The organism is Streptomyces sp. NPDC087310 (assembly GCF_044744405.1).
GTDB lineage: Bacteria > Actinomycetota > Actinomycetes > Streptomycetales > Streptomycetaceae > Streptomyces.
In genome coordinates, this window is sequence record NZ_JBIUYF010000001.1 from 393,191 (window position 1) to 623,876 (window position 230,686).

140 protein-coding genes, 1 pseudogene and 1 riboswitch (1 of these 142 only partly in view) are annotated in these 230,686 nt (G+C 70.9%); of the genes and pseudogenes, 62 read left to right on the forward strand and 79 right to left on the reverse strand.

What is annotated here, in order from left to right; all coding sequences use genetic code 11:
* Positions 1-1,210: 1,210 nt before the first annotated feature.
* From ACIO3P_RS01630 to ACIO3P_RS01670, 9 genes and pseudogenes are all read right to left on the reverse strand, one after another.
* Positions 1,211-2,479: a cytochrome P450 gene (locus ACIO3P_RS01630; protein WP_329822660.1), complete on the reverse strand. Its 1,269-nt coding sequence runs from the start codon at positions 2,477-2,479 to the stop codon at positions 1,211-1,213.
* A 44-nt stretch (positions 2,480-2,523) separates the two neighbouring features.
* Entirely contained in the window at positions 2,524-4,368 is a 1,845-nt protein-coding gene (cysC, locus tag ACIO3P_RS01635) for an adenylyl-sulfate kinase (RefSeq protein WP_329822659.1), read from the reverse strand.
* Positions 4,368-5,270, reverse strand: coding sequence for a sulfate adenylyltransferase subunit CysD (gene cysD / locus ACIO3P_RS01640; RefSeq protein ID WP_329822658.1), 903 nt, complete (start codon positions 5,268-5,270; stop codon positions 4,368-4,370). Before cysD ends, cysC begins: the two co-directional genes overlap by 1 nt.
* Positions 5,267-6,193: a sulfite exporter TauE/SafE family protein gene (locus tag ACIO3P_RS01645; protein WP_401787273.1), complete on the reverse strand. Its 927-nt coding sequence runs from the start codon at positions 6,191-6,193 to the stop codon at positions 5,267-5,269. The genes cysD and ACIO3P_RS01645 overlap by 4 nt, the downstream gene beginning before the upstream one ends.
* 190 nt (positions 6,194-6,383) lie before the next feature.
* Positions 6,384-16,781: pseudogene (locus ACIO3P_RS01650) on the reverse strand (type I polyketide synthase); the annotation flags it as partial.
* 89 nt (positions 16,782-16,870) lie between these two features.
* Positions 16,871-28,339 (reverse strand): SDR family NAD(P)-dependent oxidoreductase, encoded by an 11,469-nt coding sequence (locus tag ACIO3P_RS01655; RefSeq protein WP_401850188.1) that lies wholly within the window; start codon positions 28,337-28,339, stop codon positions 16,871-16,873.
* 30 nt (positions 28,340-28,369) lie between these two features.
* On the reverse strand, positions 28,370-53,848 hold the full coding sequence (locus ACIO3P_RS01660) for a type I polyketide synthase (protein ID WP_401849828.1): 25,479 nt from the start codon (positions 53,846-53,848) through the stop codon (positions 28,370-28,372).
* A gap of 40 nt (positions 53,849-53,888) precedes the next feature.
* The gene (locus ACIO3P_RS01665; protein WP_401849830.1) at positions 53,889-67,682 is read right to left on the reverse strand and encodes a type I polyketide synthase; all 13,794 of its coding nucleotides are present in this window, start codon (positions 67,680-67,682) and stop codon (positions 53,889-53,891) included.
* A 92-nt stretch (positions 67,683-67,774) separates the two neighbouring features.
* Positions 67,775-69,067, reverse strand: coding sequence for a sulfotransferase family protein (locus ACIO3P_RS01670; protein ID WP_401849831.1), 1,293 nt, complete (start codon positions 69,065-69,067; stop codon positions 67,775-67,777).
* Between the two features lie 814 nt (positions 69,068-69,881).
* On the opposite strand from ACIO3P_RS01670, the gene proP reads away from it, so the two are divergent.
* Entirely contained in the window at positions 69,882-71,411 is a 1,530-nt protein-coding gene (gene proP / locus ACIO3P_RS01675; protein ID WP_401850190.1) for a glycine betaine/L-proline transporter ProP, read from the forward strand.
* 22 nt (positions 71,412-71,433) lie between these two features.
* On the opposite strand, the gene ACIO3P_RS01680 is transcribed toward proP, so the two are convergent.
* Positions 71,434-72,054: a TetR/AcrR family transcriptional regulator gene (locus ACIO3P_RS01680; protein WP_401849832.1), complete on the reverse strand. Its 621-nt coding sequence runs from the start codon at positions 72,052-72,054 to the stop codon at positions 71,434-71,436.
* A gap of 36 nt (positions 72,055-72,090) precedes the next feature.
* Between ACIO3P_RS01680 and ACIO3P_RS01685 the strand changes: the two genes are divergently transcribed.
* Together ACIO3P_RS01685 and ACIO3P_RS01690 are read left to right on the forward strand one after the other, a co-directional pair.
* On the forward strand, positions 72,091-72,888 hold the full coding sequence (locus tag ACIO3P_RS01685) for an alpha/beta fold hydrolase (RefSeq protein WP_401849834.1): 798 nt from the start codon (positions 72,091-72,093) through the stop codon (positions 72,886-72,888).
* 136 nt (positions 72,889-73,024) lie between these two features.
* Complete coding sequence (locus ACIO3P_RS01690; protein ID WP_401849835.1) at positions 73,025-73,486, forward strand: pyridoxamine 5'-phosphate oxidase family protein; 462 nt, start codon at positions 73,025-73,027, stop codon at positions 73,484-73,486.
* A 283-nt stretch (positions 73,487-73,769) separates the two neighbouring features.
* Here the strand turns inward: ACIO3P_RS01690 and ACIO3P_RS01695 are convergent, their stop codons facing one another.
* On the reverse strand, positions 73,770-74,423 hold the full coding sequence (locus ACIO3P_RS01695) for a FadR/GntR family transcriptional regulator (RefSeq protein WP_401787254.1): 654 nt from the start codon (positions 74,421-74,423) through the stop codon (positions 73,770-73,772).
* A gap of 90 nt (positions 74,424-74,513) precedes the next feature.
* On the opposite strand from ACIO3P_RS01695, the gene ACIO3P_RS01700 reads away from it, so the two are divergent.
* The 5 genes from ACIO3P_RS01700 to upp all read left to right on the forward strand — a co-directional run bounded on the left by ACIO3P_RS01700 (position 74,514) and on the right by upp (position 83,960).
* A complete protein-coding gene (locus ACIO3P_RS01700) occupies positions 74,514-75,779 on the forward strand; it encodes an MFS transporter (protein WP_329822592.1) in 1,266 nt (421 codons plus the stop codon).
* A 363-nt stretch (positions 75,780-76,142) separates the two neighbouring features.
* Positions 76,143-80,276 (forward strand): amino acid adenylation domain-containing protein, encoded by a 4,134-nt coding sequence (locus ACIO3P_RS01705; RefSeq protein WP_401849837.1) that lies wholly within the window; start codon positions 76,143-76,145, stop codon positions 80,274-80,276.
* 34 nt (positions 80,277-80,310) lie between these two features.
* The gene (locus ACIO3P_RS01710; RefSeq protein WP_401849839.1) at positions 80,311-81,264 is read left to right on the forward strand and encodes a pseudouridine-5'-phosphate glycosidase; all 954 of its coding nucleotides are present in this window, start codon (positions 80,311-80,313) and stop codon (positions 81,262-81,264) included.
* Positions 81,261-83,192 (forward strand): HAD-IA family hydrolase, encoded by a 1,932-nt coding sequence (locus ACIO3P_RS01715; protein WP_401849840.1) that lies wholly within the window; start codon positions 81,261-81,263, stop codon positions 83,190-83,192. The genes ACIO3P_RS01710 and ACIO3P_RS01715 overlap by 4 nt, the downstream gene beginning before the upstream one ends.
* 51 nt (positions 83,193-83,243) lie before the next feature.
* Positions 83,244-83,960: a uracil phosphoribosyltransferase gene (gene upp / locus ACIO3P_RS01720; RefSeq protein ID WP_329822596.1), complete on the forward strand. Its 717-nt coding sequence runs from the start codon at positions 83,244-83,246 to the stop codon at positions 83,958-83,960.
* Positions 83,961-84,053: 93 nt separating this feature from the next.
* Here the strand turns inward: upp and ACIO3P_RS01725 are convergent, their stop codons facing one another.
* Positions 84,054-84,515 (reverse strand): DUF6194 family protein, encoded by a 462-nt coding sequence (locus ACIO3P_RS01725; protein WP_329822597.1) that lies wholly within the window; start codon positions 84,513-84,515, stop codon positions 84,054-84,056.
* A gap of 63 nt (positions 84,516-84,578) precedes the next feature.
* Between ACIO3P_RS01725 and ACIO3P_RS01730 the strand changes: the two genes are divergently transcribed.
* Positions 84,579-85,301 (forward strand): MerR family transcriptional regulator, encoded by a 723-nt coding sequence (locus tag ACIO3P_RS01730; protein ID WP_401849841.1) that lies wholly within the window; start codon positions 84,579-84,581, stop codon positions 85,299-85,301.
* On the opposite strand, the gene sigJ is transcribed toward ACIO3P_RS01730, so the two are convergent.
* Positions 85,298-86,197 carry an RNA polymerase sigma factor SigJ gene (sigJ, locus tag ACIO3P_RS01735; protein ID WP_401849843.1) on the reverse strand — a complete coding sequence of 300 codons (900 nt, stop codon included), beginning with the start codon at positions 86,195-86,197 and terminating at the stop codon, positions 85,298-85,300. The two genes, ACIO3P_RS01730 and sigJ, sit on opposite strands and share 4 nt — an antisense overlap.
* A gap of 102 nt (positions 86,198-86,299) precedes the next feature.
* On the opposite strand from sigJ, the gene ACIO3P_RS01740 reads away from it, so the two are divergent.
* Positions 86,300-86,662: a hypothetical protein gene (locus ACIO3P_RS01740; RefSeq protein WP_329822600.1), complete on the forward strand. Its 363-nt coding sequence runs from the start codon at positions 86,300-86,302 to the stop codon at positions 86,660-86,662.
* Between the two features lie 2 nt (positions 86,663-86,664).
* Here ACIO3P_RS01740 and aztD read toward each other — a convergent pair whose 3' ends face one another.
* The 4 genes from aztD to aztB form a co-directional block, all read right to left on the reverse strand.
* A complete protein-coding gene (gene aztD / locus ACIO3P_RS01745; RefSeq protein ID WP_401849845.1) occupies positions 86,665-87,867 on the reverse strand; it encodes a zinc metallochaperone AztD in 1,203 nt (400 codons plus the stop codon).
* Between the two features lie 166 nt (positions 87,868-88,033).
* Positions 88,034-88,993: a zinc ABC transporter substrate-binding protein AztC gene (gene aztC / locus ACIO3P_RS01750; protein ID WP_401849847.1), complete on the reverse strand. Its 960-nt coding sequence runs from the start codon at positions 88,991-88,993 to the stop codon at positions 88,034-88,036.
* Positions 88,993-90,240, reverse strand: coding sequence for a hypothetical protein (locus tag ACIO3P_RS01755; RefSeq protein WP_401849848.1), 1,248 nt, complete (start codon positions 90,238-90,240; stop codon positions 88,993-88,995). Before ACIO3P_RS01755 ends, aztC begins: the two co-directional genes overlap by 1 nt.
* Positions 90,241-90,255: 15 nt before the next feature.
* On the reverse strand, positions 90,256-91,113 hold the full coding sequence (aztB, locus tag ACIO3P_RS01760) for a zinc ABC transporter permease AztB (protein ID WP_401849850.1): 858 nt from the start codon (positions 91,111-91,113) through the stop codon (positions 90,256-90,258).
* Positions 91,114-91,127: 14 nt separating this feature from the next.
* Between aztB and aztA the strand changes: the two genes are divergently transcribed.
* Positions 91,128-91,871 (forward strand): zinc ABC transporter ATP-binding protein AztA, encoded by a 744-nt coding sequence (gene aztA, locus ACIO3P_RS01765; protein WP_401849851.1) that lies wholly within the window; start codon positions 91,128-91,130, stop codon positions 91,869-91,871.
* An 85-nt stretch (positions 91,872-91,956) separates the two neighbouring features.
* Here the strand turns inward: aztA and ACIO3P_RS01770 are convergent, their stop codons facing one another.
* The 7 genes from ACIO3P_RS01770 to ACIO3P_RS01800 all read right to left on the reverse strand — a co-directional run bounded on the left by ACIO3P_RS01770 (position 91,957) and on the right by ACIO3P_RS01800 (position 100,581).
* Entirely contained in the window at positions 91,957-93,429 is a 1,473-nt protein-coding gene (locus ACIO3P_RS01770; RefSeq protein ID WP_401849853.1) for a glucoamylase family protein, read from the reverse strand.
* Between the two features lie 205 nt (positions 93,430-93,634).
* Positions 93,635-94,837, reverse strand: a complete 1,203-nt coding sequence (locus ACIO3P_RS01775) for a glycoside hydrolase family 1 protein (RefSeq protein ID WP_401849854.1) — start codon at positions 94,835-94,837, stop codon at positions 93,635-93,637.
* A gap of 75 nt (positions 94,838-94,912) precedes the next feature.
* Positions 94,913-95,833 (reverse strand): carbohydrate ABC transporter permease, encoded by a 921-nt coding sequence (locus tag ACIO3P_RS01780; protein WP_401849856.1) that lies wholly within the window; start codon positions 95,831-95,833, stop codon positions 94,913-94,915.
* Positions 95,830-96,822, reverse strand: coding sequence for a carbohydrate ABC transporter permease (locus ACIO3P_RS01785; protein WP_401849857.1), 993 nt, complete (start codon positions 96,820-96,822; stop codon positions 95,830-95,832). The genes ACIO3P_RS01780 and ACIO3P_RS01785 overlap by 4 nt, the downstream gene beginning before the upstream one ends.
* Positions 96,823-96,827: 5 nt before the next feature.
* On the reverse strand, positions 96,828-98,072 hold the full coding sequence (locus ACIO3P_RS01790) for a sugar ABC transporter substrate-binding protein (protein WP_401849858.1): 1,245 nt from the start codon (positions 98,070-98,072) through the stop codon (positions 96,828-96,830).
* 350 nt (positions 98,073-98,422) lie between these two features.
* Positions 98,423-99,478, reverse strand: a complete 1,056-nt coding sequence (locus tag ACIO3P_RS01795; protein WP_329822611.1) for a LacI family DNA-binding transcriptional regulator — start codon at positions 99,476-99,478, stop codon at positions 98,423-98,425.
* A gap of 137 nt (positions 99,479-99,615) precedes the next feature.
* Positions 99,616-100,581, reverse strand: a complete 966-nt coding sequence (locus ACIO3P_RS01800; RefSeq protein ID WP_329822612.1) for an AraC family transcriptional regulator — start codon at positions 100,579-100,581, stop codon at positions 99,616-99,618.
* Positions 100,582-100,686: 105 nt separating this feature from the next.
* On the opposite strand from ACIO3P_RS01800, the gene ACIO3P_RS01805 reads away from it, so the two are divergent.
* Positions 100,687-101,676 (forward strand): NAD(P)-dependent alcohol dehydrogenase, encoded by a 990-nt coding sequence (locus tag ACIO3P_RS01805; protein WP_401849860.1) that lies wholly within the window; start codon positions 100,687-100,689, stop codon positions 101,674-101,676.
* Here the strand turns inward: ACIO3P_RS01805 and ACIO3P_RS01810 are convergent.
* Positions 101,666-102,679 carry a cupin domain-containing protein gene (locus ACIO3P_RS01810; RefSeq protein WP_401849861.1) on the reverse strand — a complete coding sequence of 338 codons (1,014 nt, stop codon included), beginning with the start codon at positions 102,677-102,679 and terminating at the stop codon, positions 101,666-101,668. The genes ACIO3P_RS01805 and ACIO3P_RS01810 overlap by 11 nt on opposite strands.
* 82 nt (positions 102,680-102,761) lie before the next feature.
* Between ACIO3P_RS01810 and ACIO3P_RS01815 the strand changes: the two genes are divergently transcribed.
* On the forward strand, positions 102,762-103,598 hold the full coding sequence (locus ACIO3P_RS01815) for an NAD(P)H-binding protein (protein ID WP_329822615.1): 837 nt from the start codon (positions 102,762-102,764) through the stop codon (positions 103,596-103,598).
* A 102-nt stretch (positions 103,599-103,700) separates the two neighbouring features.
* Here ACIO3P_RS01815 and ACIO3P_RS01820 read toward each other — a convergent pair whose 3' ends face one another.
* Positions 103,701-104,312: a hypothetical protein gene (locus ACIO3P_RS01820; protein ID WP_401849862.1), complete on the reverse strand. Its 612-nt coding sequence runs from the start codon at positions 104,310-104,312 to the stop codon at positions 103,701-103,703.
* A gap of 590 nt (positions 104,313-104,902) precedes the next feature.
* Here ACIO3P_RS01820 and ACIO3P_RS01825 point away from each other — a divergent pair.
* Complete coding sequence (locus ACIO3P_RS01825; RefSeq protein ID WP_401849863.1) at positions 104,903-105,760, forward strand: hypothetical protein; 858 nt, start codon at positions 104,903-104,905, stop codon at positions 105,758-105,760.
* A gap of 142 nt (positions 105,761-105,902) precedes the next feature.
* The gene (locus ACIO3P_RS01830; protein WP_401849865.1) at positions 105,903-107,030 is read left to right on the forward strand and encodes a hypothetical protein; all 1,128 of its coding nucleotides are present in this window, start codon (positions 105,903-105,905) and stop codon (positions 107,028-107,030) included.
* Positions 107,031-107,141: 111 nt separating this feature from the next.
* Here the strand turns inward: ACIO3P_RS01830 and ACIO3P_RS01835 are convergent, their stop codons facing one another.
* From ACIO3P_RS01835 to ACIO3P_RS01855, 5 genes are all read right to left on the reverse strand, one after another.
* The gene (locus ACIO3P_RS01835; RefSeq protein ID WP_401787193.1) at positions 107,142-107,546 is read right to left on the reverse strand and encodes a hypothetical protein; all 405 of its coding nucleotides are present in this window, start codon (positions 107,544-107,546) and stop codon (positions 107,142-107,144) included.
* Positions 107,536-109,638 (reverse strand): hypothetical protein, encoded by a 2,103-nt coding sequence (locus tag ACIO3P_RS01840; RefSeq protein ID WP_401849866.1) that lies wholly within the window; start codon positions 109,636-109,638, stop codon positions 107,536-107,538. Before ACIO3P_RS01840 ends, ACIO3P_RS01835 begins: the two co-directional genes overlap by 11 nt.
* Before the next feature lie 59 nt (positions 109,639-109,697).
* Complete coding sequence (locus ACIO3P_RS01845; protein ID WP_401849867.1) at positions 109,698-111,563, reverse strand: hypothetical protein; 1,866 nt, start codon at positions 111,561-111,563, stop codon at positions 109,698-109,700.
* Complete coding sequence (locus tag ACIO3P_RS01850) at positions 111,560-113,086, reverse strand: integrase (RefSeq protein WP_401849869.1); 1,527 nt, start codon at positions 113,084-113,086, stop codon at positions 111,560-111,562. Before ACIO3P_RS01850 ends, ACIO3P_RS01845 begins: the two co-directional genes overlap by 4 nt.
* Positions 113,087-113,439: 353 nt before the next feature.
* Positions 113,440-114,294: an aldo/keto reductase family oxidoreductase gene (locus tag ACIO3P_RS01855; RefSeq protein WP_401849870.1), complete on the reverse strand. Its 855-nt coding sequence runs from the start codon at positions 114,292-114,294 to the stop codon at positions 113,440-113,442.
* Between the two features lie 152 nt (positions 114,295-114,446).
* Here ACIO3P_RS01855 and ACIO3P_RS01860 point away from each other — a divergent pair, with 152 nt between their 5' ends.
* Positions 114,447-114,908 (forward strand): winged helix-turn-helix transcriptional regulator, encoded by a 462-nt coding sequence (locus tag ACIO3P_RS01860; RefSeq protein ID WP_401849871.1) that lies wholly within the window; start codon positions 114,447-114,449, stop codon positions 114,906-114,908.
* 209 nt (positions 114,909-115,117) lie between these two features.
* Positions 115,118-115,444 (forward strand): hypothetical protein, encoded by a 327-nt coding sequence (locus ACIO3P_RS01865; RefSeq protein WP_401849872.1) that lies wholly within the window; start codon positions 115,118-115,120, stop codon positions 115,442-115,444.
* A 229-nt stretch (positions 115,445-115,673) separates the two neighbouring features.
* Here the strand turns inward: ACIO3P_RS01865 and ACIO3P_RS01870 are convergent, their stop codons facing one another.
* The 6 genes from ACIO3P_RS01870 to ACIO3P_RS01895 all read right to left on the reverse strand — a co-directional run bounded on the left by ACIO3P_RS01870 (position 115,674) and on the right by ACIO3P_RS01895 (position 120,879).
* Positions 115,674-116,234: a hypothetical protein gene (locus ACIO3P_RS01870; RefSeq protein WP_401849873.1), complete on the reverse strand. Its 561-nt coding sequence runs from the start codon at positions 116,232-116,234 to the stop codon at positions 115,674-115,676.
* Positions 116,235-116,387: 153 nt separating this feature from the next.
* Positions 116,388-117,374: a phosphotransferase family protein gene (locus tag ACIO3P_RS01875; protein ID WP_401849874.1), complete on the reverse strand. Its 987-nt coding sequence runs from the start codon at positions 117,372-117,374 to the stop codon at positions 116,388-116,390.
* 139 nt (positions 117,375-117,513) lie between these two features.
* On the reverse strand, positions 117,514-118,560 hold the full coding sequence (locus ACIO3P_RS01880; RefSeq protein ID WP_401849876.1) for a GNAT family N-acetyltransferase: 1,047 nt from the start codon (positions 118,558-118,560) through the stop codon (positions 117,514-117,516).
* Between the two features lie 11 nt (positions 118,561-118,571).
* Positions 118,572-119,600: an L-threonine 3-dehydrogenase gene (gene tdh, locus ACIO3P_RS01885; RefSeq protein ID WP_401849877.1), complete on the reverse strand. Its 1,029-nt coding sequence runs from the start codon at positions 119,598-119,600 to the stop codon at positions 118,572-118,574.
* Positions 119,597-120,142: a pyridoxamine 5'-phosphate oxidase family protein gene (locus ACIO3P_RS01890; RefSeq protein ID WP_401849878.1), complete on the reverse strand. Its 546-nt coding sequence runs from the start codon at positions 120,140-120,142 to the stop codon at positions 119,597-119,599. Before ACIO3P_RS01890 ends, tdh begins: the two co-directional genes overlap by 4 nt.
* Entirely contained in the window at positions 120,139-120,879 is a 741-nt protein-coding gene (locus tag ACIO3P_RS01895) for a class I SAM-dependent methyltransferase (protein ID WP_401849879.1), read from the reverse strand. Before ACIO3P_RS01895 ends, ACIO3P_RS01890 begins: the two co-directional genes overlap by 4 nt.
* A 486-nt stretch (positions 120,880-121,365) precedes the next feature.
* On the opposite strand from ACIO3P_RS01895, the gene ACIO3P_RS01900 reads away from it, so the two are divergent.
* Complete coding sequence (locus ACIO3P_RS01900) at positions 121,366-122,748, forward strand: hypothetical protein (RefSeq protein ID WP_329822626.1); 1,383 nt, start codon at positions 121,366-121,368, stop codon at positions 122,746-122,748.
* Between the two features lie 230 nt (positions 122,749-122,978).
* Here the strand turns inward: ACIO3P_RS01900 and ACIO3P_RS01905 are convergent, their stop codons facing one another.
* Positions 122,979-124,022 carry an NAD(P)-dependent alcohol dehydrogenase gene (locus ACIO3P_RS01905; protein WP_401849881.1) on the reverse strand — a complete coding sequence of 348 codons (1,044 nt, stop codon included), beginning with the start codon at positions 124,020-124,022 and terminating at the stop codon, positions 122,979-122,981.
* Positions 124,023-124,118: 96 nt separating this feature from the next.
* On the opposite strand from ACIO3P_RS01905, the gene ACIO3P_RS01910 reads away from it, so the two are divergent.
* The 7 genes from ACIO3P_RS01910 (at position 124,119) to ACIO3P_RS01940 (ending at position 142,054) form a co-directional block, all read left to right on the forward strand.
* A complete protein-coding gene (locus ACIO3P_RS01910; protein WP_329822628.1) occupies positions 124,119-124,706 on the forward strand; it encodes a TetR family transcriptional regulator in 588 nt (195 codons plus the stop codon).
* 209 nt (positions 124,707-124,915) lie between these two features.
* The gene (locus ACIO3P_RS01915) at positions 124,916-125,125 is read left to right on the forward strand and encodes a ferredoxin (protein WP_329822629.1); all 210 of its coding nucleotides are present in this window, start codon (positions 124,916-124,918) and stop codon (positions 125,123-125,125) included.
* On the forward strand, positions 125,115-126,506 hold the full coding sequence (locus tag ACIO3P_RS01920; RefSeq protein WP_329822630.1) for an FAD/NAD(P)-binding oxidoreductase: 1,392 nt from the start codon (positions 125,115-125,117) through the stop codon (positions 126,504-126,506). The genes ACIO3P_RS01915 and ACIO3P_RS01920 overlap by 11 nt, the downstream gene beginning before the upstream one ends.
* 12 nt (positions 126,507-126,518) lie before the next feature.
* On the forward strand, positions 126,519-127,739 hold the full coding sequence (locus ACIO3P_RS01925; protein ID WP_329822631.1) for a cytochrome P450: 1,221 nt from the start codon (positions 126,519-126,521) through the stop codon (positions 127,737-127,739).
* Between the two features lie 239 nt (positions 127,740-127,978).
* The gene (locus ACIO3P_RS01930; RefSeq protein WP_401849883.1) at positions 127,979-139,354 is read left to right on the forward strand and encodes an amino acid adenylation domain-containing protein; all 11,376 of its coding nucleotides are present in this window, start codon (positions 127,979-127,981) and stop codon (positions 139,352-139,354) included.
* Complete coding sequence (locus tag ACIO3P_RS01935) at positions 139,351-141,282, forward strand: class I adenylate-forming enzyme family protein (RefSeq protein ID WP_401849884.1); 1,932 nt, start codon at positions 139,351-139,353, stop codon at positions 141,280-141,282. Before ACIO3P_RS01930 ends, ACIO3P_RS01935 begins: the two co-directional genes overlap by 4 nt.
* Positions 141,283-141,286: 4 nt before the next feature.
* Positions 141,287-142,054 carry a hypothetical protein gene (locus ACIO3P_RS01940; RefSeq protein ID WP_329822634.1) on the forward strand — a complete coding sequence of 256 codons (768 nt, stop codon included), beginning with the start codon at positions 141,287-141,289 and terminating at the stop codon, positions 142,052-142,054.
* A gap of 219 nt (positions 142,055-142,273) precedes the next feature.
* Here the strand turns inward: ACIO3P_RS01940 and ACIO3P_RS01945 are convergent, their stop codons facing one another.
* From ACIO3P_RS01945 to ACIO3P_RS01960, 4 genes are all read right to left on the reverse strand, one after another.
* Entirely contained in the window at positions 142,274-143,302 is a 1,029-nt protein-coding gene (locus ACIO3P_RS01945) for a 6-phosphofructokinase (RefSeq protein ID WP_401850401.1), read from the reverse strand.
* Between the two features lie 124 nt (positions 143,303-143,426).
* Positions 143,427-144,071: a response regulator gene (locus ACIO3P_RS01950; protein WP_401789661.1), complete on the reverse strand. Its 645-nt coding sequence runs from the start codon at positions 144,069-144,071 to the stop codon at positions 143,427-143,429.
* A 74-nt stretch (positions 144,072-144,145) separates the two neighbouring features.
* A complete protein-coding gene (macS, locus tag ACIO3P_RS01955) occupies positions 144,146-145,420 on the reverse strand; it encodes a MacS family sensor histidine kinase (RefSeq protein WP_401850402.1) in 1,275 nt (424 codons plus the stop codon).
* 60 nt (positions 145,421-145,480) lie between these two features.
* Positions 145,481-146,179, reverse strand: a complete 699-nt coding sequence (locus tag ACIO3P_RS01960) for a lysophospholipid acyltransferase family protein (protein WP_401850853.1) — start codon at positions 146,177-146,179, stop codon at positions 145,481-145,483.
* A 200-nt stretch (positions 146,180-146,379) separates the two neighbouring features.
* Here ACIO3P_RS01960 and ACIO3P_RS01965 point away from each other — a divergent pair, with 200 nt between their 5' ends.
* Together ACIO3P_RS01965 and ACIO3P_RS01970 are read left to right on the forward strand one after the other, a co-directional pair.
* Positions 146,380-147,159, forward strand: coding sequence for an alpha/beta fold hydrolase (locus tag ACIO3P_RS01965; RefSeq protein WP_329825998.1), 780 nt, complete (start codon positions 146,380-146,382; stop codon positions 147,157-147,159).
* Complete coding sequence (locus ACIO3P_RS01970) at positions 147,152-147,961, forward strand: hypothetical protein (RefSeq protein WP_401850404.1); 810 nt, start codon at positions 147,152-147,154, stop codon at positions 147,959-147,961. Before ACIO3P_RS01965 ends, ACIO3P_RS01970 begins: the two co-directional genes overlap by 8 nt.
* Positions 147,962-148,010: 49 nt before the next feature.
* Here ACIO3P_RS01970 and ACIO3P_RS01975 read toward each other — a convergent pair whose 3' ends face one another.
* The 6 genes from ACIO3P_RS01975 to ACIO3P_RS02000 form a co-directional block, all read right to left on the reverse strand.
* Positions 148,011-148,772 carry an endonuclease/exonuclease/phosphatase family protein gene (locus ACIO3P_RS01975; RefSeq protein ID WP_401850406.1) on the reverse strand — a complete coding sequence of 254 codons (762 nt, stop codon included), beginning with the start codon at positions 148,770-148,772 and terminating at the stop codon, positions 148,011-148,013.
* 122 nt (positions 148,773-148,894) lie between these two features.
* Positions 148,895-149,836 (reverse strand): ROK family glucokinase, encoded by a 942-nt coding sequence (locus tag ACIO3P_RS01980; protein WP_329825995.1) that lies wholly within the window; start codon positions 149,834-149,836, stop codon positions 148,895-148,897.
* A 66-nt stretch (positions 149,837-149,902) separates the two neighbouring features.
* A complete protein-coding gene (locus ACIO3P_RS01985) occupies positions 149,903-150,448 on the reverse strand; it encodes a DUF5304 domain-containing protein (protein WP_329825994.1) in 546 nt (181 codons plus the stop codon).
* Between the two features lie 89 nt (positions 150,449-150,537).
* Entirely contained in the window at positions 150,538-151,761 is a 1,224-nt protein-coding gene (locus tag ACIO3P_RS01990) for an ArsA family ATPase (RefSeq protein WP_401850408.1), read from the reverse strand.
* A gap of 6 nt (positions 151,762-151,767) precedes the next feature.
* Complete coding sequence (locus ACIO3P_RS01995; protein ID WP_329825992.1) at positions 151,768-152,214, reverse strand: SRPBCC family protein; 447 nt, start codon at positions 152,212-152,214, stop codon at positions 151,768-151,770.
* Between the two features lie 73 nt (positions 152,215-152,287).
* Entirely contained in the window at positions 152,288-153,055 is a 768-nt protein-coding gene (locus ACIO3P_RS02000; protein ID WP_329825991.1) for a metallophosphoesterase, read from the reverse strand.
* A 316-nt stretch (positions 153,056-153,371) separates the two neighbouring features.
* Here ACIO3P_RS02000 and ACIO3P_RS02005 point away from each other — a divergent pair, with 316 nt between their 5' ends.
* A complete protein-coding gene (locus tag ACIO3P_RS02005) occupies positions 153,372-155,168 on the forward strand; it encodes an AMP-binding protein (protein WP_329825990.1) in 1,797 nt (598 codons plus the stop codon).
* 108 nt (positions 155,169-155,276) lie between these two features.
* On the opposite strand, the gene ACIO3P_RS02010 is transcribed toward ACIO3P_RS02005, so the two are convergent.
* A complete protein-coding gene (locus tag ACIO3P_RS02010; protein ID WP_329825989.1) occupies positions 155,277-156,431 on the reverse strand; it encodes a glycosyltransferase family 4 protein in 1,155 nt (384 codons plus the stop codon).
* Between the two features lie 154 nt (positions 156,432-156,585).
* Here ACIO3P_RS02010 and ACIO3P_RS02015 point away from each other — a divergent pair, with 154 nt between their 5' ends.
* Complete coding sequence (locus ACIO3P_RS02015) at positions 156,586-157,833, forward strand: glycosyltransferase 87 family protein (RefSeq protein WP_329825988.1); 1,248 nt, start codon at positions 156,586-156,588, stop codon at positions 157,831-157,833.
* On the opposite strand, the gene ACIO3P_RS02020 is transcribed toward ACIO3P_RS02015, so the two are convergent.
* From ACIO3P_RS02020 to ACIO3P_RS02040, 5 genes are all read right to left on the reverse strand, one after another.
* Complete coding sequence (locus ACIO3P_RS02020) at positions 157,790-159,061, reverse strand: hypothetical protein (RefSeq protein ID WP_401850410.1); 1,272 nt, start codon at positions 159,059-159,061, stop codon at positions 157,790-157,792. The genes ACIO3P_RS02015 and ACIO3P_RS02020 overlap by 44 nt on opposite strands.
* Positions 159,062-159,093: 32 nt before the next feature.
* On the reverse strand, positions 159,094-160,146 hold the full coding sequence (locus ACIO3P_RS02025) for a C40 family peptidase (RefSeq protein ID WP_329825987.1): 1,053 nt from the start codon (positions 160,144-160,146) through the stop codon (positions 159,094-159,096).
* Between the two features lie 276 nt (positions 160,147-160,422).
* Entirely contained in the window at positions 160,423-161,475 is a 1,053-nt protein-coding gene (locus tag ACIO3P_RS02030) for an NlpC/P60 family protein (protein ID WP_329825986.1), read from the reverse strand.
* 442 nt (positions 161,476-161,917) lie between these two features.
* Positions 161,918-163,282 (reverse strand): NYN domain-containing protein, encoded by a 1,365-nt coding sequence (locus ACIO3P_RS02035; protein ID WP_401788103.1) that lies wholly within the window; start codon positions 163,280-163,282, stop codon positions 161,918-161,920.
* A 37-nt stretch (positions 163,283-163,319) separates the two neighbouring features.
* Positions 163,320-163,571, reverse strand: coding sequence for a hypothetical protein (locus ACIO3P_RS02040; RefSeq protein ID WP_329825984.1), 252 nt, complete (start codon positions 163,569-163,571; stop codon positions 163,320-163,322).
* A gap of 202 nt (positions 163,572-163,773) precedes the next feature.
* On the opposite strand from ACIO3P_RS02040, the gene ACIO3P_RS02045 reads away from it, so the two are divergent.
* Positions 163,774-164,433 carry a rhomboid family intramembrane serine protease gene (locus ACIO3P_RS02045; protein ID WP_401850856.1) on the forward strand — a complete coding sequence of 220 codons (660 nt, stop codon included), beginning with the start codon at positions 163,774-163,776 and terminating at the stop codon, positions 164,431-164,433.
* Positions 164,430-164,711, forward strand: a complete 282-nt coding sequence (locus ACIO3P_RS02050; protein ID WP_329825983.1) for an Lrp/AsnC ligand binding domain-containing protein — start codon at positions 164,430-164,432, stop codon at positions 164,709-164,711. The genes ACIO3P_RS02045 and ACIO3P_RS02050 overlap by 4 nt, the downstream gene beginning before the upstream one ends.
* Before the next feature lie 26 nt (positions 164,712-164,737).
* Here the strand turns inward: ACIO3P_RS02050 and ACIO3P_RS02055 are convergent, their stop codons facing one another.
* From ACIO3P_RS02055 to ACIO3P_RS02080, 6 genes are all read right to left on the reverse strand, one after another.
* Positions 164,738-166,153: an aminotransferase class V-fold PLP-dependent enzyme gene (locus ACIO3P_RS02055; RefSeq protein ID WP_401850412.1), complete on the reverse strand. Its 1,416-nt coding sequence runs from the start codon at positions 166,151-166,153 to the stop codon at positions 164,738-164,740.
* A gap of 227 nt (positions 166,154-166,380) precedes the next feature.
* A riboswitch (SAM riboswitch) is annotated at positions 166,381-166,498 on the reverse strand.
* Between the two features lie 126 nt (positions 166,499-166,624).
* Entirely contained in the window at positions 166,625-167,689 is a 1,065-nt protein-coding gene (gene trpD, locus ACIO3P_RS02060; RefSeq protein WP_329825981.1) for an anthranilate phosphoribosyltransferase, read from the reverse strand.
* A 219-nt stretch (positions 167,690-167,908) separates the two neighbouring features.
* Entirely contained in the window at positions 167,909-169,552 is a 1,644-nt protein-coding gene (locus ACIO3P_RS02065) for a ubiquinol-cytochrome c reductase cytochrome b subunit (RefSeq protein WP_329825980.1), read from the reverse strand.
* Positions 169,549-170,604 carry a Rieske 2Fe-2S domain-containing protein gene (locus tag ACIO3P_RS02070; protein WP_329825979.1) on the reverse strand — a complete coding sequence of 352 codons (1,056 nt, stop codon included), beginning with the start codon at positions 170,602-170,604 and terminating at the stop codon, positions 169,549-169,551. The genes ACIO3P_RS02065 and ACIO3P_RS02070 overlap by 4 nt, the downstream gene beginning before the upstream one ends.
* Positions 170,601-171,410, reverse strand: coding sequence for a c-type cytochrome (locus ACIO3P_RS02075; RefSeq protein ID WP_329825978.1), 810 nt, complete (start codon positions 171,408-171,410; stop codon positions 170,601-170,603). The genes ACIO3P_RS02070 and ACIO3P_RS02075 overlap by 4 nt, the downstream gene beginning before the upstream one ends.
* Before the next feature lie 83 nt (positions 171,411-171,493).
* On the reverse strand, positions 171,494-172,114 hold the full coding sequence (locus ACIO3P_RS02080) for a heme-copper oxidase subunit III (protein WP_329825977.1): 621 nt from the start codon (positions 172,112-172,114) through the stop codon (positions 171,494-171,496).
* A gap of 195 nt (positions 172,115-172,309) precedes the next feature.
* Between ACIO3P_RS02080 and ACIO3P_RS02085 the strand changes: the two genes are divergently transcribed.
* Complete coding sequence (locus ACIO3P_RS02085; protein ID WP_329825976.1) at positions 172,310-172,711, forward strand: hypothetical protein; 402 nt, start codon at positions 172,310-172,312, stop codon at positions 172,709-172,711.
* A 91-nt stretch (positions 172,712-172,802) separates the two neighbouring features.
* On the opposite strand, the gene ACIO3P_RS02090 is transcribed toward ACIO3P_RS02085, so the two are convergent.
* The 4 genes from ACIO3P_RS02090 to coxB form a co-directional block, all read right to left on the reverse strand.
* Positions 172,803-174,053, reverse strand: a complete 1,251-nt coding sequence (locus tag ACIO3P_RS02090) for an Ig-like domain-containing protein (RefSeq protein ID WP_329825975.1) — start codon at positions 174,051-174,053, stop codon at positions 172,803-172,805.
* A 109-nt stretch (positions 174,054-174,162) separates the two neighbouring features.
* The gene (locus tag ACIO3P_RS02095; protein WP_329825974.1) at positions 174,163-174,561 is read right to left on the reverse strand and encodes a cytochrome c oxidase subunit 4; all 399 of its coding nucleotides are present in this window, start codon (positions 174,559-174,561) and stop codon (positions 174,163-174,165) included.
* Positions 174,558-176,303, reverse strand: coding sequence for a cytochrome c oxidase subunit I (gene ctaD, locus ACIO3P_RS02100; RefSeq protein WP_329825973.1), 1,746 nt, complete (start codon positions 176,301-176,303; stop codon positions 174,558-174,560). Before ctaD ends, ACIO3P_RS02095 begins: the two co-directional genes overlap by 4 nt.
* Positions 176,300-177,262: a cytochrome c oxidase subunit II gene (gene coxB / locus ACIO3P_RS02105; protein ID WP_329825972.1), complete on the reverse strand. Its 963-nt coding sequence runs from the start codon at positions 177,260-177,262 to the stop codon at positions 176,300-176,302. Before coxB ends, ctaD begins: the two co-directional genes overlap by 4 nt.
* Before the next feature lie 267 nt (positions 177,263-177,529).
* On the opposite strand from coxB, the gene ACIO3P_RS02110 reads away from it, so the two are divergent.
* Positions 177,530-178,933 carry an aminotransferase class V-fold PLP-dependent enzyme gene (locus tag ACIO3P_RS02110; RefSeq protein ID WP_329825971.1) on the forward strand — a complete coding sequence of 468 codons (1,404 nt, stop codon included), beginning with the start codon at positions 177,530-177,532 and terminating at the stop codon, positions 178,931-178,933.
* A gap of 53 nt (positions 178,934-178,986) precedes the next feature.
* On the opposite strand, the gene ACIO3P_RS02115 is transcribed toward ACIO3P_RS02110, so the two are convergent.
* A complete protein-coding gene (locus ACIO3P_RS02115) occupies positions 178,987-179,961 on the reverse strand; it encodes a carbohydrate kinase family protein (RefSeq protein ID WP_329825970.1) in 975 nt (324 codons plus the stop codon).
* A gap of 240 nt (positions 179,962-180,201) precedes the next feature.
* Here ACIO3P_RS02115 and ACIO3P_RS02120 point away from each other — a divergent pair, with 240 nt between their 5' ends.
* A complete protein-coding gene (locus ACIO3P_RS02120) occupies positions 180,202-181,854 on the forward strand; it encodes a hypothetical protein (protein ID WP_329825969.1) in 1,653 nt (550 codons plus the stop codon).
* Between the two features lie 123 nt (positions 181,855-181,977).
* Here the strand turns inward: ACIO3P_RS02120 and ACIO3P_RS02125 are convergent, their stop codons facing one another.
* Positions 181,978-182,334, reverse strand: coding sequence for an iron-sulfur cluster assembly accessory protein (locus ACIO3P_RS02125; protein ID WP_329826308.1), 357 nt, complete (start codon positions 182,332-182,334; stop codon positions 181,978-181,980).
* 249 nt (positions 182,335-182,583) lie between these two features.
* Here ACIO3P_RS02125 and nadA point away from each other — a divergent pair, with 249 nt between their 5' ends.
* Together nadA and ACIO3P_RS02135 are read left to right on the forward strand one after the other, a co-directional pair.
* A complete protein-coding gene (gene nadA, locus ACIO3P_RS02130) occupies positions 182,584-183,786 on the forward strand; it encodes a quinolinate synthase NadA (RefSeq protein ID WP_401788119.1) in 1,203 nt (400 codons plus the stop codon).
* Positions 183,787-184,044: 258 nt separating this feature from the next.
* A complete protein-coding gene (locus tag ACIO3P_RS02135; protein ID WP_401850415.1) occupies positions 184,045-185,289 on the forward strand; it encodes a multidrug effflux MFS transporter in 1,245 nt (414 codons plus the stop codon).
* 10 nt (positions 185,290-185,299) lie between these two features.
* Here ACIO3P_RS02135 and ACIO3P_RS02140 read toward each other — a convergent pair whose 3' ends face one another.
* Together ACIO3P_RS02140 and ACIO3P_RS02145 are read right to left on the reverse strand one after the other, a co-directional pair.
* Positions 185,300-185,809 carry a hypothetical protein gene (locus ACIO3P_RS02140; protein WP_329825966.1) on the reverse strand — a complete coding sequence of 170 codons (510 nt, stop codon included), beginning with the start codon at positions 185,807-185,809 and terminating at the stop codon, positions 185,300-185,302.
* A gap of 188 nt (positions 185,810-185,997) precedes the next feature.
* Positions 185,998-186,294, reverse strand: coding sequence for a hypothetical protein (locus ACIO3P_RS02145; protein ID WP_329825965.1), 297 nt, complete (start codon positions 186,292-186,294; stop codon positions 185,998-186,000).
* 151 nt (positions 186,295-186,445) lie between these two features.
* Between ACIO3P_RS02145 and ACIO3P_RS02150 the strand changes: the two genes are divergently transcribed.
* Both ACIO3P_RS02150 and ACIO3P_RS02155 read left to right on the forward strand, forming a co-directional pair.
* Positions 186,446-187,291, forward strand: coding sequence for a Scr1 family TA system antitoxin-like transcriptional regulator (locus ACIO3P_RS02150; RefSeq protein ID WP_401850416.1), 846 nt, complete (start codon positions 186,446-186,448; stop codon positions 187,289-187,291).
* Entirely contained in the window at positions 187,270-187,467 is a 198-nt protein-coding gene (locus ACIO3P_RS02155) for a DUF397 domain-containing protein (RefSeq protein WP_329825963.1), read from the forward strand. Before ACIO3P_RS02150 ends, ACIO3P_RS02155 begins: the two co-directional genes overlap by 22 nt.
* Positions 187,468-187,721: 254 nt before the next feature.
* On the opposite strand, the gene ACIO3P_RS02160 is transcribed toward ACIO3P_RS02155, so the two are convergent.
* From ACIO3P_RS02160 to ACIO3P_RS02180, 5 genes are all read right to left on the reverse strand, one after another.
* A complete protein-coding gene (locus tag ACIO3P_RS02160) occupies positions 187,722-190,892 on the reverse strand; it encodes an efflux RND transporter permease subunit (RefSeq protein ID WP_401850418.1) in 3,171 nt (1,056 codons plus the stop codon).
* Positions 190,893-191,090: 198 nt separating this feature from the next.
* Positions 191,091-191,780 carry a response regulator transcription factor gene (locus ACIO3P_RS02165; RefSeq protein ID WP_329825961.1) on the reverse strand — a complete coding sequence of 230 codons (690 nt, stop codon included), beginning with the start codon at positions 191,778-191,780 and terminating at the stop codon, positions 191,091-191,093.
* Positions 191,777-193,030 (reverse strand): histidine kinase, encoded by a 1,254-nt coding sequence (locus ACIO3P_RS02170; RefSeq protein WP_329825960.1) that lies wholly within the window; start codon positions 193,028-193,030, stop codon positions 191,777-191,779. The genes ACIO3P_RS02165 and ACIO3P_RS02170 overlap by 4 nt, the downstream gene beginning before the upstream one ends.
* 220 nt (positions 193,031-193,250) lie before the next feature.
* Entirely contained in the window at positions 193,251-193,535 is a 285-nt protein-coding gene (locus ACIO3P_RS02175; RefSeq protein WP_401850420.1) for a hypothetical protein, read from the reverse strand.
* A 9-nt stretch (positions 193,536-193,544) separates the two neighbouring features.
* Entirely contained in the window at positions 193,545-194,321 is a 777-nt protein-coding gene (locus ACIO3P_RS02180) for a PspA/IM30 family protein (RefSeq protein WP_329825958.1), read from the reverse strand.
* Between the two features lie 283 nt (positions 194,322-194,604).
* On the opposite strand from ACIO3P_RS02180, the gene ACIO3P_RS02185 reads away from it, so the two are divergent.
* The 4 genes from ACIO3P_RS02185 (at position 194,605) to ACIO3P_RS02200 (ending at position 199,083) form a co-directional block, all read left to right on the forward strand.
* Positions 194,605-195,198 carry a DUF3043 domain-containing protein gene (locus ACIO3P_RS02185; protein WP_329825957.1) on the forward strand — a complete coding sequence of 198 codons (594 nt, stop codon included), beginning with the start codon at positions 194,605-194,607 and terminating at the stop codon, positions 195,196-195,198.
* 68 nt (positions 195,199-195,266) lie between these two features.
* Positions 195,267-195,992: a methyltransferase domain-containing protein gene (locus tag ACIO3P_RS02190; protein WP_329825956.1), complete on the forward strand. Its 726-nt coding sequence runs from the start codon at positions 195,267-195,269 to the stop codon at positions 195,990-195,992.
* A 127-nt stretch (positions 195,993-196,119) separates the two neighbouring features.
* Positions 196,120-197,889, forward strand: coding sequence for an ABC transporter ATP-binding protein (locus ACIO3P_RS02195; RefSeq protein WP_401850858.1), 1,770 nt, complete (start codon positions 196,120-196,122; stop codon positions 197,887-197,889).
* A gap of 78 nt (positions 197,890-197,967) precedes the next feature.
* Complete coding sequence (locus ACIO3P_RS02200) at positions 197,968-199,083, forward strand: trypsin-like peptidase domain-containing protein (protein WP_329825955.1); 1,116 nt, start codon at positions 197,968-197,970, stop codon at positions 199,081-199,083.
* A 92-nt stretch (positions 199,084-199,175) separates the two neighbouring features.
* Here ACIO3P_RS02200 and ACIO3P_RS02205 read toward each other — a convergent pair whose 3' ends face one another.
* Positions 199,176-199,385, reverse strand: a complete 210-nt coding sequence (locus tag ACIO3P_RS02205; RefSeq protein ID WP_329825954.1) for a hypothetical protein — start codon at positions 199,383-199,385, stop codon at positions 199,176-199,178.
* A gap of 93 nt (positions 199,386-199,478) precedes the next feature.
* Between ACIO3P_RS02205 and ACIO3P_RS02210 the strand changes: the two genes are divergently transcribed.
* From ACIO3P_RS02210 to ACIO3P_RS02225, 4 genes are all read left to right on the forward strand, one after another.
* On the forward strand, positions 199,479-200,696 hold the full coding sequence (locus ACIO3P_RS02210) for a bifunctional adenosylcobinamide kinase/adenosylcobinamide-phosphate guanylyltransferase (RefSeq protein ID WP_329825953.1): 1,218 nt from the start codon (positions 199,479-199,481) through the stop codon (positions 200,694-200,696).
* 53 nt (positions 200,697-200,749) lie between these two features.
* A complete protein-coding gene (gene cobT / locus ACIO3P_RS02215; RefSeq protein ID WP_329825952.1) occupies positions 200,750-201,868 on the forward strand; it encodes a nicotinate-nucleotide--dimethylbenzimidazole phosphoribosyltransferase in 1,119 nt (372 codons plus the stop codon).
* A gap of 76 nt (positions 201,869-201,944) precedes the next feature.
* On the forward strand, positions 201,945-203,774 hold the full coding sequence (locus ACIO3P_RS02220; protein WP_329825951.1) for a phosphatidylglycerol lysyltransferase domain-containing protein: 1,830 nt from the start codon (positions 201,945-201,947) through the stop codon (positions 203,772-203,774).
* Positions 203,771-204,583: a hypothetical protein gene (locus ACIO3P_RS02225; RefSeq protein WP_401850421.1), complete on the forward strand. Its 813-nt coding sequence runs from the start codon at positions 203,771-203,773 to the stop codon at positions 204,581-204,583. The genes ACIO3P_RS02220 and ACIO3P_RS02225 overlap by 4 nt, the downstream gene beginning before the upstream one ends.
* Here the strand turns inward: ACIO3P_RS02225 and ACIO3P_RS02230 are convergent.
* Positions 204,505-205,245 carry a hypothetical protein gene (locus ACIO3P_RS02230; protein ID WP_401850423.1) on the reverse strand — a complete coding sequence of 247 codons (741 nt, stop codon included), beginning with the start codon at positions 205,243-205,245 and terminating at the stop codon, positions 204,505-204,507. The genes ACIO3P_RS02225 and ACIO3P_RS02230 overlap by 79 nt on opposite strands.
* A gap of 174 nt (positions 205,246-205,419) precedes the next feature.
* On the opposite strand from ACIO3P_RS02230, the gene ACIO3P_RS02235 reads away from it, so the two are divergent.
* From ACIO3P_RS02235 to ACIO3P_RS02270, 8 genes are all read left to right on the forward strand, one after another.
* The gene (locus ACIO3P_RS02235) at positions 205,420-206,214 is read left to right on the forward strand and encodes an adenosylcobinamide-GDP ribazoletransferase (protein ID WP_329825948.1); all 795 of its coding nucleotides are present in this window, start codon (positions 205,420-205,422) and stop codon (positions 206,212-206,214) included.
* A 219-nt stretch (positions 206,215-206,433) separates the two neighbouring features.
* Positions 206,434-207,963 (forward strand): leucyl aminopeptidase, encoded by a 1,530-nt coding sequence (locus tag ACIO3P_RS02240; protein ID WP_401850425.1) that lies wholly within the window; start codon positions 206,434-206,436, stop codon positions 207,961-207,963.
* Positions 207,964-208,175: 212 nt separating this feature from the next.
* A complete protein-coding gene (lpdA, locus tag ACIO3P_RS02245; RefSeq protein ID WP_329825946.1) occupies positions 208,176-209,564 on the forward strand; it encodes a dihydrolipoyl dehydrogenase in 1,389 nt (462 codons plus the stop codon).
* A 258-nt stretch (positions 209,565-209,822) separates the two neighbouring features.
* Positions 209,823-211,571, forward strand: a complete 1,749-nt coding sequence (sucB, locus tag ACIO3P_RS02250; RefSeq protein ID WP_401850426.1) for a 2-oxoglutarate dehydrogenase, E2 component, dihydrolipoamide succinyltransferase — start codon at positions 209,823-209,825, stop codon at positions 211,569-211,571.
* Between the two features lie 114 nt (positions 211,572-211,685).
* The gene (locus ACIO3P_RS02255) at positions 211,686-212,309 is read left to right on the forward strand and encodes a GntR family transcriptional regulator (protein ID WP_329825944.1); all 624 of its coding nucleotides are present in this window, start codon (positions 211,686-211,688) and stop codon (positions 212,307-212,309) included.
* Between the two features lie 218 nt (positions 212,310-212,527).
* Positions 212,528-215,209 carry a pyruvate dehydrogenase (acetyl-transferring), homodimeric type gene (gene aceE, locus ACIO3P_RS02260; protein WP_329825943.1) on the forward strand — a complete coding sequence of 894 codons (2,682 nt, stop codon included), beginning with the start codon at positions 212,528-212,530 and terminating at the stop codon, positions 215,207-215,209.
* Positions 215,210-215,407: 198 nt separating this feature from the next.
* Positions 215,408-216,373 carry a WYL domain-containing protein gene (locus ACIO3P_RS02265; protein ID WP_329825942.1) on the forward strand — a complete coding sequence of 322 codons (966 nt, stop codon included), beginning with the start codon at positions 215,408-215,410 and terminating at the stop codon, positions 216,371-216,373.
* Between the two features lie 113 nt (positions 216,374-216,486).
* The gene (locus tag ACIO3P_RS02270; RefSeq protein WP_329826306.1) at positions 216,487-217,008 is read left to right on the forward strand and encodes a DUF4240 domain-containing protein; all 522 of its coding nucleotides are present in this window, start codon (positions 216,487-216,489) and stop codon (positions 217,006-217,008) included.
* Positions 217,009-217,073: 65 nt separating this feature from the next.
* Here ACIO3P_RS02270 and ACIO3P_RS02275 read toward each other — a convergent pair whose 3' ends face one another.
* Entirely contained in the window at positions 217,074-217,607 is a 534-nt protein-coding gene (locus ACIO3P_RS02275) for a GNAT family N-acetyltransferase (protein WP_401850427.1), read from the reverse strand.
* A gap of 43 nt (positions 217,608-217,650) precedes the next feature.
* On the opposite strand from ACIO3P_RS02275, the gene ACIO3P_RS02280 reads away from it, so the two are divergent.
* Together ACIO3P_RS02280 and ACIO3P_RS02285 are read left to right on the forward strand one after the other, a co-directional pair.
* Positions 217,651-218,535 (forward strand): TIGR01777 family oxidoreductase, encoded by an 885-nt coding sequence (locus ACIO3P_RS02280; RefSeq protein WP_329825940.1) that lies wholly within the window; start codon positions 217,651-217,653, stop codon positions 218,533-218,535.
* A gap of 458 nt (positions 218,536-218,993) precedes the next feature.
* Positions 218,994-220,316 carry an NAD(P)/FAD-dependent oxidoreductase gene (locus ACIO3P_RS02285; protein WP_329825939.1) on the forward strand — a complete coding sequence of 441 codons (1,323 nt, stop codon included), beginning with the start codon at positions 218,994-218,996 and terminating at the stop codon, positions 220,314-220,316.
* Positions 220,317-220,424: 108 nt separating this feature from the next.
* Here ACIO3P_RS02285 and ACIO3P_RS02290 read toward each other — a convergent pair whose 3' ends face one another.
* Positions 220,425-222,155: a regulator gene (locus ACIO3P_RS02290; RefSeq protein WP_401850428.1), complete on the reverse strand. Its 1,731-nt coding sequence runs from the start codon at positions 222,153-222,155 to the stop codon at positions 220,425-220,427.
* A gap of 285 nt (positions 222,156-222,440) precedes the next feature.
* On the opposite strand from ACIO3P_RS02290, the gene lipB reads away from it, so the two are divergent.
* From lipB to ACIO3P_RS02310, 4 genes are all read left to right on the forward strand, one after another.
* Positions 222,441-223,400, forward strand: coding sequence for a lipoyl(octanoyl) transferase LipB (gene lipB / locus ACIO3P_RS02295; protein WP_401850429.1), 960 nt, complete (start codon positions 222,441-222,443; stop codon positions 223,398-223,400).
* A 147-nt stretch (positions 223,401-223,547) separates the two neighbouring features.
* Positions 223,548-224,516, forward strand: coding sequence for a lipoyl synthase (locus tag ACIO3P_RS02300; RefSeq protein WP_329825936.1), 969 nt, complete (start codon positions 223,548-223,550; stop codon positions 224,514-224,516).
* Positions 224,517-224,840: 324 nt separating this feature from the next.
* Positions 224,841-225,068, forward strand: a complete 228-nt coding sequence (locus ACIO3P_RS02305; RefSeq protein WP_329826305.1) for a hypothetical protein — start codon at positions 224,841-224,843, stop codon at positions 225,066-225,068.
* Positions 225,069-225,078: 10 nt separating this feature from the next.
* The gene (locus ACIO3P_RS02310) at positions 225,079-225,777 is read left to right on the forward strand and encodes a DUF4191 domain-containing protein (protein ID WP_329825935.1); all 699 of its coding nucleotides are present in this window, start codon (positions 225,079-225,081) and stop codon (positions 225,775-225,777) included.
* 99 nt (positions 225,778-225,876) lie between these two features.
* Here the strand turns inward: ACIO3P_RS02310 and ACIO3P_RS02315 are convergent, their stop codons facing one another.
* The gene (locus ACIO3P_RS02315) at positions 225,877-226,344 is read right to left on the reverse strand and encodes an RDD family protein (protein WP_329825934.1); all 468 of its coding nucleotides are present in this window, start codon (positions 226,342-226,344) and stop codon (positions 225,877-225,879) included.
* A gap of 242 nt (positions 226,345-226,586) precedes the next feature.
* On the opposite strand from ACIO3P_RS02315, the gene glnA reads away from it, so the two are divergent.
* Positions 226,587-227,996 (forward strand): type I glutamate--ammonia ligase, encoded by a 1,410-nt coding sequence (glnA, locus tag ACIO3P_RS02320; protein ID WP_329825933.1) that lies wholly within the window; start codon positions 226,587-226,589, stop codon positions 227,994-227,996.
* Between the two features lie 530 nt (positions 227,997-228,526).
* Positions 228,527-230,305, forward strand: coding sequence for a PQQ-binding-like beta-propeller repeat protein (locus ACIO3P_RS02325; protein ID WP_401850861.1), 1,779 nt, complete (start codon positions 228,527-228,529; stop codon positions 230,303-230,305).
* A 7-nt stretch (positions 230,306-230,312) separates the two neighbouring features.
* Here ACIO3P_RS02325 and ACIO3P_RS02330 read toward each other — a convergent pair whose 3' ends face one another.
* Positions 230,313-230,686, reverse strand: the 3' portion of a protein-coding gene (locus ACIO3P_RS02330; RefSeq protein WP_401850431.1) for an NUDIX domain-containing protein. The gene runs 157 nt beyond the window's last position; 374 of the gene's 531 nt are visible here — the last part of the coding sequence; its start codon lies off the right edge, out of view; it ends in the stop codon at positions 230,313-230,315.

A 230,686-nucleotide genomic window follows, 5' to 3' on the forward strand; every position in this document is an offset into this window, starting at 1 on the left:
CCTGCCGCTCGGCCGCGGAACACCATTTCACCCGCCGTTCATCTGCCCCACGGGAAATTCACGCCCACAATGGGCGCCCCAGTCGCGCATCGCGGACTCGGGTCAAGAATGGGCAATTTCAGGTCCGTATGATCCGGACTAGGTGGAATGTTCGATAGGTTCGACATAAAGAATCCGTCAGAGTTATCAAAATCAGCGACTCCGGCGCGCCACATGACCGACCCATCGGGCCACGACCGGGGCGAACAGTCACACCAGGCACTACGGGACATTCGGGGGACATTCGCCGCACATCACACCGAAGGCGAAAGGAAATCTTAACGCGAATATTACGCGTGCCACGGTTGGGCGCGCTTCGGTCCGGGAATCTCCGGCACGGAAAGGAAGCATGCGCCTCGGAAAAATTGGCGACAGGAAGTGACGATGCGTCACATTCTTCGCGCGCGATCCGGGGACACGACTGAAACAAGTCATGGAGTTCCCTGGACGGACGCACCGGCTCGAAGCGGTGCGACACCGGACGGGAAGGGGATGGGCGGCGACGGGTTCGGACCGGGGTGAACCCCCGCGACCGGCGGCGTTGGGCCGAGAAGGGCTCCGGCGACCGTCGGCCAGGACCCGGTGGGCGCGCACCTGCTCCACGGACGGGTGCGACCCGATGGTCCGGCTCCGTGCGGTGCTTGTGGCTTCATGTTCACTACCGTTGACTTTTATGGCTTTCTGGGAGCCGTCAACGCGGGGGAGCCAAGGAATACCCCCGACACACGAGTGCGCGGCCCGGATCGATGATCGACGGGCCATGGTTCACGACAAAAGGAGCGCCGACCGGAAGACCGGCCCCGCTCGACCCGGGACCGGCCCGGCGCTGACAGGGCGTGGCGATCCCCGGCCGTCATGCGGCGCGAAATCGCGGAGCCACCGTCCCTCCCCCAGGAAACGCCGGGACATCGATCTAAATGAGCGAAACACCAATTCTCCGAGTAATCCATCACAGCCTCCTTGCAAGCCAACGCCGATGCCGATACCGATATCGCGGGACCGGTCATGGGCCGATTCACCTCCGGTCAAGCCGAAGTAAAATCAACCTAGCATCCGGAACGGTTATTCCGCTACGTCGCGAATCCCACAGCACAGACGTGACACCGGATGACAAAAGTGTGGCTTTCCCCGCGAATTTCGCAGGGAAAGCCACACTCCTGTCATCGGTCTGTCACCGCGTACCGGCGTTCACCGGCAGGCTGGTCAGCCCCCGCAGAAGGATGCTGCTGCGCCACTTCAGGTCGCCCGGGGCCACCGCGAGGGTGAGTTCGGGGAACCGGGCCAGCAGCACGCGGAAGGCGATCTCGCCCTCCACCCTGGCCAGCGCCGCCCCCAGGCAGTGGTGGATACCGTGCCCGAAGGCGAGACCGCCGCCCCGGGGACGGCCGAGGTCCAGTTCGTCGGGCCGGTCGAACACCTCCGGATCCCGATTGGCCGAGCCGATCCCCAGCAGGACCAGCTCGCCTGCCGGGATCGTCGTGCCGCCGATGGTCACCGGCTCGGCGGTGTACCGCGTGGTGGCCATGCTGACCGGGCTCTCCAGGCGGAGGAACTCCTCCACCGCGCCCGGGAGCAACGCCGGGTCCTTGCGCAGCCGGGCCAGTTGGTGCGGGTCGCGCAGCAGGGCGAGCACCCCGTTGCTGATCAGGTTCGCCGTGGTCTCGTGCCCGGCCATCAGCAGCAGTGACGCCATCGAGGTCGCCTCGGCGGGCGACAGTTGGTCGGCGCCCTCCCCCGGGGCCAGGATCGCGGAGAAGATGTCCTCGCCGGGGGCCGCCCGTTTGGCGGCCACCAGCTCGTCCAGGTACTCCCGCATGGCCGCCGACGCCGCCGCCTGCTCCTGCGGCGTCGTCGACGTCAGGATGATGTGGGACCACTCGCCGAACTCATGCCGCCGGTCGTCCGGCACGCCGAGGATCTCGCAGATCACCGTCATCGGCAGGGGGAACGCGTACTCCTCGATCAGGTCGACCGAGTCCGCCCCGGCGGCCAGCTTCGCCGCCATCGCCTCGGCCAGCTCGGTGGCCAGTCGCTCGATGCCCGGGCGGAGCCGATCGATGGCCCGTCCGGTGAACGCCTTGTTCACCAGCTTGCGCAGCCGGGTGTGCTTGGGCGGGTCCGAATTGAGCATGTGGTCGTGCAGACCCATGTCCAGGTCCACGGCGTCCTCGGGCAGTTCGGCGGCGCGGCGGAGGATCCTGGCGATCTCACCGGCGTCCTTGCGCAGCCGGGGGTCGGTCATTCCGGCGCGCACGTCCTGGTATGTGGTGACCAGCCAGAACGGCGGCGCCATCGGCACCCGCACCCGGGTCACCGGGCGCTGGGCGCGCAGCAGTTCGTAGAGCTGGTACGGCTCGTTCATGAAGGCTTCGTCGAGATCGACCACTCCGTCGCCGGAGTCGGGGATCGTGTTTCCGGCCGGGCACTGGGATGTCGTCATGACAGTGGTACTCCTCTGGTTCTTCGGCGACTCGGATCGCCATGTCAGTCGGGGATTCCGCCCGCCAGGCGGTTCAGTACGAGGGCGGCCATGGCGGCGGGATCACCGTCCTCGGGGCGCAGTACCAGCTCGGGCGAGTCGGGCGCCTGGTACGGATCGTCGATCCCGGTGAAACCGGTGATCTCGCCCGCGCGGGCCTTGGCGTAGAGCCCCTTCGGGTCCCGGGACTCGCAGACCGCCTGCGGGGTGTCGAGGAAGACCTCGATGAACGGCAGCCCGGCGAGTTCGTGCGCCGCCCGCACCTTCGCCCGGTCTTCGGCGTACGGGCTGATCAGCGACACCACCGCGACCAGTCCGGCCTCGGAGAACAGCCTGGCCACCTCGCCCGCGCGCCGTACGTTCTCCGCACGGTCGGCCTCGCCGAATCCCAGCCCGGCGTTGATCCCGTGCCGCAGGTTGTCCCCGTCCAGCAGGTAGGCCGGGCGGCCGGCGGCGATCAGCATCCGCTCGATCTCCACCGCCACACTGGACTTCCCCGCCCCGGACAGTCCGGTCAACCAGATCGTGGCGCCCCGCGAGATCCGCTCGTCCCGGCTCACCGCGGTGGCGTGCCAGACGACCTCGGGCCGGGCGGGCTGGGCCAGCACGGTCCCTGCGGCGACGGTGTTGTTGGTCCGCTCGTCGATCAGGATGAAACTGCCGGTGACGCGGTTACGGCGGTACTCGTCGACGAACAGCGGCTCCTGCGCCCGCAGGCTCACCCGGCCGATCTCGTTGAGCGCCAGCGAGTCCGCGGCCTCGTCGCGGTGCAGTGTGTTGATGTCGAGCCGGTAGTCCACCGATCCCACCAGCGCACGGGTGGTACGGGTGGTGTGCCGCACCAGGTACCTGGTGCCCGCGGCCAGCTCGCTGCGCTCGGTCAGCCAGCACACCATCGCGTCGAACTCGTGGACCGCCCGCGGCTGGTTGCGCGGGCGGCAGATCAGATCGCCCCGGCCGATGTCGTGCTCGCCGTCGAGCTGCACGGTGACCGCCTGCGGCGGAAATGCCTCGTCGAGCGGCGCGCCGCCGGGTCCGGTGATCGCCGCGATCGTGGTGCGCGCGCGGGACGGCAGCACCAGCACCTCGTCGCCCGGTTTGAACACCCCGCCGGCGACGGTGCCCGCGTAACCGCGGAAGTACCCGGACTCGCCCGGCGTGCGGATCACGTACTGCACCGGCAGGCGCGCGTCGATCAGGTTGCGGTCCGAGGCGACGTGCACCTCCTCCAGGTGGTGCAGCAGCGACGTGCCTTCGTACCAGGGCATCGCGTCGCCGCGGTGCACGACGTTGTCGCCGGTGAGCGCGGACATCGGGACGAAGCTCAGGTCGTGCACGTCCAGTTTGGCGGCGAACGCGGTGAACTCGGCGCGTATCTCCTCGAACCGCTCCTGCGAGAAGCCCACCAGGTCCATCTTGTTCACGCAGAGCACCAGGTGCGGAATGCCGAGCAGGGACGCCAGCAGCGCGTGCCGCCGGGACTGCTCCAGTACGCCCTTGGCGGCGTCGACCAGGATCAGCGCGAGGTCGGCGGTGGACGCCCCGGTGACCATGTTGCGGGTGTACTGCAGGTGGCCCGGGGTGTCGGCGATGATGAACCGGCGCCTCGGCGTGGCGAAGTAGCGGTGCGCCACGTCGATGGTGATGCCCTGTTCGCGTTCGGCGCGCAGCCCGTCGGTGAGCAGGGCGAGGTTCGGGTACGGCTCACCGCGGTCCCGGCTGGCGCGTTCCACCGCGGCCAACTGATCGGAGAACAGCGATTTCGAATCGAACAGAAGTCGGCCGATGAGTGTGGACTTGCCGTCGTCCACACTGCCCGCGGTGGCGATCCGTAGCAGATCGATGCCCATCAGAAGTAACCCTCCCTTTTCCGGTCTTCCATGCCCGCTTCGGAGATCCGGTCGTCGGCGCGGGTGGCACCGCGTTCGGTGATCCGGCTGGCCGCGACCTCGGCGACGACGGCCTCCGGGGTGGCGGCGGCGGACTCCACACAGCCGGTGCAGGTCGCGTCGCCGATGGTGCGGAAGCGAACGGTGGCCTCGTACGGCTGCTCGTCGGCGCCGGGGGTCAGATAGGGGTTGACCGCGAGCACCATGCCGTCGCGCTGGAAGACCTGCCGCCGGTGGGCGTAGTAGAGCGAGGGCAGTTCGACCTCCTCGTCGAGCACGAACTGCCAGATGTCCAGTTCCGTCCAGTTGGACAGCGGGAAGACCCGGATGTGCTCACCGCGACGGTGCCTGCCGTTGTACAACTGCCAGAGTTCCGGACGCTGGTTGCGCGGATCCCACTGGCCGAACTCGTCGCGGAAGCTGAACACGCGTTCCTTCGCGCGGGCCTTCTCCTCGTCGCGGCGGGCGCCGCCGAACACGGCGTCGAAACCGTGCTCGGTGATCGCCCGCAGCAGGGTGGTGGTCTGCAACCGGTTCCGGCTGGGTTCGTCGGCCACCCGCCCGGCGTCGATGTCGTCCTGGACGGAGGCGACCTCCAGCCGGACGCCGTGCCGGGCCACGGCCCGGTCGCGGAACGCGAGCACTTCGGGGAAGTTGTGGCCGGTGTCCACATGCAGCACCGGGAACGGCAGTGGCGCCGGCCAGAACGCGCGCAGCGCCAGGTGCAGCATGACCACCGAGTCCTTGCCGCCGGAGAACAGCAGCACCGGCCGTTCGAACGTGGCCGCGACCTCGCGGAAGACGTGTGCTGATTCGGCTTCGAGGGTGTGCAGATGGGAGAGCTGATAAGTGCCCGCCGTCATACGTTGTGCTCCTCCGCTACTGGTAGGGCGAACTGTTCTTCGGATGCCGCGGTGTCGTGCCGTCGTTCCTCTCGCAGTGAGCGGATCGCGGCGAGCACCCCGGCCGCCCACAACGCCACGATGGCGATGTAGGTGACGGTGAACACCCGGTCCGTGGCCTCGAACTCGCCGAGCAGTGTGCGGGCGTTGGTGAACACGATCAGCCCGCCGGCCAGCGCGCCGAGCAGCCTCGGCGGCAGATGGCGGACCAGCCAGGCCGCCGGCGGGGCGGCGATGATGCCGCCGATCATCAGGCCGAGGACCACCGTGTAGTCGAGGTTGTCCTGCTGCGACAGGGTGAACAGGAAGCCGATGCTGGCGGCCAGCGCGACGATGAACTCCGAGGTGTCCACCGAACCGACCACCTTGCGCGGTTCCAGCCGGCCCGAGGACAGCAGCGTGGTGGTGGCCACCGGACCCCAGCCGCCGCCACCGGTGGCGTCGACGAACCCGGCCACCAGACCGAGTGGCGTGAGGAACTTGACGCCGGGGCGCTTGCCGGTGATCAGCCTGCCGAGCTTGAGGAACGAGAACCGGATCAGCACGTACAGGCCGAGCAGCAGCAGGATGGTGGTGATCCACACCGCGGCGTTCTCGGTGGAGAGCGAGGTCAGCACGTACGCGCCGAGCACCGCTCCGATCGCGCCCGGTACGGCCAGGATGCCGACGGTTCTCCAGTCGATGTTCTTGAACCTCCAGTGGGACAGGCCGGACGCCAGCGAGGTGCCGACCTCCGCGAGGTGCACGGCGGCCGAGGCTGCCGCCGGGGCGGTGCCCACGGCCAGCAGCGTGGTCGTCGCGGTCACCCCGAACGCCATGCCCAGGGTGCCGTCGACAAGTTGGGCCAGCAGACCGGCCAGTCCGAACAACAGGAACGTGCGCATGGGAACCTCGGTTCGCAGGGTGGGCGGCACGGCTGCCGTAACCACCGTGAACGAGGAGGAAGCGGGCGGTGACCCGCCGCTCCTCCGGCATGCTGGGAGCGGGTTCGCCCCCGGATGTCGCTTCCGGAGTCCTTCGTGGAATCCAGGTATGTCTCCTTCTTCTGTGCTCGGCCGCGCGGAGGGTGAGGCCCTATACGGCCCCGCGGTAGTCCATGAACGGGGGGCGTTCCTCGGCAGGCCGGGCGAGCCAGTCGTTGACCACCCGCGCGGTCACCGTCGCGAACTTGTCCAGCATCGTCAGATGGTTTCCCGGTACGTCGGCCAAGGTGAGCGCCGAGGAGCTGTTCCAGGTGAACATCCAGTCCTCGTGGGCCACCGGGTCACCCATCCGTTCCGTCGCCCGGATCTGGAGCGTCGGGATGTCCAGGTGGTCCGGGGACCACCACGGGAACGACCTGTAGTGGGCCATGGCGGAGATCCAACTGTCGTCGCCGTTGTCGCCGGCCTGCCTGATGTTCTCGAACAGTGCCGCCAGCAGCGCGTTCGAATCCTCCTCGAAGGTGGTGAGGTCCTCCTGGGAGACGGTGTCGAACAGGGTGATGCCCACCGGGGTCACTCCCCTGCGCACCAGCTCGGCGGCGACCCAGTGCGCGATCATTCCGCCGCTGGACGCCCCGCCCAGGGCGAATTCCTCGCCCGCCGGGTTGTCCCGGACGATCGCCTCGGCGTACGCGGCGGTCATCGTGTCCAGATCCCGTGGCAGTGCCTCACCGGCGTGGAAGCCGGGCAGCTTCAGCAGTGACACCTCCCGGCTGCCCTGGAAGGCCCACGCCAGCCGCACGTACGCCAGTTCGTCCGGGGCCATGAACGGCGGGAACAGGTACAGCTTCGGCTTCTGGTCTCCGGTGGCGACGCGTTTGGGCGGCCGGATCGCCGCACCGGCGGTGTCGGCACCGAAGGTCGGCCGGAACCTCGCGAGGTTCTCCACCGATTCCAGGAACACGGCGCCCGCGCCCTCGGCCTCGGCGCGCATGTACATCTCGGCGAGGTCCGACAGCCGGACGATGTCCGTGGAAGCGGCCTCGGCGGGGCTCGCGGTGGCGAGTCCGTCGAGGATGTGCGCGGTCAGCGCGGCCGCGTTCGGATGGTCGAAGATCAGCGTCGCCGGGAGCCTCAGCCCGGTCGCGGTGGTGAGCCGGTTACGCAGTTCGACCGCCGTCAGCGAGTCGAAGCCCAGATCGCGGAAGGCCGCGTCGGCGTCGACCCCGTCGGCCGCGGCGTGGCCCAGGACCGTGGCGGCGTGGGTGCGCACCAGGTCCAGCACCGCGGTGTGGCGCTCCTCGACCGGCAACGCGGTCAGCTCGCCCCCACCGGCGGCGGCCTTCGCTGCTGCGCGGCGTGCCGGGCCGCCCGCCAACCCGCGCAGCAGCGGTGAGACAGCCCCGGCCGCGCGCATACCGGCCACATCCAGCCGCGCCGCCACCACCAGCGACCTGTCCACATGGCGTGCGGCATCGAACAGCGCCAGCCCCTGCTCGTCGGAGAGGGCCCGCATCCCGGCACGCGCCAGCCGGGCCAGGTCCGCCTCGGCCAGCCCGCCGGACATCCCGGAGCGCTGCTCCCACAGACCCCAGGCGAGTGACCGGCCCACGAGCCCGGCCGAACCGCGCTGCACCATCAGGGCGTCCAGCGCGGCGTTGGCCGCGGCGTAGCTCCCCTGGCCCGGAGAGCCCAGCGTGGCCGCCGCCGAGGAGTACACCATGAACATGCCGAGGTCCCGATCCCGGGTCAGGTCGTGCAGGTGCCATGCCGCGTCCACCTTCGCCCGCAGTACGGCGGACAGCCGCTCAGCGGTCAGGGACTCCACCGTCGCGTCGTCCAGCACCCCTGCGGCGTGCACCACACCCGAGACGGGGTGCTCGGCCGGCACCGTGTCCAGCGCCGCGGCCAGCGCGTCGCGATCGGACACATCACAGGCCCGGACGGACACCCGGTCGCCCAGTTCGGCGGCCAGTTCGGCGGCCCCCGGCGCGTCCGTACCGCGCCGGGACAGCAACAGCAGGTGCTCGACTCCGGAAGCGGTCACCAGATGCCGGGCCAGCGACGCGCCCAAGCCGCCGGTCCCGCCGGTGATCACCACCGTGCCCCGCGGATCCAGGTCCGGTGGCGCGGCCACCGGTCCGGTGGCCCTGACCAGACGTCGTACGGACAACTGGCCTGCTCGCAGTGCGAGTTCGGGTTCGCCGCTGCCCATGGCCGCAGGCAGCACGGCATCGAGCAGCACACCATCGGCCTCGGTGTCGGCGTCGAGGTCCAGGAGGACGAACCGTCCGGGGTGCTCCGCCTGCGCCGAACGCACCAGGCCGGTCACCGCGGCGGCGGCCAGATCGCTGCCGTCGAGCGCGCCCCGGGTGAGCAGCAGCAGCCGGGATCCGGAGGTGTCCGGGTCGGCCAGCCACTCCTGCAGCCGGTCCAGCACCGTCGCCGTCACCGTGTGCACCGCCTTCGGGCTCTCACCGGTGCCGGCCGGGACGTGGGCCACCACCACCGAGGGCCTGTCGACACCGACCTGCTCGTACCAGGCCCAGTCCACCGCTTCGGTGGTGGTCGGCTCGGTGAGGGGTTCCCAGTCCACTCCGAACAAGGACCGCGCCGTCTCCCCCGCCGCTGACGAAGCCGGATCGGTGGTGACCGGTCGCAGCATCAGCGACTCGGCGCTGAACACCGGCTGCCCGGCCGGATCGAACGCCGCGACCGCGAGCCCGCCGTCCTCACGATGCGACAGGCGCACGCGCGCCACCGTCGCGCCCGTCGCGTACAACTGCACGCCACTCCATGCGAACGGCAACCTCACGCCGCTGTCGCCGGCCTGGTTCGAGGCCGTCAGTCCGACGGGATGCAGAGCCGCGTCCAGCAACGCCGGATGTATCCCGAAGCCCTTCACCTCGGTCTGCTCGGGCAACGCCACCTCGGCGAAGACATCGGTACCGGACTCCCAAACTGCACGGACACCCTGGAACACCGGCCCATAGCCGTAACCATCCTCAGCCATGCGCTCGTACACACCGTCCACCGGCACCGACCGCGCACCGGACGGGGGCCAGGCACCGGTCCACACCGGAGCGGTGGCGGCCTGCGCGCTCAGCACACCATCGGCATGCTGAACCCACTCATCCTCATCGTCCTTGCGGGAGAAGATCCCCACACCTCGACGCCCGTGATCGTCGAGCTCGGCGACCCGCACCTGGACCTGGACGCCAAGCTTCTCGGGGAGCAGCAGCGGGGCCTGGAGAGTCAGTTCCTCCAGCACCGGAGCACCCGTGCGATCACCGGCGTGTACGGCCAGGTCCACAAAGGCCGTGCCCGGCAGGAGCACGGAGCCCAGCACCGCGTGGTCGGCCAGCCACGGGTACGCGGACAGCGACAACCGTCCGGTCAGAGCCACTTCGTCCCCACCGGCCAGCGTCACGACCGCACCGAGCAGCGGGTGACCGGACTCGCCCTGCCCCAGCTCCCGCACATCACCTGCCCGGCGGGTCGTCGAAGGCCAGAACCGCCGGCGTTGGAACGCGTACGTCGGCAACGGCACCGTGCCGGAACTCCGAGCGCCGAGGAGCGCGGTCCAGTCCACGGTGGAGCCATGGGCGTGTATCCCGGCGAGCGCGGTGAGCAGTGTCTCCGGCTCGTCGCGTTCCGCCCGCAGCGCCGGAAGCCACACACCACTGTCCACCGTGGCCATCGAGGTCAACGTCCCGGCAGGTCCGGCCTCGAAGAACAGGTCGGCCCCGCTCTCGCGCAGGCCCTGGATCGCGTCGTGGTAGCGCACGGTGTCGCGGACGTGTCGTACCCAGTGAGCCGGATCTGTCACATCGGCGTCGGGGGTGCCCGACACCACCGGGATCCGCGGCTCATTCCAGGCGACCCGCTCCAACACCTGCCTGAACGGTTCCAGCATGGGTTCCATCAGCGGCGAGTGGAAGGCGTGACTGACCCGTAGCCGCCGCGCCTTGCCGCCCTGCTCTCGCCACCGTTCCGCCAGTTGCTCCACCATGTCCTCGGCGCCGGAGATCACCGTGGACTCCGGGCCGTTGACCGCGGCCAGCCCCACGGTGGCGTGCTCACCGATCAGTTCCAGCGCCTCGGCCTCACCCGCCGACAACGCCGCCATGGCGCCGCCGGTGGGCAGCTCCTGCATGAGCCGGCCTCGCGCGGCGACCACGGCGGCCGCGTCCGCCAGACTCCACACGCCCGCCACATGCGCGGCACTGAGCTCACCGATCGAATGACCGGCCACCCACTCCGGTACGACACCCCACGACGAGGTCAGGCGGTAGAGCGCCACCTGCACCGCGAACAACCCGGCCTGGGTGAACACCGTCTCATCGAGCAGATCCGAGTCGTTGTCGATCACGTCACGGATCGGACGCGGCAGATGCCGGTCCAGCTCCGTACACACCTCGTCAAAGGCTTCGGCGAACACCGGGAAGGCCGCCGACAGTTGTGAGCCCATGCCGAGGCGCTGACTGCCTTGCCCGGAGAACACCACCGCCAGCCGACCGGAGCCCGGCGATCCGCTCACCACACCGGAGCCGGCCCGGCCCTTCGCCAACGCCTGGGCCCCCTCGGCGAGCGTCTGCCGGTCCCGGCCGAGCACCACGGCCCGGTGCTCGAACGCCGACCGGGTCGTGACCAGCGCCCGCCCGACCAGCACCGGGTCGGTCTCCGGCCGGTCAGCGGCCCAGTGGCCCAACCTGGCCGCCTGCTCCCGCAACGCCTGCGCCGACCTGGCCGATACCGGCCAGGGCACCAGACCGCCCAGGACGTCGGGCGCCGTCGCCGATACCAGCTCGGGCTCGGATTCGGGTTCTTCGAGGATCACATGGGCGTTCGTGCCGGAGATGCCGAAGGACGACACCCCGGCCCGTCGTGGACGGCCTTCGGACTCCCACGGCACGGCCTCGGTCAGCAGCCGCACCGCTCCGGCCGACCAGTCCACGTGCGACGACGGCGCGTCCACGTGCAGCGTACGCGGCAGGACCCCGTGGCGCATCGCCAGCACCATCTTGATGATCCCGGCCACGCCGGCGGCGGACTGCGTATGACCGATGTTCGACTTCACCGACCCCAGCCACAGGGGTTTGTCCTCCGGCCGGTCCTGACCGTAGGTCGCCAGAAGGGCCTGCGCCTCGATCGGATCGCCCAGGCGGGTCCCGGTGCCGTGGGCCTCCACCACATCGACCTCATCCGGGGACAGTCGGGCGTTGGCCAGGGCCGCACGAATCACGCGCTGCTGCGAAGGACCGTTCGGCGCCGTCAGACCGTTCGACGCACCATCCTGGTTCACCGCACTGCCACGCAGCACCGCCAGGACCTGGTGCCCATTGCGCCGCGCGTCCGACAGCCGCTCCAGCACCAGCACCCCGGCGCCCTCACCCCAGCCGGTGCCATCCGCGGCATCCGCGAACGGCTTGCACCGGCCGTCAGCAGCCAGACCGCCCTGACGGGAGAACTCCGCGAACACACCGGGGGTGGACAACACCGTGACACCGCCGGCCAGCGCCAATGAGCACTCACCGGACCGCAACGCCTGAGCGGCCAGATGCGCCGCCACCAGCGAAGACGAACAGGCCGTGTCGATCGAGACCGCAGGCCCTTCCAGGCCCAGCGCGTACGACACCCGGCCAGAGGCCACACTCGCCGCACTGCCGGTCAGTACGTGCCCATCGACATCGTCCGAAGAGGCCGCGAGCGCCGAGCCGTACTCCGACCCGCCGACACCGACATACACGCCGGTGTCCGAGCCCCGCAGCCCAACCGGGTCGATCCCGGCCCGTTCCAGCGCTTCCCATGCTGTCTCCAGCACCAGCCGTTGCTGCGGATCCATGCCGATCGCCTCACGCGGCGAAATTCCGAAGAATCCGGCATCGAAGTCCGTGACCTCGGTGACGAATCCACCGACGCGGGCGTAACCGTTCTGTTCGTCCTCCCAGCCACGGTCCTCCGGGAACGCGGCAACGGCGTCCTCGCCCGCGACGAGCATCCGCCAGAAGTCATCGGGGCTGCCCGCGTCCCCGGGGAATCGGCAGCCGATTCCCACGATCGCGACCGGTTCGTCGGCCACCGCGGCCACCACGGTCGACGCCGGTGTCGCGGCCCCGGCCTCGATACCGAGTAGTTCCGCCAGCAGGAAATCCGTCAGTGCGGCCGCGGTCGGATAGTCGAACGCCAACGTCGTCGGCAACGACAATCCGGTGAGTTCCGTCAGCCGGTTGCGCAATTCCACCGCGGTCACCGAATCGAAACCCAGCTCACGGAACGCCTGGCCGGCCCCGAGCCCCTCGGCGGTGTCGTGGCCCAGCACCGCGGCCGCGTGGGCCAGCACCATCTTTTCGAGCGTCTGCCGACGCTGCACCTCGGACATCGCCCGGAATCGGGCGGCCAGGCCACTGTCCGCGACCGGTACGGCATCCGCATCGACCTGTGCGTGCGGTATCTCCGCCAGCAAAGGACTCGGGCGAACCGATGTGAACGCCGCCGCGAACCGTGGCCAGTCCATATCCGTTACGGTCACACAGCTCTCGCCCTGGCCCACCGCCTCGACCAGCGCCCACAGGGCGCGTTGCGGATCCATCGGCCGGACCCCGCGCCGCTGCATGGCCCGGCTCTCCTCCGAGCCGGCCATCCCCGCACCGGCCCACACCCCCCAGGACACGCTCGTCACCGCATGTCCGGCAGCACGCTGCCGGGCGGCATAGGCGTCCAGGAACGCGTTGGCCGCCGCGTAAAGTCCCTGCCCGCCGCCACCCCACACACCGGCACCGGAAGCGAACAGCACGAACGCGTCCAGCGGACGGTCGGCGTCCCGCACGAGCAGCCGGTGCAGGTTCAGCGTCCCGGTCACCTTCGCCGCCAGGGCCCGTTCCACGGCCTCCGGGTCGGTCTCCGCGATCGGAGTCAGCTCGCCGATGCCGGCGGCGTGAACCACCGCGTCGATACGGCCCACCTCGGCCAGAGCCGCGGCCAGTTCGTCCCGATCGGCCACATCCACGGCCAGAACGGTGACGCGTACCCGTCCCCCGCTGCTGAGCTCTTCCACCAGTTCGGCTGCCCCGGGGGCCTGCGCGCCGCGCCGTGAGGTCAGCACGATGTGCTCGACATCCTGGTCAGCCAGCCAGCGCGCGACATGCCCGCCGATACCACCGGTGCCGCCGGTGACCAGGACGGTGCCCGAAGGCGCCCATGTCCGCCCGGATCGCGTGGTGGGGGCGGGCGTCAGGCGGCGCCCGTACACACCGCTGGCCCGCACGGCGACCTGGTCCTCACCGTCCCATCCGGCCAGCACCGCGCAGAGACGCCGGCCGATGCCCTCGTCCGGTTCGGCGAGGGGCAGATCGATCAGCCCTCCCCAGTTCCCCGGGTACTCCAGCGCCGCCACGCGGCCCAGGCCCCACGCCGCCGCCGCGTCCAGATCACCAGGGCCCTCGGGCCCGGCCGCGCCACGGGTCAGCACCCAGAGCCGCTGCGACGCGCCTGAGTCCGCGAATCCCTGGACCACCGCCAGAAGTTCCTTCACCGGCGCATCACTGGGAAGGAACACCACCCCGGCCAGGTCCACTTCGGACAGCGCGTCCCGCACGGCTTCGGCAACCGCGGCCCGATCACCGGACACGGCCACCGGAACCGGCCACGCGCCCTGGTCGGCCAGCATTCCGGCCACCTGACCGGCCCACTCGGCCACGTCCGGATCGTGCATCACCAACCACGAACCGTTCAGCCCGGACGGCCGTGCTCCCTTCAGGGAGACCCACTCCACCCGATACCGCCAGGTGTCGACGGCCTGCCTGTCCAGTTTCCCCCGGCGCCAGGCGGCCAGTGCGGGAAGCACCGGACTCACCTCGTGCTCGTCCACCCGCAGGGTGGTGGCCAGGGCCGCGCTGTCCGAGCGCTCCACCGCCTGCCAGAACTCCGCCTCGACTCCGTCGGCACCCTCCACGGCAGCCCGGCGCGTCTTCTCGGGCCAGTACCGCTCCCGCTGGAACGCGTACGTCGGCAGAGCCGCCGGGTTGGGGCTCCGGGTGCCCAGCAGGGCGGTCCAGTCCACCGTGGCCCCATGGGTGTGCAGCCCCGCGACCGCGGCCGTCACCGTCTCGGGTTCGTCACGGTCGGCCCGCAGCGCCGGGAGCCAGACACCACTGTCCGCCGTGGCCATCGCGGTCAGGGTGGCGTGCGGGCCCATTTCCAGGAACAGGCCCGCTCCCTGGTTCCGTAGCTTGAGGACCGTGTCGTGGTAGCGCACGGTGTCGCGGACGTGCCGTACCCAGTAGGCCGGGTCCGTCACATCCGCGTCCGGGGTTCCGGACACCACGGGGAACTGGGGTTCCCGCCAGGACACGCCTTCCAGAACCTGCGCGAACGACGCCAGCATGGGTTCCATCAACGGGGAGTGGAACGCGTGACTGACCCGGAGGCGTCGCGCCTTGCCACCCTGATCCCGCCACCGCTGAGCCAGCTCCTCCACGAGGCTCTCCGTACCGGAGATCACCGTGGACTCCGGGCCGTTGACCGCGGCCAGCCCCACGGTGTCGTACTCACCGATCAGCTCCAGCGCCTCGGCCTCACCCGCCGAGAGCGCCACCATCGCCCCACCGGTGGGCAGCTCCTGCATCAGCCGACCCCGAGCGGTCACCACGGTGGCCGCATCCGGCAGATCCCACACACCCGCCACATGGGCAGCGCTCAACTCGCCGATCGAATGACCGCCCACCCACTCCGGCGACACACCCCACGAAACCATCAACCGATACAGAGCCACCTGCACCGCGAACAAACCGGCCTGCGTGTAGAGAGTTTCGTCCAGCAGATCCGGCTCGCTGTCGATCACCTCGCGGATCGGACGCGGCAGATGCCGATCCAGCTCCGTACACACCTCGTCAAAGGCTTCAGCGAACACCGGGAACGCGGCCGACAACTGCGAACCCATACCGGGACGTTGACTGCCCTGCCCGGAGAACACCATCGCCGGCCGAGCTGCGCCCGCCTGCCCGGTCACCACGGCGGCGCTCGGCCGGTCCTCGGCCAGTGCGCTCATGTTGTGCACCAGAGACTGCCCGTCCCGGCCCAGGACCACTGCGCGATGCTCGAACACCGACCTGCCCGTGGCCAGCACCCGGCCCACCGCCACCGGATCGATCTCCGGCTGGTCAGTGCCCCACCGGCCCAGCCGGAGAGCCTGCTCCCGCAACGCCTCCGCCGACTTCGCCGACATCAGCCACGGCACCACAGCAGGAGCCGGCTTCTCCTCCGGCTCAACGGCCGGTGCCTTTTCGGGTTCTTCGAGGATCACGTGGGCGTTGGTGCCGGAGATACCGAAGGACGACACCCCGGCCCGGCGAGGACGGCCGTCGGCCTCCCAGGGCAGTGAGTCGGTGAGCAGCTCCACCGCTCCGGCCGACCAGTCCACCTGCGACGACGGCGCGTCCACATGCAGTGTTCGCGGCAGGACGCCGTGCCGCATCGCCAGCACCATCTTGATGATCCCGGCCACCCCGGAGGCAGCTTGGGTATGGCCGATGTTCGACTTCACCGACCCCAGCCACAGAGGTTTGTCCTCCGGCCGGTCCTGACCGTAGGTCGCCAGCAGCGCCTGCGCCTCGATCGGATCGCCGAGCCTCGTCCCCGTACCGTGCGCCTCCACCACATCGACCTCACCCGGCGACAACTGCGCGTTGGCCAAGGCCGCCCGGATCACCCGCTGTTGGGAAGGACCGTTCGGCGCGGTCAGACCGTTCGACGCACCGTCCTGGTTCACGGCACTGCCACGAATCACGGCCAGGACCTGGTGCCCGTGCCGACGGGCATCGGACAGGCGCTCCAGCACCAGAAGCCCGGCGCCCTCACCCCAGCCGGTCCCGTCCGCGGCATCGGCGAACGGCTTGCACCGGCCGTCAGCGGCCAGTCCGCCCTGCCGCGAGAACTCCGTATAGATCCCGGGGGTGGACAACACCGTGACACCGCCGGCCAGCGCCATCGAGCACTCACCGGACCGCAGCGCCTGCGCCGCCAGATGCACCGCCACCAGGGAGGAGGAGCAAGCGGTGTCCACGGTCACCGCCGGGCCTTCCAGTCCGAGCGTGTACGACACCCGGCCGGATGCCACACTGACGGCGTTGCCGGTCAGCACATGCCCATCGACCTGGTCCGAACCGGACGCGAGCAGCGCCCCGTACTCCGATCCACCAGCGCCCACGTACACGCCGGTCGAGCTGCCTCGCAGTGAGTCCGGCGCGATCCCGGCCCGCTCCAGCGCCTCCCACGCCGTCTCGAGTATCAGCCGCTGCTGTGGCTCCATCGCCACCGCTTCACGCGGCGAGATACCGAAGAAGCCCGCATCGAACCGCGTGGCCTCGGCCACGAACCCGCCTACGCGGGCGTAGCTCGCCTGATCCGGCTCGGCGTCCCAGCCCCGGTCCGTCGGCCACGGATCCATGGCGTCGCGGCCCGTGGCGACCAGGTCCCACAGCTTTTCCGGGCTGTCCGCCCCCGCCGGGAAGCGGCAGGCCATCGAGACCACGGCGATGGGCTCGCTCGCGCGGACCTGTAGCTCTTGCAGGCGGTTCTGGGTCTCCAGCAGGCTCGTCGTGGCTTGCCGCAGATACGTCCGCAGCCGCTCTTCGTTGCTCATGACGTGTGCCTTCCCTCGGAGATCGCGATCTTGTCGAGGACGTCGAACAGCTCGTCGTCGGAGGCCGCGGCGGCATCGACCATCGACGCCGCCCCGTTCCCCGCCGACCGGGCCTCGAATGTGCGGACGAGTTCTCGCAGCCGGCCCACCAGCCGTTCCGAACCGTCGCCGTCCCCCTCGGCCAGCGCGGGAATGGCCCGTTCGATCCGGTCCACATCGGCGAGCAGGGACTCCGCGAGGCTCTTCTCCTCCGGCGTCAACCGGATCCGCAACTGGCGGGCGAGTTCGGTGGGACTGGGGTAGTCGAAAACCAGGGTGGCCGGTAGTCGCAGCCCGGTTACGGCGGTGAGCCGGTTGCGCAGTTCCACCGCGGTCAGCGAGTCGAAGCCCAGGTCGCGGAAGGCCGCGTCCGCGTCGACGGCGTCGGCTGTGGTGTGCCCGAGGACGGTCGCCGCCTGGGCACGTACCAACTCCAGCACCGACGCCTGGCGCTCCTCCACCGGCAGCGCGGCCAGCCGGTCGGCCAGCTCGCCCCCACCGGCCGGGGCCGTGGCGGCGGCCCGGCGTGCCGAGCCTCCGACCAGGCCGCGCAGCAGCGGGCCGGCGCTTCCCGCCGCCCGCATACCGGCCACATCCAGCCGTGCCGCCACCACCAGCGGGCGTGCCAGGCGCGTCGCCGCGTCGAACAACGCCAGACCTTGTTCATCGGACAGGGCCCGAACCCCGGTCCGGGCCAACCGGGCGAGATCCATCTCGTCCAGCGTCCCGGTCATTCCCGAGCTCCGCTCCCACAGTCCCCACGCCAGCGACTGTCCGGTCAGCCCTGCCGAACGCCGGAACTGTGCCAGCGCGTCCAGTGCGGCATTGGCCGCCGCATAGCTGCCCTGCCCGGCCGAGCCGAGCGTGGCCGCCGCGGAGGAATACACCACGAACAGTCCCAGATCCTTGTCCCGGGTCAGTTCGTGCAGATGCCAGGCCGCATCGACCTTCGCCCGCAGTACCACGGCCAGCCGCTCCGGAGTCAGCGATTCGATGGTCGCGTCGTCGAGAACACCGGCGGAATGCACGACACCCGCCACGGGATACTCCGCGGGCACCGCATCCAGCACCTCGGCCAGAGCTGCCCGATCAGTGACATCGCAGGCCCGGATCGACACCCGCGCGCCCAACTCGTTAATTTCCGCCGCCAGTTCGTTCGCTCCCGGGGCTTCCGCACCTCGCCGGGACAGCAGCAGCAGGTGTTCCACCCCGTGGTCGGTGACCAGGTGACGGGCCAGCATCGCGCCCAGGCCACCCGTTCCACCGGTGATCACCACCGTGCCCCGCGGGTCCAGGCTCACCGGCAGACGCAGTACGACCTTGCCCACGCTCCGCCCGGTCTGCAGATGGCGCAGGCCGTCCACGGCCGCGGCCGTCTCGAACACGGTCACCGGCAGCGGCTCCAGCTCCCCGGAGCCGAACAGGTCCACGATCTCGGCCAGCATCCGGCCGATCCGCTCCGGGCCGGCCTCCATCAGATCGAAGGCCCGATACACCGTGCCCCCGTGCGCGGCCGCGATCTCCGGCCCGTCCCGCACATCGGTCTTGCCCATCTCCACGAACCGCCCACCCTTGGCGAGCAGGTCCAGCGAAGCGTCCACGAACTCCCCGGCCAGGGAGTTCAGGACCACGTCCACGCCCTGCCCCTCGGTGGCAGCGAGGAATTCGTCCCGGAAGCCCAGATCGCGGGAGGACGCCAAGTGCGCCTCGTCAAAGCCCTGTTCACGCAGGACCGGCCACTTCCCGGTACTGGCGGTGCCGTAGACCTCCATGCCCCACACCCGGGCCAACTGAACCGCCGCCATGCCCACCCCGCCGGCTGCGGCGTGGATGAGAATCCGCTGGCCGCGCTGCACCTCGGCCAGGTCCCGCAGCGCGTAGAACGCCGTCAGGAACACGATCGGCACCGACGCCGCCCGAGTGAAGGACCACCCCTCCGGCACCTTCGCCACCAGCCGGTGATCAGTCACCGCCAGCGGACCCAGCGCACCGGCGAAAACACCGAACACCTGGTCACCGACCGCCAGCCCGGTCACATCCTCAGCGACCTCGACCACCACGCCGGCCGCCTCGCCACCCATCACGGCGGCCGGATCCGGGTACAGACCCAGACCGACCATCACGTCCCGGAAGTTCAATCCGGCCGCGCGCACACCGACTCGGATCTGACCGGGCTCCAGCGGCGCCACCGCGGGCGGGCTGTCCAGCACCGCCAGGTCGTCGAGGCTGCCCCGCTCGGCTACGTCCAGTCGCCAGTCCAGCCGCTCAGGACCCGGCACCACCAACTGCCCGGTCGCCCGCACCAGACGCCGCGCATGCAACACACCGGCACGGAGAGCGAGTTCCGGCTCACCGCTGGCCACGACCGCAGGCAGGAGACCTTCGAGGCCGGTGTCCGCTTCGAGATCGAGAAGAACGAAGCGGCCGGGATTCTCCGACTGCGCGGAACGCACCAGACCGGTGACTGCGGCGGCGGCCAGATCGCTGCCGTCGAGCGCGCCCCGGGTGAGCAGCAGCAACTGAGAGCCGTCGGCGGCCGAATCGGCCAGCCAAGCCTGAAGCCAGTCCAGCACCGTCGCCGTCACCGTGTGCACCGGCTCGGGCCCGTCCCCAACACCGGCCGGAACCTGGGCCACCACCACCGGGGGCAGCTCGCCCCCGGCCTGACCGTGCCAGATCCAGTCCACCGCTTCGGTGGTGGTCGGCTCGGCGAGCGGTTCCCAGTCCACGCCGAACAAGGACCGCGCCGTCTCCCCCGCCGCTGACGAAGCCGGATCGGTGGTCACCGGCCGCAGCATCAGCGACTCGGCGCTGAACACCGGCTGCCCGGCCGGATCGAACACCGCGACCGCGACCCCGCCGTCCTCACGATGCGACAAGCTCACCCGGAGTGCTGCCGCGCCGGTGGCGTGCAGGTGTACGCCACTCCACGCGAACGGCAGGGTCACCCCGTCGCCGGCCTCGTTCGAGGCCGTCAATCCGATGGGATGCAGAGCCGCGTCCAGCAACGCCGGATGTATCCCGAAGCCCTTCACCTCGGTCTGCTCGGGCAACGCCACCTCGGCGAAGACATCGGTACCGGACTCCCACACGGCACGAACCCCCTGGAACACCGGCCCATAGCCGTAACCATCCTCAGCCATACGCTCATACACACCGTCCACCGGCACCGACCGCGCACCGGACGGGGGCCAGGCACCGGTCCACACCGGAGCGGTGGCGGCCTGCGCGCTCAGCACACCATCGGCGTGCTGAACCCACTCGTCCTCATCATCCTTGCGGGAGAAGATCCCCACACCTCGACGCCCGTGATCGTCAGCCCCGGCGACCCGCACCTGAACCTCCACGCCCCCTTGCTCGGGGAGCATCAAGGGAGCTTGCAGGGTCAGTTCCTCCAGCACCGGAGATCCGACGCGATCACCGGCATGCACGGCCAGATCCACCATGGCCGTGCCCGGCAACAGCACGGAGCCAAGAACGGAGTGATCGGCCAGCCAGGGATACGCGGACAGCGACAGCCGCCCGGTCAGGACCACCTCGTCCCCACCGGCCAGCGCCACGACCGCACCGAGCAACGGGTGGTCCGACTCGCCTTGTCCAAGCGCCCGTACATCACCTGACTTCGCCCCGGCCGCCGAAGGCCAGTACCGCTCCCGCTGGAACGCATAGGTCGGCAGGTCCATGACGCGGCCCGCTTCACCGAGCTGCGTGAACCAGTCCACCTTCACACCGGCGACGTACAGCACCGCCAGCGACCGCAGCCACCGATCCCGACCTCCGTCATCACGACGCAAGGTGCCCGTCACGGCCAGATCCTCGCCGGCCTGCTCGACCGCCATCGCCAGCACCGGATGCGTACTCACCTCGATGAAAGTGCGGTGCCCGGCCTCCACCAGCGACTCGATCACCTCGGCGAAACGCACCTGCTCACGCAGATTCCGGTACCAATACCCGCCATCAAGCCCCGCGGTATCGACGAGCGCAGCCTCAAGGGTGGAATGGAACGGCACCTCACTACTCGTCGGCTCCAGCCCAGCCAGATCGGCCGCCAACCGCGCCTCGATCGCCTCAACCTGCGACGAATGCGACGCGTAATCCACCGCGATCCGCCGCACACCATCATCGGCATACCTGGCCACGAACTCGTCACACGCTTCCGCAGCACCGGAAACCACCACCTGGGACGGGCCGTTGACCGCCGCCACCGACAAGTCGGCCCACGGAGCGATCCACTCCTCAACCTGGGCCAGGGACGCCCGGACCGAGACCATCCCACCCGAACCGGCCAGCGACACAATCGCCTGGCTGCGCAACGCCACCACCCGCGCGCCGTCCTCCAACGACAAACCGCCAAACGCCGTCGCAGCCGCGATCTCACCCTGCGAATGACCCACCACCACAGCAGGCGACACACCCGCCGAACGCCACAGGCCCGCGAGCGACACCATCACCGCCCACGACACCGGCTGCACCACATCAACCCGCGCCAGCAGCGCGGCATCACCAAGCGCCTCACGAAGCGACCAGTCCACGTACGGCTCCAACGCCGCCGCGCACCGCTCCATCCACTCCGCGAACACCGGCTCGGTGTCCCACAGCTCCAGGCCCATACCGACCCACTGCGCACCCTGACCGGGGAACACGAACACCGGACCCAGAGCGGTCGGCGCCGCCGTCCCATGGACCACCGCTGTGGAGGTCTCCACATCCTGCAGCCCCGTCACAAACCCGGCCAGGTCCTCGGCCACCACCACCGCGCGGTGCTCGAAGGCCGAGCGTGTCGTGGCGAGTGAGCGTCCCACCGCCACCGGATCAATGCCCGGTCGCTCAGTGGCCCACCGGCCGAGCCGGGTGGCCTGCTCCTGGAGCGCCTGCGACGACTTGGCCGACAGCAACCAGGGCACTGCCCCGCCGGTTGACTCTTCCGGCTCCACGGTCGGAACCTGTTCGGGCTCTTCGAGAATCACGTGGGCGTTGGTGCCGGAGATACCGAAGGACGACACACCCGCTCGACGGGGACGACCACCGGTCTCCCAGGGCAGTGACTCGGTCAGCAACTCCACCGCACCGGCAGCCCAGTCCACGTGCGACGAAGGCGCGTCCACGTGCAACGTTCGCGGCAGGACTCCGTGCCGCATCGACAGAATCATCTTCATGATCCCGGCCACCCCTGCGGCAGCTTGAGTGTGTCCGAGGTTGGACTTCACCGAGCCCAGCCACAGCGGCCGGTCCTCCGGCCGGTCCTGACCATAAGTGGCCAGCAGCGCCTGCGCCTCGATCGGATCACCGAGCCTCGTTCCCGTACCGTGCGCCTCGACCACATCGACCTCACCCGGGGACAGCCGGGCGTTGGCCAGGGCCGCACGAATCACGCGCTGCTGCGAAGGACCGTTCGGCGCCGTCAGACCATTCGACGCGCCGTCCTGGTTCACCGCACTGCCACGCAGCACCGCCAGCACCTGATGCCCATTGCGCCGCGCGTCCGACAGACGCTCCAGTACCAGCACACCGGCGCCCTCACCCCAACTGGTGCCGTCCGCTGCGTCGGAGAAGGCTTTACATCGGCCGTCGGCGGCCAGTCCGCCCTGCCGGGAGAACTCCGTGAACACACCGGGGGTGGACATCACCGTGACGCCGCCGGCCAGTGCCATCGAGCACTCGCCCGACCGCAGCGCCTGGGCCGCCAGATGCACCGTAACCAGCGAGGAGGAACACGCCGTATCCACCGTTACGGCAGGGCCCTCCAGGCCAAGCGTGTACGCGATCCGGCCCGAGGCCACACTCCCCGAATTGCCGGTGCCGCTGAACCCGTCGCTGTCGGCCGGATTCAAGGCCGTCTGAGCCATGTAGTCGTGGTACATCAGGCCGACGTACACGCCGGTGTCGGAGCCACGGAGGGAGTCCGGGACGATCCCGGCCCGCTCCAGCGCTTCCCACGCCGTCTCCAGAACGATCCGCTGCTGCGGATCCATCCCGACCGCCTCACGCGGCGAGATACCGAAGAACCCCGCATCGAACTCCGCCGCGCCCAGCAAGAACCCGCCGTGCTTGGTGTAACTGGTACCAGCACGCAGACGCTCAGGGTCGTACAGCCCTTCCACATCCCAGCCACGGTCTGACGGGAACTCCGCCACCCCCTCACCACCAGCGGCCAGCAGCCGCCACAGTGCCTCGGGCGAATCCACCCCACCCGGGAAACGACACCCCATCCCCACGATCGCGATCGGCTCATCAACCGTGGCCGTGGCGATTCCCCTGACCGCGGCAATCGCCTCCGGCTGCTCGTCCAGCACTCCGGACAGGACGAATTCGGCCAGCAGTCGCGGATTCGGATAGTCGAAGACCAGCGTCGCCGGGAGGCGCAGCCCGGTCGCGGTGGTGAGCCGGTTGCGCAGTTCGACCGCGGTCAGCGAGTCGAAGCCCAGATCGCGGAAGGCGGCATCGGCATCGACGTCCTCGGCTGTGGTGTGCCCCAGCGCAGTGGCCGCTTGCGTACGCACCAGCTCCAGCACCACCGCGTGCCGCTCCTCCACCGGCAGCGGCGCCAGTCGGGTGGCCAGCTCGCCCCCGCCGGCCGAAGCGGTGGCCGCGGCACGCCGCCCCGGGCCTCCGGTCAAGGCCCGCAGCAGCGGTCCGGCGGTCCCGGCGGCGCGCATGCCGGCCAGGTCCAGCCGGGCCGCCACCACCAGCGGCAGGTCCAGGCACACCGCGGCGTCGAACAGTTCCAGCCCTTGCGCGTCGGACAGGGCCCGAATCCCGGCTCGGCTCAGCCGGGCCAGATCGGCCTCGTCCAGCGCACCGGTCATTCCCGAGCTGCGCTCCCACAGCCCCCACGCCAGGGACTGTCCGGCCGAGCCCGCGCGGCTCCGCTGCTGCATCAGGGCGTCGAGAGCGGCGTTCGCCGCCGCGTAACTCCCCTGCCCCGCGGAACCGAGGGTGGCCGCAGCCGAGGAATACACCATGAACAACCCGGGCTCCCGGTCCTGGGTCAGTTCGTGCAGGTGCCAGGCCGCATCGACCTTCGCGCGCAGCACCACGGCCAGCCGCTCCGGGTTCAGCGACTCCACCGTCGCGTCGTCCAGTACACCGGCGGCATGCACCACACCGGTTACGGGGTGTTCGGCGGGTACGGTGTCCAGCGCCGCGGCCAGTGCGGCCCGATCAGCCACGTCACAGGCCAGGATCGTCGCCCGCGCGCCCAGCTCGGCGGCCAGTTCGGCGGCCCCGGGGGCTTCCGTACCTCGCCGCGACAGCAACAGCAGATGTCCGACCTCGTACGAGGTCACCAGGTGCCGGGCCAGCAACGCGCCCAGGCCACCGGTACCACCGGTGATCACCACCGTGCCCCGCGGGTCGATCCCCGCCGGTACGACCAGTCGGCCGGTGGCGCGCACCAGGCGCCGCGCGCACAGCACGCCCGCCCGCATCGCCAGTTCCGGCTCATCGCTGCCGACCACCGTGGGCAGCACGCTGTCGAGCCGGATGTCGGACTCGGTGTCGAGGAGGATGAAGCGGCCGGGGTGTTCCGACTGCGCCGAGCGGACCAGACCGCTCACCGCGGCGGCGGCCACGTCGCTCCCGTCGGTGGCGCCTTGGGTGAGCAGCAGCAACCGGGAGTTCCCGGTTGCCGGGTCGGCCAGCCACTCCTGCAACCAGCCCAGCACCGTGGCCGTCACCTCGTGGACCGCCGCCAGGCCGGCGCCGGTGGTGACTCGGGCCGCCACGACCGCGGGCGGTTCGCCCGCGACCTCGCCGTGCCAGGCCCACTCCACGTCCGTGGCCGCGGAGTCGGTCAGCGGCAGCCAGTCCACTCCGTACATCGACCGGGCCGTGTCCCGGGCCGCGGCGAGCGCCGGGTCGGTGGTCACCGGTCGCAGCATCAGCGAGTCGGCGCTGAACACCGGCTGTCCGGCCGGGTCGAACACGGCGACCGCGACCCCGCCGTCCTCGCGCCGGGACAGCCGCGCTCGCAGCACCGTCGCGCCCGTGGCGTGCAAGCGCGCGCCACTCCAGGCGAAGGGCATCCTGACCTCGCCCGCGCCGGGCTGGGTCAGTGCGGTCAGGCCGATCGGGTGCAGGGCCGCGTCCAGCAGCGCCGGGTGTACACCGAACCCGTCGACCTCGATCTCCTCGGGCAACGCGACGTCCGCGAAGACTTCGGTGCCTGCTTGCCAGACGGCCCGAACCCCCTGGAACACCGGCCCGTAGCCGTACCCCTCCTCGGCGAGGCGCGCGTACTCACCGTCCACGGGCACCTGCCGCGCGTCGGGCGGGGGCCAGGCCCCGGTCCACACCGGGGCGGGGCCGGCTTGCGCGCTCAGCACACCGTCGGCGTGCTGAGCCCACTCGTCCTCGTCGTCGATACGGGAGAAGATCCCGACCGCCCGGCGACCGCGTTCATCGGGCTCGGCGACCCGGATCTGCACCTGTACGCCGCCCTGCTCCGGCAGCAGCAGCGGAGCCTGCAGCGTCAGTTCCTCCAGCGCCGGACACCCGACGCGGTCACCGGCGTGCACGGCCAGGTCCACGAACGCCGTCCCCGGCAGCAGTACCGAGCCCAGCACCGCGTGATCGGCCAGCCAGGGGTACGACGCCAGTGACAGACGCCCGGTCAGTACCACGGCGTCGCCCCCGGCCAGGGCCACCTCCGCGCCCAGCAGCCCGTGTCCGGGTTCGCTGAGGCCCAGGGCCCGCGCGTCGCCCGCCCGACGGGTCGCCGCGGGCCAGAACCGTTCACGCTGGAACGCATACGTCGGCAACGACACCGGACTGGCGCTCCGGGCGCCCAGCAGTGCGGTCCAGTCGACCGTGGACCCGTGAGCGTGTACCCCGGCCACCGCGGTCAATAGGGTTTCCGGTTCGTCGCGTTCGGCCCGCAGCGTCGGCAGCCACACGCCGCTGTCCGCGGTGGCCATCGCGGTCAGCGTCCCGGCCGGGCCCGCCTCCAGGAAGAGATCCGCTCCCTGATCGCGCAGTTCGAGGACGGAGTCGTGATAGCGCACGGTGTCACGGACATGGCGTACCCAGTACGCGGGATCGGTCACCTCGGCACCAGCGGTACCCGACACCACCGGGATCTCCGGCTCGCGCCACGAGACCTGCTTCAGCGCCTGCTCGAACCGCGCCAGCATCGGTTCCATCAGCGGGGAGTGGAAGGCATGGCTGACCCGCAGGCGCCGGGCCTTTCCACCCCTGTCACGCCATCGCTGCGCCAGCTCCTCCACGGTGTCCGCGGCGCCGGAGATCACCGTCGACTCCGGACCGTTCACCGCCGCGAGGCCCACCGTGGTGTGCCCGGCGATCAGGTCCAGGGCCTCGGCCTCACTCGCCGTCAGCGCCGCCATCGCCCCACCGCTGGGCAGCTCCTGCATCAGCCGGCCCCGAGCGGTCACCACCGCGGCCGCATCGGGCAGATCCCACACCCCCGCCACGTACGCGGCGGTGAGTTCACCGATCGAGTGCCCGGCCACCCACTCCGGCGACACTCCCCACGAAGCTGTCAGCCGGAACAGAGCGACCTGCACCGCGAACAGCCCCGCCTGGGTGTACGCCGTCTCGTCCAGCAGCTCCGGTTCGCCGTTGATCACGTCCTTGATCGGCCGCGGCAGATGCCGGTCCAGTTCGGCGCACACCTCGTCGAAGGCATCCGCGAACACGGGGAACGCGGCGGCCAGTCCAGCTCCCATGCCAAGGAGCTGACTGCCTTGCCCGGAGAACACCATCGCCAACCGCGCGGATCCTGGTGACCCCGTCACCACACCCGCGTCCGGGCGCTCCTCGGCCAGCGCGCGCACGCCCTCCAGCAAGGTCCCCCGGTCCCGGCCCAGGACCACCGCGCGGTGCTCGAACACCGACCGGCTCGTGGCCAGCGCACGACCGGCCGGCCCGGGGTGGATCTCCGGCTGCTCGGTCGCCCAGCGGGCCAGCCGGGCCGCTTGCTCGCGCAGCGCCTGCGGCGACTTGGCCGACAGCAGCCAAGGCACCACGCCACCCGGAACCTGGGCCGGCTCGGTCGCCGCCACCGCCTCTGGTTCGGGTTCGGGTTCGGGTTCCTCGATGATCAGGTGGGCGTTCGTGCCGGAGATCCCGAACGACGACACCCCGGCCCGGCGCGGTCGGCCGTCGGTCTCCCACGGCACCGCCTCGGTCAGCAGCTCCACCGCACCCGCGGACCAGTCGACGTGCGACGACGGCGCGTCCACGTGCAGCGTGCGCGGCAGGACGCCGTGGCGCATCGCCAGCACCATCTTGATGATGCCGGCGACACCGGCGGCAGCCTGGGTGTGACCGATGTTCGACTTCACCGAACCCAGCCGCAGTGGCCGATCGGCCGTACGGTCCTGGCCATACGTCGCCAGCAGCGCCTCCGCCTCGATCGGGTCGCCCAGCCGGGTCCCGGTGCCGTGGGCTTCGACCACGTCGATCTCGGCCGGGGACAGCCGGGCGCTTGTCAGCGCCGCTCGGATCACCCGCTGCTGAGCCGGTCCGTTCGGCGCCGTCAGACCGTTCGACGCGCCGTCCTGGTTCACCGCACTGCCGCGCAGCACCGCCAGCACCTGATGGCCCTTGCGGCGCGCGTCGGACAGCCGCTCCAGCACCAGCACACCGGCGCCCTCACCCCAGCCGGTGCCATCCGCCGCGTCGGCAAAGGGCTTGCACCGGCCGTCGTCGGCCAGCCCGCCCTGCCGTGAGAACTCGGCGAACACCCCAGGGGTGGAGAGCACCGTGACGCCACCGGCCAACGCCATCGAACACTCACCGGAACGCAGCGCCTGCGCGGCCAGGTGCACCGCCACCAGGGAAGCCGAACACGCCGTGTCCACGGTCACCGCGGGGCCTTCCAGGCCCAGGGTGTAGGACACACGGCCGGACATCACGCTCACCGCGTTGCCGGTCAGCAGGTGCCCCTCGCCGCTGGTCCGCCCATCGACGGCTATCCCGGCGTAGTCCTGGCCATTGGTGCCGAGATACACCCCGGTCGCGCTGCCCCGCAACGAGTCCGGCGCGATCCCGGCCTGTTCCAGACTTTCCCACGCCGTCTCCAGCGCCAGCCGCTGCTGCGGATCCATCGCCACCGCCTCACGCGGTGAAATACCGAAGAATCCCGCATCGAACTCGGTCGCATCGGCGACGAATCCGCCGATGCGTGCGTAGCCGGGTCCTGCCTGATCGATCTCGGCATCCCAACCGCGGTTCTCCGGGAACGCGACGAGGCCGTCCTCGCCCGCGGCGAGCATCCGCCAGAAGTCGTCGGGGGTCCGCACGTTCCCGGGGAATCGGCAGCCGATCCCGACGATCGCGACGGGTTCGTGTTCGCCTGCCTCGGCCTGGCGGAGACGCTCGCGTGTCTCGTGCAGATCCACCGTGAGCCGCCGGAGGTATCCAAGGAGCTTTTCGTCATTTGTCATCGCAGCTACAACACCAATCCGAGTGGAACGAACACCTGCGAGATCTGCTTACGACAATCCGAGATCGTTCTCGATGAAGTCGAGGATTTCGTCGCGGTCGGCAACGTTGAGCTTTTCGGCAAGGGCCGACGTCCCGTTCCCGCGCGGTTTTTCCAGACTGGCTGCGAGTCCTCGAATCCTGGCGACGAGAGTGGTACGTAGATCGCTGTCGGCGTCCAGTGCGGCCAGCCTCGACTGCAGTGTGTCGAACTGCGCGAGAAGTGGCAGTTCCTCCGCGGGTTCACCCTGGACGAGTTCGCCGAGGAGATGTTCGGAGAGCGAGGCCGGAGTCGGGTGATCGAAGACCAGCCCGGCCGGCAGCGACAGACCGGTCACCGTCGCCAGCCGGTTACGCAGCTCGACCGCGGTCAACGAGTCGAAGCCCAGCGAGCGGAAGGCAGCACCCTCGTCGACCCTGCCCGCGCCGGCATGGCCGAGCACCACCGCGGCCTGCTCGCGGACCATCGCCAGCACCATCGACGCCCTGCGGCCCGCCGTGGCACCGCGCAGGCCCTTCACCCACGAAGAGTCCTGGTCGGCCAGGTCCACGACGACCGTTTTCGCGTCGGGCAGATCCGTCAGCCACGCGCCGGTACCGGCGCCCAACTCCAGTATCCGGCGCCAGTCCACGTCGGCAACCGCCACATACCCCTCGCCGAGGGCGTGTTCCAGAGCCGTCACCGCCACCGCCGGATCCATCGCCCCGACACCGGCGCGACGTTGACGGGACTGGACCAACTCCGTATCGGCGAGTCCCGCTCCGGCCCAGGCACCCCAGGCCACCGAGACCATCGGTGCGCCCTGGGCCCGCCGCATCTGCGCATACGCGTCCAGGAAGCCGTTGGCCGCCGCGTAGTTGCCCTGCCCCGGCGAACCCAGCAACGCTGCCGCCGAGGAGAACACCACGAACGCCTGCAACCCCATGTCCGCGGTGAGCTCATCCAGCGTCAGCACCGCATCGACCTTCGGCGCGGCCACCCCGTCCAGCCGCTGCGGTGTCAACGATCCGAGCACTCCGTCGTCGAGGACGCCCGCGGTGTGTACGAGCCCAGTCAGCGGGAACTGCTCCGGAACAGCGGCCAGGACCTCGGCCATCGCATCACGATCAGCGACATCGCATGCCACCACCTCCACGCCCGCACCGGCGGCCGACAACTCCGCCACCAGCTCCTGCGCGCCCGGGGCGGCCATACCCCGGCGGCTCACCAGCACCAGGTGCTCCGCGCCACGGTCGACCAGCCAGCGCGACACCCGTGCGCCCAACGCACCCGTTCCGCCGGTCACCAGGACCGTCCCCGACGGCCGCCACCCCTCGGCGACAGCGATCGGGGCGCGTCGCAGCCGCATCCCGTACACACCGTCGGCACGGACCGCCACCTGGTTCTCGTCCCCGGCCGCCAGCACCGAGCAGCATCGCCGCCACAGAGTCTCCTGCGACAGGTCGCTTTCGGCGGGAAGGTCGATCAGACCGCCCCAGCCACCAGGCTGCTCGGAGCCGATCACGCGGCCCAGTCCCCACACCTGCCCCTGCCAGGCATTGACCACCGGATCACTCTCACCCACACTCACCGCACCCCGGGTCAGCACCCACAACGGCACCGAACCCCATGCCTGAGCCACCGCGAGCAACTGCGCCGCACATTCACGGCCCTCACCGGCCACCACCACCGCACCGGCCAACGACCCGGCCCCCGGCAACTCCCGCTCGCCGACCTGGTCGAGGTCGAACCGCAGGACCTGGGCACCCGCCGCCGTCAACCCGGCCGCGACATCATCACCAGAACTCTCGGCGGCCAGCACCGCCCACTCGCCACCGAGCAGGTCACCAGACCTCTCCGGCAGCGACGACCACGCGGCCCGATACCGCCACCGGTCCACCGCCGAACGCGTCTGCCGCTGCCGCAGCGATGCCAGAACCGGCAGCACCGCCGAAGCGTCCTCGCGCTCCACCGCCTCCCAGAACGCCACGTCCAGGCCGTCGACCACGCTCCCGGTGGCCTGCGGCACGCTTGCGGGCCAGTACCGCTCCCGCTGGAACGCATAGGTCGGCAGGTCCATGACGCGGCCCGCTTCACCGAGCTGCGTGAACCAGTCCACCTTCACACCGGCGACATGCAGCACCGCCAGCGACCGCAGCCACCGATCCCGACCGCCGTCATCACGACGCAAGGTGCCGGTCACGGCCAGATCCTCGCCGGCCTGCTCGACCGCCATCGCCAGCACCGGATGCGTACTCACCTCGATGAAAGTGCGGTGCCCGGCCTCCACCAGCGACTCGATCACCTCGGCGAAACGCACCTGCTCACGCAGATTCCGGTACCAATACCCGCCATCAAGCCCCGCGGTATCGAGGACCTTCGTGTCCACCGTGGAATGCAGCGGTATCTGCCCGCTCACCGGTGTGAGACCAGCCAGATCGTCAGCCAACTGCTGCTCGATCGCCTCGACTTGCGCCGAATGCGACGCGTAATCCACCGCGATCCGCCGCACACCGTCATCGGCATGCCTGGCCACGAACTCGTCACACGCTTCCGCCGCTCCGGAGACCACCACCTGGGACGGGCCGTTGACCGCAGCCACCGACAACTCAGGCCACGGAGCGATCCACTCCTCAACCTGAGCCAGGGACGCCCGGACCGAGACCATCCCGCCGGAACCGGCCAGCGACACAATCGCCTGGCTGCGCAACGCCACCACCCGCGCGCCGTCCTCCAACGACAGGCCGCCTGAAGCTGTAGCAGCGGCGATCTCGCCCTGCGAGTGACCCACCACCACGGACGGGGTCACGCCTGCCGAACGCCACAGGCCGGCCAGCGATACCATCACCGCCCACGACACCGGCTGCACCACATCAACCCGCGCCAACAACCCAGCATCACCAAGAGCATCGCGCAACGACCAGTCCACGAACGGCTCCAACGCCGCCGCACACCTCTCCATCCACTCACCGAACACTGGCTCCGAGTCCCACAGCTCCAGGCCCATACCGACCCACTGCGCACCCTGACCAGGGAACACGAACACCGGCCCCAGAGCGGTCGGCGCCGCAGCACCGTGAACTACCGCAGGCGAGGATTCCCAGCGCTCCAGCCCGGACGCGAACCCGGCCAGGTCCTCGGCCACCACCACCGCACGATGCTCGAACACCGACCTGCCCGTGGCCAACGCCCGGCCCACCACCACCGGATCGACCTCCGGCTGCTCAGCGACCCACCGGCCCAACCGGACAGCCTGGTCCCGCAACGCCTCCGCCGACTTCGCCGACAACAACCACGGAACCACCCCGCTCCCAGCGGCGTCATCGGCCTCCACAACCGACGCGGGTTCGGGGCCTTCGAGGATCACGTGGGCATTGGTGCCGGAGATGCCGAAGGACGACACCCCGGCCCGGCGAGGACGACCACCGGTCTCCCAGGGCAGTGACTCGGTCAGCAACTCCACTGCTCCGGCCGACCAGTCCACGTGCGACGACGGCGCGTCCACATGCAACGTTCGCGGCAGAACACCGTGCCGCATCGCCAGCACCATCTTCATGATCCCCGCCACACCCGCAGCCGCCTGGGTATGGCCGATGTTCGACTTCACCGACCCCAGCCACAGAGGTTTGTCCTCCGGCCGGTCCTGACCATAGGTCGCCAGCAGCGCCTGCGCCTCGATCGGATCACCGAGCTTCGTCCCCGTGCCATGCGCCTCGACCACATCGACCTCAGCGGGCGACAACTGCGCGTTGGCCAAAGCCGCCCGAATCACCCGCTGCTGCGAAGGACCGTTCGGCGCCGTCAGACCATTCGACGCACCATCCTGGTTCACCGCACTGCCGCGAACCACGGCCAGGACCTGATGGCCCTTGCGCCGCGCGTCGGACAGCCGCTCCAGCACCAGGATGCCGGCGCCCTCACCCCAGCCGGTCCCGTCCGCGGCATCCGCGAACGGCTTGCACCGGCCGTCAGCGGCCATGCCGCCTTGCCGGGAGAACTCCGTGAACACACCCGGGCTGGACATCACCGTGACACCACCGGCGAGTGCCAACGAACACTCACCGGACCGCAGCGCCTGCGCTGCCAGATGCACCGTAACCAGCGAGGAGGAACACGCCGTATCCACCGTTACGGCAGGACCCTCCAGACCCAGCGTGTAAGCCACCCGGCCCGAAGCCACGCTCCCGGAGCTGCCGGTGCCGCTGAATCCGTCGGAATCTCCCGGATTCAACGCCGTCTGGGTCGCGTAGTCGTGGTACATCAACCCCAGATAGACACCGGTCGCACTGCCACGCAGCGAATCCGGCACGATCCGCGCCCGCTCCAACGCCTCCCACGCCGTTTCGAGAACCAACCGCTGCTGCGGATCCATCGCCACCGCCTCACGCGGCGAGATACCGAAGAACCCGGCATCGAACTCGGCCGCATCGGTAACGAATCCACCCACCCGGGCGAAGTCACCGAGCCCGGCAACATCCCAGCCACGGTCGTCGGGCAATCCGCCCATCGCGTCCGTACCGCCGCGCAGCAACTCCCACAACGCCGTCGGGGAATCCACCCCGCCCGGGAAACGACACCCCATGCCGACTATCGCGATCGGCTCGTCGAGCGCCGCCACCGATGTCGCCACCGGCGCCTGGGCTCCGCTTCCGAGAAGCTCTGCCAGCACATATTCGGCCAGCACAGAGGCGGTCGGGTAGTCGAAGATCAACGTCGCCGGGAGGCGCAGCCCGGTCGCGGTGGTGAGCCGGTTGCGCAGTTCGACCGCCGTCAGCGAGTCGAAGCCCAGGTCGCGGAAAGCCGCGTCGGCATCGACGCTTTCGCCGGTGGTGTGGCCAAGAACGGTGGCCGCTTGAGCACGCACCAGTTCCAGCACCGTCCCGTGGCGCTCCTCCACCGGCATCGCGACCAGGTGAGCGGCCAATTCGCTCGTATCGGCGGAAGCGGTGGCGGCGGCCCGGCGTGTCGGGCCGCCGACCAGCAGCCGCAGCAACGGCCCGGTGGTTCCGGCGGCTCGCATGGCCGCTACGTCCAGCCGCGCCGCCACCACCAACGACCGTTCCAGGCACACCGCGGCGTCGAACAGCGCCAAGCCCTGCTCATCAGACAGCGCCCGCACTCCGGTCCGGGCCAGCCTGGCCAGGTCCATCGCGTCGAGCTCCCCGGTCATTCCCGAGCTCTGCTCCCACAATCCCCACGCCAGCGACTGTCCGGCCAGCCCTGCCGACCGCCGCTGCTCCACCAGCGCGTCCAGCGCGGCGTTCGCCGCCGCGTAACTCCCCTGACCCGCAGAACCGAGCGTGGCCGCAGCCGAGGAATACACCACGAACAGACCCAGATCCTGATCCCGGGTCAGCTCGTGCAGATGCCAGGCCGCATCCACCTTCGCGCGCAGCACCACGGCCAGCCGCTCCGGGGTCAAGGACTCCACCGTCGCGTCGTCCAGCACACCAGCCGCATGCACCACACCCGACACCGCATGCCCGGCGAGCACCGCCGCCACAGCGTCACGATCAGACACATCACACGCCTGGATCGACACCCGCGCGCCCAGCTCATCCAGCTCAACGGCCAACTCATCCGCGCCCGGAGCATCCACGCCCCGCCGGGACAGCAGCAACAGGTGCCTGACTCCGTAAGCGGTTACCAGGTGCCGGGCCAGCATGGCTCCCAGCACACCGGTCCCACCGGTGATCACCACCGTGCCCTCAGCGACCCGATCCGGTACCGGTCGACCGGCACCAGCAGCTCGCACCAGACGCCGTGCCGACAGCACACCCGCCCGCAGTACCAGCTCCGGCTCACCGCTGCCCACCACGGCGAGCAAGGTGTCGTCGAGATCGGTATCGGTATCGGGTTCGGTGTCAGGCTCGGTGTCCAGGAGGAGGAAACGTCCGGGGTGCTCCGACTGCGCCGAACGCACCAGACCGCTCACCGCAGCCGCGGCCAGATCACTGCCGTCCGTGGCGCCCTGAGTGAGCAGCAGCAGTTGGGAATCCTCGGCGGCCGGGTCGGCCAGCCACTCCTGCAACCACGTCAGCACCGTCCCGGTCACCGTGTGCACCGACTGCGGACCCTCGCCGATACCAGCCGGGACCCGGGCCACCACCAGCGCGGGGACCTCGCCCTCGACCTCGTCGCGCCAGGCCCAGTCCACCGCTTCGGTGGTGACCGGCCCGGCGAGCGGTACCCAGTCCACCCCGAACAGCGACCGTGCCGTCTCCCCCGCACCGGCGGAAGTCAGGTTGGTGGTGATCGGGCGCAGCATCAGCGACTCGGCGCTGAACACCGGCTGCCCGGCCGGATCGAACGCGGCGACCGCGACCCCGCCGTCCTGCCGCGAGGACAACCGCACCCGCAGCATCACCGCGTCCGTGGCATGCAACTGGACGCCGCTCCACGCGAACGGCAGCCTGACGCCGTCTTCGCTCGACTGCGTCAGCGCAGTCATCCCGATCGGGTGCAAAGCCGCATCCAGCAACGCCGGATGTACCCCGTAGCCACCTACTTCGGTCTGCTCGGACAGCGCGACCTCGGCGAAGACATCGGTGCCGGATTGCCAGACCGCACGCATTCCGCGGAACACCAACCCGTAGCCATAGCCCTCCTCGGCCAGGCGCTCGTACACGCCGTCCAGCGGCACCGGCCGCGCATCCGCCGGCGGCCAGGATCCAGTCCACAGCGGAGCAGGAGCGGCCTGGGCACTCAGCACACCATCGGCGTGCTGAACCCATTCGTCCTCATCGCCATGACGAGAGAAGATCTCCACCACGCGGCGACCCTTTTCGTCAAGCTCGGCGACCCGCACCTGAACCTGCACCCCGCCCTGCTCAGGCAGCACCAACGGAGCCTGCAGCGTCAACTCCTCCAGCACCGGACAGCCGGCCCGGTCACCGGCGTGCACCGCCAGGTCCACCAAGGCCGTGCCCGGCAGCAACACCGATCCCAGCACCGCATGATCGGCCAGCCACGGATACGCGGACAGAGACAACCGTCCGGTCAGGAGCACCTTGTCCTCACCGGCCAGTGTCACGACAGCGCCGAGCAGCGGGTGATCGGACTCGCCCTGTCCCAGAGCCTGTACATCCCCGGCCGGCTGGGTGGCTGTGGGCCAGTACCGCTGGTGCTGGAACGCATAGGTCGGCAACGACACCCGACTCGTGCTCTCAGGGCCGAGATGGGCAGTCCAGTCCACCTTCACACCGGCGACGTGCAGCACCGCCAGCGACCGCAGCCACCGATCCCGGCCGCCGTCATCACGACGCAAGGTGCCGGTCACGGCCAGATCCTCGCCGGTCTGCTCGACGGCCATCGCCAGCACCGGATGCGTACTCACCTCGACGAAAGTGCGGTGTCCGGCCTGCACCAGCGACTCGATCACGTCGGCGAAACGCACCTGCTCACGCAGATTCCGGTACCAGTAGCCGCCGTCAAGCCCCGCGGTATCGATGAGCGCAGCCTCCAGGGTGGAATGGAACGGCACCTGGCTGCTCGTCGGCTCCAGACCAGCCAGATCGGCCGCCAACCGCGCCTCGATCGCCTCAACCTGCGACGAATGCGACGCGTAATCCACCGCGATCCGCCGCACACCATCATCGGCATACCTGGCCACAAACTCGTCACACGCCTCCGCAGCACCGGAAACCACCACCTGGGACGGGCCGTTGACCGCCGCCACCGACAAGTCAGGCCACGGAGCGATCCACTCCTCAACCTGGGCCAGCGACGCCCGGACCGACACCATCCCGCCGGAACCCGCCAGCGACACAATCGCCTGGCTCCGCAGCGCCACCACCCGCGCGCCGTCCTCCAACGACAATCCGCCAAACGCCGTCGCAGCCGCGATCTCACCCTGCGAATGACCCACCACCACAGCAGGCGACACACCCGCCGAACGCCACAAACCGGCCAGCGACACCATCACCGCCCACGACACCGGCTGCACCACATCAACCCGCGCCAACAACCCAGCATCACCAAGAGCATCGCGCAACGACCAGTCCACGAACGGCTCCAACGCCGCCGCACACCGCTCCATCCACTCCCCGAACACCGGCTCCGAGTCCCACAACTCCAGACCCATACCGACCCACTGCGCACCCTGACCAGGGAACACGAACACCGGCCCCAGAGCGGTCGGCGCCGCAGCACCGTGGACCACCGCAGGCGAGGATTCCCAGTTTTCCAGCCCAGCCACAAGTCCGGCCAGGTCCTCGGCCACCACCACGGCCCGATGCTCGAACACCGACCTGCCCGTGGCCAACGCCCGGCCCACCGCCACCGGATCGACCTCCGGCTGCTCAGCGACCCAGTCACCGAGTCGGACAGCCTGCGCCCGCAGCGCCTGCGCCGACTTCGCCGACAGCAACCACGGCACCACACCACCCGCCGCCGGACCATCGTCAGCCTCGGATACAGACGACGGCTCAGGCTCAGACTCTTCAAGGATCAGATGCGCGTTCGTACCGGAAATGCCGAACGACGACACCCCGGCCCGGCGAGGACGACCACCGGTCTCCCAGGGCAGTGACTCCGTCAACAACTCCACCGCACCGGCAGCCCAGTCCACCTGCGACGACGGTGCGTCCACATGCAGCGTTCGCGGCAGAACACCGTGCCGCATCGCCAGCACCATCTTCATGATCCCCGCCACACCCGCGGCCGCCTGAGTGTGTCCGAGGTTGGACTTCACCGAACCCAGCCACAGCGGCCGGTCCTCCGGCCGGTCCTGACCATAGGTCGCCAGCAGCGCCTGCGCCTCGATCGGATCACCGAGCTTCGTCCCCGTACCGTGCGCCTCGACCACATCGACCTCGGCCGGAGAAAGCCCCGCACTCGCCAGCGCCGCCCGGATCACCCGCTGCTGCGAAGGACCGTTCGGCGCCGTCAGACCATTCGACGCGCCGTCCTGGTTCACCGCACTGCCACGCAGCACCGCCAGCACCTGATGCCCATTGCGCCGCGCGTCCGACAGACGCTCCAGCACCAGCACACCGGCGCCCTCACCCCAGCCGGTGCCATCCGCGGCATCGGCGAACGGCTTGCACCGGCCGTCAACGGCCAGTGCGTCCTGCCGCGAGAACTCCGTGAACACCGCTGGGGTGGACATCACCGTGACACCGCCGGCCAGCGCCATCGAGCACTCACCGGACCGCAGCGCCTGGGCCGCCAGATGCACCGTAACCAGCGAGGAGGAACACGCCGTATCCACCGTTACGGCAGGGCCCTCCAGGCCAAGCGTGTAGGCGATCCGGCCGGAAGCCACACTCCCGGAGTTTCCGGTACTGCCGAATCCTTCGCTCTCGGCCGGATTCATGGCTGTTTGGGTTGCGTAGTCGTGGTACATCAGGCCGACGTACACGCCGGTGTCGGAGCCACGGAGGGAATCCGGGACGATCCCGGCCCGCTCCAGCGCTTCCCACGCCGTCTCCAGGACGATCCGCTGCTGCGGATCCATCCCGACCGCCTCACGGGGCGAGATACCGAAGAACCCCGCATCGAACTCCGGCGCACCCAACAGGAACCCGCCGTGCTTGGTGTAGCTGGTACCGGGACGCAGGCGTTCAGGGTCGTACAGCCCCTCCACGTCCCAGCCACGGTCTGACGGGAACTCCGCCACCCCCTCGCCACCAGCGGCCAGCAGCCGCCACAGTGCCTCGGGCGAATCCACCCCACCCGGGAAACGACACCCCATCCCCACGATCGCGATCGGCTCATCAACCGCGACAGTGGCAACCGGCACCACATCCGAAGCGTCGGTGTCAGTTCCGAGGAGCTCCGTCAGCACGAATGCGGCCAGCACGGACGCGGTCGGATAGTCGAAGACCAGCGTTGCCGGGAGGCGTAGATCGGTTACGGCCGTGAGCCGGTTGCGCAGTTCCACCGCGGTCAGCGAATCGAAGCCCAGATCACGGAAAGCCGCGTCCGCGTCGACCCCGCCGGCCGTGGCGTGGCCGAGGACGGTCGCAGCCTGCGTGCGTACCAGCTCCAGCACCGCGCTGTGGCGCTCCGCCACGGGCAGCGCCGCCAGTCGGCCGGCCAACTCGCCACCACCGGCGAGACCGTTGGCGGCGGCACGGCGTGTCGAGCCTCCGACCAGGCCGCGCAAGAGCCGGGAGTCCACCCCGGCGGCTCGCATGGCCGCTACGTCCAGCCGCGCCGCCACCACCAACGACCGTTCCAGGCACACCGCCGCGTCGAACAGCGCCAAACCCTGCTCGTCCGACAGAGCCTGGAGACCGGCTCGGCTCATCCGGGCCAGGTCGACCTCGTCCAGCGCCCCGGTCATTCCCGAGCTCCGCTCCCACAGTCCCCACGCCAGTGAGTGCCCGGCCAGCCCTGCCGACCGCCGCTGCTCCACCAGCGCGTCCAGCGCGGCGTTCGCCGCCGCGTAACTCCCCTGACCCGCAGAACCGAGCGTGGCCGCCGCCGAGGAATACACCACGAACAGACCCAGATCCCGGTCCCGGGTCAGCTCGTGCAGATGCCACGCCGCGTCCACCTTCGCCCGCAGCACCACGGCCAGCCGCTCCGGGGTCAGCGACTCCACCGTCGCGTCGTCCAGCACACCAGCCGCATGCACCACACCCGCCAGCGGGAACGTGGCGGGCACTCCGGCCAGCACCGCGGCCACCGCGTCACGATCAGCCACGTCACAGGCGTGAATCGTCACCCGCGCGCCCAGCTCAGCCGCCAGCTCGGCGGCCCCGGGAGCGTCCATACCCCGCCGGGACAGCAACACCAGATGCCCGACCTCGTGGGCGGCCACCAGATGCCGGGCCAGCAAGGCACCCAAGCCACCGGTTCCTCCGGTGATCACCACCGTGCCCTCGGCCAGCCGATCCGGCGCCGCCCCCGCCTGCCTGCCGCCCGCGGCCCGTACCAGACGGCGCACGGACAGCGCTCCGTCCCGTACGGCGAGTTCCGGCTCGCCACTACCCAGTGCCGTGGGCAGCACGGCATCAAGATCCAGGTCGGTGTCGAGGTCCAGGAGGACGAAACGTCCGGGGTGCTCCGACTGCGCGGAACGCACCAGGCCGGTCACCGCGGCGGCGGCCAGATCGCTGCCGTCGAGCGCGCCCCGGGTGAGGAGCAGCAAGCGGGAATCCTGGTTGGCCGAGTCGGCCAACCAGGTCTGCAGCCAGCCCAGGACCGTCGATGTGACCGCGTGCACCCATTCCGGGCCCTCGCCGTAGCCAGTCGGGACCTGGGCCACCACCACAGCAGGCACGTCACCATCGACCTGGCCGTGCCAGGCCCAGTCCACCTCCGTGGTGGTGCCGGCATCCGCCAGCGGAACCCAGTCCACTCCGAACAGCGACCTGGCCGACTCGCCGACCCCGGACGCCGGGTCGGTGGTGATCGGGCGCAGCCGCAGGGAGTCCGCGCCGAACACCGGCTGCCCGGCCGGATCGAACGCCTCGACGCCGACCCCACCGTCCTCCCGGTGGGACAGCCTCACGCGCAGCACCGACGCACCGGTGGCGTACAGGCGAACGTCATTCCACGCGAACGGCAAGCTCACGCCTTCGCTCGGCTGTGCCGAGGCGGTGAGGCCGATCGGGTGGAGGGCGGCATCCAGCAGCGCCGGGTGTATCCCGAAGCCGTCCACCTCGGTCTGCTCGGGCAGGGCCACCTCGGCGAAGACATCGGTGCCTGACTGCCAGGCCGCGCGGAGCCCCTGGAAGACCGGACCGTAGCCGTAGCCGTCGTCGGCCAGTCGCTCGTACCGGTCGTCCACCGGCACGGGCCGCGCGTCCGGCGGCGGCCAGGCGCCGGTCCACACCGGAGCTGGGACGTCCTGTGGACTCAGCACACCATCGGCATGCCGAACCCACTCATCGTCTTCATCGACACGAGAGAGGATCCCCACTGCCCGGCGCCCCTGCTCGTCAGGCTCGGCGACCCGCACCTGAACCTGCACCCCGCCGTGTTCAGGCAACAGCAGCGGAGCCTGAAGGGTCAGTTCTTCCACCACCGGACATCCGGCGCGATCGCCGGCGTGTACGGCCAGGTCCACGAACGCCGTTCCTGGCAGCAGTACCGAGCCCAGCACCGCGTGATCGGCCAGCCAGGGGTACGACGCCAGTGACAGACGCCCGGTCAGCACCAGGGCATCGCCGCCGGCCAGAGCCACCACCGCACCCAGCAGCCCGTGACCGGACTCGCCCAGCCCCAGCGCGCGCACATCGCCGGCGCGGCGGGTCACCCGAGGCCAGTACCGCTCCCGCTGGAACGCGTACGTCGGCAACGGCACCGGGATGGAACCCTGAGCGCCGAGCAGCGCGGTCCAGTCCACGGTGGAGCCATGGGCATGCACCCCGGCCAGGGCGGTCACTATCGTTTCGGGCTCGTCGCGTTCGGGCCGCAGCGCAGGAAGCCACACGCCGCTCTCCGCAGTGGCCATCGCGCTCAACGTCCCGGCCGGACCCGCCTCCAGGAAGAGGTCAGCACCCTGCTCCCGCAGCTTCAAGACCGTGTCGTGGTACCGCACGGTGTCGCGGACGTGCCGTACCCAGTAGGCGGGGTCCGTCACATCCGCGTCCGGGGTTCCGGACACCACGGGGAACTGAGGCTCCTGCCAGGACACGCCCTCCAGAACCTGCGCGAACGACGCCAACATCGGTTCCATCAACGGGGAGTGGAACGCGTGACTGACCCGCAGGCGTCGCGCCTTCCCGCCCTGATCCCGCCACTTCTCCGCCAGCTCCAGGACCGCATCCTCGTCACCGGAGATCACCGTGGACTCCGGGCCGTTGACCGCGGCCAGACCCACGGTGGCGTACTCACCGATCAGCTCCAGCGCCTCGGCCTCACTCGCCGAGAGCGCCACCATCGCGCCGCCGGTGGGCAGGTCCTGCATCAGTCGGCCTCGCGCTGTGACCACAGCGGCCGCATCCGGCAGATCCCACACACCCGCCACATACGCGGCACTGAGCTCACCGATCGAATGACCGGCCACCCACTCCGGTACGACGCCCCACGAAGCGGTCAGCCGATACAGAGCCACCTGCACCGCGAACAACCCGGCCTGCGTGTAGAGAGTTTCGTCCAGCAGATCCGGCTCACCGTTGATCACTTCACGGATCGGACGCGGCAAGTGCCGATCCAGCTCCGCACACACCTCGTCAAAGGCTTCGGCGAACACCGGGAACGACGCACACAGCTCCGCCCCCATACCGAGCCGCTGGCTGCCCTGACCGGAGAACACCATCGCCAGCCGCCCAGAGCCGGCCGATTCGGTGAGCACGCCCGCACCCGGCCGGCCTTCGGCCAGCGTGCGGAGGCCGTCCATCAGTGCCTGCCCGTCCCGGCCCAGAACCACTGCGCGATGCTCGAACACCGACCGGCCCGTGGTCAACGCCCGGCCGACCAGCACCGGATCGATCTCTGGCCGTGCGGTGGACCACCGGACCAGTCGGACAGCTTGGTCGCGCAGCGCCTCCGGTGACCTGGCCGACAGCAGCCAGGGCACCATCCCACCCGGAACCTCATCGGGCTCCGTCGCCGACACCAACTCGGGTTCGGGCTCTGCCTCTTCGAAGATCAGGTGCGCGTTCGTGCCGGAGATACCGAACGACGACACCCCGGCCCGTCGCGGACGGCCATCGGACTCCCACGGCACAGCCTCGGTCAGCAGCCGCACCGCTCCGGCCGACCAGTCCACGTGCGACGACGGCGCGTCCACATGCAACGTACGCGGCAACAGACCGTGCCGCATCGCCAGCACCATCTTGATGATCCCGGCCACGCCGGCGGCGGACTGGGTATGACCGATGTTCGACTTCACCGACCCCAGCCACAGGGGTTTGTCCTCCGGCCGGTCCTGACCGTACGTGGCCAGAAGGGCCTGCGCCTCGATCGGGTCGCCGAGTGTCGTGCCGGTGCCGTGCGCCTCCACCACATCAACGTCAGCCGAAGACAGCCGCGCACTCGCCAGCGCCGCCCGAATCACCCGCTGCTGCGAAGGACCGTTCGGCGCCGTCAGACCGTTCGACGCACCATCCTGATTCACCGCACTGCCACGCAGCACCGCCAGCACCTGATGGCCCTTGCGGCGCGCATCCGACAGCCGCTCCAGCACCAGGATGCCGGCGCCCTCACCCCAGCCGGTCCCGTCCGCGGCATCGGCGAACGGCTTGCACCGGCCGTCGGCAGCCAGTCCGCCCTGACGGGAGAACTCCGCGAACACACCGGGGGTGGACATCACGGTGACGCCGCCGGCCAGCGCCATCGAGCACTCGCCCGACCGCAGCGCCTGAGCGGCCAGGTGCACCGCCACCAACGAAGACGAACAGGCCGTGTCGATCGAGACCGCCGGGCCTTCCAGTCCCAGTGTGTAGGAAACACGCCCGGACATCACACTCACGGCGTTGCCGGTCAGCGAGTGTCCATCGGTGTCGTGGGAGCCCGATGCCAGTACCGAGCCGTACTCCGACCCGCCAACCCCCACATACACACCGGTGTCCGAGCCGCGCAGCGAATCCGGGGCGATCCCGGCCCGCTCCAACGCCTCCCACGCCGTTTGCAGCACCAGACGCTGCTGCGGATCCATCGCCACCGCTTCACGCGGCGAAATACCGAAGAATCCCGCGTCGAAATCGGTGATTTCGGGTACGAACCCGCCCACACGCGCGTATTCGGCCTGCGGGTCGTCCAGTCCGGCCGCATCCCAGCCGCGGTTCCCGGGGAAGGCGCCGATCGCGTCCGTGCCCTCGGTCAGCAGTTCCCACAAGGCTTCGGGCGAGTCCACTCCACCCGGGAAACAACATCCCACTCCCACGATCGCGACCGGCTCGTCCAGCACCACAGCCGCCACCGGTGCGGCCATCGCCGCCTCGGCGCCGAACAGTTCTTCCAGCAGAAGGTCTGTCAGCACAGCCGCGTTCGGGTAGTCGAACACCAGCGTCGCCGGCAGCGAAAGCCCTGTCGCCTCCACCAACCGGTTGCGCAGCTCGACCGCGGTCACGGAATCGAAACCCAGCTCGCGGAATGCCTGACCGGACCCGAGCCCGTCCGCGGTGCCGTGCCCCAGCACCACGGCCGCATGAGCCAACACCATCTCGTGTACGGTCTGCCGGCGCCGGCCCTCCGGCAACACCCGCAGCCGGGCGGCCAGAGCGCTCTCCTCGTGCCTCGCCGATCCTGTATCGGCCACGGCAGCCCGCACCTGCGGAATCTGACCCAGCAGCGGACTGGGCCGCGCGGAGGTGAACGCCGCGGCGAAGCGGGACCAATCCATATCGGTCACCGTCACACACGCTTCACCCCGACCCACTGCCTCAGCCAGCGCACGCAGCGCACGCTGCGGATCCATCGGCCGGACCCCGCGCCGCTGCATCGCCTGGCTCTCCTGTGCCCCGGCCATTCCCGGCCCGGCCCACAGACCCCAGGACACACTCGTCACCGCGCGCCCGGCAACACGCTCCCGGAGGGCATACGCATCGAGGAACGCGTTGGCCGCCGCGTACATCCCTTGTCCGCCACCGCCCCACACGCCGGCGCCCGAGGAATACAGCACAAAGGCGTCCAGCGGACGTTCGGCATCCTGCACCAGCAGCCGGTGCAGATTCAGTGTCCCGGCCACCTTCGCCGCCAGAACCTGGTCGACAGTGTCCGGATCGGTCTCCGCGATCGAGGTCAGCTCACCGACACCGGCGGCATGAACCACCGCATCGATCCGCCCCACGCCGGACAGAGCCGTGGCCAGGCCGTCCCGGTCGGCCACGTCCACGCCCAGGACGGTGACCCGTACCCGGCCCTCGGCGGTCAGCTCGTCCACGAGCTGTGTCGCGCCGGGCGCCTGCGTGCCACGCCGCGAGGTCAGCACGATGTGTTCAACGCCCTGATCGGCCAGCCAGTGTGCGACCTGACCACCCAGTCCACCGGTGCCACCGGTGACCAGGACAGTGCCCGCCGGAACCCACGGCTGCCCGGAGTCGGGGGCGGGCACGAGCCGACGTCCGTACACGCCGCTGGCGCGTACCGCGACCTGATCCTCAGCGTCCCACCCGGCCAGCACCGCGCAGCAACGCCGCCAGATCACCTCGTCGAGGGCGGCTTCGGCCTCGGTGGGCGGCAGATCGATCAGCCCGCCCCACCACGTCGGGTACTCCAGCGCCGCCACCCGGCCCAGCCCCCATGCCGCGGCCGCGTCGAGATCACCTGACCCGTCGGCGCCGTCCACCCGGACCGCGCCGCGGGTGAGCATCCACAACCGCTGCGTCGCCCCGGCCTCTTCGAGGCCCTGGAGCACCGCCAGAAGCTCCTTCGCCGGCGCGGGGCCGGGCAGGAACACCACACCAGCCAGGTCCACTTCGGACAGGGCGACCCGTACGGCTTCGGCGACCACCGCGCGGTCACCGAGCACAGCCGTCGGAAGCGGCCGAGCACCCTGATCGGCCAGCGCTCCCACCACCTGGCCGGCCCATTCAGCGGTGTCCGGGTGGTGCAGCACCAGCCATGAACCGCTCAGCGCCGAAGGCCGCGATCCCGACAGCGGCGCCCACTCCACCCGATAACGCCAGTTGTCGATCGCCTGGCGGTCCTGCCGCTCCCTGCGCCAGGCGGCCAACGCGGGAAGCACCGAACTCACTTCATGCTCATCCACCCGCAAGGTGGTGGCCAGAGCCGCGCCGTCCGAACGCTCCACCGCCTGCCAGAACTCCGCGTCCACACCGTCGACCACACGGTCAGCGCTCTGGTGCGACATCTCAGGCCAGAACCGCTGGTGCTGGAACGCGTACGTAGGCAGGGAAAGCAGCCCCGCACCGGGCTGGTCGCCGAGCAGTCCGGTCCACTCCACCGGCACGCCCGCGACATGGACACCGGCCAGTGACCGCAGCCACCGGCCCCGACCGCCGTCATCACGACGCAAGGTGCCCGTCACGGCCAGATTCTCGCCGGCCTGCTCGACCGCCATCGCCAGCACCGGATGTGTACTCACCTCGACAAAGGTGCGGTGTCCGGCCTCCACCAGCGACTCGATCACGTCGGCGAAACGCACCTGCTCACGCAGATTCCGATACCAATACCCGCCATCGAGGCCCGCGGTATCGAGGAGCGCAGCCTCCAAGGTGGAATGGAAGGGCACCTGGCTACTCGTCGGCTCCAGCCCAGCCAGATCGGCCGCCAACCGTGCCTCGATGGCCTCGACCTGGGCCGAATGCGACGCGTAGTCCACCGCGATCCGCCGGACACCGTCATCGGCATGCCTGGCCACGAACTCGTCACACGCTTCCGCCGCTCCAGAGACCACCACCTGGGACGGGCCGTTGACCGCCGCCACCGACAACTCAGGCCACGGAGCGATCCACTCCTCGACCTGGGCCAGCGACGCCCGGACCGACACCATCCCGCCGGAACCGGCCAGCGACACAATCGCCTGGCTCCGCAGCGCCACCACCCGCGCGCCGTCCTCCAACGACAGACCACCAGACGCCGTCGCAGCCGCGATCTCGCCCTGCGAGTGACCCACCACCACCGACGGGGCCACACCCGCCGAACGCCACAGGCCGGCCAGCGACACCATCACCGCCCACGACACCGGCTGCACCACATCAACCCGCGCCAACAGCGCGGCATCACCAAGAGCCTCACGAAGCGACCAGTCCACGAACGGCTCCAACGCCGCCGCACACCGCTCCATCCACTCACCGAACACCGGCTCGGTGTCCCACAGCTCCAGGCCCATACCGACCCACTGCGCACCCTGACCAGGGAAGACGAACACCGGACCCTGCCCAGTCGGCGCCGCCACGCCCCGTACCACGTCGGGCGACGATTCCCAGCTCTCCAGCCCAGCCACAAGTCCGGCCAGGTCCTCGGCCACCACCACAGCCCGATGCTCGAACACCGACTTGCCCGTGGCCAACGCCCGGCCCACCATCACCGGATCGACCTCCGGCTGGTCAGAGACCCACTGACCGAGTCGGACGGCCTGCTCCCGCAGCGCCTCCGCCGACTTCGCCGACAGCAGCCACGGAACCACACCACCCGCCGCCGGACCCCCGTCACCTTCGGATACAGACGACGGTTCCGGCTCAGGCTCTTCAAGGATCAGATGCGCGTTCGTACCGGAAATGCCGAACGACGACACCCCGGCCCGGCGAGGACGACCATTCGCCTCCCACGGAACGGGCTCGGTCAGCAACTCCACCGCCCCGGCCGACCAGTCCACATGTGACGAAGGCGCGTCCACATGCAAGGTCCGCGGCAACTGTCCATGGTGCATGGCCAGCACCATCTTGATGATCCCGGCCACGCCGGCGGCGGCCAGCGTGTGGCCGATGTTGGACTTCACCGAGCCCAGCCACAGCGGCCGATCGTCCGACCGGTCCTGGCCATAGGTCGCCAGCAGCGCCTGCGCCTCGATCGGGTCACCCAGCCGGGTCCCGGTGCCGTGTGCCTCCACCACGTCAACATCGGCCGAGGACAGCCGGGCACTTGCCAGCGCCGCCCGGATCACCCGCTGCTGCGAAGGGCCGTTCGGCGCCGTCAGACCGTTCGACGCGCCATCCTGGTTCACCGCACTGCCACGCAGCACCGCCAGCACCTGATGGCCCTTGCGCCGCGCGTCGGACAGCCGCTCCAGCACCACGATCCCGGCGCCCTCGCCCCAACCGGTGCCGTCTGCGGCTTCGGCGAACGGCTTGCACCGGCCGTCGGCGGCCAATCCGCCCTGCCGCGAGAACTCCGTGAACACACCGGGGGTGGACATCACCGTAACGCCACCGGCCAGTGCCATCGAGCACTCGCCGGACCGCAGCGCCTGGGCCGCCAGATGCACCGCCACGAGAGAGGAGGAACACGCCGTGTCCACTGTGACAGCGGGGCCTTCCAGACCCAGCGTGTACGCGATCCGGCCCGAGGCCACACTTCCGGCGTTACCGGTCAGCACGTGCCCGGCGACATCATTCGAACCCGACGCCAGCACTGATCCGTACTCCGCCCAGGAGGCGCCCACATACACGCCGGCGTCCGAGCCACGCAGTGAATCCGGGACGATCCCGGCCCGCTCCAACGCCTCCCACGCCGTCTCCAGCACGATCCGCTGCTGCGGGTCCATCGCCATGGCTTCGCGAGGAGTGATCCCGAAGAATTCGGGATCGAACATGCCCGCCTCGGCCAAGAAGCTGCCATGCCGGGCGTAGGTGGTACCCGGTCGAAGCCGGTCCGGGTCGTAGAGGCCCTCCACATCCCAGCCACGATCGGCGGGGAACTCCACCACGCCCTCGCCATCAGCGGCCAGCAGGTCCCACAACGCCTCCGGGGAATCCACCCCGCCCGGGAACCGGCACCCCATCCCCACGATCGCGATCGGATCATCGTCCGCGCCGACGACCACGGTCCCGGATACGGGAGCGGCGTCCGCCCGCTCACCCAGTACCCCGGCCAGTACGAACCCGGCCAGCAACCGCGACGTCGGATAGTCGAAGGCCATCGTGGCCGGCAGCCGTATCCCCGTCACGGTGGTGAGCCGGTTACGCAGTTCCACCGCGGTCAGCGAATCGAAGCCCAGGTCGCGGAAGGCCGCGTCGGCGTCGACCGCGCCGACTCCGCTGTGCCCCAGGACGATGGCCGCTTCGGTACGTACCAGCTCCAGCACCGTGCTCTGGCGCTCTTCCACCGGCAGTGCCGCCAGCCGGTCGGCCAGCTCGCCGTCACCGGCCGCGGTGGTGGCGGCGGCCCGGCGTGCCGAACCTCCGGCCAGCCCGTGCAGCAGCGGCCCAGCGGCTCCGGCGGCGCGCATGGTGGCCACATCCAGCCCCGCTGCCACCACCAACGGCCGGTCCAGGCGCGTCGCCGCGTCGAACAGCGCCAGGCCCTGCTCGTCGGAGAGCGCCCGAACCCCGGTCCGCGTCAACCGGGCCCGATCCGCTTCGCCCAGCGCCCCGGTCATCCCCGAGCTCTTCTCCCACAGACCCCAGGCCAGCGACTGACCGACCAGCCCGGTCGATACCCGGTGCTGCATCAAGGCGTCCAGCGCGGCGTTCGCCGCCGCGTAACTCCCCTGCCCCGCCTGCCCGAGCGTGGCCGCCGCCGAGGAATACACCACGAACATGCCCAGATCCCGGTCCCGGGTCAGCTCGTGCAGATGCCACGCCGCATCCACCTTCGCCCGCAGCACCACGGCCAGCCGCTCCGGGGTCAGCGACTCCACCGTCGCGTCGTCCAGCACACCAGCCGCATGCACCACACCCGACACCGCGTGCTCGGCGAGCACCGCCGCCAGCGCATCACGGTCAGACACATCACACGCCCGCACCGACACCCGCGCGCCCAGTGCGCTCAGCTCGGCGACCAGTTCGTCGGCGCCCTCGGCGGCACTGCCCCGGCGGGACAGCAGCAGCAGGTTCTCCACCCCGTGAGCGGTCACCAGGTGGCGGGCCAGCATCGCGCCCAGCACCCCGGTTCCGCCGGTGATCACCACGGTCCCTCGCCGGTCCAGCCCCATGGGCAGCCGGAGCACCACCTTGCCGACGTTTCGCCCGGCTTGCAGATACCGCAGGCCGTCCACCGCGGCGGCCGTCTCGAACACGGTGACCGGCAGCGGCTCCAGTGCCCCGGAGCCGAACAGGTCCACGATCTCGGCCAGCATCCGGCCGATCCGCTCCGGACCGGCCTCCAGCACATCGAACGCCCGGTACACCGCGCCGCCGTGCCCGGCCGCGATCGCGGCGGCGTCCCGCACGTCGGCCTTGCCCATCTCCACGAACCGCCCGCCCTGCGCGAGCAGGTCGAGCGAGGCGTCCACGAACTCCCCGGCCAGGGAGTTCAGGACCACGTCCACGCCCTCACCACCGGTCTCGGCCTGGAACTTGTCGCGGAAGCCCAGATCGCGGGAGGACGCCAGATGGGTGTCGTCGAAGCCCTGTTCACGCAGCACCGGCCACTTCGCGGCGCTGGCGGTGCCGTAGACGTCCATGCCCCACACCCGGGCCAACTGAACCGCCGCCATACCCACGCCACCCGCTGCGGCGTGGATCAGAATCCGCTGGCCGCGCTGCACCTCGGCCAGGTCCCGCAGCGCGTAGAACGCCGTCAGGAACACGATCGGCACCGACGCCGCCCGAGTGAGAGACCACCCCTCCGGCACCTTCGCCACCAGCCGGTGATCAGTCACCGCCAGCGGACCCAGCGCACCGGCGAAGACACCGAACACCTGGTCACCGACTGCCAGCCCAGTCACATCCTCAGCGACCTCGACCACCACGCCGGCCGCCTCGCCACCCATCAGGGCGTCGGGGTCGGGATACATCCCGAGGCCGACGAGGACGTCCCGGAAGTTCAGCCCGACCGCTCGCACACCCACCCGGATCTGACCGGGCTCCAGCGGCGCCTCCCCAGCCGGGTTCGCCAGCACCGTCAGGTTTTCCAGACTGCCCTGCTCGGGTACGTCCAGCCGCCAGCCCTGCCGCTCAGGACCCGGCACCACCAACTGCCCGGTCGCCCGCACCAGACGCCGCACGTGCAACACGCTGGCGCGGAGAGCGAGTTCCGGCTCACCGCTGGCCACGACCACGGGCAGGAGAGCTTCGACGCTCGCGTCCGCTTCGAGATCGAGAAGGATGAAGCGGCCGGGATTCTCCGACTGCGCGGAACGCACCAGACCCGTCACCGCGGCCGCGGCCAGATCGCTGCCGTCGGTCGCACCGCGAGTCAGCAGCAGCAACTGAGAGCCGTCGGCGGCCGAATCGGCCAGCCAAGCCTGAAGCCAGTCCAGCACCGTCGCCGTCACCACGTGCACCGGCTCAGGCCCGTCCCCAACACCGGCCGGGACCTGGGCCACCACCACCGGAGGCAGCTCACCCTCAACCTGACCGTGCCAAGCCCACTCCACCGTCGTGGTGGTCGCCGGGTCGGCCAGCGGCGTCCAGTCGACGCCGAACAACAGCCGGGAGGTCTGTCCGGCCCGCGAAGCGGCCGGATCGGTGGTGATCGGCCGCAGCACCAACGAGTCGGCGCCCAGCACCGGCTGCCCGGCCGGATCGAACACCGCGACCGCGACCCCGCCGTCCTGACGCCGAGACAACCTGACCCGCAGCACCGACGCGCCCGTGGCGAACAACTGCACGCCGCTCCACGCGAACGGCAGGCGCACCCCGCCCTCGCCCGACTCGTCAGCGAGATCGGTCAGGCCGATCGGGTGCAGGGCCGCGTCCAGCAGTGCCGGATGCACCCCGAAGCCATTTACGTCGGTCCGCTCGGGCAGGGCCACCTCGGCGAACACCTCGGTGTCGGACCGCCAGACCGCTCGTACACCCTGGAACACCGGCCCGTAGCCGTAACCATCTCCGGCCAGGCGTTCATAGACGCCGTCCACCGGCACGGGCCGCGCGCTCGGCGGCGGCCAGGCACCGGTCCACACCGGAGCGGGAGCTGTCTGCGCGCTCAGCACACCATCGGCGTGCTGGACCCACTCCTCCTCGTCGCCGGTACGGGAGAAGATACCGATCACCCGGCGACCGTGCTCATCACGCTCGGCGACGCGGATCTGGACCTGCACCCCGCCCTGCTCGGGGAGCAGCAGCGGTGCCTGCAGCGTCAGTTCCTCCAGCACCGGACATCCGGCCCAGTCACCGGCGTGCACCGCCAGATCCACGAACGCCGTTCCCGGCAGGAGCACCGAGCCCAGCACCACGTGATCGGCGAGCCACGGGTAGGCCGCCAGCGACAGCCGGCCGGTCAGCACCACCGCGTCCCCACCGGCCAGCGCCACCGCCGCGCCCAGCAGCCGGTGCCCGGCCTCGCCCTGGCCCAGCGCCCGCACGTCCCCCGCCCGGGAGGTCACCTCGGGCCAGTACCGCTCCCGCTGGAACGCGTACGTCGGCAAGGACACCGAGCGCGCGCCTGTCCCCAGCAGCTCGGGCCAGTCCACGGTGGAGCCGTGAGCGTGCACCCCGGCCAGCGCGGCCAGCACCGTTTCGGGCTCGTCACGTTCGGGCCGCAGCGCCGGAAGCCAGACGCCACTGTCCGCGGTGGCCATCGCGCTCAGTGTGCCGGCCGGCCCGGCCTCCACGAACAGGTCCGCTCCTTGTTCGCGCAGCGCACTGACCGCGTCGTGATAGCGGACCGTGTCCCGCACATGCCGAACCCAGTACGACGGCTCTGTCACATCCGCGTCCGGCGTGCCGGACACCACCGGTATCCGCGGCTCGTGCCACGTCACCTGCTCCAGCACCCGCGCGAACGCATCCAGCATCGGTTCCATCAACGGCGAATGGAACGCGTGACTGACCCGCAGCCGCCGCGCCTTCCCACCCTGATCCCGCCACCGCTGCGCCAGCTCCTCCACGGTGCTCTCCGTACCGGAGATCACGGTCGAGGCCGGGCCGTTCACCGCGGCCAGACCCACGGTGGTGTGCTCGCCGATCAGCTCCAGCGCCTCGGCCTCGCTCGCCGAGAGCGCCACCATCGCGCCGCCCGCAGGCAGCTCCTGCATCAGCCGACCCCGAGCGGTCACCACAGCGGCCGCATCGGCCAGATCCCACACACCCGCCACATACGCGGCACTGAGCTCACCGATGGAATGACCGGCCACCCACTCCGGTACGACACCCCACGAAGCCGTCAGCCGGAACAGGGCGACCTGCACCGCGAACAAACCGGCCTGCGTGTAGAGAGTTTCGTCCAGCAGATCCGGCTCGCTGTCGATCACTTCACGGATCGGACGCGGCAGATGCCGATCCAGCTCCGTACACACCTCGTCAAAGGCTTCAGCGAACACCGGGAACGCGGCCGACAACTGCGAACCCATACCGGGACGTTGACTGCCCTGCCCGGAGAACACCACTGCCAGCCGCCTGGAACCGGGCGAGCCGGTCACCACACCCGCGCCCGACCGGCCCTCGGCAAGAGCCTGCACACCGTCCAGCAACGTCTGCTGTTCCCGGCCCAGCACCACGGCCCGATGCTCGAACACCGACCGGCCCGTGGCCAACGCCCGGCCGACCAGCACCGGATCGATCTCCGGCTGGTCAGTAACCCACTGACCGAGTCGGACAGCCTGCGCCCGCAACGCCTCCGGCGACTTGGCCGACAGCAACCACGGCACCACCACAGCCGCCGGTTCCGGCTCGACTGCCGGTTCGGTGGCCGGCTCGACTGCCGGTTCGGTCGCCGACTCGGTCGCCGGTTCGAGTTCCGGCTCTTCGAGGATCAGGTGGGCGTTCGTGCCGGAGATACCGAACGACGAGACGCCCGCCCGCCGCTGACGGCCGTCCGCCTGCCACGGCATCTCTTCCGTCAGCAGCCTCACGGCACCGGCCGACCAGTCCACATGCGACGACGGCGCATCCACATGCAGCGTGCGCGGCAGCACGCGGTGCTGCATCGCCAGGACCATCTTGATGATGCCGGCCACGCCCGCGGCGGCCTGGGTATGGCCGATGTTCGACTTCACCGACCCCAGCCACAGCGGCCGCCCGTCCGGACGGTCCTGACCGTAGGTCGCCAGCAGCGCGTCCGCCTCGATCGGATCGCCGAGCTTCGTCCCCGTGCCGTGCGCCTCGACAACGTCCACGTCGGACGCGGACAGCCGGGCACTCGCCAGCGCCGCCCGGATCACCCGCTGCTGCGAAGGACCGTTCGGCGCGGTAAGACCGTTCGACGCGCCGTCCTGGTTCACCGCACTGCCACGCAGCACCGCCAGCACCTGGTGTCCACGCTTCCGGGCGTCGGACAGCCGCTCCAGCACCAGTACGCCGGCGCCCTCACCCCAGCCGGTGCCGTCTGCCGCATCGGCGAACGGCTTGCACCGACCGTCGGGAGCCAGCCCGCCCTGCCGCGAGAACTCCACGAAGATCCCGGGCGTGGACATGATCGTGACACCACCGGCGAGCGCCACCGTGCACTCACCCGAGCGCAGCGCCTGCGCGGCCAGGTGCATCGTCACCAACGAGGAGGAGCACGCGGTGTCCACGGTCACCGCGGGGCCTTCCAGGCCAAGCGTGTAGGCCACCCGGCCGGACATCACGCTCGCCGCGTTGCCGGTTCCGGTGTGGCCCTCCTGGGCGACCGGCCCGTCGGCGACCATCGTGGCGTAGTCCTGGCCATTGGTGCCGAGATACACACCGGTGGCGCTGCCTCGCAGTGAGTCCGGGTCGATCCCGGCTCGTTCCAGCGCTTCCCACGCCGTTTCCAGCGCCAGTCGCTGCTGCGGATCCATCGCCACGGCCTCACGCGGCGAAATACCGAAGAATCCCGCGTCGAAATCCGTCACGTCGGTGACGAAGCCTCCCACCGGGGCGTACCGGGCCTGCGGGTCGTCAGGCCCGGCCGCCTCCCAGCCACGGTCCCCGGGGAAATCACCGATCGCGTCCGTGCCACCGGTCAGCAGCCTCCACAGTGCCTCCGGCGAATCCACTCCACCCGGAAAACGGCAGCCCACTCCCACGATCGCGATCGGCTCACGCGACTTCTCTTCCACTTCGGCGAGGCGCGAACTCGTCTCGTGCAGATCCACGGTCACGCGCTTCAGGTACTCGCGGAGCTTGTCCTCGGTGTTCACTACCGATCACCCATTCCTTCGTGAAGAGCGCGAGGAGTCCTCATGCCTTGCCGTAGCGGTTGTCGATGAAGTCGAAGAGGTCGTCGTCCGAGGCGTGCTGGAGCTGGTCCTGCACATCCCCGTCACCGTTCTGCCCCTGGAGGTTGTGCCAGGTCGAGGTCAAAGCCTTGAGTCGACCGCTGACCTCGTCGTGGAAGCCCACGTCGGCCGCCTGGGAGTCGAAGTACTCGGCGGTCAGTGCCGACAGGGAGTTCTCCAGGCGGCTGAGCTCGTCCAAGATGGACGGTCCGAAGGCGTCGGCGTCACCGGACAGTCGCGTGTGGAGGTATCCGGCGAGGTCGGCCGGTGTCGGATAGTCGAAGACAAGCGCCGCCGGCAACGACAGGCCGGACACCGCGGCCATCCGGTTGCGCAGTTCGACCGCGGTCAGCGAATCGAAGCCGAGGGAACGGAAGGCGGCTCCCTCATCGATCTTCCCCGCGTTTGCGTGCCCCAGCACCGTCGCGGCCTGTTCCCGCACCATCGACAGCACCATCGATGGTCCCTTGCCGGGCGGAGCCTGCCGCAGATCCAGCAGCCAGGGGGAATCGCCGTTCACCGCGTCGGCTGCCACCACCGCCTTGGCCTCCGGGAGCTCGGCCAGCCACTGCCCGCCGAGGCCGAGTTCCGTCACCCGGCCCCAGTCCACATCGGCGACCGCGACGTACCCGTCGTCCACGGCATGTTCCAGCGCCATCACCGCCACCGCCGGATCCATCCCGCCCACGCCCACCCTCCGATGGAGGGACTGCACCAGTTCGGAATCGGCCAGGCCCGCGCCGGCCCAGGCGCCCCACGCCATCGACACCATGGGCGCGCCCTGCGCCCGCCGCATCTGCGCATAGGCGTCCAGGAACCCGTTGGCCGCGGCGTAGTTGCCCTGCCCCGGCGAACCCAGCAACGCCGCCGCCGAGGAGAACAGTACGAACGCGTGCAGGCCCATGTCCGCGGTGAGCTCGTCCAGGGCGAGTACGGCGTCGACCTTCGGCGCGGCCACCGCCTCCAGCCGCTGCGGCGTCAGTGAACCGAGCACACCGTCGTCCAGAACACCCGCCGTGTGCACAACGGCCGTCAGCGGGAATTCCTCCGGAATCGCGGCCAGGACCTCAGCCATCGCCAGACGGTCAGCTACGTCGCCGGCCGCCACCTGGACTCCGACCCCCGACGCCGACAACTCCGCCGCCAGTTCCTGCGCACCGGGCGCGTCCGCGCCCCGGCGACTCACCAGCACCAGATGCTCCGCACCACGCTCGACCAGCCAGCGCGACACCCGTGCACCCAGCGCACCCGTTCCGCCGGTCACCAGGACCGTTCCGGACGGCCGCCAGCCCTGGCCCGGCGCGACCTGGGCACGCCGCAACCGCATCCCGTACACGCCGCCGGAACGCACCGCGACCTGGTTCTCGCCATCGCCGCCGGCCAGCACCGAACAACATCGTTGCCACAACAGCTCATCCAGCGCCCCTGCGGGAAGATCAATCAATCCGGCCCAACCGCCAGGCTGCTCGGAACCGATCACGCGGCCCAGTCCCCACACCTGCCCCTGCCAGGCATTGACCACCGGATCACTCTCACCCACACTCACCGCACCCCGGGTCAGCACCCACAACGGCACCGAACTCCATGCCTGAGCCACCGCGAGCAACTGCGCCGCACATTCACGGCCCTCACCGGCCACCACCACCGCACCGGCCAACGACCCGGCCTCCGGCAACTCCCGCCCATCGACCTGATCAAGATCAACCCGTACGACCTCGGCACCCGCCCCGGTCAGGAGGGCCGCCAGGTCGTCACCGGCACCCGCGGCCGCCAGCACCGCCCACACACCATCAAGTCGGCCATCAGACCTTTCCGGCAGCGACGACCACCCCACCCGGTACCGCCACCGGTCCACCGCCGAACGCGCCTGCCGCTGCCGCAGCGATGCCAGAACCGGCAGCACCGCCGAAGCGTCCTCGCGCTCCACCGCCTCCCAGAACTCGGCGTCCAGACCGTCAGTCACGCTCGCAGCGCGCTGCTGTGACGCCTCACGCCAGAAGCGCTCGCGCTGGAACGCGTACGTCGGCAACGACACCACCGGGTTGCCCGACCGGGTTCCGAGCAGCGCGGTCCAGTCCACTGCGGAGCCATGGACATGCACCCCGGCCACCGCGGTCAGCAGGGTTTCCGGTTCGTCCCGCTCCGCCCGCATGGCGGGCAGCCACACTCCGCTGTCCACGGTGGCCATGGCACTCAACGTCCCGGCCGGCCCGGCCTCCAGGAAGAGATCCGCACCGTGTTCACGCAGCTTGAGAACCGTGTCGTGGTACCGCACCGTGCCCCGCACATGCCGTACCCAGTAGGACGGATCTGTCACATCCGCATCTGGGATACCCGACACGACAGGGATCCGTGGCACATGCCAGGTCACCTGCTCCAGCACCCGTGCGAACGGATCCAGCATCGGTTCCATCAACGGCGAATGGAACGCGTGACTGACCCGCAGCCGCGGCGCCTTCCCGCCGTGGTCCCGCCACCGCTGAGCCAGCTCCTCCACGAGGCTCTCCGTACCGGAGATCACCGTGGACTCCGGGCCGTTGACCGCGGCCAGACCCACGGTGGTGTGCTCGCCGATCAGCTCCAGCGCCTCGGCCTCACTCGCCGAGAGCGCCACCATCGCGCCACCGGACGGCAGCTCCTGCATCAGCCGACCCCGCGCCACGACCACCGCAGCCGCATCGGCCAGATCCCACACACCCGCCACGTACGCGGCACTCAACTCACCGATGGAATGACCGGCCACCCACTCCGGTACGACACCCCACGAAGCCGTCAGCCGATACAGAGCCACCTGCACCGCGAACAAACCAGCCTGCGTATAGAGAGTTTCGTCCAACAGATCCGGCTCGCTGTCGATCACCTCGCGGATCGGACGCGGCAGACGCCGATCCAGCTCCGTACACACCTCGTCAAAGGCTTCAGCGAACACCGGGAACGCGGCGGCCAACCCCGCGCCCATACCAGGACGTTGACTGCCCTGGCCGGAGAACACCAGCGCCAATCGATCCGACCCCGGCGATCCGGTCACCGCCCCAGCACCTGGCCGGCCCTCGGCCACCGCGTGCACACCGTCCACCAACGTCTGCCGGTCGCGGCCCAGCACCACGGCCCGATGCTCGAACACCGACCGGCCCGTGGCCAACGCCCGGCCGACCAGCACCGGATCGATCTCCGGCTGGTCAGCGACCCACTGACCGAGTCGGACAGCCTGCGCCCGCAACGCCTCCGGCGACTTGGCCGACAGCAGCCACGGCACCACTCCGCCCCGGATGTCATCCGGTTCCACCGCGGAGGCGGACTCGGGTTCTTCGAGGATCAGATGCGCATTCGTGCCGGAGATACCGAACGATGACACTCCGGCCCGGCGCGGATGACCGTTCACCTGCCAGGGCACCGGTTCGGTCAACAACTGCACCGCTCCGGCCGACCAGTCGACGTGCGACGACGGCGCAGTCACATGCAAGGTACGCGGCAACAGACCGTGCCGCATCGCCAGGACCATCTTGATGATCCCGGCCACCCCGGCGGCAGCCTGGGTATGACCGATGTTGGACTTCACCGATCCCAGCCACAACGGCCGTTCTTCCGGCCGGTCCTGACCGTACGTAGCCAGCAACGCCTGCGCCTCGATCGGATCACCCAGCCGAGTCCCGGTGCCATGGGCCTCGACCACATCGACCTCGGCCGGAGACAGCCGCGCACTCGCCAGCGCCGCCCGGATCACCCGCTGCTGCGAAGGACCGTTCGGCGCCGTCAGACCATTCGACGCACCATCCTGATTCACCGCACTGCCACGCAGCACCGCCAAGACCTGGTGCCCGTGTCGGCGGGCGTCGGACAGCCTTTCCAGCACCAGGACCCCGGCGCCTTCGCCCCAGCTCGTTCCGTCCGCGGCTTCGGAGAAGGCTTTGCACCGGCCGTCGGCAGCCAATCCGCCCTGCCGGGAGAACTCCACGAACACTTCCGGTGTGGACATCACCGTCACCCCACCGGCCAGCGCCATCGAGCACTCACCCGATCGCAGCGCCTGCGCGGCCAGGTGCACCGTCACCAACGACGACGAACACGCGGTGTCCACGGTCACCGCCGGGCCTTCCAGGCCGAGCGCGTACGACACCCGGCCCGTGAGAACACTCCCGTAGTTGCCGGTGCCGTTGAATCCGTCGCTGTCGCCCGGATTCAACGCCGTCTGAGTCGCGTAGTCGTGATACATCAACCCGAGATACACACCGGTCGCACTGCCACGCAGCGAATCCGGCACGATCCCCGCCCGCTCCAGCGCCTCCCATGCCGTCTCCAGCACGAGCCGCTGCTGCGGATCCATCGCCACGGCCTCACGTGGCGAGATACCGAAGAATTCCGCGTCGAATTCCGCCGCGTCCACCAGGAATCCGCCATGGCGGGTGTAGGAGGTTCCCGGGCGATTCCGATCGGGGTCATACAGTCCGGCCACATCCCACCCGCGGTCGGCCGGGAATTCGGTCACTCCCTCGGAACCGGCGGCCAGCAACTCCCACAGCGCTTCGGGGGAAGTCACTCCACCGGGGTAACGGCACCCCATCCCCACGATCGCGATCGGCTCGTCCAGCGCGCCGACCGCCGTGCTCCTGAGCGCGGGAGCAGCGTCCGCCTGCTCACCCAGTACCCCGGCCAGTACGAACCCGGCCAGCAGCCGCGATGTCGGATAGTCGAAGGCCATCGTGGCCGGCAGGCGTAGCCCGGTCACGGTGGTGAGCCGGTTGCGCAGCTCCACCGCGGTCAGCGAATCGAAGCCCACATCACGGAAGGTCGCATCGGCGTCGACCCGAACGGCCGAGGTGTGTCCCAGGACGGTGGCCGCTTGAGCACGCACCAGTTCCAGCACCGCCGAGGGGCGCTCCTCGATCGGCAGTGCGGCGAGCCGGGCGGCAAGGTCATTCTCACCAGCCGCGGTGGCCGCGGACCGGCGCCCCGGGCCACCGGTCAACCCGCTCAGCAACGACGAGACGGCTCCGGCCGCTCGCATGGTGGCCAGATCCAGCCGCGCCGCCACCACCAACGACCGTTCCATCCGCACCGCCGCGTCGAACAGCGTCAGCCCCTGCTCGTTCGACAGCGCCCGAATTCCGGCCCGGGCCCACCGGGCCAGATCCGCGTCGCCCAGGCGCCCGGTCATCCCGGAGCCCTGTTCCCACAATCCCCACGCCAGTGAGTGCCCGGCCAGCCCCGCCGACCTCCGCTGGTGCATCAGTGCGTCCAGCGCGGCGTTCGCCGCCGCGTAACTCCCCTGCCCCGCCGAACCGAGCGTGGCCGCCACGGAGGAATACACCACGAACATGCCCAGATCCTGATCCCGGGTCAGCTCGTGCAGATGCCAGGCCGCGTCCACCTTCGCCCGCAGCACCACGGCCAGCCGCTCCGGGGTCAACGACTCCACCGTCGCGTCGTCCAGCACACCAGCCGCATGCACCACACCCGACACCGCATGGCCGGCAAGCACCGCCGCCACAGCGTCACGATCAGACACATCACACGCCTGGATCGACACCCGCGCACCCAGCTCATCCAGCTCAACGGCCAACTCATCCGCGCCCGGAGCATCCACGCCCCGGCGGGACAGCAGCAACAGGTCGCGCACGCCGTAGGCGGTGACCAGATGCCGGGCCAGCAGCGCACCCAGCACCCCGGTACCCCCGGTGATGACCACGGTGCCCTCAGCGACCCGATCCGGCACCGCTTGTCCGGCACCGATGGCTCGCACCAGACGCCGCATACACAACACGCCTGCGCGCAGGGCAATTTCCGTCTCGTCGGTGTGCACCACGGGGGGCAGAACAGCCTCAAGGTCTGCGTCGGCGTCGAGGTCCAGAAGAACGAACCGCCCCGGGTGCTCGGATTGCGCGGAACGCACCAGGCCGGACACCGCCGCAGCAGCCACATCGCTGCCATCAGCGGCGCCCCGGGTGAGCAGCACCAGCCGCGAGTCGACCGTGCCCGGCTCGGCCAGCCACTCCTGCAGCCACATCAGCACCGTGGCCGTCACCGTCTGCACCGACTCAAGATCATCGCTGGACGGGACCTGGGCGACCACCACGGCGGGCAGTTCGCCCTCGACCTGGCCGTGCCAAGCCCACTCCACCGCGGTGGTCTCCGGGTCGGCCACGGGGATCCAGTCCACGCCGAACAGGGAGCGGACCGCCCGTCCTCGCCCGGACGCGTCCGGGGCGGTGGTGATCGGCCGCAGCCGCAGGGAGTCCGCGCTGAACACCGGCTGCCCGGCCGGATCGAACGCCTCGACGCCGACCCCGCCGTCCTCCTGGTGGGACAGCCTCACTCGTAGCACCGACGCACCGGTGGCGTGCAGCCGGACGCCGGTCCACGCGAACGGCAGCCTCACCCCGTCCCCGCTGGGCTGCGCCGTCAAGCCGATCGGGTGCAGGGCCGCGTCCAGCAGCGCCGGATGCACCCCGAAGCCGTCCACCTCGGTCCGCTCGGCCAGAGCCACCTCGGCGAACAGGTCCGCGCCGGACTGCCATACTCCACGAAGCCCTTGGAACGCCGGTCCATAGCCGTAGCCGTCCTCGGCCAGGCGCTCATAGGCACCGTCCACCGGCACCGGCCGCGCACCTGCCGGGGGCCATTCCCCCGGCAACTCCGGCGACGGCGCCGACTCCGTACTCAGCACACCGTCGGCGTGCTGAGCCCACTCATCGTCATCGTCGGTACGCGAGAAGACGCCGACCGCCCGGCGACCGTCCTCGTCGGGCTCGGCGACCCGGATCTGTACCCGTACCCCACCCTGCTCCGACAACAGCAAGGGAGCCTGCAACGTCAGTTCGTCGACCACCGTGCAGCCGACGCGGTCACCGGCGTGCACCGCCAGATCCACGAACGCCGTTCCCGGCAGCACCACCGATCCGAGCACGGCGTGGTCGGCCAGCCAGGGGTAGGTGGCCAGCGACAACCGGCCGGTCAGCACCACCATGTCGCCACCGGCCAGCGCCACTTCCGCGCCGAGCAGTCGATGCCCGGGCTCGCCCTGCCCCAGTGCCCGAACGTCCCCGGGCCGCACTCCGGCGAGCGCAGGCCAGTACCGCTCCCTCTGGAAGGCGTACGTCGGCAGGGGCACCGACCGACCGCCGTCGGCGCCCAGCAAGGAGGCCCAGTCCACGTCGGCGCCGTGCGCGTGCGCCCCGGCCAGCGCGGACAGTGCCGTTTCGGGCTCGTCGCGTTCGGGCCGCAGCGCGGGAAGCCACACGCCACTGTCCGCAGTGGCCATCGCGCTCAACGTCCCGGCCGGACCCGCCTCCAGGAAGAGGTCCGCACCCTGGTCCCGCAGCTTGAGGACCGTGTCGTGGTACCGCACCGTGTCACGGACGTGCCGCACCCAGTAGGCCGGGTCCGTCACATCCGCGTCCGGGGTTCCGGACACCACGGGGAACTGAGGCTCCCGCCAGGACACACCTTCCAGAACCTGCGCGAACGAAGCCAACATCGGTTCCATCAACGGCGAATGGAACGCGTGACTCACCCGCAGCCGCCGCGCCTTACCACCCTGATCCCGCCACCGCTGGGCCAGCTCCAGGACCGCATCCTCGTCACCGGAAATCACGGTCGAGGCCGGACCGTTCACCGCGGCCAGACCCACGGTGGTGTGCTCGCCGATCAGCTCCAGCGCCTCCGCCTCACCCGCCGAGAGCGCCACCATCGCACCGCCGGTGGGCAGGTCCTGCATCAGTCGGCCTCGCGCTGTGACCACAGCGGCCGCATCCGGCAGATCCCACACGCCCGCCACGTACGCGGCACTGAGCTCACCGATCGAATGCCCGGCCACCCACTCCGGTACGACACCCCACGAAGCCGTCAGCCGATACAGGGCCACCTGCACCGCGAACAAACCAGCCTGCGTATAGAGAGTTTCACCCAGCAGATCCGGCTCACCATCGATCACCTCACGGATCGGACGCGGCAAATGCCGATCCAACTCCGTACACACCTCGTCAAAGGCTTCAGCGAACACCGGAAACGCGGCGGCCAACCCCGCACCCATACCAGGTCGTTGGCTACCCTGACCGGAAAACACCACCGCCAGCCGCCCGGAACCGGGCGAGCCGGTCACCACGCCCGCACTCGGACGGTCTTCGGCAAACGCCTGCAAGCTCTCCAGCAGCGTGTGCCGGTCCTGGCCCAGCGCCACCGCCCGATGCTCGAACACCGAACGTGTCGTGGTCAACGCGCGACCGACCGCCACCAGATCGGTTTCCGGGTGTTCGGCGGTCCACCTGGCCAGCCGAGACGCCTGATCCCGCAAGGCTTGCGGCGACCTGGCGGAAAGCAGCCACGGCACCACGCCCACCGCAGGGGTCTCATCCGATTCGGTCACCGATACCGATACCGATACCGATACCGATACCGGTTCGGGTTCGGGTTCGGGTTCGGGCTCCTCGATGATCACATGGGCGTTCGTGCCGGAGATGCCGAACGACGACACCCCGGCCCGTCGCGGACGGCCATCGGCCTGCCACAGCACCGGCTCCGTCAGCAACTGCACGGCACCGGACGTCCAGTCCACCTGCGAGGACGGCGCGTCCACGTTCAAGGTGCGCGGCAACACATCGTGGTGCATGGCGAGCACCATCTTGATCACCCCGGCTACCCCGGCGGCAGCCTGGGTATGACCGATGTTGGACTTCACCGACCCCAGCCACAACGGCCGTTCTTCCGGCCGGTCCTGACCGTACGTAGCCAGCAACGCCTGCGCCTCGATCGGATCACCCAATCGGGTCCCCGTGCCATGCGCCTCCACCACATCAACCTCGGCCGGAGACAGCCGGGCACTCGCCAGCGCCGCTCGAATCACCCGCTGCTGCGAAGGACCGTTCGGAGCCGTCAGACCGTTCGACGCACCATCCTGATTCACGGCACTGCCACGCAGCACCGCCAAGACCTGATGGCCATGGCGCCGCGCATCGGACAACCGCTCAAGAACCAGAATCCCGGCGCCCTCGCCCCAACCGGTCCCATCCGCGGCATCCGCGAACGGCTTGCACCGGCCATCAGCGGCCAGACCGCCCTGGCGGGAGAACTCCACGAACATGTCCGGAGTGGACATCACCGTGACACCGCCGGCCAGCGCCATCGAGCACTCACCGGCACGCAACGCCTGCGCGGCCAGATGCGCCGCCACGAGAGAGGAGGAACACGCGGTGTCCACCGTTACCGCCGGGCCTTCGAGGCCCAGTGTGTAGGCGACTCGCCCCGAAGCCACACTCACCGCGTTGCCGGTCAGCACATGTCCGTCGACCTCGTCCGAACCGGACGCCAGCACCGAGCCGTAGTCGGATCCTCCGACACCCACATAGACGCCGGTGTCCGAACCACGCAGTGATTCCGGGACGATCCCGGCCCGCTCCAACGCCTCCCAGGCTGTTTCCAGCACCAGTCGCTGCTGCGGATCCATCGCCGTCGCCTCACGCGGGCTGATCCCGAAGAACTCCGGATCGAACATTCCCGCATCGGCCAGGAAAGTGCCGTGCCGGGCGTACGAGGTACCCGGGCGAAGCCGATCCGGGTCGTACAGGCCCTCCACATCCCAGCCACGGTCAACCGGGAACTCCGACACCCCTTCCCCGTCGGCGGCCAGCAACTCCCACAGCGCCTCCGGCGAATCCACCCCGCCCGGGAAACGACACCCCATGCCCACGATCGCGATCGGCTCATCCGCCGCCGAGGCCGCACCGGCCGGTGTCCGATCCGACTCGGACACTCCTGTCAGGCGGCGGTGCAGATACGCGGCCAGCCGCGCGGGGGTCGGATAGTCGAACAGCACGGTGGCCGGTAGATCCAGAGCAGCGGCCACGATGAGCCGGTTCCGCAGCTCCACGGCCATGTAGGAGTCCGAGCCCTGTTCCCGGAAACTCCGATCGGCGTCGACGTCCGGTGCTCCACCGTGACCGAGCACCGCGGCCGCGTGTGTACGGACCAGTTCGAGCAGGTACGACTCGCCGGCGGCCACGCCAGGCGCGGCAACGACTCCGGTACGACCGCGCCGACGCTCGTCGCGGTGGGGACCGTCCACAACGGTGTCGCGCAGGTCGCTGCTCAGGTCGGCGACCACGATGCTCGGGTCATCGTGTTCAACGGCGCTGACCAGCGCCTCGATCTGCCGGGCGGTGTCGGTGGGACGCATCCCGTCGACCGACGGCATGTCCTCGTCGTGCCATGCCACGGCGTTGCCCGGCAGTGAGTTCGCCCGGCGCAGCCGGATCAGCGCCTCGGCGTGGCCATTCGAGTCCGGGTCCAGGCCCAGTTGGGCACTCGCCCGCGACACCACCACGAACGCGGACAACTCGCGGTCGGCACTCTGCTCGTGCAGACGCCGGAGAGCCTCGGGGTCGGGTGTGCCATCAGGTTCCGGCAGGTACAGGACTGCTGTGAGGTCCGGGTCGGCGGGCAGGTCACCGCCTCGGACGACCCGCGCACCGCCACCCTCCAACCAGCGGACCAGCGCTTCGGCCGACCGGCCGGTGCCACCACCGGCCAGCAGTACGGTGCCGGAGGGACGCCAGCGGCGCCGCGGCGCCGCACTCGGAACCGGCGCCGTCCGTACCCGCCAGGCGAACACCCCGGTGGAACGGAGGGCCAAGCGGTCCTCACCGTACTCACCGGACAGAACGGCACGCAGCCTGCGCGAGGTCGTCGCGTCCCACACCGAAGGGAGTTCGAGACGGCCGCCGACACCGCCCGGAGCCGACGGCCGATCCCAGTACTCCGTTCCCGACGACTCCCGGGGGTCATCGGCTGCGCCGGTCGTCACGGACCACACCGGAACGCCGGACACCATGCCGGCGGAAACGTCAGGGGGCAGGAAAGACACCACACCGGCGACCGGCCCCATGCCAGCGAAGGCGGTCTCCGGACGGGCCGGGTCCACCCGTACGAGCAAGGACTCGTCCCGGTCGTCCGCGAGCGCGGCGACCACCTGGCCGACCGCGTCCTCCTCGTCCTCCTCCGAGCGGTCGGCCGGCACCGCCACGACCCATCGGCCGGTCAGTGTCCGGTCCAGTACGGGGCCGATCGGCGCCCAGCAGACCTCGTACCGCAACGCGTCGAGTTCGGTGCCCGGAGACGTGTCACGGCCGGGAGCCACGGCGGGTGCATCCGGCAGCCAGTACGGCTTCCGCTGGAACGCATACGTCGGCAGGTCCATGACGCGGCCCGCTTCACCGAGCTGCGTCGTCCAGTCCACCGGCACGCCCGCGACATGGACACCGGCCAGCGACCGCAGCCACCGGCCCCGACCGCCGTCATCACGACGCAACGTACCGGTGACAGCCAGATCCTCGCCGGCCTGCTCGACCGCCATCGCCAGCACCGGATGCGTACTCACCTCGACAAAGGTGCGATGCCCGGCCTCCACCAGCGACTCGATCACCTCGGCGAAACGCACCTGCTCACGCAGATTCCGGTACCAATACCCGCCATCAAGCCCCGCGGTATCGACGAGCGCAGCCTCAAGGGTGGAATGGAACGGCACCTCACTACTCGTCGGCTCCAGCCCAGCCAGATCGGCCGCCAACCGCGCCTCGACCGCCTCAACCTGCGACGAATGCGACGCATAATCCACCGCAATCCGCCGGACACCGTCATCGGCATACCTGGCTACAAACTCGTCACACGCTTCCGCAGCACCCGAGACCACCACCTGCGACGGACCATTCACCGCAGCCACCGACAACTCAGGCCACGGAGCGATCCACTCCTCAACCTGGGCCAGGGACGCCCGGACCGACACCATCCCGCCGGAACCCGCCAGCGACACAATGGCCTGGCTACGCAACGCCACCACCCGCGCCGCATCCACCAACGACAGACCACCAGACGCCGTCGCAGCGGCGATCTCACCCTGCGAATGACCCACCACCACAGCAGGCGACACACCCGCCGAACGCCACAAACCCGCCAGCGACACCATCACCGCCCACGACACCGGCTGCACCACATCAACCCGCGCCAACAACCCAGCATCACCAAGAGCATCGCGCAACGACCAGTCCACGAACGGCTCCAACGCCGCCGCACACCGCTCCATCCACTCCCCGAACACCGGCTCCGAGTCCCACAACTCCAGACCCATACCGATCCACTGCGCACCCTGACCAGGGAACACAAACACCGGACCCAGCCCGGCCGGTGCCGCCATACCCCGCACCACCGCTGTGGATGTCTCAAAGTCCTGCAACCCGGCGACGAACCCGGCCGCGTCGTCGGCGACCACCACGGCACGATGCTCGAACACCGACCGGCTCGTCACCAACGCACGGCCCACGGCCACCGGATCGGTCTCCGGCCGCGCAGCAGCCCATTGCCCCAGCCGGACGGCCTGCTCCCGCAACGCCTCCGCCGACTTCGCCGACAACAACCACGGAGCCGCCCCACCGGCCGGGATGTCCTCCGGCTCCACCGGTCCTTCAGCACTGTCGATGCCGGTCGTTTCGCTCACCACGACGTGGCAGTTGGTACCGCCCATGCCGAACGAACTCACCCCGGCCACCAGTGGCCGCCCGGTATCGGGCCACGCGCCGGTCTCCGTCTGTACGCGCAGGTTCAGGTCCGTCAGCGAGATCTGCGGATTCGGCTCGCGGAAGTTCAGGCTCGGCGGGATCCGGCGATGCCTGATCGCCAGCACCACCTTCAGCAGGCCGGCGATCCCGGCCGCCGATTCCAGGTGGCCGATGTTCGTCTTGACCGATCCGACGCGCAGGGGCCCCTGTGCACGCCGTGGCTCTCCCAGCGCGGCGCCCAGCGCGGTCGCCTCGACCGGGTCACCGACCCGGGTGCCGGTCCCGTGCAGTTCGACGTACTGCACGTCGGCCGGGGTCACACCGGCGTGCTCGTGCGCACGCCGGATGACTTCCTCCTGCGCGGCGGCGCTGGGAACCGTCAGCCCGTCGCTCACCCCGTCGTTGTTGACCGCGCTCCCGCGAATCAGGCAGTACACCCGGTCGCCGTCGGCCAGCGCCTGCCGCAGCGGCTTGAGTACGACCACGGCGCCGCCCTCACCGCGGACGAATCCGTTGGCCCTGGCGTCGAAGGTGAAACAACGGCCATCGGGCGACAACCCGCCGAACCTCGACAGCTCGACCGCGGCGTGCGGGCTGAAATTGAGGATCACCCCGCCGACGATCGCGCTGGAACACTCCCCACGGCGCAGGCTTTCACAGGCGAGATGCACGGCGACCAGTGAGGACGACTGCGCGGTGTCCACGGTGATGCTCGGGCCGCTCAGCCCGAGCGTGTAGGACACTCGGTTGGCGATCATTCCGCGCTGCACACCGGTGGTGCTGTGTGCGGTGATCGCATCCAGCCCGCGGCGGTGCAGGAGGGCCGCGTAGTCGTCCTTGTTGGCACCGGCGAACATACCGACGCCGGCGCCCCGCACCTGGTCCGGGACGATCCCGGCGTCTTCCAGCGCCTCCCAGCTCAGTTCGAGCATCAGCCGCTGCTGCGGGTCGATCGCGGCGGCCTCGCGTGGCGAGATCCCGAAGAACGCCGCGTCGAACAGGTCGATGCCCTCCAGGTAGCCTCCGAACCCCGTGCCGGCGGCGTCGGGGCCCGGGCCGTCGGCGGCGTCCCAGCGAGTGGCGGGAGTCGTCGAGATCGCGTCCACGCCGTCGCGCAGCAGAGTCCAGAAGGCCGCCGGGTTCGCGGCGTGCGGCAATCGGCACGACACACCGACAACGGCGATCGGGCCCCGGTCCAAAGAGGATTCAGTCATCAGAGTTCTCTCGGGTAGCACTCGTGACAAGGGGACACGGCAGCGGCCGGCGGCACGGGCCGGGCCTGCCATCGGAGAATCGCTCGGAACGCCTAGCCGCGATCCATCGGCACATCGAATCGCTCGTAGTAGAACGTGAACCGCTCACGCAGTTCGTTCTTGTCGAGCCCGAAGTCCTCCATGGTGAAGCGCTGTTTGCTGCGGTGCCCGTCCGCTCTCGCGGTGAAGGCCCGGATGGCTTCCATGGCGGTGTCGTCCGGTTCGTGGCCCACCGCCGAGGATATTCGGGTCACCGTGCCGATCGGATCACTGACCAGCTCACGGAAGGCGACGTCGACGAACCGGTTCCCGTTCGCGATCCCCGCGGCGCTGTCGCGGTAGTCCACCATCGAACGCAGGGCCCGCTCGATGTAGTCGGCGCACAACTGGCCGATACGGTGCAGATCGGGGTTCCGCAGCAGCATTCCCGTCGAGAACGTGCTCAGTGCGGCGAGAGAGACCAGAGAGGAGATCGGGTCGCGGTGGGTCTGCACCACCGTGGCGTCGTCGAACACCGACATCAAGGGGCGCAGCATCTCCAGGTGCGTGGGCGTTTTGAGCAGCCAGCGGCCGCCGTCGGGCCGATCGGCCTGCATGGCCTGGAGGTACTGCCGGAGCAGCCGGTACCCTCCGGAGTGGTCGGCGCCGGTGTACCACCGTGTGTATTCCGGGAAATAGCCGAAGCCGAACTGCAGCGACACGTGCGCGGCGTCCAGCAGCGGCATTTCCTCCTCGGGCTCGTCATTGCCTATCTCATGGCTGTCCACGAATCCGGGGAACGTCCAGGACATGGCGCGCACGAACCGTTCGCCCGCCCGTATACGCGGGTCGGGCCCGCTGCCGCGCGAGGTGCCGCCGGCCGGGATCGGCTCCAGGGATTCCCAGAAAGGCATGTGGTGCCAGGCGTGGTCCCGTGCCATCGTCCGATGCAGAAAGGTGGTGCCGCTTCGGGGCATGCCCACCACGAACAGCGGTGCGGTGACCGGTTTCTTGAACAATTCGGGCTGCTGGGCCGCGAGTTCGGTCAACCGCAGCCGGTGGACCATCGGCTGGGTGAGGAGTCGGCGGACCATCAGGCGGCCGAAAACGCTGAGGTCGACCTCCTGATTGGCCGAGCGGCACAGAATCTCCAGCGGTTCCTCGAAAGGAGCGAGATCACCGAAATCCGACAGTCCGGTGCTGGCTCGGGCCCGGGCGGCGAGTTCGGCGGGCTCGACGGGCCACAGCCGGGTTCCGATCGGATCGAGCACTCGGTTGATCGATCGGATCGGCCACGGCAGCCGGTATCCGCCGATGGGTTGGGCTTTCATCGGCGAAGAACTGCTCTTCGTCGCATCCGAACGCATGGACCTCAACTGCCTTTCGGGCCGTCATCTGCGGAGAGCCGGGGAAGCTTGATGAGAGGAGCGAAGGCCGGATCGCCCCGCGGAAACCGGGCGCCGCCGGGCGCGTGGAAACTCGGCGTGCGCGGACCGCACGCCGTGGTGAACTGACTCGATCTCCGGCCGGTGCCAGTGCCCCTCACGGCACTAGAAACCGTCTTGCTCGCGAGCCGCCCTCCCGCCGTGGGACAGCGGTGCCGCGTGGGCGGGATCGCGCTTCGATGCGGTCGTCGTCGCGGACATCGCGGGCTCCCGTCCTTATTACGTTCCGGTCTCGGGCCAGTATTACGCGCGGTCAGCCTCACCCTTGGGGTGCGAGTGAGAAACCTGTTGCCTCGCGCGGTATGAACCCACGCGTCGGACGGGTACCGCGTGGGATGGACACGGAGATCCGGCCGCGGTCAGCGGGCAGCCGGAGGGGATGAGCCCGCCGGAAACTCCGCCGGGGCGGTTGAGCAGGGGCGATCGCGAGCGTGTCGACACCGGCGCCACGGTCCGGAAGGCGGAATTCGATGCGCGCGGCCACCGGGTCCCGACCCGCGTACTGCCCGGATCGTCCGTCAGCCCCGTTGCTCCCCGGGGGAAGAGGACCGCGCGGGATACGGGACACGCGGTTGCCGCCGTCGTTTCCGCAGGCAGGGACCGGTGGGGGAATAATGCGTTACATCCACCAATGTGCCCCTGCGGACGGGATGGAATGAGGACTGGACACGGCAAGACGCCTCGGCCCCGGCGGGGCGGGCGGACGGGCGGGGCCGGCAGCGCCGCCACCGACCGGCTGCTCCGTACTCTGCTGCGCCGGGGCAAAAAGCCGCTCAGCGCCGACGATGTGACGGTCACCGACCCTCCCGAGGTGCGCAGGGCGGTGTCCGCGGCGGCCCTCGGCAACACCATGGAGTGGTTCGACTTCGGTGTGTACGCCTATTTGGCGGGCACGCTCGGCAAGGTCTTCTTCCCGTCGAGTTCGCCCGCCACTCAGGTGGTCTCCACCTTCGCCACCTTCGCCGCGGCCTTCCTCGTGCGCCCGCTGGGCGGGCTGGTGTTCGGCCCGCTCGGCGACCGTATCGGCCGTAAGCGGGTGCTCGCGGCCACCATGATCATGATGGCGATCAGCACGTTCGCCGTAGGACTGCTGCCCGGATACGCCACCGTCGGTCTGGCCGCTCCCCTCCTGCTGCTCGCCTGCCGTCTGGTACAGGGCTTCTCCACCGGCGGCGAGTACGCGGGCGCCACCACGTACATCGCCGAGTACGCTCCCGACAAACGGCGCGGTTTCCTGGGCAGTTGGCTCGACTTCGGCACCTTCGTCGGCTACTCGCTCGGCTCCGGCATCGTCACCCTCCTGACGGCTCTCCTCGGGGACGACGGCATGGTGCAGTGGGGCTGGCGGCTGCCGTTCCTGGTCGCCGGGCCGCTCGGTCTCATCGGCCTCTACATGCGGCTACGGCTGGAGGAGACCCCCGCCTTCCAGCAGGCGGCCGAACAGGCCGAACAGGCGAGACAGCAACCCGGCGCCGAGGACCCCACCGAGGAGGCCCGGCAGTCCGGCAAGGGACGGCTCAAGGAGATCTTCACCCGGCACTGGGAAGCCGTCCTGATCTGCATGGGACTGGTGCTGCTCTACAACGTCACCAACTACATGGTGACCTCCTACCTGCCCACGTTCATGACCGAGACCCTCGGCGAGGACGCCCTCACCGCCCAGTTACTGATCCTGGGCACCATGATCGTGGTGGTGCTCACCATCACCACCGTGGGCTGCACCTCCGACCGCTGGGGCCGTCGGCCCGTGTTCATGGCGGGCAGCATCGCGCTGATCGCGCTCGCCGCGCCCGCGATCCTGCTCATCAGGGCCGGCGGCATCCTGCTGCCCGCCCTCGGCTGTCTCATCCTCGGTCTGCTGCTGGTGTGTTTCGCCGGAACGTCCGCCTCGACCCTGCCCGCGCTCTTTCCCACCCGGCTGCGCTACGGGGCCCTGTCCATCTCCTTCAACATCTCCGTCTCCCTCTTCGGCGGCACCACCCCGCTGATCGTCTCCAGCCTGGTCGAGGCGACGGGCAGCACGATGGTCCCGGCCTACTACCTGATGGCAGCCGGTGTGGTCGGACTGATCGCCACCTTCTTCCTGCACGAGACGGCGGGCAAGCCGCTGAGGGGCTCCGGCCCGATGGTCGAGAACGAGGAACAGGCCCAGGAACTGGTGGCCCGCAGCCGGACCGAGGCCGGCCGGCGGGCCAGGGACGTATGGATCCGCGTACGGCACCCATGGGCCCACCACCACATCCACGATGACCACGACGGCCGCTGACGAGGTGGCCGGTGGAGCGGGGTCAGGGCCTTCGTGACGTGAGTTGTCGGCAGATCAACTGGTGAGCAAGGTGCGCCGTCGCGAGCAGGCCCGCGCGAGCGGCGTCGTCGTTGGACCGCACGGACAATCCGTGCCAGACGGATTGGATGAGCCCGGTCAGGACCGCCGGGTCGGTGCCGACGGCCAGTTCCCCGTCCTGGATCGCTCGTTCGATGCGCACGAGGAGGGCCTGCTCGTTCGAGCTGTGCAGTTCGGCGATGTAGGCGCTGGTGTCGAGGGTGCTTGTGCTGTCGGTCATCACGGCGCTGCTGATGAGACATCCGGGATGTGTGTCGCCTGGCTGGGTGAACTCGTGCACCGAGTCGGTGAGGATGCGTTCGATGACGGTCCGGACGTCGTTCTCGGCGACAGCCTGCTGGTAGATCTCGCGGTACCGCTCGGCGTAGGTCCGTACCGCTTCCTCGAACAGTCCGGCCTTGCTGCCGAAGGCGGCGTAGAGGCTGGAGGTGGAGAGCCCGAGGGCCGCGGTCAGGGCACGGGTCGAGGTGCCGGAGTAGCCGCGTCGCCAGAAGAGGCGGGCGGCGTCAAGAACCGCACGGTCGCGGTCGAAGGCTCGCGGTCGTCCACGGTTGCTTTCGGTCACGCTTGCATTGTAGATCGTTCGCTCCATAATAGATTTATGGAGCGAACGATTCAGAAGAAGTTGTCGGTCGGCGGGGGTAGCTGGGTGACGGTCGATGTGTACGGGGAGCCGGACGCTCCGGGCCTCGTCGTTATCCCGGGCGTGATGAGCGACGCGCATACCTGGCGCCGCGTCGCGGGAGCCGTTGACGCCTGGCCCTCGGTGATGGTCGTGAACCGCCGGGGCCGCGCTCCCTCGGGGCCCTTGACCGCCGCGTACTCGCTGCGAGCAGAGGTCGAGGACCTGGGCGTGGTCCTCGACGAGTTCGAAGACACCAAGGCGCTCTTCGGATGGAGTTACGGCGGCCTGATCACCTTGCTGACCGCCGACGAGCGCCCGATTCCCCAGGTGATCGCCTACGAGCCGGTGATGCGGCCCTTCGGACGCCGTGCACTGCCGGACCTGAAGATCGCGGAGGAGACGGCCGACTGGGATCGCTGCGTCGAGATCGTCAATCGGCAGATATCCGGCTTCTCCGCTGCGCATGTCGAGGAACTTCGGGCCGATCACGAGAGTTGGGCGATCTTGCGTCGCTTGAGCGGACCCCTGTACACCGAACTCCGCGCGCTCGACGCGGCGCCGCCTCCGGAGGTGATGGCGCGACAGGCGGACCAGGTCGACCTGATCATCGGCCAGTGCAATCGCGGGACAGCCCCCTACGGAACGTCGTTCGACACCGTGCGGCAGCACATCGCTCACGCCGAAGTCCACGAACTCCCCGGCCAGGGCCACCTGGCTCACGTTCAGGCGCCGGCCGAGCTCGGCCATCTGCTCAATACCCTCGCCGCCGCCTGATAGGCGCCCAGGCCAACGCGCCGCTCCCCATCCGGCCCGCCCGGCGACGCGGCCACGAGCTGAGGGTTCATCGGTCGCGGGGAGTAGGTCCTGCGCCTCAGGCGCGCCGCGCGCCTGCCTGGCTAGGGTCGGCCCCATGGAGACCACAGGAATCGTTCGTCGCCGGACGGCGGAGCGGATGCGCGACGCTCTGGAGCGGCTCGTTGCCGAGCGGGACGTCTGGGTGTCGACGGCTCACCCTGATCACGGGCCGCACCAGGTGCCGTTGTGGTTCCTGTGGGACGGGCGCGCCGTGTGGATGTGCACCAGCGCCACTTCCGTGACGGCGCGAAACGTCCGCAAAGAGCGGCGCGTACGCCTGTCGCTACCGGACACCTTCGACGTGGTGCTCCTCCAGGGTGAGGCGGAGTGCTTCCCGGATCAGGAGGTGCCCGAAGGCGCGGCGGAGGCGTTCGCCGACAAGTTCGGGTGGGATCCACGCGGGGAAGAGGGTTCCTTTCTGTATATACGTGTGGCCCCGAGGACTGTGCACGCTTGGCGCGGCGAGCCGGAACTACGCGGGAGAGTCATCATGCGCGACGGGGCGTGGCTGGATTAACGGCCGTCCTCGCCGACGCGTACCTGGAATCCCGGTGCCGGTCTCCGCTGCCTTGCGTGCTTCATGTTCCGGGCGTGGCCGCTCGCGGATGGCCGCATCGGGTACGGACTCGATGCCGGTTCACCGGAGTTGAGGGGGCGGGGGCACACCTGCGGCGCCTCGCAGTCCGGCGGCGTCACACGGTCGCGCTCCGGCCAGGACACATAACGATGTACGGGTCGCTCCGAGGACGTCCGGGGCGCCCCGCACATCGGCCGGGCAGATCAAGCGGAATGAGCTTTCCTCAGTCCATGTAGGAGCCGGCTTCGCGAGCCGCGCGGTCGGCGTCGCCGTCACGGATGGCGTCGACGAGGGCGGCGTGGTCCTGGAACTGCTCGGAACGCAGCGCGTCCCCGAAGTGGTCCAGGAGGGAGTCTCGGATGACCTCCCCGAGATCCGCGTGGAGTCCGGCCAGCACGGTGTTGCGGGACGCGGTGACGACGGCCAGGTGGAAGGCCACGTCGGCGTTGACGAAGGCGACCCGGTCACCGGCGGCCCACGCGTCCTGTCTCTGCCGGAGCGCGTGGTCGAGCCGTTCCAGGTCGTCGTCCGTGCGGCGTTGGCAGGCGAGACGGGCGGCGCGCACCTCAAGGGCGCTGCGGGCGTCGGCGATGTCCTCCGTCCTGGCCTTCTGGAAGCGGTTGCGCATCATGCCGGCGAGTTCGCTGGTGGCCTGGACGTAGGAGCCGGAGCCGTGGCGGATGTCCAGCAGCCCGGTGTGCGCCAGGGCCCGGATGGCCTCGCGCACGGTGTTACGGGCGACGCCGAGCTGCTCGACGAGTTCGGTCTCGGTGGGGATGCGGCTGCCGACAGGCCAGGCGCCTGACGTGATCTGCTCGCGAAGCCGGGTGATCACTTGGTCGCCCAGTGCTTGGCGGCGGACGGGATCCATGTTCATGCCGCACAGCCTACCCAGACCTACAGTCATCCAATGACTCTACGAGAATCACTGGACATAGAGTCATGGGATGACTCTATGATGGGGTCTATGACAACGGATGAGGTCAACGAGAGCACCCCTCGTTCCACCGCCGGCCCGCGCCGCGGCACGCCGCGGGGGATGCGCCGCGTCGCCGTGGTGGCGCTGGTCCTGGCCGCCCTGAATCTGCGCCCCGGGGTCACCAGCCTCGGCCCCGTCCTGGAGGAAGTCCGGGACAGTCTCGACATGAGCGGCTCGGTGACCGGGCTCGTGACCTCCATCCCCGCGGTGTGTTTCGCGGTGGTCGGCTCGGCGGCCCCCGCCCTGGCCCGGCGCTTCGGTGCGAGCGGCGTCATCGCGGTCGCCTGTGGGGTGCTCGCCGTAGGGCTGGCACTGCGGTCGTTCACCTTCGATCCGGTGCTGTTCGTCGTACTGACGGCGCTGTCGCTGGCCGGAATCGCCGTGGCCAACGTGCTGCTGCCGATGGTCGTCAAACAGCGTTTCCCCGACCGGGTGGGCGCGATGACCGGCCTGTACTCCATGGCGCTGAACGCCGGCGCCTCGTCCGCGGCGGCGCTGACGGTGCCCTTGGCGCAGGCGTTCGGTGGCGACTGGCGGTACGGCCTGGGGGCCTGGTCGGTGCTGGCGGCGCTGGCCGTACCTCCCTGGCTGGCCCTGGCGCGCCGCCGGGCGCAGCCACCCGCGGGCCACATCGGTGGCGCGGTCGGACCCCCGCCCGCGGTCGATCCCCCGCCCGCGGCCGGCGGCCGGCTCTCCCGCAACCCCACGGCCTGGGCGCTCACGGCGTACTTCGGACTTCAGGCGAGTTCCGCCTACATCATCATCGGCTGGCTGCCCCAGATCTTCCGGGACGCGGGGCTGTCCGCCGGCACCGCGGGGCTGCTGTTCTCCGTATCCTCCCTGCTGGGGGTGCCGCTGTCCCTCGCACTGTCGGCCGTGGCCGGCAGGCTGCGCCACCAGGGCGGGCTCGCCGCCGCGATCGGCGTGTGCGGCTTCGCCGGGTACGCCGGGCTGTGGCTCGACCCCGCTCTCGCCCCCTGGCTCTGGGCGGTCCTGCTGGGTATCGCCAACTGCTCCTTCCCGCTGGCCCTGACGATGATCGGCATGCGGGGCCGCGACGGCGCCGGTGTCGCCCGGCTCTCCGGCTTCGTGCAGAGCCTCGGCTACGCCCTGTCCATCCCCGGTCCTCTCGTCGTCGGTGTCCTCTACGACCACTCCGACGGCTGGCGGCTGCCTCTCACCTTCGTCCTGCTGCTGACCCTGGTCCAGATCGCTGCCGCCGTGCCCGCCGGCCGCGACCGTCAGATCGGCTAAAACGGACCGGCTCGGCAGAAAAACGCTCCACAGAACTGACCATCTCCCGCATTTCGCCTTTCATTTCCCATGTCATCCGCAGGGAAATGACTTAGGGAGATAGCATGCGGTAAAGCACGGATGTAGCGCGCATCGGTTCTTCGTGGTAATTTTCTGACGAACTACGCGACGCCCGTTCAGACTTCCGTCAGGATTCTGATTCGATTCCGCAGAAGTTCCGCTCGCATTCCACAGAGGTCGCCACCCGCACTGGTCGACGAGCAATTCCGAGTACCGCACCAGGAAAGAACACCGAGTTCGACGCGGCGTCTTGTCTTCGAAACGGACACCGCCCTCCCAAGACGCGGAAAAAGGAAGCCCCCCATGAGCGTAGAGACCATCCCCTGCTCTCGTCGTGCCGCCCTCGGCCTGCCCGGCCTGTTGCGCGAACGAGCTCGGGCCACCCCCGACCGGACCGCCGCCGTTCACGAGGACCAGAGCCTCACATTCGCCCAGTTGACGGAGGACAGCTCCCATGTGGGAGCGCTCCTGCGGCAGGCCGGGGTGGGCCGGGACAGCCGGGTCGGCGTATTCATGGAGCCGTCGCTCGACCTGCTGACGGGCGTCTGGGGAATCCTGTGGGCCGGCGGATGCTACGTACCGTTGTCCCCGGAATACCCGGAGGAGAGGATCGCGTACATGCTGGCGGACGCCGGCGTCGACATCGTTCTCACCCAGGAATTCCTTCGGTCGACCCTTCAGGAGCTCGCTCCGGCCGGGGTCGTTGTTCTCACTCTCGACGAGATGTTGAGGACGGCGGAGAGGGACGGCAGTGCATTCGGCCGGCCGGAGCCCGAGGTACGGCCCGACGATCTCGCCTATGTCATCTACACCTCCGGCAGCACCGGAAAGCCAAAAGGTGTGATGGTCGAGCACCGGAGCATCGTGAGCCAAATGCGATGGCTGCACGACGAGTGCGGTATCGATGAAAACGAAATAATACTGCAGAAGACCCCGATGAGTTTCGATGCCGCGCAGTGGGAATTACTCGCCCTCGCCTGCGGCAGCACCGTGGTGATGGGATCCTCCGGTATCTACCGGGACCCCGAGGCGATCATCTCCACCGTCCAACGGCACGGCGTGACCACCCTCCAGTGCGTGCCCACCCTGCTCCAGGCGCTCCTGGACACCGAGAAGTTCCCCGACTGCGGGACCCTGCGCCGCATCTTCAGCGGGGGCGAGGCGCTCTCCCGGAGCCTCGCCGCGCAGTGCCTGGACACCATGCCGGAGGCCCGCCTGGTCAACCTCTACGGCCCCACCGAGTGCACCATCAACGCCTCGTCCTTCGTGGTGGACCGCGCCGCGCTGGAGGACGGGCCGCTCGTCATGCCGATCGGCACCCCCGTGCACGACACCTCCCTGCACGTCCTGAGACCGGACGGCGAGCCCGTCTCCGCCGGGGAGATCGGCGAACTGTACATCGGCGGAGTGCAGGTGGCCCGCGGCTACCTCGGCCGCCCGGACCTGACCGGCGACCGGTTCATGGCCGACCCCTTCTCCGACGCGCCCGGCTCCCGCCTCTACCGGACCGGCGACCTCGCCCATGTCAACGCCGACGGCACGGTGCAGTTCGTCGGACGCGCCGACAACCAGGTCAAGCTGCGCGGCTACCGGGTCGAACTGGACGAGATACGCCAGACCGTCGAGACGCACGACTGGGTCCGCGCCGCGGCCGTCCTGCTCCGCGACGACGCCACCACGGGCTTCCAGAACCTCGTCGCCTTCGTCGAGCTCAACCCCAAGGAAGCCGCCCTGATGGACCAGGGCAACCACGGCTCCCACCACCAGTCCAAGGCCAGCCGCCTCCAGGTCAGGGCCCAACTGGCGCACCCCGGCTGCCGCGACGACGCCGATCTGGCCGGCCGGGCGGCGATCGACCTGCCCGGCGCCGAGGCCACCCCCGGGCAGCGGGCCCTCGCCTTCTCCCGCAAGACGTACCGCTTCTACGAGGGCTCCCCGGTGACCCGGGACGACATCCTGCACCTGCTCGGCCCCCGTCCCCGGCCGCGGCCGTCCGCCCGTACCTCCGACAGCGTCGGCCGCGACGAACTCGGTACGATCCTGCGGAACTTCGGCCGCCACCTCAGCGACCAGAGGCTGCTGCCCAAGTACGCCTACGCCTCACCCGGTTCCCTGTACGCGACGCAGTTGTACGTCGAGGTGGGCGGCGGGCACGACCTTCCCGCGGGCCTGTACTACTACCACCCGCTCCACCACCGGCTGGTGCTCGTCGGCCCGGCCTCCGAGACCGAGACCTCCCCGGTACGGATCCACTTCCTCGGCAAGCACGGCGCCATCGAGCCGGTCTACCGCAACAACGTCCGCGAGGTCCTGGAGATCGAGGCGGGCCACATGGTCGGCCTGTTCGAGGAGGTGCTGCCGGCCCACGGCCTGCGCATCGCCGCGGCCGCGTACCAACCGGCCGTCAGACACCGCCTCGACTGCGCGCCGGAGGACCACTACCTGGGCAGCTTCGACCTCCTTCCGCGGGCGCGGGGCGCGTCCGAGGACACCGACGCCCTCGACATCTACGTCCAGGCCCACTCCAGCCGGATCGAGGGGCTGCCGCCGGGTCAGTACCGGTACACCGGCGCCGGGCTCGTCCGTATCGGCGACGACGTGATCCTCAAGAAGCACGTCATCGCCATAAACCAGCGGGTCTACGAGCGTTCCGACTTCGGTATCAGCCTGGTCGCCACCGGTTCCGCCTCCTGGCGGCGCTATCTCGACCTGGGCCGCGGGCTCCAGCGCCTCCAGATGAACGACCTGCACCTCGGCTTCATGTCCTCGGGCTACAGCTCGAAGTCCGGCAACGACCTGCCGTCGGCGAAGCGGCTGGGCCGGATCCTCGCCGACGGCGGACTGCCCGCCGGACCGTCGTACTTCTGCGTCGGCGGGCGTGTCAGCGACGCGCAGTGGCGCGGCGAGGACATGAAGGAGGACGTGGTCCACATGCAGGGGCCCGCCGAGCTGATCAAGGAGGATCTGGCCGCCCTGCTGCCCCGCTACATGCTGCCCAACCGGATCGTCGTCCTGGACCGGCTGCCCCAGACCGCCAACGGCAAGATCGACCTGAAGGCCCTGCAGACCACTCAGGAAGCCCAACTGACCGTCGGCGAACGCGCTTTCATGGCTCCCCGCACCCCGCTGGAGCGGCGGATCCGCGACATCTGGCAGGCGGTGCTCAAGCGGGACCAGGTCTCTGTCACCGACGACTTCTTCGAACTGGGCGGGAACTCCCTGCTCGCCGTGGCTCTGGTCAGCCGCCTGAACGCGGACTTCGGCGGCGCGATCCCCCTGCAGATCCTGTTCGAGGCCCCCACCGTGGAGAGGCTCGCCGCGGCCCTGGAGGCCACGTCACCCCGGCCCGCCTCCCGTCTGGTGCCCCTCCAGCCCGAGGGCAGGGGCACCCCGCTGTACTGCTGGCCGGGCCTCGGCGGCTACCCCATGAACCTGCGTCCGCTGGCCGCGGCCCTGGGCACGGAGCGGCCCGTCCACGGGGTCCAGGCCCACGGCATCAACCCCGGCGAGCGCCCCTACGACGATGTCCGCGCCATGGCGTCCGCCGATGTCGAGGCGATCCGGGAGATCCAGCCCCACGGCCCGTACCTGCTGTGCGGATACTCCTTCGGCGCCCGGGTCGCCTTCGAGGCCGCGCGCCAGTTGGAACAGGCGGGCGAGCACGTGGAGCAGTTGTTCCTCGTGGCTCCCGGCCAGCCGCGTCTGCGCCCCGAGGACGCCGTCGGCGCGACCGGCCGGGCGGACTTCACGGACCGCGCCTTCCTCGCCCTGCTCTTCTCCGTCTTCGCCGGCACGCTCAGCGGCCCGCGACTGGACCAGTGCCTGCGCACCGTCACCGACGAGGACGGCTTCGTCGCGTTCGTCACCGCGTCCTTCCCGGGACTCGGCGAGGAGCTGGTACGGGCGGTCACCGGGATCGTCCGCCGCACGTACTCCCTCACCTACGAGTTCCACGAGCTGCGCGGACGCCGTCTCGACGCGCCCGTGACCCTGGTCAGGGCCACCGACGACAACTACTCCTTCATCGAGCACGAGGGCGGGTACTCCGCCCGGCCGCCCGCCGTCCACCAACTGCGCTCCGGCCACTACGAACTGCTGCGCGAGCCGCATGTCGCCCGGCTCGCCGCTGTCCTCAACGACCGGCTGTCCGCCGGTCCCAGCACGTCCCCCCGTCACAGCCAGCCGGCGCAAGCCACGGTCCAGGAGGTCGGAGTGCCCCACATCAACATCAAGCACTTCCCGGTGTCGATCACCGAGGAGAAGGAGCTGGAGCTGGTCGCCGCGGTCACCACGGCCGTGCGCAACGCCTTCGGCTGCACCGAGGAGGTCGTCTCCATCGCCCTGGAGCCCGTCGCCCAGGAGGTGTGGAACGAGCGGGTCTACATCCCCGAGATCGTCGCCCGGCAGGAGTTGCTGCGCAAGACGCCCAACTACTGACCGCCGCCCGCAGCCGACGAGAAGGACCCCTCCCATGACGATCCCCGCCCCCCGGCACCGTTCGGTGCCCCTGGTGTTCACCGACGAGGTGGCTGCCGCGCTCGCCGACGGCGACCCCGTGGTCGCCCTGGAATCGAACGTCATCACCCACGGGCTCCCGTACCCTGACAACGCTGCCACCGCCCGCAAGGTGGAGGACGCGGTACGGGCCGGCGGCGCCGTGCCCGCCACCATCGGCATCGACGACGGCCGCATCATGGTCGGGATGACCGACGGCGACATCGAGCGCTTCGCCGCCACCCCGGGCATCCCCAAGGTCAGCAGCAGGGACCTGGCGGCCGTCCTCGCCTCGGGCGGCACCGGCGCCACCACGGTCGCTTCCTCACTGGTCGCCGCGGAACTGGCCGGCATCCCCTTCTTCTCCTCCGCCGGTATCGGCGGTGTCCACCGGGGTGCCGAGACCACCATGGACATCTCCTCCGATCTGATCCAGTTCACCCGCTCCGGGGTGGCCGTGGTCTGCGCCGGGGCGAAGAAGATCCTGGACCTCGGTCTGACGCTGGAGTTCCTGGAGACCCACTGCGTGCCCGTCATCGCCCACGGCTCCGACGACTTCCCCGCCTTCTACTGCCGCTCCAGCGGGCTGCGCGCCCCTCAGCGTCTGGACGACGAGACCCTGATCGCCCGCGCCGTCGAGACCCACTGGGCGCTGGGCAACCCCGGCGGCGTCCTCATCACCAGCCCCACCCGGCCGGAGGACGCCATCGACGAGCAGGACGTCGAGGGGGCCATCGCCGACGCCCTGCGCGGCGCCGAGGCGGACGGGGTCCGGGGCGGCGCCGTCACGAAGTACGTCATGCGCGCGGTGGACCGCGCCACCGAAGGACGCTCCGCACGGGCCAACACCGCCGTACTCATCCACACCGCACAGATCGGCGGCCGCATCGCGGCGGCCCACGCCCGGCTCCGACGAGAGGAAGACCAGTGACCACGACCCAGGTCGAGACCGTCCCGACCACGACCTCGCCAGTCCCCGCCGGGACGGAGAAGACAGGACCGACCCGGGTCGCGATGTTCGACCTGGACGGAACCCTCGTCGACTCGCCCCGGGCGATCGTGGAGGCGTTCGCCGCCGCTTTCTGGGCGATGGGCCTCGCACCCCGGGACCCGGCGGACATCCGGGCCACCATCGGCCTGCCCCTGGAGCAGGCGTTCGGGAAACTGCTGGGAGTACCGCAGAACGACCCCTCGGTCGCCGACGGCGTGGCCCGCTACCAGGAGGCGTTCCGCACCCTCATCCTCCCCCGCGCCCACTCGCTGGTCTTCCCCGGCGTCCCCGAGGGCCTCGCCGAACTGCGCCGTCACGGTGTCGTGGTGACGGTGGCCACGAGCAAGTTCCATGCCAGCGCCGACGCCCTGCTCACCGCCGCGGGCCTGCGCGACCACGTCACCACACTGGTCGGCGCCGACGACGTCACCCGTCCCAAGCCGCACCCCGAGTCGGGGCTGCTGATCCTCGGAGAGCTCGGCGCCCGGCCCGAGCACGCCGTGATGGTCGGCGACACCACCCACGACCTGAAGATGGCCACGGCGGCCGGCCTGGCGTCCGTGGCGGTCACCTACGGGGTCCACGAGCGGGCGGAGCTGGAGACGGCCTCACCGACACACGTCGCCGACACGTTCGCCCAGGCCGTGGAGCAGATCCTCGCCGTCCTGCCGGCCGACGGCGGACCGGACGACACCGGTACCGTCGAGAGCCTCCTGGACGACAGCTCGTACCACATCGAGTTCAACGGCCACCTCACCAACCACATCAAGCACGCCGTCGTCGCCCTCGCCGGCCTCGGTGTCGACCCCGGCCGGATCAAGGCGTACCACGACAACTACATCGCCCTCACGCCGTACGGCTGCCGCGTCGAGCCGGCCAGACCTCCCCAGCGCCTGATCGACGACGGCAACTGGCTCGAACACCTCGGCCGGCGCGAGGACTTCGCCGCGTACTGCGCGTTCTTCGACCGGCGCGAACGGGAACTGGGCATGGCGGGCCTGCTACGGCAGTACGTACCGCGCCTGCTCGCGGGCTGGGCCGGTGCGCTCCAGCACGCGACCATCCACCTGGGCTGGGCCCTGGACGCCGGCAACCGCCGCATGGCCATCGAGGGCATCGCCTACCTGGCCTTCGCGTACGTCGACTGCCATCCCGAACGCGCCGTGCCCTCGGAAGCTCCCGGCACCGACAAGCCCGGGGACTCGCTGCTGAGCATCGCCCGCCACTGGGAGGAGAACGGGCCCCGGCTCGGCGCCTGGGTCGAAGACCTGGTCGGGACCACGAGCGCCGACATCCACCCCGAACTCCTGCGGTCCGGGCTGCAGTACCGGATCGCCCGGATGCTCGGCGAGGGCCATCCGCTGATGTACGGGACACCCTCCTGGATCGCCGCGCAGGACCCCGACACCAGTTGGGAGCAGCTCGCCTACCTCGTCACCGTTCTCTACCTGACCGAACCGGGAGACTTCCTCCTGCTGCACCTGGTCACCGCGCTCCACGCGATGCGGCACATCGCGGACGCCCTCCCCGCCGAGCAGCAGCGACGAGCGGTCGCCTGCTACTGGACCGGCATCCTCGGTGTGCTCTTCTCCCGGGGCCACTTCGTCGCCCCTGCGAAGCTGACCGCGATCGACAGCCTCTTCGACACCGCCCTGGACGACCTGGACGACCCGCGCTGGGCCCGGGAGTGGGACTGGCACATCGCGCGGGCCGTGGAGGAGGAAGAGGAGCACAACGCCAAACTCGTCTACGTGATGCGCGAGTTGTGGCGCGGCTCGGGCGGCAGGTCCGTGTACCGCGTCGCCGCCGGGCAGTTCACCACCACCCCGGAGCTCCCCGCCACCTTCGAGCAGCCCCCGGTCGACTGAACCGTCCCGCCCCGTCCTCCCTCCGTCCCTCCCCCACCCGAGGAGCCCTCGATGACCATCGCCACACAGCCCAGGACCGCTGCCGCGCACCCCACCGCCGCCACGAGCACGTACCACCACCACCTCGGCACGAGCGTCCACCTGCTCCCGCAGACCGACCAGTTGCGCGCCCTGCACACCGTCATCCGTGACCGCGACGCCCGCCGCGAGGACTTCGTCTTCTACGCCGGCCGGATCATCCGCCTGCTCACCGAGGCGGCCCTGAACCTCCTGCCCTTCGAGCCCTACGACGTCACCACGCCCGTCGGCCGGACCTACCAGGGTCTGCGCTTCGCCGAGAACCTGGTAGGGGTGCCGATCGTACGTGCCGGGGAGAGCATGGAGGCCGAGCTGCGCGCCGTCGTCCCCGGCATCAGGATCGGCAAGATCCTCATCCAGCGCGACAAGACGACCAAGCAGCCGCGCCTGTACTACACGGCGTTCCCCGAGGACATCGCCACACGCCAGGTCCTCCTCCTCGACCCGATGCTGGCGACCGGCGGCACCGCCCTCGCCGCCATCGAGGTCCTGCGCGATCTCGGCGTTCCGGAGGAGCACATCGTCTTCGTCAACTTCATCACCTGCCCCGAGGGCATCGCCGCCGTGGGCGAGCGCTACCCCGGGGTGCGGATCGTGACCTCCGCCATCGAGGAGGGACTCAACGAGAACGCCTACATGATGCCGGGCATCGGCGACTTCGGCGACCGCTACTTCGGAACGGACCGCTGAGTCGCACACGGCGATCCGTGTGCGACACGGAACCGGCGAGAGGCTGAGGGCCGCCGCCCCGGAGTGTCTCCGGGGCGGCGGCCCTCGTCCCTGTCAGCCCATTCGTCGCTCATAGCGCGAACGTGCGAGGTGATGGGCCTTACGGAGCAGCTCGGGGACCGCCTCGGCGGTCCGCGGGCCCGGATTCACCACCGCGAGCCAGCCGACGGAGCCGTAGACGGGGTGCGCGATCACAGCATCGGTGACGCCGGGGTCGTCGTCGATCGCTGGTTCGCGCGGCGCGTGGCCGGTCCAGTTGATGAACGATTCCTTCCCGGCGGCGATATTGACGCGGAACGTATCCGGGCGGTCCAGGCGCGACCTCTCGTCGCCCGGCTGGTTCTTCGTCACGATCGTCGCGAACGGTTGAGTCGATTCCGGCATGACGCCCTCAGGGGAGTAGAAGAAGAACGTATCCCCCCAACTGATCTCCGGTGAGCCGTCGCCGGGCTCCGGCCTGAACGCCAGGGCTCCGTCCAGGTTCTCCACAAGGTCGATGATCTCTTCCATGGTCATGTGCTCAAGCGTTTCATTAAGGTGCTTGTAGAGGCTTCGAGCTGCAAAACAAGGGAGTATCGGGTGTCAACTCTCCAGTCGGCCCTGCGCACGGTCGATGTCGCGCGGCGTGCCGGGTACTCCGTCCAGCAGGTACGCAATCTCGAACGCGACGGTGTGCTGCCGCCGGCCGCCCGCTCGGCTTCGGGCTACCGGATCTACGGGGAGATCCACCTGCGCTCCGCCCTGGCCTACCGGGCCCTGGCGGTCGGTACGGGTCCGGTCGAGGCCAAGCGGATCGTTCGCGCGGTGCACGAGCGCCCGCTCCCGGACGTCCTCGCACTGCTCGACGCGGCACACGCCCAACTCGACCGGGAGCGTAGGGACCTCCGACTCGCCAAGGAGGCCGCGGCGGCGATCTCGGCCGAGCCGGTCGACGACGTACGCCCTTCGGATGCGATGAGCGTCTCCGAACTGGCCGCCGCGCTCGGGGTGCGCCCGTCGACCTTGCGGCACTGGGACGCCGAAGGGCTTGCCGTTCCGGACCGGGTCTCCCCGAGAGATACGCGGCGATACTCACCGGCCCAGACCCGGGACGCCCGGATTGTGCACCAACTGCGCAGCGCCGGGTACCGAATCGAGCAGCTCCGGGCCCTGCTGCCGGACCTGCGGCGCGGACACCGCACGGAAGGGTCGGAGGACATCGCAGCCGCGCTGGCTGCTCGGGACGACAGCATCACGGCTCGCTCCCGTGCCCTCCTCGACGCCACCGTCGCACTCAGCGCGGTCCTCGCCGCCACTGGCTAGCCGTCCCACCCCCACGGCCGTAGCTTCTCCGGGTTGCGGACCGCCCAGATCCGGGTGACGCGGCCGTCGACGACTTCGAACGAGGCCACGGTCAGGACGGCGCCCGCCTGCCGAGCCACCAGACCTGGCACGCCGTTGACCGACCGCTCCAGGAGTTCGAGCCCCGGCGCCTTGTCGGCGATGGCCACCATGTACTGGGCGATGCGCGCACCGCCTTCGATCGGGCGTAGGGCGGTTCCGACCAGGCCGCCGCCGTCGGCGGTCATCACGGCGGCCGGGTCGAGGAGGTCGACGAGGGCAGCGATGTCCTTGGTCTCCCATGCCTCTTTGACATGCCGGACCGCGTCGGCCTGCCCGGCCGCCGTCACCGGAGACCGCGCGACGCGTACCCGCCGCCGGGCGGAGGCAGCGAGTTGTTTGCAGGCCGCTGGGGTCCGGCCGAGGATGCCGGCGATCTCGGCGAAGGGGTACCGGAAGACGTCGTGCAGGACGAACGCCACCCGCTCGGCGGGTGTCATCGACTCCAGAACGACGAGGAAGGCCATGGTCACCGATTCGTCCAGGATCATCTGGTCGGCGGGGTCGGTGCCATGGCCGTGGTCCCGCTCGGCGTGGTCGGGCAGCGGATCGGGCAGCCACACGCCGACATAGCGTTCACGCCGGGCCCGCGCCGAGCCGAGCACGTCCAGGCAGACGCGGCCGGTCACCGTGGTCAGCCAGGCGCCGGGGGACACGATCTCGTCCCGCCGACTCGGCGGCAGCGCGTACCAGCGCGCGTACGCCTCCTGCACGGCGTCCTCGGACTCGGCCAGCGAACCGAGCAACCGGTAGGCGACATTGATCAGTTGGCGCCGCTCACCGGCCACCTCATCGGTACTCGTCCCCGCCGTCCCCATACCCCCGGCCGCCCCCTCGCCTTACCTTTCGCAGGCCCGCGTCGTCGGGCTGGTGAGACCTTATCGACCTACTGCCCCCGGGCAGGAAAAGGGGACCGTGGCATGGCAACCCAGGTGACGGCACAGCACCGCTTCTCGTTCCTGCAGATCGCGATCGCCCTGCAGACCCTGACCATCTTCCTTCAAGCGGTCTCCGCCGGAGTGCTGCTGACCTCGTCCTACGGCGAGACGCTGCACAGCGTCGGGGCCCGCGTGATGTACGGGGCGTCGATGCTGTACGTGCTCGCCGCGGTGCTGGCGTGGAAGCCGGGCGGCGGCTCGCTCCGGCCCGTCCGGTACGCGTCCGGCTTCCTCGTCCTCGCCTCGGTCCAGGTCGTGCTGGGCATCGCGCACGTACCGTCGGTCCATCTCCCCCTGGGAGTCCTGATGTTCGGCCTGAGCGTGCTGGCGCTGGCGCGGCGCTGAGATCAGTGGCCGGCGACCCCGGAGAGTTCGTTCGTGCCCTTCGGCAGCGTCACCGACGTGATCTTCTCGCCGGACTCGATGTCGACGGCGTGCACCGTGCGCTTGCCCGGTTCCGAGACGTACGCGGTGTGGTCACGGACGAAGAGCGTGGGCCTGGCCTGCTGCCAGTCCAGCGGCTCCTGCCATGTGTCCACGACGGGGATCTTCTTCTCGACCGTGCCGGTCTTCGGGTCGATGACGTGAAGAGCGCCGTCGGTACCGAGGACGAGTGCCTCGCCATGGGGTCCACGGCCGAGCGAGCGGAACGAGTAGCTGGTGCCCAGGTCGACCAGGCGCAGCTTCGCGGTTTCGGTGTCGATGAGGGAGATACGGGTCGGTCGTTCCAGTTCGGCGTCCGGGTCGGTCTTGTAGTCGCCCAGGAGGATCGGCGAGGCGTCGCTTCCGGCCTGGTTGCCGATACGGCCGTAGTCGTCGGGGGCGTCGACCTTGGTGAACTCGCCGTTCTTGTAGATCAGGACGCCGTCCTCGCAGCCGACGCCGACGGCCTCGCCCTGGGCGGCGGCTTCGCCGTGGACACCGGGGCACCTCTCGTCGCGCTTGATCTCCTTGTTGTTCTTGTCCAGGACGAGTGCGCCGGTGCGCTTCTCCTCGGTGCCGAGGGTGCTGAGGAGTTCGCCGTTGCTCAGTTCGACGGCGACGCCGTGGTGTGCTTCGGTGGAGTGATAGGTGCGGCCTTCGGGCTTCGTGCCGCCGCTCAGGTCGGCGGGGTCGATGACATTGACCTCGCCGGTGCCGTCGGTGAACAGGACGGTCCTGCCCGCGTGCCGTACGACGTGCCCGGGCTTGGATCCCTCGTAGGTGATGTCCGTGAGGTTCTGCTCGGCGGCATCGAGAACCCGGAAGCCGGCGTCGGTGGAGACGATGACATGGGAGTCGTCTCCTGCCGGGTTGACGCGGTTGAATCCGGGCAGCGCAAGGGTCCTGGTCAGTTTCAGGCTCTCGCCGTCCAGGATGTACAGGCCGCCGTCGAAGGTGGCGACCAGCGGGTCCTTGACCGTCGCGGCGGACCGGGCGCTCGGCGAGTCCTTCGCCGTCCTCGTGTCGGAGGAGGCGCTGTCCCCTCCCCCGCAGGCGGTCAGGACCGTGGAGACGGCGAGGGCGAGGGCGGTTCCGGTGCAGGCCCTGTTGCGTAGTGCGTTGTTCACGGTGTGTGTTCCTCTCCGGCCGCGCGGGCGCGGCGTGGGTGTGCCTGGTGTGGGTGTGGGTGGCGTGAGTGTGTCTGTGCCGGTGTGTCTGTGCCGGTGTGTCTGTGCCGGTGTGTCTGTTGGTGACGGCGGGACGTGCCGGTGTTTTCGGCGCGGTGGCGCGGGCTCAGTCGCCGGTCAGGCCGTCGGCCATGGCGGTGGTGTTGGCGCGCATCATCTGCAGATAGCTTCCGGCGCCCTTGCCCTTCTCGGTGAGCGACTCGGAGTAGAGCGCCACGACTCGTACCCGGCCGCCGAGTTCGGTGCGCAGGACCTCGGCCAACCGCTGGGGCCTGGAGGAGTCGGCGAACACCGTGCGTACCCCGGCCTCGCGCATGGCTTCGGTGAGTGACCGCAGGTCGGAGGAGCTGGGCGAGGCCAGCGTGGTGCCGCCGGGGATGACCGCGCCGATCACCCGGAAGCCGAAGCGTTGCGCGAGGTAGCCGAAGACGTGATGGTTCGTCACCAGCGCCCGCCGCTCTTCGGGTACCCGGTCGAAGGACTTCTCCATCCAGGTGGTGAGGTCCGCGAGTTGTGCCTCGTAGCGGGCGGCGTTCTCCCGGACCGCCTTCGCGTCCACTCCGTCCACGTGCTCGACGATCTGGTCGGCGATCAGGCCGGCGGCCGTGCGCACCCGGTCGGGGTCGGTCCAGAAGTGCGGGTCTGGCTGCCCTGCCTCCTTCTCGGGGCCCCCGTCGGCGTGCGGGTGGAAGGTGAGGGGGTCCACCGCCCTGCCGACCTCGAAGGTGGCCACGCCGGCCTCGCGGGCGGCGTCCACGTGCCGCAGCACGTTCTCCTCAAGGCCCAGTCCGTTGTGGACGACGAGGTCGGCGCGCTCCACTTCGGCGGCCTGCACGGCCGACAGTCCGAAGGAGTGCGGGTCGGCGTTCGGTTTCATCAGCACGGTGATCTCGGCCTCGTCGCCGAGGATCTGCCGCGTGATGTCCCCGAGGATGTTGGTCGTCACCACGACCCGGGGCCGGTCGTCGCCGCCCGTGCAGGCGGTGACCGTACCGGCGAGGGCGAGGGCGAGCAGGCTCAGCAGCAGGCGGCGCAGCCGCAGAACGGTTCGCCTCGGCGTCCTCATCAACCGGTCTCCGCCATCAGGGCCGGCTTCATGCCGAGGTCGAAGGTCCGGGCGACGCGCAGGTCGTCGTTGTAATCGATCTCGTACACGCGGCTGCCCGCGGGGTCGTTGAGGTAGGCCCGGCTGCGGTCGACCTCGACGACCGCGCCCGCGCCGCCGTCGGTACGGGCCTCGGGGACATCCCGCAGAAGCCGTTCGGTCTCGGACACCTGCTTGCCCGTGGTGATGTCGTAGCCGTGCAGGGCTCCGTCGTCCTGGAGGACGAGCAGCGGTGAGCCCTCGCCCGCGGTGCTGACGGCGACGACGCGTCCGGTCTCCCACCGTTTCCAGGTGCGCTCGGTGACGTCCAGCACCCACACCGCGCGGTCCCCGGCCGGCGCGGTGAGTGTGTCGCTCCCGACGCGGTGGCGGAAGTACGACGCCCGTTCCTCCGCGGGGACATCCGCGCCGTACGGTATCTTCCCGGCCGTGAAGCCGCCGTCGTCCTCGCTGATCAGCAGGGCGCCGTCCGCGCATCCGAACACCACCCCGCGCCGGGTGACGGCGTCGCCCCTCGGGTCCTCGCACTCCGCGTCGGGCGCGGCGACCCGCTTGCCCTTCCTGTCGTGCACCACGAGCTTCGCGAGGCCGTCCTCGTCGTCCGTGAGGGAGAGAAGGTGCTCCGCGTACGGGACGACGGCGCCCGTGTGGGTTCCGGGCAGCGGGATGGGGTTGCCCACCGTGCCCTTCTCCAGTTCGGAGCGGCCGTACGTCGCGGCACGGCCGTCCTGGTCGGTCACCGCGGTCACCGCGGCGTCGCCGCGGACGCGCGTACCGGTGCCCGCGGGTATGCGGCCGGCGTCGCGTATCGCGGAACGGTAGTAGTGGACGTGGTCGCCGTGGTCCACCGTCCAGGCGCCGCCGTCGAGGACCCGCGTACCGCCGGGGGTGTGGAGGTAGCCGAACCGGCCGTCCGTGGTGAGGCCCGAGGCACCGGTGGTCCGGGTCACCTCGTGCACCGTGCCGGTGATCAGGTCGAGTACCCGGGTGTCGCCGGTGGCCGGGTCGTTGAGCAGCAGCCGGGACTGCTGCTCGGCCGCCTCCCGCGCCCCTTCGACGTAACCGTGCGGAGTGGCGGAGGTCGGGGAACCCGCCTTCGGGGCGGGCGCGTTGTCGTCCTGCCCCGCGCAGCTCGTGGCGAGCAGCGCGAGGGCCGCGAGCGCGGTCGGCCCCCAGGCCGTGACGTTTCTCCGGACGAACAAGGACATCTCCTCAGGTCTCGCTCAGTCGGTGGTCGCCGGGCGCACGTCGGTTGAGCGCGCACGGCGGCGGTGGCGGATGCCGGATGCCAGGTGGGACAGGAAGAACAGGCCCACCGCGAGGGCCGAGACGGTCGCGCCGGCCGCGGTGCTCAGGTGCCAGGACAGCAGCAGGCCGCCGAAGGTGGCGGTCACACCGAGCAGCGCCGCGAGCACCATCACACCCCGCACACTGCGCGCCCATGGCAGGGCGGCGGCCGGCGGGGCGATGAGGAGGCCCAGGACCAGCAGCGTCCCCACGATGTGGAACGAGGCGACGATGGCCAGCGCCAGCAGTCCCAGCAGCACGGCATGGGTCAGGCGTGGACGCAGACCGAGCGTCCGGGCCTTGCGCGGGTCGAACGCCAGGGCGAGGAAGGCGCGGTGGCCGAGGACCGAGACGGCCAGCGCCAGCAGCAGGGCCCCGCCCAGCAGCGCCAGGTCCTGTTCACGGACGGCGAGGACGTCACCGAAGAGGAATCCGGTGAGGTCGACCGCGAAGGAGTGCGAGCGCGACACGATGATGACGCCGAGCGACAGCATCCCCACGAAGAGCAGGCCGATCCCGGTGTCCTCGGACAGCCGGGGTCCGCGGCCGAGGGCGGTGACCCCTGCCGTCATGACGGCCGCGCTCAGCAACGCCCCCACCAGCAGGTTTCCTCCCAGCAGCGCGGCGAGCGCGACGCCGGGCAGCAGCCCGTGCGACATGGCGTCACCGAGGAAGGCCATCCCTCTCAGCACCACCCAGGTCCCCGCCAGGGCGCAGATCGCCGATACCAGGACCCCGCCCCACAAGGCCCGTTGCACGAAGGTCACCTCGAAGGGACCTGTCAACCACTCCATGCGAGCACACTACAATGAAAACCATGTTCAACAAACAGCGCCTCCCGCTCGCCACCGCCGGGGACGCGACGTTCCGCGTCCGATGCGCGGAGCTGTCCGCGGGCTACGCCGGCCACCCGGTACTCCACCAACTCGACTTCGAGATAAGGGCATTGACCACCACCGCACTCGTCGGCCCGAACGGCAGCGGGAAGTCCACCCTGCTCGGCGTGCTGGCCGGAGTGATCCAGCCCACAGCGGGCGAGGTCCAGCACTCCGGCGGACGGCCACCGGCATTCGTGCCTCAGCGCGGTGGAGTCGGCGTCGCACTACCGCTGACGGTCCGGCAGACCGTGGAGATGGGACGCTGGGGCGAACGCGGTCCGTGGCGCCGGCTCACCCGTCAGGACCGGGTCGCGGTGGACTCGGCCCTGGAACGCCTGGCCATCGCCGACCTCGCCGCACGTCAGCTCGGGGAGCTGTCCGGCGGGCAGCGGCAGCGCGCCCTGATCGCCCAAGGGCTGGCCCAGGAGTCGGACCTGTTGCTGCTGGACGAGCCCACCACGGGGCTCGACCCCGAGGCCAGGGAACGCATGGCGACCCTGCTGACGGACCTGGTCGATGACGGCGTGACCGTCGTCCACGCCACTCACGACCTGGACGCCGCACGCTCGGCCGACGCCTGCCTCCTGCTCAGCGACGGCCGTCCGGTCGGCCGGGGGGACCCCGAGCGGCTCCTCACCCCCGCCACGCTCGCGCAGGTCTGGCAACCGGCCTGAGACACCACCGCCCCCGGTCGCCGGAAGGATTCGGCGACCGGGGGCTCCCCGTCCGGGTTCGCACGCGTCAGACGCGTCGGACGCGTCAGATGGAGAACCGCTCCTTCGCGAGCAGCGGACGCACCCGGGTGTGGAAACCGCCTGTACGGAAAGGGCGCTGCAGGAGGCCGGGCCGGATCGCCTGTGCCAGCGCCGCCGCGATCATGCCCTGGTCGAGCGCCAGGACGAAGTCGCTGACCCGGCCGGTGGAGACGTTGACGGAGTCACGGAAGCCGTAGCCGTCGTGGTACGCGCCGAAGTCGCGGTCCAGCGCGTGCAGGTTGGCGATCGCCTCGCGGGGCGCGTACGGCAGGGCGAGGAAGGAGGCGTGCGGGGTGACCACCCCGTTGGTGAACGCGGACGGCGGCGGAAGCGGCGCGCCGTCCGTGGTGTACGTCCGGTCGGTGTTGGAGGCGTATCCGTCGACCTGCATGCCGAGCGCGTCGACCCCGTACTCCTGGTACCCGCCCTCGGGGATGTTGGCCGGGGAGAAGCCCCAGTAGCCGTACCGCGCCTCTTCCAGGCCGTGTTCGATCTGGCCGCGGACGTACCGGTGGTGGGTGAGGCCCCAGGAGCGCGGCGACCACTCAGGCTCCGGGACGAACAGCGGCACCATCAGCGCCTCGAACATCGAACCGCCCCAGCTCGGGACGAGCGCGCGGCCGCGGTGTGTGTAGTGCCCCTGCCAGACGCGCACACCGTCGATGACCGTGTGACCGCCCCCCGGGCGCTGTTCCTGCTCGTGCTCCGGGAGCATGGTGCGCAGCAGGTGCCAGTAGTGGTCCGCGGGCAGTGAACCGTCCGCGATGCCGAGGTAACTCGCCATACGGGGCTCGGTGTTGAGGGCGCCGTAGTGGTGGGCCGTCGGCTCCTCGGTGTCGGTCCAGAAGCCACCGCGCAGTTGCCCCGGTCCGGCGACGGGGTCGGCGGGGTCGTACGGGGTGTAGTAGTACGACCAGTCGGCCGTGGCCAGCAGGCGGGCGATCCGGGGGCGCAGCGCGGGCGCGGCGTCGGCGGCGATGCGCAGTCCGGTGATCAGCCAGGCGTTGTCGACGGAGGAGAGGAAGGGGCGGACCGGGGCGCCTGTTCCCGGCCACTCGGTCAGGACGGAACCGTCGTGCGCGTCGTACCAGTTGAGCCAGAAGCCGTGGGGGCGCTCCAGCTTCTCGACGGCTCGTACCGTGCGGGCCAGGCGGCGTTCCATGGTGGTGCCGTCGATCACGCCGAGGCCGGCGGCGGCGACGGTCGACCAGAGGCCGCAGCCGATGTTGGTCGGCGAGGTCTGGCGGGAGAGTACGGGACCGCCCGCACCGCTGAGGTCGATCTTGTCGACGGCGAGACCGAGGTCGGTGGTCATCACCTCGATGGAGCGGTAGGTGTCGCGGAACCAGCGCAGCAGATCGGGCGCGGCGGCGTTCCGCGCGGCAGGGGCGGCGAGTGCGGCAGGGGCGGAGGCGGCGCCGAGGGAGAGAGCGGCGGCTCCGCTCCCGGTGGCGGTGAGAAACGTACGACGGTCCATGACGATCCAGCTCCTGGTGGCAGAAGGGGACGGAGAAGTTCCGTGGCGTGCGCGGTGCGATGGGATGGGATGGGATGGGATGCGAGCGTGCGGCGGCCCGGGCCGTGCCGTGCGGAGCCGTACGGGGACCGGTGACTGTCAGGTGGCACCGGTCCCCGCACGGGCGGGAGCCGTACGGCGGCGGCTCCCGGTCGGTGGGCCCAAGTCAGCCGGCGGTCCGAGGGAGTGTGCGGGTACGGCCCATCGCGCCCAGCCAGGTGGCGGACGGCTTGGGCAGCCGCTCGAAGGTCTCCGGGTCCCAGCCGATCAGGCCGAACGTGGGCTTGTAGGAGCCCCATTCGTAGTTGTCCAGCGCGCTCCAGGCGAGGTAGCCCTCGATGCGCAGGCCGTCCTGGAGGGCGGCGGCGACCTCGTTCAGCGCGCCGGTGTAGTAGTCGATCCGGCGGGCGTCGTCCTGGGTCGCGATGCCGTTCTCGGTGACGATCAGCGGCATGCCGGGGCCGGCGACCTCGGCGGTGTGGCGCAGCGCGTGGCCCACCGCCGACGGGTAGTACTCCCACTGCGTGAGGGTGCGCTCGGCGTCGTCGGCGGTGGGGATCGGGCCGTCGGCGCCGATCCTGGTCCGGGTGTAGGACTGCACGCCGATCCAGTCGTCGCCGCGGGCGGCCTCGATGAAGATGTCCTCGCGGGGGTGCCGGTAGGCCGCGGTGACGTCTTCGGCGCCCGGCAGCGCCTGGTAGACCTGGTTGGCGATGGTCCAGCCGACCTGGATGTCCGGGTTGATCGCCCTGACCTCCTTGACGGCCGCGTGGTGCGCGGCGATCACGGCGTGGGTGGTCTCCTCGTCCGGGGTCGGCAGCCCGGCGGGCGGGAAGCCGATGTCGCCGCGCTTGGCCTGGCCCGCCATGACGGCGATCATGTTGGGCTCGTTGATGGTGCAGACGTGGCCGACGCCCTCGGCGATGACGGGCGCGCAGGCGGCGACGTACCGGGCGAAGAGTTCGGTGGCGCCCTCGGCGGTGAAGCCGCCGCGCTCCTCGAACCACTGCGGCACGGTGAAGTGGTGGAGGGTGACCATCGGGCGCAGGCCGCGTTCGACGGCGCCCTCGACCATGCGGCGGTAGTGGGCGAGTTCGGCGTGGGAGAACCGGCCCTCGGCCGGTTCGATGCGCGCCCACTCGATGGAGAAGCGGTAGTCGGTGAAGCCGAGTCCGGCCAGCACGTCCATGTCCTCGCGCCAGCGGTGGTAACTGTCGCAGGCGTCCAGGCTGGGCTCCTGGATGTGGGTGCCCGCGGTGTGTTCCTTGACCCACCAGTCACTGTTGGTGTTGTTGCCCTCGATCTGGTGGGCGGCCGTGGAGGCGCCCCACAGGAAGCCTTCGGGGAACGGGACTTGGGTGTGCGTCATCGCGAAATGTCTTTCCGGTGCGTGGAGGGTGTGAGAAGGGTGGCGCGGGAACGTACAAGTGGGTGCGCGGAAGGGCTACTTCATGCCCGCCGTGGCGATGCCCTGCGTGAAGTGCCGCTGGAGGGCGATGAACACCACCAGGACCGGCAGCACGATCAGGAAGGAGCCGGCCATCAGCATGCCGTTCGAGCCGCCCGCCTTGTTGGGGTCGGTGGCGAACGTGGCCAGGGCGACCGGCAGGGTGTACTTGTCGGGATCGTTGGTCGCGATGAGCGGCCAGACGAAGTTGTTCCAGGAGCCCAGGAACGTGAAGATCGAAAGCGTCGCCAGGGCGGGCTTGACCAGGGGCATCACGATCCGCCAGAAGATGTACCACTCACCGGCGCCGTCCATCCGGGCGGCTTCCAGCAGCTCGTCCGGGATCGACTGCATGAACTGCCGCATCAGGAAGACCCCGAAGGCTCCGGCGGCGAACGGCAGCACCAGTGCGGCGTACGAGTCGATCAGACGCATCTTGCTCATCAGCACGAAGAGCGGGAGCAGCATCAGGTTGCCGGGCACCATCAGGGCGCCGAGCACCAGCCCGAAGATCTTGTCGCGGCCGGCGAAGTTCAGCTTGGCCAGGGCGTACCCGAGCATGGAGCAGAACACCAGGTTCGACACGGTCACGAGGACCGCCACGATCACCGAGTTCATGAAGTGGAGCGGCAGGTCGAGCTTGTCGAGCAGATCCCGGAAGTTGTCCAGGGTCCACTCGGTCGGGATCCATACGGGCGGGCTGGCGGTCAGCTCGCCGGGGGTCTTGAAGGCGGACAGGGCCATCCACAGGAACGGCGCCGACATGACGAGCAGGCCGAGTGTGAGCAGCACGTAGACCAGGAGGCGCTTCACGGACCGGGGACGGCGGCCGGAGGGTGGGCCCGGCCGGTCCCGCTCGGGGGGCCCGGGCTGTGACGGCGCCGTCGCCACGGCGCCCGGTGCACTGGTGGCGCTCATTTCGTGTTGTCCTTCAGCAGTCGGAGCTGCAGCACCGTGATGCCCATGATCACTACGAAGAGGACATACGCCATGGCGCTCGCATAGCCCATGTGGAAGAAGTTGAAGCCCTCGCGGTACATGTTCAGCGACACGGTGAGTGTGGAGTCCGAGGGTCCACCTTGCGTCATCACGAACGGCTCCTCGAACACGTTGAGGTAGCCGATGGTGGTGATGACCGTGGCGTAGAGCAGGGTGGGCCGCAGCAGCGGGACGGTGATCCGGCGGAACTCCTGCCACGTCCCGGCGCCGTCCAGCCGCGCCGCCTCCCGTACCTCGGTGGGGACCGCCTGGAGCCCGGCGATGAGGAGCACCATGACCGTGCCCATGTTGCGCCAGACCGCCATCGCGATCATCGAGGGCATGGCGAGGGCCTCGGAGCCGAGGAAGTCCGGTGCGGTGAGGCCCACTTCGGAGAGGAGACCCGCGACGAGCCCGTCGCTCGGATCGAGCACGAACCGCCAGACCACGGCGACCGCGACGATGGTGGTGACCACCGGGGCGTAGAAGCCGACGCGGAAGAAGGTGCGTGCCCGGTCGATGCCGTTGTTCAGCAGGACCGCGACGACCAGTCCGAGGAGGACCGTCAGCGGGACACCGACGACCACGAAGTACGCCGTGTTGAAGAGCGACGTGAGGAACTTGTCGTCGCCGAAGAGCTTGACGTAGTTCTCGAAGCCGATGAACTCCGCGTCCAGCGGACGTGTGACATTGCGCAGCCCGAAGTCGGTGAAGCTCATCGCCAGCGTGGCGAGGATCGGGGCCGCCATGAAGACGAGGAAGAGAACCAGGAAGGGGGTGGAGAACAGCCAGCCGGCCACGTTCTGCACACCCATCGAGGACTTCCGGCGCCTTCGCGACCCCCCGGGCCCGCCGGACGGGGCCGCGGGCGCCCCCGTCCCGGCCCGTACCTGGGCCGTCCGTGCGGCCTTTCCGGTCGTGGTGCTCATGGCGCCTACTTCACGAGCTCTTCGATCTGGGACTGCGCGGTCTTCAGCGCGTCCTCGGCGGACGCCTTGCCCTGCGTCACCTTGGCGATGGCCTGGTCGACCTTGTCGGTGATCTCGGTCCACGCGGCCAGCGACGGGGCGGACTTGGCGGTGTCCATCTGCTTCTTGAAGACCTGGAGGTTCGTGTCGTCGGCGAGGTCGCCGGACGTCCAGGCGGAGGTGTTGGCCGGCAGGTCCTTGGTGCGCTTGTACCAGTCGGCCTGGCCCTTGGTGTCCGTCAGGTACGTGATGAAGCGCGTCGCCGCGGCCTTGTGCTCGCTGTCCTTCGAGATCACCAGGGAGGAACCGCCGGCCATCGAGACGGAGGACGCGTCGGCGGGCACGTTGGCCACCGCCCACTTGCCCGCGATCTGCGGCTGGCCCTCGTTCAGCAGGGTGACGTGCCAGGGTCCCCCGAAGAACATCGGGACCCGGCCGTTGCCGAAGTCCTTCGTCACGTCGTAGCCCGGCTGCACGGACTTGTTCGACAACCCCTTGTCGAAGTACGAGCCGTACTCCTTGAGCGCCTTGACGGCCTGGGGGCTGTCGATGGCGGCCTCGCCCTTGTCGTCGACGATCTCGCCGCCGGCCGAGTAGAGGAAGGAGTAGAAGTTCTGCACGGTGTCCAGGCCGCTGGGCTGGATGGACAGGCCCCACCTGGTGCCGGCCTTCTGCTGGTACGCGGTGGCGAGGTCCCGCAACTCCTTCCAGGTGGCCGGGGCCTTGTCGATCCCGGCCTTCTCGGCCAGGTCGGTGCGGTAGTAGAGGACGCGGGTGTCGACGTACCACGGCACGCCGTACGCCTGGCCGTCCACCTCGCCCTGCCGCCAGCCGGAGGGGAAGAAGTCCTTCTCGTCGAAGGTCTTGGTGTCGACCGGCTCCAGTACACCGAGTTCCGCGAACTCGCCCAGGTAACTGCCCCCCATCTGCGCCACGTCCGGCAGGGTGCCGGCGGCTGCCGCGGAGACCAGCTTCTGGTGGGCGACGTCCCAGCCGACCGGAGTCACCTTGACGGTGACGTTCGGGTGGGCCTCGGTGTACTCCTCGGCCACCTCCGCGAGCTTCTCGCCCTCGGCCCCCATGGCCCAGACGGTGATCGTCTGCTTCGCGTCCGCGGCGACGTCACCGCCACCCGACCCGCCGCATGCGGTGATGCCGAAGGCGAGAGCGACTGCGATACCGGCCGAGACGGTTCTGGCGGTACGGGACATGGAGGGCTCCTCCTTGAGCAATCCGAATGTATGCGCTGCCTGTAAGCGCATACATCACTCTGCGCCAAGTGGCCGGAAATATGCAAGAGGCCGCTGGGTCACACTCGTGCAACGTGAAGAACACTCGGCGGACACCGAGCACACGGAGCGCGGCGACGCGGCCGACCGCCACACACCGCTGGGAGGCGGGGGGGCATCGCCAGGCGATGGGCGTCACCAGAGGCAGGCGGGCGCCACCGGGAAGCGGCGGAACAGGTGCCGACGGAAAGCGGCGGGGGAAGCGGCGGGACAGGTGGCCGACGGGAAGCAGCGGGGGGACCCGGCTGCTCGGCCGGGGTGCCGCGGCTCCGTCAGCCGCAGCCGCAGCTCGCGCGCCGGACGAGGGAGACCGGCAGCGTCAGCGAGACCGGGGCCCGGTTTCCGTCGGCCAGCCGCTGGACCAGCAACTCCACCGCCTGCTCGCCGAGGTGGCGGATCGGCTGCCGTACGGTGGTCAGCGCCGGTTGCACGATCCGGCCCAGCGGAATCCCGTCGAACCCGGTCACCGCGATGTCCTCGGGGACCCGCACACCACGCCGGTCCAGTGCGCGCAGCGCACCCACCGCCATCTGGTCGTTCGCGAAGAGCATCGCCTCCGGCCGGTCGCCCGCCCGGTCCAGCAGCGCCTCGGCGGCCCGCGCGCCCTCGGCCCGGGTCATCATCCCGACCCGCAGGTCGGGCGCGTCCGGCACCGGCAGTCCGGCCTCCCCGCACGCGTCCCGGAAGCCGGAGAACCTGGCCTCCGCGTCCGGGGAGTCGACATCGCCGCCGACGAACGCGAGCCGGCGCAGCCCGTGGTCCTCGATGAGATGGCGGGCGAGCGCCCGCTCGCCGTCGGCGTTGGCGACCATGATGTGGTCCAGGTGGTCGATCTCGCGCGGCCCGGCGAGCATCACGATCGGCAGCCGGCTCGAAATCACTTCGAGGTCCTCGGTCGGTACGGTCCGCGCGAGGACGGCGAAGCCGTCGACCCGCCCCGCGACCTTCGCGACCAGGCTCTCGGGGCCGCCCTCCAGCGACGCGGCGATCAGCAGCGCGTAACCGTGCCGCCGCGCCGCCCGCTCCATGCCGCGGATGATCTGGTCGGAGTAGAGCATCACCGCGTCGTCGGCGTCACCCTCCGCCTCCGCGTCGGCCTCGGCGTCGGGATCGGCGTAGTCGGGGAAGCAGAGGCCGAGCACACCGGTGGTACGGCTGGCCAGGCCCCTGGCGCTCCCACTGGGTACGTAACCCAGCTCGCGGGCCGCCTCCAGAACCCGCTCACGGGTCTTGGCCCGCACCGATCCGGGGTTGCGGTAGACCCGCGAGACCGTGGCGATGGAGACGTCCGACCGCTCGGCGACGTCGTAAACCGTGGGGGCGCTCACTCGACCGACCGTCCGCTTCTTCCGCCGTACCCGGGTACGCGCTGGTGCCTGTCACCGAACCGCTATGAAAGCGCATTCATCCTAGATCGCCGGTCGTACGGCGAGCAAGACCACCCCGCGCGGCGCGGCAGCGCACCTCAGCCCGACGGCATGTCCCCGGCCTGGGAGCGTCGGGTTCCGGACAGGGCACTCTTGTCCGCGCAGTGCCGCCAGGCTCCGGGGGCGACGCCCTCCCTGCGCAGAAACGCACGGCTCAGCGCGGTGCCGGTGTCATAGCCGACTCTGACGGCGATCTCCTGAACACTCAGCGGTGTCTCCCGCAGGAGGGTCTTCACCCGGTGCATGCGCCACGACGCGAGATAGGCCAGCGGCGTGTCCCCCGCCTTCTCCTTGAACAAGGCGGCGAACGCCGAGCGTGACATCCCCGCCTTGCGTGCGAGTGCGTCGACCGTCCACGGATGGGCCAGGTCCGCGTGCATCTCCCGCATGGCGACGGAGAGCCGTGGCTCCCGCAGCGCGGCGAGCCACCCGATGGTGCCGCCGCCCGCCTCCGCACAACAGGCGCGCAGCGCCTGGACGAACAGCACGTCGGACAGCCGGCTCATGACGAAGCCGGCGCCGATCCCGCTCGCCGCGCTCTCCTGTGCGATGAGGTCGAACGTGGCACGCAGGAGTTGGCCGGCCGTGTCGTCCAGGCTCAGCCGGAACAACGGCGGCAGGAGGGCGAACAACGCCTCGGACGCCACGGCGTCGAAAGCGAACCGGCTGGAGATGATCTCGGTCAGCTCGCCGTCGCCCCCGGCCCGCGCCGAGTTGCCGGACGCTTGGGCGAACACTCCGTCGCAGTCGACGACATCGCTGCCCGTCTCGTCCTGGAGCGTGAAGTCCACGCCCGCCCGGACCAGGAAGCAGTCGTTCGTCTTCAGACGGAGGGGCCGGTCGAGGGGGCCCGCGGTCAGCCAGCAGGATCCGCGGGAGATCAGCACCAGCCGGGCGAGGTGCCGGGGAGGGAACGAGATACCCCACGGCGCGTGTGCCTCCACCCGTACGTACCGAGAGTTCTCGATCTTCATCGTGGTGAGGAGGCCGTCGATCGGATCCATGCTTCTCCTGGACGATGTGCACCAAATCCTGGACGCGAGAATACATTCCGTCCAGCGTCCCGGTCCTACCGTGAAGAGGTCGGATCCACGGACGAAGGACAAGCTGTGCAGACATTTCAGGTGAATGGTGACGGTGGCCCGGTCGTCGCCCCGGTGGAGCGTCCGGTGCCGGTTCCGTCGGCGGGCGAGGTGCTCGTACGGGTGAAGGCCAGCTCGCTCAACGCACGCGATCTGCGCATCGCGAACGGAACGTATCCGGTCCCTACGCCTCCGGGGCGTATCCCGCTCTCCGACGGCGCGGGCATCGTCGAGGCGGTCGGGGACGGGGTCTCCCGGTTCCGCGTCGGGGACCGCGTCATGAGCACGTTCCACCCGACCTGGCTCTACGGTGCGTTCGCCAAGTGGGGTGAGCTGTACGGGGTGCAACGCGACGGATGGCTCACCGAGTACATCGCCGTCGACGAACAGAGCGTGGTCGGTGTGCCGGAGCATCTGTCCTTCGAGGAAGCGGCCACGCTTCCGTGCGCCGCGCTCACGGCGTGGTCGGCCGTGTCCGGGGTCGGTGCGGGCGATGTGCTGCTCGTCCAGGGATCGGGCGGCGTCTCCGTCTTCGCGCTGCAGTTCGCCCGCCTGGCCGGCGCACGCGTGCTGGCCACGACGTCCAGTGCCGAAAAGGCCCGGCGCCTCGGCGCTCTCGGCGCGTCCGACGTCGTCGACTACGTCAGCACACCCGAGTGGGGTGCCCAGGTACGGGCGCTCACCGGCGGCCGCGGTGCCGATCTCGTGGTCGAGATCGGCGGGGCCGGAACGATCTCCCAGTCGATCGCCGCCATCACCGAGGGCGGGCGCATCTCCCTCGTCGGCAACCTCGCCTCGGGCGGCGGCATGGACCTGACGCGGTTCTTCCAGCGCGGCGCGACGCTCAGGGCGATCACGGTCGGCAGCCGGAGCGACTTCGAGCAGATGAACCGGGTCATCAGCCGGCATCAGCTACGGCCCGTGGTCGACCGTGTCTTCCCGTTCGACGAGACGCCGGACGCGTTCTCCCACTTCGAGAAGGGATCACGCTTCGGCAAGGTCGTCATCAGCCACTGACGGCCTCCTCCCGCAGAGGCGGGCCGCTCGGGCCGGTCGGGCTGGTCGGTACGGTCGGGCCCTCGGGAGCGACCGTACCGGTGCGCCGGAACTCGCTCGGGCTGACGCCTCGGATCCGTTTGAACGCCGCGCTGAACGCGAACGCGTCGGAGTAGCCCACCGCGCGGCCGATCTCGGCGACGGTCGCCGCCTCGCGCTCGGCCAGCAGGTCCGCCGCGAGGGTCATGCGCCAGCGGGTGAGGTAGGTCAGCGGTGGTTCGCCGACCAGGTCGGCGAACCGCTTAGCCAGTGTGGAACGCGACACCCCGGTCCGGTCGGCCAGCGAGGAGATCTTCCAGGGCGCCGCCGGTTCGGCGTGCAGCAGGCGCAGCGCGTCGCCGACCACCGGGTCCCGCTGGGCGGCGTACCAGGCCGGGGGCCGGCCGCCGGGCCGGTCGAAGTACTCGCGTATCGCGCAGACCAGCAGCCAGTCCAGCAGCCGGTCCAGGACCACCTGTTGGCCCGGGGTGTCGGCGGCGGCCTCGGCGGCGAGGTGGTCCATCACGGGGTCGGCCCCGCCGCCGGAAGCCACCCGCAGGACGACGGGCAGCGCGTCCAGCAGCCTGCGGCTGATCTCGCCGCGCACCGGGTAGGCGCCGACGATCAGCGTCGTCGCACCGTCACCGGAGCCGCCGCAGGTGTCGCTCCAGCCGAGCCGGTGCCGGGTCCCGCCCTGCTCGGGCGTCGCGCAGTGCTCGCCGCACGCGATCGGTTCGGCCCGGGTGCCGATCTCGTCGACGAAGGTGAACGGATCGGGGCCCCGCACGATGACCGTCTCGCCGGCGCTGAGGTGTTCGGGCGGGCGGTGCTCCGGCACGATCCAGCCCGCCCCGCCGAGGACGGTGCACAACGTCAGTGGCGCGCCGTCCACGAAGTGCAGCGCCCAGGGCGGGGACAGGGTCGAGCTGCCGAACAGCGAGCCGTGGGCCCGCATCCCGCGGAAGAGGTCACCGAACGCGTCCATTCCGCCGAGGTTAGACGATGGCACATGCGATCCGGCTTCTCACCCATGGATTCGTCCGAGCGGGTGCCGTTGAATCATCGGCATGAGCAACGAAACCACCCTTGTCCTCGGCGCCACCGGCAAGACCGGCCGGCGGGTCGCCGCCCGGTTGCGGCTGCACGGCACGCAGGTCCGCGCCGCCTCCCGATCCAGCCGTACCCGCTTCGACTGGTCCGACCCCGACGGCTGGGATGCGGTCCTGCGGGGCGTCACCACCGCCTACGTGGTGCCCCCGTCCGTGCCCGGACCGGTGCACGCGTTCGTGGCGCGGGCCGAGGCCGCCGGCGTACGGCGTCTGGTCCTGCTCTCCGGGCACGGCGCCGACACCTGGGGCGACTCCACGTTCGGGCTGGACATGCGCTCGGCCGAGGAGGCCGTGCGCGGCTCGGCGCTGGAGTGGACCGTTCTGCGCGCCTCGAACTTCAACCAGAACTTCGACGAGGACATCTTCCACGCCCCGCTGGTCGCCGGCGAGTTGGAGCTCCCGGCCGGTTCGGTCCCCGAGCCGTTCATCGACCTGGAGGACGTCGCCGACGCCGCGGCCACGGTACTGACCGAGCCCGGCCGGCACGCCGGGCGGATCTACGAACTGACCGGGCCGCGCGCGCTGACCTGGGCCGAGGCCGTCGCGCTGATCTCCCGGGCCTCCGGGCAGCCCATCACCTACCGGCAGGTTTCCCCCGCCGAGTACACCGCGGCGCTGGTCGAGGAGGGCTGGGGCGAGGACGACGCCCACCACGTCTCCGCGATGTTCGAGCTGATGGAGCGCGGGGTGCTCGCCGAAGCGACGGACGGTATCGCCACCCTGCTGGGGCGCGCGCCCCGGACCTTCGAGGACTACGTCGTGCGGGCCGCGGCAGCGGGAGCCTGGCGGCCATGACCCCTCCGGCGGCCGGTCGAGAAGCCATGGCCCTGCCCGGGATCCGGCGAACCGTCCCGCTCGGCCCGGACCCTTCACCGTACGGCCGGGAGAGCGGCGGGCTCAGTAGAGCCGGTCGACGGCCGCGCGGACGGTTTCCTTGAACGCGGTGGGGTCCGGGGTGGTCCAGTTGCTCTCCCACTCGACCAGGGTCACGGTGTCCCCGTCCCGGCCCACCCCGTAGAGGTAGTTGTGGTACCGGCTGCCGTCCACCACGCCGACACCCCCTACGGTGGCGCCTTCCTCGACATCGACCGATCCGTGGTCGTAGGCCGTGACGACGTAGCCGGGGTAGGTCTGGCGGTCCGCGCACCCCGCGTACTGCTGCCGGGCCGCCCCGGCGAACGCCACGGCTTCGGTCTCCGTCGGGAACGCGATCACCCTCTGGTAGGCGGAAGCCGTCTCCGAGGTCTGGAAGTGCCCTCTCCAGACGTTCTCCTCGGGCGGCTCGAACGCCCAGTCCGACAGACAGGGCGTGTAGTTGTCCCAGCCTCGCCCCGTCGAGCCTCCGTACCAGGGCAGGACGTCCGGCGGCATGTGCACGACTTCCAGCATCCCCGGCTCGTCCCGCCAGTCCGCGGCCGCCGCGTTCCCCACCGGTCCGGCGGCCACCAGCGCCGCGGCGAACACCGCCCCGGCCACCGCGCGCGCCCAGGCCCGTACGCGTACCCCCATCGCCAACTCCCCTGTGTGAAGGAACCCGCCCGCACACGGACGGGCCGGGCACCAGGATGAGCAGTACGCGACGGGGACCACGCCGCTGCCGGGACTCCCGGCCGGAAACCACCGCGCATCAGTCGAATCTGTCCGAAAAGAGAAATTCGTACGCCGAGGGCCGTTGCCATGGGTGTGGTGTGCCGTGACGCCCGGTGGATGACGCCCGCCGGCTCTTCTCTCGCCTATTCCGAGTTGTTGCCGAACATCAATCGATCACGGGTCGTCTGTAGCTCCCCACGCCAAGCCGGTTTAGGGACGTGCGAGCGTGCACTGCATCTGTCCAATGAGCACTGGACTTGTCGCGCTGGGTATTCGAGTTGGCGGGCGGGTTGGCCCTCGTCGAGGCTGAGCGGGTGGGGTCACAGACGGCGTGAGCGCTGGACCGAAAGGGTTTGGCACGGGGGCCACACATCGACGATGATCACCTCATGACCACCAGAAAGGGCCATGCCTTCTAGGCGGCCCGCTTCGCTCTCCACCGCTCGCGCACCGCCGCCGCTCACCGCAGCGCCCGAACGCCGTGACCGCCCACCCAGGAGAGCCCGCCCGTGCAGAAGACTGCCCTCGTTCCCTACGCCCACCTTCCCCGAGCGCACCACGCCCACCACGTCCTGACCAGCACCGTCGACGTCTTCGGCACCGCCCACTGGCTGCTTGCCGACCGCGCTCCGCAGCTCGGCGGCGATGCCCTGCCCTTCGACGCGCTGGTCGTCTCCGTCCATCCGGGCGGCGACGTCGAACTCACCGAGCTGAGCGCCGTGCGGGCCCGCTGGCCGCGCCTGGACCGCCTGCCTGACGGCGGGTTCGTCGTCGCAGCATCCCGCGCCCGCCGGTACGAGGACGCGGACCAGGTCCAGGTCTTCGACGCGCTCGGCCGCGAGGCCTCCTCCTTCTCCGTCGGGGACGCCATCGAGCACATGCTCGTGGACGAGGCCGGCCACATCTGGGTCGGGCACTTCGACGAAAACCCGGCCGGAATCCGCCGCTGGAGCCCCACAGGCCACATCTACTGGACGTCCGACGGCGCAAGCATCCCTGGCCTCTTCGACTGCTACGCCCTGAACGTGTCGGGCACCACCGCCTGGGCGTGCACGTACACCGACTTCCCGCTCGTCGAGATACGCCCCGACCGGCCCGTGAGGGTGTGGCCGAACCAGGTACGGGGCGCCAAGGCAGTGGCCATCCACGGCGAGCGGGTCGCCTTCTACGGCGGCTACGGCGAAGAGGTGGACCGGCTCACCCGCGGAGAGCTCACCGAAGCATCCGTCGAGCCAACGGACGTCGGCCTGCTCACCCTGCCCGGCGGCCACCTGCCCGGCCGCCGCCGCGCCGTCAGCCGAGGAAGCAGGATCTACGTCCAGGCCGAGCCGTTCACCGCGTGGGGCGTGGTTGACCTCAGCAGCTGAGCCCCGAAAGGAGAGACATGCGGCAAGATGCGGACGCATGCCCCTCTCATCGCGTTTCACCGTGCCGGGCCAGGTCCGGGCTGTGGCCACATCCGACCCCTCTGGGCCACTGACCGTGACCGGTTACGGCCCGAATCCGCTGGTGACCGTCATCACGAGGGTCGACCTTTCAGGCAAGGTGGAGTGGCAGCGGACCTACCCCGGGACAGGCAAGCCGCAATCCCGTCTGGCCACGGACGGCGCGCTGTGGCTCGCCTACCCAGACCGCGACGGTCAGCTCCTGGAAGGTGTTCTGCCGGACGGTTCCACTGGGCCCACCGCCCGCCCGGAGTGCCGCGCCGATGAGGAGATCGGCGCATTCGTCCTCCTCGACGACGGGTTCGTCATTTCCTGGGTCAGCGGCTCCCGCATGGTCCGTAGGGAACGAAGCCGACCCATCTCTGTACCGGAGCCTCGCGTGGCCCGGTACACGAGAGAGGGGGAGTGCCTCTGGTCCACGCCGATTGCGCTCGGTGCGGTCTCGTTCCCGGGTGTGGTGGAGATGGGAGACCGGACCGGATGGGAGATCCGGCCGCGTAGACCTTGGGTCCCGGAGGAGATCGGCATTGATCACTGGGAGCCACTGCTCGTTTCGGCCGAACGGATCGCAGCCAGTTTCACCGACACACGGGGTGGCATCGGAAGGACGTTCTTCCTCGACCTGGACAGTGGCGCGACCATCTCGGTCACCGCTCCCGCTCCCACAGGCCGAAAGGCGATAGCTGGCCCTGGCCAGTTCCTGCTCGGATCCCAGGGTTACGGTGCCTTCACGACCGGCCGTTTCGGCCGGGACGGTGTCGAAACCGCGCGCTGGGCCAGCCATGGGGCAATGCTCGTCGACAAGAACGGCGGCGCATGCGGCCCGGAGCTCGAAAACAGCCTGCCTTCGCGATCACGCTTCCGGCGGCTCGCACCGGACAACAACCTTGTGGACGGGCCGCCACTGACGGGTTACTACACGTCCTATCCCGCGATGGACTGCGAGGGAACCGCGGTGTTCTGGCGAGACGGCAAGCTGCTCGCTGTGGACACAGATCTCGCCGGACACGAGCTATTCGCCATGGATGACAGCCGAGCGGTTATCGGTCGTGCGCTACTGCTGAGCGAAGGCAATGTAGTCGTCTCCCTGGACAACGAGGTCCTGGTCTTCCGTACACCGCTGGGGTCCCTGGCCGAGGGCCCCTGGCCGTGCGGGGAAGCGAACCTCAGGGGCAATCCTCTCCTGAGCTGAAACTGCCTGCGTGGGTGCGGAGGAGACTGAAGCTGAGCATGGAGCTGGCAGGACGGGTCGACTACAAGACTCGTTCACAGGACGCGCTCAACAGCCATGTCGCCTCGCCCTTCAGGCCCTGGTCGGCAGGCTCCGGACGGGGCTGCGGTGGGTGGTGCTGTCGGTGCGCCTGTCCAGCTCGGTCCGGAGTTCGTAGATGACCTGGGCATAGACGGCGACGCGCTCGCGAAGCCGGTCGTTGTCCTCCCGCAGGGCCTGGGCGGCGGCTTCGGCGTCGATGGCGCGGGCGTGCAGGTGTTGGAACGCGGGCGGGATGCCGTTCGCCTCGGACTTTCGGCGGACGAACTCTTCTTTCAGGTCGACGTGCTTGTGGGTGAGGACCCAGCGCTTGACGCCTGCCTCGGCGGCGAGTTGCAGCGTGGTGAGCGCCCCGGTGGACCGTGTGGGACGTCCATCGAGCAGCCGCTGGATCGCTGCTGTGATGGCGTCGCGTTCGGCGTCGCGGTCAGTGGCCATCGTGGCGTTCTCCGGTGCGGTCGTGGGCGGTGACGATGTGCTCCAGGCGGTGGAGCTCGTGCTGTTCGCGGGCGTGTCGGAACGCGGGGGCCAGCGGGTCGTCAACGAGCGGCCGTAGCCGCTCGATCTGAACGAGGACCTGTTCGATGTCGCGGTCGGTCCGTGCGATGTTGACGCAGTTCGGGCGGCAGTCGTTGAGGTCGGGTGTGCGGCGGGTGCTGTCCTCCTCGCTGCGCAGGCGGCAGGCTGCTCGCTTGGGGTCCAGGACGCAGGTCATGCCCTTGCCGGGGAAGATCTGGAGGTCGGGGTTGGCGCGCATGGTGGTGGCGTGCCGCTTGGTGCGCAGGACTCGGCCGGCGAAGCGAGTGGCGGCTTGGACGCGGTGCCGGTAGGTCTCGGCTGCTGGGCCGCTGACCTGCTCGCCTTCACGTAGGCGCTGGTGTGCGTCGGCAAGAGTGTCCAGCCGGGCCAGCCAGTCTTCGAAGGCGAGGTCGTCGGGGAAGCCGGAGGCGTAGTTTCCGGCGTAGCCGAGGGTCATCTGGACGCGGAGGTGTCCGTATTGGATGGCGGCGGCGACCAGGCCCCGTGGCCGGCGGACGATGAACCAGGCCAGGGTGCGGCGCAGGCGAGCGGAGTAGATGACCGGGTGGACCGGGTCGGGCGGGATGCGGTCGCTGCGGCCGTGCTCGGTGCAGTAGGTCTCGACCCAGGCCAGGAATTCGGCGATGTCGTGGTTGATCCTGGTCTCCGACCGGGAGCCGCCGATGCGGCTGCGCAGGATGGTCGCGCCGTCGCGGCCGTCGGTGAACAACGTCGCCGGGAACAGCCAGGTGCTCGTGTGGAGGCGTTCCAGGACGGCGACGGCGGTGGCGACGGCCTCGGTGACGACCCACGGATCGGCCCGGATCTCGCCCTCGGGCATCTTGTCGCCGGCAGCGTCGCGGACACCTTTCCAGTGTCTACCGCGCAGGAGGACCAGGCCGTGGGCGCGGTCTCGTTCGACGCAGCCGCGTTCCAGACTGAGGGCTTCGCCCGACCGCATCCCCGACAGGTAGCTGATCACGATGAAGCAGGCCGTACTCAGGTGCCGGGCCAGGAACCCGGCCTCGGTGTATTCGATGGCCCCGTCGTGCCAGGGCCGGCCGTCCAACCGCCCGGTGACCGGCGCGTCCAGCGGTGCGCCTTCGATGACGGGCAGCCCCATCTCCGCGAAAACGGCGCGGTTGCTGGGGGCCTCCAGCGCGCCGCGGGCGGTGTCGAGCACCTTCCCCAGATGTGAGAGATTGACCCGGAGCGTGCCGTCGTTGTCCCGGATGCCGGGAAGCGGACGTCCCTGCTCGCGGTAGTCGCTCAGCAGGACGCGGAGGTCGTCAGTCAGTGCGCCCTTCAGGCGCCGCGGTGGGGGAATGTCCCGGCCCCCGCGGCTGCGGCCGCTGCGCTCGCTGAGGACAAGGTGTTCGCTGAATGCCGCGGTGATGTCCTCGGCGAAGGTCTCCACGAACCGCAGGGACCAGGCCAGCAGCGCCGACATCGTCTCGGGGTGGATGCGGGGGGTGCGGTTCTCTTCGCGGATGGCGCGCCTCTGCTGGAGGATGTCCTGGATGCGCTCGCCGCGCCAGGGCGGTGTTTGCGGCAGCCGGTCGGCCTCGGGCAGCAGGTCCCGGTAGGACCACACCCGGTTCACGATCGAGAGCCGGTCTTCGCGCTGGCCATGGCTGGTCTCGGTTGCTTTGACGTGTGCGGCGTAGTCATCGAGGTCAGCCAGCGACACCTCGCCGAAGCATGTCCGGCCGCGTCCGTGGAGCCAGTCGGTGAACAGCCGGAGGCTGCGGAACATGCAGGTGATGGTCGTGATCGCCAACGTGCGCGGACGGAAGTAGAAGGTGGAGACGCCGGCGCTGGTGTGGTTGAGCAGCAACCACGTGAGCGTCTTGACCGTATGCAGGAACGGTGCCGTGATGGGGCTGAAGTCGATCGAGAACGCGGTGGTGTGGCCCTCGAAGACGGCGGGCGAAAGGCGCCAGCGCTGGTCGGCGAAGACCGACAGGGTGCTGGGGTCGGTCCCGGGGCGCAACGGCCGGTTGAGCAGCACGAGTGTGTCTGGCTCGGGCAGTGCAGGCGCAGACGGGGCCGGGGCAGTGTCCGGGATGATCATGTCAGGTCGAGTCCTCGGGTCAGGAACCGCTCGACCAGGGCGCGCTGCTCAGCGGTGATCTCGATGCGGGTCGTGGCGATCGTCGCGGTGGGGAAGCTGGCGAGCAGGTCGGCCAGTTGCGCGACGGGCCCGGCGAACCGTTCGGCCCAGCGCAGAGGCGTCATCTCCTGCCTGCGGGCCTCCAGTCCGTCCTGGACGGCGATCAGCACCGGCAGGTGCGCCGGAGTCGCACGGGCGCAGGGACAGGACAGACAGAGGAGGAACGAGGCCCGGCAGGGCTCACCCGCCGGGCTGTGTGGGCTGGCCAGATGGTCGGTGCAGCCTCCCAGCACGGTGTCCAGTTCCCCGGCCAACAGCTTCTTCAGAGTGGCCGTCTCCAGGCCGTGGCGCCGGGCGACGGCCTCGGGCCTCTGCCGGGCCTCGGCGACGTCGGCGGCAGTTAGCACCCGCATGACCTGTGCGGCCCTCGCGCCGGCCAGCTGCTCCTCCAGCACGTCGGCGACGACCTTCTGGTACTCGGCGAGGTTGCCGCGGTTGCGGGCCAGATACTCGTTCGCCAGCGTCCGTTCGGTGTGGGCGACCGGCTGCTGGTGGCGTTCCAGCCAGCTCATCCGCAGCCGTCGGCTGTCGACCACGAGCGGAATCGGAAGACCGTCCTCGCCCAGGGCGTCGGCGCTCAGGTTCGCGCCACGGCTCCAGCTGGCCAGGATCGCATTGGGTAGGCCGGTGCGAAACCCGCGGGCCTTCACCACTCCCTGGGAGCAGAAGAAGACCAGGAGCTGATCCGTTCCGAGGTGCGCCCGTGCCGGGCCGGCCAGATCGACCAGCAGCGCGTAGACCCCGAACGGGGTGTGCAGGTCGAACTGCCGGTGCGGGACGCCTGGCTCGCCGGGCGCGCTGCCGGACAGCGCGGTCGGCATGTGTGCGCGGTCCCGGCCGCGGCGCGGCTTGACCAGGTCCACCACCGCAGTCGCGGTGGTCCCGGTGTGCCCGTCGGCGCGGTGGTGCGTCGCCGTGGCGGTGGAGATCGTGCTGTAGTTCTGCCCGGTCAGGCAGAGCAGCAGCACGCCGGCCGCGCCGATGTCGGCGAAGGTCAGGTGCAGGTCCGCCATCAGCCGGCCCGCCCCGAACGGACGGACGCAGATGTCGGGCTGCCGGCCCCAGCGGGTGTCCCTGCGCGGGACGTCGCCGTGCCGCTCCACGTAATCCAGCAGCTCGCCGTGCTGCCAGGTTCGTGGCTCCGCTTCGGCGTCGATCTGTCCGGCTCGCCAGCGGGCCAGCAGTTCCCGCCCGGCGAAGATCCGCTCGGCGGCCCGCCTGAGCTGGGAGCGCGCGGTGGTGGTGATGCGGTCGAACTCGGCCGTGGTGTAGCTGGCGGCGGGCGTGGAGTTGCGCTCCAGACCCTTGCTGGCCAACCGCGCCAGGAAGTCCTGCCCGGCGCCCTCGGGTGCGAACCGCAGCACCGAGCGCAGCGTCGGCAACTCCCGGTTGAGGTTTGGCGTGCCGAGCCTGGCCATCTGAAAGCTTTCCAGGTGGGCGGCTCGAAGCTGCGCCGGATGTGCCGGCGGGCGGTTGAGCGAGGCCAGGTGGTGTGCGAAGCGGCGCAGCAGACCGTAGGCGCTCAGGGCTGAGGAGGTCGTTCTGCGCCGCCCGGCCGGGCCGGTCGCCCCGGCGAAGGCGGTCGCCAGCCACACCACCAGCTCGCGGGTGATGGGGAAGGCGGCGAAGTCGTAGTCGACAGGCGGGCCGCCGCGCTCGGGGAAGAAGCGGACCAGGCACTGGCCGTCGTCGAGGAACAACCGTTGCGGCGCTTGGTATCCGGGTGTCGGCAGCGCAGCCGGGCGCCCCTCTGCTCGGGTCATGACGGCTCTCCGGCGAGCGGGTCGGACAGGACCTGCGGGTGCGTGGCGAACATGGACGCCATCAGGGTCGACAGCGCGAAACCATGAGCGTGCTCGATCAGCAGCGAGACGTCGAGGTCGCGGAAGGGTTCCAGGTAGGTGTCCATGGTGGTGGTCACGTCGCCGTGCCCCAGCAGCGTCTTGACCAGATACCAGGTGTCGCCGAACTGGGCGCGGAAGTCGCGTACCTCCTCAGGGTTTAGGTGCGCGACCTGCCGCTCGTAGAGCAGTCGGCCGACCGAGTACCAGCGCAGCGCGAAGGAGTGCCGCATCATGTGCGCGTTGGCCTCGAACGAGGTGAGCCCGGCGCGGGCGACCCGCTCGTTGCCGGTGTCGAAGGTGTGCTGCCAGCCGTGCGCCGCGCGCGGCAGGCCGTCCTCGTTCAGCCAGACCGCCAGCGGTTCCAGTCCGGCGGCGGTCCGGCGGAACAGCCTCTCGCGGGCGGCGGGGTCCAGCGAGTCCAGCGACGCGGTGATCCGCCGGCCGCCTGTGTCGCGCATCTCCAGCCGCCGGTTGCGGGTCCTGCGTTCGACCAGCAGCAGCCCCGGCAACCGCTCGTAGCGGCAAGCGCGCTGAGCCCGGCGGACTGCTGCGGAGCGTTCGCCTTCCTCGTAGGCCAGGACGTCGACCAGGACACTGCGCGGCATCCAGAACCGGCGCCCACGGCCGCCCTTGGCGCATGCCTCCGCCAGCCGGCAGGTGTAGTAGGTGCGGGTCTCGTCGTCGGCGGGCAGCTCCAGGCGCAGGACGCTGGCCCACTCACTCAGCCGCAGCCCGGTGCCGTAGAGCCCGTCGACGAACGCGCAGTCGCGCTGGCTGTTGCGCCCCCGCCACCCGTCGATCTCCCGACCGCGCGGGTCCAGTCCGCGCAGCCCGACGTCGACCCAGCGGGCGTAGCCGGCCGGGTCCAGCCACTTCACGTCCTTGCTGCGTACGAGATGCGGGCCTGCCTCGAACGATTCCGTCACCGTGCCCGGGTCAGGGCCGGGAACCTGCCGTCGGGCCACCGGATCGCTCACTCCGAACCGGACTCCGGCCCAGCGGTAGAGCGCGCTGATCGCGACCAGGTCGTCCAGCACCGTCCCGCCGGCCACGCGCCGGACGTTATCCTCGGCGGTCATCCGCCAGAACTTGAACCCGGCGACGTCCTCTTCGTCTGCGTCGTGCCAAGCCCGGCCCGCCGCGTCAAGGAACCCCAGCCAGACGGCTACCGCGAAGGCGTACTTCCTCCGCGTGCCTGCCCTCGCGTTACGCATCCGCGCCGAGGCGAAGAACCCGTTGACCTCCGGCACTGACCACCCATCGGCCCGCAGCAGCACCGGCTGCCCCGGCTGCGTACCGTGCATGTGCGCCCACTCCGCCAGCGTCGGCAGGCCCGCCAGCACCGGATCGGCCGCGTACCACGACACCTCCCGCCGCGGGTCGCACCAATGCACCTGCCACCGCGCCAACGGCCCGGCGTCCACCTCAAGTTCATCGATCATCAACGAGTGAACATACAGCCACTCACAGTCACTGAAATCCCAGCAACAGCCGCTTGTGGCTAGAGACCTCCCCAACATCACATCGTCTTCAACTTCGCGGAGGCGCTCCGGTACCTGTCCGGCCGGGACGACCTCGACTTCATCGCCTCGTACGCACCGAGCATGCGGAAGTACTCCGCCGACGGCCGACGCCTGACCGGAACGATTTCTCGCCGGGCCGTTCAAGGCTCTCGTGGACAGCGACGGGGCCATGCGGGCCGAGGAGCCCGCCCGCTTCGAGGCGCAGGACGACCGGGGCGCCCGCAACCTCGTAACCCCAGGCGACCGGACCGGTCCGCGGTGAACGTACGACCTCAGTGGCCGCCGATCCGGTCCAGCTCGGCGAGCTCCTCGTCGGAGAGCGGGAGTCCCGCGCCGGCGACGTTCTCGCGCAGGTGCGCCGTCGAGGAGGTGCCGGGGATCAGCAGGATGTTCGGCGACCGCCGCAGCAGCCAGGCCAGGGCGACCGACATCGGCGTCGCGTCCAACCGGGAGGCCACGGTCGAGAGCGCCGAGGACTGCAGTGGGCTGAAGCCGCCGAGCGGGAAGAAGGGCACGTAGGCGATGCCCTCCTCGGCGAGGGTGTCGACCAGTTCGTCGTCCTGGCGGGAGGCGAGGTTGTACATGTTCTGTACGCAGACGATCGGCGCGATCGTCTGTGCCTCGGCGACCTGTTCCGCCGTCGCGTTGCTCACGCCGAGGTGCCGGATCAGGCCCTGTCGCTGGAGTTCGACCAGCGTCTCGAACGGCTCGGCGAGCGAGCCGGGTTGAGGTCCCTCGGCGTTGCCGAGCCGGAGATTGACCAGGTCGAGCACCTCAAGGCCGAGGGTTTCAAGGTTCTCGTGGACGGCCCGGCGCAGGTTCTCCGGCTCGCGGGCCGGGGGCCAGCCGCCCTGCTCGTCACGGGTCGCACCCACCTTGGTCACGATGTGCAGCGCTTCGCGGATCAGGCGGTTGGTGACGTGCGGCCCGTAGGCGCCACTGGTGTCGATGTGAGTGATGCCGAGTGCGACGGCCTCGCGCAGGACGGCGAGTGCGCCGTCGTGGTCGGCGGGCGGTCCCATGACCCAGGGACCGGCGAGCTGCATGGCGCCGTAGCCGAACCGGGTGACGGTCAGGTCGCCCAGCGTCCAGGTGCCTCCGGGGAGGGAAGTGGGGAGCACGCTCATACCTCTGGCTTTCGTGTGGAGTTGGTGCCGTGACGGGCACCAGGCAGCGGTGGTGCCTGGCGGGTACCTGCTTCACTGTGGAGAAGTAACCTCCTGATGAGAAGTAGGCACTTCGGAGTGCGTAAGGCACCCCCACGGTTGGAGGAGCGTCGATGGCGACGATGACGGCGGCCCAGAAGAGGGCACAGGCCAAGGTGGAGTACGACGCGTTCCTGGCGGAATGCCCCAGCCACAAGCTGATCGACCGGATCTCCGACAAGTGGGTCGCGCTGATCCTGGCCGCGCTGCGCAGCGACGGCTCGCACCAGTTCGGCGCGGACTGCGCCGGTGAGCCCCGGCCGATGCGCTACTCGGAGCTGGCCCGCATGCTGGCAGGCGTCAGCCAGAAGATGCTCACGCAGACGCTGCGCTCCTTGGAGCGCGACGGTTTCATCACCCGCACCGCGATACCGACCGTGCCCGTCACGGTCTCCTACGAACTGACCGACCTCGGTCTCTCCCTGCACGAGATGATCCGCGGCCTCAAGACCTGGGCCCAGACACACATGGACGATGTGCTCGCCAACCGCGAGACGTACGACGCCCGCGTCGCGGAGGACAACCTGATCATTTGATGTGTGACACGACGGCGGCGTGGTCGTCCAGGAGGACGTGCGGGCCCTGACGGTGGCGGACATCCCCACACGAGGGTCGTCGACGCGGGCCCCCTCCGGCCCTCTCCGGTCTGCGCCCTCACCCCTGCCCCCCCGGTGACTTCCGCGCCCCTTCGATCAGCTTCCCAATGCTCGCGACCCGGATCCCGCAGATGTGCCATCCTGCCGCCATGCCAGCAGAGCTGCGTAAGCACGCAGGCCGTCACTACGCCGTCCAGTTCCACTACGCCCTGCCCGACGATGCCTGGGCCGTGGAGTTGAGCGAGGCGGTGCCTGCCCCGGCCGCGTGGGCCGATAACCCGAACGCGGCGAGACATCTGCCCGGATCCGCCTTCCTGGTGGCTTTTATCCCCGATGAGGATCCGGATCTGACACCGACCGTCCACATCCACAGCCACGACGAGCACGTCATCCCTTACGAGATCATGCACTGGTTCATGGAGCAGGTGACCGACCAGGTTGAGCGCTGCCGCATCGCGTTCGGCCAAGGCACCTAGATCTTCAACCGGTCCCTCGAATGATCAAAGGCCCGTCTCGGGTTTCTCCGAAACAGGCCCTGATCCACGACTCCCGCGCATCGGGAACGCGCCCCCAGCCGCCGCGAGAAGGGGCGGCCGACGGCAGAGCTGTCGATCACCCGATCCGAGCGGCGACGGCCCGGGCACACTGCAGCGACTCGGTATGCGTGGTGGTACCGGCGCCGCCCACCGCGCCCCGGTACGGCAACTACACACCGCTCGCACTGTCGGAGACGGAGTCGTCGTCGCAATGGCCGGTCCGGCAGCACACCGGCAGCCAATCAGCGGCGATCTCCCGAACGCGTTGCAGACGAGTCCGGTCGGGCTCCACCACCGTCAGGATCTCGAAGGCGGTACCGGCGCTACCAGGGGATCGATTCAGCATCACCTCCTCGTAGAGGAGCCAAAGTCCTTGCACGGCAAGGTCCCGGCATATCTCCGGAAGGTCGAGCCCGCGTCCGGCAGACGCCCTATCCGTGCCCTCGCCGGCCACCAGACACTGAAGGAGGCCGAGAAACCACCCACGAGCAGCCGGTGTCACCTCGTCCGTGAGGGCCGCCAGAGCGACGGACGCCACCGCAGGTGCGGGCTCCCAGAGGACCGCCGGGGACCAGACATGCTCCTCGAAGCTGACATGGCCCGGCTCCCGCCCGGGACCGCACCCCGCAAGCCGCAGCAGGTCCTCGGCAAGATGTTCCGCGGAGTTGCCGCACCCGCACACCATGCCCTTCCAGTTCTGACGGGCGATCTCCCTCTCGATCGGTCGCACAGCTCTCTCCTCCCTGGACACACCTGAGACACCCGAGACACCCGAGGAGTCTCTCCGGACTTCTCCGGGACCGTGGAGTCGTTTCCTCGAAGCTGGGCCTCCATGGGCTGGCCCATAGTCATGTGACACCGCGCCGCCCCGCGTGTCCGAGGGCTACGCCAGGAGTGCCAGCGCCTCCTTTGTGTTGTGCTCGGCGATGCCCCGCATCGCGTCCCGGTCGGGGAAGTCACCGTCGAGGAGACGCAGTGGGCCGGCTACCAGCGACAGGCGTATCGCGAGCATGTAGAGGTCGAGTCGCCGCGGGTCGAGACCGGGCCGGGTCAGTGTGGTGTACCGGTCGCCGAAGCGGAGTTGGAGGAAGACGTGCTCCCACTCGACGTCGAAGTACATCAGGCCCTCGATGTCGATCAGGACGGGGCGCCCGTCGGTGTCGACCAGGACGTGGTCGGGGCCGAGTTCTCCGTGGATCAGGCCGTACTCCGTGCGCGGGCTCACCCGATCGGCGAGTTCTCGCAGCCGCTCGCGCAAGGCGTCGCCGGCTTTCGCGATCCTGCCGTCGCGCCCTGCCGCCTCCTCGACGTCGCGCAGGGCGCCGTCGAGGACCCGTCGCTCGCAGGAGACCTGTGGGGCGGAGCCGCCTCGCTCCAGCACGTCCACCCTGCCGTAGCGCCGGGCCCGCTGCCGGTGCATCGTCTCCAGCGTGCCGGCGAGAACACCCAGGGCGCCCGCCGCGCGCTGGGGATCGGTCTCGAAGAGTGCTTCGAGCGTGCCGCCGGAGACGTCCTCGACCACGGCGACGTCCGCCGGACAGCGGCGTCGGCTGTCGTCGGCCAGGAGTACGCGCGGTACCCGTACGCCGAGGCCGTCCAGGCTCCGCTGCGCGGTGAGGAACGGGACCAGCCCGGAGGCGGGCGCGAACGGGTCGGCGGGGTCGGTCCCTCGCGCGGTCGGCCAGAAGTTCTCGGCTTCGGCCCAGATGTAGACGATCACACTCGCCGTGCGGGTTCCTTCAAGGCGAACCCGGTACACCCCTTTCCTGCTGCCTCCGCGCAACCGTTCCGCGGCGACGACACGGCCGTCCGCGCCCAGTGCGTCCCGTACAAGCTCCGAGAGGTCTTCGATGTCCGCGCATTGCCGCATCCGCGGAACCTACTGAAGGAGGCGCCTCGCGTGCCACGGAATTCCTTCTCCACGGCTCCGTGAACCAGGGCGCCTGGTGGCGGGGTTGTGCCACCGGCCGGTCGTCTCCTCGCCGTGGCCTCCTTGACGGCCGCCGCGGTCATCCGCGGAGGCGTTCGCCTTCCGGTACGACGTCGGCGAAGTAGCCGCGGAGTGCCCGAGGGCGGAGCCCGTACCGCCGCTTGAACGTGGGGTTGCGGCGGCCGAGTTCGACCCATTCCCGGCCCGAAGCCCACGCCTCCCGCATCACGTGCGCGTACGTCACGTAGAAGGGGCTGTAGCCCGGGGTGTCCTTCTGGGCGTATCCGACCGCCCAGAAGTGGAGCCGGGTGTCGTCGGTGAGGGTGAGCGCGGAGGCGACCGTACGGTCTCCGACGCGCAGTTCCACCGACCCGGCACAGTCTCCGAGGGCCAGGACGAAGTCCTGGAAGAGGCCGGGCCGGTAGTAGTCGGAGTTGTCGAATTTGGCCGCGGTGGCGCGGGCCAGCCGTACGAAGGTGTCCAGGTCCGCGTCCTTCGCGTCGCCCGTGTGGGCGGTGACCCCGGCCTTGTCGGCCTCGCGCAGGTCATGCCTGAGGTTGCTCCTCGCCTTCCTCTTGAGCGCGTTGCAGAGGTAGTCGTCGAATCCGTCGTAGTCGTCCAGGGTCAGCCCCCATCCCACGTCGATGTCCACGCCGGTGAATCCGGCGTCGGGCAGCAGCGTGCCCAGTGGGCCGTCGGCGTCCGCGTTGACGATGCCGCACAGTCGCGCGTCCCACCGCGCCGCCACCTCCCTGAGTGCGCTCACCGCGCGCCGGGCGGCGGACCGGCTCCCGGGGCCGGGACGCACCGGCAGCACGCTGTCGTAGCAGTGCCAGGCATGGCTGAGCAGCACGGTCCGGCCGACCGCGTGCGGGTAGTGGTCGGCGATGACCCGCATCGGGTCGACGTCGCGTTGCAGGTAGGCGGGCAGGGCCGCCTGGATCTGCCCCGCCTCGTCCTCGATCAGGAGGTACGCGGTGCGCAGGACCGGATGCAGCGGATGCTTCTCGAAGGCGCGCAGGAAGGGGCGCCGGTAGAAGACGGGGGCGCGGGCCGCCGTCATCAGGTCGTCCCAGCGCTCGTCGATGTCGTCGATCGTGGTGTGGACACGTACGGAGTACGGCATGACGGCTCCCTTCAGTCCCTCGGGGCCCAGTCGAGGATCACTTTGCCCGCGTCGCCCCGCGCGGCGGTGGCGAATGCCTTCTCGTAGTCCTGGGCGGCGAAGTGGTCCGTGACGGCGAACGACAGGTCCAGGCCGTCGTCGAGCAGGTCGGCCATGGTGTGCCAGGTGTCGAACACCTTGCGGCCGCTGATTCCCTGGATGGTCAGCATGCGCAGGGAGATGTCCGACCAGTCCGTGGGTACGTCCTCGTCGGGCAGGCCGAGGGCGGCGATCCGGCCGCCATGGGCCATGGCGGCGATCAGGTCGCTCTGGGCGGACGGGTTGCCGGACATCTCGAAGCCGATGTCGAAGCCCTGTTCCTGACCGAGTGCGGCAGGATCGACGGGCTGTTCACCGGCCTGGACGACGAGATGGGCGCCCGCCCGCCGGGCGAGGTCGAGCCGGAAGGGGCTGAGATCGCTGACCGCGATCAGGCGTGCGCCCCGGTGGCGGGCGACTGCGACGGCCATGGCGCCGATCGGCCCCGCGCCGGTGACCAGGACCGTTCGGTCGCGGAGGGGGAAGGCGTCGGCGACGTGAACGGCGTTGCCGAAGGCGTCGAACATGGCCGCGACATCCAGGGCGACACCGGGGCGGTGCACCCAGACGGACTCCGCCGGCAGCACCAGGTACTCCGCGAAGGCCCCGTCACGCTGCACCCCGAGGCCCTGCGCCGCACGGCACAGATGCTTACGGTCGGCCTGGCAGTTGACGCAACTGTTGCACGTCAGGTGTCCTTCCGCGCTGACGAGCTGGCCGGGCAGCAGGCCGCCGACGCCGGGTCCGACCGCCGCGATCTCGCCGACGAACTCATGGCCGACGACGCGTGGTGTCCTGACCGTCCGCGTCGCCCAGGGGTTTCCCTCGAAGATGTGCAGGTCCGTACCGCAGATGCCGGTGCGCAACACCCGGATGAGGACATCGTGGCGTTCCGGTACGGGCGTCGGGATGTCGACGTACTCAAGCCCTTCGCCGGGCCCCTGCTTGACGAGCGCCTTCATCGGACACCTGCCGAAGAGTCCCCGGTGGGCGCCGGGTGGCGGGTGATCTCGTCCAGCGGAACGTCGATGCGCTGGTCGTTCTTGTCCACGAGCCACTGGTCGATGTCCAGCAGCCACCACCGCCGGACTTCGAGGAGGTAGAAACGCCGGGGGCCCTCGCCCCTGAACTCGTCGAGAGGTAACCGCCATTGGCGGCGTACGTCCTCGTCCGGGAAGTTCCGCTCGTAGTACCAGCTACTGAGTTCGTCGAGTTCATCCGGCTCCACCGCTCGCGCCGTGGCGGTGAACTGGGCGCCGTCCAGCCCGAATCCGGGCAGTCCGGTCAGATAGATCGAGCCGGAGATCCGCGGGTCGGACTCGATGTTGTGTGAATGCCGGGCACGGCGCAGCGAGTACCACAGCAGCCGCAGGGGCTCGCGCAGCGGTACGTAGTTGACCGTGGAGGCCCAGGGCCCGTCGGGGCCGTGGGTGGCCAGCGTGGTGAACCGGGCGTTCTCGATGAGGAATTCGCTGCGTGCGGTGAGTTCGGGCAGGGGTGTCATGACGGTTCGGCCTCCTTGCGGGTGTCGAGGATGGCGGCGTGCGGCGCGGAGAGGTAGGGCTCCCAGAATTCGGGCGGTCCGGCGGCCGCCGAGGGGGACAGACGGTGCTGCCGCCACCGGACGGGGCCGAACCCGGCCTCTCGCAGCGCCTCTTCCAAGGTCGCCGCGCTCCAGTAGCGGGCGGTGACGTGGATGTCGTGGCCGCCGAAGCACAGGGCGAGATCCACCGGGGAACCGTCCGTGAGGGCGCCGTCGGTGGTCAGACGGAAGCCGTAGCGTTCGTAGTGGTCGGGGTCTTGATGGACCTCGGGGTGAAGGGGCAGGGTGAGGAACCGTCCGCCGGGCCGCAGGGCCTCGGCGGCGGTCCGGCACAGGCCGACGAGTTCCTTGTACGTGGTGGCGTACGGCATGACGTACACGCCCAGGACCACATCGAAGCTGCCCGCCAGTGCGGCCGGCAGGGTGCCGTCGGTGTAGCTGATGCCCAGGCGTTCTCCGGATTCGCGGGCGCGGGCGTGCTCGATCATTCCGCTGGATTCGTCGAGCCCTACCACCTGTCCCGCGCCGCGCCGGGCCAATACCCGGCTGTACACGCCGCTTCCGCAGCCCATGTCCACAATCCGCAGACGCGAAGGATCACCCAGCAATCCGATCACGCTGGGGAATTCGAGTTCTCGGCGGAAGGGCAGCCGCGAGAACTCCTCATAGATATCGGCGAGTTCATCGAATTGTGTCATCGAAGGGCACTCCTCTTTTTTCTGGAGGCGCAGGGCCTGGAGACGCAGGGCCTGGAGGCGCAGGGGGTGGTCCCGCTCTGGGAGGCGCCTGCCCGGCCCACTCGGCGGGATACCGGTCCCCGGCCGACGATGCGTGCGCGCGTTGAACGCTTGCGTACTTGTGAACGAGGCGGCGACAGCTCCTGGAGCGCCGGACCGCTCCGGAGGCGCGCGTCGTCCCGTCGCGGTTCCCCATGTGCGGGCTGAACGCGGGAACAGCCATCAGGCCGTCCTCGGTAAAGAACGAGGAGAATTACCGGTCCGCGGCTCCCGTTGCGGCGCCCTTGGCAGGATGATGAGCCGGAGACCGGGAATGACGTCCCACGACGGCCCACCGGTCCGTCCCTGAAACGTGACCCGCCATGACCGACGCGCGTAACCGCCTTGCGTGTGCGCCGTCATGAGCCTGACGGGCGCGAGCGGGGCTCACCCCGAGGAGGCCGGGTCGTGGCACGCGGTCAGCCCAATCCCCACCTTGCCGCCCTGCTCGGCGAGGCCGACTGGAGCGCGGCGGATCTGGCGAGAGCCGTCAACGGCCTGGGCGCCGCGCAGGGCCTTCCGCTGCGCTACGACCGCACCTCGGTCGCCCATTGGCTGGCCGGCTCCCGCCCCCGGCCGCCCGTCCCCACTCTGGTCGCATCGGCGTTCAGCCGCCGCAGCGGCCGGCTGGTCACCGCGGAGGAGACGGGCCTCGCACAGCACGGCTCCTCGGCCGACGACCCGCTCGCGCCCCATCGGTCCCCCCAGGACGATGTGCTGGACCGGTTGGCGGCGCTGAGCCGCGCCGACACCGACCCCGCGCGCCGGGTCACACTGACCGGCTCCGCCTACAGCCTCGTCGACGCCACCGCGCCCGCCTGGCGCCGAACCCGCCCCGCCGGTCCCACTCCTGGGCGGGAACCCGCCCAGGTCCCCCGGGCCACGGCCGCGGACCTCCGGAGAATGCACTGGATGATCCCCCTCTTCGCGGATCTCATGGAACGCCATGGCGGAGCCCACGCGCGCACCGCCGTGACGGCCTACGTCGCCGATGACACGGGCAGCCTGCTGGCGGCCCCGGCCCCGCCCTCCCTGCGCCGGGAACTGTTCACCGGAGCGGGGCAACTCACCCATCTGCTGGGCCGTATGACCATGGACGCCGGCCACCAGGGCCTGGCGCAGCACTACTTCACCGCCTCGCTCGGCCTCGCGCGCGAGGCCGGCGACCGCCGCCTGTACGCGATCACCTTGCGCGCGATGAGCCTCCAGGCGCTGCACCTCGGGTTCGTCGACCAGTCGTGGCATCTGGCCGACGCCGCCGTGGACACCGCAGGTCCGCGTACCGACCCGTCCACCCGGGCCTTTCTGCTGAGCCAGCGCGGCCTCACCCACGCGCACGCGCGGCACCGCAGAGAAGCTGTCAGCGATCTCGCGACGGCCGAGGCGCAGCATGACCGCGCGACCAGCCCGGCCGGCCCCTTCACCCACTATCCGCGCCCCGGCCTCGACTATCAGCGTGGCCGGGCCCTCCTCGCCCTGGGGGATACGACCCAGGCGGTGGAGGCCCTGGGGACCGCGGCCGGGGCCCGCGCCGACGACCGGCACAGGTCCAGCGCGCTCACCCGTGCGCGGCTCGCGGAGACCCTGCTGGCCCTGGGGCGTCTGGAGGAGTCATGCGTCCACTGGCATGTCTTCCTCGATCACTACCCGAGTCTGCGCTCGGCCACCGCGGACCGGGCTCTCCGGCATCTGCACACCTCCCTGCGGGGTTTCCGCCGCCGGCCGCACGCCGCCGCCGTACTCCGTCGCGCTCGGGGCCTCACTCCCCACCCCCGGCGACAGGTTCCCTGACCCGTCCGGGCCGCGGGGAGCTCCGGTTGACGGCGCCACCGCGGACACCGGCGGCCCGCCGACCATGTCGACAGGGCCGAGGGCAACAGGGCTGAAGGCAAAGGGATCGTCCATGACCGATGTCTACTCCGCCGCCGTGCGGTCGGCGGGCGGACGGCGGCGAGGCGGGTGCGGAACAACCCGCAGAATCGTTCTTCGCCTGCTCCATCTGCCCGCGTTCCGAAGGCAGCTCAGCCCAGGTCGGACATGTCGAGGACGAAGCGGTAGCGGACGTCGTTGTCCCCGAGGCGGTCGAGGGCCTCGTTCACCCGCGCCGAGGGAAGCAGCTCGATGTCGGCGGTGATGCCGTGCCGGGCGCAGAAGTCCAGCAGGGCGGCGGTCGCGGGGGTGCCGCCGCTGCCCGCGGAGCTGAGCTTCTTGCGCCCCACGAGCAGGTCGATGGTCTCCACGGTGACGGGTCCGAGGTGCCCGAGGTGGCTGAGCGTGCCGTCCATGGCGACCAGGCGCAGGTACGGGCCGAGGTCGTGCGGGGCGGAGATGGTGTCGATGACGACGTCGAACCGGTCACGGGCGGCGGCCATCGCTTCCGGGTCCGTGGAGACGATGAGATCGAGGGCGCCGAGACGGCAGGCGTCCTCGGCCTTGCCGGGTGAGCGGCTGATGACCGCGGTCTCGGCGCCGAGCGCCACGGCGATCTTGACCGCGAGATGACCCAGGCCGCCCAGTCCTGCCACGGCGACGCGGCTGTGCGGCCCCACCCCCAGGGCGTGCAGGGGTTCCCAGACGGTGATCCCGGCGCAGAGCAGCGGAGCGGCGGCGGCCGGCTCCAGACCGGCGGGAAGGGGGTGGGCGAAGCGGTCCCGGACGACGTACTCGCGGGAGTAGCCCCCCAAGGTGGTCGATCCGTCCTGCCGGTCGACGCCGCCGTAGGTGAGGGTCGGGAAGGCGTGGCAGAAGTTCTCCTGACCGGCCCGGCACATGGGGCACTCGCCGCACGAGTCGACGATGTTGCCGACGGCGACGGGGTCGCCGGCACGGAAGCGGGTGACCGCGGGCCCGGTCTCGGTCACCACGCCCGTGAACTCGTGCCCCGGCACCAAGGGGCGGTCCGCTCCGCCGTCCTGGCCGCGGACGGCGTGCAGATCGGTGTGGCAGACGCCGCAGTAGTCGACCCGGACCGCGAGGTCGTCGGGGCGCAGGTCGCGTCGCTCCAGCGGTGTACGCCGCAGCGTCCCCGTCGAGCTGTCGGCCTGCCAGCCAGTGGTGGTCCGCACAGCGCATCTCCTTAAACAGACTGTTCTGTCTGCCTCAACATAAGCCCGACCGGGCCGCCAGGCAAACCAACTGTTCTGTCTGGTAGCGTGACGGACATGGCAGACCAGCCCCTGAGCCCGCGCGGAGCGGCGACGTACCAGCGCATCCTCGAAGCGGCGACCCAGGAGTTCGCCGAGCACGGGATCGCCGGAGCGCGCGTCGAGCGGATCGTGGCCGCCGCGCGTACGAACAAGGCGCAGCTCTACGCCTACTTCGGAAACAAGGAAGGGCTCTTCGACGCCATCTTCTTCGGCTCGCTGGAACGGATCATGAACGTCGTCCCGATCGACGCCACCGACCTCGCGGACTGGGCCGTACGCCTCTACGACGAGTACCTCCGCCGCCCCGACCTGATCCGGCTGGCCACCTGGGCGCGCCTGGAGCGCCGCCCCACGGGGCACCTGGTGGAGGACAGCGACCGCCTCGACGACCGCAAGCTGCGCGCCATCGCCGAGGCCCAGGACGCCGGTCTGGTGCGCCAGGGGGACCCGTTCGACGTGATGGCCATGGTCATCACCATGTCCATGGCCTGGTCGCCGGTCAGCAACGTCTACGCGGCAACCGCCCAGGACCCCCCCGAAGCGCACGAACAGCGCCGCGCCCTGCTGCGCGAGAGCGTCAGGCGCGCCATGGCAGCCGGCTGAAGGGGCACGGACGCATCGCCTGCGGCCGTCTCTCGCACGGACGCATCGCCTGCGGCCGTCTCTCGCGCGGCCGTCGCGCCGTGGCGCACCGCCGTTCGCGGTTGACCCGTACCGGTCTCCCTTCCTCCCTTGGCGCACCACCGCTCGCGACTCCTGCCCGCAGGCCATAAGACGGAGAGTGCGGGCGACGCGCGGAGGAGTGGACCTGGATGCAGATCGTTGTCGACCTCAATCGCTGCCAGGGGTACGCGCAGTGCGCGTTCCTCGCTCCCGAGGTGTTCGAGCTGCATGGCGAGGAGGCCCTGATGTTCACGCCCGCCGTCCCCGACGGCTCGCATGAGCGCGTACACCGGGCGGCGGCGGCCTGTCCGGTGCAGGCCATTCTCGTGGGTGAGCGGGCGGGCCCCGGTGAACGGTGACCCGAGGGACGGCCGGATCGTCATCGTCGGGGCGTCGCTGGCCGGTCTGCGGGCCGCCGAGACGCTGCGCGACAAAGGCTTCGCCGGATCGCTGACGCTGGTCGGGGAGGAGCCGCGGCCCCCGTACGACAGGCCGCCGCTCTCCAAGCAGGTGCTGCTCGGGCGGGCGGGGGCGGCGGACGTCGGGCTGCCGCGCCGCCGCGAGGTGGACGCCCGCTGGAGGCTCGGGGTGCGGGCCGAAGGGGTCGACCCGGTCGGGAAGCGAGTGATCCTCGCCGACGGCGAACGGCTGCCGTTCGACCGGCTGCTGATCGCCACCGGCACCCGTGCCCGTCCCTGGCCGAACCCCGCGGAGGCCCGCCTCGACGGCGTACTGACGCTGCGTACGGGCGAGGACGCGGCGGCGCTCGCGGACCGGCTCGACGCCGGGCCGCGCCGGGTCCTGGTGATCGGCGCCGGGTTCACGGGCTCGGAGATCGCGTCCGCCTGCCGGGAGCGCGGACTTGAGGTGACGGTCGCCGAACGCGGACCCTCGCCGCTCGTCGGCGCGCTGGGCGGAACGCTCGGCGCCTTCGCCGCCAGGTTGCAGCGCGCGCACGGGGTCGATCTGCGCTGCGGCGTGACGGTCACAGCACTGAAGGGCGACAACGGACGGCTCACGGGCGCCGAGTTCTCCGACGGCAGCCGGATCGAGGCCGATGTCGCCGTGGTGGCCCTGGGCGCCGTCCGCAACACCGAGTGGCTCGCCGGCTCGGAGCTGGCCGCGGGCCCGCGGGGCGTCGCGTGCGACGCGGGATGCCGCGCGTTCAACATGTACGGGATCGTCACCGACGATGTGTTCGTCGCCGGTGACGTGGCCCGCTTCCCTCACCCGTTGTTCGAATATCAGATGCTTGCCCTCGAACACTGGGGCAACGCGGTCGCCCAGGCCGAGGTGGCGGCTCACAACATGGTCAGCACGGGGCCCGACAGGCGCCCTCATCTGGCGGTGCCCGCCTTCTGGTCCAGTCAGTTCGGCCTCAACATCAAGTCCGTCGGCGTGCCGACCTTCTCCGACCACGTGGTCATCGCCCAGGGGTCGCTGCGCGAGGGCCGTCTCGTCGCGGTCTACGGCTACCGGGGGCGGATCACCGCTGCGGTCAGTGTGAACCGGGCCAAGTGGCTGGAGCACTACCAGCACCTCATCGAGACGGCGGCCCCCTTCCCGCCCGGGCGCGGCGCGGCCGACCGGCCCGCGTCGGAGGCGCCCGTCCCCTCCGACGTGCCGGATCCCCGGCTGCTCTCGCACGGGCCGACCGTGGCCCTCACCGGCCATCTGCCGGACCGGCGCCTGACCCTGGTCAGGCACGAACCTCCCTCCGCCGTCGCCCACCGTCCCTGAGGAGCCCCGTACATGTCCCCGGACACTCTTCTCCAGCGCATCACGGACTACGCGAACCGCGCCGACCCCTATCCGCTGTACGCCGAACTCCGCGAGAACGGGGTGACGCGGCAGGCCGACGGCAGCTATCTGGTCGGTGCCTACCACGACATCGCCGCGCTGCTCCACGACCCGCGGATCAGCTCGGACTCCCGCAGCCGCGCCGACCCGGACACGCTCCCGATGCTCAGGAGGGGCGCGCAGCCCGCCTTCATCGGCCTCGACGACCCCGAGCACGACCGGCTCCGCCGTATCGCGATGCGCCCCTTCGGGCCGCCCCACTCCCCCGGCCGGATCGATGACCTGAGCACCGAGATCACCCGGATCTCCGGGGAGCTGATCGACGGTTTCCGGGACAGGGACCGGATCGACGTGGTCGAGGACTTCGCCTATCCCCTCCCCGTCACCGTGATCTGCCGGCTGCTGGGGGTGCCGCACGAGGACGTACCCCGGATCCGCGGCTGGACGAACACGATCATCGCCAGTCTCGACCTGACCCCCGGGAAGGACGAGGAGAGCCACCGCGACGCGGGGCTGGAGGCCCGGCAGGCGATGGGCGCGTACCTCGGGGACCTCGCCGACAAGCGCCGTGACGACCCGTCGGACGACATGCTCTCCGCCCTGGTGCACGACTCCGGCCCCGACGGGCACCTCACCAGGAATGAGCTGATGGCGACGGCGACGCTCCTGCTCATCGCCGGGCACGAGACGACGGTCAACCTCATCACCAACGGAGTGCTCACCCTCCTGCGGTACCCCGACGCCTTTCGGGCCCTGCGCGGGAATCCCGAACTGATGCCCGGGGCGGTCGAGGAGCTCCTGCGCTACGAGCCCCCGGTCCATCTGCTCCCGCAGCGCAGCCCCCTGACCGATGTCGAGGTCTCGGACGTCACCATCCCCAAGGGCGCCCCGCTGATCCTCGTCCTGGCCGCCGGCAATCGGGATCCGCTGCGGTTCGCCGCCCCGGACCGCTTCGACCCGGCTCGCGCGGACAACCAGCACTTCGGCTTCGGCAGCGGCGTCCACAACTGCTTCGGCGCGCCGCTCGCCCGCCTGGAGACCCAACTCGCCCTGCGCGCGCTCCTCCCCCGGCTGAAGGGCTTCCAACTGGCCGAGGATCCACCGCCGTACCGCCGCAGCCCCATCCTGCGCGGCCCGCGGCACCTGCGGATCGAGCGCCCGTCAGGCCCGTGACCTACGGTCGGATCCGGTGGGATCCGGTTGGATTTTTCAGGCCACCCGAGCATTTTCGCCTTCCCACCAGCAAGTTCACCGGGCCCCAGGCAAACGTGAGATGGAACATATTGTCGACTCTTTACTCTTTCATTGCCTTTCGTGTTTCGATGGGGCGGTCCGCTTCTTGATCAAGTCGACCACATCCGACGGCAGTCGCCGGCGCAGTGCCGGCAAGACCGATGGGGATGCTCACACCCATGCCCGAAAACCGCCCTGAACTGCAACTTTCCGATGCCCAGCTCGGGGTCTGGCTCGCGGAGCGTGCCGGGCTCGGCCGTCCCGGCGCCTACCAGTGGGCGGAGTATCTCGCCCTGGACGGCCCGGTCGACGCCCGCCTCGTGGCCGCCGCGGTCACCGGGGCGGCGGCCGACTGCGAGGCGCTCCACATCCATGTCACCGAGACAACAGGCCATTTGCCGGTGCAATGGATTCTCCCGGACCCGGAGCACACCGTCGACGTGGTCGACCTGCGGGGAGCGTCCGACCCGGACGCCGCCGCACAGGAGTGGATGCGGGCCTCCATGGCCGAGGCAGGGGACAGCGACGCCGGGCCGTTGTTCCTGGGAGCCGTGCTCCGCGTCACCGACCGGCGCACGCTGGTGTTCCACCGGGTCCACCACCTCGCTCTCGACGGCGCGGGCATGGCCCTGTTCGCCGAACGCGTCGCCGAGATCTACGGATGTCTGCACGCGGGGCGCGCTGTCCCGGCAAGCGGCTGGACCGGGCTCCTCCCCCTGGTGCGGGCCGAGGCCGCCTACCGGGACGGCGCCGAGCGCACCGCGGACCGGCAGTGGTGGCTGGAGCGGCTGGCCGGACGCCCTGACGTCCTGAGCCTCGGCAGCCGTCCGGCGCCGGCCGCGGCCGGCTCACTGCGGCTGACCAGGGTGCTGCCGGCGGCGGAGTTCGCCGAACTGCGGGACGGCGCGCGGCGACTCGGGCACCGCTGGACCCGGCTGCTCACCGCGGCGACCGCGCTCCACCTGCACGCGGTGACCGGGAGCCGTGACATCGTGCTGAGCCTGCCGGTCGCGGGCCGCCCGCCCGAACTCGCCAGGACCGTACCCGCGATGTCGGCCAACGTCGTCCCCCTGCGGCTGCGCGTCGACCCGGCGGCCACCGTCGGGGCCCTGCTGGACCAGGTGGCCGGCGAACTGCGGCTGATCCGCCGTCACCAGCGCTACCGGGGTGAGCGTCTCCGGCGTGACCTGGGATATCCCGAGGACGGCCGGAAGTTCTTCGGTCCGGTGCTCAACATCCAGCGCTTCGACCGGCCGCTGCAGTTCGGCCCGGCGACCGCGACCGTCCACAACCTCCAGGCCCCGCCGTCGGAGGATCTCTCGATCGTCGCCTACGACCGCGGCGACGGCGTGCTGCGCCTCGACTTCGACGCCAACCCCGCCAACCACGGCGAGGAGTTGCTGCACGACATCGCCGACCGCTTCCTGCACCTGCTGTGGCAGACGGCGCGGGCCGACGGGGACACGCCGCTGGCGCGGATCCCGGCGACCACCGCGCCGGAGCGCCTGCGCGGCACCGCTCTGGGCACCGGTCGCCGTACGTCGGCCGCGTCCACCGGCACGGCCGCCGGCGGGTTCGCCGAGCAGGCGCGCCGCACGCCCGACGCGTTCGCGGTGCGCTCGGTCGAGACCGGTGAGCGGCTCACCTACCGCGAACTGGACGCGCGGAGCGCGGCGCTGGCCGCCGAACTCGCCGCGGCCGGCGCGGGCCCCGAGCGGACGGTCGCCCTGCTGCTCGAACGGTCGGTGGATCTGGTCGTCGCGGCGCTCGCGGTGGTGAGGACGGGCGCGGCCTATGTCCCGTTGCAGCGGGACGACGCGCTCTCCCGGCAGGAAGCGGCGCTGTCCGACGCGGGCGCGCGGGTACTGCTCACCGACCGGAGGACCGGGAAGGACCGCATCGTCGCGTCGGCCCATGGCCGGGGCGTGCGGCGGCTGGACGTACGGGCGAGGGGAACCGGGGCCCCGGAGCCGCGCCTCACGCCGGAAGCGCTGGCGTGCGTGATGTTCACCTCCGGCTCCACGGGACGGCCCAAGGGGGTGGCGATCACCCAGGGCAATCTGGCCGGGCTCGCCGCGGACCGGTGGTGGTCCGAGGGCGGCACGGACCGGGTGCTGCTGCACTCGCCGCACGCCTTCGACGCGTTCAACCTGGAGCTGTGGGTTCCGTTGCTGACCGGCGGTGAGGTGGTCGTCGCCGCGCCGGGACGGCTGGACCCGGCCGAGCTGTCCCGGATCACGGCCACCACCGGCATCACCGGGCTGTGGCTGACCGCGGGCCTGTTCCAGGCGATCGCCGCGGAGGACCCCGCGTGCCTCGCCGGGGTACGCCAGGTCTGGACCGGTGGTGATGTGGTGTCCCCGGCCGCGGTACGCGCCGTACGGTCCGCGCTGCCGGAACTCACCGTCGTCAACGGGTACGGACCCACCGAGACCACGGTGTTCGCGACCAGGTACGCCGTCGGGGAGGTTCCCGGGGACACCGGCCCGGTCCCGATCGGCGCGCCGCTGGACGGCAAGCGGGTGCTGATACTCGACGACGCGCTGCGGCCGGTGCCACCCGGTGTGGTGGGTGAGCTGTACCTCGGGGGCGTGGGCGTCGCGCGCGGCTACCTCGGCCGGGCGGTCGCGACCGCCGAGCGCTTCGTGGCCGACCCCTCCGGCCCGCCCGGCGCGCGCGTCTACCGTACGGGCGACCTCGCCCGCTGGAACCACGACGGGCGGCTGGAGTTCGCCGGGCGGGCCGACGGACAGATCAAACTGCGCGGCCACCGGATCGAGTTGGGGGAGATCGATGCCGCCCTGCTGGCCGGGCCGGGCGTACGGCAGGCCGCGACCGTCCTGCGCGAGGACCGGCCGGGGGTACGGCAGTTGGTCTCCTACGTGGCCGCTTCGGGCGACCCGGCGTCGCTGCTCGGCGAGGTGGCGCGGCGGCTGCCCCCGTACATGGTGCCGTCGGCCGTGGTGGCGGTGGACCGGCTGCCGCTGACCCGCAACGGCAAGCTCGACCGGGCCGCGCTGCCCGCTCCGGACACCGGGGGCGCCGACCCGGTACGGGCGCCGCGCACCCCCGCGGAACACCAACTGGCCGAGCTGTTCGGTGCTGTCCTCGGCCTGGCGGAGGTCCCGCTCGACCAGGACTTCTTCCGGCTCGGCGGTGACAGCATCAAGGCGATCCAGCTCGCCGGGGCGGCGCGGCGGGCCGGTCTGGCCATCAGCACCCCGGACGTGTTCCGCACACCCACCGTCGCCGGCCTCGCCGCCGGTGTCGATGTCGGCGCCGATGTCGCCGGTGTCGGCGCGGGGAAGGCAGCGGGGTTCCGGGCCCGTCCGGGCGACGCGGACGATCCCACGGTCCCGCTGACGCCCATCATGCACTGGCTGCGGGAACGCGGCGGCCCGATCGACGGCTTCGTCCAGTCCCTGACCGTACGTACACCGGCGGACATGACCGAGGCACAGGTGCGCGCTGTGGTGCGGGCGCTGGTCGATCACCACGACATGCTGCGGCTCTCCCTGACCACGGTGAACACACTGTGGTCGCTCGACGTTCTGCCGGACGCCGCCGTCGGGTGGAACCGGCCGGGCGCGGTGCTCTCCCCCGAGCACGGGCAGATGGTGCACGCGAGGTGGTCGGATCCCGGGCCCGGGGAACGGGGTGAGCTGACCCTCACGGTGCACCATCTCAGCGTCGACGGTGTCTCCTGGCGCATCCTCCAGGATGATCTCCGCGTCGCCTGGGACGCCGTACGGAACGGGGACACGCCCCGGCTGCAACCGACCGGAACGTCCTTCCCCCAGTGGGCGAGGGCCCTGACGCACCACGCGCACCATGCGTCCGTACTCGACGAATTCGCCCGGTGGCGCACGGCCCCCGAGGATCCCCCCGTCGCCGAACGCGCCCTGGACGGCGCGGTGGACACCGAGGACACCCGGCGCCGGCATTCCGCCTCCCTGCCCGGCGCGCTCACCGCCGCCTTGGTCACCGACGCGACCGCGGCCTTCGACTGCTCGGTGAACGAACTCCTCCTGACCGCGTTCGCGCTGGCCTGCGCCGACTGGCGGGACGGACCTGACGCGCTGCTGGTGGACCTCGAAGGCCACGGGCGCGAGGAGTTCGCCGCCGACGTGGACCTGTCCCGCACGGTGGGCTGGTTCACCACCCTGTTCCCCGTGGTGCTCGATCCGGGCTGCTCCTGGGCGGACGCCCGCGCGGATCCGACCGCGCTGGACGGCGCGGTGGCCACGGTGCGGTCCTGCGCGCGGGACGCCGCGCGCAAGGGGCTGGCGTACGGCCTGCTGCGCCATCTCAACCCGCAGAGCGGTCCGGTGCTGGCCGCCCGGCCTTCGCCGCAGTTCGCCTTCAACTATCTGGGCCGCTTCGACGCGGGCGACGGCGACTGGGCGGTGCGGACCGATGCCGCCGTGCGGGCCGATGCCACCCTGCTCGGCCCGCCCACCGGTGGCGGGCTCGCGATGAGCCACACCGTGGCGCTCGACACGGTCATCACCGATCACGCGGACGGCCCCCGGCTGGTGGCGCACTGGTCCTGGCCCGGTGAACTGCTCGCCGAGGCGCGGATCGCCGACCTCGGGCAACGGTGGTTCGACGTGCTGGCGGCGCTGGCGCACCGGGGCCGCGCCCGGGCGACCGGGGCGCTGCCGCTGCCCCCGCTGGCGCAGGGCCTGCTGTTCCATTCGCTCTACGACCACGACGGCGCCGACCCATACCTCGTGCAGTTCGTCTTCGAACTCGGCGGAGCGCTGGACCCCGCCGCGCTGCGGGACGCGCTCCACCGGCTGCTCCAGCGCCATCCCCAGCTCTCCGCGGGCGTCCGGCAGAGCCCGTCGGGACGTCCCGTACAGGTGGTCGAACCGGATTTCACCGTGGAGTGGCAGGAGTTGCCCGCGCACGAGGACCTCGATCGCTTCCTCGACTCCGACCGGGGGCGGCGCTTCGACCTCGCCCGCCCTCCCCTGGTGCGCGCGGCGCTGCTGCACCGTGGCGGCGAGCGGCACACCTTCGTGCTGACCACGCACCACCTTCTGCTGGACGGCTGGTCCATGCCGATCCTGGTCAGGGAGTTGTTCTCGCTCTACGCCGGCCACGCGCTGCCACCCGCCACGCCGTACCGCGACTTCCTCGACTGGCTGTCCACGCGGGACTCCCGCGCGGACGAGGCCGCCTGGCGCGCGCTGCTGTCGTCGGTGGACGGTCCGACGCTCGTCGCCGGGGCGGGACGGCGTGGTTCGGCCGCGGCCCGGCGGGGGCTGACGGCCGAGCTGGACGGCGCCACGAGTGCGCGGGTCGACGCCGTGGCGCGGCAGTACGGACTGACCGCCAACGTCGTCGTGCAACTGGCGTGGGCGGTCCTGCTCGGCGCGCTGACCGGCCGGGACGACGTGGTGTTCGGCGCGACGGTTTCCGGCAGGCCCGCCGAGCTGCCCGGTGCGGAGCACATCGTCGGCCTGCTGATCAACACGATCCCCGTACGGGTCCGCCTCGACCCGCGCCGGTCGGTCGCCGAGACCCTCGCCGGCCTGCGCGCCCAGCACCTCGCCATGCTGGACCACCAGCACGCCGACCTGACGCGGCTCCAGTCGATCGCCGGGCACGCCGAACTCTTCGACACCGTCGTGGTCTTCGAGAACTATCCCGTGGACGAGGACGGGCTGCGCGCCCTCGTGCCCGGCCTGGAACTCCGGGACGTCCAGGGGCGGGACGGCACGCACTACCCGCTGACGCTCATCGCCATGCCGGGCGACCGGCTGCGGCTGCGCCTCGACCACAGCACCGCCCTGTTCGACGAGGAGGGAGCCCGCCGCCTCCTCGACCGTCTGACCGCACTGCTCGACCGGATCGGCGCGGATCCGCGGGCGCCCCTGGGCCGGCTCGACCTGCTGCTGCCCGCCGAGCGGGACACCCCGAAGGACCCCGCGGCGGCACCCGACCCGGTGGCGCTGCCCGCGCTGTTCGAGGCGCAGGTGCGGCGGCGGCCGACGGCCCCGGCCCTCACCTGCGGGGACACCACCCTGTCGTACCAGGAGCTCAACGCGCGGGCGAACCGCCTCGCGCGGCTCCTCGTCGCGCGCGGGGCCGGTCCTGAACGCCTGGTGGCCCTGGTCCTGGGGCGTTCCACGGACCTCGTGGTCGCGGTGCTGGCCGTGCTGAAGTCGGGGGCCGGCTATCTGCCCCTGGACCCGGCCCACCCCGAGGAGCGCGTACGACAGGTGCTGGCCGCCGCCGATCCCGTACTCGTCGTGACGCAGGCACCGGTCGCCGGGGACCGTCAGCAACTCGTGCTCGACGGCACCGACCCGGCCGCCGGCCTTCCGGCGGACGACCTCGGGGTGGCCGTGGACCCCGACAGCGTCGCCTACGTGATCCACACCTCGGGGTCCACCGGGACCCCCAAGGGTGTCGTGGTGTCGCACCACAACGTCGGGCGGCTGCTCGCGGTGACCGACGGCCGGTTCGGTTTCGGTGACGACGACGTGCACACGCTGTTCCACTCCTACGCCTTCGACGTCTCGGTGTGGGAGCTGTGGACGGCGCTGGGGCGCGGGGGCCGCCTCGTGGTCGTCCCTGACGACGTCGCCAGGTCGCCGCGGGACCTCCTGGCGCTGCTCGCCCGGGAGCGGGTGACCGCGCTGAGCCAGACCCCCTCGGCCTTCTACCAACTCATGCGGGCCGAGGCCGAGGCGGAGCCGGACGGGCTGCCGGCACTGCGGGTCGTCGTGTTCGCCGGGGAGGCGCTGGAGCTCTCCCGTATCCGTTCCTGGCACGGCCCCGGCCGGCCGAGGCTCGTCAACATGTACGGGATCACCGAGACGACCGTGCACGCGACCTGCGCCGAACTCACCGATCCCGACGAGAGCGCCGGCCTCGTCGGCACCGCCCTGCCCGATCTGCGCCTGCACCTGCTGGACCACGCGCTGCGGCCGGTCCCGCCGGGCTGTCCCGGCGAGATCTACGTGGCCGGTCCCGGGGTGACGCGGGGGTATCTGGGCCGTCCCGGGCTCACCGCGAGCCGTTTCGTCGCCGATCCCTTCGGCGCGCCCGGCGCCCGGATGTACCGCTCGGGTGACCTCGCGCGGCGGCGGGCCGACGGCGCGCTGGAGTATCTGGGCCGGACGGACCAGCAGGTGAAGATCCGCGGTTACCGGATCGAGCCCGGGGAGATCGAGCGGGTCCTCGAACGGCACCCCGCCGTGGAGCGCGCCGTGGTGCTCGCCGACCCGGACTCCGACGGCGGCAGACTGCTCTGCTACGCCGTGACCTGCGGGGATCCGGCCCCGGCCGAGCTGCGCGCGTACGCCCGTACGGTTCTGCCCGCGCACATGGTGCCCGCGTTCGTCCTGCCGGTCGACGGGATCCCGCTGACCGGCAACGGCAAGCTGGACCGCGGAGCCCTGCCGCGTCCGGAGTCCGCGCTGCCGGTGAGCCGGCCGCCGGCGACCGAGCGGGAACGGCTCCTGTGCGGGCTGTTCGCCGAGATCCTGGGGGTACCCGAGGTCGGCGCGGAGGACAGTTTCTTCGATCTGGGCGGGCACTCCCTGCTGGCCACCCGTCTGATCAACCGGGTGCGGGCGGAGACCGGCCGCGAGCTGAGCATCCGTACCCTGTTCGACGCCCCCGTCGTCGCCGAGCTGGCGCGGCGTCTGCCGGAGCCCGCGGGCGCGCCACGCTCCCGGCTCGTCGCGACCACGCGGCCGGAGCGGATCCCGCTCTCCCCCGCGCAGCGCCGGCTGTGGTTCTTCAGCCGGTTCGCCGGCCCCAACGCGGTCTACAACATGTCCTTCGCGGTCCGGCTGAGCGGCCCCGTGACGACGGAACACCTGACGGACCACCTGCGCGCGGCCCTCGGCGACGTACTGGACCGGCACGAGAGCCTGCGTACCACCGTCACCGAGATCGACGGCGAGCCCTACCAGCACATCGGTACGGCCGCTGAGCCGCCGTTCGCGACGGTGACCACCTCGGAGGCCGAGCTGCCCGGCCTGCTCGCCGACGCGGCGACCCACGTCTTCGACCTCGCCGCCGAACTCCCCCTCCGTGCCGTGCTCTTCGAGACCGCGCCCGAGCGGTACGTCCTGCTGATCCTGCTGCACCACATCGCCGCCGACGGCTGGTCGCTGGCTCCGCTGGCCCGCGACCTGTCCACCGCCTACCGGGCCCGCGTGGCGGGCGAGGCCCCTCGGTGGACGAGCCGTCCCCTGCCGTACGCGGACTACACCCTCCGGCAGCGCGGCCTCGACCTCCGTCCCGGCATCGCGTACTGGACGGAGACGCTGCGCGGGGCCCCGGAGGCGCTGCCGCTGCCGTTCGACCACGCGAGGCCGCCGGTGTCCGCGCACCGTGGGGAGACCGTCGAATTCGCGCTGGACGCCGGCCTGCACGCGGGGCTGGCCCGGCTCGCGCGGTCCACCGGCACCAGTCTGTTCATGGTGACGCACGCCGCGATCGCGGTGCTGCTGAGCCGGCTCGGCGCCGGTGAGGACATCCCCATCGGCACCCCGGTGGCCGGGCGGCACGACGCGGAACTGCACGACACGGTCGGCTGCTTCGTCAACACGGTGGTGCTGCGCACCGACCTCAGCGGCACACCGACCTTCGCCGAGGTGCTGGAGCGGGTCCGCACCACCGACCTCGACGCGTTCGCCCACCAGGAGGTGCCCTTCGAGCAGGTGGTCGAGGCGGTGAACCCGCCGCGCTCGCTGTCCGGTCATCCCGTCTTCCAGGTGATGCTGGCCTTCCAGGACACGCCGCCCGTGGAGTTCGACCTGCCGGGGCTGCGGGTCGAGCCGCTCGCCGCGCACGGCGGCGCGTCGCGCATGGACCTGCTGTGGAGCCTGCGCCGGCGCCACACGGACCACGGCGCGGAAGCCGGGGTCGAGGGCCTGCTGGAGTACGACACCGAACTGTTCACCCCGGTCTCCGCCCGGCTGCTGCTCGCACGGCTGGAGCAGCTCCTGAGGGCGGTGGTGGCGGAGCCGCACCGCCTGATAGCCGACCTCCCGGTTCTCGTCGCCGGTGAACGCGAACGGATGACCGGCCGCTGGAACGCCACCGCCCACGACGTGCCAGGGACCACCGTGGCCGAGCTGTTCGCGGCCCAGGTGCTCCGCGTTCCCGACGCACCGGCCGTACGGCACGGGGAGACCGTGCTCACCTACCGCGAGCTGTCCGAACGGGCGGCCCGTATCGCGGCGGAGCTCAGCGCCCGCGGGGCCGGCCCCGGCAGCCTGATCGCGCTGGAGCTCGGGCGCGGCCCCGACCTGCCCGCCGCCCTCCTCGCCGTCCAGTCGGTCGGCGCCGCCTATCTGCCGGTCGACCCCGCGCTGCCGCCCCGGCGGATCGCGGAGCTGCTGGCGGACGCCCGCCCCCTGCTGGTGGTGCGGGACGGCGACGGACTCGACGTCAGCGCCGGGTCCGTGGACCCGGCGTCCGTGCCGGGGACCACGGCGTACGTGACGTACACGTCGGGATCCACCGGGCGGCCGAAGGGAGTGGTCGTGCCCCACGGCGCGCTGACGAACCTGGTGCTCGCCCTCCGGGAGCGGCTGGGGGTCGGCGCCGAGGACCGCGTCCTGGCCGCCGCGCCCGCGAGCTTCGACATGTCCAAGCCGGAGCTGTATCTCCCGCTGGTCACCGGTGCCACGATGGTGCTCGCCGAGCAGGGCGCGCTGCGGGACCCCGACGAGCTGTCCGCCCTGCTCGACCGGCACCAGGTCACCGTGATGCAGGCGACCCCGTCGCTGTGGCAGGCCCTGGCGGCCCGGCGGCCCGACCGGCTGCGCCACATCCGCGCGGTCATCGGTGGCGAACCCGTACCGCCGGAGATGGCGGAGACACTGACCGGGCTCACGGCGTCCCTGCTGGCCTGTTACGGCCCGACCGAGACCACGGTCTGGTCCACCACCCACCCGGTCGGCCGCGTGACGACCGCCGCGGTGCCCCTCGGACGTCCCCTGTGGAACACCCGGTGCTACGTGCTCGACGCCCGGCTGCGGCCGGTGCCACCGGGCGTGACCGGCGAGCTGTACGTGGCCGGCGCGGGCGTGGCCACCGGCTACCTGCACCGGCCGGGGCTGACGGCGACCCGCTTCGTCCCGGATCCCTTCGGTCCGGCGGGCCGGCGGATGTACCGTACCGGCGATCTCGCGTCGTGGACCCCCGACGGAGTGCTGTGCTTCCACGGCAGGACCGACGACCAGGTGAAGATCCGGGGCCATCGTGTCGAGCCGGGTGAGATCGAGGCCGTGCTGGCCCGTCACGAGGGCGTCGAGGCGGCCGCGGTGGCCGTGCACGACCGGAAGGCCGACGACCGCCGTCTGGTCGGTTACGTCGTCCCCGCCGGCGTCGACCTGCGCTCGGTGGGCGCGCATCTGGCCCGGCACCTCCCGGACCACATGGTGCCCGCCCGCCTGCTCGCCCTGGACGAGATCCCGCTCAGCGCCAACGGAAAGCTGCTGCGCGACCAACTGCCCGAACCCGACTGGGCGTCCGCCGGCGATGCGGCGCCGCCTTCGAGCCTCCGTGAGCATCTGATGTGCGAACTCTTCGCCGAGGTGCTGGATCTGCGCCGGGTCGGCCCCGGCGACAGCTTCTTCGAGCTGGGCGGGCACTCGCTCCTGGCGGCTCGGCTGACCGATCGGATACGGACCGTGCTCGGCCTGGAACCGGCGATCCGGAACGTCTTCGAGGCGGCCACCCCCGCAGCGCTGAGCCTGCTGCTGGACCGGGCACCGGCCACGGACGCACCCGCGCACCTCGTGCCGTTCCGGACGGGCGGCCCGGGGACGCCGGTGTTCTGCGTCCATCCGCTCAGCGGGATCAGTTGGCTGTACTCGGGGCTGTTGCGGCACATCGACCGGGACCATCCCGTGTACGGCATCCAGGCCGAGGGGCCCGGTGGGGTGACGGATCTGCCCGGCACCGTCGAGGCGATGGCCGAGCGCTACGTGGACCTGCTGCGTTCGGTCCGCCCCGGCGGCCCGTACCACCTGGTCGGCTGGTCCTTCGGGGGGCTCGTGGCGCACGCGATGGCGGTGCGCCTGCGCGAACTCGGCGAACCGGCCGGATCCCTGTTCCTGGTGGACCCCGTCGCGGGCACCGGAGCCGGACCGGAACAGCCCGTCGACGACCAGCGGGTCTTCCGGGTGCTGCTGACGGCCGCGGGGCTCGACGACGAGCGCTTCGCCTCCGCGGAGCTCGACTTCGGCACCGTCTCGGCGCTGCTGCACCGGGAGGGCAGCGTGTTCGCCCGGTTCACCACGGACGACATCAGCCGGGTCATCGCGGTGTCGCGCCACAACGACAGGCTCACGCGGGCCTACCGGCCACCGCGCTACCCGGGGGACACCACGTACGTCGAAGCGGGGGCGGGCGCCGGAACACGACGCCGCGTACCGCACCACGAACGGTGGCGGCCCCACACCGGCGGCGACCTGACGGTCCGTCATGTCGCGGCGCTCCACCACCAGGTGATGCAGTCGCGGCACGTGGACGATGTCGGAGTCCACCTCCGCGAGCTGCTGAGGAGGCCGCGTTGACCGGCACCGGCGCCCTCGGGCACGACCCGGAACGACCGCCCGGCCCGCGAGGCCCTGTCCGCGCGCTCGCCGAACTGCCCACGGGCGCACGGATGGTGGTACGGCTGCCCAACGGCCGCGCGCTGGCGGACACCCTGCTCGCCTGTTTCGACCGGGGGCTCGTCGCGGTCCCGCTCCCCCCGCGCGCCACCGACCGGGCGGTCGCGGACATCGCCGAACGCGTCTCCGCGACGGCCCTGGTGGACGTCCGCGGGCTGCACCGCACCGGCCTGCCCGACCGCCACGGGCCGACGGACGACCTCGCGTTCATCATGTTCACCTCGGGCTCCACCGGTCCGCCGAAAGGGGTCATGCTCAGCCGGCGGGCGGTACGGGGCAACGCGGCCAGGACCGCGGCGCTGCACGGGCTGACACCGGGCCGCCCGCACGGGACCTGCCTCCCGCTGTACCACTGCAACGCGCTGGTCATGTCCCTGCTCGGCACACACCTCACCGGCACGCCGCTGACCCTCCGGGCCGCCTTCGACCCGGCCGGCTACTTCGCCGCACTGGACGCCGACGGGGCGAGGACCGCGTCCATCGTGCCCGCCCTGCTGACGGACCTGCTGGAGGCCGGTCCCGACTGGCCGGAAGGGCTGGAGTACCTGATCACCGCCGCCGCCCCGCTGACCAGCGACCTCGCCCGCCGCTTCCACCGCAGGTACGGCCCGCGCCTGCGGCAGGGCTACGGCCTGACCGAGGCGGTCAACTTCAGCTTCACCATGCCCCGGCTCGACGACGCCGAGTTCCGCGACCAGTACCTGGAGCACGTACCCCCGGTCGGGGCGCCGCTGCCGGACACCGAACTGCGGCTGGAGTCCGGCGAGGTGTGGATCAGGACCCCGGACCTGATGAGCGGCTACTGGCAGGACAGCCGTACGACCGCCGCCACCGTCACCGAGGACGGCTGGCTGCGCACCGGCGATCTGGGCGAACTCCGCGACGGACTGCTGGTGCTGCGGGGCCGCACCGGTGAGCGCATCAACCGGGGCGGCGAGAAGCACTACCCGCTCGACCTCGAACAGGGCTGGCGCCGGGCGGGCCTGTCCGGCCGGTTCGCTGCGGTCGCGGTGGACGAACCCGCGCTCGGCCAGGACGTCGGGCTGATCGCCACGCGGCAGCCGGTCTCCGCCGTACGCGAACTGTACGAGCGGGCGCCGCTGCGCCCGGCGGCGTTCCAGTTCGGCGGGTTCCTCTCGACCTCCACCGGCAAGCCCCGGCGCACCGCGATGGGCCGGACCCTGGCCGCACGCCGACTGGCCCCCGCACGGTACGAACGGCTGCTGCGCCATGCCGCGGCCACCGCCCGCCATCTGCTGCGCTCGGGCGCCGAGGACCCCGGCCTGCGCGCGCTGGCCGCGCAGCGGGCCGGTGACCACCCGCGCTCCGGTGACCACCCGCGAGGGGGCGACGACGCCGTCCTCGACGCCTTCGCCTTCCTGCGGGAGCACTGGCACGACGAGGACGACGCGGAGCTGTCCCGGGCCAAGGCCCGCTGGCACAGGACGCTGCTCACCGAGTGGCCCCTGGCGGTGCACGGAGAACTCGCCGCTGAGGTGGCGGCCCGCCACGGGTACGAGGGGCCGCCGGTACCGTTCGGCACCGAAGCACACTTCGGCGGCGGCGCGCTGCTCGTGCTTCCGCACGGGCCCGCGGCCGACGGACCCGTCTGGCCGCTGGGTCCGCTCCTGGCTTTCCTGGACGGTTCCACCGAAGGCGGCGGGACGGATCGCTGGACGCGGTTGACTCTGCTGCGGGAGCGAGGATTCCCTACGGCGGGCTGCTCGGTACTCCGCGCCGGGCGGTACGACGCGGGCGGCGTGGTGTGGGCACGGCAGCCGGACTCCGGACCAACGCCGGATTCCGAACGAACAAGCACACGGGAGTAACTGGATGACCCTGGGTACGGAAACGACCGGCCGGATGAAGCAGTCCCCGGACGTCGAGGACGAGATCCTCGACGTCCGCCACCACCAGGATCCCGGCCGGAACCGGCTGACCCCGGTGGTGACACTGCCGCCGGACGTCGCCCTGGCCGTGGTCGACGCCCTCGCCGGTCTGGTACGGGCGGCGCACCGCGGGGAGGAGGCGAGCCCGACCCCGGACGGCGCGCTCAAGCAGGCGCAGGAGTTCGAGGAAGGCGATGTCTTCATGCTGGAGCCCCCCTTCGAGGGCTTCTTCGCCGACCGCTATCTGATGGACTTCTACGACACCGCCGAACGCGACATCTGCTCGCGCATGCACCTGCACACCGGGCTGCGGTTCGTCCGGATGATGACCGGCCCCGGCACCACGATCCGGGTGTCGAGCCTGTCCCCGATCACCGTGCGGCCCGCGGCGGGCTGGTCCGGTGCGCTGAGCACGTTCACCGACGCGCTGCCCGGTACGCCCACCGGGGTGGACCGGCTCCGGCACAACGTGATCGTGCCGCCGAACTCCTGGGTGGACATGCAGATACCCCGTGGGGTGTCGCACCAGTTCAACGCGGTGGGCCCGAACGCGGTGATCGATTCCGTACACCCGGAGGAGTCCATCGAGACCCTGCGCGAGGGCATGTCGGGATACCGGATGATGGCGCAGACCATCTTCCTCGCCAAGGACAAGAGCCCGGCCTCCACCTGCGCCGACGTCAGCGCGCCGGACGACACCACGCGCGGCTGACCGCGGCCGGCCGCCGCGGGGGGGGGGGGGGGGGGGGGGCGGCCCCCCCCCCCCCCGGGGGGGGGGGGGGGGGGGGGGGGGGGGGGGGGGGGGGGGGGGGGGGGGGGGGCGGGGGGGGGGGGGGGGGGGGCCGGCGCCGGGCGGGGGGGGGGGGGCCCCCCCCCCCCGGCCCCCCGGCAGGGCAGCACCACGCGGCACCCGCGCCGGGCGCGGCGGGCGCTACCCGAAGAAGACGCCCGCTTCCGCGTACAGCTCGGGCCGGACCGTCTTGAGCCGGGCCGTCGCCTCCGTCATCGGGACGCGCACGATGTCCGTACCGCGCAGGGCGACCATCTTCCCGTAGTCGCCGTCACGCACCGCGTCGATCGCGTGCAGGCCGAAGCGGGTGGCCAGCCAGCGGTCGAAGGCGCTCGGGGTGCCGCCGCGCTGGACATGGCCGAGCACGGTGGTGCGGGCCTCCTTGCCGGTGCGCCGTTCGATCTCCTTGGCCAGCCACTCGCCGACGCCGGACAGCCGGACGTGCCCGTACGAGTCCAGCGAGCCGTCCTTGAGGACCAGATCGCCGTCCTTGGGCATCGCACCCTCCGCGACGACGACGATCGGCGCGTACGACGCTTTGAAGCGGGAGGTCACCCAGGCACAGACCTGGTCGACGTCGAAGCGCTGCTCGGGGATGAGGATGACGTTCGCGCCGCCGGCCAGCCCGGAGTGCAGGGCGATCCAGCCGGCGTGCCGCCCCATCACCTCGCAGACCAGGACCCGCATATGGGATTCGGCGGTGGTGTGCAGCCGGTCGATGGCCTCGGTGGCGATCCCGACGGCGGTGTCGAAGCCGAACGTGTAGTCCGTCGCCGACAGGTCGTTGTCGATGGTCTTCGGGACGCCGACGCAGGGGACCGCGTACTCGTCGGAGAGCCGCGACGCCACCCCGAGGGTGTCCTCGCCGCCGATCACGACCAGCGCGTCGACGTCCGTGGCGGTCAGGGTCTCCCTGATCCGGCGGACGCCGTCCTCCTCCTTGAACGGGTTGGTGCGCGAGGAGCCGAGGATGGTGCCCCCGCGCGGCAGGATGCCGCGCACGGTGGGGATGTCGAGCCGTACGGTGTCGCCGTCCAGCGCGCCGCGCCAGCCGTCCCGGAAGCCGGTGAAGCCGTAGCCGTACTCCTGGACGCCCTTGCGTACGAGGGCGCGGATGACCGCGTTGAGCCCGGGGCAGTCGCCGCCGCCCGTCAGTACTCCGACCCGCATGAAACACGTCCCTTCGCCAGGAGGGGTGATTCAGGTCACTCCGGCATGGTGCACAGGGGCGGTCCCGTTCCACCAGAGGGCGGACGGCACTGTTTCGCGGGCGGGCCGGAGGGGCCGGCCGGGATCAGATGTCGTCGAGGCCGCGCTCGATCGCGTAACGCACCAGCTCGACACGGTTGTGGAGTTGGAGCTTGCCGAGGGTGTTCTGGACGTGGTTCTGCACGGTGCGGTGCGAGATGACCAGCCGTTCGGCGATCTGCTTGTACGAGAGGCCCTTGGCGACCAGCCGCAGCACCTCGGTCTCGCGGTCGGTCAGTTCGGGCGCCCTCGGCTCGTCGGAGGCGGCCGGCGCGGGCTCCGAGGCGAGGCGGCGGTACTCCCCGAGCACCAGGCCCGCCAGGCCCGGGGTGAAGACCGGGTCGCCCTCGGCGGTGCGGCGTACGGCGTCGGTCAGCTCCTCCGTACTGGCCGACTTGAGCAGATAGCCGGTGGCCCCCGACTTGACCGCCTCCAGTACGTCGGCGTGCTCACCGCTGGCGGAGAGCACCAGGACGCGCAGCCCGGCCAGGGATCCGACCAGCTCCTTGCAGACCTGGACGCCGGGCATACCGGGCAGGTTGAGGTCCAGGACCAGTACCCGGGGGGTGGTGGCGCGGGCGCGGCGCACCGCCTGGGGGCCGTCCCCGGCGGTGGCGACGACGTCGAAGCCCGCCGCTTCCAGGTCGCGGGCGACCGCGTCGCGCCACATCGGGTGGTCGTCGACCACCATCACCCGGATCGGCCCGCTCCCGCCGTTGCCGCCGTCCGTCCCGGGCCCGGTGGTGGCCGCCGTGGTCTGCTCGCTCATCGCTCCGTCTTTCCCCGTCCCCGTGGAACCTTCAACTCGACTTCCGTGCCCTGTCCCGGCACCGACACCAGCTCGGCCGTGCCGCCCAGGTCCCGCAGCCGGCCGCGGATCGAGAGGGCGACACCGAGCCGCCCCTCCCCCTCCGCCTGCGCGAGCCGGCCCTCGGGGATGCCGGGGCCGTCGTCCCGTACGGTCACGATCACTTCCTGCCCCCAGTCCTCGACCAGGATCCAGGCGCGGGCGTCCGCGCCCGCGTGTCGGTTCACATTGTCCAGGGCGGCACCGACAGCCGCCGCCAGCTCCCGGGCGGCGGCGGGCTCCAGTACGACGGGGGCGCCCGGTTCGGAGAAGGTGACCCGGGAGCCCGCGTACGGCGCGAGCAGCGTCCGCAGGTCGCACGGCCCGGCCCCGCCGCCCTCCTCCGGTCCCCCGGTGGCCGGGTCGGCGGAGTCGGCCGCGTCGTCGGAGTCGGCGTCGGGGTCGGCGTCGTCGACCGTACGGACGACCGCGCCCCGCGCGGTGTCCTCCGAGGTCCGCGAGGCGGGCACCAGCCCGCTGGAGACCAGCGTCCGCAGGGCGATCTCCTGCTCCCCCGCCATCCTGCCCAGCTCGGCCGCCTCGCCGCCCAGCGCCGTACCGCGCCGCTGCACCATGGCGAGCACCTGGAGCACGCTGTCGTGGATGTCGCGGGCCAGCCGCTCCCGTTCCCGGGTGGCGGCCTCGATCTCCAGGGCGCGGGCGAGGGTGCGTTCGGAGGCGCGGGCGACCTCCACGACGTAACCGATGGCGATGGAGGCGACCCACACGAGCAGCACGTTGTGGACGGTGTCCAGGGTGGGGTGGCCGCGCTCGATGAGGTTGGCCGCGGCGACGAAGGTCGAGGCGAAGGCGGCCCACCGCCAGCCGCCCTTGACGGCGAAGGCGAGGACCGATCCGGCGACCCATATCGACGGCAGGGTGAGCCCGTCGACGGAGCGGGCCTGGACGTCGGCGAAGGGGGTGAGCAGGATGCCGGTGAGGCCGATGGTGAGATCGACGCCCAGGAAGCGCTTGGTGCAGCTCACCGCGTTGGCGACCTTGGGGAGCGTGGCGAGCGTCCAGACGGCCAGGACGGCGAGGAAGGCCGCGGCGACCCACGGCCGTTCGAAGCGGCCGCGTTCGAAGACGAAGAGCAGCACCGCGTAGCCCATCGTCAGTACGCGGTAGCCCCTCAGCGCGCTCCACAGCGGCTGCTCGACCGACATCCGCACCACACGCTCGCGCTTGGCCATACCCTCTGCCTTCCCCCCTGGCCTTCCTCCTGGCCTTCCCCCTGCGGCCCGCCGTGCGTCCTAACTGTCGGCGGGCGACGCGGCCTTCGCCGCCTCCGCGATCTGCCGCTTGGCCGCCGTGGCGTAGACGTCCACGTACTCCTGGCCGGACAGCTTCATGATCTCGTACATCACCTCGTCGGTGACCGACCGCAGGATGAAGCGGTCGCCCTCCATGCCCTGGTAGCGCGTGAAGTCCAGCGGCTTGCCGATCCTGATCCCCGGGCGCATCAGCTTGGGGACGACCTTGCCGGGCGGCTGGATCTTCTCGGTGTCGATCATGGCCACGGGGATGACGGGCGCCCCCGTCGCGAGCGTCACGCGCGCGAGACCGCCGGGCTTGCCCCGGTAGAGGCGGCCGTCGGGCGAGCGGGTGCCCTCGGGGTAGATGCCGAAGAGTTCGCCGTTCTCCAGGACCTTGATGCCGCTCTGGATCGCCGCCTCGCCCGCGCCGCGCGCGCCGGAGCGGTCCACGGGGAGCTGTCCGACGCCCTTGAAGAAGGCGGCGGTGAGCTTGCCCTTCACCCCGGGTGAGGTGAAGTACTCCGACTTCGCGATGAAGGTGACCTTGCGGTCGAGCACCGCCGGGAGGAAGAACGAGTCCGAGAACGACAGATGGTTGCTCGCGAGGATCGCCGGCCCCTCGGCGGGGATGTTCTCAAGTCCCTCCACCCAGGGCCTGAAGGCGAGCTTCAGGGACCCTCCGATGGAGAACTTCATTGCGCCGTAGATCAACTCGAATTCCTCCTGTGTGCTGTGGACAGACCTTAACCCGTGGGGTGCCCGCCCCCTTCCTCCTCGGGGCCGCTCGCGGGGCGTGCCGGGAGGTCCGCGGAAGGGACGGAAGGACCTGGTCGGTGTCGGTCCGGTCGCGTACGGTGAAGTACACCTTCCCGAGCCTCACGAACAGGAGACCTTTGGTGCCGGTCCTTCCTGGAGCCGAGCCGTACCGCCATGAGGGCGGCGAGGTCGGCGTCCTCCTCTGTCACGGATTCACCGGTTCCCCCCAGTCGCTCCGTCCCTGGGCCGAGTATCTGGCCGGGCGGGGGCTGACCGTGTCCCTGCCGCTGCTGCCGGGGCACGGCACGCGCTGGGAGGACATGCGGCTCACGGGGTGGCAGGACTGGTACGCGGAGGTGGACCGGGCGCTGCGGGAGCTGCTGGAGCGGTGCGAGCGGGTCTTCGTGCTGGGGCTGTCGATGGGCGGGGCGCTGGCGCTGCGGCTGGCCGCGAAGCACGGGCGGGCGGTCAGCGGGATCGTCGTGGTCAATCCGGGGATCAAGGTGCACGGGGCGGCGGCGTACGCGCTGCCGGTCCTCCGCCATCTCGTCCCGACGACCAAGGGGCTGACGAGCGACATCGCCAAGCAGGGCAACGCGGAGGTCGGTTACGACCGGGTGCCGCTGCACTGCGCGCACTCGCTGCGGAACTTCTTCCGGCTGGTGGACGGGGAGCTGCCGCAGGTCAACCAGCCGCTGTTGCTGCTGCACAGCACGGTGGACCATGTGGTGCCCCCGGCCGACTCGGCCAGGATCCTCGGCCGGGTCTCCTCGACGGATGTTCGTGAGGTCCTGCTGGAACAGAGCTACCACGTCGCGACGTTGGACCATGACGCGGAGCGGATTTTCGAGGAGAGTCACGCGTTCATCGGCCGGCTCGCTCCGACTGTCGGGAAGAAGGGGAGCACCACCGGTGGCTGAGCATGACGCGAACCGCGAACCGCAGCCGATCGACGAGGAGGCGGCCTGGGCGGCGATCGTCGCCGGGTACGGGGAGGAGCCGGCGGACCCGCCGGGCGCCAAGCCGTTCAAGTCGGTCGAGGACCTGGCGCTGCTGGAGGGCGAGCGGAACGGTACGAGACCCGGGGCGGACGCTCTGGACGGGCTCGACGGCGGACTCGACGGACCTGACGGACGTGACGCGGGGAAGAAGGCGCCGGAGCCTCCGGGGCTGCTGAAGCCCCCGATGCCGGCGGTTCCGGCCCCTGCCCCGACCCCGGCAGCGGATTCACCGGCGGGTTCGTCGGCGGACTCGGCCGGGGACGAGGCGAAGAACGACGAAGACGGCAAGGCCGACGCGGGCGGCACGGGCGGCACGGGCGAGGACAGCAGCCCGGAGGCCGGGAAGCCCGCCCTGGGTGGCTCGATCACCTTCGCGCCCGGCGTCGGCGGGCCGGGCATCGCCGTCCCCAGCGCCGGCGGCCCGCGCGACTACCGGCTCGCGGAGCCCGAGGACGGCGACACCGAGGACGGGGAGGGCCACTTCGTCCCGCCGGAGCCGCCCCCGCTGCCCGAGTCCGACGTGACGGCCAGGTTCGCCTGGCTCGCGGTGATCGGCGGGCCGGTGCTGATGCTGATCGCGGTCCTGCTGAGCTGGGACATGACGTGGTGGCTGACCACGCTCTGCATCGGCGGCTTCCTGGGCGGGTTCGCGACGCTGGTGGCGCGGATGGATCCGGACGACGACGAGAGCGACGACCCGGGCCGCGGCGCGGTCGTATAATTACGCGGTCGTACAGCTACGCGGTCGTACAACCGCCGGAGCGCGCTGCTCACGGCGCCGCCGGTACGCGCAGGGCTGCAAGCACCGGAAGGTGGTCCGTGGCCGCCCGCAGATCGGCCTCGGTGACGCCGGGCAGCCCGCGCGGCACCCCGCAGCCGAGGATGTCGACGCCCTCGGTGGCGAGGACGGCGTCGATGCGCTGGTGCGGGCGGTCCGGTGTGGAGGTGTACTCGTCGCCCCACGGGCTGACCGCCCAGCCGTCCTGCAGCTTCCCGGCGAGCAGCCGGAAACCGCGGCCGGTGGGCCGTTCGTTGAGGTCGCCCGCCACGACCGCGTGCGGTACGTCCATCGCCGCGAGCCGGTCGAGCACCATGCCCGCCTGCGCGTACCGCTCGGCGGCCTGGAGGCTGAGGTGGCAGCTCAGCACCGCGAGGCGGGCGCGCCCGATCCGTACCACCGCCGTCGCGAAGCCGCGCCGGTGCAGACCGGGGGTGTGCGGCAGCAGGACGTCCTCGGCGCGTTCGACCGCGACGCGCAGCGAGCACAGGAGCAGCGGCCCGGTCGCGGGGGCGCCGCCGCCGAGCACCACGAGCCCGGTGTGCGCGGCCAGCCAGGCGGCCTGTTTGCGCCAGCGGTAGAAGCGGGGCGCTTCCTGGACGAGGACCAGATCGGGCGCGCACGCGGTGATCACCCGGGCCAGTGCCACGCGGTCGTCACGCATCGAGCGGATGTTGTAGCTGAGCACCCTGATCACGGCCGAACCGTCCGGCTCGGTACGGGAGTCGGGGAGCGGGGGCGGGGGCGTCGCCATGGCGCAGAGGATACGGGAGGCTCCGCACGGCACCGCGCCCGCCGCGCCCCTTCCCGCGGGGTGCGACGGGCGCGTATGCCGAGCGATTCCCTGTCCGGCCGGGGAGGCCCGGAAGGGTGCGGTCAGCCCTGGCGGGCCAGGTCCGCGGCGCCCACCAGCCCGGCCTCGCCGCCCAGTTGGGCCGCGAGGACCTGTGCGTGCGGGCGCCACTCGCCGCCGATGAGCCAGCGCCGGAACGACTTGCGGATCGGGTCGAGGACGAGTTCGCCCTCGTCCGAGACGCCGCCGCCGACGATGAACGCGGACGGGTCGAACAGCGAGGCCAGGTCGGCCAGGCCGGCGCCCGCCCACCGGGCCAGCTCGCGGAAGGAGTCGACGGCCACCGGGTCGCCGGCCCGGGCCGCCGCGCTGATGTGCCGGCCCTCGATGCCCTCGATGGTGCCGTCGCCGAGACCGAGCAGGGTCTCCGCGTTCTCGGGCGTCGCGTTGGCGCGCTGCCTGGCGTACCGGACGAGGGCGCGCCCCGAGGCGTACTGCTCCCAGCAGCCCTGGCTGCCGCAGCCGCACAGCAGACCGTCCGGGACGACCCTGATGTGCCCGAACTCGGCCGCCACACCGAAGCGTCCGCGGCGCAGCTTGTTGCCGATGATGATGCCGCCGCCGAGGCCGGTGCCGAGCGTGATGCAGATGACGTCGTCGTGGCCCTGTCCGGCGCCGAAGCGGTACTCGCCCCAGGCAGCCGCGTTGGCGTCGTTCTCCACGACGACCGGGAGCCCGACCCGCTGCTCGACCTTGTCCTTGAGCGGTTCGTGGCGCCAGTTGATGTTCGGCGCGAAGAGGACGGTGGCGCGCTTGTCGTCGACGTAACCGGCGGCGCCGATCCCGACGGCCTCGATCTGCTGCCCCTCGCCCGCGCCGGAGACGGCCGCGCAGATCGCGTCGACAATGCCTTCGGCCGTCTGCGGAGTGGGCACCTTGTGCGTCTCCAGGATGGTGCCCTCTTCGTCGACCACGCCGGCCGCGATCTTCGTGCCGCCGATGTCGACGCCGATGGTGAGTCCCATGTGTCCCTCAGTTTTCGGTCGAGCCCCGCTACGGGCAACGGTACCCGAGGGCGGGTGCCCGACCGGTCAGTCCAGGTCGATGCGGCCGTCAGGACCGGGCTTCTCGTCGCGGGGATCGGTGGGGTCCTCGGACTTCTTCGTGTCCGGCCGTACGGGGCCGGGCTGTTCGGTGTCCGGCCGCGCGGCGTCCGGACCCCCGGAGGACGAGGCGGACGAGGCGGACGAGGGAGACGACGGGGCCGAGGGACCCTGGGTCCAGCGGGCCTCCTGGCCCTCGACGGCGGAGCGGTACGCGGCGAGCAGTTCGCCGCCCGCCGCCGCGAGGTGGTCGAAGACCCCGGGGTTGCGCTCGATGACCGGCTCGACGGCCTGCTTGGCCTGCTGGACGAACTGCTGGACGGCGCCCTGCGCGGCCATGCCGAGCAGCGGGCTCTGGAACGTGGAGACCTTGTCGGCGACGGCGTCGAACAGCTTGCGCAGTTCGTCGGCGGCGGAGCCGGGCGGGGGCCCGTAGGCGGCCCGGCGGCGCGCCTTCTCCGCTTCCAGGTCTTCCGCGCATGCCGTGGCCCAGGCGTCCGAGTCGGCGGCGGGGCGCTCGGTGGCGTCGCTCATGGCGTACTCCTGCGTCAGGGACAGAGCCTTCCGCCATGGGCAGCGGAAGGGTTCGTACCTTCGACGGTACCCGAACGGAGGTACGCCGTTCAGTGTCCGCGCGGCCACAGAGTGGGGTCGGGGGCGAATCTCACCCGGAGCACCCCGTCCGCGAGGGCCGCGCCGGTGACGGTGCAGCGGCGCAGCGCGGAGGGCAGCGGAACGATTCTCCGGAACGGGCCGACGGTCAGCAGGAGTTCGTCGTCCTTGCGGACCAGGTTCAGTTCGCTCTTGACGGCGCCGGGCAGGGGGATGCACCAGACCAGCAGGTTCTCCTCCGCGAGCCGGTCCTCGACGGGCCAGGAGATCCCGGCCGCCTCTCCCCCCGCTTCTCCCACCGTCTCCGTACCCGCGGCGGCCAGCAGCGCGAGATCGTCGAGCCCCTGCGGATCGCGGCCGAGATGCCCGACCGGCCGCCGGTCCGCCGGCCACTCGGCGAGGTACTTCCGCTGCTGGGCGACGAGCGTCGCGAGCCAGGGGTCGGCCGTGTCGTGCGGCAGCAGGCGGTTGGGTACGGGGGCGTCGGCGCGCAGCCCGTACAGGGCGAGCGCGGTCCGCGCGGTGTGCAGCGCCCGTGCCGCGGCGGGTCCCGGCTCGGCGACCAGCCGTACGGTCGTCGCCGGGTCCTCGATCAGCCGCTGTACGGCGGCCAGTTCGGTGTCCCAGCGGGCGGCGGTCTCGTACAGCCACTGCGCGGGCATGGGTATCCCGGCGAGCTGGGCCATCATCGGGCGCAGCGCGCGGGCGGCCTGGCGTTCCTGGGGCAGCAGCCGGCGCAGATAGCGGCGGAGCTGTTCGGGCAGGGCGAGCAGGGCGAGGGCCTCGCGCAGCGGCGGGAGGTCGACGACGAGGGTGTCCCAGTCACCGGCGGCGGCCCGGCGCAGCGCCTGGAGCAGGGCGGACTGCTCGCTGCCCGGGAGCGTGGTGAGCTCCTCGCCGGCCAGGGGGCGGGCGCCGAGCAGGTCGAGTCCGGCGGCGACGCGCTCCTGGAAGGCGAGGGTTTCCGTACGGAAGTGTGCGCCGGGGTCGACACGGGCGGCCCACAGTCCGCCGGAGCCCACCGGGGCCGGGTCCGTACCCACCGGGAGCGGGTCCAGGCCGACCGGGGCCGGGTCCGTACCCACCGTGCCGGGGGCCAGGCCGAGGAGGTCGTCGAGGGGGTCGGCGGAGAGCAGCAGGACGCGTCCGCCGCGGCGGGCGGTGGCCAGCGCGGTGGCGGCGGCGATGGTGGTACGGCCCGCGCCGCCGGGACCGGTGACGAGGACCGTACGCATCCGGGGTCAGGCCCCCGAGCCGGATTCGACGCGCTTCTTCAGGCCGTCGAGGGCGCGGTCGATGATGACCTTCTCCGCCTTGCGCTTGATCATGCCGAGCATCGGGATCTTGACGTCGACGGTCAGCCGGTAGGTGACCTCGGTGTGGCCGCCGGCGACGGACCTGAGCAGGTAGGAGCCGTCGAGGGCGCGCAGCATCTGGGACTTGACGAGGGTCCAGCTCACCTCGTTGTCGCCGGTCCAGGTGTAGGCGAGGGTGTGGTCGTCCTTGATGGCACCGGCGTCCAGCACCAGCCTGACCTGCTGGGCGCGGCCCCGGTCGTCGGTGGCGAGCACCTCGGCCTGCTTCACCTCGCCGGTCCAGTCCGGGTAGCGGGCGAAGTCGGCGATCACGCCCATGACGTCGGCCGGTGCCGCCTCGATCGTGATGCTCGAACTGGTGTGTTCCGCCATCGCCGTGTCCTCCGGTGCCGGTGCTGTTCCGGCTTCTGGGTCTGTGGTGTGCAGGCTATCGCGAGTGCGACGGTCACCATTCCATGGTCCACGGCCGTCCGGTCGAGGCGAAGTGCCCGACATTCACGCACTCCGTGGCCCCTACACGCATCCTGCGTGCCAGCGGCTGGTGGACATGGCCGAAGAGCGCGTACCGGGGCCGCGTCCGACGGATGGCCTCCAGCAGGGCGCGGCTGCCGCGCTCGAAGCGGCGGGCGACGGTGTCGTACGTCAGCTCGGGCACCTCCGGCGGGATGTGCGAGCAGAGGACGTCGACCTCGCCGAGCGCCTCGACCTTGGCGGCGTACTCCTCGTCGGAGATCTCGTACGGCGTGCGCATGGGGGTGCGCAGCCCGCCGCCGACGAAGCCGAAGACCCGGCCGCCGAGTTCGACCCGGTCGCCGTCGAGCACGGTGGTGCCCGGCCGTACGTACTCGGGCCAGAGGGAGGGGATATCCACGTTGCCGTAGGTGGCGTACGTCGGATCGGGGAGGACGGCGAACAGTTCGGCGTACTGACGCCGTACGCCCTGCTGGATCGCGGTCTCCTGGTCGAGATCGAGCGCGGCCCACAGCGCGCGGCCGAACTCCCTGGCCTCGTCGAAGCGCCGGGCGGTGCGCAGCTCCACGAGCCGGTCGGCGTTCGCGACGCCGAAGAGGTCGGGGAAGATCCCGCGCGAGTGGTCCGCGTAATCCAGGAAGAGCACGAGATCGCCGAGCACGACGAGCGCGTCGGCACCGTCCCCCGCCCGCGCGAGGTCCCTCGCGTTTCCGTGTACGTCACTCACCACATTGACCCGCATGCCGATCACCCTAGGGTGCCCGTCCCCCACGGAGGTAGGGGGTTCCCCTGCGGCGGGCGGAGGTTCCCCGCGTAGACGGTGCCGGACCTGCGGTTACTTTCGCGGTGCGAGAGGGGTGGACTACTGTGCGCGAAGTACCGTCAAAGGCGATGTGACGCAAGGAACATCTGGCCGGAAACCCCTATCGGTGGGAAGTACCGATGGGTAACGTCCGGGCAGTCCAGTCGTGCTCGTCCCGTCGAGCACCTGCCCGATCTTGGACCGCAGCCGGCACGCACAACGCCGTGGCGCCGGCGCCCGATGAGGAGCAGCAGTCTTGCGCGAGTTCGGCCTTCCGGCCCTGTACGAGGTCCCCTCGGACGGCAATCTGACGGATCTCATCCGCCGCAATGCCGCTCAGCACCCCGATGTCGCGGTTCTGGGCCGCAAGGTGGCCGGGGCCTGGACCGACGTCACCGCCACGCAGTTCCTCGCGGAGGTGCGGACCGTCGCCAAGGGGCTGATCGCGGCGGGCATCCGGCCGGGCGACAGAGTCGCGCTGATGTCGCGCACCCGTTTCGAGTGGGTGCAGTTCGACTTCGCGATCTGGAGCGCTGGGGCGGTCACCGTCCCGGTGTACGAGACCAGTTCGGCCGAGCAGGTGCAGTGGATCCTCGGTGACTCGGGCGCGGTCGCCGCGATCGTGGAGAGCGACGAGCACGCGGCGTCGGTCGCGTCCGTACGGGGCGGGCTGCCCGCGCTGCGCGACGTCTGGCAGCTCGACCGGGGCGCGGTGGCGGAACTGACGGCCGCGGGCGCGGAGGTCACGGACGCGACGGTCGACGAGCGGGCCGCTACGGCGAAGGCCGACGACCCGGCGACGATCGTGTACACCTCGGGCACCACCGGCCGCCCCAAGGGGTGTGTGCTGACGCACCGCAGCTTCTTCGCCGAGTGCGGCAACGCGGTGGAACGCCTCAACCCCCTCTTCCGTACCGGCGAGTGCTCCGTCCTGCTCTTCCTCCCCACCGCGCATGTCTTCGGGCGGCTGGTCGAGGTGGCGGCCGTGATGGCGCCGATCAAACTCGGCTGCGTACCGGACATCAAGAACCTGACCGAAGAGCTGGCCTCCTTCCGTCCGACGCTGATCCTCGGGGTGCCGCGCGTCTTCGAGAAGGTCTACAACGCGGCGCGCGCCAAGGCGCAGGCGGACGGCAAGGGCCGGATCTTCGACAAGGCGGCGCACACGGCGATCGCGTACAGCCGGGCGCTCTCCACCCCGCGGGGCCCGTCCCTGGGGCTCAGGATCCGCCACACGGTCTTCGACCGGCTCGTCTACCGGAAGCTGCGCGCGGTGCTCGGCGGGCGCGGCGAGTACGCGATCTCCGGCGGCGCCCCGCTGGGCGAGCGGCTGGGCCACTTCTACCGGGGCATCGGCTTCACGGTGCTGGAGGGGTACGGCCTGACGGAGTCCTGCGCGGCGACCTCGTTCAACCCGTGGGACCGCCAGAAGATCGGCACGGTCGGCCAGCCCCTGCCGGGCTCGGTCGTCCGGATCGCCGACGACGGCGAGGTGCTGCTGCACGGCGAGCACCTGTTCACGGGGTACTGGAACAACGAGGCGGCGACGGCGGAGGCGCTGGCCGACGGCTGGTTCCACACCGGCGACATCGGCACCCTCGACGAGGACGGCTACCTCTCCATCACAGGCCGGAAGAAGGAGATCCTGGTCACGGCGGGCGGCAAGAACGTCGCCCCCGCGGTGATCGAGGACCGCATCAGGGGGCACGCGCTGGTGGCGGAGTGCATGGTCGTCGGCGACGGCCGCCCGTTCGTGGGCGCGCTGATCACCCTGGACGAGGAGTTCCTCACCCGCTGGGCGAAGGAGCACGGCAAACCGGCCGCCTCGACCGCGGCGACGCTGCGGCTCGACCCGGAGCTGCTGGCGGAGGTCCAGCGGGCGGTGGACGAGGGCAACGCGGCGGTGTCGAAGGCGGAGTCGGTACGGAAGTTCCGCGTCCTGACGGCGCAGTTCACGGAGGACGCGGGGCACATCACGCCGTCGATGAAGCTGAAGCGGAACGTGGTGGCGAAGGACTTCGCGGACGAGATCGAGGCGATCTACCAGAGCTGACGGGCGGGCGCGCCGGAGCGCGTGCCCCGGCGCGCCCGCCCGGTCCGGCCGGAGCCGCGCCCGGCGCCCGGCCCGGACGCGCGGTCGACCCTCCGCGCGCCGGGGCCGTCAGAGCAGCAGGCGCAGCCGTTCCGCCAGGAGGTCCCAGCGCCAGCGCTCCTCCACCCAGGCCCGGCCGCGCTCGCCCATCCTGCGGCGCAGCTCCGGGTCTTCGAGAAGGGTGACGATCCGGTCGGCCGACTCCCGGGCTGCCACGTCCGGCGGGCCCCCGTGGACCACCCAGCCCGTCTCGCCGTCCAGCACCGCGTCGGGCGCGCCGCCCGAGTCGCCAGCGACGACCGGGAGGCCGGTCGCCGACGCCTCCAGGTAGACGATGCCCAGGCCCTCCACGTCGAGGCCGCCGCGGCGGGTGCGGCAGGGCATCGCGAAGACATCGCCCGCGCCAAAGTGCGCGGGCAGCTCCGCCCAGGGCACGGCACCGGTGAAGCGTACGGAGGCGGCGACGCCCGTGGTCCCGGCCAGCTTCCGCAGGTCGGCCTCGTACGGGCCGCCGCCCACGATCAGCAGGACCGCGTCCGGCACCCGCGCCAGGATCGCGGGCATCGCGCGGATCAGCGTGTCCTGGCCCTTGCGCGGCACCAGCCGGGAGACGCAGACGACGACGGGCCGGTCCGTGAGCCCGAGCGCGGCGCGCACCGCGGCGCCGCCCGAGTCGGGGTGGAAGGTCTTCTCGTCGACGCCCGGCGGCAGTTGCCGCATCCGCGCGGCGGCCTCGGGGGTGAGCGCGGGCGCGATCCGCGACCGGGTGTACTCACCCAGATAGGTGATCGTGTCCGTGGACTCCCCGATGCGCCGCAGCAGGTGCCGGGAGGCGGGCAATTGCGCCCAGCCCGCCTCGTGGCCGTGCGTGGTGGCGACGAGGCGCCGCGCGCCCGCCCGGCGCAGCGCGGGCGCCATCAGACCGAGCGGGGCCGCCGCGCCGAACCAGACCGACTCGCAGCCGTGCTCGCGCAGCAGCCCGACGGCCCTGCGGGTGACGCGCGGGGTCGGCAGCAGCATCGTCGTACGGTCGCGTACGACGGTGAAGGGCTGCTCCGCGTCGAAGGCGTCGGTGGCCTCGACGCCCTCGCGCCCCCGCTTCCAGGTGGACGCGTAGACGACGAGTTGTTCGGGGTCCAGGCGCAGCGCCATGTTGTGCAGGAACGCCTGGATGCCGCCCGGCCTGGGCGGAAAGTCATTGGTGACGATCAATGTCTTGTGCATCGCCGCCGACAGTACCGGGCGGCGACGCGGCCCCGCCTCATGGCTCCGGCACAGCGGGGGCGGGCATCATGGCGTCCGCCGGCTTCCGCAATCAGGGATGAAACGGACGGTGGTCGGCTCGCACGGAACCGTACGGAACAGGGAAGGGCCGGTCATGACGGGCGCGCACGGCACACGGACGGCGGTCGCGGTGTGGACCCTCACCAGGGCGGCTCTGCTGCTCTGTGTCCTCAAGGTCGTGACCGTGCCGGGGCCCGATGTCACCAGCGACGTCTCGGTGATCTACCGGGGCTGGTACGAGGTGCTGAAGTCCGGCACGTATCCGCTGTCGGACGTGACCTGGCAGTATCCGCCCGCCGCCGCGCTGGCGATCGTCTCGCCCGCCGTGCTGCCGTTCCTCGGGTACGCGTCGGCCTTCTTCGTGCTGGCGTTCCTCTGCGACGCGCTGGTCCTGGGGCTGCTGCTGCGCGCGGCCCGGGGCGCGGACCGGTCGGCGCGCGGGGCGTGGGTGTGGGTAGTGGGCGTACCGCTGCTGGGGCCGACCGCGTACGCCCGGTACGACGTGATGGTGACGGCGGTGGCGGTGGCCGCGCTGCTCGCCGGGGTGGGGCGGCCGAGGCTCATGGGGGCGCTCGCGGCGTTCGGCGCGCTGCTGAAGGTGTGGCCGGCGCTGCTGCTGGTGGGGACGGAGCCGGGGCGGGTCACCCGCCGGGCGTGGACGAGCGCGGCGCTGACCGCGGCCCTGCTGGTCGCGGTCGCCTGCGCGGCGCTCCCCGGCGCGCTGGCGTTCCTCACCTTCCAGCGGGACCGGGGGACGGAGGTCGAGTCCCTGGGCGCGCTGGTGTTCCAGGTGTGGCGGCACTTCGGCTGGGAGGGGGGCGTGCAGCTCAGTTACGGCTCCGTGGAGTTCGTCGGACCGTACGTCCCGCTGGTGAGCTCCGTGGCGCTGGCGCTGTCCGTGCTCGCCCTGGGCTGGCTGCTGGTGTGGCGGCTGCGCGCCCGTACGTACTCGGCCCGTACGGCGCCGGACGCGGCGTTCGCGGCGGTGCTGCTGTTCACCACCACGAGCCGGGTGATCAGCCCGCAGTACCTGCTCTGGCTGGTCGGGCTCGCCGCGGTGTGTCTGACGCCGCGGGCGAGCCGGATGGCGCTGCCCGCGTGGCTGGTCGTGGTCGCGTCGGCGGTGACCCTGCTCGAATTCCCGCTGGGGTTCGCCCATGTCGTGTCCGGGGACCCGCTCGGGGTGCTGCTGCTGTTCGTACGCAACGGTCTGCTCGTCGCCGCGACGCTGCTGGCCTGTCTGCGGCTGTGGCGGGAGACGGTCTCCGGGCCCCGGCGCGCCGCCGCGGCGCCGGACGTCAGCCCAGACGCCGCCGCACCCGATCGCGCCACAGCTCCGTGAGCCGCTCCGGCGTGGTGGCCAGGACGTCGCGCGCGGCCTTCTTCACGGCGCCCTCGCGACCCGGACGGTCCCCTACCGCGCGGTAGAAGGCGGTCAGCTTCTCCGCGCCCCACTGTGCGGCGATCAGGTCGCAGGCCAGCCAGCCGCTCTCATAGGCGCGGGCCAGCCGGTCCGCGTCCCCGGCGAACGCGAAGTCCTCGTCGGAGGGGAGCGCGGCGGGCGCGTCGCCGCGGCGTACGGCGCGCCGGAGTTCGGGGGCGATCCGCCCGGCGGTCAGGCCGGTGGTCCGGTACGCGACCCAGTCGGCGAAGCCCTCGGAGAGCCAGGACGGGGTGGCGGCGGAGGTGGCCTTCCTGGTCGCCACGTGGGTGGTCTCGTGGGTCAGGACGATCTCCCGGCCGTGGGCGCCGAGTTCCCCGAACGCCTCCGGGTTGACGACGATCCGGTCGGCCGACGAGGCGCCCGCGCCGCCGGTCTCGCCCGTGGTGACCGCGGCGATGCCCCGGTAACCGGCGGCGGGCGCCCCCAGGAGCCCTCCCATGGCCGTCAGGTCCTCCGGCACCAGCAGCACCACCCGGCGCGCCCAGCGGCCCGGCCAGGCGGCGTCGACGGCCGGTACGGCGCGGTCGGCGACGGCCGCGATCTCCCGCAGCCGCGCCCGGTCCTGCCCGACGCCCAGGACGAGGCCGCGGGCGCCGTGCACGGCCCGTACCGCGCCCTGCTCCCAGAGCTGGGCGCCGCCCCCGTCGCCGGGCCGGTCGGCGCTCACGTACCAGCGGCCCGCACGCTCGGTCAGCTCCAGCGCGCGGGGCGCGGTGACGGGCGCACTGTCGTGGCCGGCGAGCCGGTGGCGCAGTTCGGCGCGTACGGTCGCGCGGGCGCCGGAGCGCCGTACCTCGGTGAGGTGGTACGCCCATGAGCCGAGGGGCACCTCGGCGAGGTTCCCGAACTCGGCGCGCGCGGTGGCGCGCAGGGCGTGCGCTGCGGGGTCGACGGCGGCCAGGTAGGCGGCCTCGTCGCGGTCCAGGACGGCGGCGGCCCGGCGGTCCAGGGTCCGGCGGATGCCGTCCGTGGCCGTCGCGGCCGGGTCGGGGGCACGCGCCGGGGCCGTACAGCCGGGCGCCAGGAGCGCTCCGGCCAGCAGCGGCAGAACGGCGCGCCGCCCCACCGCGCCACCGGTGCCGCCGCTGCCGGTGGCGGCACCGCCCGTACGCTCCTGACCTGCCACGCCGCCGATCGTACGGGGCGGGTGCCGGCGCCTCAGACGCGTGTGACGGAGGAGACCGGCAGCATGCCGACCGGGTCGTAGCGCACGGAGGCGCCGGGGTACGGGGCGTGGATCACCTGGCCGTTGCCCACGTACATCCCGATGTGGCTGGCGTCGTCGCGGTACGCCACCAGGTCGCCGGGGCGCGCCTGGGAGAGCGGTACGCGGGCTCCGGCGTACCGCTGGGCCTGGGAGGTGCGCGGCAGGCCGACGCCCGCCTGCCCGTACGCCCACTGGGTGAGCCCGGAACAGTCGAAGCCCGAGGGCCCGTTGGCGCCCCACACGTAGGGCCGCCCGACGGCGCGCTGGGCGGCCTGGACGGCCGCGGCGGCCCGCCCGGTGGCGGGCGCCCCGGGTCCCGAGAGCGCGCCCGGCAGATCGCCCCGGTCGGAGCGCGAGGCCCGGTCGTAGGAGACGCGGTCGGCCTCGGTCAGGGTGTTGAGCAGGCGGCGCGCCTCGGCGAGCCTGCCCTCGACGGTGCGCTTGTGGCGGGCGACGGCGGCCCGGCTGCGCTCCAGCTCGGCGAGGTCGCGGGCGGCCTCGCTGCGTACCTGCCCGAGGCTGCGCTGGGCCAGGCCGAGTTCCTTCAGGGCGCCGGACTGGCGGGCGCCGACCCGGTCGAGGACGGCGGCCTTCTCCAGATAGCCGTCCGGGTCGGAGGAGAGCAGCAGCGCGAGGGTGGGGTCGACGCCGCCGGAACGGTACTGGGCGCCGGCGAGCGAACCGAGCGCGCCGCGCATCGCGTTGACACGCTCCTGGCCGCGCGCGGCGCTGTCCTGCGCCGTGTCCAGCAGCGTCCGCAGCTCCGTGACGCGTTCGCCCGCCTTGTTGTACCGCTCGGTGGCCCGCTCGGCCTGCTCGAAGAGCCGGTCGACCTGGGCCCGGGTCGCGTCGGGCGTCGCCTGTGGGTCGGCGCCCGCCGGGGCGGCGCCGAGCGCCACCGCCGTCGTGGCCGCCGCGAGGGACACGGCGGCGACGGCGCTGCCACGGGTGCCGGAACGCAGAGCAGCATGGCCGGACTGTGAGGGACGGCGATGGGACACCACGGGAAGCCGAACTCCCTTCCGCTGTACGCGCAGGCGCAGCCCTGCCGCCCGGTGGGCGGACCGCTGGCCGGTGCTGCGCGGAGCAGACAGTAGCCGGGCGATCACGGAGCGGCCAACGACCGCCCCGCGCACACAAAGTGACGCCCCGCCGTAGACCTCAAGGTCATCGGCGGGGCGCGGGTGTCAGCGTGTGGGGTGGGAATTCCCCCGAATGGGCGGGTGTCGAGCCGGAGATGACGGTCAGGACGTCAACAGCCGGCCACGCCCGCCCGGCGGTCAGGCGATGCGCACACCGAACTGGAACGGCATGTTCCCGATGGCCTCGTAGCGGACGCTGGCGCCCGGCTTGGGCGCGTGCAGCACCTGGCCGTTGCCCGCGTAGAAGCCGACGTGGTGCAGGTCGCCGTAGAAGATGACCAGGTCACCCTTCTGGAGCTGGCTCTGCGAGAGCCGCGAACCGGCGTTGGCCTGCGACTCGGAGGTCCGGGGGATGGAGACACCGGCCTGCGCGTACGCCCAGGAGGTGAGCCCGGAGCAGTCGAAGGAGCTGGGGCCGGAGGCGCCGTAGACGTACGGCGTGCCGATCTTGCCCTGCGCGGCGGCGAACGCCGCGGCGGCGCGGGACGAGGAGGCCGGGGTGTCCCCGAGGTCGGCGCGGGAGGACGTCGAGCCGCCGCCGCTGCCGCTGCCCCGGCTGGCGCGCTCCTCCTCGGCCTTGGCGAGGTCGGCGCGCTCCTTCTCGGTGAGCGAGTTGAGCAGCTTCTGCGCGGAGGCGAGCTTGCCCTGGACTTCCTTCTTCTTCTCGGTGAGCACCTTGCGGGTGTCCGCGAGGTCCTTGACCTTGCCCTGGGCCTCCTGGCGCTGCTGCGCGAGGGTCCGCTGCTTGTCCTGGATCCGCTTGAGCGACTCGGCCTGCTTGCCGCTGACCTGGTCGAGCGTGGACGCCTTCTCCAGGTAGCTGTCCGGGTCGGAGGAGAGGAAGAGCTGGAGCGCGGGGTCGATACCGCCGGTGCGGTACTGGCTGCTGGCCATCAGGCCGAGGCCGTCGCGCATCTCGTTGAGCTCGTCCTGGCCACGGGCGACCTTGTCCTGGAGGGCGCCGACCTGCTTCTCCAGCTTGTCCTGCGCCTCTTCGGCCCCGTTGGCCTTCTCGGTGGCCTTCTCGGCGTCCTCGTAGAGCTTGTCGACCTTCTCCTTGACGTCGGCCTTGCTCGGCGTCGGTGCGGCGTTGGCGGCCTGGGAGGAGAGCGCGACAGCAGCGGCGGCGGTCGCGGTGAGCACGGTCACCCGGGTACGGCTCGGGGGCTTGGGACGACGGTGGGACGCCACGGAGGCGAGCTCCTTCTTCCTCAGCCGCCTGCCGGTCCTTGGGGACGTCAGTCCCGGCTTCGTGCGTACGGCTCCCCCGCGAACTGGGCCGAACTGCGCGAAAACGGCGGTTCCTTCACTGTCACCCCGGATGGGTGATCAACCGCGCGAAGGTTCGAGGCATGACCCTAGTGACCTTCTTGTGATCAGTTCAAATCCTTGCAAGGAAAAACTCTGTCACGAAGCACATTATTTACAGGCGCCCTACAGACAGCAGAGCGGCAATACACATGCAGTAGTGGACATTTGACGCCACGCCCAGACAAGTGGCGTTCAATTCGGTCATTGCCACTGTTGGTTGACCAGAGAAGGCCAGAGGTGGCCGGAAGTGGCCGGAGAAGGTCAGAGGCGGTCAGAGACAGACAGAAGAGATCCGGTCAGGGCAGATCCGACCGGACATCAGCTAGACGCGCGAAAGCCGCTTCAGCAGCAAGGCGGACGCGACCGGCCTGGCGCCGGCCTTCGCGACCCCGTCCGCGACCTCACGGTCGGTGGAGGCCACCACCACGGGCCGGCCGGGCGGCTCCGCCCTGACGAGCTGACGGATCAACTCGTCCGCGGTCACCCCCGGCTTGGAGAAGAGCACCCGTACGCCGCGCGGCGGTGCGAGCAGCACCGGCGCGACCAGCTCCGCGCCATCGAAGACACAGGTCATCTCGGCGCCCGACTGCGCGGCGAGCATCGCGAGCCCGCCCAGCAGCCGCAGCCGCTGCTTCTCCAGCGGCATCGTGGGATAACCGGTCTTGGTCACGTTGTAACCGTCGACGATCAGATGCGCCTGCGGAAGCGCCAGAAGCTGATCGAGCAGCGCCGGATCCATATCGGAGAGCGCGCGCGCCGCCACGTCCTTGGGGGACATCCGGCCGGGCTCCACCGCGTCGACCGTGTCCGCGGGCCGGCTCGCGGCGGGCGGCAGCGCCAGCTCGCGCCGCAGCCCCTGGGCCGACTCCAGCACCGTGTCCAGCAGCAGCCGCAGCCGCATGTCCTCGACCGAGCGCCCCTCGCGGGCGGCCCTGCGGCTCGACTCGACCGCCGACTCCGCCTCCGCGAGCCGCGCCCTGATCCGGCGCGTCTCGCTCTCCGCCGCCGACACCTGGGCCGCGCTCTCCGCCCGGAGGGCCTCGGACTCCGCGTGCGTACGGCGCAGGGCGGCCTCGCCGCGCTTCACATCGCTCAAGGCGCTGCGCAGCTTGCGGTGGAGCGCCTCGGTCTCCTTGCGCGCGGTGTCCAGCTCCGTGCGCAGCCGCTCCGTCTCGGTCCTGGTGAGGGACCTGGCGGCGGCCAGCTCCTCGCGCAGCCGCTCCAGCTCGCGCCGGTTCTCCTCGTCGGCGCGCTCGGCGTCGGCGCGCTGCGCCTCTTCGCCGGCGGCGGCGACCAGTTTCACCCATCCGGGGGGCCTGAGCACATACGCGGCGGCGGCCACATCGACGGGATCGGCGGCGGCGGGGGGCGATCCGGACTCCAGGGCGGCGGCCAGCTCCGGCTGGGCCTGGGCGATCCGCTCGCCGATCCGCTGCCGGAAGAGGGGGTCGCTCTCCAGCGCGGCGGCCATCGCGTTACCTGCGAACTTCGCACGCCTGTTCGGGGCGAAGCGCGCGTACTGCCGGAGCTGGGCGGGCAGCTCGGTGACCGTCAGCCCGCCGAAGGCGTCCGAGACGAGCGCGACGACCCGGCGCCGTACCCCGTCGGGGAGCGGTCGGTCGAGCGTTTCCGCGGCGTCACCGCCGGCCGCACCGGCCGGCTCAGCGCCACTCGCGGGCTGCTCCACGATCCGTCACCCCATCCACCCCTTACGGGCGGCTCCCTCAGGAACCGGCACCCGGCCTGTCCACCAGCTCGATCTGATCCACGGCGTTGCACCAACGGCAGCGCACCGACTCGATGGTCTCACTGACCACCTCACGCTCCTCGACCTTCGGCTCCCCTGCCAGGTCCAGATGGACGTACTCGACGACCTTCGACGAGCGCGTCACATCGAACCGCGTCAGATTGCCGCACAAGGTGCAGCGCCACCGGGTGGAGGCCGTGGGCTGCGGAACCGTCGGAGTTGCTGCCATCGTGCCGTCCTCTTTTCGTCGTCCCTATGCGGTGCCCCGCGGTGCGGCGTCGAACCGCGGATGGCACCCGGCAACCCTACGGCCTCGCGGCTCCCCCGCGCCCCGGCGAGGCGCTCTGCACCGTTAGGGACCGGTACGCCATGCTCTGTCCGTGAGCAAAAGGCGTACGGCGTACGGAGCGCCCCTGGTGACCTACGGGCTGATGGCCCTCTGCTGTCTGGCCTTCCTCCTCGGCCCGCTCTCGGGATTCACTCCCGCGTACGGGAAGGGCGACGCGCTGCTGGCCGCGCAGAGCGCCTGTTTCGAGCGGTGGGGCGTCATCCCGAGCGAGCTGACGCGCGGCGAGCCGCGCGCCCTGCTCACCCCGTTCACCGCGCTCTTCGTCCACGGGAGCTGGCTGCACCTGCTGGGGAACATGCTCTTCCTGCATGTCTTCGGCGCGATGACCGAGGAGCGGATGGGCCGCGCCGCGTTCCTGCTCTTCTACCTCGCCACCGGCGCCCTCGCGCTCCTCGTGTACGCGCTCGCGAACGCCGCCTCCTCCCAGACCCTGGTCGGGGCGTCGGGCGCGATCTCCGGGGTGCTCGGCGCGTTCCTGTACCTCTTCCCCCGGGCGCGGGTCACCAGCCTCTTCCCGTTCCTCTTCTTCCTGCCGCTGCGCTTCCCCGCCTGGATCGTGCTGATCTTCTGGTTCGTGCTCCAGTGGCTGGCCGCGCACGGCGCCGGAGAGGGCCCCGGCATCGCCTATCTGGCGCACCTCGTGGGCTTCGGCGCCGGCTTCCTCTACGCCTGGGGACGGTACTGGCGTACCGATAGAGTGAGAGCCCAGCCAGCGGCCACCGAGGGAGAACGCCAACCGTGATCACCGCGATCGTGCTCATCAAGACCAGCGTGGACCGGATCCCCGAGATCGCGGAGTCGATCGCGGCGCTGGACAGCGTCAGCGAGGTCTTCTCGGTGACCGGTACGTACGACCTGATCGCCATGGTCCGGGTCGCCAAGCACGACGATCTGGCGGATGTGATCCCCGGCCGGATCAGCAAGATCGAGGGCGTCGAGGGCACGGACACCCACGTCGCGTTCCGTACGTACTCCCAGCACGACCTGGAGGCGGCCTTCGCGATCGGACTCGACGCGTAGGACCGCCTCCGGCGGGTACGTCAGCGCTACGCGGCGGCGCCGTCCCGGTCCGGGACGCAACGGCCGTCCTCCGTACGGTAGTTCCACCGCGCGCCGTCGCTCACCAGCTCCCGCACCGCCCGCACGAAGCGCTCCACGTGCTCGTCCGGCGTCCCCGCGCCGAAGCTGACCCGGATCGCGTTGAGCGAGCGCTCGCCCGGCTCCGCCTCCGGGGCGCCGCACTCCCCCGGGTCCTGCGGGTCGCTGCCCAGCAGGGTCCTGACCAGCGGGTGGGCGCAGAACAGACCGTCCCGTACGCCGATGCCGTACTCCGCGGAGAGCGCGGCGGCGAAGTGCGAGCTGTTCCACCCCTCGACCACGAACGACAGCACGCCGACCCGCGCCGCGTCGTCGCCGAAGAGCGAGAGCACCTTGACCTCGGGCACCTCCGCCAGACCGGCGCGCACCTCGGCGACCAGCCGCTGCTCCCGCGCGGCCAGCGCGTCGAAGCCGGCCTCGGTGAGCGCCTTGCAGGCGGCGGCGATCGCGTAGACGCCGATGACGTTGGGCGAGCCCGCCTCGTGCCGGGCGGCCGTGGTGTGCCAGTCGACGTCCACACCGCCGTCGGCACGGCGCGCCACCTTGCGGCTGGCGCCGCCGCCCGCGAGGTACGGCTCGGCGGACTGGAGCCAGTCGGCGCGGCCCGCGAGCACTCCGGAGCCGAACGGCGCGTACAGCTTGTGGCCGGAGAAGGCGATCCAGTCGACGTCGAGATCCGCGATGTCCACCGCGTGATGCGGTACGAGCTGCGCGGCGTCGAGGACGATCCGGGCGCCGTGGGCGTGTGCGGCGGCGGCCAGCTCCCGTACCGGCCACAGCTCACCGGTCACGTTGGACGCACCCGTCACACAGACCAGCGCCGGGCCCTGCGGGTCGCGCGAGGCGAGCGCGCGCTCCAGGGTGGCGACGGCCTCGTCCGTGGTGCGCGGGGCGTTGAGGTAGGTGACCCGGGCGTCGCGCCAGGGCAGCAGGGACGCGTGGTGCTCGGTCTCGAAGACGAAGACCTGGCAGTCGGCGGGCAGCGCGGCGGCCAGCAGGTTGAGCGAGTCGGTGGTCGAGCGGGTGAAGACGACCTGGTCGCCGGCGCGGCAGCCGAGGAACTCCGCGACCGTGCGGCGGCTGTTCTCGAAGAGGTCCGTGGAGAGCTGCGAGAGGTAGCCGGCGCCGCGGTGGACACTGCCGTAGTACGGGGCGTACGCGGCGACGTCGTCCCACACCCGCTGGAGGGCCGGGGCGCTGGCCGCGTAGTCGAGGGCCGCGTACGTCACCTCGCCGCCGGTGACGAGGGGGACGGTCACATCGGCGCCGAGCACGGGGAGCGGGGCCGCACAGGCGGGGTCGTCGGCGGTGGGGGCGACGAAGGCGGTGGCGGTGGGGGCGGCGGCGTTCGGGCGTGCGGACATGGCGTTGTCTCCCGGCGAGGAAAGTCGGAACGGCTTCAGGACCCGCACGGCTCCACGACTCCACGACGGAGCGGCGCCGGATGATGCGGGGATGCCTCGACGCACGGAACGGACCGCGCGGAGGTGGTTGAAGAAGGGGCGAGGATCCGACGGATCCTGAAGCCCTAACGCATTCGCTTGCTCACGAGACTGCTCCCTTGAGGACCAGGACCCCAAAGGTGGCAAGGGGTCCGCGCTTGCCGCAGACCTCGCTGCCTACGGCCTGGTCTTCACCCGGGGCACCCCGCCACGGACGGAGGGTTGCCGGACAGCGAGCCGGGGCCTTAATCGCTGTCACTCATGACCTTGGCCGAAAGTATGGCACAGGGGCGCGGACCGCCCAAGTCGCCGTCCGCGATACGGGACGGGCCCGTCCAACAGGAGGGGGCCGGGCGCGTGTTCCGCGTCCCGGCCCCTCCCTCCGTCAAGCGGTCAGGCGTTGCTGGCCGCCACCCAGCGGGCCAGCGCGTCCCGCGCCGCGCCCGAGTCGATCGCCTCCGCGGCCCGCGCGATCCCCGCCACGAGCTGGGTCTCCAGCGGGTCCCCGGTCGGGTCGAGCGCCACCAGCGCCGCCGCCGCGTTGAGCAGCACGGCCTCCCGTACGGGTCCGCCCTCGCCGGCCAGCAGCCGGCGGGCGACATCGGCGTTGTACGAGGCGTCCGCGCCGCGCAGCGCCTCCACGGGGACCAGTTCCAGCCCGACGTCCCGCGGGTCGAAGGGCTGCTCGGTGACCTCGCCGTCCCGTACGGTCCACACCCGCGAGGTCGCGGTGGTGGTCAGCTCGTCGAGCCCGTCGTCGCCGCGGAAGACCAGCGCCGAGTTGCCGCGGGCGGCGAGCACCCCGGCGACGATGGGCGCCATCCGCGCGTCCGCCACGCCCACGGCCTGGGATCTGACCCTGGCCGGGTTGGTGAGCGGGCCGAGGATGTTGAAGGTGGTCTGCGCGCCCAGCTCCTTGCGCGCCTTGGCCGCGTACCGCAGCGCCGGGTGGAACTTGACCGCGAAGCAGAACGTGATGCCCGCCTCCTCCGCGACCTCCACGACCCGCCCCGGCGTCAGCTCCAGATTGACGCCGAGCTTCTCCAGTACGTCGGAGGCACCGCTCGCGGAGGACGAGGCGCGGTTGCCGTGCTTGACGACCTTGGCGCCGGTGCCCGCCACGACGATCGCGGACATCGTGGAGATGTTGACGGTCTTGGCGAGATCGCCGCCGGTGCCGACGATGTCGACCGTACGGCCGGGCACCTCGATGGTGTTGGCGTGCGCGTACATCGCGCGGACCAGCCCCGAGACCTCCTCGACGGTCTCGCCCTTCGCCCGCAGCGCGACCGCGAAGCCGGCGATCTGCGCGTCGGTGGCCTCGCCGCTCATGATGCGGTCCATGGCCCACGCCGTGTCGTCGGTGGACAGGTTCTCGCCGCGCAGCAGGGGGTTCAGTACGCCGGGCCAGGTGCGGGCCGCCACGGTGTCGCCTCCGACGGGGGTAACAGCGCTCATGCTCGCTCCTGGGTGTCTGGGACGGCTGCGTGGGCTTCGTACGGCGTGACGGCGTACGGCCCGGCCGCAAGCCTATCGGCGTACGCCGCGCCCGGCGGAGGGGTGCCCGTACTCCGGACGCGGCGGACGTACGGGCACACACGCCGAGGGCCCCGGCCGGCTCCCTGGGGAGACCGGGCCGGGGCCCTCGGTGGTGGCGACCTGTTTCAGGCCGGGCGATCAGTGGTGGCCGTGGCCGCTGGTGATCTCCTTGTACTCCTCCGCGGTGGGCTTGGGAAGCTGGTTGTGCTCGCCGTAGTAGCCCTTGCTCAGCTTGACCCTGAGCCGCTCGACGGGCGACACCTTGCGGCGTACCCCGTTCTCGTCGGTCTCGGGGCCGAGCTCGGCGGGCTTGTACTGCTCGTGCGCGGTCAGCTTGTGCAGGTCGGCCTGGTCCAGCGGGGTGTGGACCTCGACGAACTCACCGTGCGGCAGCCGCTTGATGACACCGGACTCGCGTCCGTGCAGCACCTTCTCGGCGTCGCGTCGCTGGAGACCGATGCAGATCCGCTTGGTGACGATGAAGGCGATGACCGGTCCGGCGAAGAAGGCGATCCGGACGAACCAGGTGATCGCGTTGATCGACAGATGGAAGTGCGTCGCCCACAGGTCGTTCCCGCCACCGACCAGCAGGATGAAGTACCAGGTCAGCCAGGCCACACCGAACGCCGTACGGGTCGGTACGTTGCGCGGGCGGTCCAGGATGTGGTGCTCGCGCTTGTCGCCGGTGACCCAGGACTCGACGAACGGGTAGACCGCGATCGCGACCAGCACCAGCGGGAAGATGATCAGCGGGATGAAGACACCCAGGACGAGCGTGTGTCCCCACGCGTTGATCTCCCAGCCGGGCATCACACGGATGAGGCCCTCGGAGAAGCCCATGTACCAGTCGGGCTGGGCGCCGGTGGAGACCTGGTCGGGCCGGTACGGGCCGAGGGCCCAGATCGGGTTGATCGTGGCGATGGCCGAGACGATCGCGATGACCCCGAAGACCAGGAAGAAGAAGCCTCCGGCCTTGGCCATGTAGACCGGCAGCAGCGGCATGCCGACGACGTTGGTGTTCGTCTTGCCGGGGCCGGCGAACTGCGTGTGCTTGTGGTAGAAGACCAGGATCAGGTGGGCCACGACCAGGCCCAGCATGATGCCGGGCAGCAGCAGGATGTGGACCGAGTAGAACCGGGCCACGAAGTCGCCGCCGGGGAACTCGCCGCCGAACAGGAACATCGACAGGTACGTTCCGACGATCGGCACCGACAGGACCGCGCCCTGCATGAACCGCACACCGGTGCCGGAGAGCAGGTCGTCGGGGAGCGAGTAGCCGGTGAACCCGGTGAACATGCCCAGGACGAACAGCAGGAAGCCGAACAGCCAGTTGACCTCGCGCGGCTTGCGGAAGGCGCCCGTGAAGAAGACGCGCATCATGTGGACCATCATGGCCGCGAGGAAGATCAGCGCCGCCCAGTGGTGGATCTGCCGGATGAGCAGACCGCCGCGGACGTCGAAGCTGATGTCCAGCGTGGAGGCGAACGCCTCCGACATCATCACGCCCTGGAGCGGGACGTAACCGCCGTGGTACTCCACCTCGTTCATCGACGGGTGGAAGAACAGCGTCAGATACACACCCGTGAGGATGATGATGATGAAGCTGTAGAGGCAGATCTCCCCGAGCATGAAGGACCAGTGGTCCGGGAAGATCTTCCGCATGTTGGCCTTGGCCAGGCTGTAGATACCCAGCCGGCCGTCCGCCCAGTCGGCCACGCGCTCGCCCGCGGGCGCTTTGCGGGCCTTGTCGTCCGTCGTGGCTGTGGTTGTCGTGGTACTCATCCGCGCTCCCAGAAGGCAGGGCCGACGGGCTCGGCGAAGTCGCCGAGTGCCTCAAGGTTGCCCTCAGCGTTCACGCCGATATGCAACTGCGGCAGGGCGTGACCGGCGGGGCCGAAGATGACGCGCGCGCCGTCGGAGAGGTCGAAGGTGGACTGGTGGCACGGGCAGAGCACGTGGTGCGTCTGCTGCTCGTACAGGCTGATCGGGCACCCGACGTGGGTGCAGATCTTCGAGAACGCCACGATCCCCTGGTGGGACCAGTCCAGCTCCTGCTTGTCCTTGATCTCGTCCGGCTGAATCCGGACGATCATCAGGGCGGCCTTGGCGATCTCCTTCTGGAACTCCTCGCTGTGCTGGTCCAGACCCTCGGGCATGGCGAACGTCAGCGAGCCCGTGATGACGTCCTCGGGACGCAGCGGCTCCATGGTGTTCATGTTGATGAGCTGCTTGCCCTTGGCCCACAGCGTCGTGCGGAGCTTCTTCTCGGGCAGCGGACCGAGGTCGCGCAGCAGCACGACCCCGGAGAGCGGTACGAGCGCCAGCGCGCCGAACATCGTGTTGCGGATCAGCTTGCGCCGGCCGAAGCCCGACTCGGCCGCACCCGCGGCGAAGTCCTCCAGGACCTTCGCCTTGACCTCCGGCGACGCCTCGATCGGGTGCCGGTCGTCGGCGATCTCCACGTCCGACATCAGCGTGCGGGCCCAGTGGACCGCGCCGGCGCCGATGGCGAACAGGGCGACACCGAGGGTCACACCCAGCGAGAAGTGCAGGATGCTGACGTGCCCGAACGGGAAGATGAAGACGCTCTTGTCGACCGGGAAGGCGACGAAGGAGGCGATGAACGCCACCGTCGCCAGCATCGACAGCAGGAACAGGCCGGCGACGGTGCGCTCGGACCGCCTGGCCGCCCGCTCGTCGATGTCCTGGATCCGCGGTTTGTGGGCCGGCAGCCCCGGATCCGCGAAGGGATCGTCGGCGCGCTCCACCTCGCCGTGCGCGGCGACGTGCCCGCTCGGCAGGTTCTCGTCTACTGAATTCTCTTGGCTACTCATGACTTCTTGGCCTTAGCGGTGTGGGCCGCGACCCAGACGGCAACGGCGATCAATGCGCCCAGTCCGAAGATCCAGGCGAACAGGCCCTCGCTGACGGGGCCGAGGCCGCCGAGGGAGAGGCCGCCGGGGCTGACGGTCTCATCCCCGTTCACCGCCTTGACGTACGCGATGATGTCCTTCTTCTGCTGCTCCGGCATCGTGGAGTCGGGGAAGGAAGGCATGTTCTGCGGGCCGGTCTGCATGGCCTCGTAGATGTGCTTCGGATCCACGCCCTCAAGGCTCGGTGCGGATTTGCCGTGTGTCAGCGCACCACCCTCACCGGTGAAGTTGTGGCACTGGGTGCAGTTGGTACGGAACAGGTCGCCACCGTTGGCGATGTCGGCACCGTCGGGGCTGTACTGGTTCTCGGTCGGCGTGATCGGACCGGCGCCGAGGGACGCGACGTACGCGGCGAGCTGGTCGATCTCCTTCTGGGAGTAGATGACCTTCTTCTTCGGTACCTGCGCGCCGGGCTGCTGGGCCGGCATCCGGCCGGTGCCGACCTGGAAGTCCACGGCGGCGGAGCCGACGCCGACCAGGCTCGGACCGTCGGAGGAACCCTGACCCCCGGTCCCGTGGCAGCTTGCGCAGCCGACCGAGTAGAGCTTCTTGCCCTCCTCGATGGCCAGGGACTGGGCGGTTTCGTCAGCCTGTGCCTTGCTCGCGGGCGCGAACGTGGCGTACAGCCCCCCGGTGACCGCCAGCGCGAAGAGTAGGACGACGACCGCCGCCAGCGGATGGCGTCGTCGTGCGGAGAGCTTTTTCACGGATTACCCCGGTGTCAGGATCTTCTGCGTCGGTGCTTCTGGACTGTGTGCGTAGGGCGGCGCGCGTCGGGCGCGGCGTCCCGCTACTTGATCAAGTAGATCGTGGCGAAAAGGCCGATCCAGACGACATCGACGAAGTGCCAGTAATAGGACACGACGATGGCGGCGGTTGCCTGCTCGTGGGTGAACCTCTTGGCCGCGTACGTCCTGCCCAGGACGAACAGGAACGCGATCAGACCCCCCGTCACGTGCAGACCGTGGAAGCCGGTGGTCAGATAGAACACCGAGCCGTACGGGTCGGAGGAGAGCGAGATGCCGTCCTTCTTGACCAGCTCGGTGTACTCGAGGACCTGGCCGCCGATGAAGATCGCACCCATCACGAACGTGATCACGAACCACGCTCGGAGCTTCTTCACGTCACCGCGCTCGGCGGCGAAGACGCCGAGCTGACAGGTGAGGGAGGAGAGCACCAGGATCGTCGTGTTCGCCGTCGAGAACGGGACGTTCAGGGCATGAGCCATTTCCTTCCAGTACTCAGCCCCCATCACCGATCGCAGGGTGAAGTACATCGCGAAGAGGGCCGCGAAGAACATCAGCTCGGAACTCAGCCAAATGATGGTTCCGACACTGGTGAGGTTCGGCCGATTGACCGACGGGTGCGCGTGCCCGGTTTCTACTGTCGTTGCTGTCGCCACGACCGACATTATGTCGGTCGCTTATCCCGCGCTGACTCCCGGGGTGCCGTTCGGTGTGTCCATGGGCTGTGTCCAGCTCGAACGGCCCAGCGAAGGACTGTCCTTACCCGTGCTGACAGGGTGTCCGACGGAGTACGATCCGCGCATCGGTTCAGGGCCGTGGAGCCCTGGAGCCCCCGCAGACACCGATGTCACGGAGGAACAATGCAGCCGACCGCCACCGTGCTGGTCTACAGCGACGACGCGAACACCCGCGAGCAGGTCAGGCTGGCGGCGGGCCGGCGGCCGGCCGCCGATGTCCCACCGGTCGAGTTCGTGGAGTGCGCGACCCTTCCCGCGGTGATCGAGCGGCTGGACCGCGGCGGGATCGACGTCTGTGTGCTGGACGGTGAGACGGCCCCCGCCGGCGGTATGGGCGTCTCCCGGCAGATCAAGGACGAGATCTTCCACTGCCCGCCCGTGCTGCTGCTGATCGGCCGCCCGCAGGACGCCTGGCTGGCCACCTGGAGCCGCGCGGACGCCGCGGTGACGCTGCCGGTCGAACCGGTCGGCTTCGCGGACGCCCTGGCCTCCCTGCTGCGCTCCAGGCTCTCCGTGGAGGTCTGACCCCGCTCACGTACCCGGACGGCGGTCACGGGGCCCTGGGCCCACGCGACCGCCGTCCGGGCTGTCAGCCGTCCGGGCTGTCAGCGGCGCTCTAGATCGCCGGGCGCAGCCGTGCCGAGTCGGCGGGCGAGCTGCCCTCTCTGAGGCCGGCCTGGAGGACGCTGCCCTTGCGCCAGTCCTTCCAGTCCACGTTCCAGTCCCCGTAGCCGTTGCCGAATTCCTCCATGTAGTCACCGGCGCTGTTGATGACCTGGACGATGTCGCCTTCCTTCACCGTCTCGAAGAACCAGGCGGCGTTGCCGGTGGACATGCCGGTGCAGCCGTGGCTGACGTTGGCCGCGCCCTGGGAGCCCAGGGACCACGGGGCGGCGTGCACGTACTCACCGCTCCAGGTGACTCTGGTCGCCCAGTAGACCGGCAGGTCGTACCCCTCGCCGCCGCCGATGCCGACGGACGTGCCGCGCATCCGTACGAAGTACTCCTTGCCGAGCACGACCTTGATGCCGTTGCGGGTGGAGAAGCCGGGCTTCCCGGTGGTGACCGGGATGCTGTTGATCTCCTCGCCGTTGCGGTAGATCGTCATGTAGTGCGCCGAGGCGTCGGTGATGGCCTCGATCCGGTCGCCGATGGTGAGCTTCAGCGGCTTGGTGGCGCTGCCGTACAGCTTGTCCCCGATCTTCACCCCTTCGAGGTTGCTGGTGGCGGTGATCTTGCTGTTCGCCGGCCAGTACTCCTTGGGGCGGAAGTGCATCGTCTCGTCGTCCACCCAGTGCCAGGTGCCGCCCTCCGCCGAGGGCGTGGAACGTACCTTCAGGGAGCGCTCGACGACGGCCCTGGCCGCCTTGGACTTGACCGGCTGGCTGAGGGTGGCGGTGATCGGCTGGCCGACGCCGTACGTGCCCGCGTCGGGGCCGAACTCGACCTCCAGGGTCTTCTTCGCCTTGGCGGTGTCGAAGGTGAGCCGCCGGGAGCCGGGCTTGCCCTCCTCGTTCTCCGTGGCGACCCTGACGGTGTAGCGGGCACCGGCGGCCAGTGGGGCGGTGGAGTGCCAGCGCATCCCGTCGGCGGTGAGTTCCCCCGCCAGGTAGTGGCCGCTCGCGTCGACGGCCGTGACGTCCGTGATGCGGCCGTCACGGTTCTTGGAGACCACTTCGAGCGGCTTGTCGGGGTTCACCTTCTTGCCGCCCGCGGTGACGCTGAACACGATCTGGCCGTCGGCGTCGTACGGCTTGTCGGAGAGCGGGTGGGTGTCGGGGCCACCGCACGCGGTCGCACTCGCCCCGAGGGACACGACCAGTACGGTGCAGCTCAGGATGGCGCGCAAGCGTGGCGTGTGGTTCATGTGCTCACGGTAAGAAGATTCTCCGCCGGCAGCGCGACGGGTGATGCAAACGGGGGGCCCGGCCTCTCCTGGTCGGAGAGGCCGGGCCCCCTGTCGATGCCGTACGCGTCTACTGGTTCTGGTTCTCACCGCGGTAGAACTCGAAGACCCAGCCCCACAGGCCGACCAGGATCAGCGGCAGGGAGAAGTACAGCAGCCACCAGCCGATGGCGATGGCCAGGAAGGCCAGCGCGCCACCGATGGCGAGCGAGAACGGCTGCCAACTGTGCGGGGCGAAGAACCCGACCTCGCCGGACTCGTCCGCGACGTCGGCTTCCTTGTTGTCCTGCGCCAGCGCGTCCATCCGCCGGGCCGTGAAGGCCAGGTAGAAGCCGATCATCACGCTCAGCCCGAAGGCCAGGAACAGCGCCGTCGTACCGACCGGCTCCTTCGACCAGACGCCGTACACGACGGCCACGGCGAGGATGAAGACGCTCAGCCAGATGAACATCCTGCCTTGGATCTTCACTTGCCGGCCTCCTTGCCACCGGCGAGGGCGCCGGCCGCGGCCCCGTGGCCCGCGTTCTCAAGCTGGTCGAGCGCGGCGATCTCCGGGTGGTGCAGATCGAACGCGGGGGATTCCGAGCGGATACGCGGCAGCGTGAGGAAGTTGTGCCGCGGCGGCGGGCACGAAGTCGCCCATTCGAGTGAACGACCGTAGCCCCACGGGTCGTCGACCTCGATCTTCTTGCCGTACTTGGCGGTCTTCCAGACGTTGTAGAAGAACGGCAGTATCGACAGACCGAGCACGAACGAGCTGATCGTGGAAATGGTGTTCAGCGCGGTGAAACCGTCCGACGCGAGATAGTCCGCGTACCGGCGCGGCATGCCCTCGGCGCCCAGCCAGTGCTGGACGAGGAAGGTGCCGTGGAAGCCGATGAACAGCGTCCAGAAAGTGATCTTCCCGAGCCGCTCGTCGAGCATCTTGCCGGTGAACTTCGGCCACCAGAAGTGGAAGCCCGCGAACATCGCGAAGACGACCGTCCCGAACACCACGTAGTGGAAGTGCGCCACCACGAAGTACGAGTCCGAGACGTGGAAGTCCATCGGCGGCGACGCCAGGATCACGCCGGTGAGTCCGCCGAAGAGGAACGTCACCAGGAAGCCGACCGTCCAGAGCATCGGCGTCTCGAAGGAGAGCGAGCCCTTCCACATCGTGCCGATCCAGTTGAAGAACTTCACCCCGGTCGGTACCGCGATGAGGAACGTCATGAACGAGAAGAACGGCAGCAGTACCCCGCCCGTCACGTACATGTGGTGCGCCCACACCGTCACCGAGAGACCCGCGATGGAGATCGTCGCCGCCACCAGACCGATGTAACCGAACATCGGCTTCCGCGAGAAGACCGGAATCACTTCCGAGACGATCCCGAAGAACGGCAGGGCGATGATGTACACCTCGGGATGCCCGAAGAACCAGAACAGGTGTTGCCACAGCAACGACCCGCCGTTGGCCGCGTCGAAGATATGAGCGCCGAACTTACGGTCGGCCTCCAGCGCGAAGAGCGCGGCGGCCAGCACCGGGAACGCCAGCAGGACCAGCACACCGGTCAGCAGCACGTTCCACGTGAAGATCGGCATCCGGAACATCGTCATACCCGGCGCGCGCATGCAGATGATCGTGGTGATGAAGTTGACCGACCCCAGGATCGTCCCGAACCCGGAGAACGCCAGTCCCATGATCCACAGATCCGCGCCGATCCCGGGCGAACGCACGGCGTCCGACAGCGGGGAGTAGGCGAACCATCCGAAGTCCGCCGCGCCCTGCGGTGTGATGAAACCGCTCACCGCGATCAGCGAACCGAAGAGGTACAGCCAGTACGCGAACATGTTCAGCCGCGGGAACGCCACATCCGGCGCACCGATCTGCAGCGGCATGATCCAGTTCGCGAATCCCGCGAACAACGGCGTCGCGAACATCAGCAGCATGATCGTGCCATGCATCGTGAACGCCTGGTTGAACTGCTCGTTCGACATGATCTGCGTACCCGGACGGGCCAGCTCGGCGCGCATGAAGAGCGCCATCACCCCGCCGATGCAGAAGAACGCGAACGACGTGATCAGATACATCGTGCCGATGGTCTTGTGGTCGGTGGTGGTCAACCACCGCACGACCACGTTGCCCGGCTGTTTGCGCCGTACCGGCAGCTCGTTCTCGTACGAGTCCTCTGCTGCTGCGGCGGCACCCTGAGGTTCGTTGAGGATGCTCACAGTTTGTTCGTCTCCGCATTCCTGGCCGGATCCGTCTGCGCGATGCCCGACGGGATGTAGCCGTTCTGGCCCTTCTTGGCCAGCTCTTCCAGGTGCTTCTGGTAGCGCTCCGGAGAGACCACCTTGACGTTGAAGAGCATCCGCGAGTGGTCGACACCGCAGAGCTCGGCGCACTTACCGAGGAAGGTGCCCTCCTGGTTCGGGGTGACCTCGAAGGAGTTGGTGTGCCCCGGGATGACGTCCTGCTTCATCAGGAACGGCACCACCCAGAAGGAGTGGATGACGTCACGCGAGGTCAGGATGAACCGGACCTTCTCGCCCTTGGGCAGCCACAGCGTCGGACCCGGGTTGTCGGTCTGCGGGTTCCGCGTGCCCGGGACGCCGTAGTCGTAGACGCCCTCGGCACCCTTGGGGAAGTCCTTCGTGAACCGGTTGGGGATGGCGTCGAGCTCCTTGGGGACCTCGTTGCCCGTGGCGGCGTTGCCGTCCACGTTCTCGATGTAGTTGAAGCCCCAGCTCCACTGGTAGCCGACCACGTTGACCGTGTGGGCGGGCTTCGCGGAAAGGGTGAGGAGCTTCGACTCGTCCCGTGCGGTGAAGTAGAAGAGCACCGACACGATGATGAGGGGGACCACGGTGTACAGCGCCTCGATGGGCATGTTGTACCGGGTCTGCGGAGGTACCTCCACCTTGGTGCGGCTGCGCCGGTGGAAGATGACGCTCCACACGATCAGCCCCCAAACCAGTACGCCCGTGATGAGCGCTGCCGCCCACGAGCCCTGCCAGAGGGAGAGGATCCGGGGAGCCTCCTCCGTCACTGGGGTGGGCATTCCAAGGCGGGGGAAGTCCTTGTATGTGCAACCCGTGGAGGTCGCGAGGATCAGGCCCGCAGTCAGCACCTGCGGCAGCTTCCGCCGCATCGGGCGCCGCGACGAGCGGTCGGAGCCGTTGGGACTCACGTAGCGCCTTCCCGAGAGTCTCGCCCGCGCGGCGGGCTGCGGCCGTCTCGTGGTCGGTCGCCGACCCTGACGCGGGCGGGGGTGTGGATGTTTATGCGGACCAAACCCTACTGGACGCGTTTTCAGGGTGTGCGGGGAGGGTGCCCAACGCGCCGCCCGACTCCCCGAAGGGGTGGACTGTGCTATTCCGGGGCGCCCGCGCGCCCCGACCGGCCGCCCCGGGTCCGCTTCTGACGCCCCCTCCGGCGGCGGGTTAGCGTGGCGGGCGTGCCCTACTTCGACGCCGCTTCCTCCGCCCCGCTGCACCCCGTGGCCCGGCAGGCCCTTCAGGCTTCCCTGGACGAGGGATGGGCGGACCCCGCCCGGCTCTACCGCGAGGGGCGCCGGGCCGGACTGCTGCTGGACGCGGCCCGGGAGGCCGCCGCGGAGGCCGTCGGCTGTCGCCCCGACGAACTCGTCTTCACTCCTTCGGGGACACATGCGGTCCACGCGGGGATGTCGGGCGTGTTGTCGGGCCGCCGCCGGGTCGGCCTCGGGGTGACCGTCTCCGCCGTGGAGCACTCCTCGGTGCTCCACGCGGCCTCCGCCCACGAGGCGGCGACCGGCGGCACGGTGACCGAGGTGCCGGTGGACCGGTACGGGGCGGTGGTGCCGGACACGTACGCCGGTGCCCTGCGCGAGGACACGGCGCTGGCCTGCCTCCAGTCCGCCAACCACGAGGTGGGTACGGAGCAGCCGGTGGCCGAGGTCGCCGAGGTGTGCCGCAGCCGGGGCGTCCCGCTGCTGGTGGACGCGGCGCAGTCGCTGGGCTGGGGCCCGGTGGAGGGCGCGTGGTCGCTGCTGACGGGGAGCGCGCACAAGTGGGGCGGTCCGGCCGGCGTGGGGCTGCTGGCCGTACGCAAGGGGGTCAGGTTCGCCCCGCGCGGCCCGGCCGACGAGCGGGAGTCGGGGCGCTCCCCCGGCTTCCAGAACATCCCGGCGATCGTGGCGGCGGCGGCCTCGCTGCGCGCGGTGCGCGCGGAGGCGGCGGCCGAGGCGGTCAGGCTGCGGGCGCTGGTGGACCGGATCAGGACGCGGGTGCCCGAGCTGGTGCCCGACGTGGAGGTGGTGGGGCATCCGGAGCGCCGGCTCCCCCATCTCGTGACGTTCTCCTGTCTCTATGTCGACGGGGAGGCGCTCCTCCACGAGCTGGACCGGGCGGACTTCTCGGTCTCCTCGGGGTCGTCCTGTACGAGCAGCACGCTGACGCCGTCCCATGTGCTGCGCGCGATGGGCGTGTTGTCGGAGGGAAACGTCCGGATCTCGCTCCCCGTCGGGACGCCGGAGGCGGAGGTGGACCGGTTCCTGGAGCTGCTGCCGGGGGTGGTGTCCGGCGTACGCGAGAGGCTGGGGGCGCCGGCCGGGGCGGCCGGGGCCCGCGCGGTGGCGGGGACGGACGCGGTGGGGGCCTCGCTGGTGGTGGACGCGCTCGGGCGGCGCTGTCCGATCCCGGTGATCGAGCTGGCCAAGGTGTTCGGCGAGGTGCCCGTGGGCGGGACGGTGACGGTGCTCTCGGACGACGAGGCGGCGCGGCTGGACATCCCGGCGTGGTGCGAGATGCGCGGTCAGGAGTACGTGGGCGAGCAGCCGGCGGACCACGGTGTCGCGTATGTGGTCCGCCGGGTGTCGTGACGCCGGGCCCTGTCCGGCGGGGCCTGGACCGGGTGGGCCCGGACCGGGTGGGCCTAGACCAGGTGGACCTGGACCTCCGCCGCCGCGTCGTGGCCGTACGCCTTGGTGAAGCGCTCCATGAAGCGGGTCCTGGCCAGGGTGTACTCCTGGGTGCCGACCGTCTCGATGACGAGGGTGGCGAGCATGCAGCCGACCTGGGCCGCGCGCTCCAGGCCGACGCCCCAGACCAGACCGGAGAGGAATCCGGCGCGGAACGCGTCGCCGACGCCGGTCGGGTCGGCCTTCGCCTCCTCCTCCGGGCAGCCGACGAGGATCGGCTCCTCGCCGACGCGGTCGATCCGGACGCCGCGCTTGCCGAGGGTCGTGACGCGGTGGCCGACGCGGGAGAGGATCTCGGCGTCGGTCCAGCCCGTCTTGGCCTCGATGAGCCCCTTCTCGTACTCGTTGGAGAAGAGGTACGTGGCGCCGTCGAGAAGGGTGCGGATCTCGTCACCCTCCATACGGGCGATCTGCTGCGAGAAGTCCGCGCCGAAGGGGATGGAGCGCGTACGGCACTCCTCGGTGTGCCGGAGCATGCCCTCCGGGTCGTCGGCGCCGATCACGACGAGGTCGAGCCCGCCGACGCGGTCGGCGACCTTCTTCAGCTCGATCTGGCGGGCCTCGCTCATCGCACCCGCGTAGAAGGAGCCGAGCTGGTTGTGGTCGGCGTCCGTCGTGCAGACGAAGCGCGCGGTGTGCAGGACCTCGGAGATCCGTACGGAGCCGGTGTCGACGCCGTGCCGGTCGAGCCAGGCGCGGTACTCGTCGAAGTCCTGGCCGGCGGCGCCGACCAGGATCGGGTTGGTGCCGAGCTGGCCCATGCCGAAGGCGATGTTCGCGCCGACACCGCCCCTGCGCACCTCAAGGTTGTCGACCAGGAAGGAGAGGGAGACCGTGTGGAGCTGATCCGCGACAAGCTGGTCCGCGAAACGGCCGGAGAAGGTCATCAGATGGTCGGTGGCGATGGAGCCGGTGACTGCGATTCGCACGGCGTGAACGCTCCTGATGAGGGAGAACGGTGGACAGTTCACGCTACCGGTTCGCGGCGCTCTCCCCTAAGCCGCAGTTCGGCCCACCCGGAGGAATGATCGACGGGATGTCCGGATACGGCCGCTCCACCCGAACGGCGTAACTCCGGCCCCGGACGGCCCCACCGGGGAACCGCACGCCGCCCTCGTCCGTCCCACCGGTGCCAGGGCAACGAAACACGGAGTCGAAGGAGCGCAGCGGTGACCAGCACGGAGCGGCCCGACGAGAACACAGCCGACAGCGCTGACCGCCCGCGCGGCAGGCGTTCACCGTTCGCCGTCGCCGCGGTGGCGGCGGCGGTCCTGATCGCCGGGGGCGGAGGCGCGTATTTCGCCACGAGCGCCTTCGGCAGCTCCGGCGGCGGAAGCGGTGGCAGCGGCGACAGCAAGGGCGGTGCGGGCGACGGGAACCCGCCGCTGCTCGCCCTCGACGCCCCGGCGGCGGAGTCGGGCGCCACGGGCCCGGGCGCGGGCTCCGGGGACTCCCCGCCGCCGGGTATCGCGCCCGGTGAGCCGGATCCGAGCGGGGTGGTCTACCGCGCCACGGGCGAGCTGCCCGCGGGGCCGGACACCGCCCGCGTCTACCGTACGAGCGGCACGGTCGCCGCGGCCGATGTGGCCCGGCTGGCGAAGGCGTTCGGGATGACGGGCGCGCCCCGGTCGGACGGCACGTCCTGGAAGGTCGGCACGGACAAGGACGGCTCGGGCCCGCTGCTGCGGGTCGCCAAGCAGGCACCGGGGGCGTGGACGTTCGCGGAGTTCGGGGCGGCGCCGGGCGGCGACAACTGCCTCAAGGGCAAGAGCTGCCCGAGCGGTGGCGGCGCGTCCGGCGGCGGTTCCTTCGCGCCGGGCAGTGAGGCCGGGGCGATCGACGAGGCGGCGGCGAAGAAGGCCGCGGCGCCGGTGCTGAAGGCGCTGCGCCAGGACGACGCGGACATCGACGCCAGCCGGCTCATGGGCGCGGTCCGGGTGGTCAACGCGGACCCGGTGATCGGCGGGCTGCCCACGTACGGCTGGTCGACGGCGGTCCAGGTGGACCCCGACGGCCGGGTGACCGGCGGTTACGGGCAGCTCACGACCCCGGAGCGGGGTGACGCCTATCCGGTGATCAGCGCGGCGGAGGCGCTGAAGGAGCTGAACAAGGCGGCGGACGGCACGGGTTCGGGCGCCGGCTCCGGCAGCGGTTCTGGCGCCGGCCGGATCGGCGGGTGCGCGACGCCGGTGCCGCTGGACGAGGGCAGGTCCGGTGCTGACGGCAGGGCGGCCACGGGTGCGGACGTCCCTCCGGCGCTCCCGTGCGCCCCGAAGAGCGGCGCGGCGACCCAGAAGTCCCAGCGGACCCCGGAGTCCGTGGAGATCACCGAGGCGGTCTTCGGGCTCGCGGTGCGCTCGGTGGACGGGCGCGGGGCGCTCGTACCGTCCTGGCTGTTCGAGGTGACACCGGGCGACGGCTCGGCGCCGTACACGGTCACGCACCCCGCAGTGGCGCCGAAGTTCCTGAAGAAGGCGGCGCCGAAGCCCCCGTCCTCGCCCGCGCCCCCGCACAAGGAGCTGCCCGGCGGCCCCGGCGCGGCCGACCCCGGCACGGCCGAGGGACCGCGCGCCACGTCGTACGAGGCGGCCGGGCGGAGCCTGACGCTGCACTTCACGGGCGGTGTGTGCAGCAAGTACGCGGCGACGGCGGACGAGAGCGGTACGGCGGTGAAGGTGAAGCTGGTCGTCACCGACCCCGACCCCGAGCGGGTCTGCATCGCCCTGGCCAAGGAGCAGTCCGTCAAGGTGACGCTGGACAAGCCGCTGGGCGACCGGCAGGTCGTGGACACCACGACGGGCGAGAAGATCGCGCGCCACTGAGGCTCTGAGGAACCGACGCACTCAGACGCGCTCAGACGCTGAGGTCACGTAACGCGAAAGGCGGCGGCGCTCCCCTCACGGGAGCGCCGCCGCCTTTCGTCGTACCGCTGCTGGGGGCGAGTCCTAGCTGAAGGAGTCACCGCAGGCGCAGGAGCCCGTCGCGTTCGGGTTGTCGATCGTGAAGCCCTGCTTCTCGATCGTGTCGACGAAGTCGATCGAGGCGCCGCCCAGGTACGGGGCGCTCATCCGGTCGGTGACGACCTTGACGCCGTCGAAGTCCTTCACGACATCGCCGTCGAGCGAGCGCTCGTCGAAGAACAACTGGTAGCGGAGGCCGGAGCAGCCGCCGGGCTGGACGGCGACGCGGAGGGCGAGGTCGTCCCGGCCTTCCTGGTCCAGCAGTGCCTTGACCTTGCCCGCGGCGGCGTCGGACAGGAGGATGCCGTCGCTCACGGTGGTGGTCTCGTCCGATACGGACATCTGCTTCTCTCCCGGGTTGTACGGACTGCTTGCCGACAGTGCAACCTGCTCGGCCACGGATTCATTCCGGGCGCCGGCACGTGTCTTTCCCTGCCTTCATGCTCGCACACCGGGCGCCGCGCCGGAATGCGTCACATCGACGCTATGGCCATCGTCAACGTGACATGAAGCAGCTATGATAGATAGCGTCAATGAGACGAAAAGGTGCGGCTGCCGAGAAGCATCTGCTGAGAAGAGAGGGTGCGTGACGTGACCACGGCCCAGCCCGTTCAGGATCTCGCCGTCCAGGATCTCGGCGTCCAGCCGACGCCCCTCGCCCTGCTGCTGCTGGGCAGGGAGGCCGACACGCGCAGCGAGCGCGGCGTGGAGTGCCCCGGCGACCTGCCCTCCCCTTCCGACCCCGACCTGGTGGCGCGCGCCCGTGCGGCGAAGGAGAAGCTCGGGGAGAAGGTGTTCATCCTCGGCCACCACTACCAGCGCGACGAGGTCATCCAGTTCGCCGATGTGACCGGCGACTCCTTCAAGCTCGCCAAGGACGCGGCGGCGCGGCCGGCCGCCGAGTACATCGTCTTCTGCGGTGTGCACTTCATGGCCGAGTCCGCGGACATCCTGACGACCGACGACCAGAAGGTCGTCCTGCCGGACCTCGCCGCGGGCTGCTCCATGGCGGACATGGCGACGGCGGAGCAGGTCGCGGAGTGCTGGGACGTGCTGACGGACGCGGGCATAGCCGACCGGGTCGTGCCCGTCTCGTACATGAACTCCTCGGCGGACATCAAGGCGTTCACCGGCAAGCACGGCGGCACGATCTGCACGTCCTCGAACGCCGAGCGCGCCCTGAACTGGGCCTTCGAGCAGGGCGAGCAGGTGCTCTTCCTGCCCGACCAGCACCTGGGGCGGAACACGGCGGTGCGTGACCTGGGGATGTCGCTCGACGACTGCGTCCTCTACAACCCGCACAAGCCGAACGGCGGCCTCACCCGGCAGGAGCTGCGGGACGCCAAGATGATCCTGTGGCGCGGCCACTGCTCGGTGCACGGGCGCTTCTCACTGGACTCCGTACGGGACGTACGGGAGCGGATCCCGGGCGTGAACGTACTGGTGCACCCGGAGTGCAAGCACGAGGTCGTGGCGGCGGCGGACCACGTCGGTTCGACGGAGTACATCATCAAGGCGCTGGAGGCGGCCCCGGCGGGCTCGAAGTGGGCGATCGGTACGGAGCTGAACCTCGTACAGCGCCTGGCGAATCGTTTCGCCCCGGAGGGCAAGGAGATCGTCTTCCTCGACCGTACGGTCTGCTTCTGCTCCACGATGAACCGGATCGACCTGCCGCACCTGGTCTGGACGCTGGAATCGCTGGCCGAGGGCAACGAGGTCAACCGCATCCAGGTCGACCAGGAGACGGCGGACCTCGCGCAGCTCGCGCTGGAGCGGATGCTGGCGCTGCCGTAGCCGGTTCCGAAGGCGCCGTGGGGCGGTGTACAGGAGGGGTCCGATCCTCCCCGTACACCGCCCCTCTGCCTTAGAGTGGCGGTCCCACCGGCCAGGCGTTCCGAGTACGGGGCCATGCCCCCGCTCCGCCGTGGCAGCCGGTTGACCGGAGCACGCGCACCTTGTCGAGGTCCGCCCTGTCACGCTCCACCCCATCCCCTGTTCGTCCCGGTTCTCCTCACCCTTCTTCCCGTTCCGGACAGCAGAGGTCGCCCTACCGTGCCCCGTCACCGGCTCACCGCCGCACTCGTCCTGCTCTGTTTCGTCGGTCCGCTCTCCACCGACATGTATCTGCCCGCCTTTCCCCGGATGGCCGCCGAGCTGCGTACGGACGCCTCCGGCGTGCAGCTCACGCTCACCGCGTTCCTGGTCGGCATGACGCTCGGCCATCTCGTGCTCGGCCCGCTCTCCGACCGTTACGGGCGGCGGATCCCGCTGCTCGCGGGGGCAGCGGTCTGCACCGTGGCCACCGCGCTCTGCGCCCTCTCCCCCGGGCTCGGCCCGCTGATCGCGCTGCGGCTGGCCGCCGGGTTCAGCGGGGCTGCGGGCGTCGTCGTCGGGCGGGCCGTGGTCGCGGACGTCGCGACGGGCGCGGCGGCGGCGCGGCTGCTGGGCGTGCTGATGACGCTGGCGGGCCTCGCGCCCGTCCTCGCCCCGCTCGCGGGCGGCGCGGTGATCGGCGTGGCCGGCTGGCGCGGGGTCTTCTGCGGGCTGGCGGGGGTGTCGCTGCTGGCCCTGGCCGCCGTGGCCGTCGCCGTACCGGAGACCCTGCCGCCGGAGCGGCGCCGTACGGGCGGGCGTGGCGCGTTGCTCCGTACGGTACGGACGGTGGCGGGCGACCGCGCGTACACCGGCTACGCGCTCGCGTTCTCCTTCGCCTTCGGCGCGCTGTTCTGCTACGTCGCCGGGTCCCCGTTCCTGCTCCAGAACGTGCTGGGGCTGAGCGTCGGCGTCTCGTCCGTGGTCTTCTCCGGCGGCGCGGTGGTCATGGCGCTCTCGGGTGCGGTGTCGGCACGGCTGGTGGGCCGGGTCGCTCCGCAACGGCTGCTGCGTCTCGGTCTGTACGCGCTGTGGGCGGCGGCGGTGGCGCTGCTCGCGGTGGCCGGGGCGGGGACGCCGGCGCTCGCCACGTGTCTGCCGCTCGTGACGGTGTTCTGCGGCGGCATGGGTCTGGTGCTCGCCAACGCCGCGTCGCTGGCGGTCGCGCGCGTCCCGGAGGCGGCGGGCACGGGGTCGGCCCTGCTGGGCACGGCGCAGAGCGCGGTGGGCGCGGTGGTGGCGCCGCTGGCGGGGCTGGGCGGGGCGGGGTCGGCGGTGTCGGCGTTCGCGGGGATGGCGGTGTGCGGCGGGGTGGCGGTCCTGGCGGCGCGGCGTGCGGAGCGGGCGGGGACGGGGGCTGACGGATCCGACGAGTCCGACGGATCCGACGGGCCGGCTGGGCAACTGACGCCCCGATCCCCCTGATCCCCGGTCGTTACGGGACGGCGTCCCCTTCGCCCTCGCCGTCGTCGGCCGTCCGGGACATTCCACTCGCACGGGCGATGCCCTCGACCGTCTGTGCGTCGCTGTGGCGCCTGCTCTGCTGGGCCTCCAACTTGTCCCGCATGGCGCGCAGTTTGGCCGGATCGGCGGCCACCTCAGGGGGGACCAGCGACATGGCGCCCTTGGTGTGCTCGCCGTCACCGAGATGAGCGACGACATGGTCGGCCCGGTCCTCGTGACCGGGCTGCATCGCGCCGATCAGGCCCATCAGACTGAGGAACTCCTGCTGGAGCTCCGGCGTGAACAACTCCCGCTCGGGGCCGTCCATCCGCAGCCGTACGGTGCCGCCCCCGGCCTCGGCCCACATCCGGATGATCTCCATGAGCAGCTCGAACTGCTCGCCGGGCATCCGGGCCCGCAGCGACTCCACGTAGAGCGCGTACCGGGCGCGGGCGACCTCGGCCGGGGTCGCCTCACCCGGGTTCTCGAAAGCGTCGGGCATGGCCCCTCCTCGGTGAGGCTCCGTCGGATCCGCCTGCGCCGGGTGGGAGTTGGTGTACCCCCGGTCCCCTTCGACTTCCGACGGTACCGCACGTCGTACGGCGCCAGTACGGAGCGATTCGCGGCCCCCATGGTCGTCGGCCGGGGCCGGTCCGGCCGGTCCTTCCGGAGCACTACGGTTCCACGGCGCTACGGCAGGCGGGCTCCCCGGCTCACGGCGATACGCAGGGTCGTACGCAACGCCTCGATGAGGCAGCCGACCATCCCGCACAGCGCGTCCCGATCGGCATCGGCCGGAATGGGCTCGGGGCCCGCGTCGGAGAGGAGTTGCTCGACGGAGGCGATCAGATCCTCCTCGGCCTCGTCGGCGAGCCGGGACATCCGGCTGTCGGGGCCGGCGGCGCTGAGGTAGCAGGGGGTGCCCTCGGCGGTGGTCCATGGCAGGAGCCGAAGGGGGCTGTGGGGGCCGGCTGTCTGCTGGTGCATCTGGGGGTGGCTCCTGTCTGTCGGGCCGGGCTGGCGCGAACGAACACCGATCGTTACGTTGTGTGCACCCATCGTCACACCGTGACGTATGACCTCAACAGGGGCGTTCCGTCCCAGCGTTGAGCACGGGACGACCGAAAGGTGAAGCAGCATGAAGTTCACGCCGCAGGCCCTGAACCCGTACCTGTCCGCCCGCCACTACTTCGGCGCGGAACAGCGCCGCCACCGGGAGCGCGCAGACCTGTCGCTCGTACAGCTCGCGGACATCCTGAACTCCAGCAAGAGCACGCTCGCGCGCATCGAGACGGCGGAGTTGCTGGCGCCGCCGGATCTGCCGCGCAAGCTGGATGCGGCGTTCGGGACGGGCAACCACTTCCACGGCCTGTACCAACTGGCAAAGCGGGAGGCTCATCCGGACCAGTACCGGCGATATATGGACCTCGACGCGCAGGCGGAGATCATCGAGCAGTACGGGGCTCAAGCCGTACCTGGGCTACTCCAGACCGAGCCATACGCACGCGCGTACATCAAGACCGTTCCGGGAGTACCCCCGGAGAAGGTTGAGGAGCGGGTCGCACTCCGGATGGCCCGGAAGGAACGGCAGCACGCGGACCCTCCTCCGTTCCGCTGGGCGATCGTCGACGAATCGGCGCTCCGGCGACAGGTGGGCGACAAGGAGTGCATGTTCAACCAACTGGCTTCGCTCCTCGCCCAGGTGGATACTCCGGACAGTAAAATTCAGGTGATGCCGTTCAGTGCGGGTCCACACTCGCTGATGGGCGGCTCACTGACGCTGCTGACACTCACCGACGGTTCCACGATGGCCTACGAAGAGGGCATCGACATCGGCCATCTCTACGAGGACCGGGGCGCGGTGAAGGCATGGCGGCTCCAGTACGAGTTGGTGCGCGCCAACGCCCTCTCGCTGACGGAGTCGGCGAAGTTGATCCGGAAAACAATGGAGGAGTACCAGCCATGCGAAACGCCCCCGAGCTGAGCATCGCCCATTGGCGCAAGAGCAGCTACAGCAACCCAAACGGGGGCGAGTGCCTGGAGATCACCGAGGACCTCCCCGGTCTCGTCCCCGTAAGGGACAGCAAGCTCCCCCACAGCCCCATAGTCATCATCCCGGCCCGCTCCTGGACCGCGTTCGTCACCACCCTCAAGGCATAGAAGTCGGCTACCGGGGCGGAAGGGGCTGTCGCAACCGGCGCCCTGGTGACGTGTGCAGAGGATGCGCCCGACCCCCGCCGCGACGGCGGCATCGATCGCGGTGCGGTGCAGGCTCACGGCGCCGGGAAGCAAGACCCCGTCCCAGGAAGGTCCTGGGACGGGGCATGCGGGTATGGCCGTGCCCCGAAGCGTCCCGCTCGCGCGGGGGCTTCGGGGCACTTCAGGCTGGCGGGCCTGGCAGGCCGGACCGATCGTCAGGCGTTCGCCGGCTCCGGGGTCTGCTCCGCGTCCGCGTCCGTCCGGGCGGGCGGGTTCGCGGGCGTGGACCTCTTCGCCGCCTTCTTCTTCGCGCGGCGCTCCTTGCGGAGTTCCACCATCGCGTAGAGCGTCGGCACCAGCAGCAGCGTCAGCAGCGTCGACGACAGCAGGCCGCCGATCACGACCACCGCGAGCGGCTGGCCGATGAAGCCGCCCTCGCCCGTGACGCCGAGCGCCATCGGGATCAGCGCGAAGATCGTCGCCAGTGCCGTCATCAGGATCGGGCGGAGCCGGTGGCGGCCACCCTCGATGACCGCTTCCACGACGCCCAGGCCCTGGGCGCGGTACTGGTTGATCAGGTCGATCAGGACGATCGCGTTGGTCACCACGATGCCGATCAGCATCAGCATGCCGATCATCGCCGGGATGCCCAGCGGCGTACCCGTCACGATCAGCAGCCCGATCGCGCCCGTCGCCGCGAACGGGACGGAGACCAGCAGGATCAGCGGCTGGATCAGCGACCGGAAGGTCGCGACCAGGAGCATGAACACGATCGCGATGGCCGCGAGCATGGCCAGGCCGAGCTGGAGGAACGCGTCGTCCTGGTCCGCCGAGACGCCGCCGATGGTGGCGGTGGCTCCCTCGGGCAGCTTCAGGGCGTCGATCTTCGTCTGGAGCTCGGTGCTGACCGCGCCGGTGTTGTCACCGACGGGCCGTGCGGTGATCGTCGCGGCGCGCGCGCCGTCGATCCGCGTCATGGAGACCGGACCCGGCACCAGTTCGACATCGGCGATCTGGCCGAGCTTCACCGGGCCGAGCGGCAGGTTCTTCAGCTCGGCGATCGTCGTGGCGGGCTTGTCGGAGGTGACGACGACATCGCGCTCGCTGTCGTCCAGCATCGCCGAACCGGACGGGGTGCCGCGTACGGCCTGGCCGACGGCCATACCGAGCGTGGTGTCGTTGAAACCGGCGTCGGCGGCCTTGGAGTTGGCCTTGACCGAGATACGGGGGATGCTCTGCGCCAGGTCGCTCTCGACGTCGGTGACGTCGTCGAGACCGGCGACCGCGTCCCGTACCTGCTCCGCGGCCTTGTCGAGGGTGTCGCCCTCGGACGCCTTGACCACGACGCTCAGGTTCTGGTCGCCGAAGCCACCGCCCGCGCCGATCGTGGTGGTGCCGATGCCGTCGAGCGCGGCGAGCTCCTTCTCCAGGTGCTCCGTGGTCTTCTCGGACGTCGCGGCGTCCTTCAGGGTCACCTGGTACGACGCCTGGTTGGAGCCCGTACCGCCGCCGAAGGCCGCCATGAAGCCGGACGAGCCGACGGTGACCTGGTAGTCCTTGATCTCGTCCGAGTCGGCGAGAACCTTCTCGACCTTCTTCGCGGCCGCGTCGGCCGACTCCAGGCTGGTGCCGGGCGCCAGCTCCTGCTTGATGGAGAGGACTTCCTGCTCGCCCTGGTCGAAGAAGTTGGTCTTGAGCAGCGGCGCCATGCCGAACGTGGCGAGCAGCACGACGACCGCGATGCCCAGGCTCGCGATCCGTCGCCGGGTCGCGAACTGGAGGACCGGGACGTACAGCCGCTGGAGCCTGCTGCTGGTCTCCTTCTCCTCCGCCAGGCGCCGCGCCTCGTCGGGGTCGATCCCGGCGATGGCCTTCGGCGGCTTGAGGAACCAGTACGAGAGCACCGGGACCACGGTGAGCGAGACGATCAGCGAGGCGATCAGGGCCGCGGACACGGTGAGCGAGAACGAGCCGAACAGCTCGCCGACCATGCCGCCCACGAGACCGATCGGCAGGAACACGGCGACGGTGGTGAGCGTGGAGGCGGTGACCGCGCCGGCGACCTCGCGGACGGCGGTGAGGATCGCCTTCTCGCGCTCCTCGCCGTAGCCGAGGTGCCGCTTGATGTTCTCCAGGACGACGATCGAGTCGTCGACGACGCGGCCGATGGCGATGGTCAGCGCGCCGAGGGTGAGCATGTTGAGCGACAGGTCACGCGTCCACAGCACGATCAGCGCGAGGACGATCGACAGCGGGATGGAGACCGCGGTGACGATGGTGGAGCGCAGCGAGGCCAGGAAGACCAGGATCACGAGGACCGCGAAGAGCAGGCCGAGCGCGCCCTCGGTGGTCAGGCCCGAGATGGACTTGGAGACCTCGGGGCCCTGGTCGCTGACGACGGTGAGGGTGGCGCCGGAGCCGAGGTCCTTGCGGAGGTCGGGCAGCTTCTCCTTGACCGCGTCCGAGATGGCGACGGCGCTGCCGTCCTTGTCCATCGTGACGTTGACCGCGAGGCTGGGCTTGCCGTTCGTACGGGTCAGCGCGGTCGCGGCGGACTGGGTCTGCTCGACCTTCGCGATGTCACCGAGGCGTACGGGGGACGAGGGCGCCGTACCCGCACCCGCGCCGCCGGAGCCGCCGGCCGCGGGCGCGATCCGCAGGTCCTCGATCTGCTTGAGGGAGGTGTAGCCGCCGCCGACCTGCACCGTACGGCTCTTGCCGTCCTCGGTGAAGGAGCCGGCGGGCAGGGTCGCGCCGCCCGCCTTGAGCGCCTCGGAGAGCGACATGGCGTTGACGCCGGCCGCGGCGAGCTTCCGGTCGTCGGGCGTGACGGAGACCTGGAGGTCCCTGACGCCGTCGACGGTGACCTGGCCGGTGCCCTCGATGTCCTGGAGGGCCGGGACGACGGAGCGGTCGAGCTGGTCGGCGAGGGCCTGCTGGTCCTTGTCGGAGGTGACGGCGAGGACGACGGTCGGGATGTCGTCCGTCGAGCCGGCGATGACCTGCGGGTCGACGGTGGTCGGGAGCTGCGCCCTGGCGCGGTTCACGGCCTGCTGGACATCGGCGACGAGCTGCTTCGTACCGCTGTCACCGAAGTCGAAGCTCGCCATGACGAGGGCGTTGCCCTCGCTGGCGGTGGAGGTGACGGTCTTGATCCCGTCGACGGTCTTGATGGAGTTCTCAAGCGGTTCGACGACCTGCTTCTCGACCACATCGGGGGAGGCGCCCTGGTAGGGGGCGAGCACCGAGACCATCGGGAGTTCGATGGAGGGCAGCAGTTGCTGCTTGAGCTGCGGTATCGCGATCGCCCCGAAGAGCAGCGCGACGATAGACATCAGCCCTATCAGGGCCCTTTGCGCGAGGCTGAATTTTGCCAGCCAGGACATGGGGTCTCTCTTCTGTGGTGTACGCGGCAGGCGGGCGGTGCGGCCCGGGCGCGGAGGTACGGCCTACGCCTGCGCCTCCGACGGAGGACGGCAACGGCCCCTCTCCATACGATCAACCATTCGAGAGCCGGATCCGTCGCCCCAAGGTGCCTTTCCTTATGCGCCGCATACCGCGCTTGGAGTAGCGGATGGGGCGTCCTACTCCACCCTTGGACGTACGAGGCCCGATTCGTAGGCAATTACGACGAGTTGGGCCCGGTCCCGGGCGCCAAGTTTTGCCATGGCCCGGTTCACATGGGTCTTGACAGTCAGCGGACTGACTTCGAGACGCTCCCCGATCTCGTCGTTGGAGTGGCCCGCGGCGACGAGTACGAGCACCTCGCGCTCGCGCACCGTGAGCGCCGCCAGGCGTTCGCTGTGGCGGGCCACCGTGTCCTGGCCCTCCGGCCGTCCCGCGCTCTGCGCGAGGAAGGTGGCGATCAGGCCCTTGGTCGCGGCGGGCGACAGCAGGGCGTCGCCCGCGGCGGCGATCCGGATGGCGTTGAGCAGTTCGTCGGGCTCGGCGCCCTTGCCGAGGAAGCCGGAGGCCCCGGCGCGCAGCGACTGCACCACGTACTCGTCGACCTCGAAGGTGGTCAGCATGACGACGTGCACCCCGGCCAGCTCCAGGTCGGCGCTGATCGTACGGGTGGCGGCGAGGCCGTCCGTACCGGGCATCCGGATGTCCATGAGGACGACGTCGGGGCGCAGGGCGCGGGTGAGGGCGACGGCCTCCGCTCCGTCGGCGGCCTCGCCGACGACCTCCATGTCGGGCTCGGAGTCGACCAGCACGCGGAACGCGCTGCGCAGCAGCGCCTGGTCGTCGGCGAGCAGCACCCGGATCGTCACGTGTTCTCCCCCGTACGGTTCATGACCGGCAGTATCGCCTGGATGCGGAAGCCGCCGCCGTAGCGGGGTCCCGCGGTGAGGGTGCCGCCGAGCGCGGTGACGCGCTCGCGCATGCCGACGAGGCCGTGGCCGCCGCTGTGGGTGTCCGCCGCCTGAGGATCGCCGGCGGCGGTGGGACCGGTGCCGTTGTCCAGGACGGTGATCTCCACGGTGGGCCCCACCCGTACGACGCTGACCTCGGCCTTCGCTCCCCCGCCCGCGTGCTTGCGCACATTGGTCAGGGCCTCCTGGATGATCCGGTACGCGACGAGGTCGACGGCCGCGGGCAGCTCGCGCCCGGGGGCCACCGCGCCGTTCGCCGCGAACTCCACGGGCAGGCCCGCGTTCCGGAACGTGTCGAGCAGCCCGTCGAGCTGGGCGAGCCCCGGCGCCGGTTCGGTGGGCGCCGCCGGGTCGCCGGACTGTCTGAGCAGGCCGACGGTGGCGCGCAGCTCGTTGAGCGCGGAGCGGCTGGCTTCCCGTACGTGTGCGAGGGCTTCCTTGGCCTGGTCGGGCCGCTTGTCCATGACGTGCGAGGCGACGCCCGCCTGCACGTTGACCAGCGCGATGTGGTGGGCGACGACATCGTGCAGGTCACGGGCGATCCGCAGCCGCTCCTCGGCGACCCGGCGGCGGGCCTCCTCCTCCCGGGTGCGTTCCGCGCGCTCGGCGCGCTCCCGGATGGCGTCAACGAAGGCCCGGCGGCTCCGTACAGCGTCGCCCGCGGCGCCCGCCATCCCCGTCCAGGCGAGGACCCCAAAGTTCTCCTGCGAGTACCAGGGCCCGTCGCCGAGCCCCATCGCCACCGCCGCGAGCACACTCATGGTGGCGAACCCGACCCGCCAGGTGGTGGGCCGGTCGGTGCGGGCGGCGACGGTGTAGAGCGCCAGCACGGCGCACATGAAGACCGGGGCGGGCGGCCGCATCGTGATCAGCTCGATCATGGTCAGCAGGCCGGCGCCCAGCAGGACGAGCATGGGCGCACGGCGCCGGAAGACCAGCATGCCGGCACCGAGCACCACGAGCACGAGACTGAGGGTGGTCGGGGTACGCGCGTCGAAGGAGGGAACGCCGTCCCCACGGTGCGGCTCGGCGAACGAACCGATGCCCATGCAGACCAGGGCGCCCACGGCGAGCACACCGTCGGCGGCGAGCGGATGGCCACGGGCCCAGCGCCGCGCGCGGACGAACGCACTACCGAGGGGATTCACCCCGCCCACGGTACGGTGCGATCCGATCGTCGCGGTGCCACGTCCTCGGCCAGCTCCTCGCCAAGCCGGCGAGTGAGCCGAAGGGCGCGCCGCTGTCGTAAGGGAGAGCGCGCGCAGGTTCGTGAGGAACGAACGAACCGAGCACGGTCGACCGTCGACAGTGCCCGCGGCCGGAGGCCGCTGATGAGTACAGCAAGCGCCCCGGAGGCGAACCGAGCCCTCAAGAAGAGGTAGAAATCAGGCCGTCGTCGTTCAGGAGGGCCCGGACTTCCTCCAGCGTGGCGTCCGGGGACGGCAGGATCAGTTCGGAGGGCTCCAGCGCGTCGGCGGGCAGTGGTTCGCCCAGTTCGCGCACCTTGGCCAGGAGCGCGTGGAAGGTGCGGCGGAAGCCGTCCTCGTCACTGCTCCTGACCTCGGCCAGCAGTTCGTCGTCCAGCTTGTCGAGCTCGGCGAAGTGGCTGTCCGCCAGCTTCACCTGGCCCTCCCCCATGATCCGTACGATCATGACGAATCCCTACTGCTTGTCGAATTTGTGCTGACTGGGAGGGGCGTCCTGGGGGTCGGTCGCGCCGCCCTCGATCGCCTGCTTCTGGGTCGAGCCGCCGGCCAGTTCGGCCTTCATGCGCTGCAGCTCCAGCTCGACGTCGGATCCGCCGGAGATGCGGTCCAGTTCCGTCGCGATGTCGTCCTTGGCGAGCCCGGAGTGGTCGTCGAGGGCGCCGGAGGCCAGCAGCTCGTCGATGGCGCCCGCGCGCGCCTGGAGCTGGGCGGTCTTGTCCTCGGCACGCTGGATCGCCATGCCGACGTCGCCCATCTCCTCGGAGATGCCGGAGAACGCCTCGCCGATCCGGGTCTGTGCCTGGGCGGCGGTGTAGGTGGCCTTGATCGTCTCCTTCTTCGTACGGAAGGCATCGACCTTGGCCTGGAGGCGCTGTGCGGCGAGGGTCAGCTTCTCCTCCTCGCCCTGCAAGGTCTGGTGCTGCGTCTCCAGGTCGGTGACCTGCTGCTGGAGCGAGGCGCGGCGGGACAGGGCCTCGCGGGCCAGGTCCTCCCGGCCGAGCGCCAGCGCCTTGCGGCCCTGGTCCTCCAGCTTGCTCGACTGGCCTTGCAACTGGTTGAGCTGCAGTTCCAGCCGCTTGCGGGACGTCGCGACGTCGGCGACGCCGCGGCGTACCTTCTGCAGCAGTTCGAGCTGCTTCTGATACGAGTAGTCGAGGGTCTCGCGCGGATCCTCGGCCCGGTCAAGGGCCTTGTTGGCTTTCGCGCGGAAGATCATCCCCATACGCTTCATGACACCGCTCATGGGCTTCGCGCGCCCCCTTCTGACGGACTACAGCTCCAGCACTCCAACAGAACCCACAGTACGGGCCCTGCCTCTATTACCGCACTGTTCCAGCTCGGATGCGCTCCTCCCCAAGGACGACTGCTCCGCCCCGCCGTCAGGCGCAAGGAGTAGATGACCATCAGGGAAAGCGGCGCAAAGTCGGGTCTGTCCCGGTACAGACGCACGCTGTTGCGGGATCGTTCCCCACCGGGGTGGGGTCCAACCGCGACACCCCGTACCCTTGGGCTTTGTGTTCCGAAGCCGCTCGAAGGAAGAGAAGGCCACCGCCACCAAGGTGACGGCGGACCTCTCCACGCCCCGCGACCCGCAGGCCCCGAAGGGCCGCCCGACTCCCAAGCGCAGTGAGGCACAGACGCAGCGTCGTCGTGCCGCCACCACGCCGACCGACCGCAAGTCGGCCATGAAGCAGCAGCGCGAGGCGCGCCGCGTGGATCTGGCCCGGCAGCGGGAGGCTCTGGCCAACGGTGACGAGCGCTATCTGCCGGTCCGTGACAAGGGGCCGGTGCGCCGCTTCGTCCGTGACTACGTCGACTCGCGCTTCTGTGTCGCCGAGTTCTTCCTGCCGCTCGCGGTGGTGATCCTCGTGCTGTCCATGGTCCGGGTCGGCTCGCTCCAGAACATCGCGCTGCTGTTGTGGCTCGGTGTGATCGTGATGATCGTCGTCGACTCGATCGGCATCTGGCTGCGGCTGAAGAAGCAGCTCGCCGAGCGCTTCCCCGACACCCCCAAGCGCGGTGCGGTGGCCTACGGCCTGATGCGTACGCTCCAGATGCGCCGGCTGCGGCTGCCGAAGCCGCAGGTCAAGCGCGGAGAGCGGCCCTGAGCGCTGAGGTCTCCGGCTTCGCGGGAGGCTCGGCGAGCTGGCTCGCCGGGCTCGGAGGGCTACGGAACGTGGTCCGCCAGGAGCTGGTCGCACGCCAGCTCGACGAGCAGATAGCCGGGCGCTTCCCGGTCGGGCGGCGGCTGCGGGTGCTGGACGTCGGCATGGGCCAGGGCACGCAGGCCCTGCGGCTGGCGCGCGCCGGGCACGCCGTGACGGGCCTGGAGTCCGACGCCGGGATGCTGGCGACGGCGCGCGAGGCGCTGGCCACGGAGCCCGCGGGGATACGTGAGCGGGTCAGGCTGATCGAGGGCGACGGCCTGGAGACCGGGGTGCACTTCCTGCCCGGCAGCTTCGACCTCGTCCTGTGCCACGGCGTGCTGATGTACGTGAACGAGCCGGACGCGCTGCTCGCGGGGCTGGCCAGGGTGCTGGCGCCGGGCGGTCTGCTGTCGCTGCTGGTACGGAACGGGAACAGCCTGGCCGTGCGGCCGGGCGTGGCCGGGGACTGGGCGGGGGCGCTCGACGCCTTCGACGCGGACACGTACACGAACCGGCTGGGTCTGCGCGTACGGGCGGACCGGCTGGAGGCGCTGACGGCGACGCTGGCGGGGATCGCCGCGCCGCTGCACGTCTGGTACGGCGTACGGGTCTTCACGGACGGGGCGGCCGACGACGCGCTGCCGCCCGCCGGTGACGCGCTGGAGCGGCTGCTGGCGGCGGAGGACCGGGCGGGGCGCACGGATCCGTACCGCGGGGTCGCGGCGCTGCTGCACCTGTGCGGCGTACGCGGCTGAGGGAACGCCGGATGATCGGGGGCGCGGTCCGCTCAGGTGATCGGGCCGTGACCGCGTCCTCACCGGGGTGAGCACTGTGAGCACGAGCGCTGCGAGCCCCGAGAGCGGCGCCGAGAAGGACAAGAAGATCAAGAGCGACAGAGCCGAGACGCCCCCGCTGCCCGCCCGGGAGACCTGGGTGGCCCTCTACCGGCACTTCCGGCCGCACCGCAGGACCGTCGCCCTCGGCGCGTTCCTCGCGCTGCTGGGCGCGGCGAGCGGGCTGGCGCAGCCGCTCGCGGCGCGGGAGCTGGTGGACCGGCTCGGCGGTGACTCCTCGATCACCGGGATCCTGCTGATCCTGACGGCCCTGGTGGTGTTCGGGACGGCGATCGAGGCGGTGGGCTCGTACCTCCTGGAGCGGACCGCCGAGTCCGTCGTGCTGGCCGCCCGCCGCACCCTGATAGGGCGGCTGCTGCGGCTGCGGCTCCCGGAGGTGGAGCGGACCCAGCCGGGCGATCTGATGTCCCGGATCACCTCGGACACGACGCTGCTGCGGGCGGTGACCACGCAGTCGATCGTCTCGGCCGCCACCGGCGGGCTGGCGTTCGTGGCGACGATCGCGCTGATGGGCTGGCTGGACCCGGTGCTGCTCGGGGTCACGCTGGGGGTGATCGTGGTGATCGGCGGCGCCGTGGCGCTGGTGATGCCGCGGATCTCGCGGGCGACGAAGCGCTCGCAGGAGGCCGTCGGCCATATCTCGACAGTGCTGGAGCGGGCCTTCGGGGCGTTCCGCACGGTCAAGGCGTCGGGCGCGGAGGAGCGGGAGACCGCCGTGGTGGCGGCGGCGGCCCAGGAGGCGTGGCGTCACGGGGTCAGCGCGGCGAAGTGGCAGTCGGTGGCCGGGTCCTCGGTCGGTCTCGCCGTGCAGGTGTCGTTCCTGGCGGTGCTGGGGATCGGCGGGGCGCGGGTGGCCTCGGGGGCCATCTCCGTATCGACGCTGGTGGCGTTCCTGCTCTTCCTGTTCTATCTGATCGACCCGGTGTCGAAGCTGGTGGGGGCGGTGACGCAGTACCAGGTGGGGTCGGCGGCGGTGGCGCGGATCGTGGAGGCGGAACGGCTCGGCACGGAGACGCTGGAGCCTTCCACCGCGGCCGTACCCGTGGAGGCCGCGGGTCCCGCCTCCGTGGTCTTCGAGGACGTCACCTTCCGGTACCGCGAGGACCTTCCGTATGTCCATCACGGGGTCTCCTTCGAGGTGCCGGGACCGGGGATGACCGCCTTCGTCGGCCCGTCCGGCGCGGGCAAGACGACCGTCTTCGGGATGATCGAGCGGTTCTACGAGGCGACCGGCGGCCGGGTGCTGGTGGACGGCAGGGACGTACGGGAGTGGTCGCTGCCCGAGCTGCGCGCCACGATCGGCTACGTGGAGCAGGACGCGCCCGTGCTGGCCGGGACGCTCCGCGAGAACCTGGTCTTCGCCGCGCCCGACGCCTCCGAGGAGCGCATCCGGGAGGTTCTCGTACGGGCCAGGCTGGACGGGCTCGTCGACCGGCTGCCGGAGGGGCTGGAGACGCTGGTCGGCCACCGCGGCTCGAAGCTGTCGGGCGGTGAGCGGCAGCGTGTGGCCATCGCGCGGGCGCTGCTGCGCCGGCCGCGGCTGCTGCTCCTGGACGAGGCGACGTCGCAGCTCGACGCGGTCAACGAGCTGGCGCTGCGCGATGTGGTGGCGGAGGCGGCGCGGGAGGTGACGGTGCTGGTGGTGGCGCACCGGCTGTCGACGGTGACGCTCGCGGACCGGATCGTGGTGATGGACGCGGGCCGGGTGCGCGCGGTGGGCACGCACGAGGAGCTGGTGGCGAGGGATCCGCTGTACGGGGAGCTGGCGGCGACGCAGTTCCTGGCGGCGGCGCGCTGATCCCGCGGCACGCAGGCCATGGACGCGTAGCGCGTCGGACAGCGAGCCGAACAGGCGGACAAACGGGATAATCCCGGCATGGACGCTTCCCTCCCCTCCCGCCGTCGCCGCCGCACCGCTCGCCGGACGCCGCTGTCCCTGACCGCCGCGCTCTGCGCGGTCGCCCTGGCCGGCGGCTGCTCCCCGGCCGGCACCACGGCCCAGGTCTCCGCCGAGCGGCCGGGGCGGGCGGCGCACTCCGCGCAGCCCGCTCCGCTCACCCAGCGCTCCGGGAACGATCTCCAGACCGACTACGAGACCGTGATCAGGAACGTCCTGCCGTCGGTCGTCCAGATCGAGGCGGGGAACAGTCTGGGCTCGGGCGTCGTCTACGACGGGCAGGGCCACATCGTCACCAACGCCCATGTGATCGGCGGCCGCCGGAGCTTCGCGGTGACCGTCGCCAACAGCGAGCAGCCGCTCCGCGCCGAGCTGGTCTCCAGCTTCCCCGAGCAGGACCTCGCCGTCATCAAGCTGGACACGATGCCGCGGGGGCTGAGGGCCGCGGCGTTCGGCGACACCGCGAAGGTGGCGGTCGGTCAGATCGTGCTGGCCATGGGCTCGCCGCTCGGGCTGTCGAGCAGCGTCACGCAGGGCATCGTCTCGGCGGTCGGGAGGACGGTCAGCGAGGGCGCGGCGGGCGGCGGTACGGGCGCCACCATCGCCAACATGGTGCAGACCTCGGCGGCGATCAACCCGGGCAACAGCGGGGGCGCGCTGGTCAATCTGGACAGCGAGGTGATCGGCATCCCGACGCTGGCCGCGACCGATCCGGAGCTGGGCAACGGCACCGCGCCGGGGATCGGCTTCGCGATCCCGGTGTCGATGGTCAGGACGGTCGCCGACCAGATCATCGAGCACGGCCGGGTCGTCGACTCGGGGCGGGCCGCGCTCGGCATCACGGGGCGTACGGTCGTCGGCCCGGACTACCAGCCGGCCGGCGTCGCGGTCGTCACCGTGCGGAAGGGCGGCGCGGCGGCGGGCGCGGGGATCAAGGCCGGGGACATCATCACGGGGGTCGGCGGGGTGCGGGTGACGACGATCGCCTCGCTCTCCGAGGCCCTCGCGGCGGACAAGCCGGGGCAGAAGGTGAAGGTGACCTTCACCCGGGGCGGCGCGACGAAGACGGCGGAGGTCACGCTCGGCGAGATGTGACGCACGGAGATGCGACGCGTACCGGGCCGTACGCGCGCGAGTTCACGCGCGTACGGCCCACCGCGTCACGCACGCACCGGCGTGCGGTCAGCTCAGCTCGGCTCGGCCTGGAGGCTCATCGGGCCGTAGATCTTGGCACCGTCCTCGAACAGCGACACCTGGTCGGCGCCTCCGTCCAGAAGCTCTCTCCAGACCTCACCGACCCATGACTCTGCGTCCCCCTGCGTCGTGAACTCCTCCGGCTCCACCGCCGGCGGGACCTCCGTCCCGTCGGCCTTCTCGAACCGCCACATCCACGCCATGTGCGCCTCCCGGCTCCCGCGGAACTGATCGATTACCTGCCCGCAGCGTAGCCGGGCGCGCACCGTACGCGGTGACGCGGGAGGATCATCTCTGTGGAACTGACTCTGCTCGGCACCGGTGCCCCCACCGGTCTCCCCCGCCCCCACTGCCCCTGTGCCGCCTGCGCGACCGCACGCGGCCCGTGGGCCCGCGCCGCCACCGCCCTGCTGGTGGACGGTGTGCTGCTGCTGGACCTGACCCCGGGCGCCGCGCTCGCCGCGGCACGCGCCGGGCACTCCCTGGCGGGGGTACGGCAGGTCCTGCTCACCCATCCGCACGACGGCCCCGCGGTGGAGCTGCCCGCCGGGCTGCCGTCGGCCGGGCGCGTCGCGGACGGCCGGGTGCTGACGCTGCTCAGCGGCCACCGGGTGCGGGCGGTGGCGATGGACGCGCCGGGCACGGGGTACGAGGTGACGGGCCCCGGCGGCGAACGGCTGCTGCACCTCCCGCCGGGCGGCGCCCCGGCGGGGGTGTCCCCCGGCAACGGCCGCAACCAGGCCGCCCCCGCCCCGTACGACATGGTCGCCGCCGATGTCGTCGGACGGCCCGACGCGGTGGCCCGGCTGCGCGCTGCGGGCTCGATCGGCCCCGACACGGATGTCATCGCCGTCCATCTCGACCACGACGTACCGCCCGGCCCCGAGCTGGTACGGCGGCTGGCGGCGGCCGGCGCACGGGCGGTCCCCGACGGGACGACGCTGACGGTGGGCGCGTACCACCCCGTACCGGAGGTGCCCCGGCGCACGCTGGTGACGGGCGGGGCGCGCTCGGGCAAGTCCTGGGAGGCGGAGCGGCGGCTGACGGCGTTCCCCGGGGTGCTGTACGTGGCGACGGGCGGCGCCCGGGGCGGCGACACGGAGTGGGAGGAGCGGGTCCGTATCCACCGCGAGCGCCGCCCCGGCTCCTGGCGCACGGCGGAGACCTGCGACCTGGTCCCGCTGCTGGAGGCGGAGGGCCCGCCGCTGCTGATCGACTGCCTGTCGCTGTGGCTGACGGACGCGATGGACCGGGTGAACGCGTGGGACGACGCGGCCTGGTCGTCGGGCGGCGAGAAGGCGCTGCGCGCGCGTACGGCCGAACTGGTCGCGGCGGTGCGGGCCACACGGCGCACGGTGGTGGCGGTGACGAACGAGGTGGGCGCGGGCGTGGTCCCGGCCACCCGCTCGGGCCGCCGCTTCCGCGACGAACTGGGCCGGCTCAACGCCGCGGTCGCGGAGGAGTGCGAGCAGGTCCTCCTGGTGGTCGCGGGCCAGGCCCTCACCCTCAGGTGACACCGTCGAGGGCCGACGAACCGTGCCCTGCGAAAAACACGTAATCTCGCCGGATGAGTTCGCTGAATCTCGATGACTTCTCCGATCTGATCGAGCGCCCCGACAGCGGTACCCGGCGCGACGCCGAGGAACGCCGGGAGCGGCTGGTCGTGGCACCCGGGGCGCTCGGGCGCCTCGACGAGCTGGGTGAGTGGCTCTCGGCCGCGCAGGGGTCCGTACCGGTGCGGGCGGTCGAGCGGCCGCGCGTGGTGCTGTTCGCCGGGGATCACGGTGTCGCCGGTCTCGGTGTGTCGGGCCGGCCCGCGGGCAGTGCGCATGTGCTGGTGCGGGCGGTGCTGGACGGTGCGAGCCCGGTCGCCGTGCTGGCCCGCCGGGCCGGGGTGTCCGTACGGGTCGTGGACGCGGGTCTGGACTGCGATCCGGCGCTGCTGCCCGAGGAGGTCGTACGGCACCGGGTGCGGCGTGGCAGCGGGCGGATCGATGTCGAGGACGCGCTGACGCCGGACGAGGCGGAGCGTGCCGTGCGGCTGGGGATGGCGATCGCGGACGAGGAGGCGGATTCGGGGACGGATCTGGTGGTCCTCGGCGATCTCAGCGTGGGCGGTACGACGGCCGCGGCGACCCTGATCGCGGCGCTGTGCGGCACGGACGCGTCCGTGGTGACGGGGCGGGGCGGCGCGGGGATCGACGATCTGGCGTGGATGCGCAAGTGCGCGGCGGTGCGGGACGCGCTGCGCCGGGCGCGGCCGGTGCTCGGGGATCAGGTGGAGCTGCTGGCGGCGGTGGGCGGCGCGGATCTGGCGGCGATGACGGGGTTCCTGCTGCAGAGCGCGGTGCGCCGGATGCCGGTGATCCTGGACGGTGTGGTGTCGGCGGCGTGTGCGCTCGTGGGGCAGCGGGCGGCGTTCCGGGCTCCGGACTGGTGGCTCGCGGGCCAGTTGAGCGGGGAGCCGGCGCAGGCGAAGGCGCTGGACAGGATGGCGCTCAACCCGCTGCTCGACCAGGGCGTCACTGTGGGCGAGGGTTCCGGGGCGCTGCTCGCGCTTCCCCTGGTCCAGGCCGCCGCCGCGCTCGCCGCGGAGCTGCCGGAGAGGGTGGAGCCCGAGGCCGCGGAGGAGGCCGGGGACGCCGTCGGTGTCGCCGGGTCCGACGGGGTGACCACGACGGAGTAGGGCATCGGATGCGGCGGCCGGGACGGGCCGCCGCCTCACCCGGCATGGAGCGCGATGCCCCATATGATCGCGTTTCATGGGAGAAGTCCACGTGCTTGCCGACCGATCGCCCCGGGTGGGCGCCCCGGATCCGAGGGACACCCCGGGCCGGGGCACGGTCCGTTCGCTGCGGGCCGCCGCGTACGCCGTCTGGTATCTGCGGACCGTCGCCTTCATCAACTTCCTGAGCGCCGTGTGGGTCTCGCTCGGCCAGGATCTGCGCCGGCACAACGTCGACGACTACTTCACCCCGTATCTGCTGACGGCGGGGTTCGCCTCCGGGGTCCTCACGCTCTTCCTGGCGATCACGATGCGGCGCCGCAAGCGCGCCGCCTGGATTCTCAACCTGGTCGTCTCGGGGCTGTTCCTGCTGCTGTTCTCGTTCGCGATGACGTTCGCGGAGATCCGGCACTACGCGCAGAACTGGGTCTCGCTGGGGCTGACGGCCTCGTTCGTCGCTGCGCTGCTGCTGGGGCGCCGCGAGTTCTACGCGAAGGGCGACCGGTCCAATCCGCGGCTGGCCGCGGTGGTGGCGGTGGGCGGGCTGCTGGCGGCCTCGCTGCTGGCGGCGCTGCTGGTGACCGTCACCAACACGGCGCACGGCGGCTCGTCGTTCCCCGAGCGGTGGCGGTACGGCACGATGCGGCTGGTCTCGCTGGCGGCGGACCACGCGCGGTTCCCGGGGATCGCCACGCCCGGCTGGGTCGATGTCGTCATCAACGTCCTCTCGACGCTGCTGCTGCTCGCGGTGGTGTACGCGGCGTTCCGCGCCCGGCGCGCGGTGGATGCGCTGACGGTGGAGGACGAGGCGCGGCTGCGGGTGCTGCTCGACCGGTACGGCGAGCGGGACTCGCTGGGCTATTTCGCGCTGCGCCGCGAGAAGAGCGTCATGTGGTCGCCGACGGGGAAGGCCGCCGTCGCCTATCGCGTGGTGGGCGGGGTGTCGCTGGCGTCGGGGGACCCGATCGGGGATCCGGAGGCGTGGCCGGGGGCGATCACGCCGTGGCTGGCGCAGGCGCGGGAGCACGGCTGGATCCCGGCCGTGATGGGGGCGAGCGAGGAGGCCGGGACGATCTACGCCCGGCACGGTCTGGACGCGCTGGAGCTGGGGGACGAGGCGCTGGTGGAGACCGCCGACTGGACGCTCGCCGGGCGCCGGCCGGGGAAGCCCGCCGCGCTGGAGGGCCGGGCGATGCGGACGGTGCGGCAGGCGTACAACCGGGTCGCGCGGGCCGGTTACCGGGTCAGGATCCGGCGCCATGAGGACATCCCCGCCGAGGAGATGGCCCTGCTGCTGCGGCGCGCGGACGACTGGCGGGACGGGGCCACCGAGCGGGGCTTCTCGATGGCGCTGGGGAGGCTGGGCGATCCGGGCGACGGGCGCTGCGTGATGCTCGAATGCCTGGACAAGGACGGCGAGTTGCGGGCGGTGCTGAGCTTTGTGCCGTGGGGTCCGCACGGTCTCTCGCTCGATCTGATGCGCCGTGACCGGGACGGCGAGAACGGCCTGATGGAGTTCATGGTGATCGAACTCCTCCAGCGGTCCGACGAGATCGGGATCGCGCAGGTCTCGCTGAACTTCGCGATGTTCAGGTCCGTCTTCGAGCGGGGCGCGAAGCTGGGCGCGGGGCCCGTGCTGCGGCTGTGGCGTTCGCTGCTCAGCTTCTTCTCCCGGTGGTGGCAGATCGAGTCGCTGTACCGCGCCAACGCCAAGTACCGGCCGATCTGGGAGCCACGCTTCATGCTCTTCGAGAAGAGCGCGGACCTGCTGCGCATCGGGCTGGCGGCGGGCCGCGCCGAGGGGTTCCTGGAGGCGCCGGGGCTGCCCGGGTGGCTGCATCGCCGACGGCTGGAGAGCCGCCGGTGACCGAGGGGGCGAGGGGGGCGGCGCTCCGTACGCGGCTGCGCCGGTTCGCCCGGCGGGAGTGGGGGCCGCTGCTGACGACGGTGCGGACCGCGCTGTCCGAACGGGGCCCGCGGGCCGTACCGATGACGCTGGCGGCGGTGGGGCTGACGGCGCTGTTCCAGGTCGCGCAGAACCAGCCGTGGGGATACCGGCCGGTGATGGACCTCGGGGCGGTACGGGCCGAGGATCCGCTCGGGGCTGCCCTGCTCCGTACGCCGCTGTCGCTGTTCGTACCGGCGCTCGACCTGCCGGTGTGGGGCGCGCTGGCGCAGATCCTGCTGGTCTTCGGGGTCGCGGAGATCTGCCTGGGCCGGCGGCGGACGCTGCTGATCGCGTACGTGGCGACGCTGGCCGGGACGCTGTACGCGCGGATCGGTGTCGCGCTCGGGCCACAGGTCTTCCCGGGGCTGCCCGCGTCGGACGCGGAGATCGTCGACACGGGCCCTTCGGCGGCGGTCGTGGGGCTCGCGCTGTTCCTGTGCCGGCGCCACCGGGCCTGGTGGACGGCGGGGGCGCTGCTCCTGGCGCTGATCGGGGAGTGCCTGGTCAAGGACAATCTGGCGGGCCGTGAACATCTGGCGGCGTCGGCGGCGGTGCTGGCGCTGATCGCCGTGCTGGAGCACAGGGAGCGCTCCAGGCACAGGCGGCGCGCGAGGCGGCGGCCCCGCCCCGGGTTGCGCCGGGGCGTGCCCTACGGCTGGTCGGGGGTCCCGCCGATCCAGTCCTGGACGCGGCGGCGCGGGCCGGCCCAGCGCAGATCACGGCGGTAGGCGCGGAGCGCCGCCCTGGCGCGCGCCTTGGGGCGGCGGCGGTAGAAGCGGCGGGCGTACGGCGATCCCGGTTTGGCCAGCCGGATCGCGCCGACGAGCGCGACGAAGGGCACCAGCGTGCCGATGAGGGTCATACGGAGCTTGCCCTTGAAGAGCGCCACGAGCACGAAGACGAAGTTGACCAGGAGGGTGAGGATCGCGGAGCCGCGGCTCTGTTCCTGGCCTGGGGTGAGCTCGTTGACGTCGAGCGGCGAGAACCCGCTGAGGACGAGCAGGGCGAGCGCGGCGGCGAGGACGACGACCTCCACGCTCTGGCGGCCCTGTTCGCTCCAGTACACGTCGTGGAGGTGCAGGATCAGCGCGAACTCGTCGAGTACGAGCCCCGCGCCGATGCCGAAGATCACGGCGCAGACGCACGCGGTCACCCCGTGGCGTCCGCTGCCGACGGCGCCGAAGCCGCCGATCACGGTGAGCACCACACCGGGGACCACGTGGTGGATGTGCGTCCCGCCCGCCGCGATGTTCCGGAAGGGGCCCTTCCCGGCCCGGATGAGCCGGGTGACCGTACGCGTCAGCAGGAAGGTGAGGACGAAGGAGGCGAGGGCGAGCAGGGTGGGGAGCTTGCCCGGCTCGGTGATGTTCTGGTGGAACCAGTGCCCCATGCCCTCTGCGCCTCTGCTCCCTCTGCTCCCGAATCCGCGCCGCACGCGCCGTACAGGCGGTACCGCGCCGTACGCGCCGTACGCGTAATTTAGTACCTTTCGCGGCGTTGGCGCCTTTCGGCTCCGTCCGCCCTGCCCCGGGCGCGGAGCCGGCGCCCGGCTACCCTTCCCGCGATGACCTCCTCGAACGACCGCGCCTCGCTCGCCGACGGCCTGCGCTTCGCGTTCGGCACCCTCACCGTGCTCCCCGTCCGCGTGGCGCGCTGGGACCGTACGGCCGCCCGCGCCGGGATGCTGAGCGCCCCGGCCGCCGGGCTGGCCGTGGGCGGCTGCGCGGCGGCGGCCGGGGCGGGGCTGCTGCTCGCTGGCGCCTCGCCGCTGCTGGCCGGTGTGGCGGCCGTCGCCGTGCCCGCCGTGCTCACCCGGGGGCTGCACCTGGACGGGCTCGCGGACACGGCGGACGGCCTGGGCAGCGCCAGGCCCGCCGAGGACGCGCTGCGGATCATGAAGCGGTCGGACATCGGCCCGTTCGGCGTGATCACCTTGCTGCTGGCACTGTTCGCGCAGGTCGCGGCGGTGGCGGAGCTGTACGGCGCGTCCCCGGCCCGGGGCGCGGTGGCGGCCGTACTGGCCGGGCTCGTCTCCCGGCTCGCGCTCACCCTCGGCTGCCGTGCGGGCGTACCCCCGGCCCGTCCCGAGGGGCTGGGCGCCGCGGTCGCGGGCACGGTGGGGCTGCGGGCCGCCTGGTGCACGGCGGCGCTGGTCATCTGCGCGGGCGCGGCGGCGGGCGGGCTCTTCGGGGCGGCCGAAGCCGTGCACCACGCGCTGGCGGTGGTGGCCGGGCTCGGTGCGGCGGGGCTGCTGCTGGCGCACTGCGTACGGCGCTTCGGCGGGGTCACCGGCGATGTGTTCGGCGCGCTCGCGGAGACGGCCACGACGGTGGTCCTGGTCACACTGACGCTGGGCTGACGCCCTGCCGCGAGGTCGGGTCCGGGGCCGTGCCAAAAGGCCGTACCAAAAGGTGGGGAACACCCCCACAGACGAGTGAACCGCCGCCGCCGTGAGGGCCGTCCATCACCGAGCGTAGGCTCGTCCCCGCCGCGCGCGGCCGGGACGGGCGACGCGGCGGTGACGGCCGGTGCAACCCCCCGGCCGTCGAGAACTCAATGGAAGCGAGATTTCACCACCGTGACTGCTCTCACTCTTAAGCCTGCCGGCGCGGCGACCCTGCGCGTCGACGCGATCGTCGTCGGCGTCGCGAAGGGCCCCAAGGGGCCGGTGGCGGCTCCGGGCGCCGAGGACGTGGACAAGGCGTTCGACGGAAAGCTCGCCGCCGTCCTGGAGACCCTCGGTGCCTCCGGCGGCGAGAGCGAGGTGACCAAGCTGCCCGCGCAGGGTGGTCTGAAGGCCCCGGTCGTCATCGCGGTCGGCCTCGGCCCCGTACCGGAGAAGGACGAGACGTACGGCGCCGAGACGCTGCGCCGGGCCGCCGGCTCCGCGGCGCGCGCCCTCTCCGGCGTCAAGAAGGCCGCGTTCGCGCTGCCCGTCGAGGCGGTCGAGGACATCGAGGCGATCGCCGAGGGCGCACTGCTCGGCGCGTACGCCTTCACCGCCTACCAGGGCGGCGAGAAGAAGGCGAAGAAGGGCGAAGGGCCCAAGCAGCCGCTCGGCGAGGTCGCGCTGGTCGGCGCGAAGCCGCGTGACAAGGCCCACAAGGCCGCGGCGGAGCGGGCGCTCGCGCTGGCCGAGGAGGTCAACCGCGCCCGTGACCTGGTGAACACCCCGCCGAACGACCTCACGCCCGAGTCCTTCGCCGCCGTGGTCACCGCCGCGGGCAAGGAGCACGGCATCAAGGTCCAGGTCCTGGACGAGAAGGCGCTCGCCAAGGGCGGCTACGGCGGCATCCTCGGCGTCGGCCAGGGCTCGGCGAACCCGCCGCGCCTGGTGAAGCTCGCGTACACGCACCCCGGCGCCGAGAAGACGCTCGCGCTCGTCGGCAAGGGCATCACGTACGACTCGGGCGGCATCTCGCTGAAGCCCGCCGGGCACAACGAGACGATGAAGTGCGACATGAGCGGCGCCGCCGCCGTGTTCGCCGCCGTCGTCGCCGCCGCGCGGCTGGGCCTGCCGGTCAACATCACCGGCTGGCTGGCGCTGGCCGAGAACATGCCGTCGGGGACCGCGATCCGCCCCGGTGACGTGCTGCGCATGTACAGCGGCAAGACCGTCGAGGTCCTCAACACCGACGCCGAGGGCCGGCTCGTGCTGGCGGACGCGCTGACCCGCGCCTCGGAGGAGAACCCGGACGCGATCGTGGACGTGGCGACCCTGACCGGCGCGATGGTGCTGGCGCTGGGCAACCGCACCTTCGGCATCATGTCGAACGACGACGCGTTCCGTACGTCCCTGCACGAGATCGCCGAGGAGGCGGGCGAGGCGTCCTGGCCGATGCCGCTCCCCGGCGACCTGCGCAAGGGCATGGACTCCCCCACCGCGGACCTGGCGAACATGGGCGAGCGGATGGGCGGCGGGCTGGTCGCCGGCCTCTTCCTGAAGGAGTTCGTCGGCGAGGGCATCACCTGGGCGCACCTGGACATCGCGGGCCCGGCGTTCCACGAGGGCGCCCCGTACGGCTACACCCCCAAGGGCGGCACGGGCTCCTCGGTGCGCACCCTGGTGCGGCTGGCGGAACGTACCGCCTCGGGCGACCTGGCCTGACCCGGGACCGGTGGGGTACGGGGGTCAGGGTGCGGGCGGGGAGTGAGCGCCCGCACCCTGACCCCCGACCCCGTCGGGCGGCGCACCGTGCAAAGATGGGTAATCGGCAGGACAGGGCCCCCACCACAGGGCCGAAGACATAGCGGCCGAAGACCAGCCGCCGCCCGGTCAATGTGAGACCGCGCCCGGCGCACATGCATGGAGGACGTGACGTGGCGAACGACGCCAGCACCGTTTTCGACCTAGTGATCCTCGGCGGCGGTAGCGGCGGTTACGCCGCGGCGCTGCGCGGAGCGCAGCTTGGTCTGGACGTCGCACTGATCGAGAAGAACAAGCTGGGCGGCACCTGCCTGCACAACGGCTGCATCCCCACGAAGGCCCTGCTGCACGCCGGCGAGATCGCCGACCAGGCACGCGAGAGCGAGCAGTTCGGTGTCAAGGCCACCTTCGAGGGTGTCGACATCGCCGGGGTCCACAAGTACAAGGACGACGTGATCGCGGGCCTGTACAAGGGGCTCCAGGGGCTGGTCGCCTCCCGCAAGGTGACGTACATCGAGGGCGAGGGCCGGCTCTCGTCCCCCACCTCCGTCGACGTGAACGGCCAGCGCGTCCAGGGCCGCCACGTGCTGCTCGCGACCGGTTCCGTACCGAAGTCGCTGCCGGGCCTGGAGATCGACGGGGACCGGATCATCTCCTCGGACCACGCGCTGACGCTGAACCGCGTCCCGGAGTCCGCGATCATCCTGGGCGGCGGCGTCATCGGCGTCGAGTTCGCCTCCGCGTGGAAGTCCTTCGGTACGGACGTCACCGTCATCGAGGGCCTGAAGCACTTGGTCCCGGTCGAGGACGAGAACAGCTCCAAGCTGCTGGAGCGCGCGTTCCGCAAGCGCGGGATCAAGTTCAACCTCGGTACGTTCTTCGAGAAGGCCGAGTACACGGAGACGGGCGTCCGCGTCACGCTCGCCGACGGCAAGACCTTCGAGGCGGAGGTGCTGCTGGTCGCGATCGGCCGCGGCCCGGTCTCGCAGGGCCTCGGGTACGAGGAGCAGGGCGTCGCCGTCGACCGCGGCTATGTCGTCGTCGACGAGTACATGCGCACGAACGTGGAGACGATCTCGGCGGTCGGTGACCTCGTCCCGACCCTCCAGCTCGCGCACGTGGGCTTCGCCGAGGGCATCCTCGTCGCCGAGCGGCTGGCCGGTCTGAAGACCGTCCCGATCGACTACGACGGCGTGCCCCGGGTGACGTACTGCCACCCCGAGGTCGCCTCCGTCGGCATCACCGAGGCCAAGGCCAAGGAGATCTACGGCGCGGACAAGGTCGTCGCCCTCAAGTACAACCTCGCGGGCAACGGGAAGAGCAAGATCCTCAAGACCGCCGGTGAGATCAAGCTCGTCCAGGTCAAGGACGGTGCCGTGGTCGGTGTCCACATGGTCGGCGACCGTATGGGCGAGCAGGTCGGCGAGGCTCAGCTCATCTACAACTGGGAGGCTCTGCCGGCCGAGGTCGCGCAGCTCATCCACGCGCACCCGACCCAGAGCGAGGCGCTCGGCGAGGCCCACCTGGCCCTGGCCGGCAAGCCGCTGCACTCCCACGACTGATGGCCAGTGCCGCGACCGGCAATTTTGCCCCGAAGGAGCGTCGTCAGGTGCGTGCGATCGCAAGGCGGCCGGAAGTCCTTGTAGCGGAGCTACCAGGGCTTCCGGCCAACGCCGCGAGCGTGCGTGCTGGGCGGCGCGACGGGGCAAAACTTGCCGCGAGGGGCACTAGGTCCGGGCGCGACGACCACTTCCGTACTTCCCCTCGCTCGGCGCCCCGCGCGAGCTGGGGAGACACCACCGTTAGGAGCAACTGAAACCATGTCGGTTTCTGTAACCCTGCCGGCGCTCGGCGAGAGCGTCACCGAGGGCACTGTCACCCGCTGGCTGAAGGCCGAGGGCGAGCGCGTCGAGGCCGACGAGCCGCTGCTGGAGGTCTCGACCGACAAGGTCGACACCGAGATCCCGGCGCCCGTCGCCGGTGTACTGGCGTCCATCAAGGTCGCCGAGGACGAGACCGTCGAGGTCGGCGCCGAGCTGGCCATCATCGACGACGGTACGGGCGGCCACGAGGCGGCCCAGCCGACGGAGGCCGCCCCGGCCACCGTGACCGAGCCCGCTCCGGCTCCCGCCGCCGAGCCGGCCCCGGCCGCCGAGGCTCCGGCCGCTCCGGCGCCCGCTGCCGAGGCCGCTCCCGCCGCCGCCCCGGCGGGTGGCGCCTCCGGTACCGATGTCACGCTGCCCGCGCTGGGCGAGTCGGTCACCGAGGGCACCGTCACCCGCTGGCTGAAGGAGGTCGGCGAGGAGGTCGCGGAGGACGAGCCGCTCCTTGAGGTCTCCACGGACAAGGTCGACACCGAGATCCCCGCCCCGGTCGCCGGTGTGCTGCTGGAGATCGTGGTCGGCGAGGACGAGACCGCGGAGGTCGGCGCGAAGCTGGCCGTCATCGGCGCCCCGGGCGCGGCTCCGGCCGCCCCCGCCCAGGAGGCCCCGAAGGCTCCGGCGCCCGCGCCGGCCGCCCCCGCCGCCCCGGCACCGGCCCCCGCGCCGGCCCAGGCCGCCGCTCCGGCTCCGGCCGCTCCGGCGCCCGTCACCCCGGCCCCCGCGGCTCCCGCCGCGCCGGCCGCTCCCGCGGGCGACGACGGCGCGTACGTCACGCCGCTGGTCCGCAAGCTGGCCGCGGAGAACGCGGTCGACCTGGCGTCCGTCAAGGGCACCGGCGTCGGCGGCCGGATCCGTAAGCAGGACGTCATCGCCGCCGCGGAGGCCGCCAAGGCCGCCGCTGCCGCTCCGGCCCCGGCCGCCGCCCCCGCGGCGTCCAAGGCGCCGAAGCTGGAGGCGTCCCCGCTGCGCGGTCAGACCGTCAAGATGCCCCGCATGCGCAAGGTCATCGGCGACAACCTGATGAAGGCGCTGCACTCGCAGGCCCAGCTCACCTCCGTGATCGAGGTGGACATCACCAAGCTGATGCGGCTGCGCGCGCAGGCGAAGGACTCCTTCGCCGCCCGTGAGGGCGTCAAGCTGTCCCCGATGCCGTTCTTCGTCAAGGCGGCGGCCCAGGCGCTGAAGGCCCACCCGGTCATCAACGCCCGGATCAACGAGGACGAGGGCACGATCACGTACTTCGACTCGGAGAACATCGGTATCGCGGTGGACTCCGAGAAGGGTCTGATGACCCCGGTCATCAAGGGTGCGGGCGACCTGAACATCGCCGGTATCTCCAAGAAGACCGCGGAGCTGGCGGCGGCCGTCCGGTCCAGCAAGATCGCCCCGGACGACCTGGCGGGCGCGACCTTCACCGTCAGCAACACCGGCTCGCGCGGTGCGCTCTTCGACACGATCATCGTGCCGCCGAGCCAGGTCGCCATCCTGGGCATCGGCGCCACCGTGCGGCGCCCGGTGGTCATCAACCACCCGGACCTCGGTGAGACCATCGCGGTGCGCGACATGACGTACGTCGCGCTCTCCTACGACCACCGTCTGGTGGACGGCGCCGACGCCGCCCGCTACCTGACGGCGGTCAAGGCCATCCTCGAAGCGGGCGAGTTCGAGGTGGAGCTGGGTCTCTGACCCGGGCCGTACCAGACACGCCGTACCAAGGCACAGCCCCCGTCCGGAGACTGTTCTCCGGGCGGGGGCGCCGTATTGTCCAGACAACGTCCGGCCCGGCCCGAGGAGCCCTTCATGAGTCCGCCCGTCGTCCACTCGCTGCGGGAACAGATCCGCGAGCACATCGTGGAAGGGATCGTCAGCGGTCGCTGGAAGCCGGGTGAGCGGATCGTGGAGCGCCGGATCGCGACGGAGCTCCAGGTCAGCCAGACGCCCGTACGGGAGGCGCTGCGCGAGCTGGAGTCCCTGCGGCTGATCGAGTCGGCGCCGAACAAGGGCGTACGCGTCCGCAACCTGACCGCGGCCGACCTGGAGGAGAGCTATCCCGTACGGGCCGGTCTGGAGCAGATCGCCGCGGAGCTGGCCGCCGAGCGGCTCGCCGTGGACTGCTCGGCGCTGGAGCCGCATGTGACGGCGCTGTACACGGCGGACCGTACGGCCGACGGGACCGCGCAGGTACGGCACACGGTGGGCTTCCACCGGGAGCTGGTGCGGGCCGCCGGTAACGGAGTGCTGCTGCACACCTGGGAGGGGCTCGGCATCGAGGTGTTCACCGCGCTGTCGATCCGCTGGCTCGGCACGGTGCAGAAGTCGTACGCCGAAGAGCATCAGGAGCTGGTCGAAGCGTTCCGCAGACGGGACCCGGGCATCGGCTCACTGGTGAAGGACCATGTGCTCGGATGCGCGCCGCGTGCCTGATTCCACCCCATCTGTCATGAATTACCGTCCGTCACTCCGTGCCCTTTCGTGCGGCACGGGATGCCAATTCCTTGAGATCGAGAAGTTTTGCCGTTCAACCCTTTGATCGATCATCGATCAGCGAATTACAGTCGACGACGGGCTGCACCCAGCCCAGCGTCCTGTCCTGCCAGACATGACCACTTCTCCACCCCCCTCCTGTCCGGAAGGCGGCGATGATGCCCGACCCCGTAGGCAAGCTTCCGAGCGAGCTGGACCAGCTCCCGGACCGTGACACCGAGGAGACCGCCGAATGGGCGGCCTCCCTCGACGCCGTCACCGAACACGCGGGCCCGCACCGCGCCGCGTACCTCATGCGGCGCACCCTCCAGCACGCGGGAACCGCCGGGGTCCCGGTGCCCGAGCTGCTGGAGAGCGACTATGTGAACACCATCCCGACCGCCGCCGAGCCCGAGTTCGACGGCGATCTGGAGATGGAGTCCAGGATCACCGCCTGGAACCGCTGGAACGCGGCGGCGATGGTCACCCGCGGCGCCCGTTACGGCGTCGGCGGCCACATCGCCACCTTCGCCTCGGCGGCCTGGCTGTACGAGACGGGCTTCAACCACTTCTTCCGCGGCAAGGAGGGGGACGGCTCCGGCGACCAGCTCTACATCCAGGGCCACGCCTCCCCCGGCATATACGCCCGCGCCTTCCTCGACGGCCGGCTGACCGAGACGGACCTGGACCACTTCCGCCAGGAGTCCGGCGGCCAGGGCCTGCCCTCGTACCCGCACCCGCGGCGGCTGCCGTGGCTGTGGGAGTTCCCCACCGTCTCCATGGGCCTGGGCCCGCTCTCCGCGATCTACCAGGCGCGCTTCAACCGCTACCTGACCAACCGCGGTATCAAGGACACGTCCGCCTCGCACGTCTGGGCGTTCCTCGGCGACGGCGAGATGGACGAGCCCGAGTCGACGGCGGCCCTCGCCCTCGCGGCACGGGAGCGGCTGGACAACCTGACCTTCGTCATCAACTGCAACCTCCAGCGCCTCGACGGCCCGGTCCGCGCCAACTTCCGGGTCGTGCAGGAGCTGGAGGCGCAGTTCCGCGGCGCCGGCTGGAACGTCGTCAAGACGCTGTGGGGCTCCGCCTGGGACGAGGTGTTCGCGCTGGACACCACGGGCGCGCTGGTACGCCGGCTGCGCCAGGTACCGGACGCCCAGTTCCAGACGTACGCCACGCGGGACGTCGCGTACATCCGCGAGCACTTCTTCGGCGCCGAGCCGGCCCTCGCCGAGCTGGCGAAGCTGCTGACCGACGCGAAGATCGCCGAGTGTTTCTTCACCTCGCGCGGTGGCCACGAGGCCCGCAAGGTGTACGCGGCCTACCGTGCGGCGCTGTCCCACGAGGGCGCGCCGACCGTGATCCTCGCGCAGACGGTGAAGGGCTACACGCTCGGCGCCGGCTTCGAGTCGCGCAACGCCAACCACCAGATGAAGAAGCTCTCGGGCGAGCAGTTCCGCACCATGCGCGACCTGCTGGACCTGCCCATCCCGGACGCGAAACTCGACGAGAGCCTGGTGCCGTACGGCCACCCCGGCGCGGACTCCCCCGAGGTGCGCTACCTCCAGGAGCGGCGCGCCGCGCTGGGCGGCCCCGCCCCGGCCCGCCGGGTGCACGCGGTCGCGCTGCCCCAGCCGACGGAGAAGCCGTTCCAGGCCGTCACCAAGGGCTCGGGCAAGCAGTCCGTGGCGACGACGATGGCGTTCGTCCGGCTGATGAAGGACCTGATGCGGGACAAGGAGACCGGCAAGCGCTGGGTCCCGATCGTCCCCGACGAGGCGCGCACCTTCGGCATGGAGGCGCTGTTCCCCTCGGCCGGCATCTACTCGCCGCTGGGCCAGACGTACGACCCGGTCGACCGCGACCAGATCATGTACTACAAGGAAGCCAAGGACGGCCAGATCCTCAACGAGGGGATCACCGAGGCCGGTTCGATGGCGGACTTCATCGCCGCCGCCACGTCGTACGCGACGCACGGCGAGACGATGATCCCGTTCTACATCTTCTACTCGATGTTCGGCTGGCAGCGCACGGGCGACCAGATGTGGCAGCTCGCCGACCAGATGGGCAAGGGGTTCATCGTCGGCGCCACCGCGGGCCGCACGACCCTGACCGGCGAGGGCCTCCAGCACGCGGACGGCCACTCGCACCTCATCGCGGCCACCAACCCGGCCTCCCTCAGCTACGACCCCGCGTTCGCCTACGAGATCGCGGTGATCGTCAAGGAGGGCCTGCGGCGGATGTACGGCGAGCCCGTACCCGGCGAGGACCAGGACGTCTTCTACTACCTGACGGTCTACAACGAGCCGATGCCGCAGCCCGCGATGCCGGAAGGCGTCGAGGAGGGCATCGTCAAGGGCCTGTACCGCTTCAAGGAGGGCGTCCCGGCGGCGGCCGACGCCCCGGCGATCCAGCTCCTGGCGTCCGGTACGGCCATCCACTGGGTCCTGGAGGCGCAGGAACTGCTCGCCGCCGACTGGGGCGTGACGGCCGACGTCTGGTCCGCCACGTCCTGGACCGAGCTGCGCAGGGACGCGCTGGAGGCCGACGAGGCCCTGCTGCGCGGCGAGGAGAAGGTGCCGTACGTGACCCGCGCGCTCGAAGGCGCGCCGGGCCCGGTCCTCGCGGTCAGCGACTGGATGCGGCAGGTGCCGGACCAGATCAGCCAGTGGGTCGAGCAGGACTACAGCTCGCTCGGCACGGACGGCTTCGGGCTCTCGGACACCCGGGAGGCGGCCCGCCGTCACTTCGGGGTCGACGCCCGGTCGATCGTGGTCGCGGCGCTGGCGCAGCTCGCCCGCCGGGGCGAGGTCAAGCCGGAGCGGATCGCGGAGGCACGCGAGCGCTACGGTCTCTGACGGCCGGTCTCCGGCGGCGGGTCCCTGGCGGCCGGACTCTGGCGGCTGGTTTCCGGCGGCTGGTTTCCGGCGGCGGGTCCCTGGCTGCTGGTCCCTGGCGGCCGGTCTCTTCGCAGCCGCCATGACCCTTCGCAGCCCCTATAGCAGGTCGGGGAGCCCCTGTCACTGAGTGGCAGGGGCTCCCTGCATCATGGACGTATGCGTGCTGCCCGCCTGATCAAGATGGTCCTTCTCCTCCAGTCCAGACCCTCCATGACCGCGGGCGAACTGGCCCGCGAGCTGGAGGTGTCCGAGCGCACGATCACCCGCGACGCCCAGGCCCTCTCCGAGGCCGGGATCCCGGTGTACGCGAACCGGGGCAGGTCCGGCGGCTACCGGCTGGTCGGCGGCTACCGCACCCGGCTGACCGGACTGGCGCGCGGCGAGGCGGAGGCGCTGTTCCTCTCGGGGGTACCGGGGGCGCTGCGGGAGATGGGCCTCGACGACATCTCGTCGGCCGCCCGCCTGAAGGTCTCGGCGGCGCTGCTGCCGTCGCTGCGGGACGCGCAGGACACGGCGGCGCAGCGCTTCCACCTCGACGCGCCCGGCTGGTACCACGAGCCCCAGACGCCGGAGCTGCTGCCGGTGGTGGCGGAGGCGGTCTGGGACGACCGGCTGGTCGCGGCGCGCTATCTGCGCGAGGACGCGGAGGTGGAACGGGAGCTGGCGCCGTACGGGCTCGTGCTGAAGGCGGGTGTCTGGTACTTGTGCGCCGGTACGGAGTCCACGTTCCGGGTCTACCGGATCGACCGGTTCACGGCGGTGGAGACCTCGCAGGAACGTTTCGTCAGAGATGAGTGCTTCGATCTGCCGGCGTTCTGGGAGGAGCGCGCGGCGGAGTTCGCGCGCTCCCTCCTGCGCACGGAGATCGAGGTGCGCCTCTCGCCCGAGGGCGCCCGCAGACTCCCGTACGTGACGGACCGCGCGGCGGCGCGCGCGGCGATCGAGGCGGCGCCCCCGGCGGACGAGGAGGACCGGATCACGCTCACGCTGCCGGTGGAGTCCGAGGAGGTCGCGTACGGCCAACTGCTGACGCTGGGCCCGGACGCGGAGGTCCTGGCGCCGGAGACGCTGAGGAGCCGGTTCGCGGAGGCGGCGGCTCGGATGGACGACCTGTACCGGTAGCGGACGGACGACCGTACCGGCAGGGGTCCGCGCGACCCCACAGGTCACAGAAGTCCCCGTAACTCGCGGCTCCGCGTGCGCCGCCCCTCCTCAGGCACGATGCTTGACCCGTGATGGACGAGACGGAGTTCTGGGAGATCGTCGACAGCACCCGCGAGGCCGCCGAGGGCGACCCCGACGACCATGCGGATCTGCTGGTCGAGCGGCTGCTTCAGCTCGATCCCGACTCCGTACTGGACTTCGCGCGGCACTTCGAGTCGCGCTACAACCGGGCGTACCACTGGGATCTGTGGGGCGCGGCGGCCGTCCTGCTCGGCGGGGCGAGCGACGACGCCTTCGACTACTTCCGCTGCTGGCTCATCGGGCAGGGCCGGGAGATCTTCGAGGGCGCGCTGCACGATCCGGACAGCCTGGCCGAGCTGCTCGACGAGTTCGACGAGACCGTCGACGGGGACGGCGAGGAACTGGGGTACGCGGCGGACGAGGCGTACGAGCAGCTCACCGGGGTGGTGGCGCCCGCCCTGGGGATCGCGGCGCAGCGCGCGGAGCCGGAGGGCACGCCGCTCGACTTCGAGGACGAGGCGGCGCTGGCGGAGCGGTTCCCCCGGCTGACGGAGCGCTTCGGAGGCGAGTGAGCCGGGGGCGGTCGCCGTTTCGGGGCCGACTGCTCCGGGGCGGTGCCCCGGCGGTGCCTGGTGGCTCACTCCAGCGGGAGCGCCATCAGTACGTCGTCGACGTACGCCCCGTCCAGGTGGAACTCCCCCGGCAGGATCCCCTCGACGCGGTACCCCTCGGCCTCGTACAGCGCCCGCGCCGCCGTGTTGTGCCCCAGGACGCGCAGGGTCAGCCGGCGCGCGCCCTGGTTGCGCGCGTGCAGCGCGCCCGCGCGCAGCAGGGCGCGCGCCACGCCCCGGCGGCGCGCCCAGGGATGGACCGCGAGGCCCTGGATCTGCCGTACGTGCGCGTTGCTGGCGAGCGGGGTGGGGCGGGCGACGCGGATGTACCCGGCGATGGCGTCCTCGGGGTCGCGGGTCCCGCCGCCCCGGAGGCCGGGGCCGCCGTCGAACCCGGCGACCAGGAAGTCCTCCGGGCGGTGCTGGGCGTCGAAGAACGGTCCGTACGGCGGGCTGGGCCTGGGCGTGACGGCGTGCAGCGGCGACCAGGTCGCCCGGTCGAGCGCGCCGAGGGCCTCGTCGTCCGCGCGTACGGCGGGGCGTATCCGGGGTTCCACCATGGCGCAACTGTGCCATGGGATGTTCCGGAGGCAGGATGGGTGCATGAAAATCGCGGTCACCGGTTCCACCGGGCTCATCGGTACGGCTCTTGTCAGCTCCCTGCGCGCGGACGGGCACGAGGTGACGCGGCTGGTCCGGCACCCGGCGCGCACGGCCGACGAGATCGAGTGGGACCCCGTACGGCAGACCATCGACGCGGGGAAGCTGAACGGCTGCGACGCGGTCGTCCACCTCGCCGGCGCGGGCGTCGGTGACCGCCGCTGGAGCGACGCGTACAAGCGGGAGATCCGGGACAGCCGGGTCCTCGGTACGGCCACCATCGCGGAGGCCCTGACCTCGCTCGACTCGCCGCCCCGGGTGCTGGTCTCCGGTTCGGCCGTCGGCTTCTACGGCTACACCGGGGACCGGAAGGTGGACGAGAGCTCCCCTCCGGGGGACGGCTTCCTCCCGTCGCTCTGCGTGGAGTGGGAGGAGGCCGCGCTGCCCGCCGAGGAGGCGGGCATCCGTACGGTCTTCCCCCGTACCGGTCTGGTGGTCGCGCGCAAGGGCGGCGCGTGGGGGCGGCTGTTCCCGCTCTTCCGCGCTGGCCTGGGCGGCCGGCTCGGCTCGGGCGACCAGTACTGGAGCTTCATCTCGCTGCACGACGAGGTGGCGGCGCTGCGGCATCTCATCGACACGGACGGCCTGGAGGGCCCGGTCAACCTGACGGCCCCCGAGCCCGTCACCAACCGCGAGGTGACCGCGGCGATGGGCCGCGTCCTGCACCGCCCCACCCCGTTCCCGGTCCCGGCGGCGGCGCTGCGGCTGGTGGTGGGGGGCCTGGCGGAGGACATCGTGGGCAGCCAGCGGGTGGTTCCGTCGCGTCTGCTGGAGTCGGGCTTCACGTTCGCGTTCCCGACGATCGACGAGGCGGTACGGGCGGCGTAGCGGTACGAGCGGTACCGGCGGCGTAGAGGCTGCCCTTTCAGGTCAACCTCCGGCCCCCGGGAGCGCACGGGGAGCGGCCGGGGAGCGGCCCGGCGGCGGTGCCCGGCCGTCGGAGGGGCGCCGAGGAGGCGCCGGGGAGGTGCCGGAAGGGCGCCGGAGGGGCTTCCCGTACCGGTTCGCGTCGCGCGGCCCCCGCGCCCGGGTGCGTCGCGCCCCCGCACCGGCCGGGCCGCCGGGGAGCGTCCCGCTCCGTTCCGCCGCCCTCCCGCGCGGTGGCACGCACCCCCCATGCATCGGTGCCCCCGCCCGCGCGCGTCCGCGCCGCGCCGATCCGTCCCTACGCTCGACCGGGAACGGGACGACGCCCCTTCGCAGGACTCACTCGTCCAGGGCGTTCCCGGGGGCCCGATGCGGGCATCGGCCCCCCACCCAGCCGCGCTGACCTCGGGGAGGGGCACGTGCTCAGCACCGCACTCGGCACCGCGCACCACGCAGACGTCGTCATCATCGGAGCCGGCCTGGCCGGTCTGTCCGCCGCGCACCATCTCACCAGCGCGGGCGTCACGGTCAGCGTCCTGGAGGCCGCTCCCCACGTCGGCGGCCGGATGACCACGGACCAGGTCGACGGCTTCCGTCTGGACCGTGGCGGACGGCTGCTCACCACCGCCTACCCCGATCTGCTCCGTACGCCGGGGCTCGAAGGCGCGGCCGTCCGGATGTTCTCGCCGGGCGTGCTCGTCCACAGCGACGGCAGGAACTACCGCACCGGTGCGGTCGGGAGCGCACGGAGCGCACTCACCGTTGCGCGCGCCCTGGCGAGCGCCCCCCGCCCGCCACTGGGCGGCGCGGTCGACCAGGCGCGGCTCAGCGCCGCTCTGGGCCGTCTCGCGGCGACGCCGACGGCCCGGCTGCTGGCCCGCCCCGAACGGACCGCCGCGGAGGCGCTCGCGGTGCGCGGGCTGCCCGCCCGCACGGTCAACGGCTTCATCCGGCCGCTGCTCACCGCGCTGCTCTGCGACCCGGAGCTGCGGACGTCGAGCCGGTGCGCCGATCTCGCGCTGCGGGCGTTCGCCCGGGGCCGGCTCTTCGTTCCGGCGGGCGGCGCCGCCACGCTGCCCGAACTGCTGGCGCGGACGCTGCCGGAGGGCACCGTCCGTACGGATGTCTGTGTCACGGACACGTCGATCAACTGCGTGACGACCAAGGAGCACGGCGAGATAGCCTGCCGGTCGCTCGTTCTGGCGACGGGCGCCCGCGCGGCGGCCGAACTGCTGCCGGGGTTACGGGTGCCGGACTTCCACGCCGTGACGGTGCTGCACCACACGGCGCCCGAACCCCCGCTGGCCGAACCGGCGCTGCTGCTCGACGCCGACCGTGAAGGACCCGTCACACACACGGCCGTGATGAGCACGGTGGACCCGTCGCGCGCGCCGCGGGGCCGCGTGCTGATCTCGTCGACGGTGCTCGGCACGCCTCCCCCGGCCGCCGAACTCGACCGTACGGTCCGGGCCCACCTCGCGCGTCTGTACGGGACGCCGACCGACGACTGGGAGCTGCTGGCCGTCCACCACGACCCGGAGTCCGTACCCGCGATGGACCCGCCGCACGACCTGCGCCGGCCGGTCCGGGTGCTGTCGGGGCTGTACGTGTGCGGCGACCACCGCGACACCAACACCGTGCAGGGCGCGCTCTTCTCGGGCCGCCGCGCGGCGCACGCGATCCTGCGCGATCTGGGCGTACGCCCGGCGTACGAGACGGCGCCGATGCCCGCGGTGGCGTAGGCCCGGTCCGACCGGGGACACGCGGGCACCCAGCTCCGGTCCCGTCCGGGCGTCGACCTTCCCCGGACGGGACCGGCTCACCACCTCGCGCGGGCCGGCCGCGGCGGATCAGCCGATCGCGGCCACCCGGTCGCGGTAGTTCCGTACCGCCGTGGCGTCCCGGTACGGCTCCAGGCGCCGCTCGAAGTCCCGTACGTACTCCACCGCCCGCGCCGACCGCATCTCCGCGGCCTGCTGGGCGGCCTCCGCGCCGAGCAGGCACGCCTGGTCCAGCTCGCCCAGGCCGAGACGGCCGCAGGCGAGCACGACCCGGCAGAAGAGGCGGCTGCGGGCGTACTCGGGGGCGCGCAGTTGGAGCGAGCGCTCGGCGTGCTGGACGCAGACGCGGTACTGCTGGAGATCGCGGTGGCAGTGGGCCAGTTCGTCCGCGAACTGCGCCTCGTCGAAGAAGCGCGCCCAGCGCGGTGTCTCGTCGCCGGGGCGCGCCGCCTCCAGGGCGCGTTCGGCCCGTACGAGCGAGGCGGCACAGGCCCGCGCCTCGGAGAGCACGCCGTGGCCGCGCGCCTCGGCGGAGTGCAGCAGCGCCTGGACCACCGGGGGCGCGGACGCGCCGACGCCCTGCTGGGCGACGCGCGCGAGCTGGACGGCCTCGCGGCCGTGGCCCAGGTAGACCGCCTGCCGGCTCATCGTGACCAGGACGTACGAGCCGTACACGCGGTCCCCGGCCGCCTGGGAGAGCCGCAGCGCCTGGACGAAGTAGCGCTGGGCGAGGCCGTGCGCGGCGATGTCGTACGAGGTCCAGCCCGCCAGCCGGGTCAGATCGGCCGCGGCGGCGAAGAGTCTGCGGCCGGTGGACTCGCCGTACTGGCCGCGCAGCATCGGTTCGGCCTCGTGCTCCAGGTAGCGCACGAGGGCCTGGCGGGCGTGGCCGCCGCCGTAGGCGTGGTCGAGGGCGCGGAAGAGATCGCCGACGGAGCGCAGCGCCTCGATGTCGCCGGCGGTGACGCGCTGGCCGACGGCGCGTTCGGTGCGCGGGCGCGGAACGGAGGGCGGGGAGGACGGCGAGGGCGGGGAGAGCCGCGCGGTGTGGAGCGGGGGCGGGGCGTGTGCGGGAGCGAGGGCGGGGACGGGGACGGCGGCCGAGGGCCGTCCCTGGATCTGGGCGTGCGCCGGGGGCTGGGCCTGGGCGGGCACCCGGGGGGATCCGGGCCCGCGGCCGGGGCGTTGCGGGACGAGGCCGGTGGTGCGGCCGGGCAGGGAGCCGCCGGGTGCGGCGGGCCCGGTGAGCCCGGCGGCCGGGGCGGGACCGGCGGACAGGGCGGGACCGGCGGGTGCGGCGGGCCCGTTCCCGGCCGGACCGCCGGGGCCGGCGGCGGCGAGTCCCGGGTGGGCCACCCGCTCGTCCGCGCGTCCGATCAGCCAGTCGCGGCTGGGGACGACCAGACCCGCCGGGGTGAACGCGATCTTGCGCAGTTCGTTGTGGCTGCCTGAGTCCTTGCGCCACAGTCCGCCGACGATGTCGACGGCTTCCTCGGGTGTCGAGGCGAATTCGAGGCCCGCGTAGACCGGGGCACAGGCGTCCAGGCCCAGATCCTGCGCGGAGAGCCGGCGTCCGAGCCGGCGGGTGAAGACCTCGGCGATGAGTGCGGGCGTGGTGCCGCGCGGCTGCTGCCCGCGCAGCCACCGGGTCACCGACGTCTTGTCGTACCGCAGATCGAGGCCGTGCTCAAGGCCGAGCTGATCCACCCGGCGGGCGAGACCCGCGTGGGAGAAACCGGCTTCCGCGATGAGGGCGGCGAGCTGGCGGTTGGGGGTGCGCTGCGGAGGTCGTTCCGACATGTGCTGTACGGTCTCCTGCCTTCCGGGCCCGGGGAGCAGCCCTATGGAACGGCGCGAATGTAGTAGCCGTGACCGGTCTCACTGTCACGTTCGCCCCACATTCATCCGATCGTGTGAGGATCCTTTGCGCTGCTGACGTGGGACGGAGCGATGGAGCGGGCGTCTGCCGGGCGCCCTGAGCCCCGTACACCTGCTCGGTCGTCCTCCCGGGGGCCGCCGTACAGTGGCAGAGGCGCTATGCGTGCAGGACGAAGGTTTCTCGGCCGGTGGTAAGGAGGCTCTGCCGTGAGTGAGCTGCGGTACGTCCATCTCGGGTTCGGCGCGGAGGCCGTCGAGTACGAGGAGGCGTGGCAGGAGCAGCGCAGGGTCCACGCGGCCCGGTTCGCGGACGAGGTCCCCGACACCTGTCTGCTGCTGGAGCATCCGCCGGTCTACACGGCCGGACGGCGCACGGTGGACAGCGAGCGCCCGCTCGACGGCACCCCCGTCGTCGACGTGGACCGCGGCGGGAAGATCACCTGGCACGGTCCGGGACAGCTCGTGGGCTACCCGATCCTGAAGCTGCCGCGTCCGGTGGACGTCGTCGCGCACGTACGCCGTCTTGAGGACGCGCTGATCCTCACCGCCGCCGACTTCGGCCTGGAGACGAGCCGGGTCGAGGGGCGCAGCGGCGTGTGGGTGCTCGGCGATCCGGTCGCGGAGCGCGCGCCGCTGGGCGGGCTCCCGCAGGGCGGACTTCCGCACGGCGGACTCTCGCACGATGGGCTCCCCCACGGTGGGCTCTCGCTGGACCTCGCGCCAGGGACGGCCCCCGGAGTCGCCCCCGGGGTCGATCCCCGGCTGGCGGACGAGGAGTTCGACCCACGGCTGAACGGGCCCGAGTACGCCCCGTCCAACGCGGGCCAGCGCCGGGAGGACCGCAAGCTCGCGGCGATCGGGATCCGGGTCGCCAAGGGCGTGACCATGCACGGCTTCTCGTTCAACGTGAACCCGGACAACACCTGGTTCGACCGGATCGTGCCGTGCGGGATCCGGGACGCGGGCGTGACGTCGCTCTCGTACGAACTGGGCCGCGAGATCACGGTCGCCGAGGTCGTCCCCGTGGTGGAGAAACACCTGCGGGCCATCCTGGAGCGGGCCGAGCCGGCTCCGCGGGTGATCGAGCGCGAACCCGTACGGGAGGCCACGGACGGGCCCGTACGGGAGACCGTGCCGGCCGCCGGGGCGCTGAAAGCGAGCGCCTGACACACACCTCCCCGTGGGCCTCGGCCGTACGGGGGAATGCACCCCTCCGCGCCGGGGTTGCGCAGAGTGAAGACCACGCAAATAACGGGCGTAACCTGGTGTTCGCCGAAGAATCGAATGCCGCGCCAGCAGAGAGAGGTGCCGGACGTGTCCGCTGTCGCACCCGACGGACGCAAGATGCTGCGCCTGGAGGTCCGGAACAGCCAGACCCCCATCGAGCGCAAGCCCGAGTGGATCAAGACCCGGGCGAAAATGGGCCCCGAGTACCAACAGTTGCAGAAGCTCGTGAAGAGCGAGGGCCTGCACACGGTCTGCCAGGAGGCCGGCTGTCCGAACATCTTCGAATGCTGGGAGGACCGCGAGGCCACCTTCCTCATCGGTGGCGAGCAGTGCACGCGGCGGTGTGACTTCTGTCTGATCGACACGGGCAAGCCGGAGCCGCTGGACCGCGACGAGCCGCGCCGTGTGGGCGAGTCCGTCGTCACGATGGACCTCAACTACGCCACGATCACCGGCGTCGCCCGCGACGACCTGGAGGACGGCGGATCCTGGCTGTACGCCGAGACCGTACGCCAGATCCACACCCTCACCGGTGGGCGCGAGACGGGCCACACCAAGGTCGAGCTGCTCATCCCGGACTTCAACGCCGTGCCGGAGCAGCTCGCCGAGGTCTTCTCGTCCCGGCCCGAGGTGCTCGCGCACAACGTCGAGACGGTGCCGCGGATCTTCAAGCGGATCCGCCCCGGCTTCCGTTACGAGCGCTCCCTCGAAGTGATCACGCGCGCCCGTGAGGCGGGGCTGATCACCAAGTCCAACCTGATCCTGGGCATGGGCGAGACCCGTGAAGAGGTCAGCGAGGCGCTGCGGCAGCTCCATGACGCGGGCTGCGAATTGATCACGATCACGCAGTACCTGCGACCGTCCCCGCGTCACCATCCGGTCGAACGCTGGGTGAAGCCGCAGGAGTTCGTGGAGCTGAAGGACGAGGCCGACGCGATCGGCTACTCCGGTGTCATGTCGGGGCCGCTGGTGCGTTCCTCGTACCGCGCGGGCCGGCTGTACCAGCAGGCGACCGAGCGGCGCGACGCGGCGGTCGCCGCCGCCCAGGCTGTGTGAATCGGCGCACAAGTAGCTACTCGCCGGTAGCGCCCGGCATGCCGCGGTCCGTACGCTCCTCGCAGGTCGGAGGTGGGGTACGGGCCGCGCGGCCGTTCGGTCCCGCGCTCTCCCCTCTCGCCAGGGTTTCATCCGCGTTTGACCGGTCGGTCACGCCCTGGTAACACCAATGAGTGACACTGGACGCACACTCCGCGAACAGACGTCCCACTCTCCGCTCACCCGTTCGCTTACGCGTTCGGTCGCCTGTCTGCCTTCATCGCTCCTGAGGGGACCGCCATCATGCAGGTCGCGCCGGCACGACCCACCACCGTCACCGAGGCGATGACGGCAGCCACACCCGCCCGTACCTCCATGGCCCTGCCGTACACACTGCCGTCCGTCTCCGCCGCGCTGCGCGCCGTGGAGTCCCTGCTCCTCAGCGGCGGCCAGCGCACGGCGCGCCGCAACGCCTGGACGGCCGTCCTGGAGGACCGCCGCAGGGCCAAGGACCGGGTCGAGACGGAGCACGTACTGGAGGCGGTGTCGGACGCCACTTCCCACGCCACGTAAACTTCTGGGCATGGCGAGGAAGGACAACGCAGACACTGCTGCGAACCAGGGGCGACTGAAGCAGATCGCCCTCACCTACAAGATGACCCGGCGGGCCGACTCGAAGGTCGGGCTTGTCGTCGGTGGTGTGGGAATCGTCACCTTCGGTGTCTTCCTCGCGATCGGCTTCCTGATCAATCACCCCATCTATCTGGGGATCCTGGGATTCATCCTGGCGTTCCTCGCGATGGCGATCATCTTCGGCCGACGCGCCGAGCGGGCCGCCTTCGGTCAGATGGAGGGCCAGCCGGGCGCGGCGGCGGCGGTCCTGGAGAACGTCGGCCGTGGCTGGACCACGACCCCGGCCGTGGCCATGAACCGCAGCCAGGACGTCGTCCACCGGGCGGTCGGCAAGGCGGGCATCGTCCTGGTGGGCGAGGGCAACCCGAACCGGGTGAAGAGCCTGCTGGCGGCCGAGAAGAAGAAGATGGCGCGCATCGTGGTGGACGTGCCGGTGCACGACATCATCGTCGGTGACGGCGAGGGCCAGGTGCCGCTGAAGAAGGTCCGTACGACCATGCTGAAGCTGCCCCGGGTGCTGGCGGGCCCGCAGGTGACGGCGGCCAACGACCGGCTGCGGGCGATGGGCGACCTGATGAGCAACATGCCACTGCCGAAGGGCCCGATGCCCAAGGGCATGCGGATGCCGCGCGGCGGAAAGATGCGCTAGCGGGACACACCAGAGACACAAGAGGGCGGCCGGAGATCTCTCCGGCCGCCCTCTTTCACACCCTCTGCCTCTGTCTTGCTCTTCTTTGTCTTCGGCTACTCAGCCACGAACCTGCACGGCGCGCCCGAGCTGGTCGTGGAGCCCGCGCCCGTCGCGGTCCCAGATCAGCGCCGGAACGGCCAGGCAGAGCAGCACCGTACGGACGAGGACCCGGCCGAAGCCGATCCGTCCGCCGTTCACCGCGACGACGCGCAGGCCGAAAAGGCGCTTGCCCGGCGTGAAGCCGACCGTGCCGACGGTGAGAACGCTGAGTACGAGGAGCACGCCGAGCGCCCAGTTCCCCGACGCCTGCCAGTCACCGTCGGCGAGGAGCCCGTATGCGATCAGCATGCAGAGCCCCCAGTCGACGAAGAGCGCGCCGAAACGCCGCCCGAGCGGGGCGACGGAGCCGGGCCCGTGCTCCGGCAGACCGAGCCGCTCACCCCGGTAGCCGAAGTCGACGCCCATGTTCTCGGCCGCCGCGCGGGGCCCCGAGAGCCACGATCCGATTGCTTGCCTGTTGTCCACCCGTCCACGGTACTGCGGCGGTGTCCGCGCGTGGGGGACGGGGTTGGCACCAGAGGCGTGGGGGTACTCGTGCGGAGCCGTCGCACGCCCGGCACCCACCCGGGCTGGTTAACTTCAACGAAACAAATGGGTCATGCTGGAGAAATCCCGGAAACCTAAGGTCGGGTCCAGCGTGTGCCACCGCACTGGCCGCACGACCGATAACCCCCGCCCCTCCCCGGGTCGGGAGGAGGAGGAGCTGGATGTTCCAGAACGCCGACGAGGCCAAGAAGTTCATCGCGGACGAGGACGTCAAGTTCGTCGACGTCCGCTTCTGCGACCTGCCTGGCGTGATGCAGCACTTCACGATCCCGGCGAAGGCGTTCGACCCGACCGAGGAGCTGGCGTTCGACGGATCCTCGATCCGCGGTTTCCAGGCCATCCACGAGTCCGACATGGCGCTGCGCGCGGACCTGTCGACCGCTCGGGTCGACCCGTTCCGCCGTGACAAGACGCTGAACATCAACTTCTTCATCCACGACCCGATCACGGGCGAGCAGTACAGCCGCGACCCGCGCAACATCGCCAAGAAGGCCGAGGCATACCTCGCCTCCACCGGCATCGCGGACACCGCGTACTTCGGCCCCGAGGCCGAGTTCTACGTCTTCGACAGCGTGCGTTTCAACACCACCGCCAACGAGGGCTTTTACCACATCGACTCCGAGGCCGGCGCCTGGAACACCGGTGCGGTCGAGGACAACCGCGGCTACAAGGTCCGCTACAAGGGCGGCTACTTCCCGGCCCCGCCGGTCGACCACTTCGCCGACCTGCGCGCCGAGATCTCCCTGGAGCTGGAGGCGTCCGGCCTCCAGGTCGAGCGCCAGCACCACGAGGTGGGCACCGCCGGCCAGGCCGAGATCAACTACAAGTTCAACACGCTGCTGGCCGCGGCCGACGACCTGATGCTCTTCAAGTACATCGTGAAGAACGTCGCCTGGCGCAACGGCAAGACCGCGACCTTCATGCCCAAGCCGATCTTCGGTGACAACGGCTCCGGCATGCACGTCCACCAGTCGCTGTGGCAGGGCGGCACGCCGCTCTTCTACGACGAGCAGGGTTACGCGGGCCTCTCGGACACCGCCCGCTACTACATCGGCGGCATCCTCAAGCACGCCCCGTCGCTGCTGGCCTTCACCAACCCGACGGTGAACTCGTACCACCGCCTGGTCCCCGGCTTCGAGGCCCCGGTCAACCTGGTCTACTCGCAGCGCAACCGCTCCGCCGCGATGCGCATCCCGATCACGGGCTCGAACCCGAAGGCCAAGCGCGTCGAGTTCCGCGCCCCGGACCCGTCCTCCAACCCGTACCTGGCCTTCTCCGCGCTCCTCCTCGCGGGCCTGGACGGCGTCAAGAACAAGATCGAGCCGGCCGAGCCGATCGACAAGGACCTCTACGAGCTCGCCCCCGAGGAGCACGCGGGCGTCCCCCAGGTCCCGACCTCCCTCCCGGCCGTCCTGGAAGCGCTGGAGGCGGACAACGAGTACCTCCAGGCCGGCGGCGTCTTCACGTCCGACCTGATCGAGACGTGGATCGACTACAAGCGCACGAAGGAAATCGCGCCGATCCAGCTCCGCCCGCACCCGCACGAGTTCGAGCTGTACTTCGACATCTAAGAGGCGAGTTCCGGCGACCTGGGCGGAAGTCTGGAGACCGGGCAAATGAACGAGGGCCGCCATCCCATGACTGGGGTGGCGGCCCTCGTTCATGCGCGGTCCTGCTCGCCAGCGGCCCCACTTCGCGGAACGCCCCACTGGTACAGCACGTAAACTTTCGGGCGGCGAGTTCGTACCCACTTCAGGCGATATGAAAGCTGCGAGCGGCACTCACGCGAACGGCCCGGAAGGACAAGATCCAGATGAACGCGTCGGGCGGTGTGAGTCCGTACTCGACCGGCGGGGGCGGGACCGTATTCGAGCACCACTATGGCGCCGTCCTGCTCTCACACCTGCTAACCGGCACACCGGTGCCCGGCCTGGGTGACGAGGTGACACCTTTCGAGGTCCGCTTTCAGGCCCGCGCCGTGACCGCCGTGGACGATTACTTGGTTGTCGGCCAAGCGGATAATGGGGCTCGGCACCGCATGTCGGTCGCAGTGCGCCGTCGCCCCAAGCTGGCAGTCACAGACTCCCCGTCGGTCGAATTGATGACGTCCTTCCTGACGATCTTGCAGGAACAGTGGGCGTCTCTGGACGCAGGCCGCTGGCATCTGGCGCTGGCTGTGGCCTCACCCTTTCCCCGGGCAGCATCTCTGCAAGCTCTGGCCACGACCGCTGTCGCTGCCGGGAGTGCCCGCGTATTCCGAGATCGCGTGGCCGAGCCGGGGCGACTGAACAAGTCGGCACACCACGTGCTCAGGGACCTGAAGGCTTTGGTCACGGGCGCGGTGAATGCCGGTGCCCCTGATTCCGGACTCGCGCCTGACGCTCTTACGTGGCGCCTTCTGGCTCACCTGTCCATCTTGGACCTTCGCCTGGAGGGCGTCCGTCCCGAAGACCGCACAGCGGCCGTGGAACGACTCCAGCCTGTGGCCGCCCAGGGTGCAGCAGCGGATGGATCCGCGTTGTTCTCGCGGCTGAGGGAATGCGCGAGCGACTACGCTCCGACCGGTGCGACCGTGACCCGTGAGTCCTTGCTCCGAGCCCTCTCCGGTTGGCCTCTGACACAAAACTCGGCTCCACCTACCCCACCGGACAAGCCACGCCCCCTCCGCAAGCGCGCCGCCAGCCGGAGTCTTCCCCAACTCCTGTGGTCGCGTCCGGATCGTTTGCGGCCAGGTGCCCGCCAGCCCCGGCTCCACGGCGACACGCTGCTGGTCGTGGACGGCCACGTCCTGCACGCATTCGACGCCAAGTCGGGCGAGCCGCTGTGGAGACCGAGGCCGATGGGACACAACAACCAGCCGCCCGTGGACGGCACCACCGTCTTCACCTCAGGAATGGGAAACACGCTCCGTCCCCGGGACATCCGCTCGGGCGCGGAGACCGGCCCCCGCCTGGACCGCTGCGCGGCAGCACAGGCCGTGTGTGATCGCGGCACGCTCTATGTGCCTGATCGAAAGGGCACCTTGCACGCTTACGACACGACCTTGGGACGGCGTTTGTGGAGCTGGCGGCCTGAGCCCACAGCCTCAGGCTTCCTTGAGCCCCCGCGCATCGTTGATGACACTGTGTACGTTACTTGGATCAGCCCCAGCTCGTCCCAGCCCTGGGCAGTTCAGGCTCTCCATGCTGACACAGGCGACACACGCTGGCCCGAACCGCTCCGTCTTCCCTCTCCGCAGCGGTGGCTGATCTCCGGTGACAAAGTCCTCGCGATAATTCCCGATCCAGACACGGGCGCACCTTGTTTGGCTACGTACGACGTATGCGGTGGGACCTTGCTATGGCAGAAGCATCTGAGCGACTGGGTCGTCGGGAAGCCGACGACCTCCGAGAAGTCCTTCCACCTGGCTCACCCCGACGGCCACGTCTCGTCCTGGGACGCCCTGACCGGCGACACTCACTGGAAAGCCAAGGTCGCGAAGTCTCTTCGTACCCACCCCGTAGCGGCAGGCACACAGGTGCTGATCACGTCGTGGGACCCTGGCCGGCTCGTTGCCCTGGACAGCACCGACGGAACGGTCACGTGGCGCGGCACGGTCCGGCCGACTGCCGCGCTCATGACTCCCGCATACCTCGCGGGTGACTCGGCTTGGGCAGTGACCCGTGCGGGAGTGCTCCAAGGCTGGGATCTGCGCACCCGGCGCCGTCTCGCAGGTGCCCATGAGGACTTGCTATGGAAGCCTGACGTGCAGGGCATGCCCGAGCTGCGCGACGGTGTCCTGTATGTCGTCACCGGAAACGGTAACCTTCACGCGATCTGCCTCGATGGTCCGGAGCAAAGCGTTTCAGCACCATCCTTTCGGGGCCTTACCAGCAATTAGCGCTCTCCTAATTCCAGCCATCTAGCGACACCTGAAGGCAGCCCGTGAGGTACCGATGGAGGGCGCTGGCAGTGGTCGCCACGAATGCCTTGGGAATGGCCTCGGCGTCGACCCAACGGACCTGGGAGTGCTTGCGGGGTTCGCGGTTCTCGGGTTCGCCGGTCCATTCCTCAGCGGCGAAGACGACGGTGAGGAAGCCGTTGGGGGCTTCGACGCCCCAGGCGCCGTGGATGATGTGGGCTACCTTGAGGGACTCGGGCTTCACCGTCAGGCCGGTCTCTTCGTAGAGCTCGCGTACCGCAGTCTCGGTGATGGGCTCGCCCGGCTCGCTCTTGCCGACGGGGAGGTCCCACATGCCCTGGGCGAACTTGGCGTTCTCGC

Coding starts and splice junctions, on each gene's coding strand:
- ACIO3P_RS01630 (WP_329822660.1), bottom strand. CDS start 2,479: ATGACGACATCCCAGTGCCCGGCCGGAAACACGATCCCCGACTCCGGC.
- cysC (WP_329822659.1), bottom strand. CDS start 4,368: ATGGGCATCGATCTGCTACGGATCGCCACCGCGGGCAGTGTGGACGAC.
- cysD (WP_329822658.1), bottom strand. CDS start 5,270: ATGACGGCGGGCACTTATCAGCTCTCCCATCTGCACACCCTCGAAGCC.
- ACIO3P_RS01645 (WP_401787273.1), bottom strand. CDS start 6,193: ATGCGCACGTTCCTGTTGTTCGGACTGGCCGGTCTGCTGGCCCAACTT.
- ACIO3P_RS01665 (WP_401849830.1), bottom strand. CDS start 67,682: ATGACTGAATCCTCTTTGGACCGGGGCCCGATCGCCGTTGTCGGTGTG.
- ACIO3P_RS01670 (WP_401849831.1), bottom strand. CDS start 69,067: ATGCGTTCGGATGCGACGAAGAGCAGTTCTTCGCCGATGAAAGCCCAA.
- ACIO3P_RS01685 (WP_401849834.1), top strand. CDS start 72,091: ATGGAGCGAACGATTCAGAAGAAGTTGTCGGTCGGCGGGGGTAGCTGG.
- ACIO3P_RS01690 (WP_401849835.1), top strand. CDS start 73,025: ATGGAGACCACAGGAATCGTTCGTCGCCGGACGGCGGAGCGGATGCGC.
- ACIO3P_RS01695 (WP_401787254.1), bottom strand. CDS start 74,423: ATGAACATGGATCCCGTCCGCCGCCAAGCACTGGGCGACCAAGTGATC.
- ACIO3P_RS01700 (WP_329822592.1), top strand. CDS start 74,514: ATGACAACGGATGAGGTCAACGAGAGCACCCCTCGTTCCACCGCCGGC.
- ACIO3P_RS01705 (WP_401849837.1), top strand. CDS start 76,143: ATGAGCGTAGAGACCATCCCCTGCTCTCGTCGTGCCGCCCTCGGCCTG.
- ACIO3P_RS01710 (WP_401849839.1), top strand. CDS start 80,311: ATGACGATCCCCGCCCCCCGGCACCGTTCGGTGCCCCTGGTGTTCACC.
- upp (WP_329822596.1), top strand. CDS start 83,244: ATGACCATCGCCACACAGCCCAGGACCGCTGCCGCGCACCCCACCGCC.
- ACIO3P_RS01725 (WP_329822597.1), bottom strand. CDS start 84,515: ATGACCATGGAAGAGATCATCGACCTTGTGGAGAACCTGGACGGAGCC.
- sigJ (WP_401849843.1), bottom strand. CDS start 86,197: ATGGGGACGGCGGGGACGAGTACCGATGAGGTGGCCGGTGAGCGGCGC.
- ACIO3P_RS01740 (WP_329822600.1), top strand. CDS start 86,300: ATGGCAACCCAGGTGACGGCACAGCACCGCTTCTCGTTCCTGCAGATC.
- aztC (WP_401849847.1), bottom strand. CDS start 88,993: ATGAGGACGCCGAGGCGAACCGTTCTGCGGCTGCGCCGCCTGCTGCTG.
- ACIO3P_RS01755 (WP_401849848.1), bottom strand. CDS start 90,240: ATGTCCTTGTTCGTCCGGAGAAACGTCACGGCCTGGGGGCCGACCGCG.
- aztB (WP_401849850.1), bottom strand. CDS start 91,113: ATGGAGTGGTTGACAGGTCCCTTCGAGGTGACCTTCGTGCAACGGGCC.
- aztA (WP_401849851.1), top strand. CDS start 91,128: ATGAAAACCATGTTCAACAAACAGCGCCTCCCGCTCGCCACCGCCGGG.
- ACIO3P_RS01770 (WP_401849853.1), bottom strand. CDS start 93,429: ATGGACCGTCGTACGTTTCTCACCGCCACCGGGAGCGGAGCCGCCGCT.
- ACIO3P_RS01775 (WP_401849854.1), bottom strand. CDS start 94,837: ATGACGCACACCCAAGTCCCGTTCCCCGAAGGCTTCCTGTGGGGCGCC.
- ACIO3P_RS01780 (WP_401849856.1), bottom strand. CDS start 95,833: ATGAGCGCCACCAGTGCACCGGGCGCCGTGGCGACGGCGCCGTCACAG.
- ACIO3P_RS01785 (WP_401849857.1), bottom strand. CDS start 96,822: ATGAGCACCACGACCGGAAAGGCCGCACGGACGGCCCAGGTACGGGCC.
- ACIO3P_RS01790 (WP_401849858.1), bottom strand. CDS start 98,072: ATGTCCCGTACCGCCAGAACCGTCTCGGCCGGTATCGCAGTCGCTCTC.
- ACIO3P_RS01800 (WP_329822612.1), bottom strand. CDS start 100,581: ATGGATCCGATCGACGGCCTCCTCACCACGATGAAGATCGAGAACTCT.
- ACIO3P_RS01810 (WP_401849861.1), bottom strand. CDS start 102,679: ATGGACGCGTTCGGTGACCTCTTCCGCGGGATGCGGGCCCACGGCTCG.
- ACIO3P_RS01815 (WP_329822615.1), top strand. CDS start 102,762: ATGAGCAACGAAACCACCCTTGTCCTCGGCGCCACCGGCAAGACCGGC.
- ACIO3P_RS01820 (WP_401849862.1), bottom strand. CDS start 104,312: ATGGGGGTACGCGTACGGGCCTGGGCGCGCGCGGTGGCCGGGGCGGTG.
- ACIO3P_RS01835 (WP_401787193.1), bottom strand. CDS start 107,546: ATGGCCACTGACCGCGACGCCGAACGCGACGCCATCACAGCAGCGATC.
- ACIO3P_RS01845 (WP_401849867.1), bottom strand. CDS start 111,563: ATGACCCGAGCAGAGGGGCGCCCGGCTGCGCTGCCGACACCCGGATAC.
- ACIO3P_RS01850 (WP_401849869.1), bottom strand. CDS start 113,086: ATGATCGATGAACTTGAGGTGGACGCCGGGCCGTTGGCGCGGTGGCAG.
- ACIO3P_RS01855 (WP_401849870.1), bottom strand. CDS start 114,294: ATGAGCGTGCTCCCCACTTCCCTCCCCGGAGGCACCTGGACGCTGGGC.
- ACIO3P_RS01860 (WP_401849871.1), top strand. CDS start 114,447: ATGGCGACGATGACGGCGGCCCAGAAGAGGGCACAGGCCAAGGTGGAG.
- ACIO3P_RS01865 (WP_401849872.1), top strand. CDS start 115,118: ATGCCAGCAGAGCTGCGTAAGCACGCAGGCCGTCACTACGCCGTCCAG.
- ACIO3P_RS01875 (WP_401849874.1), bottom strand. CDS start 117,374: ATGCGGCAATGCGCGGACATCGAAGACCTCTCGGAGCTTGTACGGGAC.
- ACIO3P_RS01880 (WP_401849876.1), bottom strand. CDS start 118,560: ATGCCGTACTCCGTACGTGTCCACACCACGATCGACGACATCGACGAG.
- tdh (WP_401849877.1), bottom strand. CDS start 119,600: ATGAAGGCGCTCGTCAAGCAGGGGCCCGGCGAAGGGCTTGAGTACGTC.
- ACIO3P_RS01890 (WP_401849878.1), bottom strand. CDS start 120,142: ATGACACCCCTGCCCGAACTCACCGCACGCAGCGAATTCCTCATCGAG.
- ACIO3P_RS01895 (WP_401849879.1), bottom strand. CDS start 120,879: ATGACACAATTCGATGAACTCGCCGATATCTATGAGGAGTTCTCGCGG.
- ACIO3P_RS01910 (WP_329822628.1), top strand. CDS start 124,119: ATGGCAGACCAGCCCCTGAGCCCGCGCGGAGCGGCGACGTACCAGCGC.
- ACIO3P_RS01915 (WP_329822629.1), top strand. CDS start 124,916: ATGCAGATCGTTGTCGACCTCAATCGCTGCCAGGGGTACGCGCAGTGC.
- ACIO3P_RS01925 (WP_329822631.1), top strand. CDS start 126,519: ATGTCCCCGGACACTCTTCTCCAGCGCATCACGGACTACGCGAACCGC.
- ACIO3P_RS01930 (WP_401849883.1), top strand. CDS start 127,979: ATGCCCGAAAACCGCCCTGAACTGCAACTTTCCGATGCCCAGCTCGGG.
- ACIO3P_RS01940 (WP_329822634.1), top strand. CDS start 141,287: ATGACCCTGGGTACGGAAACGACCGGCCGGATGAAGCAGTCCCCGGAC.
- ACIO3P_RS01945 (WP_401850401.1), bottom strand. CDS start 143,302: ATGCGGGTCGGAGTACTGACGGGCGGCGGCGACTGCCCCGGGCTCAAC.
- ACIO3P_RS01950 (WP_401789661.1), bottom strand. CDS start 144,071: ATGGTGGTCGACGACCACCCGATGTGGCGCGACGCGGTCGCCCGCGAC.
- macS (WP_401850402.1), bottom strand. CDS start 145,420: ATGGCCAAGCGCGAGCGTGTGGTGCGGATGTCGGTCGAGCAGCCGCTG.
- ACIO3P_RS01960 (WP_401850853.1), bottom strand. CDS start 146,179: ATGAAGTTCTCCATCGGAGGGTCCCTGAAGCTCGCCTTCAGGCCCTGG.
- ACIO3P_RS01975 (WP_401850406.1), bottom strand. CDS start 148,772: ATGGCGACGCCCCCGCCCCCGCTCCCCGACTCCCGTACCGAGCCGGAC.
- ACIO3P_RS01980 (WP_329825995.1), bottom strand. CDS start 149,836: ATGGGACTCACCATCGGCGTCGACATCGGCGGCACGAAGATCGCGGCC.
- ACIO3P_RS01985 (WP_329825994.1), bottom strand. CDS start 150,448: ATGAGCGACGCCACCGAGCGCCCCGCCGCCGACTCGGACGCCTGGGCC.
- ACIO3P_RS01990 (WP_401850408.1), bottom strand. CDS start 151,761: ATGCGTACGGTCCTCGTCACCGGTCCCGGCGGCGCGGGCCGTACCACC.
- ACIO3P_RS01995 (WP_329825992.1), bottom strand. CDS start 152,214: ATGGCGGAACACACCAGTTCGAGCATCACGATCGAGGCGGCACCGGCC.
- ACIO3P_RS02000 (WP_329825991.1), bottom strand. CDS start 153,055: ATGCGGGTCAATGTGGTGAGTGACGTACACGGAAACGCGAGGGACCTC.
- ACIO3P_RS02010 (WP_329825989.1), bottom strand. CDS start 156,431: ATGCACAAGACATTGATCGTCACCAATGACTTTCCGCCCAGGCCGGGC.
- ACIO3P_RS02015 (WP_329825988.1), top strand. CDS start 156,586: ATGACGGGCGCGCACGGCACACGGACGGCGGTCGCGGTGTGGACCCTC.
- ACIO3P_RS02040 (WP_329825984.1), bottom strand. CDS start 163,571: ATGGCAGCAACTCCGACGGTTCCGCAGCCCACGGCCTCCACCCGGTGG.
- ACIO3P_RS02045 (WP_401850856.1), top strand. CDS start 163,774: ATGGCCCTCTGCTGTCTGGCCTTCCTCCTCGGCCCGCTCTCGGGATTC.
- ACIO3P_RS02055 (WP_401850412.1), bottom strand. CDS start 166,153: ATGTCCGCACGCCCGAACGCCGCCGCCCCCACCGCCACCGCCTTCGTC.
- trpD (WP_329825981.1), bottom strand. CDS start 167,689: ATGAGCGCTGTTACCCCCGTCGGAGGCGACACCGTGGCGGCCCGCACC.
- ACIO3P_RS02065 (WP_329825980.1), bottom strand. CDS start 169,552: ATGAGTACCACGACAACCACAGCCACGACGGACGACAAGGCCCGCAAA.
- ACIO3P_RS02070 (WP_329825979.1), bottom strand. CDS start 170,604: ATGAGTAGCCAAGAGAATTCAGTAGACGAGAACCTGCCGAGCGGGCAC.
- ACIO3P_RS02080 (WP_329825977.1), bottom strand. CDS start 172,114: ATGTCGGTCGTGGCGACAGCAACGACAGTAGAAACCGGGCACGCGCAC.
- ACIO3P_RS02085 (WP_329825976.1), top strand. CDS start 172,310: ATGCAGCCGACCGCCACCGTGCTGGTCTACAGCGACGACGCGAACACC.
- ACIO3P_RS02090 (WP_329825975.1), bottom strand. CDS start 174,053: ATGAACCACACGCCACGCTTGCGCGCCATCCTGAGCTGCACCGTACTG.
- ACIO3P_RS02125 (WP_329826308.1), bottom strand. CDS start 182,334: ATGTCCGTATCGGACGAGACCACCACCGTGAGCGACGGCATCCTCCTG.
- ACIO3P_RS02140 (WP_329825966.1), bottom strand. CDS start 185,809: ATGCCCGACGCTTTCGAGAACCCGGGTGAGGCGACCCCGGCCGAGGTC.
- ACIO3P_RS02145 (WP_329825965.1), bottom strand. CDS start 186,294: ATGCACCAGCAGACAGCCGGCCCCCACAGCCCCCTTCGGCTCCTGCCA.
- ACIO3P_RS02150 (WP_401850416.1), top strand. CDS start 186,446: ATGAAGTTCACGCCGCAGGCCCTGAACCCGTACCTGTCCGCCCGCCAC.
- ACIO3P_RS02155 (WP_329825963.1), top strand. CDS start 187,270: ATGCGAAACGCCCCCGAGCTGAGCATCGCCCATTGGCGCAAGAGCAGC.
- ACIO3P_RS02160 (WP_401850418.1), bottom strand. CDS start 190,892: ATGTCCTGGCTGGCAAAATTCAGCCTCGCGCAAAGGGCCCTGATAGGG.
- ACIO3P_RS02175 (WP_401850420.1), bottom strand. CDS start 193,535: ATGATCGTACGGATCATGGGGGAGGGCCAGGTGAAGCTGGCGGACAGC.
- ACIO3P_RS02180 (WP_329825958.1), bottom strand. CDS start 194,321: ATGAAGCGTATGGGGATGATCTTCCGCGCGAAAGCCAACAAGGCCCTT.
- ACIO3P_RS02200 (WP_329825955.1), top strand. CDS start 197,968: ATGGACGCTTCCCTCCCCTCCCGCCGTCGCCGCCGCACCGCTCGCCGG.
- ACIO3P_RS02205 (WP_329825954.1), bottom strand. CDS start 199,385: ATGGCGTGGATGTGGCGGTTCGAGAAGGCCGACGGGACGGAGGTCCCG.
- cobT (WP_329825952.1), top strand. CDS start 200,750: ATGAGTTCGCTGAATCTCGATGACTTCTCCGATCTGATCGAGCGCCCC.
- ACIO3P_RS02220 (WP_329825951.1), top strand. CDS start 201,945: ATGGGAGAAGTCCACGTGCTTGCCGACCGATCGCCCCGGGTGGGCGCC.
- ACIO3P_RS02230 (WP_401850423.1), bottom strand. CDS start 205,245: ATGGGGCACTGGTTCCACCAGAACATCACCGAGCCGGGCAAGCTCCCC.
- ACIO3P_RS02235 (WP_329825948.1), top strand. CDS start 205,420: ATGACCTCCTCGAACGACCGCGCCTCGCTCGCCGACGGCCTGCGCTTC.
- sucB (WP_401850426.1), top strand. CDS start 209,823: ATGTCGGTTTCTGTAACCCTGCCGGCGCTCGGCGAGAGCGTCACCGAG.
- ACIO3P_RS02255 (WP_329825944.1), top strand. CDS start 211,686: ATGAGTCCGCCCGTCGTCCACTCGCTGCGGGAACAGATCCGCGAGCAC.
- aceE (WP_329825943.1), top strand. CDS start 212,528: ATGCCCGACCCCGTAGGCAAGCTTCCGAGCGAGCTGGACCAGCTCCCG.
- ACIO3P_RS02265 (WP_329825942.1), top strand. CDS start 215,408: ATGCGTGCTGCCCGCCTGATCAAGATGGTCCTTCTCCTCCAGTCCAGA.
- ACIO3P_RS02270 (WP_329826306.1), top strand. CDS start 216,487: ATGGACGAGACGGAGTTCTGGGAGATCGTCGACAGCACCCGCGAGGCC.
- ACIO3P_RS02275 (WP_401850427.1), bottom strand. CDS start 217,607: ATGGTGGAACCCCGGATACGCCCCGCCGTACGCGCGGACGACGAGGCC.
- ACIO3P_RS02280 (WP_329825940.1), top strand. CDS start 217,651: ATGAAAATCGCGGTCACCGGTTCCACCGGGCTCATCGGTACGGCTCTT.
- ACIO3P_RS02290 (WP_401850428.1), bottom strand. CDS start 222,155: ATGTCGGAACGACCTCCGCAGCGCACCCCCAACCGCCAGCTCGCCGCC.
- ACIO3P_RS02305 (WP_329826305.1), top strand. CDS start 224,841: ATGACGGCAGCCACACCCGCCCGTACCTCCATGGCCCTGCCGTACACA.
- ACIO3P_RS02310 (WP_329825935.1), top strand. CDS start 225,079: ATGGCGAGGAAGGACAACGCAGACACTGCTGCGAACCAGGGGCGACTG.
- glnA (WP_329825933.1), top strand. CDS start 226,587: ATGTTCCAGAACGCCGACGAGGCCAAGAAGTTCATCGCGGACGAGGAC.
- ACIO3P_RS02325 (WP_401850861.1), top strand. CDS start 228,527: ATGACGTCCTTCCTGACGATCTTGCAGGAACAGTGGGCGTCTCTGGAC.